The following is a 227,253-nucleotide window of genomic DNA, read 5'->3' as shown; positions in this document are numbered from 1 at the left end:
TGTCTCGGGCATATGTCTTGGTGTTCTCCATATAGTCGCGAATGCCGGGGAAGCGCTCGAAATATTTTTTGATGTATTCACCCGCTTCCGAGCGCCCTATGCTGAGTTGATTGGCGAGGCCGAAAGCGGAAATGCCGTAAATGATGCCGAAGTTGATAGCCTTGGCGCGGCGGCGCACTTCGGATGGCATGCCCTCTACGGGGACGCCAAACATTTCGGACGCCGTCATTGCGTGAATGTCGATGCCCTCAGCAAAGGCGTTTCTGAGTTGCGGAATGTCAGCCACATGCGCCAGCACCCGAAGTTCGATCTGGCTGTAATCTGCGGATAGAAGCTTGTTACCCGGCGTCGAAATGAACGCCGTGCGTATCTTGCGGCCCTCTGCCGTTCGCACCGGAATATTCTGCAGATTCGGCTCCGACGACGACAAGCGGCCCGTGGTGGTGGATGCCAGCGAATAGGATGTGTGCACCCGCTTCGTTTCCGGATGAACGTAACCGGGCAGGGCATCGGTATAGGTGGATTTCAGCTTGGTCAGTTGGCGCCAGTCCACGATCTTGCGTGGCAGTGGGGCGCCCTCTGCCGCTAGATCCTCCAGCACTTGAGCAGAGGTCGACCATTGGCCGGTCTTGGTTTTGGAGCCACCGGGTAATCCCATTTTGCCGAATAGGATATCACCAAGTTGCTTGGGCGAGCCGACATTGAATTTCTCGCCTGCAAGTTCGTAAATCTCGTCTTCGAAAGCGGCGGCTTTCTGCGCCAACTCACCGGAAAGGCGGGATAGAATTTGCCTGTCGACGGTGATGCCGCGTTCTTCCATGCGCGCAAGCACCGGCAAAAGCGGGCGCTCCAGTCGCTCATAGACGGATGTCAGTTTGTCGGCTACTAGGCGAGGCTTCAACACCATCCACAGGCGCAGGGTTACATCGGCGTCTTCTGCGGCGTAGGCTGTGGCCTTGTCAATATCGACGAAATCGAACGTCACGCCGGATTTGCCGGAACCCGCCACGTCTTTGTAGGCAATTGGCGTATGGCCAAGCCAACGCTCGGATAGAGCGTCCATGCCGTGCAGACCTTTACCCGCTTCCAGCACGTAGGACAGCAGCATCGTGTCGTCATAGCTTTGAATGGTGATGCCGAGGCGCTTGACCAGCAGATAGTCGTATTTCAGGTTCTGTGCGACCTTGAGAACGGCAGGGTCTTCCAGCAATGCTTTCAACCGTTCAAGCGCGTCGTTGAACGGTATCTGGTCTGGTGCCAGTTTGATCCCGTCGCTGAAGAGATCACCACCGGAACCTGTTTTATGACTGAGCGGCACATAGGCTGCGCGGATACTGGCACCGCTGGCATCCCTGCTATTGTCGGCAACGGCCAGTGAGAAGCCAACGAGTTCCGCTTGCATGGGGTCGAGCGATGTCGTTTCCGTGTCGAAACCGACAACACCGCTTTCGCGGGCCATCGCAATCCACCGGTCCAGTTCATCAAGGCTGCGGATGGTCTGGTAAGATGTGACGTCGATCTTGGCCGCTGAGAAAATGGCCTCACGAGATGATGCCAGTGCAGACGGCGTACTGCCTTCGAGCTTGGAGGCAACGGCAGACGCATTGCCAACCGCGCTTTCATCGAGCGGCATTGTCTGTTCCGTTGCTGGCGCATTTGTAGCATCCAGATCGGGGCCATGGGCGAGCGCACCGCGCTCCACTGGCACATGAGCCGCATCGATAACGGCAGCATCCGCACCTGTTGCCTCCGCGACACGTCGGGTCAGCGTCGTGAATTCCATGGCTTTCAGGAAGGCAATCAGCTTCGGCCCGTCCTGCGGCTCCAGCGTCAGCGCATCGAGTGCCATTTCCAGCGGGACATCCGTACGCAGCGACACGAGTTGGCGTGAGAGACGCGCTAGTTCCGCATTGGCGATTATGTTTTCGCGGCGTTTCTGCTGCTTGATCTCTCCTGCGCGCGCTAAAAGCGTATCGAGATCGCCGTATTCCTCCAGCAACTGCGCCGCGGTCTTGGGGCCGATGCCAGGAATGCCTGGAATATTATCGGTCGAATCCCCTGTCATCGCTTGCAGATCGATCATCTTCTCAGGTGCAACACCCCATTTTTCGATGACATCAGGCACGCCGATCTGCTTGTCCTTCATCGCGTCATACATATGAACGTTGGCACTGACGAGCTGCATCAGATCCTTGTCGGATGAGATGATCGTCACATCCGCGCCGATCGCCTCCGCCTGCCGGGCATAGGTCGCAATGATATCGTCCGCTTCGAACCCTTCCGTCTCGATGCAGGGCAGATTGAACGCGCGTGTGGCGTGGCGGATCAAGCCGAATTGCGGCACCAGATCTTCCGGCGGGGCTGACCTGTTGGCCTTGTAGAGATCATAAAGCTCGTTGCGGAATGTTTTGGATGAATAATCGAAAATCACCGCAAAATGCGTCGGCGTGACACCCACATCGGTGTTGCGCGCATCCTTCAAAAGCTTCCACAGCATGTTGCAAAAACCGGATACGGCATTGACCGGCAATCCATCCGATTTGCGGTTGAGCGCAGGAATGGCATGGAACGCCCGGAAGATGAACCCGGAGCCGTCTACGAGGAAGAGATGATCGCCTTTTTTCATGGGAAGCATGGATAGCGCGGGCCATGGTTGGCGTCCACATAAAGTTGCTGGCCGAATGCAGCAACGCACCGTTTCTCAGGCGCCAATCGGCGCGTTTCACTCTCACCAGAACGTTACTAATTTGTAATCCTGGCTTCCCTTGAAAAGCCGCATTTGCAGCCTCATTTCGTAAGGGACGGCGACTGATCACGCCGTAGTCTGATAGCTGGCTCGTCCCCCGCCGCGTCAGACCGGACAAAGGCCTATCCCCCCTCTCCGGGCCTTTGTCCTTCAACATAACCGCCATGGCTGTCCCTCCCGGCCATGGCGGTTTTTTTATGCGCGTGCCCTGATCACACGTTTCACGAAAGCCTGCGGCCCTACATAGCTTGGTATATAAACGCGGCTGATATGATCGCCGCTTAGTGGCAGGGATGAGATGCGTTTTTCGCGAAACGATTCGGCGACCTACCTCGCCGCCCAGCTTGCAAAAACGTTTTCAAAAGCGCTGAGCAAGCGAGCGGCGACATTCGGCTTTTCGCCTGGTCAGTTCCCCATCTTGCTAGAGCTGTGGCATGAAGACGGGCTGACACAGCGCCAGTTGCTTGATCGTGTCGATGTAGAGCAGGCGACGCTCGCCAACACTTTGGCGAGGATGGAGCGCGATAGCCTTATTCAGCGAAAGCCTCATCCCAAAGACCGCCGTGCCCAGATCATCGAATTGACGGAAACGGGTCGTGAGCTTGAAATGCAGGCTATTTCTGCATCCAAGGCGACGGATGATGCCATGCTTGCTACCCTCTTGAAGTTCGAGCGGCAATTGCTGCTCGAATATATGAGCCGCACGATAGAGGCATCCAGAACCGAAACGTAAATTTCCGGCTCGAAACCGCGCGGCCTTTGCTCTATCCTGTTTTGATCTTTGCATGACAGGATCGCGTAATGACAGATATTTCCCCCGTACTTTCGGCGGTTGACGACAACATCAATTCCAGCCTCGAGCGACTTTTCGAACTGGTCCGTGTCAAATCCATTTCGACGGACCCGGCCTATAAGGCAGAATGCGGCAAGGCGGCCGACTGGTTGGTCCGGGATTTGACGAGCCTCGGTTTCAATGCCTCGATCCGTGATACCCCCGGTCACCCAATGGTCGTTGCCCACCATGATGGCGTAACACCGGATGCGCCGCATGTGCTGTTTTACGGTCACTACGATGTGCAGCCCGTCGATCCCATTGCGCTTTGGGACAACGATCCGTTCGACCCCGCGATCGAGGATATCGGTGAAGGCAGACAGGTCATTACCGGTCGCGGAACCTCTGACGACAAGGGTCAGTTGATGACCTTCGTGGAAGCATGCAGAGCCTACAAGCAGGTGCACGGTTCGCTGCCACTTCGCATCACCATTTTGTTCGAAGGCGAAGAAGAATCCGGCTCGCCATCGCTGAAACCTTTCCTTGATGCCAATGCCGGTGAATTGAAGGCCGATTACGCGCTGGTCTGCGACACTAGCATGTGGGATCGCGAGACGCCGGCTATTGCTGCCGCCTTGCGCGGTCTGGTCGGAGAAGAGATCGTCATCACTGCCGCTGACCGCGATCTTCATTCCGGCCTCTTCGGTGGTGCTGCGGCAAATCCCATCCATATTCTCACGCACATACTCGCTGGTCTTCATGACGAGACGGGCAGCGTGACGCTTCCCGGATTTTACGATGGTGTTGAGGAAACGCCTGCCAACATCAAGGCATCGTGGGATAATCTGGGGCGCACCGCTGAGTCGTTTCTGGGTGAAGTCGGCCTGTCTATTCCAGCAGGGGAAAAAGGTCGTTCTGTTCTCGAGTTGACCTGGGCGCGTCCGACGGCGGAGGTCAACGGCATCATCGGTGGCTATACCGGCGAGGGCTTCAAGACCGTGATTGCGGCCAAAGCGTCGGCCAAGGTCTCCTTCCGCTTGGTGGGGGAGCAGGACCCGGCTGCAATCCGCGAGAGCTTCCGATCCTATGTCCGCTCGAAAATCCCAGCTGATTGCACGGTGGACTTTCATGAGCATGGCGGCTCACCGGCCATCCAGCTCTCCTATGATTCGCCGGCTTTGACGAAAGCAAAGAACGCGCTTTCGGATGAATGGGCGAAGCCTGCCGTCGTGATCGGTATGGGCGGATCCATCCCGATCGTCGGTGATTTTCAAAAGATGCTGGGCATGGACTCATTGATGATCGGCTTTGGACTGACCGACGACCGCATTCACTCGCCGAATGAAAAATACGACCTGCAATCCTTCCACAAAGGCATTCGTTCCTGGGTACGGATTTTGGCAGCGCTGGGCGGTAAATAATAAAAAGCGCCGTCGGTCATTCCGGCGGCGCTTTATTTGTGAACGTTTGAAGCCCTAAAAAAGCAAAAAGGCCGGGCAAGCCCGACCTTTCCTACCGTTTTTGCTTCAGTGCCAGTACATCCGTGGTCAAAGTGCATAAAACGGTTTGGTGTCTCAGCACGGCGCCAACTAACTTCGCTGTCGCTCGCGTCTTCGGAAAACAGATTGCCTTGCTTTGGTTAATCTTTGGTTAACGCACAAGAAGCAATCGATTGGTCCATCGGACAATTACCGAAACACTCGTGAACTTAATATTGGTATGGCGCTCGGCGTTTACAAGGCGGCTTTCCCTTTTTTTATAAAACTCTAAAGGGTGATATCTGAACAGGGCATTCTTGCCGAAACAGGACAAATAAAAAAAGGCCGGAAAATCCGGCCTTTCAAAATCTTGATCAAGCTGGCGATGTGCCAGCCGACAACGCCAAATTAGGCAGCAACGATGCTGTCTGCAGACATCTTGCCAGAACGACGGTCCTGAACGAGTTCGTAGGTGATCTTCTGACCATCCTTAAGGCCGTTCAGGCCAGCGCGCTCAACAGCAGAAATGTGCACGAATACGTCCTGTGCGCCATCGTCAGGCTGAATGAAGCCGTAGCCCTTAGTCGCGTTAAACCACTTTACTGTACCAGTCGCCATAACGATGTTCCTTCCGTTGGCAAATTACGTTTGCACTGAAAATCAGCGCGGTGTTCTCGAATTTGAAGGAAAGATCGTCGTATGCGTCTCAAAAAAGACGTCGAAGCTCTGGTCGTCAAACAAATATCGATGGCGAAGAATTAATGTCGCACAGCGGATATGTCAAGTTTCTTCGACAAGGTTTGGCGAGCCTAAACCAAGCTTTTTTCTATCCGCGCGCGTCGATTTTCGCAGTGATTACCGACATATGGGTGGTCGACTGAACCAAGTCAAAAAAGCAAAAACCCGGCGCGGGAGGAGGTGCGCCGGGTTCTTGATACTGACTGACAACTGGGAGGAGGAGTGTTGCCAGTCCAACCGGGCGACGCTGGGAGGAGGAGTGCGTCGCTTCGATGATTTGAAGATACTACGATTTTCCCCAAAAAACAGTCAAAACATTGCAGTGCAGCATTGCGCAAAATGCATAACTAACAGCAGATGTATTGCTCTTTTGCGCGTTAACGCCTAAACATTGAGCATGAGTATTGAATCTGTTCGAAAATACTTCACGTCTGTTGCGCCTGACATCACCATTGTCGTGACCGAAGCGAGTTCTGCGACTGTTGCGCAGGCCGCAGAAGCCCACAATGTCGCCCCGGACCAGATTGCCAAGACCATTTGCCTGAAGGCGGGGGAGACCGTTCTTCTGCTGGTTATGGCTGGAACCAGGCGGTTGGACAATCGCAAATTCCGAGATCGGTTCGGCGCCAAACCGCGCATGCTGGGTGCAGAAGAGGTCTTTGAAGTCACCAGTCATCCTGTCGGCGGTGTCTGCCCCTTTGGTTTGCCTTCGCCATTGCCGATCTACTGTGATTTTTCGCTTAAAAATTATGCCGAGGTCGTGCCAGCGGCTGGTGCTACCAATGCTGCTGTCCGTATCAGCCCAGACTATATGGCCGCGTTGACGTGCGCCGAATGGGTTGACGTCTGCCAGTGACGGCAACGTGACAACTCGTCTCCCTTAACCCCACCTTAAATCGCCGCATTTAAGCTTCATCCGGATGCAACGACGATCACAGGGCAGGGAACAAAACCGCCAAATCATGGAGCGATGTCCCGCAGATGGCAGGTAATGGCAAGTCAGGCCAGCGCGTAGAACCTTCTTTCGGGGATTTTCACGAATCCGGCGACGACTTGCGTCTCGATGCGAGCGACCGGATCAACGGCACAAAAGGCGGCGCCAAAAAGCCCAAGCAATCCGATCCCTTCGAGCCCCAGAAGCGCGAACGTTCCAGGAAAACACCGTCGAAGCACCAGCCGCGATCCAGTGGCGGCATCACAGGCTTTATCCGCTCCTGTTTCTACTGGTGCATCGTGCTCGGTATCTGGGGCGGAATCGGCGTTGCGGGTCTTGTTCTCTATTACGGTGCGCGCATGCCGAGCGCCAGCACTTGGACCATCCCGGAGCGCCCGCCCAATCTGAAAATCGTCGCCGTAGACGGCACCGTGCTTGCCAATCGTGGCACGACAGGTGGCGAGGCGCTGGCACTAGAAGATATGTCGCCCTATCTTCCGCAGGCAGTGGTTGCCATCGAGGACCGGCGCTTCTACTCGCATTTCGGCATTGATCCGCTGGGTCTTGCCCGCGCCATAGTCACCAATATAACAAGCGGCAGGACGGTTCAGGGTGGCTCAACCCTGACGCAGCAGCTTGCGAAAAACCTGTTCCTCTCTCCCGACAGAACACTTGAGCGCAAGATACAGGAAGTGTTGCTCTCCTTTTGGCTGGAGCAAAAATATACCAAGGACCAGATCCTTGCGATGTATCTCAACCGCGTCTACTTCGGCTCGAATGCTTACGGGGTAGAGGCGGCATCGCGCCGGTACTTCAACAAGTCCGCCCGCGATGTCAATCTTGGTGAAGCAGCACTTCTGGCCGGATTGCTGAAAGCGCCGTCTCGCCTTTCGCCCGCGCGTGACCCTCAGGCAGCGGAGGAACGTGCGCAGGTCGTTCTCCAATCCATGCACGACGTCGGCTTTATCAGTGAAGATGAGATCAAGACGGCAATGTCGCAACCGCCGACAAAGGCAAAGCGCTTTTGGTCTGGTGCCGAGCATTATGCCGCCGATATGGTGCTCGAAGAAGTCCGCATGCTCGTGGGCGACGTGAAGCAGGATCTGGTTGTCGATACGACCATTGATCTTGATCTGGAAAAAGAGGCCGAAAAATCCCTCTCCGATGTTTTGAAAAGCGAGGGCAAAAAGCTCGGCGCATCGCAGGCAGCACTTGCCTCCATTGATGGAACGGGTGCTATCAGAGCCATCGTCGGCGGAGCGGATTATACGGAAAGCCAGTTCAACCGTGCGTCCAAAGCAAAACGCCAGCCTGGTTCCGCGTTCAAGCCCTTCGTCTATATTGCCGCGCTGGAAAGCGGTTTGACACCGAATTCTGTGCGCAACGATGCGCCGGTCAAAATCGGCAAGTGGACGCCGGAAAATTACGACCAGAAATATCGTGGCGAAGTCACGCTGGCAACGGCGATTGCTAATTCGCTGAACACCATCGCCGCGCAACTTGTCATGGAAGTCGGACCGGACAGGGTGACGCAGGTCGCTCACCGCATGGGCATTGAATCAGACCTTCAAGCCAATGCTTCCATTGCGCTTGGTACTTCGGAAGTATCACTTCTTGAGCTAACCGCCGCTTACGCCCCAATGATGAATGGCGGCTTCAAAGCAACTCCGCATATCGTCAAGCGAATCACTGATCCTGACGGAAAGGTGCTTTACGAGAACAAATACGACAATCCACCACGTGTTTTGAGTGAAGCCATTGCTGCAACCATGAACAGCATGCTGGTGGGCGTTATCAATGAGGGGACTGGCAAGGCAGCACGGCTGAAAGGTTGGCAAGCGGCTGGAAAGTCTGGCACCACGCAATCCTTCCGTGACGCACTTTTCGTTGGCTATACCAGTACGTTGACCACCGGCGTGTGGTTCGGAAATGACGATGGCACGTCGATGAAAAAGGTCACGGGCGGCGGTCTGCCGGCCAAGGCGTGGAAAGAGTTCATGACGGCGGCGCATGCGGGGCTCACGCCATCTCCGTTGTTTGGGCTCGGCGCCTATGGCGCACCAGAGATCGGCCAACCTATGGCGGAAGCGCCAGGGGCACCACCGAAGTCGATCGGTGACATTATCTCGAATGCCTTGGGTGGCGGGCCAGCGCCCACACCGCAGGATTATCCAGCAGCACCCGTCGGCCCTGATCAGACGGCCTCGACATCGCCTTATCCGCCGGCCGATATTCCGGCCCAGCAGTTTCCGCAACAGAATGGTGGCCCGGTTCCACCCGCTGATATCGGCGGCAATGCGCCGCAACGGCAGGGTGCGCCGAAGCAGACGACATTGTTCGATGTGTTGATGGGAAATTGACTAGAGACGATGTGCTCAGCAAAAAGCCCGGCGAACCGGGCTTTTCCAGAAGTCTATCAGTTTGTCGCCGCCGGTGCGGGGGCAGGTGCCGCCGCAGGGTCTGGCAACGGTGCCGGATTGGCCGATAGGGTGCGAAGATAGGCGATCAAATCAGCGCGCTCTGTCTCTTTCTTGATGCCGGCAAAGCCCATGGCGGTGCCTGGAACATGCTTCTTTGGTGCTTCGATGAAGTAGCTGAGGTGGTCATAATCCCACTTCTCGGTGCTGCCTTTGGAGAAGTCCTTCATGCCTGCCGAATAGCTGAAGCCCGCGTGGCTGGCGATGGGGCGGTTGACGACGTCATAAAGGTTGGGGCCGACTTTATTGGGGCCGCCGCTCTCCCCGGTGTGACAGCTCACACACTTCTTAAAAACGGTTTCGCCTTTCGCAGCATCGGCACTTGCCAGAAGTGTGGCAATAGGCGTTGCTACCGCAGCAGCTTCCCCGCTGCCGCTATCTGCCCCGCTTGTCTCTGCAACAATGGCGAAACCTTCCTTTTCGGGTGTCGGTGCATGGAAAATACCTTCCGACGCTATCGATACCGACATAAGGACGAATATCGTGCCCAAAAGGGCTCCGACCGCCATGTTTACATATGAATTCATTGATTTGCGCTCCCTCACAACCGTTCGCATCAAACGGACATCTTGAAATTGCTCAAAAGCTATGGCTTTTGCACAGCCTGCGCAACTTGAATATGTTCCCCGCACGGTGACGTATTGCCACTTTTATTGCGGGATTTGAAGGGTGTTGGATGAATAATCGGTATTTCGAAAAAGCCGTCGTGCTAATTCCGGCACGAATGGCTTCGACCCGCCTGCCAGGCAAGCCGTTAGCCGATATTGCAGGCCACCCCATGGTCGTTCAGGTTGCAATGCGGGCGCGCGAAGCGGGCGCAGAGCGTATCGTCGTCGCAGTCGATGATGATCAGGTATTCCAAGCCGTCAAAAATGCCGGTTTCGATGTGACTATGACCCGTCAGGACCACCAATCCGGCTCTGACCGTATTTATGAAGCGCTGCAGAAAGCCGATCCTTACGGCAATGCCGAATTCGTCATCAACGTTCAGGGTGACCTGCCGACCATTGAGCCGGAAACGATTCGTGCGTCGTTGCGCCCTATGGATAACGCGTCCGTAGATATTGCCACCCTGACGGTAGAGATCACCGATGAGGAAGAAAAGACCAACCCCAGTGTCGTTAAGATCGTCGGCAGCCCTATCTCCGATACGCGGTTGCGTGCGCTGTATTTCACGCGTGCGACTGCGCCTTATGGTCAAGGCCCGCTCTACCACCATATCGGGCTTTACACCTACCGCCGCGCAGCCCTTGAAAAATTCGTAACGCTGAAACCTTCACCGCTGGAACTGCGCGAAAGCCTTGAGCAGTTGCGCGCGCTGGAATCGGGAATGCGCATCGATGCGGAAATCGTCCAGTCGGTTCCACTCGGCGTCGATACACAGGCACAACTCGACAGGGCGCGTGAAATCCTTACAGGCAAACAGAATTGATGGCGATCCCCATGAGCAGCAACCGCATTGCCTTTCAAGGCGACTATGGCGCGAATTCCGACATGGCATGCCGCGACGTGTTTCCCGACATGGACCCGCTGCCATGCCCGACATTTGAAGATGCCTTCAACGCGCTTGAGAACGGCGATGCAGATCTCGCCATGATCCCGATTGAAAACACGCTGGCAGGCCGCGTCGCCGACATCCATCATCTGCTGCCCGAATCACGTCTGCACATCATTGGCGAATATTTTATGCCGATCCGCTTTCAGTTGATGGTGCTGCCAGGTGTGAGCGAAGATGAAATCAAGACCGTGCACAGCCACATCCATGCGCTGGGCCAATGCCGCAAAATCATTCGCTCTAACGGCTGGAAGCCAATCGTCGCTGGCGATACCGCGGGCGCTGCAAAACAGGTATCCGAGTTGGGGGACCGCAGCATGGCGGCTCTTGCGCCACGGCTTGCTTCACAATTGTATGGCCTTGATATCCTGGCCGAAAACGTCGAGGATTCGGAAAACAACGTGACGCGGTTCGTCGTGCTGTCGCGCGATGAAAACTGGGGGAAGCGGACAATGGCGGATGAGGTAATCGTCACCACCTTCGTCTTCAATGTCCGCAACATTCCAGCAGCCCTCTACAAGGCCATGGGTGGTTTTGCGACGAACGGCATTAACATGACGAAGCTGGAAAGCTATCAGTTGGGCGGCAAGTTCGTGGCGACGCAGTTTTATGCCGACATCGAAGGCCATCCGGAGGACGAGCCGGTGCGTCACGCTTTGGAAGAGCTGCGATTCTTTTCCGAAAAAGTCCGTATTTTCGGCGTCTATCCGGGCCATGAGATGCGCCGCAAGCTCAACAATCTCTGAGCCTGCAACGCAACCTCACTCCGCCGGTTTCTCCCATTCGATCCAGTCGCGCATCAGGCGGTGCGCGATGGCACCGCGCGGGGGTGGGGTACGGCCATCGGGCGCGCTCATTTCCAGAAGTTCCATCACTTCATCACGGGTGAACCAACGGCAATCTTCCAGCTCTGCCTCATCGCGCGTGATGTCGAAAGACAAGGCTTCCGAGAAGCAGCCAATCATCAGTGTGTGCGGCATGGGCCATGGCTGTGACGCGTGATAACGCACGCGACCCACATCGATATGGGCCTCCTCATGCGTCTCGCGTCGGACGGCGTTTTCGATCGTTTCACCGGGTTCGACGAAACCGGCAAGGCAGGAGTACATGCCTGGTGCAAAGTGCGCTCCACGACCCAGCAGACACAGGTCACGCTCGATATCGATGGTTAGCATGATGACGACAGGGTCGGTACGCGGAAAGATCGTATGGCCGCAGGCAGCGCAAATGCGTTTGTATCCACCGATGCGCAGTTCCATCGCGCCGCCGCAGCGGCCACAGAAATGATTGTCCGCATTCCATTGGATGAGACTGACAGCCTGCGCAACCTCTCCCAGCAGTTCTTCGCCAATTAGCTGATCTCGATACAGTGTCCGCGCGTCGACCGGCTTGTAATGACTGGCCAGTGTATCGGCGGCAATCCGCACGGGAACGGCAACGCGCGGTTCACCATTGTCCTTGTAACCCAGCAGAATGGCATTCTCGAAGTCGGGGTTAAGTTCAGCCAGTTCGTAGGCCGCAAACAGCGGGTCGAGAACCTGATCGTCATGTTTGAGGACGAGCTTATTGCCGGCGAAGGCCAGCAAATGTGTTCCCTCGATCTTTAAGGCATTGACGACGCACTCTTCAGTCCGTTTCTCGGCCATACGATCAATAGCGTTTTGCGCAAAGGCAGTGAGCTTGCTGGGTTCTGGGTGAGGAGAGTTGGTGTCGAAAATGCTTTTTGAATTCATTAGAGCGCGCCGCCCAGCTTTTTCATAAAATCGTGTTTGTCGTCATCCGCATAAGGGATCGGTGTACCTTGTCCCCAGATAGGTCCGGGCCAGCACTCGTCCCCTTCGTTGCGAGCGATGATATGGATATGGAGCTGGCGGACGATGTTCCCAAGAGCGCCAACGTTTATTTTCGTGGCTCCGGTCAAGTCTTTTAGCGTCGATGCCACCTGATTAGTCTCAAAGGTCAGCATTGCCTGATCGAGCGGGGTCAGATCAAACAGCTCACTCATGCCATTTCGCTGGGGAACGAGCACCAGCCATGGCCAGCGTTTGTCGTTTTGAAGGCGCAATTGGCATAGGCCCAGCTTGGTAATCAGCACGCTGTCGCGGGCCAGTCTCTCGTCAAGCCGGAATATGTCCAAGGCATCCTCCCAATTTGTTTTCGCTGTGATAGCAGTTTTTTGGCGGCTTGGCTTGCATTTGGTTTTATTATTGCCGATATGTGCCTTCGGGAGGTTGGTGGTGGACGAGCCACTCGCCAACCGGGTCAGGTCCGGAAGGAAGCAGCCCTAACGAGCCAGGCACGGGTCGCCGTGCCAGCCTCCCACCTTTTCTTTTTGAAGACGTGCTCAGGTTTCGCCGGGCCAGTTCGGCCTGACACGGGCAGCACCCAATCACTGGCGAGGCGATGAGCGAAACCGGAACCAATATGCCCCAGACCAAAGAGCAGGGTACAGGTTACCGGGTTCTGGCGCGCAAATACCGTCCGAAAGATTTTTCCGATCTGATGGTTGGCCAGGAGCCGATGGTTCGCACGCTCACCAATGCGTTCGAAAGCGGTCGTATTGCACAAGCCTATATGCTGACCGGCGTTCGCGGTGTGGGCAAGACGACAACAGCCCGTATTCTGGCGCGTGCGCTGAACTACAAGACCGACGAAATCGACAAGCCGACGATTGATCTGCGCATTCCCGGCGAACATTGCCAGGCCATCATGGAAGGCCGACATGTTGACGTAATCGAGATGGACGCGGCTTCCCACACCGGTATCGATGACATTAGAGAGATCATCGAGCAGGTCCGCTACCGCCCGGTTTCTGCGCGTTATAAAGTTTACATCATCGACGAAGTGCATATGCTCTCGACGCAGGCGTTCAACGGTCTTTTGAAGACTCTTGAAGAGCCGCCAGAGCACGTGAAGTTCATATTCGCGACGACCGAAATTCGCAAAGTCCCGATCACCGTTCTGTCCCGCTGCCAGAGGTTTGATCTGCGCCGCATCAGCGCGGCTGATCTTGTCGGCCTTTTTACGGCCATTGCTGCCAAGGAAGGCATCGAGGCCGAGGCCCAAGCGCTTGCGATGATCGCCCGCGCTGCCGAAGGCTCTGCCCGCGACGGCTTATCGTTGATGGATCAGGCGATTGCCCATGGCGGTGGACGTGTGGAGGCCGACGCCGTGCGTGGTATGCTGGGTCTCGCCGACCGCGCGCGCATCGTTGACCTCTTCCAGCATGTGGTGAAGGGTGATGTCGCATCGGTTCTGGAAGAGTTTACGGCTCAGTACGAAGCCGGCGCAAATCCGGTGGTGGTCTTGAATGACCTGGCTGATTTCACACATCTCGTGACGCGCATGAAATATGTGCCGGATGCCGCAGACGACCCATCGCTCTCCGAGATTGAGCGCGTCCGTGGCGCAGAATTTGCCGACACCATCGCAGTCTCCAGCCTGTCTCGCATATGGCAGATGCTTCTGAAGGGCATCCCGGAAACGGAGAACGCTTCGCGCCCAGCTGGTGCTGCTGAAATGGTGCTGATCCGCCTGTCGCACGCCGCCAATCTGCCCGCGCCGGAAGATGCGGCCCGTCGCCTGCTGGAGCTCTCCAATGGCGATAGCGGTGCAACAAATGGAGCGCCGTCAGGCAGTGTCGGCAATGGCGGCGGTTCGCGCGCCTACTCATCGACGCAAGCTGTGGCGACTGCTCAATCCTCCCCGCAACGCCAGTCCGCGCCACAGCCAACTGCGATGCTGCGCGCCGTGCCTGACAGCCGACCGCAGGAAATGCAGGTTGCAGCACCACAACCAGAGGAGCGACCAGAGCCGAAGATTCCAGTCAATTCCTTGAGTGACATCGTTGATCTCTGCACTCAATATCGGGACCCAATTCTCAAAGCAAAGGTCCGTAATTTCGTCCATGTCGTGCGGTTGGAGCCAGGGCGGCTCGACCTGCGACTCGGCGAAGGGGCACCCGGCTCACTTCCCGGTGAGATCGGCGTCAAGCTGAAGGAATGGACAGGCATTCACTGGCTGGTCAGCCTCAGCAAAGAGCAAGGCCAGGCGACACTTGTGGAAGCCGAAGTCAATGCCCGCGATGCGCGCCTTGTCGACGCCCGGCAGGACCCCGATGTTGCCGCCATTCTGGCGCAGTTTCCAGGCGCAAAGATTACCGACGTCCGTATCCGCACACCTGTGCCTGATGATGTCGAAGACATCGCGCCACCATCCGTCGCAGAATCCAGTGAAGGCGACATCCTTCCCGGCGACGACATAGAGTTTTAAAAAAAGACAGGAGTTTCGACATGCGTGACATCATGGGCATGATGGGCAAGGTCAAGGAAATGCAGGCCAAGATGGAGAAGATGCAGGAAGAGATTTCTGCACTTGAAGTCGAAGGCACCTCCGGTGGCGGTCTCGTCACAGTCAAAATGAGTGGCAAGGGTTCGCTGCTTGGGGTGAAAATCGACCCGTCGCTTCTCAAGGAAGACGAAATCGAAATCCTCGAAGACCTGCTGGTCGCGGCTCACAATGATGCAAAGCAGCGCGCCGAAGCCATAACCGCTGAAAAGACGCGTGACTTGACAGCTGGTTTGCCAATTCCGCCCGGCATGAAGCTGCCTTTCTAGTAGGATTCAAGCTCGCGTCTTAACTTGTAATGGATCGGGGCGGCGAGGAATCGCTGCCTCGTTTCTTCGCTCAGCCGTTTTCCGAATGTCGCCATCGTTTCAGGAACTGAGACCTTGCTGCCTTCGAATGGATCGTAAGATACGGTGTCGCTGGCGGTCACGGCACCTCCCGAAATGACCCGACAATAAATTCCCGGGCGCGCTGCCTTTGTGTAGCGTCTCGCAAAAGTCGGGTCTTGCATGCGCGCTGTGAAGGTTGCGCAGGGAATGCGGGCGGATGTGACCTCCAGGACGACCTCGCCGATGGTTAAGCGGTCGCCGATGTAGACGTCTCGATTGTCCAAATCCGAAATCACCAGATTTTCGCCGAATGTACCGGGAGCGATAGGTTTTCCAAGCATCTCACCCCACCAGTCGAGGGTTTCCAGACCTTCGATGTAGATAGCCTGATCGACGCCGCCATGGTGCTTGCGATTGCAGATTGCATCGCCCACGATGCCCTCTCCATCAATCAGGACGGACCCCGTGACCGGCACTTTGAAAATTCCGGTCTTGTAGCTCTTGCCCGGCAGTTTTTCGGCTTGTCCCATACAGACGGCATGAAGTTTCATGGCACGTAACTCCTCCAAACGATTCCGTTTGCACTTCATATGGGCTAAAAGCAGCGGATGGCAAAACGAGTCACCGGCCCCGAAATCGAAAAACTCATTCAACTCTTGGCGAAAGTTCCGGGACTAGGTCCCCGTTCCGCGCGACGCGCGGCGCTGCATCTCATAAAAAAGAAAGAGCAACTGCTTGGACCGCTTGGTCATGCCATGGGTGAGGCCTATGACAAGGTCAAGGTCTGCTCGCGTTGCGGCAATGTCGATACGATGGACCCCTGCACAGTCTGTACCGATGATCGACGTGACCAAACGGTCATCATCGTCGTGGAAGATGTGTCCGATCTCTGGGCACTGGAACGGTCTGGTGCGATGAATACCGCGTACCATGTGCTGGGCGGGACGCTGTCACCGCTCGATGGTGTTGGACCGGAAGATTTGAACATCAAGGGTTTGATAGAGCGCGTGAGCGTTGGCGGTATCAAGGAGATTATCGTCGCGGTGAATGCAACGGTCGAAGGGCAAGCGACGGCGCACTATATAACGGACCGCCTTCAGGGTCTCGGTGTCAAGATCACCCGTCTAGCGCACGGCGTTCCAGTCGGGGGTGAACTTGACTATCTGGACGAAGGTACTTTGACAGCGGCACTTCGCGCCCGCACGGTCATTTAAGAAGAGGAAGACGCATGCGCCCACGTTTCATCGGCCCGGCTCTAGCCGCGATCATCTGCGCATTTTCCGCAGGAACAGCATCCTCTCAAACAGTTCCAACGGGTGCCGCCGCCGCAAAATATGATGCCGAGTTCAATGCATGGCTGAAAAAGGAAATCTGGCCGGAGGCGCGCAAAGCGGGCATTTCCCAGAAAACGATTGATGCGACACTATCAGGCCTTTCCATCAACTGGAAACTGCCCGACCTCATTATTCCCGGCCAGAAGCCACCCAGCGAACAGGCGCAAAGCCAGGCGGAATTTTCCTCGCCCGGCGCCTATTTTTCCGAGCAGCGTTTGCAGGGGCTGGCAGCATCAGGGCGCTCGCTCGCAGCGACCCATGCCGCAACGTTAAAGCGCATCGAGGCAAAATATGGCGTTCCCGGCAATATATTAATCGCCGTCTGGGGTCGTGAATCCGGCTTCGGGCGGGCAAAGCTGCCCAATGCCGTGATTGACGTGCTGGCCACGAAAGCCTATACATCCACCCGCAAGGAGATGTTCCGCGTCGAGCTGATCGATGCCCTGAAGATCGTGGAGCGCGGCGATATTCCAGCGTCGAAAATGATGGGCTCATGGGCAGGCGCACTCGGTCAGCCGCAATTCATGCCCTCAAGCTATCTGAAATATGCCGTGGATTTCGATGGGGATGGCCGTCGCGATATCTGGAACTCCGTGCCGGATACGCTGGCATCCATCGCCAACTATCTTTCCACGCGCGGCTGGCAACGCAATCGTGACTGGGGCTTTGAAGTTTCCATACCAGACGATGTATCGTGTGCACAGGAAGGGCCCGATCTCGCACGCCCCGTGGCCGAATGGGCCAAGTTGGGTATTACTCGCATCTCTGGAAAAGCATTCCCCGCCAATGACTTGAGCGCGGATGGCATGATGCTGGTGCCTGCCGGACGCAATGGACCTGAGTTCGTTGTTACGCCCAATTTCTACGTCATCAAGGAATATAATAACTCCGACCTGTACGCACTCTTCATTGGCAATCTGGCAGATCGCATCGCTTATGGTGCGGGGCCGTTTCAGGGCAAATGGGGCGATGTCGGCTCCATGCTGCGATCTGACGTGCTTGCCATGCAAAAGGCACTCGTCGCCAAAGGCTATGACGTCGGCAAAGCCGACGGGTTGGCAGGCTTCAAGACGCGCCGTTCATTGGGTGACTGGCAAGCAAAAAACGGAATACGGCCAACATGCTTTCCTGAAGCATCTTTGAAAACCAAGTTGCGATGAATCGTTGTCGTCTCAACTGATCCTGATGGCGATAAAAATCAGGGTCAGTGCAATGACCCAAAGCGCTACTCGCGCCCAACGAGTATGGCGGGCTTCCGACTTGCCTATTGCCTCGGCCGTCCGCTCATCGAAGCGCAGGCCGTGTTCGCTCATATAAACCAGATCGGCATGCAGCTTTTCTGTCTTGGCAGCGATCTCAGGTGCGGCCTCTGCGAGTTTGACCGCGGCCTTCAAGCCATCCTTCAGGTCGGTGACGATGCGTTTAGGGCCTAGATTGTCACGAATCCAGTTGCTGACAACGGGGTCTGCCGCCTTCCACATGTTGAAGCGCGGATTGAGAATGCGCGACACGCCCTCGACCACGACCATTGTCTTTTGCAGCATCACCAGTTCCGGGCGCGTTTCCATGTCGAACAACTCGGTCACTTCGAACAGAAGGGTGAGGAGTTTACCCATGGAGATGGTTTCGGCGGGTTGGCCGTGAATTGGCTCGCCGATGGCGCGGATGGCCTGGGCGAAGCTTGCAATATCATGATGGCCGGGAACATATCCCGCTTCAAAATGCACCTCCGCCACACGCATGTAATCGCGGGTGATGAAGCCATAGAGAATTTCTGCAAGAAACCTGCGTTCTTTTTTGCCGAGCCGCCCGGCAATGCCCATGTCCACGGCAACAATCATGCCTTGCGGGTCAACGAACAGATTGCCGGGGTGCATGTCGGCGTGGAAGAAGCCATCGCGCAACGTATGGCGCAGGAAAGACTGAATAAGTGTATCGGCGAGAGCATTGAGGTCGTGACCGGCAGCTTTCAGCGCCGCGACATCCGACATCTTGATGCCGTCGATCCATTCCATGGTGACGACATCGCGGCCCGTGCGTTCCCAATCTACTTCAGGCACCCGAAAGCCGGGATCATTTTGGGTGTTCTCGGCAATCTCGGATAAGGCAGCCGCTTCCAGCCGAAGATCCATTTCGATCTTGGTGGTCTGCTCCAGCGCGCGGGTAACCTCAACGGGACGTAGACGGCGGGCAGAGCGGATAAAACGTTGCTGGAGATCGGCAATAAGGTACATAGCCTCCAGATCGTTCTGGAAACGCTGCCGGACACCAGGACGAATGACCTTGACGGCGACCTTCTTTTGTCCGGTAGGGGTGCGCACAATGGCTGGGTGAACCTGTGCTATCGAGGCCGCCGCGATAGGGTTTCCGAACTCGAGGAAGAGGTCGGATATGGGACGTCCCAACGACCCCTCGATATTCGCTTTTGCCGCTGCATTCGGGAAAAACGCCATGCGGTCCTGCAAACGCGAGAGATCGTCGGCGAAGTCATTGCCCACTACGTCTGGACGCGTAGCCAGAAACTGGCCCATCTTCACATAAGAAGGCCCCAGTCTTTCCACTGCTGTCGCCAGACGGTCGCGGCGGTCGGCCCGCTTAGCTCTGTTGCGGGCGAAGGGCTTGAGAACAGCTTTCGCGAATTTCGCTGATGGCGGCAGGTCTTCTGATGGCAGAGCAAGCACGACGCCTTCCCGCACGAGAACCCAGCCGACCTTTGCAAGTCGGAAATAAGCGCCAAGAGTGCTCATGCGAATGTCTTCTTCCTGCTCTCAAACGCCATATTGATCAGAGCTTCCAACCGGAATGAAGGGCGGCGATGCCACCGGTATAATTGGTGTATGTGACGCGCGAAAAACCGGCCGCCCGGATCATCGCGGCGAAATCATCCTGATTAGGGAATTTGCGGATGGATTCCACCAGATACTGATAGGGCTCCGCATCGCCGGTGATCATCTTGCCGAACTTCGGAATGGCATTGAACGACCACGCATCATAGACCTTGTCCAAAAGCGGCATGTCCACTTCGGAGAACTCCAGCACCAATAAACGCCCGCCACGCTTCAAAACCCGGTGCGCTTCGCTCAAGGCCACATCGATGCGCGGTACGTTGCGAATTCCGAACGCGACCGTATAGGCATCGAAACTGTTTGCCTCGAACGGCAACTCTTCGGCATTAGCCTCCACAAAGGTCAGATTTTCGGACAGTTTCTTTTTTGCTGCCCGTTCTTCACCGACGGCCAGCATCGAGCCGTTGATATCGAGAACGGTGGAGTGCGCCAGCCGATTGGAGGCTTCGATAATGCGGAAGGCGATATCGCCGGTGCCGCCAGCGACATCCAACGTCTTATAGGAGGCATCCTTGCGCGGGTTCAGCGCGGAAATCATCGCATCTTTCCAGGCACGGTGCATACCCGCCGACATGACGTCGTTCATGATATCATAGCGCTTGGCGACCTTGTGGAAGACCTCGTTGACCATGCCCTGCTTCTGGCCTTCATCGACCTTATGGAAGCCATAAGAGGTTTCCATGCCGCCATCGGCAGTCGTGCGGGCTTCGGTCATGAGCGGTCTCCATCATTAATTGCGTTACGGACCATAGCGGAAAGGTGGATGCAACGCTATCTGTTGCGGTGCAAAGTGCCTGCGACATGTATGCCCGCAGGCTTTCGATCACAAGACCGCCGCGACAAACATGTGGGATAAACTCCAGTGCCAGAATTGCCCGAAGTCGAAACCGTCAGACGTGGTCTTGCACCAACTATGGAAGGGGCCGTGGTCGAGAAGATGGAGCTCGGGCGGCCCGATCTTCGCTTTCCGTTTCCGCAGGGCTTCTCGGAGTTGGTCGAGGGAAAGCGCATCATCTCTCTTGGGCGAAGGGCGAAATATCTGCTGATCGAGCTGGAGGGCGGGCTGACGATCATATCCCATCTGGGCATGTCCGGGTCATTTCGCATAGAGAGCCCGCTTGAAGTAGAAACGCCCGGAGATTTTCATCATCCACGCTCCAAGGACGGAAAGCATGACCATGTGATCTTCTATTTGCGAGGTGCCCAAGGGGCTGCGCGCGTTATCTATAATGACCCACGCCGGTTCGGTTTCATGCACCTTGTGGACCGGTCTAATATCGATCTTTACCCAGCCTTTGTGGGACTGGGGCCGGAACCGACCGGCAATGCGTTGAGCGCCGACTATCTTGCAAGCCGCTTCGGTGGCAAAAGCCAGCCGCTGAAAAGCACGTTGCTGGACCAGAAAGTGATTGCCGGGCTGGGCAATATCTATGTTTGCGAGGCGCTGTGGCGTGCTCACCTCTCACCTCTGCGCGCCGCTGGTACATTGGTGACGAAAACAGGTAAACCGAAGGCCCAGCTTGTCGAATTGACCCAGAAAATCCGGGACGTGATCACCGACGCAATTGCGGCAGGTGGCTCATCCTTACGCGATCACATACAAACAGATGGAACGCTCGGTTACTTCCAGCATTCCTTTTCCGCCTATGACAGACAGGGCCATGCTTGCCGCACGCCGGAATGCGGGGGTACAATCGAGCGCATCGTGCAGGCGGGGCGTTCCACATTCTTTTGCGCTGCCTGCCAGAAATAACGGGAGAGGACCCTCAACATGGATTATGAGACGCTGATTGTCGAAAAGCGCGAGGCCGTCGGTATCGTCACGCTCAACCGCCCGCAGGCATTGAATGCGTTGAACTCGACCCTTCTCAAGGAATTACGTCATATATTGACGTCGTTTTCCGCCGATGATTCCATCGGCGCCGTTGTTATCACCGGCTCTCCGAAAGCATTCGCCGCGGGTGCCGATATCAAAGATATGCAGTCACTGGATTTTGTAGATGTCTATCTTGGAGATTTCCTAGGTGGTTGGGATGAGGTGGCTGCCAGCCGCAAGCCCATCATTGCGGCCGTCTCAGGTTTTGCGCTGGGCGGCGGGTGCGAGCTTGCCATGATGTGCGATTTCATTATCGCATCCGACAGTGCAAAATTCGGCCAACCGGAAATCACGCTGGGCATCATCCCGGGCATGGGCGGCTCACAGCGGCTGACACGGGCCGTTGGCAAGGCCAAAGCCATGGACCTCGTCCTCACGGGGCGAATGATGGACGCTGCCGAAGCAGAGCGGGCAGGCCTGGTTTCCCGTATCGTGCCGCAAGAGCGGTTAATGGACGAGGCGCTGGAAGCAGCAAGCACCATCGCAAAACTCTCTCGCGCCTCGGTGTTGATGGCCAAGGAAAGCATCAACCGTTCTTTCGAGGTGTCATTGAGTGAAGGTCTGCGGTTTGAACGCCGTCTGTTCCAGTCGCTTTTTGCGACGCAGGATCAGAAAGAGGGCATGGTGGCCTTTGTGGAAAAAAGAAAACCCGCCTTTCAAAACCGCTAGTCTCAGTCTACGAATCTGACAGAAAATCACGCCGCTTTTTTCTGTCAGATCGAAGCGCAGATTCGGAATATCAGCGTTTTTGATGAAAATGCGCGTTGACGGGCAGCGGCTTTAGGGTTATATGCCCGCCCAAGGTTAGGAACAGCCATCCGGCTTGTTCCAATTACTCCCGCACTCTTTGGAACGCGAGGTCTTCGATAGACCTGATCCTGTGGTTGCGGATTTTGGTTTGAATTCGAAGAGAGGCATACATGGCCAATACAACTTCGGCGAAAAAGGCGACTCGCAAGATCGCTCGCCGTACTGAAGTCAACAAGGCTCGCCGTTCGCGCGTTCGTGGTTTCATCCGCAAGGTCGAAGAAGCCATCGCAACCGGTGATCTCGCAGTCGCGACTGAAGCCCTGAAGGTAGCACAGCCTGAGATCCAGCGCGCCGCAACGCGCGGTGTCATGCCAGGCAACACGGCAGATCGCAAAGTGTCTCGTTTGGCACAGCGTGTTAAGGCACTTTCAGCCTAATCCGGCTAATACAAATTATTATAAAAAGCCCGGTCGTTATGACCGGGCTTTTTTTGTTTTTTCTTCGCTGTTAATATTTTAGCTTTTAGCATGACACTTCTGCGTCAGAGCGATGACGGATAAATATCAACAAAAACAAATACTTACAAAAGGTCTAATAAAAGGCGCCAGCTTTACGCTACGGAAGGGTGCCTAGCTATCGAGTCAAGCTAATTTTTATTTTTCGGCCAAATCGGCCCGTGGAAAACCTTCGAAATTGAATCTCATTGATTCATAACAGATTCTCCGGACCGCCGCTTAAACGATGCAAAATGGTCTGAGTGAGTCAATGCCCGATCGAAGGTTTCGCAGAAAAATCGCCATTGATCTCGACACACGATCCTGCCTAAATGCATCTCGACAAGGGGCAAGGATTTCTATCCACAAGCTATCTCGATCCTTGAGTATCGAAGGCAAATGCTTCTTGTGGACGAGTTCTGTTAGAGTTCGTTTTTTCAGGTATCGGAGCCAGTTTGGCTGCAATCCATCGGGTTGCAGAAACGTAGAACTGTGCCTTGGTAGGCGTATGTTAAAGTTGTGTTGTGGGAGTAGTTGTTGAGTAATCGCAGGCCTCTCCATGATGAAGAGGAAATGGGATAACCGGCTCGCGGTGATACAAATGACTTGAGGACATATCTTTCGAGGGGAATGTCCGAGAGGGAATAATAAACGAGGGGTATCCCTGATGGACGTTGGTTCGTCGGGCTATGATTGGCAATTTGAAAGGCGGCAATATGCAATTGAATTTGGTGATGGGTGCGGTGGCAAGTGGGGACCGCACGCCAAAGGCATGTGATGCAGCTGGTACTGATATCTTAGGGGAAAAGCAGGATATGAAGCATGACGCGCTGTTTGAACGTTTTAGCGCGCGGTTGAAGGCACAGGTCGGACCGGAAGTTTATGCAAGCTGGTTTGCACGCCTCAAGCTTCATTCCGTTTCCAAGAGCGTCGTGCGGTTTACCGTACCGACGACGTTTCTGAAGTCCTGGATCAACAACCGTTATATCGATCTCATCACGACGCTCGTCCAGAGCGAGGATGCGGATGTGTTGAAGGTGGAAATTCTGGTGCGTTCGGCAAGCCGCCCGGCACGGCCAGCTCCGGTCGAAGAACGTTTGCAGCCCGTATCCGACGCGGCAACGACAGCCCAGCGTGCAAAGCCGTTCATTCCGCCACAGCCCTCTTCAAACGGGCAGATTTCAGGCGCATCGCAATCCGGTCACGCGACCCGTCATTCGGGCTCTGGTCCGTTGTTTGGATCGCCGCTCGATAGCCGCTTCACCTTCGACACCTTTGTCGAAGGCTCGTCCAATCGCGTGGCTCTGGCAGCTGCAAAGACGATTGCCGAAGCCGGTGCAGGCGCCGTGCGTTTCAATCCGCTCTTCATTCACGCAGGCGTTGGTCTTGGAAAGACGCATCTTTTGCAGGCCATCGCCAATGCTGCCATCGACAGCCCACGCAATCCGCGTGTGGTCTATCTGACAGCAGAATATTTCATGTGGCGTTTTGCGACTGCAATCCGTGACAATGATGCACTGACGCTGAAAGACACGTTGCGCAATATCGATCTTCTTGTGATCGATGACATGCAGTTCCTTCAGGGCAAGATGATCCAGCATGAGTTCTGCCATCTGCTGAACATGCTATTGGACAGCGCCAAACAGGTCGTTGTGGCCGCAGACCGCGCGCCATGGGAACTGGAATCGCTCGATCCGCGCGTTCGTTCGCGTCTTCAGGGTGGTATGGCCATCGAAGTTGAAGGTCCCGATTATGACATGCGTCACGAAATGCTGACCCAGCGTATCGCGACCGCCCGTCAGGAAGACCCAGCTTTCGATATTCCGGAAGAAATCGTGTCTCACGTTGCCCGCAGCGTAACGGCCAGTGGCCGTGAACTGGAAGGCGCGTTCAACCAGCTGATCTTTCGCCGCTCCTTCGAGCCGAACCTTTCGGTGGAGCGCGTGGACGAACTTCTGGCGCATCTCGTGGGCACTGGTGAGCCAAAACGCGTGCGCATCGAAGACATCCAGCGCATAGTCGCCAGACACTACAATGTCTCGCGCCAGGAACTGGTCTCCAACCGCCGCACCCGCGTTATCGTCAAGCCGCGCCAGATCGCCATGTATCTTGCCAAAATGCTGACGCCACGGTCCTTCCCGGAAATCGGCCGCCGGTTTGGCGGACGCGATCACACCACCGTTCTGCATGCCGTGCGCAAGATCGAAGAATTGATCGGCGGTGATACGAAACTCGGCCACGAGGTCGAGTTGCTGAAGCGGTTAATCAACGAAAATAATGCCTGACGACAAAACGGCCAAGGAAACTTGGCCGTTTCTGCTTTTGTGAGACTTTTTCTGGACTTATCATTTTGCACCGCTCATCGCGATCCAGAGATGGGTGACGGGGAACAGCATCAGACCGCCGCCAATCATGGCAAAGGGCAAACTTGCCCAGCCACCGTCACTGACGACAATGGAAGCCATGAAAAGCGTGGTGAAAACGAGCGGCGCAATACCGCAGTAAAGGCCGATACGAAAGTCACGCCGGTGTTTCAATAGCTCTTGCGTGCCCTTGAAAACATAAATGTACGAGAGCATTGCGAATTTCCATAGGGCGATCGCACCGGTCCAGGACAGAGTTGCTATTGCAATGACGACGACAATTCCGAGAATAGCCCGCCCTACCTCACCATTTGCATCGAACAGATACGCCGTAAACCAAACCGGACTGAACAGGATAAGCAAGCCCGCAAAGGGAGCGCTGATAACGGCCGCAAGACCGTAGGTCAGGTAGAAGGGCGCTGCGAAGAACAGAATTTCCAGACAGTATATAACACGGGCCACGATGTGCGATGGTGGGAGATCCCTCATGGCACAACCTTCCGCTGCTGTTCTGCGTCTCGTACCTCGCTGCTCAATCTGCGCCAGTTCTTCGAGGCATAGCGGTGGGCCTGTTTCAAGGCGATCCAGAGTGCCAGTTGCTTGATCGGTGCCAATAATCCGTGCGCGACAAATTCGCTGCGGCGCTCGACGCGGGTGAGGTTCGGCCCCATGGGAGCCAAGGTGAATTCACCCTCCAGATTGCCGATCCAGTCCTTGCACCAGACGGTGCTGCCGATCATGCGGTAACGAAGCTTTTGGTTGGGTACATAATCGAGAATGCTCTGGTCGATGGTGCCGCGATCCGTCGTGCACTGGCGGGTGTTGCCGAGCGCGCCGTATCCTTCCAGAACCTTGCAACTGACGGGCTTGGGAATGCCGAAGCGAAACAGGAAAGGCTTGGAGCTGTCCATTTTGGCATGGAGAAAATGCGGCCAGATGTGATGGGGAGCGCAATTGAAAACCCATTGGGAATGAATATGCATGATCTGATCTCTTTCATTTCTACAATTAGGTAATCAACTAATTATAATCCTGTCAACAGTTAGTTGATTGTCTAATTGATTAATGATAGGAGGAGAAATGTCCATTCAGTTGATTTTCGAGGCGCTTGCCTCTCCAGTCAGACGCAAAATTCTTGCCTATGTCGCCCATCACGAGATGAATGCAGGTGATATCGCGGCGCGTTTCGAGATGTCGAAACCGTCGATTTCGCAGCATTTACAATTGCTTGAGCATGCGGGGCTGGTATCGTCTGAAAAGCGGGGCAAGTATGTTTATTATCGACAGGTATCGGATACGCTTGCCAACAGCCTGACCGGGTTCGTGCAGGATATCTGCCCTATCGGCGCGCCACTGCGGCGTGAAAGCGCGGAGATTGCCCGCAAGGCAAAAGACAAGGATACGATTGAGACGTCCGCGTAACGGACTATATCAGCACGCCAGATCAGCCACCACCGAATCCAGTATCAGCATGCCGGATGGCGTGCAGCGCAGGCGCGAATTGCCAATGCGCTCGATAAAGCCGTGTTGCAGCAGGAAGTCTTCCTTGTCCGGGTCGAGGTCACGACCGGAAAGATCGCTCCAGCGGGCAAGGTCGACGCCTTCGCGCAGACGCAGGCCCATGAGCAGCAGTTCGTCCGACTGTTCTTCGACGCCCAGCACTTCCTGATCCAGAATACCATGGCCATCACGCTCGACAGCCTCAAGCCACGTCTCCGGGTGACGCTCCGTGGCGGTCGCGAGTTTAGTGCCGCCTTTGGTCAGGCGGCCATGCGCGCCGGGGCCGATACCGGCATAGTCGCCGTAGCGCCAATAGGTGAGGTTATGGCGGCTTTCCGCGCCGGGCATTGCGTGATTGGACACCTCATAGGCGGGCATGCCATGGCGGGCGGTGATCTCCTGCGTGGCCTCGTAGAGCAGAGCGGATTGATCGCCATCCGGCACAATCAGCTTGCCAGCCTTGTGCAGACCATAAAAGGCGGTGCCTTCCTCGATGGTCAGTTGGTAGAGCGACAGGTGATCGACGGCATAGGAAATGGCTTCAACAAGCTCCTTTTCCCATTCGTCCACCGTCTGGTTCGGGCGGGCGTAGATGAGGTCGAAAGACATGCGCGGGAAAATCTCGCGGGCCAGCCGGATGGCTTTCAGCGCGTCCGCCACATCATGCAGGCGGCCCAGAAATTTCAGGTCGCGGTCGTTCAGCGCCTGCACGCCCATCGACACGCGGTTGACGCCAGCGGCGCGATAGCCCCGAAAACGCTCGGCTTCGACGCTGGAGGGGTTGGCTTCCATGGTGATTTCGATGCCATCGGGCACATGCCAGAAACGGGCGATGCCATCCAGAATGGCGCCAACGGTCTGCGGATTCATCAGCGACGGTGTGCCACCACCCAGAAAAACACTTGTGACGACCTTTGCGCCACTCAATTGCCGCATCGTCTCCATCTCGCGAAGGAAAGCAGCAACAAACCGTTCCTGATCCACCGGCTTATGGCGGACATGGCTGTTGAAATCGCAATAGGGGCACTTAGCCGCGCAGAAGGGCCAATGCACGTAAATGCCGAAACCGGGCTCGCCGGTATCGGGCAACATCGTCGCGTCGGGGGCAGGGGAGAACCTGCTCCCAAAATCGATCATCATGCGTCCAGACAGGTTTCGACGAATGTCTTGAACGCACGGGCGCGGTGGGACAGGGCCTGGGCATCGCCGGGCCTCCAGCCATGTTTCTGCTCGGCTGTCATCTCGCCGAAGGTTGTCTCATGTCCTTCCGGCCGGAAGATCGGGTCGTAACCGAAACCGCTGGCGCCACGCGGCGGCCATGCAACCGCGCCTTCGATCTCGCCTCGGAAGAATTCGGTGTGCCCATCGGGCCAAGCCAGGCACAGAACACTGACGAAGCGGCATGTGCGGGCGGAAGGATCAGTCGCGCCGCGTTCCTGCAAGGCGTCTTCCACCTTCTGCATTGCCATGTCGAAATCACGCGTGCCGTCTGCCGTCTCTGCCCAATTGGCGGTGTAGACACCGGGTGCGCCGTCAAGTGCATCGATCACCAGACCACTATCATCGGAAAGCGAGGGCAATCCTGAGGCGTGCGCAGACGCCAGTGCCTTGATGGCGGCGTTTTCCTCGAAGGTCGTGCCGGTTTCATCGGGCTCGGCGAAATTCAACTCTGCCGCAGACTTTGCAGAAAAGCCGAGAGGACCGATCAGATCGGCAATTTCGGCAATCTTGCCCTTGTTGTGGCTGGCAACGACGATGGTTCTGGTGTCGAGTTTGCGCATGGTTTGGCGTCCTCGCTCAGGCAATCGTTTGCTTTTGTAGCTCAACGAGTTCCGCACAGCCGGTCTTGGCAAGACCGAGCAGGGTAAGGAATTCGTCTTCGCTGAAGGGTGCGCCTTCGGCCGTGCCCTGAATTTCAACGATGCCACCGGAGCCGGTAATGACGAAATTCGCGTCGGTTTCGGCCGAGGAATCTTCCAAGTAATCGAGATCGATCACCGGCTGGCTGGCGAAGATACCGCAGGAAATGGCGGCGATATGGTCTTTCAGGACCTTCTCGACCTTGATCATGTTGCGGGTTTCCATCCATTTCAAGCAATCGTGAAGGGCAATCCATGCGCCGGTGATGGAGGCGGTACGTGTTCCGCCATCTGCCTGAATGACATCGCAGTCAATGCTGATTTGGCGCTCACCCAGCGCCTGAAGATCGACCACGGCGCGCAATGAGCGACCGATGAGACGCTGGATTTCCTGTGTGCGGCCACCCTGCTTGCCGGAAGCGGCTTCGCGGCGCATGCGCTCATGGGTCGAGCGGGGCAGCATGCCGTATTCGGCAGTGACCCAGCCCTTGCCGCTGTTGCGCAGCCATGGTGGCGTCTTTTCTTCAAGGCTGGCGGTGACGAGAACGTGCGTATCGCCAAATTTGACCAGACAGGAACCCTCTGCGTGCTTGGAGAAATTGCGCTCAAAGGAAACTTTGCGCATCTGATCGGTTTTTCTGCCTGAAGGCCGCATATGGTTCGTCTCCGTTTTGATCTCCGCCTTCTAAGGCTGCGCCGACCGATTTGCAAAGGAAAAGCGGGTACGCGCAAGGCAGATACGGAATTTCCGTTTTTACTTAAGCGCACGAGCGACTATATTCCATTGATGAACTGACGGGATGAAGAACGGACGCAATGAGCATCTCTCCTCCAATCGGAAAAGAACCGGGTGCGCTTCTGGATGATCGTTCGCGCGAAATATTCCGCCGCATCGTTGAAGGCTACCTCGAAAACGGCGAACCGCTGGGATCACGTAGTCTGTCACGCGTGTTGCCCATGTCGCTGTCTCCTGCATCCGTGCGCAACGTGATGAGCGATCTGGAGGAATTGGGGCTTATCTATTCGCCGCATATCAGCGCAGGCCGCCTGCCGACACAGACGGGGCTGCGGTTCTTCGTGGATGCTTTCATGCAGGTGGGTGACCTGCCAGAGGAGCAACGCGCCAGCATCGATCGGCAGATTGGCCCTGTTTCCGGACGTGAGCAGCCCATTGAGGGGTTACTGACAGAAGCCAGCCGCATGTTGTCGGGCATGTCGCGGGGCGCGGGGCTCGTTCTGACGACCAAAAGCGATGCTGTGTTGAAGCATGTGGAGTTTATTCGGCTGGAGCCGACCAAAGGCCTTGCCATTCTGGTGGGTGATCACAATCAGGTTGAAAACCGCATCATCGACCTGCCTGCCGGCATTACCTCGTCACAACTCACGGAAGCGGCAAACTTCATCAATGCGCATCTGTCGGGCCAGACCTTGCCGGAATTGCGCACGCAACTTTTGCAACAGAAGACCGAGCTTCAAACCGCACTTAGCACTTTGGCGCAGGATCTGGTGGAGCGTGGGCTGGCGGTCTGGTCCGGCGATAATGAGGACAAGCTGGGCCGTCTGATTGTGCGCGGACGATCCAATCTTCTGGAAGGGCTGGCTGGCGAGGAGGATATCGACCGCGTTCGCCTGCTGTTCGATGATCTGGAGCGCAAGGACAATCTGATCGAAGTTCTCAATCTGGCCGAAACCGGTTCCGGCGTCCGGATTTTCATCGGCTCTGAGAACAAGCTCTTTTCACTATCGGGTTCGTCGCTTATCGTTGCACCCTATCGAGACGATGATAATAGGGTGGTTGGGGCTGTCGGCGTCATTGGTCCGACGCGGCTGAATTACTCACGCATCGTCCCCATGGTGGATTATACCGCGCAAATCATGGCTCGGCTTTCGAACAAACGGCGCTGATTCTAAAAACACTGGTCGAAAAAGTGGCGCTTTTCCCCGCAAGCCTTGATTTTCGCATGGCAAAGTTCGATATCGGGCGCAAGCCATGAACATATGCAAAGCTGGAGTAACGTCATGACCGATAAGACCAACAAAGCCGGACCTGACGCGGACCTCGTTGACGAGGGAGCCGAAGGTGCAACAGTTGAGAACGATGCGCCCGAGCAGGCCGAGCCTGATGCCGTTGAGGTGCTGAAAGCAGAAAATGCAGATTTGCGTGACAAATTTCTGCGCCTCGCCGCAGAAATGGACAATCTACGCCGCCGCACCGAGCGTGAGGTGAAGGACGCGAAAGCCTACTCCGTCTCTGGCTTTGCCCGCGATATGCTGGCGGTTTCAGACAATCTGCGCAGAGCCTTGGAAACCATTCCACCAGAGCTGAAAGAAAACGCTGATGCTGCGATCGCCGGTGTGATCGAAGGCGTTGACATGACCGAGCGGTCGATGCTCTCGGCGCTCGAGCGCCACGGCGTGCGCAAGATGACTGTCGAAGGCGAAAAATTCGACCCTAATTTCCATCAGGCCATGTTTGAGATTCCAAATACGGCAGTCCCGAACAATACGGTCGTGCAAGTGGTGCAAGCTGGCTTCACAATTGGCGATCGCGTTCTGCGTCCTGCGATGGTGGGCGTTGCCAAGGGCGGCCCGAAGGGCGAAGCGCAAGCAGCAGCGGAACCCGGTACCAGCAGCGTCAACGAGAAGGACGCCTGACGAAACAGTGTCCATCATTCCAACTGTTAGCTGGAATGATGGACCCGTTACATGCCGAATTGGCGATTGAGCCAGTCATAGGCATAATCCTGTTGATCAGCCGTAAAGACATGACCGCCTGGCCATAGTTTGGTTTCGAGGCGATCCAGCGCGTTCCATGCTTCCCAAACTGACCGCATTTTTTCGAACGCGTCTTTTACCGATGCAGGGGGAAAGAGTGTATCCGTCGCTCCGGCGAAGATCAGCATCGGGTTTGGTGCGGCAAGGCTCGCAACATCGGGGTAGTCCAGATATTGCAGCAGGCCCGGATGGGTCATGTGCCACGCGGATCCGCCCCGTAACTGATTGTTTCCCGTCACCATCAGCCCTTCTGCCGTCGCCATCCAGTTGACGGCTACGGTCGCTTTGATCCTGTCGCTCAGCGCTACGGCCTGCCATGCCCGGAATGCACCCATGGAGAAGCCAACCGCCGCTAGCCGCTGCTGATCGACCTGCGGTAGGCTCGCCAGAAAATCTGCTGCCCGCGTGTCCTCGAACGCCATGAGACCGGCCAGAGAGCTTCCCATATTGAAGAAATTTGCCGCAAGCGCCTGTTGCGCATCATAGGTTAGTGGCCCACGATCGGACCAGCCCAATACATCTGTTGCCAGCACGACGTAACCTCGGCGGGCAAGCGCGTCAGCCGGATATCGCCCAGAGAAAAATCTCTCCGCCCATGTCTTGGACGTTTGTAGCCTGGCCTCGTCATCCCAGCTTTTGATCAGCTTTTCCTTGCCGATATCGAACATCGACCCATGGTCGTGGTACATCACGGCAGCAGGGAACGGGCCTGTGCCTTTCGGCATCAGCAACAATGCAATGACGCGACTGTCGTTCGTAAGATTAAACGCCACCTTGCGGGCGACATAAGCTCCGCGATCCACCTCATCTATAATTTCGGAGGCAAAATCCGTCTGTATCGGATTTTGGAGGGTAAGTTCCCATAGTTTGGCGCGAGCAATCTCCTTCCAGCGAGGAAGATTTGTTACCCGCTCAGACCAGCCTAATGAAAAGGCCATCTGCTGTTTCAGCGCGGGCGCAAAAACAGGGAGGTTGTCTTCGCTCACGCCGCGCGTCTGGTTGTGTGCCACGTTTGGAGATTTGGTTGGGTCTTCGCCAGCCATATCAGGCGGCGGTTGCCTGTTCCTGATTGAGGAAGGTGTAGATGGCAGTATCCGAATCAGTGGCACGAAGCTTGGCTACCAATTCAGGATCCCGCAGTACACGGGCAATACGGGAAAGCGCTTTCAGATGATCAGCGCCAGCACCTTCAGGTGCTAGTAGAAGAAAGACGAGGTCGACCGGCTGGTCGTCTAGCGCTTCGAAATCAACAGGATTATCGAGGCGTGCAAAGACGCCGACGATGGAGTTGATGCTGGCCAGTTTTCCATGCGGAATAGCGATACCGTGGCCGACACCTGTCGAGCCAAGCCGCTCACGCTGCAATATGACGTCGAAAACTTCCCGTTCCGGCACTCCAGTGATCCGCGCAGCTTTCGCCGCCAGTTCCTGAAGGAGTTGCTTTTTGGAATTGACCTTAAGGGCGGGAATAATTGCATCTTGTTGCAGCAAATCTGCCAACGCCATTCTCTTTATCCTTCATGTCATCGAAACGATCAGGAAGTGCGGCCCGTGCGGGGCGCACTTCCTTTCGCTTTGTCAGACTCTTCAGCTCTTTATCGTCGCCGCGTCGATCCAACCGATGTTTCCATCGTTACGGCGGTAAACGATATTCAGTTCCTTGGCAGGGCTGCGAAACAGCAACACCGGCTCGTCTGTCATATCAAGCGCCATCACCGCACTTGCGACCGTCATCGTTTTCACCTGCTTTGAGGTTTCAGCAACGATTGTCGGTGCGAAATCTTCAGGCACTTCGTCATCTTCATCCGGCACGGCGTCCATGACCGTGTAGGGAAATTCTTCGAGAATACTGTTGGCGGAAGCACCGTTATGGTGATCCTTCAGCTTTCTCTTGTATCTGCGAAGCCGCTTTTCAATTCGCGCAGCTGCCGCATCGAAACTTGCCTGTGGATCGTTGGCCTCGCCCGCAGCATGCAACACAACCCCTGTATCGAGATGGATTTTGCAGTCGCTCGAGAAACGTGGCCCCGACTTCTCTACAGTCACTTGACCGGAATACCCCCCGTCAAAGTATTTGGTAATGGCCAGGCTGATGTTTTCCTCGATCCTTTGACGGAACGATTCGCCGATATCCATATGCTTACCAGATACACGCACACTCATGGAATTTTTCCTTCTTCAGTGATTTGCGTATACCAGCTTACGTCAAGCCAAGCGCTCATCCAAGCGTTTCGAGACTCTTTCGGTCTCATTCCGGTTTGGTACCTTGGCACAACGAACACTTTAACGTTGATGGCCCCCTGCCACCCGTGCGGCGAGCTTCTAGCCTTGGCGGCATGAAGAGTCAATTAACATTATTAACAGTTTGAAATATATTAATATTTGGTTAGGCGGTCGCAGCTTTGGCCATTGCTTTTTTCTCTCGCCGCCTTTGCACGGACGAGGGAATATTCATCGCTTCACGATATTTTGCGACTGTTCGTCGCGCCAGATCAACACCGTTTTTTTTCAGGTTTTCGACGATTTCGTCATCCGACAGAACTCTATCAGGTGCTTCTTGCGAGATCATGATCTTGATGCGATGGCGCACCGCCTCCGCGGAGTGGCTATCACCCCCCTCAACCGAACCGATGGAAACACTGAAGAAATATTTGAGTTCGAATAACCCGCGGGGTGTCAGCATGTATTTGCGCGATGTGACGCGGCTCACGGTGGACTCATGCATCTTGATGGCATCAGCCACCTGCTTCAAATTGAGCGGACGCAAATGATCAACGCCATGCACAAGAAAAGCATCCTGCTGACGCACGATTTCGCTGGCCACTTTCATGATCGTCTTGGCGCGCTGGTCAAGGCTGCGGGTCAGCCAGCTGGCGGTTTGCATGCATTCGGACAGGAACTCACCGTCCTCGCCACCGCGCGCCTTGATTTTTGAAACCTGTGAGAAATATGTTTGGTTGACCAGTACACGCGGCAAGGTCTCCGGGTTCAACTCGATGAGCCAACTGCCATCGCTTGCGGGTCTGACGATGATATCAGGAACAATGATTTCCGAAATTCCGGTCTCGAAACCTGCACCGGGCCGTGGATTGAGCGAACGGATTTCGGCCAGCATATCCAGAAGATCTTCTTCGCCAACGCCACACAGGCGTTTGAGCGAGACAAAATCGCGTTTGGCCAGAAGCTCGAGATTACCGACAAATGCACGCATTGCCGGGTCAAGACGGTCTTTTTGCGCAAGCTGAATGGAGAGGCATTCACAAAGCGTCCTTGAAAAAATACCAGGTGGATCAAGTGTCTGCAGAAGAGTGAGAACGTTTTCAACGTCGCCAATGGCTTTACCCAGCTGATCCGAAACATCATCCAGCGCCTTTGCAGGTATGTAGCCGGTCTCCTCCAGGTGATCGAGAAGCGCATCAGCAATCAAACGGTCTCGGGGCGAGGAGACCGTGAAGGGCAGTTGCTGGCCGATATGGTCGCGAAGGGTCAGCTTGCTGGCGACGAAGTCATCGAGATCATAAGCCTCCGCGGAATCTGCACCCGGCATGGACTTCCATTGGCCGATGAGCTCAGGTGCGTCCGCCTTTGACTGCGCGCTATCGTCCTGGAAAACGTTTTCGAAACTCGTATCGAGCTGTTCGTTCAGGCTGCTCGCCCGGTCTCCATACCATTCTTCAGGATCGGGCGGGCTCTCGGCAAACTGCTCAGGAGCCGGGCTGGATTCATCAAAACCCTCCGAATGGGCAGCGGGAGAGCCGCCTAACTCGCTATCATTTGCCACTATTTCAAGCAGAGGATTCTTTTCGACTTCCTGCGCGATGAATTGCGTGAGTTCGATATGCGTCATCTGAAGCAGCTGGATGGACTGCATCAGTTGCGGGGTCATGACCAGAGACTGGCTCTGACGCAGCAATAGACTGGCGGACAAGGCCATGGTGGACGCTAAACTCCCATAAACCCCTTTATCACCCGTATTTTCTAAAATTCCAGGCGGCAAAGTCTGAACTGGCCCAAAAATTGCTTTTTATTCTTGTTTGGTCAAGCTCAACTGTTGAGAGAGTTGGAAGAATCTTTGCCGCCTGCATATTTTGAGTGGCTATTTTTATATCTCGCCCGTTACAGGCTGAAATTATTACCCAGATACAGGCGTCGAACGTCAGCATTGTTGACGATCTCCGACGCGCGGCCGTGTGTCAGTACTTCACCGGCATGGATAATGTAGGCTCGGTCGATCAAGCCCAATGTTTCGCGCACATTATGGTCAGTGATCAGAACACCGATGCCGCGCGCTGTAAGATGGCGCACTAGGTTTTGAATGTCGCTAACGGAAATAGGGTCAACGCCAGCAAAAGGCTCGTCCAGCAGCATGAAGGTCGGGTCCGTCGCCAGGGCGCGGGCAATTTCCAGCCGTCGGCGCTCACCGCCAGAGAGAGCGACTGCTGGCGATTTGCGCAATTGCGAGATATGGAACTCTTCCAGGAGTTCATCAAGCTTGCGATTTCGCTTTTTTTCGTCGCGCTCGTGGACTTCCAGAACGGCGCGGATATTCTCTTCGACCGTCAATCCGCGAAAAATGGATGCTTCCTGTGGCAGATAGCCTACGCCCAATCGCGCACGGCGATACATGGGCATGTTGGTAACATCATTGCCATTGATGGCAATCTTGCCGGAGTCGACAGGAACGAGGCCGGTGATCATGTAGAAACAGGTCGTCTTGCCGGCACCGTTTGGTCCAAGAAGGCCAACAGCTTCACCACGGCGAACGACGAGCGACACACCGTTGACGACGCGGCGCGTATTGTAGGTCTTCGTCAAGCCTTGAGCAATCAAGGTGCCTTCATAGCGCGACTTGTCGCCAGCATCGCCATCAATTTCGGATGAGCGCGCGGCGCCAGCGCCAAACAGCTTTGAGATGGATTGGATCTTCACGGGATACGAACTACTGCTTTTTCTGCGATTTCGGGTCGAGCATGATGCGCACTGGCCCGCCACAGCTTTCCAGCTTCGCCTGCCCGGTTGTCATGAAGACCGTCAATTTGCACCCGGTGAAGACATTGGTATCCTGAGAAAGGACGACCTGTTTTCCCGAAAGAATGAATGTCTGCGCCGCCATGTCGAACTCGCCCTTATCAGCGGTCGCTTTTTGCGTTCCAGAGGTCAGGTAAACGGAGTTGTCTACGAAAATCTTGTCGATGTCGGCGCCGCCGCTGGTGATGGATGAGTTCGCGGCCGCTCCTTCGCCCTTGCTTTTGTAAAGCACTGTCATCTTGCCTGCCTGCAAAGTCGTCGTTCCCTGAACGACCTTGACGTTGCCGGTGAAGTAAGCCTTGTGCTCTTGGTCCCGAACTTCCAGCTGATCGCTCTCAATGGCAATCGGCTGGTCGTTGGAAAGCTTCAAGCCTTCCATGCTGCTCGTCGTGCTCTGTGCGGCCGCAGGGCCTGCGAGACATGCAAGAGCAACGGCTGCAAAACAGGCGGCGTTGGTATAACGGGCTGTGCGCAAAATCTGCATCATCTGGGTCGGGCTCTCACTTGCCTGCGTTCTGAATGGTCGATGCAGCTATACGAGCTCGTACCTGCCCCGAAAATGTAATTGTCTTGCCATTATCTGCGATCTGTAAACTATCGGCGTTAATGGAACCTTCTTTGGTCGTGATGGCAACAGGCATTTTGCTGTCCATCGTTCCGGCTTTAAGGTCGACATTTGCAGACTGGAACTTAGCTTGTATGCCATTGCTGAGATTGATGTCAAAGGGGGCAATCATCTGCAATTGGTTTGTCGCCCGGTCGAAGATCCCTTCCTGCGCGACAACTTGTGCGACAATATCATTCATCGGCACCGCCGCCAGCACATTTTCCAGTGTCATGAGGTTGGGGCTGGCAATATCCTGCAATGCCCGTTCAGCGTTCATGGAATAATCGAAGCCCTTGTTGTTACGCCCGGCAAGTGCTGGTTTTTCCATCACGATCTTGCCGTTTTCCACCGTCGCGCTTTGGAGTGAAACCTCGTCCGGCAACCACGTACGGGCCAGCGATACTGCGATGAAGGACAGCGAGATGATGGCTGCTCCAAGCGGGAGAATAACTCTCAGTTTCTTGACGCGTGAGGAATGGCGCAAAGCAACGTCATAGGCGCGCGCATGTCCGTTGGACAAGGGAAAACCGGGCGTTGGCTGGCTTAGTCGTTCAAGCATTTTTTAAGGGTCCGAAGCGAGGTTCGTCGCAGCCAGAAGGGTTAAAAGCGACGCCATCTATATTTCTTGTTGTGTTTGGCACGACGGCCATGCTCTGCCAATATGGTTTTTCTCTGAACGAGCGCAAGAGCCGCGATATTTTTATCAAAACGATGCTTTCCCGTTTGTTTCCTTGCAAGAGGTGGCTACAAGGCTCATATGGCTGGCTTTTAGAAGCTGTTACCGGTTTCATCGAAGGTGAATAAATGGATCAAATGGCAATCGCAGATCGTAGGCAATTGCGGCGCAAGCTGACATTTTGGCGTGTCGCGGTCGTCCTGCTTCTCGTTGCAGGTTTGTTCGCCATCTATCGTTTCGCCTTCTCAGAGCCCACGCAAAGCATGCGTCCGCACATAGCACGTGTGGAGATCAGCGGCATCATCCAGGATGATACCGAGCTTCTAGAGCGACTGCAGAAGATTGCCGATAGCGATAGCGCCAAGGCGCTCATCGTGTCCATTTCCTCACCCGGCGGCACGACTTATGGCGGCGAGAGGATTTTCAAAGCCATTCGCGCCGTGGCCGAAAAGAAGCCCGTTGTCTCTGACGTGCGCACACTGGCGGCTTCTGCCGGCTATATGATTGCCACGGCGGGCGACACGATCATTGCGGGCGATACGTCCATCACCGGATCGATCGGCGTGATTTTCCAGTATCCGCAGGTTGGTCCTCTTCTCGATAAGCTTGGCGTATCCCTGCAGGAGATCAAATCATCGCCGATGAAGGCAGAACCTTCGCCTTTTCACGAGCCGCCGGAAGAAGCAAAAACCATGATCCGCAACATGGTCATGGATAGCTACAGCTGGTTCGTGGACCTTGTTGCAGATCGCCGCAAGCTGCCGCGAGAAGACGTTCTCAAGCTCGCTGATGGTTCCATTTTCACCGGTCGTCAGGCCGTCGCTGCCAAACTCATCGACACGCTTGGTGGCGAAAAAGAAATCCGCGGCTATTTCGAGACCCGCAAGGTGGCCAAGGATCTGCCGATCGTGGAATGGACCGCACCTTCGAAGCGCTCGCCATTCGGCCTGTTCAGTCTTGCCGGGATCGTCAAACTGCTCGGCTATGATGAATTTCTGCCATTCGATGCGCCTCGCCAACTGGGGGCCGACAAGTTGTTTCTTGACGGTCTTGTTTCGGTTTGGCAGGTTAGAGACCGATAAAAAGCCAATTCTTTCAGGGGGCAACTTTGATTAAGTCTGAACTGGTGCAGATCGTTGCTGCGCATAACCCTCACCTTTACCACCGTGATGTCGAAAATATCGTCAACGCTGTGCTGGATGAGATTACGGATGCGTTGGCAGCGGGCAACCGTGTCGAGCTGCGCGGTTTCGGTGCTTTCTCGGTGAAGAATCGCCCCTCGCGGTCAGGACGCAACCCGCGCACCGGTGAGTCCGTTTTTGTCGAAGAAAAATGGGTTCCTTTTTTCAAGACGGGCAAAGAGTTGCGTGAACGCCTCAACCCGGGCATGAGCGACGTCGAAGATGAAGACTGAGCGTGGTGGTTGAGACGGAGCATTGAAGCTCCTATCTGACGTCGATGCAGGTTTGTCTGAAGACCCCGAAGGACGGAGTATCGTTGGATGTCAAAAAAGATCGTCAACCTTTTGGTTTTCGTGCCGCTGGCTATCATTCTGGTCGTGCTGTGCGTGGCAAACCGGCAGGCCGTCACTCTGGCGCTCAACCCTTTCAAGCCCGATGACAGCTTGTTGTCGTTTTCGGCCCCGTTTTTCGTCTTCATTTTTCTAGCCGTCATTTTCGGCGTGTTTTTGGGATCGATGGTCACGTGGTTTTCGCAAGGGAAACATCGGAAGCGCGCCCGCACTGAAGCCAAGGAAGCCATACGCTGGCACGATGAAGCCAACCGGCATAAGGCGGCCGCCACCACGGTCGCGATCAATGCGCCGGTGGATGCCCGCATCGCCTCCAAGTAAAATTGCTCGCAACGTGATAGGTTTTGACAGCGCAGCCCTTTGATAATAACGCGCCGTGATGTTATTGGCCGCCGCATGAGATGCGGTCAGACTTGGAAAGAACCCCGTTGAAGAAAAAAGACAACCGCCCGGGTGCCAAGCCGCGCGCGGGGCAGGAGCCCCGGCAAAGAAATTCGGTCAAACCGGCAAAGCAAAACGACGCTGCGCCCCGTGGCCGTAATGTCGACCATGTGCGGCCTTCCGCGAGTTCTGCTGCCAAACCGTCAAGGCCAGCTGTTAGGGACAACACCACCGCCAAGGTTAAGATTGCGCCGCCTGATGTAGAGCAGGTTCCGCCACGTCCTTTAAAGCAAAGAACGGGTGTACTACCGGCCGAGCGAGTTCCGGTCATTCTGGAATCGATGGGCGCCGGTGATTTCCATCTGATCGACACTGGTAACGGGTTGAAGCTCGAGCAATACGGCCAATACCGCATCGTGCGTCCAGAAGCGCAGGCGCTGTGGCGCCCGAGCCTGCCGGATCGAGTCTGGGAAAATGCCGATTCCATCTTCAGCGGCGATACCGATGAAGACGGTATGGGCCGCTGGCGTTTTCCGAAGGCACCGTTGGAAGAAACTTGGCCGCTCTCTCTTCTCGGTGTCAACTTCCTCGGTCGTTTCACCGCCTTTCGCCATGTCGGCGTGTTCCCCGAGCAGATCGTTCATTGGGAATGGCTGAAACACACGATTGAAGCGTCTGATCGTCCGCTAAAAGTCCTCAACCTGTTCGGTTACACTGGCGTAGCCTCCTTAGTGGCCGCTGCTGCCGGCGCTGAGGTGACCCATGTGGATGCGTCCAAGAAGGCAATTGGCTGGGCGCGGGAAAATCAGGCATTGGCCGGACTGGAAAATGCGCCGATCCGTTGGATTTGCGAAGACGCGATGAAATTCATCCTGCGTGAAGAACGTCGCGGCAACAGCTATGACATCATCCTCACCGATCCGCCGAAATTTGGACGGGGTACACACGGTGAAGTGTGGGAGCTTTTCGACCATTTGCCGCTGATGCTGGATGTATGTCGCGATATCCTGTCGCCCAAGGCGCTGGGCCTAGTGCTGACAGCCTATTCGATTCGAGCCAGCTTTTACTCCATGCATGAATTGATGCGGGAAACCATGCGCGGCGCAGGCGGGGAGGTCGCGTCTGGCGAACTCGTCATCCGCGAGGCAGGCCTCGATGGCAAAACGCCGGGGCGTGTGCTTTCTACCTCTCTCTTCAGCCGCTGGGTGCCGAAATGATCGATGACCGACGTGAAAATCGACCCGGCCGGGTAGGTCAGGTCAAGGAAGTAACGAGCCTAGCCAACCCCATCATCAAGGACATCAAGAACCTGACCCAGAAAAAGGGTCGGGAAGAAACCGGTACCTTCATGGCCGAGGGCCTAAAGCTGGTGATCGATGCTCTGGAATTGGGCTGGACGATCCGCACGCTGGTTTATGCCAAAAATGCCAAGGGTAAATCCCTGGTCGAGCAGGTGGCGACAAAGACGGTTGCCTCCGGTGGGCTGGTTCTCGAGGTCACCGAAAAAATTCTGTCCTCCATCACCCGCCGCGATAATCCGCAGATGGTGGTGGGCATCTTCGATCAGAAATGGACGCCGCTAAAAGACATCCAGCCTGATAACGGCCAGACTTATATTGCACTCGACAGGGTCCGTGATCCCGGCAACCTCGGCACCATCATCCGCACGGCGGATGCGGCAGGTGCCTCCGGCGTAATACTCGTTGGTGACTGCACCGACCCATTTTCCTTGGAGACGGTGCGTGCCACCATGGGTTCGGTCTTCGCCATACCTGTCGCGCATGCGACCGTGGACGAGTTTCTGAGTTGGAAGAAATCAGCTGGTGTCAGCGTCGTTGCGACCCATCTCGCAGGCTCTGTGGATTACAGAACAATCGATTACAAAAAGAAGCCGACTGTGCTTTTGATGGGCAACGAGCAAGGCGGTCTTCCGCCGGAGCTGGCTGGAAAGGCCGATCAACTGGCCCGTATTCCGCAACAGGGACGTGCTGACTCCCTTAATCTGGCGGTTGCAACGGCCGTTATGCTGTTTGAAGCGCGCCGCCATGTTCTCGAACTTGCACCGGTAAAATGATGACGAAACCCGCATTGTTCTCCAGACCGATCCCTGCAGTCATATTCATCGTCATCGCATTGATCACGGACCAGATCGTCAAGATTCTGGTTGAAGCCTACCTGCCCTTGCAGGAAATGGTGCCGGTGATGCCTTTCTGGGCGCTTTATCGCACCTATAACCTCGGCGTTGCCTTCTCCATGCTCTCAGGCATGGAGGGATGGTTCATCGTCACGATGCGTCTGGTGATCGTCGGTTTCGTCATCTGGCTGTGGCGCAAGACGGAAGCTGATCGCACCTTCGCACATCTCGGCTTCGCGCTGATCATTGCCGGCGCAGCTGGCAACATCTTCGACCGGTTTCTTTATGGTCATGTGATCGATTACATCCTGTTTCATACCGACACATGGTCGTTTGCGGTTTTCAATCTGGCGGACTCGTTCATCACCATCGGTGCTGGTTGCGTCATTCTGGACGAAATACTGCACGCAAGAACGAAGAAAAGCTAAAAATTTAACGTTCAAGCCAAGCCAATCAAAACTGCTGCCGTGCTAGCCGTTATACATGAGCGAACTGGCGAAACTGAATAACCGGATTTCTGAAGCGTTCGACCCCAGCGATACGAGTGGGGTTTCCGATACCGCTGGGCATAACGGAAGCCCGGATAAGCCGTCAGGCCTGCCTTTTTACAACAGTCTTCTTCGAACGGTTACGCTGTTTACCGCTGGCTGTGGTTTTGCTTTCGCAAGCGCTGTGTATCTGGGCGGAAATGTCGCCCTCTACATGGCGGCCGTATCCGTTTCCATTTGCGTATCCTGCGCCTTCTACATGATGTTTCGGGCCGCCGTTCTGCGTCAGGCATCGGTGAGGGATGTGAAGGTCGTAGAAGCGCGGCAAATGCAGAACGCCGCGCTCGTGGCGGAAATGCACGAAGCCATGGGCGATATCGTCGTGACCCGCGATATGAACCGGCGCATTCTGCACGCCAACAGCACCTTTCGTGAAATGACAGGCTGCGGAGAGCCGCAAGGCAAGACATGCGAAGAAATCGGCATTGCCTTTCGCCCGGGCGACAGGGTCCACAGCTACGATGTCGAAATCGCCACGCCTTACGGTCAGCGCATTTTCACATGGCACGATACCATCGCCCATGACGGAACGAGCAGCCGGCTGGTGATCAGCAGCATTGCCCGTGATGTCACTGACGAGCGCGCCGCTATCGTCACCCGTGAAGATGCACGGCTTCGAGCGGAAAACGCCAATGCCGCCAAGGGCAGATTGCTGGCAACCGTCAGCCACGAAATTCGCCTGCCGCTATCAGGCATTCTGGGCATGAACCATCTCCTGTCGCAAACGTCTCTTAATCAGGAGCAGCGCAATTATCTGGATGGCATGCGCCAGTCCGGCCAGGCGCTGGTGCAGCTCGTTGAGGATCTGCTGGACTTCTCCACCATGGAAGCCGGGCGGTTCAAGCTCAATCCACGAGCAGAAAATCTGCGCCAACTCATCGAAAGCGTGGTGGAGATGCTCGCTCACCGCGCCCATGAAAAAGGCATCGAAATTGCATCCATCGTTGCGCCGGATGTGCCTGACTATCTCGATTTCGATCCAGCCCGTCTTCGGCAGGTCCTGTTCAACCTCATCGGCAATGCTGTAAAATTTACCAGCAAGGGCGGAGTTCTCGTTCGGGCTTCCATGAAAGGCAACGCACTTTCAATCGAGGTGGAGGATACGGGTCCGGGTCTTGGCAAGTCCGAGCAGGCGCGAATCTTCGGAGAGTTCGAACAGGCGGGCTCCGCCGCTCAACGTAGCGCTGGCACAGGCCTTGGTCTGGCCATATCTGCTCGCATCATTCGTGAGTTTGGAGGAACATTGTCCGTGTCAGGCAAGAAGGGCATAGGCAGTACCTTCACCTTGATATTCCAGCCAGCGTCCGCTTTGGCGCCGGTCATACCATCCAACCGCGTCGGCGCGCTAAGCCTCTCGAACGTATTGCTGTTTGCGCCACAGGGTGTCGCCGCAACGGCGACATCGGGCTCGATCCATGCCCTTGGCGGCATCTGCACCCATGTTTCCACACCACGCCAACTGGAGGAGTTGAGGCGGCAAGCACCCGATGACTTGGACCACGTGACCGACATCATCGTTGATCATCGCGTCGCGCCTGCTTTTCGCGACACACTTCAGGCATGGCCATCGGTGCAAGGCCGCACGATACGACACATATTGCTCGTTAACCCGGAGGAACGTGCATCGCAGCCACGCGATGGGTTCGATGCTTGGCTTATCCGACCGCTGCGGGAAAAATCTCTGATGGACGTTTTATGCGGACGCCTGCGCGGCATGGAACCGCGCGATGCGATCAACGATAATCATCATCCCGGGGTTGGTTTTTCGCCCGCATTGGATGAGACACGAAGGGAACTTGATGTTCTCATTGCCGAGGACGATCCCGTCAACGCACGGATACTGCGTGCCGTCTTTGAGAAGTCCGGCTGCACAGTGCACGTGGTGAGCGACTTCGCAGCACTTTCAGAGGCGCTTTTTGAGAAATCCGGCTTGCCGGACCTCGTTATTTCCGATTTGCATATGCCAGGGGGGGACGGCTTCGCTATTCTTCCGCACCTCTGTGTGCAGCTTTCAAATAATAAGATTCCGCTGATGGTGTTGAGCGGCGATACGACTTGGGAAACACGAGCGATTTTACTGGAAGCCGGGATCGCAACAGTGCTGACAAAACCGGTTGAACCGAAGCGGTTGATCGAGGAGGTGCTTCGCCTGTTTCCCCAAAAACGCTTGGGCAAAATTTAGATTTGATCTGCTGTTGGTTATGCTGCCCGTTGTCACTGTTCTGTCGTCAATAAGTGATTTATGACAGCCAGAAACCAACGGTGGTGGGGCGATTCTCCATGGTCACGGAAATTCTCGAATACGACATTCGCGAGCGAAATGTCGTCATCAGCGCGCTTCCCGTTTCGCAAAAGCGCAACGATGATGTTTTCGGCCGCATCGGCCCGTTGGAAACCCGACTTGCCAGAAACGAGCGCGAAATCGACGCCGCGCAGAATGTCCGTTTCCGTGTTTTCGTTGAGGAAATGGGTGCGCGCCTGCCAGCCGAAGCCATGCGCCGAGAGCGTGATATCGATGCGTTCGATTTGGTCTGCGACCACCTTCTGGTGTTGGACAACTCCATCGAAGGTGATCCGGAAGATCAGATCGTCGGCACCTATCGGCTGCTGCGGCAGGACACGGCTTTTGCCAATAATGGTTTTTATTCGGCCAGCGAATTCAACATCGAAGGGCTGATCGACCGCCACCCAACCAAGCGGTTCATGGAGTTGGGACGCTCCTGCGTGCTGCCGGAATATCGCACGAAAAGAACGGTTGAATTGCTCTGGCAAGGCAATTGGGCTTATGCCGTCAGACACCGTATGGATGCCATGATCGGCTGCGCATCCTTTCCCGGTGTGCAGCCGGAGGCACATGCGCTGGCGCTGTCCTACCTTCATCACACCTGTGGCGCAAAAGGGGACTGGGCAGCGGCCGCGCTGCCGGAGCTTTATTGCGAAATGGACATGATGCCATTGGAGGCGATCAATCCGCGCCGCGCTCTCTTTGCCATGCCACCGCTCATAAAGGGCTATATGCGGCTGGGCGCCATGTTCGGCACTGGCGCTGTGGTTGATCACGCTTTCAACACCACGGATGTGCTCGTCATTCTGCCCGTATCGGCCATCGCCAATCGCTACATCAACTATTACGGTGGTGAAGCCGAACGTTTCAACGGCTAAAGTCTTCAGATCAAAGCTTCCTGTGGGCAGGCGGCTTGAATGTGTTGTCGTCAAGGGGTGGGGCCGTTAGTCTGGTGTTCGTTTCTCGCAACACCAAACCGATATTGAAAAGCCATTGACGGACGTTCATTCCACTGCCTCGCTCATATCGGAAGAGAGCCGCGCTTCGGCGACTCCGATGATGGAGCAATATATCGAGATCAAGGCGAACAACCCCGGTTCGTTGCTGTTCTATCGCATGGGCGATTTCTACGAGCTTTTCTTCGATGATGCGGCTGAGGCGTCACGGGCGCTCGGGATTACGTTGACGAAACGGGGTCAGCATCTTGGCCAGGATATCCCGATGTGCGGCGTGCCGGTGCATGCGGCGGATGACTATCTGCAAAAACTCATCCTTCGCGGTTATCGCGTGGCGGTATGTGAGCAGACGGAAGACCCGGCGGAAGCGAAAAAACGTGGCTCTAAGTCCGTTGTACGGCGGGATGTCGTACGGCTCGTAACGCCGGGTACGCTGACGGAAGAAAAACTTCTGTCGCCGACGGAATCGAATTATCTGATGGCGCTCGCCCGTATCAGGGGCAGTGCAGAGGCACAATTTGCGCTAGCGTGGATCGATATCTCCACTGGCGTCTTCCGTCTGGCCGAGACGACGCTGACGCGGCTTCTGGCCGATATCTGGCGGATAGATCCACGCGAGCTGATCGTCGCAGATAGCCTGTTCCATGATGAAGAGCTGAAGCCGGTTTTTGATATGCTTGGCCGTGTGGCCGTGCCGCAGCCCGCCATTTTGTTTGATAGTGCGACATCGGAGGGTCGCATTGCACGTTACTTCGGCGTCTCTACGCTGGACGGTTTCGGGTCTTTCTCCCGCGTCGAGATGGCCGCTGCGGCTGCCGCAGTCGCTTACGTCGAGAAAACCCAGATTGCAGAGCGCCCGCCTCTCGCGGCACCGGAGCGCGAAAGTTCGGCCTCGACACTGTTCATCGATCCCGCCACGCGGGCCAATCTTGAGCTGACCAAAACGCTGTCAGGGGAACGGGATGGATCGCTGTTGCATGCGATCAACCGCACCGTCACCGGTGGCGGTGCGCGCCTTCTGGCTGAGCGATTGATGTCTCCTCTCACCGATGCGGACAGGATTAACGGGCGACTTGATGCGGTGGCCTATTTGCTGGATGACGTGTCCTTGTCCGATGGTCTCAGGGACGCGCTGAAACACGTTGCCGATATGCCGCGCGCCTTGTCACGTCTGGCGCTTGATCGAGGCGGGCCGCGTGATCTGGGCGCGATAAGACTTGGTCTGTACGCTGCTGCCAGGGTCGCTGAATTGCTGGATCAAGGCTTGTTGCCGGATGAGTTGGCAACGGCGCTTGCCTCTTTGAAAGCGCTACCGATCGAACTTGAAGCGATGCTTGGCGCGACGCTCGCGGACGAATTGCCTTTGCTTAAACGCGATGGTGGTTTCGTGCGGGAGGGTTCGAACCCCGAGCTGGATGAGATACGTGCGTTGCGCGACCAGTCCCGGCGGGTGATTGCCGGTCTACAGCTGCAATATTCCGAAGAAACGGGCATCAAATCGCTGAAGATCAAGCACAACAATGTGCTGGGATATTTCATCGAGGTGACCGCAGGCAATGCCGACGTGATGATGGCAAGTGCCGAGGCGAAAGCCCGTTTCATTCACCGCCAGACGATGGCGGGCGCTATGCGCTTTACCACTACCGAGCTTGCCGATCTGGAAAGCCGTATCGCCAATGCCGCCTCGCAGGCCCTCACGATAGAGTTGCAGGCTTTCACGCAAATGGTCGAGGCCGTTGTCTCGCACGCCGAAGCGATCAAGGCCGGGGCGTTGGCCTTGGCTTCCATTGATGTTGCAACAAGTCTTGCATGTCTTGCAGCAGAGCAGGCATATTGCCGTCCAGTGGTCGATGGTTCGATGATGTTCGACATCAAGGGTGGACGCCATCCCGTGGTGGAACAGGCATTGCGTCGCCAATCGACAGGCCCGTTCATTGCCAATCATTGCGATCTCTCGGCCGTCGGTGGCAACCGTAATGGCGCGATCTGGTTGCTGACCGGTCCCAATATGGGCGGTAAATCGACATTCCTGCGCCAGAATGCGTTGATTGCCATTCTCGGCCAGATTGGCTCTTTCGTCCCGGCAGAATCAGCCCATATCGGCATTGTCGATCGCCTGTTTTCGCGTGTCGGTGCATCGGATGATCTGGCTCGTGGTCGCTCGACCTTCATGGTGGAGATGGTGGAGACGGCGGCAATCCTCAATCAGGCGACGGATCGTTCGCTGGTTATCCTGGACGAGATCGGTCGCGGCACGGCAACCTTCGACGGTCTTTCCATCGCTTGGGCGGCGGTTGAGCACCTGCATGAGGTGAACCGCTGCCGTGGTTTGTTCGCCACCCACTTCCACGAACTGACGGTACTGTCTGAAAAGCTGGGTCGCCTGTCCAATGCCACCATGAAGGTGCGCGAATGGGAAGGTGACGTGATTTTCCTGCATGAGGTCGGGCCGGGTGCAGCAGATCGATCCTACGGTATTCAGGTGGCAAAACTTGCCGGTCTTCCGGCTTCCGTCGTTGAGCGGGCAAGGGCCGTTCTGACCCAGCTTGAGGATGCCGACCGGAAAAATCCGGCAAGTCAGCTGATCGATGATCTACCGCTGTTTCAGGTTGCCGTGCGACGCGAGGAAAGCCGCCCACAGGGCAATTCGAAGGTCGATGAGGCTTTGAAAGCGCTCAACCCGGACGAAATGACGCCACGAGAAGCGTTGGATGCGCTTTATGCGCTCAAGAAACAACTTGGCAAGGCTTAAAGACTTACAGTGCCTGTCCATCACGTTCAAAAATCGTTATAGGGCTATGCCGAAAGCATAGCCCATATGAAATGGATATCGGCATCAATGGCCACGAAAGACTTGGATTTTTCCACGATACTCGATGTTACGGCACTGAAACGCGAGTGTGAACGCGTCTTTCAGGGTGATGGGCAGCGTGTGGTCGATGTGCGATCCGACCTCCTGCCGATTTTTAAGAAGGCCAGTGCCCAAGGCCGAGAAAAAGCCCGTGAACTGTTGGATACGGAAGGCGGCGGCATTGATTGCGCCCGCCGGATTTCCTGGCTTCAGGATCGCTTGATCGAAGTGCTTTACGATCTGGCCTGCCAACATGTCTATCCCAATGACGCACCGAAAATCGCGATCACCGCAGTTGGTGGCTATGGGCGGGGAACATTGGCGCCAGGGTCAGATATCGATCTGTTGTTTCTGCTTCCGGTAAAAAATACGCCTGATATGAACAAGGCCATCGAGTTCGTTCTCTACATTCTGTGGGACATCGGCTTCAAGGTCGGCCACGCCACCCGCACGGTGGACGAGTGTATTCGCCTGTCCAAGGCCGATATGACCATCCGAACCGCCATTCTGGAAATGCGCGCCATTTGTGGTGCCCAAGTCCTTGCCGATGAGCTGGAGCGTCGTTTCGAGACCGAGGTTGTCACAAATAGCGGCCCTGAATTCATTGCTGCAAAGCTTGCCGAGCGCGATCAACGCCACCGCAAGGCAGGCGATACGCGATATCTGGTCGAGCCCAATGTCAAGGAAGGCAAGGGCGGTCTGCGCGATTTGCACACGCTGTTCTGGATTGCCAAATATTATTATCACGTGCGCGACACGGCAGAACTGGTAAAGCTTGGCGTCCTCTCCAAACGTGAGCTTAAGCTGTGCGAAAAGGCCGATGATTTCCTCTGGACCGTACGATGCCAGATGCATTTTATCACTGGCAAGGCAGAAGAGCGTCTGTCCTTCGACATCCAGCGCGAAATTGCAGCAGCACTGAATTATCAGCCGCGCCCCGGCCTCTCGGCTGTCGAGCGTTTCATGAAACACTACTTCCTGGTCGCCAAGGATGTGGGTGACCTTACGCGCATCCTGTGTGCGGCACTCGAGGATAAACAGGCCAAGGACGTGCCGGGTCTCTCCGGTGTGTTCAGCCGCTTTGCCCATCGTCTCCGTAAAATTCCGGGTTCTGACGAGTTCGTGGAAGATCGTGGCCGCATTGCGCTGGCCAATATCGATGTGTTTCGCACCGATCCGGTCAGCATTATCAGGCTGTTTCATGTGGCCGATATCAACAATCTCGAGCTCCACCCGGATGCTTTGCGGGTGGTCAGCCGTTCATTGGCTCTGATCAACCACGAACTTCGCGACAATGAAGAGGCGAACCGGCTCTTCCTGGCGATCCTGACCTCGCGGCGCGATCCGGCGCTGACATTACGCCGCATGAACGAGGCGGGAGTTCTTGGCAAATTCATCCCGGATTTCGGCAAGATCGTCGCGATGATGCAATTCAATATGTATCACCACTACACCGTCGACGAGCACCTCATCCGCTCCGTTGCGGTGCTGGCTGAAATCGATAACGGGCAGGCTGTCGATACACACCCGCTGGTCAACCGCTTGATGCCAGCTATCGAGGACCGCGATGTTCTTTATGTGGCTGTATTGCTGCATGACGTGGCCAAGGGCAGGCAGGAGGACCACTCCATTGCCGGTGCGAGGGTGGCGCGCAAGCTTTGCCAACGGTTCCGGTTGAGCAGCAAGCAGACCGAAACGGTGTTCTGGCTGATCGAGCAGCATCTGCTGATGTCCATGGTTGCACAGACCCGCGACCTGCATGACCGCAAGACGATCACGGATTTTGCCGACAAGGTGCAGTCCATGGAGCGGCTGAAAATGCTGCTGATCCTGACCGTCTGTGACATCAGGGCTGTCGGGCCGGATGTATGGAACGGCTGGAAGGGCCAGCTTTTGCGCACCCTCTATTACGAAACAGAACTTCTATTGTCTGGCGGCTTCTCTGAAACGTCGCGCAAGGAGCGCGCCAAAATTGCGCGAGAAGCACTTTACGACGCCTTGACCGACTGGGGACAGAAGGCGCGGCGCAAATATTCCGGCCTGCATTACGAGCCTTACCTGCTGTCTGTCGATCTTCAGGACCAAATCCGTCACACACGGTTTCTGCGCGAAACGGACAAGCGGGAACAGGCGATGTCCACCATGGTGCGCACGCATTCCTTCCACGCCATTACAGAAATTACGGTTCTTGCACCGGATCATCCCCGTCTCCTGTCCATCATAACAGGTGCCTGTGCGGCTGCGGGTGCCAACATCGCCGATGCGCAAATCTTCACCACTTCGGACGGGCGCGCGCTTGATACGATCCTCATCAACCGGGAATTTCCAATTGATGAAGACGAGACGCGTCGTGCCAACAACATCGGCAAGATGATCGAAGAGGTTCTGGCGGGCAAAAAGCGCATTCCGGAAATTATCGCGACCCGCACCAAGGGCCGCAAGAAGAGCAAGACATTCAACATCCCACCATCAGTCACCATTTCGAACGGGCTTTCCAACAAGTTCACGGTAATCGAAGTCGAATGCCTCGACCGCACGGGCCTGCTTGCGGATATGACGGCCGTGTTAGCGGATTTGTCGCTCGACATCACCTCCGCCCGCATCACCACCTTCGGCGAGAAGGTCATCGATACCTTTTATGTAACCGATCTCTTCGGCCAGAAGGTGATGACGGATAACCGTCAGGCGAGCATTGCGTCACGTCTGAAAGCGGTAATGGCCGAGCAGGAGGATGAATTGCGGGATCGGATGCCATCAGGCATCATAGCTCATCCCGATGTTGCGGCACTGCCGCCCGCACGAACGGCGAAGGCGTAAACATCCATGAGCCTGATTGGAAAATTCGCAACCGTCGGCACCGCGACCCTCGGTAGCCGCCTTTTCGGCTTCGCGCGTGAAATGTTGATGGCTGCTGCCGTCGGTACGGGTCCGGTGGCGGATGCCTTCAATGCGGCGTTTCGTTTCCCCAATACGTTCCGCCGACTGTTTGCCGAAGGCGCGTTCAATTCTGCCTTCGTGCCGCTTTTTGCCAAGGAAATCGAGGCCAACGGTATGGAGGGTGCAAAGCGCTTTTCGGAAGAGGTCTTCGGTGTCCTGTTCACTGTCTTGATGGCGCTGACGATCCTCATGGAACTGTCGATGCCGTTCATCGTGCGAACAGTCATTGCTCCGGGCTTCGTTGAGGACGCCGTCAAATTCGATAATACCGTGCGCCTTGCAACCATCATGTTTCCCTATCTCGCCTGCATGTCCCTGGCGGCTATGATGGGCGGTATGTTGAACTCGCTGCATCGTTATTTTGCCGCGGCCATCGCGCCAGTATTTCTCAATATCATCCTGATCGGCGTACTCGGTTTTGCCTGGTGGAAGAGCTACGATCCGCTTCAGGTGGGTTATGCCCTGTCCTGGGGCGTGATGGCGGCCGGTTTCGTGCAACTGGCCATCGTCTGGATTGCCGTGCGCAATGCCGGTATCAAGATCGGCTTTCGCCGTCCTCGCATGACCGGAAACGTCAAACGCCTGCTGGTTCTGGCTCTGCCTGCCGCAATCACCGGCGGCATCACTCAGATCAATCTGTTGATCAACACCAATATTGCATCGGGCAAAGAGGGCGTTATCTCCTCGCTGGCTTACGCGGATCGCATCTATCAGCTTCCACTTGGCGTCGTCGGCATTGCCGTGGCCACCGTGCTGTTGCCGGAACTCGCCCGCGCTTTGCGCGGTGGTCATCAGGTAGAAGCCGCCAATTTACAGAACCGCTCAGTCGAATTCGTCATGTTCCTGACGCTGCCAGCCGCAGCCGCCCTGCTTGTCATGGCCGAACCTATCGTGCGGTTTCTGTATGAGCGCGGCAACTTCTCCGCATCGGCAACTGGAACGGTCGCTGAAATTCTTGGTATTTACGGGTTGGGTCTTCCCGCCTTCGTTCTGATCAAGGCTTTCATTCCCGGCTTTTTCGCCCGCGAAGATACCCGTACACCAATGATCTTTGCGGCGATTTCTGTTATCGTCAACGTGTCGATGGCGCTTACCCTTTTTCCATCCTATGGCGGACCCGGCATTGCTACAGCTGAAATTACCGCAGGCTGGGTCAATGCCGCACTTCTCTTCGGCATGCTGCTCTGGCGGGGACACTGGAAAATTGACATTCCGCTTCTGACCCGCATTCCGCGGCTTTTGTTTGCAGCCGGGGTCATGGCCATCGCCATCCATTACGCACTGGCCTATCTCGCCTTCGAACTGTCGTCTGCGTCCTCAATTGTGGTGCGGGCCGGAACACTCGTAACTCTCGTTTTAGCATCCATGGTCCTTTATTTCGGACTTGCCTTCCTGACTGGCGGTGCCAATCTCGGCATGGTCAAACGGGGGTTGAAGCGGCGACAGGCGAAAACGGAAAGTCAGGTAGACCCCACTGAAGCCCCTTGATTGCAGGCTGTTGCGGGTGCATAAGCGCCACCAATTTGAAACGCGGGGCAAGGCCCTCCACAAGCCTTTTCGAGGACGATCATGAACGCATTCAAGCCACTGGTTTTCTCAGGCGTCCAGCCAACCGGAAACCTTCACCTCGGCAACTATCTCGGTGCCATCCGCAAATTCGTCGCTCTGCAGGAAGACAATGATTGCATTTATTGCGTGGTTGATATGCATGCGATCACCGCGCAACTCGTGCACGCCGACCTGAAGTCTCAGACGCGCTCGATTGCCGCCGCCTTCATCGCGGCGGGTATTGATCCGGTCAAGCAAATCGTTTTCAATCAATCCGCCGTGCCGCAGCATGCCGAACTGGCATGGGTGTTCAACTGCGTGGCGCGCATCGGCTGGATGGAGCGGATGACGCAGTTCAAGGACAAATCAGGCAAGAACACCGAACAGGTTTCGCTTGGTTTGCTGGCATACCCAAGCCTGATGGCAGCCGATATTCTCGTGTATCGTGCAACACACGTACCTGTAGGCGATGATCAGAAGCAGCATCTCGAGCTCGCCCGCGATATTGCGCAGAAATTCAATATCGATTTCAGCGATCACATCCGTCCGACCGGTCTCGGCGTCGATATCACGGTTGGCGATGAGCCCGTGCATGCGTATTTCCCGATGGTGGAACCCTTGATCGGCGGTCCGGCGCCGCGTGTCATGTCCTTGAAGGATGGTACGAAGAAAATGTCTAAGTCCGATCCCTCCGATCTGTCGCGCATCAACCTTATGGATGATGTCGATGCGATCTCGAAAAAGATCAGGAAGGCAAAGACAGACCCCGATGCGCTGCCAAGTGAAGTGGATGGCCTGAAGGGGCGTGCCGAGGCTGAAAACCTGATAGGCATTTATGCGGCTTTGTCCGACCGGACCAAGGCAGACGTTTTGGCAGAATTCGGGGGGCAGCAGTTCTCCGCATTCAAACCGGCTCTGGTTGATCTCGCGGTCAATGTCCTTGCCCCCATCAACGGAGAAATGCGTCGCTTGCTTGACGATGTCAGTCACATCGATGGAATTCTGAAACAGGGCGGCGAGCGGGCAGGGGTGATCGCTGAAAAGACGATGAACGAAGTCCGCGATATCATCGGGTTCCTGCGCTGACGCTCAGACATTTCTCTCGGTAAACAACATGTTTAAATCTCGGGATTTGATATAATGTCGCCCGAGCCATCGGGCGGTTTGTCCTGCCGCGACGAATAGAGGAGTACGCAATGGTATCGAAACGGCTTTCGCGTCTCGAAGGACACCGCCGCAAGTTTCTAGCTGTCATCGATGGAACGCCAGAGTGCGAAAGGGCCGTTCACTATGCGGGTCGCCGTGCAAAAAACTCCAATGGCGCGCTCGTGCTTCTCTATGTGATCCCGGAAGGCGATTTCCAGCAATGGCTCGGCGTCGAGCAGATCATGCGCGCCGAAGCGCGAGAAGAAGCTGAAGCATCCTTGGCCAAGGTGGCGCAAAAGGTGCGCGAAAGCGTTGGAATGGAGCCGGAATCTGTGATCCGAGAAGGCAATGCCGCCGAACAGATTCACGGCTTGATCGATGAGGACCGGGATATCGCCATTCTCGTGCTTGCGGCGGGATCGACCAAAGAAGGGCCTGGGCCATTGGTGTCCTCCATCGCGGGGCGGGGTGCTGCATTTCCGATCCCGGTGACGGTTTTACCAGATACTCTCACGGATGAAGAAATCGACGCTCTCTGCTGATTATCAGATTTCTTGAATGTGTTTATCATGTCAGGACTTGAAGTTGATCTTCGTCCGGCGTATTTTGGAAGTATTCTAAATTGCGGGATGTCGATGGCGTATCCCGAAGGAGATTGCAATGTTCATTCAGACGGAATCCACGCCGAACCCGGCAACGCTGAAGTTTCTTCCAGGCAAAGTCGTTTTGGAAAGTGGCACGGCTGAATTCCTGAATGCCGCGCAGGCGCAAGCCTCGCCGCTGGCTGCAGTCTTGTTCGAAATTCCGGGTGTGACAGGCGTCTATTACGGCTTTGATTTCATCACCGTATCAAAGGACGGCGCCGAGTGGCAGCATCTGAAGCCGGCAATTCTCGGTTCGATCATGGAACATTTCATGTCCGGTCGCCCGCTGATGGGAACGGCTGTTGCCGCCGAAATCTCCGATGAGGAAGAAGAGTTCTTCGAAGCCGGTGACGAGACTATCGTTGCCACCATCAAGGAACTTCTCGAAACACGTGTTCGGCCTGCTGTTGCACAAGATGGCGGCGATATCACCTTCCGCGGTTTCCGCGATGGCACTGTGTTCCTCAACATGAAGGGTGCATGCTCCGGTTGCCCGTCTTCCACTGCAACGCTGAAACACGGCGTACAGAACCTTTTGCGCCATTTCGTTCCAGAAGTGCAAGAAGTCGAAGCCGTCTGAAAGAGGACGGCTCATCCCATGATCGTTCTTTCCATCGACACGTCAGGTGTGGATTGCTCTGCCTGCCTTTATGACAGCGCAGCGGATGTTGTGCTGGGCGAAGTGACAGAAAATATCGGCAAGGGCCATGCGGAACTGCTGATGGGTATTATCGACGGTGCTTTGCTGCAGGCCTCCTTGGCGTTGAAAGATGTTGAGCGGATTGCTGTCACCATCGGTCCCGGGTCTTTTACCGGCATTCGCGTGGGCGTGGCTGCGGCTCGAGGGTTCGCGCTTTCGCTAGGTATCGAGGCGGTGGGCATCACGACTTTGGAAACACTGGCGGCGCAACACCATTCTCAAAATCCTGGGCTGTCGGTTGCTGTCGGGCTCGATGCCAAGCGTGACGAAGCCTATCTCCAGACCTTCGCCCCAGATGGATCGCCCACCGGCGAGGCAGCACTCCTGTCACTCGAAGAGGCGAAATCAGCACTTGCAGGCTTTGCTGGCACCGTCATCGGCTCTGCTGCACCGCTTTTTATTGGCGGGGAAACAGGCTCCGGGCCGGACCGGTTTGCGATTGTAACCGTTGCCCGTCTGGGCGCGAAAAAGCCACAGGGCATGCCAAAACCTGCGCCGCTGTATCTGCGTGGACCAGACGCCAAACCACAGTCAGGTTTTGCACTGGAACGACGTCCGGTTGCCTGATAGGGCCATTCAGAGTTTGGATGCGGATGATTCCTTTCGATGTTTGACGATTACCTGAGCTGGAAACCTTACTTCGAGATCGTGACCATGGTTCACGGCGACTGTGTCGAGGTTGCCGAGTTGCATAGCGCGCGGTTCTCACGTCCCTGGAATGACGGCGAGTTTTCAGGTCTGCTCAGCCAGAGTAGCGTTTTTGGTGCAGTCGCACGCCAGACCAACGCCTTTTTCAGCAAGCCGATGGGCGGCTTCGTTTTGTCGCGAGAGGCGGGCGGTGAGGCCGAAATTCTAACCGTTGCTGTCAGTGAAAAGTTCGCACGCGCCGGTCTTGGTTGGCGGCTGATGCAGGCGGCCATGCGTGAGGCGGAGATGCGCGGTGCTGAAACCATGTTTCTGGAAGTCGATGGCGGTAACGCCTCTGCGGTGGGGCTTTATAGAAAGCTGGGCTTTAAAACCGTGGCTGAACGGCAGGCCTACTATACTGCCAAGGATGGTACGAAATCGACGGCGCTTGTCATGCGTCGTGATCTTCGTTAGTTCGTTGTAACGATTGCACAGCGCCTGAGCGCCATTCCAACGGAAGCACCTGAGAGTTACAAGACGTGATAGACCTTTCGAAAACGCTGGAAGAACTATGTGCCGAGCGCGGTATGCGCATGACCGATCAGCGTCGTGTGATTGCCCGCGTCTTACAGGAATCCGAAGACCATCCGGATGTCGAGGAGCTTTATCGTCGCTCGTCAACCGTCGATCCCCGCATCTCGATTTCTACAGTCTATCGCACGGTCAAGCTTTTTGAGGATGCAGGCATCATCGAACGTCATGATTTCCGCGATGGCCGCTCGCGTTATGAAACCATGCCGGAAGAGCATCACGATCACCTGATCGACTTGAAGAACAGCGTCGTCATTGAGTTTCGCTCTGCCGAAATTGAAGCGCTTCAGGAAAAGATTGCGCGTGAACATGGTTTCAAGCTGGTGGATCACAGGCTCGAACTTTACGGCGTGCCGCTGAAGCCCGAAGATGGCTGAGCCAGACATGGTGCCACGGAGCGGATGAAGCGATGATGTGGCTGCGAGTGATGTATTTCACCATCGTTCTGACACTGGTCACGCTGGTGCTGTTGCCGGTGCAACTTGTTGCCCTTCATTTTGATTGGCCGATCCGCCGCCGCCTCCCGCGGTTTTGGCACAGGGTGGCCTGTCATCTGCTCGGCATAAAGGTTCACATCCATGGCGAGGTGGAGCGTGCCAAGCCTCTGCTGTTGGCGGTCAATCATGTGTCGTGGACCGACATCATGGTTTTGGGCAGCACTGCCGACGTGGTTTTCATCGCCAAGACAGAAGTGCGTGACTGGCCGGTCTTCGGTGTGTTGGCCCGTCTGCAAAAAACGATTTTCGTCACACGTGATCAGAAGCGCAATGCCGGCGAGCAGGTCAACGACATCGCGCAGCGCATGGCAAATGGTGAAATCGTTCTTCTTTTTCCCGAGGGAACGACGTCGGACGGCAATCGACTTCTTCCGATCAAATCTTCCCTTTTTGGCGCGGCCTCCAGTGCGGCCGAGCAGGTGCCCGGGCAGATGGTGCATGTGCAGCCGGTGGCGGTTGCCTATACCGGCATCCAGGGCATGGCGATGGGTCGTTATCACCGCCCAGTTGCTGCATGGCCGGGAAGCATCGAACTGGTGCCGTCATTTTTTGGTATCATGAAAGCAGGCACCATCGATGTCGACGTCTCTTTCGGGGAGGCGATTTCATTCCGCCGTGGCGATAATCGCAAGACATTGAGCGCCGATGCGACAACCTCTATCCGCACCATGTTGAATTTCAGTTTGCGCGGCGGATGGCGAAAGTCTCGTTGATTGTGCATTTTTCTGTTTAACATGGTGCTTTAAAACATTAGATAACGGCCATGACCCAGGAATTGATCGGCCTTGAAGCCAACCCACCCGCCCTTCGCGAGGGCGCAAACAGCCGCAAGGTCTTCATCAAGACCTATGGCTGCCAAATGAACGTCTATGATTCCGTTCGCATGGGCGATGCTCTGGCAAAGGACGGCTACGAGCCGACCGAGGATATCAACGAGGCAGATCTCGTTCTTCTCAACACCTGTCATATCCGGGAAAGAGCTGCGGAAAAGGTCTATTCCGCGCTGGGTCGCCTACGGGATATGAAGACCTCCCGTGCGGAACAGGGCCGCGAATTCATGATCGGCGTTGCGGGTTGTGTGGCGCAGGCGGAGGGCGATGAAATTCTGCGCCGTGCGCCAGCGGTGGACGTTGTCATCGGTCCGCAAACTTACCATCGCTTGCCGGAAGCACTGCGGCGCGCCCGCGGTGGTGAGCGTGTCATCGAAACGGAATATGCAGTCGAAGACAAGTTCGAGCATTTGCCTGTCGCGGAAAAGGCAAAAATCCGGGCGCGTGGTGTCACGGCTTTTTTGACGGTGCAAGAAGGGTGCGACAAGTTCTGTACCTTCTGCGTGGTGCCTTACACGCGGGGGTCTGAAGTCTCGCGGCCCGTGCAGCAGATCGTTGATGAAGCAATGAGGTTGGTCGATTCTGGCGTGCGGGAGATCACGCTGCTTGGCCAGAACGTCAACGCCTGGCGGTCATCGGGCCCCAATGGCGAGCAATGGGGACTTGCGGAGCTGCTGTATCGGCTGGCGGAAATTCCTGGTATCGCCCGCTTGCGGTACACCACCAGCCACCCGCGAGACATGGACGATCAACTGATCGAAGCTCATCGTGATCTCCGCATTTTGATGCCTTATCTGCATCTCCCGGTACAATCGGGCTCCGACGTGATCCTGAAAGCCATGAACCGGCGCCACACCGGCGAAGAGTATATTAGGCTTGTCGAAAAGATTCGCGCAGCCCGCCCTGATATCGCTATGTCCGGGGATTTTATTGTCGGTTTCCCTGGCGAGACGGATCAGGATTTTGCCGATACCCTCGCCATCGTGGAGCAGGTGAAATACGCGCAGGCCTTTTCATTCAAATATTCCACGCGTCCCGGCACACCTGGTGCAGATTTGATCGATCAGGTGCCGGAAGACGTAAAAAGTGAGCGGCTTGAACGTTTGCAGGCTTTGCTATTGAAACAACAGCATGAATTTGCCGGTTCGCTGGTTGGCAAGACGATGGATGTGTTGCTGGAAAAGCCCGGTCGCATGCCGGGGCAGTTGATTGGACGATCTCCTTGGCTGCAATCTGTGAATCTTGATGCAAACGACATGAAAATCGGCGACATTGTTCATGTGCGAATCACCGCAACGGGTCCAAACAGCTTGTTTGCCGAGGTGGCAGACAGCGAGAGTGGGGACCGACACTGACTTTGGACGGGAGCCTGACCGCTTGAACGCACACGAATTGGTATCACCCCCATCGCGCCAGCCACGCCCAGCCGCGACCGACGCCAATCACTTCGTCCTCACGTTCGAGAATAACAGGATAGCCGGAGAGCTGTTCGGTCAGTTCGATCAAAACCTGAAACTGCTAGAACAGCGCCTTAACATCGACGTACGCCCCCGCGGTAATTCGGTTGCCATCACCGGGGATCTCGTTGCTACCAACCAGGCGCGCCGCGCGCTGGACATGCTCTATGAGCGCCTTTTGAAAGGCGGAACAGTCGAGGTATCTGACGTTGAAGGTGCCATTCGCATGGCGATGGCGGCGGACGATCAGTTGATCCTACCGACCATGGAGCGCAAAGCCAAAATCTCCATGGCTCAGATTTCCACTCGCAAGAAAACCATCGCCGCTCGTACGCCGACACAGGATGTCTATATGCGAGCGCTGGAACAGTCGGAGCTGGTCTTTGGCGTAGGGCCTGCAGGTACGGGTAAGACCTATCTAGCCGTAGCGCATGCAGCGCAATTGCTGGAACGTGGCGCGGTTGATCGGATCATTCTGTCGCGTCCAGCGGTCGAGGCCGGTGAGCGTCTGGGCTTTCTTCCCGGCGACATGAAAGAAAAGGTCGATCCCTATCTGCGGCCGCTCTATGACGCACTGTATGACATGATGCCGGGCGATAAGGTTGAGCGTGCCATTCAGGCCGGAGTCATCGAAATTGCTCCACTGGCTTTCATGCGTGGGCGCACACTTGCCAATGCGGTCGTCATCCTCGATGAAGCTCAGAACACCACAACGATGCAGATGAAGATGTTTCTGACGCGCCTAGGTGAAAAAGGCCGCATGATCGTCACCGGTGACCCAAGCCAGGTGGACTTGCCGCGTGGCATGAAGTCTGGCCTTGTGGACGCCTTGCAAATCCTCACGGATGTCGAGGGTGTGTCCGTCGTTCGCTTCAAGGATGTGGACGTCGTTCGCCACCCTATGGTCGCACGTATCGTCCGCGCCTATGAAGCGCAGACCGCCGTGCCGGATGAAAGCCTTCCAAGAGGCAATTGAAGCAGGACATGACGTCACTCGATATTCAGATCAGCGTCGAGGCCGAGAACTGGCCATCGGAAGATGAACTTTTGGTGTTGACCAGCCGGGTCCTGAACCCGGCTGTCGATTTTTTGAAGGCGGAAGAAAAGCAGCCTTTTCCAAAAACGCCTACGGAACTGTCACTTGTCTTTACCGATGACGCCTCGATCCGTGAGATCAATGCGGAGTGGCGTGAGAAGGACACGCCGACGAATGTGTTGTCTTTTCCAGCCTATCCGCTGGAACCGGGCGGCATGCCGGGGCCGATGTTGGGTGATATCGTCATCGCGCATGAAACTGTGGAGCGAGAAGCCCTTGATCTGGACAAGAGTTTCGAGGATCATCTGACGCATCTTCTGGTGCATGGCTTTCTGCATCTTTTCGGCTACGATCATACGGACACCGAAGAGGCGGAAGAAATGGAAGGGCTCGAGACTCGCATTTTGGCGAAGCTTGGTCTATCTGATCCCTACGCGGGTCAAGAGCCGCTTTGAATTAACAGTTTGGGACCATGAACGAAAATTCTGCACGACCGGCCCAAGAGGCCAAAGAAACCGGGGAGCAATCCTCATCGGAGGAGGGCAGTAGTCCCTTACGATCCGAATACCACTTCAAACCCAGAGCGTCCCTCTGGTCTCGCATCTCGCGGCTGTTAAAGCCGTCGCACGGCGAGCGTCTGCGTGAAGACATTACCGACGCGCTGATGACCGATACCGAAATCGGTGCCGCGTTTACGCCCGAAGAGCGGGCGATGCTCAATAATATTCTGCGTTTCAGAGAGGTCCGCGTTGAGGACATCATGATCCCGCGCGTCGATATCGACGGTCTCGATCAGGATATGACCGTTGGCGAGGCGATGATCCTGTTTGAAGAAACCGGTCGTTCGCGCATGCCTGTCTATGACGAGACGCTGGATAACCCCAAGGGTATGATCCATATTCGCGATCTTCTGTCTTTCATTGGCAAGCAGGCGCGAAATAAACGCCGCGTGGGCTCGCGTGCAACGGCCGCGGCCGATGTTAAAGCTGCAAAGTCGCCACGTGCCAATTTCGATCTTGCCCGAGTCGATCTGGAAAAAACACTCGCAGAAGCCGGTCTGGTCCGCAAAATCCTGTTCGTACCGTCTTCCATGCTGGCCTCAGCCCTGTTGAAAACCATGCAGGCCCAGCGCACGCAGCTTGCGCTCGTGATTGATGAATATGGCGGAACTGATGGCCTCGTCAGCCACGAAGACATTGTCGAGATGGTGATCGGTGATATTGATGACGAGCATGACAAGGACGAGACGATGTTCTCCCGCCTTTCCGCTGGTGTTCTGATTGCCGATGCACGTGCCGAGTTGACAGAACTGGCCGAAGCTATTGGCCCCGATTTCGATGTTCGTGAGCATCTTGAGGAAATAGACACTTTGGGCGGTCTCATTTTCTTCGCCCTTGGTCGCATTCCGGTAAAGGGTGAAGTCGTTCGGGCGGTGTCCGGTTTTGAATTCCATATTCTCGACGCCGATTCGCGCCGCATCAAAGGCGTTCGTATCGTCCGCAACCAGTCCTCTGAGGGCGAGGATGATCAGGCCCCTGCCGAGGCTACAAGTGAAGTGGTTCTCGCTTTGCCACCGCCCTCAAACCGTGCGGATAACGCTTCGGCCTGATGTGCGAGCAATGTTCATGATTTGAGTGCCGCAGAATATTCGTTCTGTGGACGCGCGCTTTTTTTTACAGTAAGTCCGGTTAAACAGACGGTGTCGCCTCCCGTGTATCTCGTGCCGGACGGTGCCTTGAAAAGGTGGATACTGCATGGAGCGGCTGGCGGGCAAAATCATGTTGTGCAGTGGTTTTGGGAGAATATGTACCGCCTTTCTTGCTGGCGCTGTCGGTGCACTCGCTTTTCCGCCCTTCGGTTTTTTCGCGGCACTTTTCATCTCTTTTACGTTACTGGTCTGGTTGATCGACGGGACAACCGGAACCCCCGATGGGGGCGCGTGGTCGCGTGGTTGGAAAACATTCGTCATAGGCTGGCTGTTCGGCTTTGGTTATTTCGTGGCCGGGCTGTGGTGGCTTGGCAACGCATTGCTTCTGGAGGCGGATGAATTCGCTTGGGCCTTGCCACTGGCAATTTTCGGCCTTCCTGCATGTCTTGCCATTTTTTACGGCCTCGCCGTCATGCTGGCGAACCTGCTGTGGTCTGATGGTTGGGGACGCATTGCGGCTCTCGCAGCCTCCTTCGGTGTGATCGAATGGCTGCGCAGTTTCGTTCTGACCGGATTTCCATGGAATACGGTCGGCTCTGGTCTGATGCCGATACCCCCTATGATGCAAACATCCAATCTTATCGGCATTTTCGGAATGTCGATAATGGCCGTGTTCATCTTTTCCAGTCCAGCCTTGCTCGGTACAAAGAAAGGAATGATAGCAGGGCTGTCGATTGCAGCCGTGATGATGGCATTTCATTTCGGCTATGGTGCGTATCGTCTCCAGCAACCATTGTCGCCCCCAAACGACGCTCTGACCGTCAGAATCGTGCAGCCGGGGATCGACCAGTCTCGCAAGATGCTGAACGCCGATCGTGCGGAGATTTTCAAGGAGCATCTGCGTCTTTCGGCTTTGCCGACCCCCGAGGGGCAGAAACGTCCCGACATTATCGTCTGGCCGGAAACGTCAGTGCCGTTCATCCTGACGCAAAATCCCGATGCTCTCGAAGATATTGCGAAGACGCTTAAAGATGGGCAAATCCTTCTGACGGGCGCCGTGCGGATGGAAGATGCAGGTGCCGGAAATGCGCCACGCTACTATAATTCGGTCTATGCCATCGACAGCGAGGGGCAGATCATCGGCGCGACGGACAAGGTTCACCTCGTCCCGTTTGGCGAATATGTCCCGTTCGAAAATGTGCTGCGGCATCTCGGCATCGACAATCTGATCAGCCTGCCGGGAGGCTTTTCACCCGCAGCAACACGAGACGCCATCACATTGCCTTCAGGCAAAAAGCTGTACTCCTTCATCTGCTATGAAATCATTTTTCCGGGCGAGGTTCCCGCTGACATCTCGACCTCGACAGCCATCGTCAACGTTACGAATGACGGCTGGTTCGGTAATACGCCCGGTCCCTATCAGCACTTACAGCAGGCGCGAATACGCGCCGTGGAAACCGGTGTTCCAGTGATTCGCGCTGCCAACACGGGCATTTCGGCAATAATTGATCCTATGGGGCGAATTGTCGCAGGGCTGGATTACGGTCAAAAAGGGATAATTGATTCCACTTTAAGTGGATTGTCTACTGGTATCGTCACCGCAGATATGCGACAGATACACTTTTGGTTGTTCTTTGGATTATTGCTCGTGTGTGCAGTGATCGCTCGGATGGGTTTGATGAATCGGAAGAATTGACGAAAAACCCCTAAAATTGCATAGTGAACTTGCTCGGTTGCACAACGCACATGATATATTCCGTGCTGCGACACTCCTACAGTTCAGGATTGGTACAGGCGTGTAGTCGATAACCCCGAATAAAACGAATGTCAGGATCACAACAATGACAGAAAACAAGAAGAAGCCGAACCCGATTGACATTCATGTCGGGAGCCGTATCCGCCTCCGTCGTACCATGCTGGGCATGAGCCAGGAAAAACTGGGTGAGAGCCTCGGCATCACTTTCCAACAGATTCAAAAATACGAAAAAGGAACGAACCGCGTCGGCGCAAGCCGCCTGCAGAACATTTCCGGCATTTTGAATGTTCCCGTATCCTTCTTCTTCGAAGACGCGCCGGGCGACCACACAGTAAGTGCAACCGGCATGGCAGAAGCGTCCAGCTCCAACTATGTCGTAGACTTCCTGTCGTCATCCGAAGGTCTTCAGCTGAACAGGGCATTTGTCAAGATTAGCGACCCAAAAGTTCGCCGGCGTATTGTCGATCTGGTGAAGGCGCTCGCAGCAGAGGGCGACGCGGAATAATCCCGGCACTGCCTTTCCATCATCAAACGGTCCTTCGGGGCCGTTTTTTTTGCGTAAGGATGAGTTAGGATTTCTCATATAAAGATATATTTATGTCGTTGTGTCCTTGTTTTTCTCTGGCAAAATGACTAACAAACGCGAAGACAGTTTCTTTGAGGGGAATCCCGCATGCGTGCCAATTACCTGTTCACCAGCGAGTCTGTCGCTGAAGGTCACCCTGACAAGGTGTGTGACCGTATCTCCGATGAAATCGTTGATCTCATTTACCGTGAAGCTGCCAAGACTGGTGTCGACCCTTGGACTGTCCGCATTGCCTGCGAAACGCTTGCTACTACCAATCGCGTGATCATCGCTGGTGAAGTCCGCGTACCAGATACCCTGCTCAAGCAGGACAAGGACGGCAAGGTGTTGAAAGACGCAAGTGGCCATCCCATCATCAATCCCGCCAAGTTCAAGGCTGCTGCCCGCAAGGCAATCCGAGATATCGGTTACGAGCAGGATGGTTTCCACTGGAAGACGGCCAAGATCGACGTGTTGCTTCACCCGCAGTCTGCCGACATTGCGCAGGGCGTAGACAACGCCTCTGACAAGCAGGGCGACGAAGGCGCGGGCGACCAGGGCATCATGTTCGGTTATGCCTGCAAGGAAACACCGGACCTGATGCCGGCCCCGATCTATTATTCGCACCGTATTCTCCAGCTTCTGGCCACTGCGCGTAAAAGCGGTGAAGGCGAAGCTGCAAAGCTTGGCCCCGATGCCAAGAGCCAGGTTACAGTGCGTTACGTCGATGGAAAGGCCTCCGAAGCCGTCTCCATCGTTTTGTCCACGCAGCACCTTGATGCAAGCTGGGACTCCAAGAAAGTCCGTTCCGTCGTGGAGCCTTACATCCGTGAAGCACTCGGCGAGTTGAAGATCGCAGACGATTGCCAGTGGTACATCAACCCAACCGGCAAGTTCGTGATCGGTGGTCCTGATGGTGACGCTGGCCTGACCGGTCGTAAGATCATCGTGGACACCTATGGCGGTGCTGCCCCTCATGGCGGCGGCGCGTTTTCCGGCAAGGATACGACAAAGGTTGACCGTTCCGCTGCTTACGCGGCCCGCTATATCGCCAAGAATGTCGTCGCGGCAGGATTGGCAGAGCGTTGCACGATCCAGCTGTCCTACGCCATCGGCGTTGCGCAGCCATTGTCGGTCTATGTCGATTTCCACGAGACTGGCAAGCTGAGCGAAGACGAAGTCGAGGCCGCGATCCGCAAGGTCATCGATCTGTCGCCATCGGGCATTCGTCGTCATCTCGATCTTAACAAGCCGATCTATGCAAAAACGTCTTCTTATGGTCACTTCGGCCGCAAGGCTGGCCGTGACGGTTCGTTCTCCTGGGAGAAACTTGACCTCGTCAAGCCGCTGAAGGACGCCCTGAAAGCGGCATAAGACTTGTCAATCAGCGCTGATTGAGAGATACGGTCTGACATCATAACCCGTGCAGAGCCCTTGAAGGCACTGCACGGGTTAATCTATCTGGCTTGAGAGTACTGACATGACGGAAGAGCGGCGGTCACGCGCAACCGAGGCGTTTTTTGGCAGGCGGAAAGGCAAACCGCTGCGCAACCAGCAGGTCGATACGATTGAAAACCTTTTGCCCTTGCTTAAGGTCGATCTTGAGACGCCGCCGCCTAAAAACCTCGCGGCGCTTTTTCCCGCTGATGTGAAATCCATTCGCCTTGAAATCGGCTTTGGCGGTGGTGAGCATCTCATCCACCGTGCCTCCGAAAATCCGGCCACCGGCTTCTTCGGCGTCGAGCCCTTCGTCAATTCCATGGCGAAATTGCTGGGCAGCGTGCGCGAACGCGAATTGATGAACATCCGCCTCTATGACGACGATGCAACACAGTTGCTGGACTGGCTACCGGATGCGTGCATCGACCATATCGATCTGCTCTATCCTGATCCCTGGCCGAAGAAAAAGCACTGGAAGCGGCGCTTCGTGTCAGATGTCAATCTGGCGCGGTTTCACCGTGTGTTGAAGCCTGGAGCCAAGTTCTGCTTTGCCTCCGACATCGACACCTATGTTAACTGGACGCTTCAACATTGCGCCCACCACGGCGGATTTAAGTGGACTGCAGAAATCTCAGCAGACTGGTCGACACCTTTCGATACATGGCCGGGTACCCGATACGAGAACAAGGCGAAGCGTGAAGGTCGCAGTTCCGCCTATCTCACTTTCATCCGTACCTGATAATGGTTCAGACCTTTGCTTCCACTTCGGATGCAACAGGAATGGATGGCTGCGCACCTTCACGGGTGCAGGCCAGCGAACCGGCGACGGCTGCCCGGCGAAGCGCTAACTCGAAATCCAGACCGGCGTCGAGGCTTGCAGCCAGATAACCACAGAACGTATCGCCAGCGCCGACGGTATCGACAGGTTCGATTTTAAGGCCTGTGGCCTTAAAGAGCTTGCCGTTGCGGATAGCGATCACGCCCTCTGCACCCAGCGTGACGATAAAGGTCTGACCTGTCTCCCCATGGCGCGTCGAAAGCTCTGTTTCCCTCTGTTCTGGTGAAAGGCCGTTTTTTCCGATCAAAAGCTCGAATTCGGTTTCGTTGGCGATGACGATATCGGAAAGCCGTGAGAGGTGTTGAGCCTGTGATGTCAAAGGCGCCGTGTTGATGATCGTAGTGATACGTTTTGCCTTGGCTGCTTTCAGGGCGGCCTCGATGGCATCGGCTGGAATTTCCAATTGCAGCATCAGAATATCACCGGTCGCCATTTCAGAAACAGCACGCTCGGCATCCGCAACGTTGACTTCTCCATTGGCGGCGGGAATGACCGAGATCATGTTCTCGCCGCCCTCGCCGATAAGAATGACGGCGGTGCCTGTCGGCACGGCAACACTTTTCACCAAGGACAGATCGGTCCGCGCATCACGAAGAAGCGTCAGCGCGGGTGCGGCAAACGCGTCGTCACCCACGGCGCCTGCCATTTTCACGATCGCACCGGCACGTTTCGCGGCCAGCGCCTGGTTTGCTCCCTTGCCGCCAGCCGCTGTGGAAAAGGATTTTCCAGTGACCGTTTCGCCAGGCTTGGGCAGGCGCTCGGAGATGGCGACGAGATCCATGTTGATGGACCCAAAAACTGTGATCATGCGGGTGATTCCATAAAAGGGTAGCGATACAAAACAGAGCCGGACTTTGCCGGGTGGATCACTCGTCGTCAACCACTCGCAGTTTGGCGGCACCCGGGCGCCCGTCCGATATGCGGCGTAATTGCTCTGCCTCGGAGCGAGCAATTTCTTTTTGAGACAGCGAAAAATCCAGGCTCTCGATTTTTATCCCACGCGCCAGAACTTTTTCCGAGGAGGTCAGCATCATGTCCACGTCTTTTTGAGCCAGTCCGAAATGCGCCTGTAACTTGCGCGTTCTGTCATCGAGACGCCGTACATCGTCCATCAGCATCGCGACTTCGCCCTGAATAAGATGCGCCTGTTCGCGCATAAGCTGGTCTTTGAGAACCGACTGTATGACCTGAACGGAGAGCATCAACAGTGAAGGTGATACGATGACGACGCGGGACCGGTGTGCGCGCTGGACGAGATTTTCGAAGTGCTGGTGAATATCGGCAAAAATCGATTCTGACGGCACGAAGATGAAAGCAGTATCCTGCGTTTCGCCGGAGATCAGATACTTCTCGGCGACATCGCGAATATGCACCTCCATGTCGCGACGAAACTGCTGCGTGGCAGCGCGCTTTGCCTCCGGCGCATCGTCGGCTTTCAGCGCGTTCCAGGCTTCCAGGGGAAACTTGGCATCAATGACCAGTGGCGGCGCATTGTTCGGCATTCTGATGGTGCAATCAGGACGGAAACCGTTCGAAAGGGTCGGCTGCAAACTGTAGGAACCGGAAGGCAGGGCGTCGGCAATCAGCGCTTCCATGCGCGCCTGCCCGAAGGCTCCGCGTGTCTGTTTGTTGTTGAGGATGGCCTGCAAGCCTATCACATCCTTGGCCAGATCCTGAATATTGCCCTGTGCCGCATCGATGACAGCAAGCCGCTCCTGCAGCTTACTGAGATTTTCATGCGTCGAGCGTGTTTGCTCCGTCAAAGTGGTGCCGATGCGCTGTGACATGCCATCCAGTCGGTCGTTCAGCGTCTGGCTCATCTCGTTCTGGCGCGCACTCAATGTCTCAGTCATGGCGGCGATGCGACCATGCAGTTCCGATTGTGTTCTCAGAAGTTCGGTGATTTCGTCACGCGACTGATCGGGAACCGGCGGTTTACGCCACATGAAGGCAGCAGCCACCAGACACCCCGAAATGACGATGCAGAGAAGAGCGCCAACCGATATGTGGAGGCTGCCGAGACTGAAAGCTGTCGTACCAAGCGCATTGAGATCGATGTTCATAGCCAAATCTAACAGAATTCTTGCGATTCGTCAGATCAAAACAGGAACATTTCAAGGGCGTGAATGAGTCTCGTTTGGCCCTGCTCATGTCGCTAATATCGGCCTTTATTTTTTGTTTCCTCCAAAGATGAGATGCGTTATGGGGAAGCCATGACGATCAAACCTCTTATTATTTTGCCTGATCCTTTGCTGCGCCAGCAATCCAAGCCCATCGAACAGGTGGATGCCGAGATTACGCGTCTGGCCGATGACATGCTGGACACGATGTATGATGCGCCGGGCATTGGTCTCGCCGCAATTCAGATCGGCGTGGCGCGCCGCATGCTGGTGATCGATATCTCGCGCGAAGATGAAGACCGCAAGCCGGTCGTTTTCATCAACCCGGAAATCCTCAAAGTGTCGGACGATGTGTCTGTCTACGAGGAGGGCTGTCTGTCCATTCCCGACTACTACGCGGAAGTGGAGCGTCCTGCTGCACTGACAGTCGCCTATATCGACCGCGACGGTAAAAAGCAGACGGTGGAAGCCGATGGCCTTTTGGCTACCTGCCTGCAACATGAAATGGACCATCTGAACGGTGTTCTGTTCATCGACCACATTTCCCGCTTGAAACGGGATATGGTCATCAAGAAATTCACCAAGGCGGCCCGCGCAAAAATCTGATCTGACTGTCTTCTAGAGATTGTCGGATCGGGCGACGGGGCAGGGGGCGAGCATGGCACTGCGCATCATTTTCATGGGAACGCCGGAATTTTCGGTTCCCACGCTTCGCGCTCTGGTCGATGCGGGACACGAAATCGCCGCCGTTTATACGCAACCGCCTCGTCCAGGCGGTCGTCGCGGTCTAGATCTCCAGAAATCGCCTCTGCATCAGGCCGCCGAACTGCTCGGCATACCGGTTCTCACGCCTGTGAATTTCAAGGCTGAGGAAGACAGGGCGGAATTCAAAGACTTCAACGCAGATGTCGCCGTTGTCGTTGCCTATGGCCTGCTGTTGCCTGAAGCCATTTTGAACGGCACTCGTCTTGGCTGTTACAACGGTCACGCCTCACTGCTACCGCGCTGGCGCGGTGCCGCCCCCATTCAACGCGCCATCATGGCGGGCGATGCCGAGACCGGCATGATGGTCATGCAGATGGAAAAGGGGCTGGATACTGGCCCCGTTGCGCTGACCGCGTGTGTTGCCATCGGCGCTAATATGACGGCTGGCGAATTGCATGACAGCCTGATGCTGGCGGGTGCGCGGCTGATGCGCGAAGCGATGCTGAAGCTGGAAGATGGCGATCTGCCGCTGACACCGCAGGCGGAAGAAGGCGTTCTCTATGCCGCCAAGATCGACAAGGCCGAAACCCGCATCAATTTTTCCTGGTCCAGCCACGATGTGCACAATCACATTCGCGGCCTGTCACCGTTTCCCGGCGCATGGTTCGAAATGGAGATCGGCGGCAAGGCCGAGCGTGTGAAGGTGCTGGAGACCGAACTGGCGAGCGGCATGGGCGAGGCAGGGTCTGTTCTGGACGGTGATTTGACCATTGCCTGCGGCAGCGGTGCGGTGCGGCTGGTGCGTCTGCAAAAGGCAGGCGGCAAGCCGATGCTAGCGCAAGATTTTCTGCGCGGCACTCCCGTCGTTGTCGGAACGAGGCTCGGCTGATGCCACGCTTCCGCATGACCGTTGAATATGACGGTTCCCCCTATTTCGGCTGGCAGCTGCAGACCAATGGCCCTTCTGTGCAGGGTGCCCTGGAAGCTGCTGTGCTGTCATTGACCAAAGAGATCGTCAGCTTTCGCGGTGCAGGCCGCACCGATTCCGGAGTTCACGCCAAGGGTCAGGTCGTGCATGTCGATCTCGCACGCGCCTGGGAGCCTTACAAACTGCGCAACGCGCTGAACGCGCATCTGGCCATGGCTGGCGAGGCTGTCTCGGTTCTAAACGTGGAGGCTGTGACGGAGGATTTCGACGCACGATTTTCGGCGCTGCGCCGTCACTACCTCTATCGCATCATCTGCCGCAAATCGCGGCTGGCGCTGGAGCACAAGCGTGCCTGGTGGGTATCGAAAGACCTTGATCATGAGGCGATGCATGCCGCAGCCCAGATGCTGGTCGGACGGCATGATTTCACCACCTTCCGCTCCGTTCACTGCCAGGCCAACAGCCCGGTTAGAACGCTCGACCGGCTCGATGTGACACGAGATGGCGATCTGATCGAGATACGCGCGACGGCACAGAGCTTTCTGCACAATCAGATTCGCTCATTTGCCGGAACGCTGAAACTGGCAGGCGATGGTGGCATGACGGCAGAAGACGTGAAGGCGGCGCTTGAGGCGTGCGACCGCAAGGCCTGCGGGCCGGTCGCGCCGCCGGATGGGCTCTATTTCATGCAGGTCGACTATCCCGATGTGATACCGCCACGGCAACCCAGACCGGAGACGAAGAATGACGGGGTCTATCTGTCATAATTTTCGCTTGCGGCGCGTCGCGCAACAGGCTGGCCAGTATCAGTTGGGATAGACGCCGAGAAAGCGTTGCAGCACTTCCGACAGAATCATGCCGGGAATGAGCAACGTCATGACCAGCGCCGCGACAAGCAGTGGCTGTTCGCGGACAAAGAACTTCACGATACGGGAAAAGCTGAACACGAGCGTCAGCAGCAGCGAAAACCACAGGATCGCGATCAGTCCCTGCAAGGAGGGGACCAGCAGCGCTATGAGGATCAGAACGGCATAAGCATAGGAAAACGGCAGCGACAGCCAGTTTGCGACGACGACAAGGGCCGGAAACTTCTGTTTGGCACAAAATGACACCAGCAAAAGCCCGATCAGGATCAACGGCACCATCCAGCAGATGGCCTCGACCATGGCCAGCCGGACAAAGAACATGGCACCGGTGCCGACGTCCTTCGGCAAAACGGAAACATAAGCCTCATGCCACCAGTACCAAGACAGCGCCATGGACGGCAGGCACAAAAGCGCGGCATAAAATGACCGTGTCATTCCACGGTCGGTGAGGTCCAGCAAACGCCCACCAGCGGGATCACCGAGAAAGAGCAGCCAAAGGCCCCGCATATAAAGTGCTAGTTCGCTAAGCGATGGCATGGTCAAACCAGCGTTCTATGAAGGTCTCGTAGATGCGGGTCAGTGTTTCCAGGTCGGCCACGGCGACGCGCTCATCCACCATGTGCATGGTCTGGCCGACAAGGCCGAATTCCACTACTGGGCAATAGTCCTTGATGAAGCGGGCATCCGATGTGCCGCCGGTCGTGGACAGCTTCGGCTCGTTGCCAGTGACTTCAGCCACCGCACCAGACAGCGATGAGATCAGTGAGTTGTTGCGCGTCAGAAAGACGTGGGAGGGACGATCGGCCCAGACGAGGTCGTATTTAACCGGCGAACGATCTGGGCGCAACGCGCCGTCAGCAGCGGCCTCATCCAGTCGCCGGATGATCTCGTCGCGCAGCGTCTCTGCCGTCCATGTGTCGTTGAAACGGATGTTGAAGCTAGCCGTCGCTTTGGACGGGATGACATTCGTTGCTGCGTTACCGGTGTCGATGGTGGTGACTTCGAGGTTGGATGGCTGGAAATTATCTGTTCCAGTGTCGAAGGGCGGGTCCATCAGCGCGTGTGTAAGTTGCAACATTCCGCGAATGGGATTGTCGGCCAGATGCGGATAGGCGGCGTGGCCCTGCACGCCGTGGACCGTGATCCGACCCGACAAAGAGCCGCGGCGGCCGATTTTGATCATGTCACCCAACTGGTCCGGGTTGGTGGGTTCACCCACCACGCAGGCGTCCCATGTCTCGCCTTTGGCGGCAGCCCATTCCAGAAGCTTGGATGTGCCGTTGATGGACGGTCCTTCTTCATCGCCCGTGATCAGGAAAGACACCGAGCCCTGGGGCTTTCCATGCTTTTCGACATGGCGGGCGATGGCCGCAATAAAGCAGGCGATGCCGCCCTTCATATCGACGGCACCACGCCCGAACATTTCGCCACCGGCTATTTCAGCCGCAAAAGGCGGATGGCTCCACGTGGCCTCGTCACCGACAGGCACGACATCGGTGTGGCCAGCAAACATCAGGTGCGGGCCTTGTGTGCCGATGCGGGCGTAGAGGTTTTCGACGTCAGGTGTTCCCTCTTCCGTCGCCATCACACGGTCAACCTTGAAGCCGAGCGGTGTCAGCAGATTGTCCAGCAGCGAGAGCGCTCCACCTTCTGCTGGTGTCACCGAAGGGCAACGGATGAGGGCGGCAAGATTGGCGACGGGATCGGTGGCTTGCATGGGTCAGTCTACTTTATATCAGTCGCGCAGCAACTCGTTGATGCCGGTCTTGGAGCGGGTCTTCTCATCGACGGTCTTGACGATCACGGCGCAATAGAGGCTCGGGCCCATCTCGCCATTCGGGAACGGCTTGCCCGGCATGGTGCCGGCTACGACCACGGAGTAAGGCGGCACTTCGCCATAGGTGATCGAGCCGGTTGCGCGGTCTACGATCTTGGTGGACTTGCCGATGAAGACGCCCATGCCGAGAACGGCACCTTCGCGAATGATGCAGCCTTCCACGACTTCAGAGCGAGCGCCGATGAAGCAGTTGTCTTCGATGATGGTCGGGCCAGCCTGAAGCGGCTCCAGTACACCGCCGATGCCGACGCCGCCGGACAGATGCACGTTCTTGCCAATCTGCGCGCAGGAGCCAACGGTTGCCCATGTATCGACCATGGTGCCTTCATCGACGTACGCGCCAAGATTGACGAAGGACGGCATCAAGACAACGTTCTTGGCAACGTAAGCGGAACGGCGCACGACAGCGTTTGGCACGGCGCGAAAACCTGCAGCACGGAACTGGTTTTCACCCCAGTTCTCGAACTTGGAGGGCACTTTGTCCCACCATGTGGATTCGCCGGGACCGCCGGTGACGATCTCCATGTCATTGAGACGGAAAGACAGAAGAACGGCCTTCTTCAGCCACTGGTTCACGGTCCAGTTCCCATCGGACTGCTTTTCGGCCACGCGCACCTGGCCTGCGTCGAGCAGGTTCAGCGCAGTTTCGACGGCATCGCGAATTTCGCCTTTGGTCGATATGTTGACGCCGTCGCGATTATCGAATGCGGTTTCGATGATTGTTTCAAGGGAGCCAAGATCCGAGATGCTCATGAGAATTCCTTAAACTTCGCTGACTATCGTCACATAAAGGGAAATATCCGCACCGCTGGCCGGACATGGTCAATTGCTCTAAGCGAGTGTTTCAAGGGCGTCAATGTGATTTGGCGCATGCAGACGAAAGGCATGGACATGGCAAAACTGAAAAATGGCAAATTGCGGCGCAAGGACGGTGTCTGGGACCCTTTGAAATCCAGTTCCGCTGACAAGCAGCAGGCAGAAGGCCTGCCGAAAACCCCGCAATCAGCCTCGCCATCCTATCGTCTGGCCTATGCCGACACCGATTTTCTGTGTCGGGAAGAGTTGCGCCCCATTAGGTTGCAATTGGAACTGATGAAGCCGGAAATGATTCTGACCGAGCGAGGTATCAAATCCACTGTAGTTCTATTTGGCGGCGCTCGCATTCCCGAACCGGGTGGTGAGGCCTGGGCGGCGCGCAACGAGACGCAGAGAAAGAATCTTGAAGCTGCCTCTGTCTATTACGATGAAGCTCGCAAATTTGCCAAACTCTGCGCCATTGCGTCCGAAAAGTACGATCATCGCGAATATGTCGTGATGACGGGTGGTGGACCGGGTGTGATGGAGGCGGGCAATCGCGGCGCATCGGAAGCCGGTGCGCCGTCAATCGGCCTCAACATCCTGCTTCCGCACGAGCAGGCACCCAACCCGCATGTGACGCCGGAACTCAGCTTCAATTTTCACTATTTCGCTATCCGCAAAATGCATTTTCTGATGCGCGCCAAGGCCGTCGTCGTGTTCCCCGGCGGCTTCGGCACCATGGATGAGCTGTTTGAAACACTGACGCTGATTCAGACCAAGCGCATGGCGCCGATCCCGCTCATCCTGTTCGGTGAGGCTTTCTGGCGCTCCATCATCAATTTCGAAGCACTTGCCGATTTCGGTACGATTGCGCCTGACGATATGGAGCTGCTGCATTTCTGTGAGACGGCTGAGGATGCGTGGAAGGTAGTTGCCGATTTTTATGAATTGTAATGGAGTAAGGTCGCCGGTGAGGCGACCTTATAGTCCTTGATCAAATCCGTGCGAAGCGCTCCGTCAGAAGTGCAAAGAATCCATCCGCGTCCACATCGCGCATGACGCGGGCGTTGGGTTCGCGGCCTGTTACCTTCCACCAGTCGACAACCGTCATGCCGATGGTCAGTTCCGAGTTCACCTCGATCTCGACATTGCAATCGCGACCATCGAACAGGTCCGGTTTGATGAGATAGGCGATCACGGTCGGATCATGCAATGGGCCGCCATCGGACCCATATTTTTCCACGTCGAAGCGTTCGAAAAACTCCAGCATCTCCGCCATGGCGATGGCAGGGCGTGTACCGATATCGCGGATGGCGGCGACGCGGGCCTTGGTGGTCAAAAGCTTGTGCGTCACATCAAGCGGCATCATGACCAGCGGAATGCCAGAGCGAAAGACGATGTCTGCTGCGTGCGGATCGACGTAGATATTGAATTCGGCGGCAGGCGTGATGTTGCCACCTTCGAAGAAACCACCACCCATCAGCACCAGTTCCTTGACGCGCGGGGCAATATCGGGTGCCTTTTGCAAAGCGGTGGCAATATTCGTCAATGCGCCGAGTGTGCAAAGCGTTACAGTGCCTTCCGGCTCGCGGCGTATCGTCTCGATGATGAAGTCGATGGCATTTTGCGATTGTGCCTCAAGCACCGGCTCCGGCAAGGTCGGGCCATCCAGGCCGGTGCTGCCATGAACATGTTCAGCGGTGATGGGCGCGCGGACCAGCGGGCGCTCGCAGCCTTCATAGACGGGGATTTCTGTGCGATTGCAAAGTTCCAGCATGATGCGGATGTTGCGGCTGGTCAGCTTCAGCGGCACATTGCCGGCTACGGCACAAAGACCGAGAACTTCGATTTCATCCGGGCTCGCCAACGCCAGCATGATTGCGGCGGCGTCGTCTTGTCCGGGGTCGGTGTCGATAATGATTTTTCTGCGCTCGGCCATAGTCTTCCTGCTTTTGATAAGAGATGTCTTTTCAAGCCTGTTTCCAAAGCTTGTCAAGCAGGCGACAGTTGTGACTTTTTCACGGTGCGCCATGCTTGCGCTGCTGGCACCATATTCCCATATGGATTGATGCCGCCGTAAGCGGGGCAAATGATCGTCGCTTGGGTACAAGGACTGAAAGATATGAGCCGTATGACACCTTTTACCCATCCCCTGATGTTGGGTTTCGATGCCATGGAAAAAACGCTCGAACGGATGACCAAGGCAAATGATGGCTATCCGCCCTACAACATAGAGCGGTTGGCGGCAGAAGGCACTAGCCCGGAACGTTTGCGGATCACCATCGCTGTCGCAGGTTTTTCAGAAGATGATCTGGACGTCACGACGGCTGACAATCAATTGATTATTCGTGGACGTCAGCAGGAACAGGACGCGAAGGACTATTTGTATCGGGGCATTGCCGCGCGACAGTTCCAGCGGGTATTCGTGCTGGCAGACGGCATGCAGGTCAATGATGCACGTCTGCGCAACGGTCTGCTATCCATCGATCTCACCCGGCCTGAAATCTCTAACGTGGTGAAGAAAATTAACATTTCCGTTTCACAGTAGGATTCTGTACGCCAAGCGACTCGTAGCGGCATGGCGTCTCATAAATGGAGTCTGCCATATGCTGTTGAAAGAAGCGCATGCGAGTCTGACCAAGTCGCAACTGGCCCATATCGGGGCAGGCGAAGTCGGATATATCCGTAAAATGCGTGCCGAAGAAGTGAACCGTTGTTTTCCCGAAGCGCCCAATATCGATCCGACTCTGGATCTATGGGCTCTATTCGGCGCAGATGGAACGCCAATTCTTTTGACTGACAACCGTTCCAGCACATTTTTCAAAGCTGCCGAAGACGAATTGCGGACCATCAGCGTTCACTGAATGCCGTCAGCATGAAAACATCCATAAAGGCGTCCTCAGGGCGCCTTTTATATTTGGCTTACATCACGTCTTCAGGCGGTCTGCCGGGTCGGGCGTGATAGCGTGGGAACGTCCAGCCGAAGATCAGCGCTCCGCTTCTGATCGCAAAGGCGGTGAGAACGCCAGCAGCCGATGCGACAAGAATCGGCAGACCCAGCGCATGGACGGCCGTGAACACACAGGCGCCAGCAAGAGCGCAACTGACATAGACTTCAGGCCGCAGCAATACGGATGGTTCCCCAGCGAGAATATCGCGGAGCACGCCGCCGAATGTGGCTGTCATGGTGCCGGTGACGATGGCGACCGTGGGCGATCCGGTGACGGCAAGGCCTTTCGCTGCCCCCATCACGCAATAGGCCGAGAGACCGACGGCATCAAGCCAGATCAAAAGGCGATAGCGGGATTCCAGCAGGTGGGCCGTGAGATAGACGACTGCGGCAATGACCACGCAGACGAGAATATAGGTGGGGTTGACGACCCAGAAGACCGGCGCGCGGCCCAGCACGAGGTCGCGAAGCGTACCGCCACCGATGCCGGTCACCGCTGCGAAAAACAGAAAGCCGATGAAATCCAGCTGCTTGCGCGAGGCTGCGAGTGCGCCAGTCGCAGCAAAAACAGCAACGCCGGCATAATCGAGAAAAGCTAGAAGGGTCATGGGCAGGCGCTCCTCGAATATTCGCGCGGTCAGTGTGACGCAAGGACCGTCCGATATGATCCACCGCCTGATCAAAGCTGGCATGCCCAATGCAGTCGCATCCATAGCGTAAACAGACCTAAAGGAAAATGCCGTGAGAAGCCTTCTCTTCGTAACACTTCAAGCGCTGGTTTTTTTGGCCGTTCCGATGATGGCGCAGGCACAGCAGGAACTGGTAAGCGACCCTGAGATTTATGAAAAGGACCATTTTCGCAAGGAATGCAAAGTCGCCGAGTTCGGCGAGGGGTTCGTGACACGGCTTGATATCAATAATGACGGGCTGGTTGACGCCGTGACCAATCGCGGTGAACTGACCTGCGATGGGGAAAAGGCGCGCAGTTGCAATGACGATGGATGCCCCAACAATTTCTATGTGCAGGTAAAGGAGGGCGGCTATCTGATGATCGCCACGGCTACCATCTACAGCTACGATTTCGTTCAGCGTTTCGGAAACATGGTCTTCCAATTCAAGATGCATCCGCGCTTTTGCGACCGCACCGACAGTGAGCCATGCGTGATGACCGTGCGAGTCCGTGGCACGAAGTTCGTGACCATTTCCAGCAAGTAATCGTCAGCGCGGTTTGCTTCTGCCGATCGCAACCCTCCGATTGTACCGTCTCATGAGAGGATGCGGCATGAGAATGCTCGCAAGCGCAATGGCAAAGACGAGCAGACTCACGGTGAGAAGAGCTATTGTCGAATAGACTGTGGCCAGCACAGCCCCAAACATCGCCCCCGCAATCATGCCGAGCCAAGGTACCAGCTGGATCGTCCAATCCAGTTTTCGGTCACCCATTATAAAGCGCCCGATGCCGCGCCCGAAACGGGAAAGAGCGCCTGTGACATAAGTCAAGCCGATGGGCAGTCCCTCGACATGTTCAACGGCTGCATTGATCACGCCCATGGCAAAGACCACCAGATAGAAGGAGCCCGTCGCCATGCCCTCCATCTGTAAAAACGCGGCGAGTGCAAGCGCGAGGCCGACCGTGCAGAGAACGGTAAAGACCCGTCTTTCGAACCTGTTAGCAACAACGATGCCGATCGCATTGCCACCGACGAAAGTGAGGATTGCCAGCAAAAGCTTGGCGGCGTGGGTGTAATCACCAGCCTGAAGGGATAATGCCGCGCGTGTGGTGTTTCCCGTCATGAAGGACACGAAGTCTCCCGACATGGACAGGCCGATGGCATCCGTCATTCCAGCAACGAAAGAGAGCGTTGCAACGAGTGCAACACCAACTGCGGTGCGTCGTACTCGAATGATCTTTCGGCGTCTTTGTCTGGTCATGGTCATCTCGACATGAATTTTGAAGCATCATAACCACATGGCTGGAAACAATATTTTAATAGTGGGAAAATTCGGGTTCACCCATGCCATATGGCTAAGCGCAATGCAGGATGATATCAGGCCCATGATGAAATAGGACGAGCAAACATATGGCTGAAACCCACCGGGTTCAGGAAAAATCCCTGCACGAGCGCATCATGGGGGATGTCGAAGGCAGGATATTGTCCGGCGAATGGCCGCCCGGCCATCGTATTCCGTTCGAGCATGAACTGACGCTTGAATATGGCTGCTCACGCATGACCGTGAACAAGGCGCTGGGTGAGCTGGTCAAGAAAGGTTTGATCGAGCGCCGCCGCCGCTCAGGCAGTTTTGTCACCCAGCCGCACGGCCAGTCCGCTGTTCTTGAAATTCACGATATCCAGCGCGAAGTAGAGGCGCTTGGCCTCCTATACGATTACAAGCTCGATAATCGCGAACTGAGAAAAGCCAATGCAGAAGATCGGGTGAAGCTCGAAATTGCATCAAACGCTCAAGTCCTGGCGATTACGTGTCGCCATTTCACCAGCGATGTTCCCTTCTGCCTCGAAGAGCGTTTGATCAATGTTGCTTCCGTGCCGGAGGCGCGGGACGCGGATTTTTCTGCAGTTGGACCGGGGTCATGGTTGTTGCAGATGGTGCCGTGGAGGGCCGCCGAACACCGCATTCGCGCAATTTCAGCCGACCGGCGCGTGGCCGAGGCTCTCGCCATCCCCAATGGAACAGCCTGTCTGGTCATCGAGCGGCGAACCTGGAGTGGTCAGACCTACATCACCCAAGTCAAGGTCACTTACCCGGGTGATCGGCATGAACTCGTCGCGCATTTCCTGCCTTCATAGCGCGCATGCCCGCCCGCTACATGCTTGTTTCGTAAAAGAAGAGTTTACAGGGCATGTTTTGGTAATGTAATAGTTGTCAATCTTACTCAACTTTGCTAGCGGACTGCGCATCAAGCTGCGGCCGTAAATTTTGTGAGCGCAGGCACCAGCTGCAAGAGATCGGCGCATTGTTACGGAACTCCGGGATTATCAAGATGGCATTTGAAAAACACACCTCGAACCTGAATGCTTTGCCGTGCAAACGGCCTCGTTCCGCCACAATCATGCTGTCGCTTTTGGCCTGCCTTTATGCCGGTGCTGGCGTTGCGCAGACACAAACGCCTGAGACCGAGCCAGTTCCTTCAACCAGCCAGGCGCCAGTAACTGAGCCGGTCTCACCAGCGCAGACCTCGCCCGCTGCTCAGCCTCCGCAATCGCCAGAGCCAGCACCTGCGCCAGAGGCACCTGCTGCCCAACAGCCCGCGTCGGATATAACCACCCAGCCTCCTATCCAACCAACTCTGGAGCAACCGCCTGTGCAGCCTGCCGCCAGCGCCGGGCAACGCACGGATATTCCGCATAACCTGTCCCCATGGGGCATGTTCATGGCCGCCGATTGGGTCGTAAAAGGTGTCATGATCGGGTTGGCCTTCGCGTCTCTTGTGACATGGACCGTTTGGGTTGCGAAGTCGATCGAATTGGCAGGCGCTCGCATTCGTGCCGGTTCAACACTCAAGATCATTCACAAGGCCAAGACACTTTCTGAAGCTACCGAGGCTGCCGAAAAAAAAGGTGGTCCTGCCGCGTTGATGCTGCGTATGGCAACACATGAAATGAAATTATCGGACTCCATAGTGGAACACACCGATGGCGGCGGCATCAAGGAGCGTGTTTCTTCCGTTCTTGGACGCATCGAAACCCATGCGGGCCGCCGTATGTCCCGGGGAACCGGGGCTTTGGCAACAATCGGCTCCACATCACCGTTCGTCGGCCTGTTTGGCACGGTATGGGGCATCATGAACTCGTTTATCTCCATTTCGGAATCGCAGACCACCAATCTTGCAGTTGTGGCACCCGGTATTGCTGAAGCCTTGCTCGCAACTGCCATCGGTCTGGTTGCGGCTATTCCCGCAGTGGTGATCTACAACGTGTTTGCGCGCTCCATTACCGGTTATCGCCATCTGCTGGCCGATGTCGCAGCCGGTGTCGAACGTCTCGTCAGCCGCGATCTTGATTTTCGCCGCATTCCGCCGGGCAGTGCTGCGAAGCCTGCGGTCTCACTCGTGGGGCGCTGATCATGGCAGGTGGTATTCGTGAAGGTGCCGGAGACGAACTCTCCGAAAACCATGAGATCAATGTGACGCCTTTCATCGACGTCATGCTGGTTCTCCTCATCATTTTCATGGTGGCGGCTCCGCTGGCGACGGTGGATGTGAATGTCGATCTGCCCGCGTCCTCTGCAAAACCGGCGGAGCGTCCCGACGAGCCGCTTTACCTGACCGTCAAAGATGATTTGTCGCTCAATCTCGGCAATGATGCCGTGGCGCGTGAAGCGCTGGCGGCGCGTCTGGACGCCCGCACCGGCGGCAACAAGGAAACCCGTATCTTTCTTCGTGCCGATAAGGCGGTCGACTACGGCCACTTCATGGAAATCATGAACATGCTGCGCGACAGCGGATATCTCAAGATCGCACTTGTGGGCCTCGAAGGTGCGGCTGCTGCGAGCCAGACCGGAGCTGTTCCAGCAACTCAGTCATCAGGCGCGCCCGCGACCCCAGCTCCCATCGGAGTAGCCCCATGAGTGGAACCTCTTTTCCCCGTGCCGGACGCTCTCGGCTGGGAGAATTGGCGCTATGGACGACAGCGGCTGTGTTGACGGTGTGCGTCCATGCGGGCGCTGCTTACTATTTGATGCAGGAACAGCCAGAGCCAGTCGAAGATGGTGGACCGCCTGCAGCGATCATGATCGAACTTGCTGCCCTTCCTGAAGCGGTCAACACCGAAGAGACGGTGGAAGCCAACGATGTCGAGGATATTCAGGAAGTAAAAAGCGTCGTTCCTGACAAGGTGGAAGAAGTGGCGCCACCTGTAGAGCCACCGCAGCCACAGCCGGAACCCGTTACCGAGGAAACTCCGCCAGAGCCGGAACCTGCGCTAGAACCGCCACAGGAAATAACCGAGCCACTTCCTGAACCGTTGCCCGAGCGTGTGGAAGAGACGGACCCCGTTCAGGAGCAGCAGATGGCTGCGTTGGAAAATGTCGAAGTTCCGCTGCCGGTCATGCGTCCACCACCCACTCCCGTGGAAAAAAAGGTAGAAAAGAAGGACGAGCCTGAAAAGAAAAAAGTCGAACGTAAACAGACCGTCGCACCGGCCGCATCTCCCGCGAAGGATACGGCCAAGGTTGAAACGACACAGTCGGACCGCACGGCTGCAGCGAAAAACAGCTCGGGTCTGTTCTCATCTTCGGTATCGCCCGCCAAATGGAATTCGAGGGTCCGCTCTGCCGTATCTCGCCGCGTCTCCCGGGCTGGCTCCAAGGGTATGTCGGTGACGGTCGCTTTCAACGTGACCGATGGTGGTTCCATCGGTAGGGTGCGTGTCATCAATTCGACGGGTGATACGGCTGTGGACAGGAAAGTCGTAAGCTCCATCGAAAACGCATCCGTGGCGCAACCGCCACCGGGAGCGCAGACGTCCTTCCAGGTGAGAATAGAAATTCAGTGAGAATGGTCTGATTTATTGCCTGTTGTGCCACCTCTGAAGCCATTGTACTTTCTGCTTGTGCGGAAATGAGATAGGCCTGTTTTCTCAACGGGAAGCAGTCGCAGTCATGAAATTCAGCATTGAACAGGCGGAAGAGTTTGTTTCTTCCATTTTCGAAAAAAATGGTGTCGCACAAGAGAATGCACGTTCGGTTGCGCGCGCGATTGTAGCTGCCGAAGCGGCAGGCCAAGGCGGCCATGGCGTCCGACGTATTCCCGTTTATGTCAGCCAGTTGCGTGTTGGAAAAGTGGATGGAAAAGTTCGCCCCGTTGCGACGCGCCTTCGCCCTTCCGTTCTCTCCATCGATGCAGGTCATGGTTATGCTTACCCGGCTATTGACATTATGGTCGCGCAGCTGCCCGCTATTGCGCGGGAACAGGGTATTGCTCTCGGCGTGATCGGGCGGTCGCACCATGCGGGCGTGATGGCGCTGACTGTGGAGCGTTTTGCAGAGCAGGGCCTTGTCGCATTTATGGTCGCCAACGCGCCAGCGTCCATGGCGCCATGGGGTGGCATAAAGCCGCTATATGGAACCAATCCGATCGCTTTTGCCGCACCGATTGATGGCGCGGATCCGTTGGTCATCGATCTAGCACTTTCCAAGGTCGCGCGTGGCAAGATCATGGCGGCGCGCCAAAAGGGTGAACTCATTCCAGAAGGCTGGGCGCTGGACGCCAACGGATGCCCCACAACAGATCCCAACGAGGCAATCAACGGTACGATGGTGCCTGCGGGTGACGCAAAGGGTGCGGCACTCGCGCTGATGGTGGAGGTCATGGCCGCAGGACTGACCGGTGGCAATTTCGGTTTCCAGGCATCTTCACTGCTGGATGACGCCGGAACCGCGCCGTCTCTTGGTCACACCATCATCGTCATCGACCCCACAATCGCCGGAGATCATGTTCTGGCAAAGCGTCTTTCGCTTATGGCATCCGTAATCGAGGGGCAGGAACACGCACGTCTTCCTGGGCGCCGAAGCCAGGGCCTACGTCGGCAATCACTTGAAAACGGTATCAACATCGAAGACGATATCTTGGCGCAGATCAAAGCGTTGTAGTTAGAGACAGCGGCCGAGTTGTTTTTCCAGCAGTTTGGCAAAAGCCGCTCCAGCCACGGCGAGTTCTCCACTGTTGTCGATGGTTGTGACGTCGAAATCACCACACACGTCCAATGAACTGCGTTGGAGCCGGCGAAGAATATCGTCCCGGCTTTCGCGCCCGCGACTTTCCAGCCTTGCTGCCAGCACGTCAGGGGTCGCGATAACATTGATGACTTTCAACACGGGGAATGCTGACCGGAAATGAGCAAGAGCAGAGCGTGAGCCGTTGGCGATGACGATATCACCGAGTTTGAGCCTGTCCTGAACGGAGGCTGGAATTCCGTAACTCAGCCCATGCGCCTGCCATGAGACGCTAAAATCCCCTTGCTCATGGCGACGGTGGAACTCTTCCTGCGTCACCGCATCATGATCCTCACCACCCGCATCGCGGTTTCTGGTAATGACCCGGCGTGCGAAATGAATATTATGCTGCTGGCCGAGCCTGGCTGCGGCAAATTCCATAAGCGTGTCCTTGCCAGCGCCGCTCGGTCCGACAACCACGACCATGACACCTTGGCGTTGGGACAAGGAAGAGGAATTGAAAGAGTGCGATTCACTCATGCAACGCGCCTGCCTGTTTGCCAGACCGAACGCACGATCGGAACGCCCACGTCTCTATGAACACGAACCAAGTCAGCACGCATTCCCAGAGCGATGCGACCGCGATCGTCAAGACCGACAGTGCGTGCCGGTGTGGCGGTTACCATGGCAAGCGCCTTGGGCAGCGTCATGCCTTCGACTTGGTCTGCAAGCAGGAATGGCGCGTAAAGCAGGCTGAAGGGCACGTAGTCTGACGATAGGACGTCCAGAACACCAAGTTCGGCAAGGTCGCGTGCAGCTATATTGCCAGAGTGCGACTTGCCACGAACGATGTTGGGCGCGCCCATCAAAACGCTCATACCCGCATTATGGGATGCTTGGGCCGCTTCCACGCTGGTTGGAAACTCCGCCAGCGTTACACCGTGGCCGATAGCCTCTTCGACGTGAGCGAGCGTTGCGTCGTCATGGCTGGCGACGGTAATGCCGCGCTCTGCGCAACGGGCCGAAAGATAATCGCGATGCTGCGCGGAATATTGCGCAGAGGCCGCGACTCGGCGATCAACGAAAGCCTTGAAGACCTCATCGCTCAGGCCGCGCTTCTTTTGGTAAAAAACGATGTACTGATCCATCGTTTGAAATTGCCGCTGACCGGGAGAATGATCCATCAGCGAAATCAACCTGACATTCGGATCGTTTTCGAAATCTTCGAAATGCTCCAATGCATCTGAAGCGGCAACCTCGCAACGCAGATGCAGCAAGTGGTCGGCACGCAGTCGGTTCTCGCGCTGTGCTAGCTCGATCGCATCCGCCATGCCACGCATTTCGCCTTTGGCAAAGCCGCCGTCCTCGTCTGAGCCGAGGCGAAGGCAGTCAAACACCGTGGTGATGCCCGATGATGCGATCTGCGCATCGTGGGCCTGAATAGCGGCTATCTTGTCCCAGGTCACACCTGGGCGCGGCGAGTAATGCTGTTCCAGGTGGTCTGTGTGTAATTCAACAAGACCCGGTATCAGGTAATCGCCTTCGCAATCCTCACCAGTAAGGGACATGCTCTCGCTGATATCTGCAATCAGGCCATCTCGAACGAGAACGGAGCCTTTGAGGATATCGTTTTCAAGCACGATACGCGCATTGGAAAAAACATGTTCGGTCATGCCTGTACTGCTTTCATATCTTGTCGTCCCGTCTCTCAGGTTGCCGGTGCCAGGGGCAACCATGTATGAACGGTGAAGTCTTCGCCACGTGTCTTTTCCATAAACAGCCCAAGACCGGAAACGGCCAGAGGCTTCTCCGTAAATGCTGCAAATTCACGAGAGAGGATGCCGGTCATGTTCGCTCTGTCATCCTCATCCACCGGGCCCGTCAGTGTCATGTGAAATTGAAAGTCGTCCATGACGTAAGGATACCCCCAAAGGGCGAGGTTCTGCCGCTGGGGTTCTGTCAGGCTTTGCGGCTTGCGCCGGGCAATGTCGCCCTCCGACAAGGGGGCCCGAAACGGCTCGAAATAATCAACGATATCGGCGGCGAAATCTTGAAGCGGCTGATGAACGTCTTGGGGTATCAGGGCAAAGAAAGGACCAAGCGCTCCCACGACAAGCTTCGGGATATCAAAGGCATGACGGGTCGCTGCGAATGTCTGACACGCCGTCAGAAGGTCGTTTTCGCTGTGTTTTTCAGAGAGTTCGAACGGGGCTTTCAACGTGGCGTGAAATCCGTAACGGCGCGGTTCTGCAGTAACATCCCCAAAAGACTCATGGTCTTGATAATGCGCGCCGGAAAACGCGTTGCGCCCTAACCACCTCGATGCTTTTTCTGTCAGAGCATCATGTTCGGGTGGTGTGAAGTAAATGGCATAGCGCACGTCATCTTGCTTTCGAAAATTGGCCAACTTTTACAGCACTTGAGCTGAATCGCTTCTGGCGTTCAAGGCCGCAGTCGCGACTTATGCTCTTCCCATGACGGAATGATGATAGGCAGCGAAAAACTGTCCTGAAATACGATTTTTCACGCCTCTACCAGTCAGGCAGATCTGCATCTGACCGGTGAAGATGAAACTTCTTCAAGCATCGCGCGTTACTCTGGTAAGTTTCAAAAGATGCCAGGAGTAAAAGCTTATGGAAATCGGAATTTTAATTGCGCTGTTCTTCACCGTTTTTGCGGCTTCGAGCGTATTCTGCGCCTATTGGTTTGGTGAGCATCAAAATTTCTGACAGATGCTTCGGTATTTCCAGAGATAGATTGTTAGAAAAAAGCGCCGCAGGAGCCTTCGGCGCTTTTTGTTTTCTTTCGTGTCAATGCGCTGCCGACATGTCGCCGAGGACTTCCTTGGAGATGACGGTGGAGTCCGCGTTCAACTTGTAGACCATAGGCACGCCAGTCGCGAGATTAAGCTTCAGGATTTCTTCCTTGCTTAGCTTGTCCAACACCATCACCAGCGAACGCAGTGAATTGCCATGTGCGGCGACGAGAACTTTTTCTCCACGCAAGACACGAGGCAGAATTTCGGTCAGATAATATGGCCATACGCGAGCACCAGTGTCGCGCAGGCTCTCACCACCCGGCGGCGGAATGTCGTAAGACCGACGCCAGATATGCACCTGGTCTTCGCCCCATTTTTCGCGGGCATCATCCTTGTTGAGGCCGGAAAGATCACCATAATCACGCTCGTTCAGGGCTTCATCGCGAATGGTTTCCAGATCGGATTGGCCGACATTATCCAGAACGATCTGGCAGGTCCGCTGCGCGCGGATCAACGACGACGTATAGGCAACGTCGAACGTTATGCCGTAATCGGCGAGTGCTTTGCCGCCCGCATTCGCTTCCTCGACACCAAGGTCTGTCAGATCAGGGTCGCGCCAGCCCGTGAAGAGGTTCTTGAGGTTCCAGTCACTTTGACCGTGACGAACGAGGACGAGGGTTCCGCTCATTTCGATAGCTCTCCAGAGTTGGTTATTGGTCGTTTGCCAGACCCAGAACGTCCAGCATGGAATAGAGCCCAGGCTTCTGGTGATAGGCCCAGACGGCAGCGGCAATCGCGCCGCGTCCGAAAATCGTGCGGTCGGCGGCATGGTGAGACAGGGTAACCTGCTCGCCCTCTCCAGCGATGATCACCGAATGGTCGCCGATCACGGAGCCGCCGCGCAGGGTTGCAAATCCAATCGTGCCATTTTCGCGCGCTCCGGTATGACCATCTCGAACGCGAACGGATTTGTCTGCCAGATTGACGCAACGGCCCTTGGCTGCTGCTTCGCCGAGAAGCAGGGCAGTTCCGGAAGGTGCGTCTACCTTGTGTTTGTGGTGCATTTCAAGAATTTCAATGTCCCAGTTGCTGGCCTCTAGTGCCCTCGCTGCCTGCTGGGTCAAAACACTAAGAAGATTGACACCGAGGCTCATATTGCCGGATTTGACGATCCGGGCATGGCGGGCGGCAGCCTCGAATTTTTCCTCATCGTCGGCCGTGCAGCCAGTGGTGCCGATGACATGGGCGATCCGCGCTTGTGCCGCCAAACCTGCGAAGACGACACTTCCCGCTGGCGATGTGAAATCGATGACGCCTTCGGCATGGACAAAGGCTGCCAGTGCATCGCTGGTTACTGCGACGCCAATGTTACCCAAACCGGAGATTTCACCGGCATCATGACCAATAAAGGAAGAGCCTTCACGCTCCACCGCCGCATGAAGCTGAACGCCCGGCGTTTGATGGATCAGGCGGATCAGTGTCTGTCCCATACGTCCGGCAGCGCCTACCACCACCAGTTTCATGCCATCGCCGCTCATGCTGTCTACCTATGATTTGTTACTTAAAGACCGCGAACGCCTGTCGCCTGGAGGTTGTTGAGACGAGCGTAAAGGCCATCTTCCTGGCGCGCAAGCGTGTCATGCACACCTTCCTCAACGACTAGACCTTCATTCATCACCACGATCTTGTCCGCCTTGACCACGGTTGACAGCCGGTGCGCGATAACGATGACGGTACGCCCAGTCATCGCTGTGTCGAGTGCCTTCTGCACCACGGCCTCCGATTCCGTATCAAGCGCGGATGTCGCCTCATCAAGCAGCAGGATCGGTGCATTGCGGACGAGTGCACGTGCAATCGACAAACGCTGACGCTGACCGCCGGAGAGGGTCATACCGTTTTCTCCAACCGGGGTCTCGTAGCCCTGTGGCTGTGCGAGAATGAAATCATGCGCAAACGCAAGCTTTGCCGCGTCCTCGATTTCAGCATCCGTGGCTTCAGGACGACCGTAGCGAATATTGTCCCGGATCGTGCCTTCGAAGAGATAAGGTTGCTGTGAAACGTAGGCTAGGTTCTGGCGGACGGACATTGTCGTCACATCGGCGATATTCTGCCCATCGATCAGGATGGCCCCACCGTTTGGATCATAGAAACGGGGAATGAGGTTGATGATCGTCGACTTTCCAGCACCGGACGGGCCGACGAGGGCGGTTGTCTTGCCACCTTCTGCGGTAAAGCTGACGCCCTTCAGGATTGTTCCATCCTTGTAGGAGAAGACCACATCACGCAACTCCACCGTTGCGTTCGAAATAGTCAGTGGCTGTGCATCGGGTTTCTGACGCTGTACCGGCTCCATGTCGAGAATGTCATAGATCATCTGCGCATTGACGACCGCACGCTCCAGCGAAATCTGTACGCGCGCAAGGCGCCGCGCTGGATCGTAAGCCAGAAGAAGAGCCGTCACGAATGCAAAGAAGGCACCTGGGGGCACATTGTTATAGATTGCGCGGTAGGCCGCATACGCCAACACGCCGGAAACTGCCAGGCCCGCAATGGTTTCGGTCAAAGGGGCGCTTTTCTCCGTCAGCCTGGCAATGCGGTTTGCGCGCCACTCTGCGGAATCGATGACCTTGTCAACGCGGTCTTCGAGCTGCCTTTCCATAGTGAAGGCTTTGACGATGGCGATACCTTGCAACGTTTCCTGCATTGCACCCAGCACACGGCTGTTAAGGATGACGGCTTCGCGTGTCGCAGTCCGCAGCCTTTTTGCAATGTAACGTAGCCCCAATACCAACGGTGGCACGATGAATACGATAACGATAGAAAGAACAGGGTCTTTCAAGATCATCACGGCAACCAGCGCGATGAAGGTAAGGAGATCGCGAGCGACCGTCGTCACCGTCAGGTTCATGACATCGCGGATACCGCCGATATTCTGGCTAACCTGCGCTGCCAGATGAGCCGAGCGAGACTCGCTGAGGTAGCCGACCGACAATGTCATGAGGTGCGAAAACAGTCGCTTCTGGTACCGCGCGACGATGTTATTACCGATCTTGGACAGGGCGACCGATTGCCCATAGGTTGCCAGACCACGGATGAAAAAGGCCGCAAAGATAGAGGCACAAATGATCCATACGAGATCTGCCCGTCTGTTGACGAAGGCCTCGTTGATGATGGAGTCCATGATCCAGGCAGTGAAGGCCGTCGTGCCAGCAACGGTTAGCAGGCAGAATATTGCGAAAGCGTAGCCCGAAATATGATCGCGGGCGTTTTCTGCAAAAATGCGCTTCAGGACTGATGTAATTGTATCGGTATCCACAGGATGCCGTTTTTTGGCGGTCTTCAAGTGTTCATCCACCTTGTGAGGTTCGGAGCAAGCACGCTGCCCATTCAACCGGCGTCTATATCCACTTGGCCCGGTTTTGGCCAGTCCTGACTTACCTACACCTGCCAGCGCCTGCCATCCAGCGTCAGGCCAAAATCGCCGGGCGTCCGGGCATAGGTGGAAAGACCAGCCAGTGCTGCCTGCGGATGGGTAACGACATGCGTCGGAATGCTGCGCATCAAGGCCTTGTGCGGCGCCTTGTCTTCAAAAGCTTCGCGAAACTCCGGCAGCTTCAACGCTGGAATGATTTTTTGAGAAATCCCACCGGCAAGATAGACCCCGCCTCTTGCCATGAAGATCAATGCCATGTCGCCCGCGATCCGTCCCAGATACGTGCTGAACAGCGACAAGGTTTCTTTGGCCTGCAGATTGTCTCCACTCAAACCCGTGGCTGTCACTTCGGCGGGATCGGAAAACGCAGGCGTAACTCCATCTGCGGTGCAGATAGCGCGGTAGAGGTTCACCAAACCACGTCCACAGAGAATCTGCTCGCCAGCAATGCGTCCTTCGATTGTCTCAAGATGCGGAAAAATTTGATAATCCCGCGCACTGCGCGGACCAATATCGACATGACCACCTTCGCCTGGAACTGGAAACCACATGTTCCGGGCGTAGACCAGCCCTGCAACACCCAAGCCCGTGCCCGGACCCAACACGACACGCGACGCCATCATGTCAGGTCGCAGGGGCCCGATGGCTAGGCGATTATCGTTGCCAAGAGATGCAATGGCCAACGCCTGTGCCTCGAAATCATTGATGACGATGACATCTTTGAGGCTGAGATTGACCAGCATCTCTTTCGGCTTCACCACCCAGTGGCAGTTCGTCAATGGAATCTCATCGCTCTCGATCGGGCCTGCGACAGCGAGAATTGTAGAGACGGGTTGCACGCCGGTCTTGTCCAGGATCGTGTGCTGTATTGCGTCATCAATGGTTTTGAAATCCGCCGTCTTGACGCTTGTCAGATGAACAGGCTCAGCTTCTGCATCCATCAGAATGCAGAAGCGCGCATTGGTGCCGCCAATGTCTCCGATGAGAATCGGAAAGGAAAGTGTGTCGTTCTGCTTGGTCATCGCTGCTCCTGGATGGCCGGGATGTCAATGTGTCGACTGAAAATCTGCCAACTGTTCGGCCGTGGCGCGGTTCAAAGCCATGGGAATGTCATAGACGGTCGCAAGGCGCGTCAAGGCCTTCACGTCAACGTCGTGGGGTAGGGAAGAGAGCGGGTCGATGAAAAAAATCAGCATATCCACGTCGCCTGTCGCAATCATCGCGCCGATCTGCTGATCACCACCCAGCGGGCCGCTTTTCAGACGGACCACGTTTAAGCCGGGACAGGCCTCCTGCACACGCCCACCGGTGGTGCCGGTGGCAACGATCCTGAATTGCGACAGGGCGGCCTGATGCTTGCGGGCGAAATTCGCCATATCGTCTTTTTTCTGGTCATGCGCGATCAAAGCGATACAGCGTTGCCCGGTCATATGGTCTCTGCGCCCCAGCCTTGTTCAGATCGCGTTATCTTAATCGATTTGAAGCCTTCTACCGCAACTACGCATCGTTTGGAAAGCCGGATACGGTCAATTCGATGATGGGCGTGAGGATGGCCGTGGCACATCCGCAGGCGGCATGGGTCCACCTAAGCCAGAAGCTTGTGGGACGATCTCCTGCGCCTGAGGCGAGGGAGCATAGGCGTTTTGAGCAGCAACGCTTCGTTTGCCCGCAGACGGTGCGGCCGCAATTGCCGCGCACGCCTTTGGCAGATCGGACACCATCATCGGGCGCGGTGGCTTTGGCGGCTTTGCATTGGGGTCTTTCTTTGGCGCAGCCCAGAGTTCCTTGGTGAACCACCATGCCAGCGACTTGTCGCAGCCATCGCCCGCGCCCACTGGTGCCTGCGGCTTGCAATTGGGTGCGCCCGGCGGGCATTCGAGACGCACATGGAAATGCTCGTCATGCCCATAGATCGGCCTGATCTTGCCCATGAAGGTGCGGTCGCCGGTCCATGTCTGACACAGCTTCTGCTTGATGGCCGGGTTGACGAAGATGCGCTCCACCTGAGGATAACTCGCCGCCATCATCACCAGCTTGGCGTTGAGCGGCGACCATTTACGATCATCGACTGTCAGGAACTTGCTCTTGTCGAGCATCGAGATAAATGGCGTGCTTTCACGCTGCTCGGCGCTCATGATCTGGTTGGGCATCTGTCGCCACCAGATATCGACATCAAGGCCGATCTGGTGCGAGGCGTGGCCCGTCAGCATAGGTCCGCCACGTGGCTGCGAGATGTCGCCGATCAAAAGACCCGGCCAGCCGATCTTTTGTGCGTCCTGCGCAAATCGTTCGATGAAAGAGACCAATTGCGGTTGCCCCCAGCGACGGTTGCGGGACAGCCGCATGGCCTGAAAACCTGGTCCTTCGGTTGGAAGTGCAACAGCCCCTGACTGGCATCCCTTCGCATAGGAACCGTAAGAGGCAGATGGTCCGGCAGATGGCAGGGCAATGTTGCCGAAGACCTGCTTGGCGGGTGCGTCTTGCGCAAAGGCCGAGACTCCATCGACGGCCAGCATGGACATCATCGAAAGTGCCAGGAGTGATGCTTTGCCCACGCCTCTTGCCAGTTTTTCCATATCGTCCGCCGCCTGCGATGCTTGAAATGATTCTGTTGAGAATATTACGCTGGAACGCGAATTTGGTGAAAGCATGTTTGCAAGATTTCTCCGCCGTAAACTGCTTGTGAGCCAAATCCCCTATATTTTGCCAATGTTTGTCTTATGGTGCACAGCAACGAAAACGAAAAGGACTGTCGCTTCATGGCATTGGCAAAGTTGAAATCCGGTCTGTTTGCTCTGGCTGCCGTATCGTGTGTGATCGTTCCGATCACGGTGCGGGCTCAAGACGCTGAAAACTGGCGCATCGGGATTTCGACCGTCGGTGAGTTGAAGCATCCCAATGGTTTCGAGCGCTTCGATTATGTGAACCCGAATGCGCCGAAAGGCGGGACGCTGCGCCTATCAACCGCCGGCACCTTCGATACGGTCAATCCGCTTCTGGCAAAGGGTGAACTTGCGACGGGTCTCGGCGCTGTATTCGATACGCTGATGAAATCCTCGGAAGAAGAGCTCTCCTCATCTTACGGGCTTCTTGCCGAAGCGGTCAGCTATCCCGACGATATCTCCAAAGCCACTTTCCGGCTGCGAAAAGAAGCGAAGTGGGCGGACGGTCAGCCGGTGACACCTGAAGATGTCGTTTTCAGTTTCGAGAAAGCAAAGGATTTAAGCCCGCAGCTGGCAACCTATTACGCCCATGTCACCAAGGCAGAAAAGACCGGTGAGCGCGAGGTCACCTTCACCTTCGATGAAAAAAACAACAAGGAATTGCCACAGATTGTCGGCCAGGTGATGGTTGTGCCGAAGCATTGGTGGGAAGACAACGGCGCGGACGGCAAGCCGCGCGATATTTCCCGGGGCACCTTGGAGCCAGTGATGGGGTCTGGTCCGTACAAGATCGCGTCCATCTCGCCCGGTTCGACCATTACCTATGAGCGTCGGGATGATTATTGGGCCAAGGACCTCAACCTCAATGTGGGTATGAACAACTTCAAGACCATCACCTACACGGTGTTTGCGGATCAGGACGTGGAGTTTCAGGCATTCAAATCTGCAAATGTCGATTACCGCCAAGAGCAATCATCCAGTCGTTGGATGACGGGGTATGACATTCCTGCCGTGAAAAATGGGCAGATAAAACGGGAACAATTGCCGAATGTATTTCGCTCGGTAGGCGTCATGCAAGCTTTGGTGCCAAATGGTCGGCGCGAAAAATTTCAAAATCCGAGATTGCGGCAAGCACTGAACTACGCCTATGATTTTGAGGACTTGAACAAAACTCTGGCCTATGGGCAGCTGAAACGCGTCGATAGCTTCTTTTGGGGAAGCGAACTTGCGTCATCCGGTCTTCCCTCCGGCAAAGAGCTGGAGATGCTCAACGAAGTCAAAGACAAGATTCCGCCTGAAGTCTTCACGACGGAGTTTCGCAACCCGGTTGGCGGCGATCCGGCGAAGCTGCGGGACAATCTTCGTGAGGCGGTGAAGCTGATGAAGGAAGCAGGGTACGAGCTTCGTGGTAACCGTATGGTGGACGCCAAAACCGGAAAGCAACTGGATATTGAGTTCCTGATCGATTCTCCCGGTCTTGAGCGGACGATTCTTCCCTACATTCAGAACCTCAAAAAAATTGGCATCAATGCGACCATTCGCAGTGTCGATGCCTCTCAGTACACCAACCGTGTCCGCAGCTTCGATTTCGACGTCATCATGAAGGTTTGGGCGACAGCACCAAACCCAGGCAACGAGCAGGCTGACTTCTGGGGATCAGCTGCGGCCGACAGGCAGGGCTCGAACAATGTCGCTGGCATCAAGAATTCAGCAGTCGACGCGCTTGTCCGCAAGGTCATTTTTGCCCCAAATCGTGAAGATCAGATCGCTGCTGCCCGCGCGCTGGATCGCGTGTTGCTGGCGAACGCTTACGTTATCCCACAGTTCTATCGAGGCGAAACTTCAATTGCTTACTGGAACACAATCGTTCGACCACAGACGCTGCCCCGATACGGCATCGGCTTCCCCGACGCATGGTGGTCTGCAAACGCCGGAAAATAATGTGGGCCTTGCTTTATAAGGCAAGCCTTGATTCACATGAGCCATTACGAATCACGCCGCCTGCGGTCTTCTCCGCAGGCCCGAAAGGAAACGGTTTGACGAAGCCGATGACAGCCAAACCTCTTGCCATGCATGGAAGCGCCTGATGGGAGCTTATATTCTGCGGCGTCTGGCCCTTATGATACCGACCATCATCGGCATCATGGGCATTTCTTTTCTCGTCATCCAGTTCGCACCGGGTGGACCGGTGGAGCAGGTTGTCGCCCAGTTGTCCGGCTCCGGCGACAGTGCGTCTGACCGTCTTTCTGGCGGTGGCGACCTCATGGGTGGAGGGATGGATGAAAGCGGTTCGAAATATCGCGGCGCGCAGGGGCTGGATCCGGAACTCATCGCCAAACTCGAAAAGCAGTTCGGTTTCGACAAGCCACCTCTGACGCGCTTCCTCGACATGATGTGGAATTACATCCGCTTCGATTTCGGCGACAGCTTCTTCCGCAATGCCTCCGTCATCGATCTCATCATCGACAAGCTGCCGGTGTCGATCTCGCTCGGCTTCTGGATATTGATCATCTCCTACGCCATCTCCATCCCGCTCGGCATCAAGAAGGCTGTTTCGGATGGCTCCAAATTCGATGTCTGGACATCGGGCATCGTCATCGTCGGTTATGCGGTGCCAAGCTTCCTGTTCGGCATTCTGCTGATCGTGGTGTTTGCCGGTGGTTCGTTCTTCGACTGGTTCCCGTTGCGCGGGCTGACATCGGATAATTTTGCCGAACTGACATGGTGGCAGAAGATCATCGACTATTTCTGGCATTTAGCACTGCCACTGACTGCGCTCATTCTCTCGGCCTTTGCAACTACGACGCTGCTGACCAAGAACTCCTTCATCGATGAGATCAAGAAGCAATACGTGGTCACGGCCCGCGCCAAGGGCCTGTCCGAACGTAAGGTTCTCTACGGCCACGTCTTCCGCAACGCCATGTTAATCGTCATTGCTGGTTTCCCCGGTGCCTTTATCTCCGCCTTCTTCACCGGTTCGCTGTTGATCGAGAACATCTTCTCGCTGGATGGCCTTGGACGACTCGGTTACCTCTCGGTCGTCAACCGCGATTATCCGATTGTGTTCGGAACGTTGTTCATTTTCTCGCTGATGGGCCTCGTCGTCAGCCTCATCTCCGACATGATCTATACCTGGATCGATCCGCGCATCGACTTTGAGCGGAGGGATGTGTGATGAGTGTTACAACTCCTGTTGTCACCGATGCACCGCCTCAAAAGCGTCCGTTCTTCTCTCCGACAAGCGTGCGGCGCTGGCAGAATTTTAAGGCGAACCGCCGCGGATATTGGTCGTTCTGGCTGTTTCTTGTCATATTCGGGTTGAGCCTCTTTGCCGAATTTCTGGCAAATGACAAACCAATCATTGCCTCCTACAAGGGCGAGATCCTGATGCCTGTCATGGTCGATTACCCGGAAGAGAAATTCGGCGGCTTTCTGGCGCAGACGGACTATAAATCCTCTTTCATTCAGGATGAGATTAACGCCAATGGCTGGATGATCTGGCCGCCGATCCGATACTCTTATCAGACAGTCAACTCGAACATCCCTCATTCGGCACCCACAGCACCCTTCTGGCTGATGGATGCGCAAGAACGCTGCTCCGGTTATCCGCAAGGGACGGACGATCCGGGCTGCACGCTCGGTAATCTCAACTGGCTCGGCACGGATAATCAGGCGCGCGACGTGGCTGCTCGCGTCATCTACGGCTTCCGCATTTCCGTGTTGTTCGGGTTGGCGCTCACCATCGCCTCTGCCGTCGTCGGTGTCAGCGCCGGTGCCGTGCAGGGGTATTTCGGTGGCTGGACAGACCTTTTGATGCAGCGTTTCATCGAGATATGGTCGTCCATGCCGGTGCTCTACATCCTGCTGATCATCGCCGCCATTCTGCCACCCGGTTTCTTCGTATTGCTGGGCATCATGCTGCTATTTTCCTGGGTCGGTTTCGTCGGCATCGTTCGCGCCGAGTTTCTGCGCGCCAGAAACTTCGAATATGTCAACGCCGCACGCGCGCTTGGCGTCGGCAATGGCACCATCATGTACCGCCACCTTCTGCCAAACGCCATGGTCGCGACACTGACCTTCCTGCCGTTCATTCTCTCAGGCTCGATTACCACGCTGACATCGCTCGACTTCCTCGGCTTTGGCATGCCGCCCGGTTCTCCTTCGCTGGGTGAGCTGATCGCGCAGGGCAAAAACAACCTTCAGGCACCATGGCTGGGGCTCACGGCCTTCTTCACCATGTCGATCATGCTGTCTTTGCTGATCTTCGTTGGCGAAGCCGTGCGTGATGCCTTTGATCCGCGAAAGACCTTCCGATGAGTGCCATGACGGACCAGACGACAACGCCGCTTCTTTCCGTCCGTGACCTTTCCATTGCCTTCCATCAGGGCGGCAAGGAAACCGTGGCCGTCGATCACGTATCGTTCGATATCATGCCGGGTGAAGTGGTGGCGTTGGTGGGTGAGTCCGGTTCCGGTAAATCGGTGACTGCAAACTCGATCCTGAAATTGCTGCCTTACCCTGCCGCAAGCCATCCGTCTGGCCAGATCCTGTTTGAAGGCAAGGATTTGCTGAACGCTTCAATGCGTGAGCTGCGCGCCGTTCGTGGCAACGATATCACCATGATTTTCCAAGAGCCGATGACCTCGCTCAATCCGCTGCACAGCATTGAGCGGCAGATTGGCGAGATATTGGAGCTTCATCAGGCCCTATCGGGGGCCGAGGCGCGCAAACTCATCCTGGAATTGCTGTTGCAGGTCGGTATCCGTGAGCCGGAAAAGCGCTTGAAGGCCTATCCGCACGAGCTGTCAGGCGGGCAGCGCCAGCGCGTGATGATTGCCATGGCACTCGCCAACCGGCCAAAGCTGCTGATTGCCGATGAACCAACGACAGCACTCGACGTCACGGTGCAGGCGCAGATCCTTGAGCTTCTGGGCAATCTGAAAAACCAGCATGGCATGTCCATGCTGTTCATCACCCATGATCTGGGCATCGTGCGGAAATTCGCAGACCGTGTCTGCGTGATGACCAAGGGCCAAATCGTCGAGACAGGCACGGTCGCGCAGGTCTTTAACGATCCGCAGCACGCCTATACGCGCCATCTTCTGGCGGCCGAGCCAAAGGGCGAACCACCGCATTCCGATAGCAGCAAGCCTGTTGTCATGCAGGGCCATGACATCAAGGTCTGGTTCCCGATCAAGGCCGGGTTGATGCGCAAGGTGGTTGATCACGTCAAGGCGGTGGATGGCATCGATATTACCCTGCGGGCAGGGCAGACGGTGGGCGTGGTTGGTGAATCCGGTTCCGGCAAGACCACGCTTGGTCTGGCGCTATCGCGGCTGATTTCATCCAAGGGTCGCATCTCCTTTCTCGGCCAGTCCATCGAAGGTTATTCCTACGGCATGATGAAGCCGCTCAGAAACCGGCTTCAGGTGGTGTTTCAGGATCCCTATGGTTCGCTCAGTCCGCGCATGTCTGTGGGTGAGATCATCGCTGAAGGCTTGCGGGTGCATGAAAATTCGCTATCTGCGGATGAGCGGGACCGGCGCGTGGCGCAGGCGCTGGATGAGGTGGGCCTCGATACCGCCACTCGTTGGCGCTTCCCGCACGAATTTTCCGGTGGCCAAAGGCAGCGCATCGCCATTGCCCGCGCCATGGTGCTGAAGCCCCGCTTCGTGATGCTGGACGAGCCGACATCGGCACTGGATATGAGCGTGCAGGCCCAAGTGGTGGACCTGCTGCGCGATCTGCAAGCCAGACATGATCTGGCTTATCTTTTCATCAGCCACGATCTGAAGGTCGTAAAAGCATTGGCAAACGACATGATTGTAATGCGTCAGGGCAAAGTGGTGGAAAGCGGCCCGGCCAAAACTATCTTTGAGGCGCCAAAGGAGGACTATACGCGCGCTCTGATGGCGGCGGCTTTTAATATTGAGGCGGTCAAGACGGCAGCCATCAGCGATTAGGCATTTTCAAGAACACGCTGGCCTTCTGGGGCAAGCCCACGTAGGGTGGGACAAGAACGTGGGAAACAATGAGGCCTAATGTCATCATGACGGTGCGATATCTAATTTATCAGCTTGTGGATGCTTTCCGTTAGCGACTCTGCCGCGAACAGAAGACGAAACAACCTGCTGGTGAATGATGGTCGATATTGAATACGCGAAGACGTTCTTTGAACAAAACCCTGACATTGAAATTCTCGAAGCCTTTGTCATCGATGTAAACGGAGTGCCACGCGGCAAGTGGATACCGCGTGAACGCGCCATCGATGTTTTGGAAAAAGGCATGGCCATGCCACGCTCCGTGTACGCGCTGGATATTTGGGGCCGCGATGTCAACGCCGCAGGCCTCGCGGAAGGCACAGGCGATCCCGATGGTTTGTGCTTCGCCGTCCCGGAAACACTATCACGCGTCACATGGCTGGGGCGTCCCACGGCGCAGGTTCTGCTGGCCATGAAAGATCCCGACGGCAACGGTTTTTATGGCGATCCGCGCAACGTGCTAGCGCAGGTACTGTCGGGCTTTACCCGACGCGGACTGACGCCGGTTGTTGCCACGGAGCTGGAATTTTATCTGATCGACCCCGTTCGCTCCGCACTCGACCCCGTGCGCCCGCCGCGTAGCCGCGAGGGTCGCTGGCATACAGGCCAGACGCAAGTCCTGTCTATCTCGGAATTGCAGGATTTCGAGGGTGTTTTTCACGACATCTCAACTGCCTGCAGCGCACAGAATGTGGGGGCGGACACGACCCTTCGCGAGAATGGTCCTGGCCAGTATGAAATTAACCTCAACCATGTGCCCAATGCGCTTCAGGCTGCAGATTACGCCGTATTTCTGAAACGTATCGTCAAGGGTGTTGCCCGCAAGCATGATCTTGATGCCACCTTCATGGCCAAGCCTTACGGCATGCAGGCTGGCAATGGCATGCACGTCCATTTTTCCATGCTGGACAGGGATGGCAACAACATCTACGCGGGAGAAAATGGCCCTTCTGAAGCGCTGATGCATTCAGTCGGCGGCCTGTTAGAGAATATGGGAGAAAGCATGGCGGTGTTTGCACCGCATGCCAACTCCTACCGCCGCCTGCGCCCCAGCGAACATGCGCCGACTTATGCCTCCTGGGGTATCGATAACCGCTCCGCAGCCGTGCGCGTTATCGTGGCGAGCAAACCCGCCACCCGCATTGAACACCGCGTGGCTGGTGCCGATACCAACCCCTATCTGGTGCTTGCCATGATCCTCAGTGCGGCACTTGCCGGCATGAAAGAGAAGCGCCAGCCAGGCGGGGCGATCTCCGGTGACAGCCATGCTGTCAACCATGAGCCACTGCCAACGAACTGGGATTACGCGCTTCAGCGCTTCACCCGGTCGAGCTTTGCCTATGCAACCTTCGGGCAGAAATACCGCACGCTTTATTCGGCCTGCAAGCAGCAGGAATTGTCCGAATTTTCGCTACGCGTGACCGACGTCGAGTACGACGCATATATCAGGACGGTGTGACATGGCAGACGTAACAAACGCCCCAAATCCTGGCCACACCACGTCATGGTACGCGGCGTCCGCCAACACCAAAACCGTGCGAACGGCGCTTCAGGGCGATCAGGATGCGGATGTCTGCATCATCGGTGCAGGTTTCACCGGTCTGTCGGCCGCGCTGGAACTGGCGCAAAAAGGTTTCTCTGTCATCGTGCTGGAAGGCGAGAGGGTCGGCTTCGGCGCATCGGGGCGCAACGGCGGACAGATCGTCAATGGTTACAGCCGCGATCTTCACACGATAGCCCGTCGTTACGGAGCGCAAAAGGCTTCGCAATTGGGTGCAATGTCACTTGAAGGCGGCCAGATCATCCGCGAGCGTGTGGCGAAATACGAGATCGATTGCGACCTTGTCGATGGCGGGTTCTTTGCGGCCTTCACACCCAAGCAGATCACCGAAATGGCGGCCAACAAGGCCAATTGGGAAAAGCACGGCCATACCGGTCTCGAAATGGTCTCCAAAGCCGAGGTCGGCAAATACGTGAAGTCGGACCGTTACGCGGGCGGCATGATCGACCGTTTCGGCGGCCATATTCATCCGCTGAATTATGTTCTGGGCGAAGCTGAAGCTATCGATCGATTGGGTGGGCGCATCTTCGAAAACTCACGCGTCATCGCGGTCGAACAAGGGGCAAACCCGGTCGTTCGGACAGCGCAGGGCAAAGTTGCCGCCAAATATGTACTCGTCTGCGGAAACGCCTATCTCGGCGGTTTATTGCCGGAAATCGGTGAGCGGATGATGCCGGTATCCAGCCAGGTGATGGCGACGGAGCCGCTGGACGCGGCGCTGATCGAAGAACTGCTGCCTGCCAATTACTGCGTCGAGGATGCCAATTACATCCTCGATTATTATCGCCGCACCTCCGACAATCGCCTGCTCTATGGCGGCGGTATCGGTTATGGCGGCAGCGATCCAGCCGACCTAACCAGCGTCATCCGTCCCAATATGCTCAAAACTTTTCCGCAATTGCAAAACGCCAAAATCGACTTTGCTTGGAGTGGCAATTTCGCGCTGACGCTGACCCGTGTTCCGCACATCGGACGCCTGGCACCCAACATCTATTTCTCCCACGGCGACAGCGGCCATGGTGTGACGACGACACAGTTGTTGGGCAAAATACTGGGCGAAGCGGTGGCTGGCCATGCGGAACGCTTCGACGTCTGGTCATCGCTGCCGAACTACCCGTTTCCGGGCGGAAAGACGTTCCGCGTGCCGCTGACCATGCTCGGTGCCTGGTGGTACGGTCTTCGTGACAAGCTGGGCGTTTAAAGAGCAGATAGACCCTTCAAGGCATTCTCGGTTATCTCGTCTGGCGTGGCGTCGATGCTGACGGTGACGACGCTGGGTTCGCTGGTTGGCACTTCCAGCGTTGCGAGCTGGGTCTTCAGCAGCGAGAGCGGCATGAAGTGGCCTGTGCGGGCACCCATGCGCTCGGTCAAAAGCGCTTCGCTTCCTTCCAGGTAAACGAAAGCTAGCGGTCCACCGCAGGCATCACGCAGACGTTCACGATAACTTTTCTTCAGTGCAGAGCAAGAGATGACGATGCCGCCAGCCTCAAAACCTTTGTGCAGTTGGGCACCGACCAGATCCAGCCACGGCCAGCGATCATCGTCCGTCAATGGCATTCCGGCAGCCATTTTTTCGACATTGGAAGCGGGGTGAAGCTTGTCACCCTCCATAAAGGGAATGCTCAGCTTGTCAGCCAGTTCTTCACCCACAGTGGACTTGCCGCAGCCGCTGACACCCATAACGATGATTGCCTGTTTCACGATGACCTCTGCAATTTCAAAACCCGTCTCAACCGCTTACCGTATTGCGGAGCGCCGCGGAAACTTTTTCTACACATCGGGGCTGGCAACATGTCAGTAGCCTGCGCGCTTGGCGGCTTTTGCTTCCAGCATCGATAGTCCGCTATGGACCAACACGGCAGGAGTTGCGAAGCAATGCCACCATCGGTGCCATAGATCCGTGGCCGCGTTGGCGTTATTCGTCTGGCTGGCAGCAGCTGCGATGGTTGCAGCGGTGTCGCTGCCGGATAGCGTGATGAGTTGATTCGGATTCAGCGGAAAGCCGCAGGTCTTCTGAACGGCAGGGAGAGCGGCGGCGGGAAAGTCGTACTCATGTCGATGTAGGCGATTTTTCCCCGGTCCGGTGGTCGTGACGAGAGCCGGGCCAAGAGGATCGCATTCGAAGCTGAATGCATGCGGATTCTAACGAAGAACTTAGGTCTAGTCCTGTTTCTTGCGCGCATCCTTGCCCATGACTGATGGCATCAGCACGGATAGAAACAAGAGACGCAGAACGTGGTGTGAACCGACATATGCGGTATCGGCGTGCATCATGACCGCCATGGCTGCCATCGTTTCCAATCCTCCAGGCGCAAACGCAATCATGACAGCGTTGAGAGGTACGCCCGTCAGCCGTGAAACCAATATCGCAACCACCGAGGAAAGGACCATGACAGCTATGGTGACCACCCCGCCAGCGACAAACGCCTTTTGCATGTCGCGAAGGGACGCACGGGAAAAACGCGTGCCGATGAGACTGCCCAATATGATGTAAGTGGGTTGGCTCAGCCAACTCGGGACGCCGCCGCTGGTCAAGCCGGTGATGTGAATACCGATCGAAACCGCAACGCCGCCCAAAAGCAGTGCTGCCGGAAAGCGCCAGCGCATGAAAATCCAACCGACTGCAAGCGACGCAAGAATGGTCATGCCTAAGACGACAGGGCTCATCGGTGGCGACAGGATAATCGGTTCTATGCTGATCAGATCGAAATACTCAACGAGCAGCGGTACGGCGAGCGTCAGCGCCAGTACGCGGACACTCTGAATGACACTGACGGTTGCCAGATCGCTCTTTGTTTCCGCTGTCAGGCTGATGATGTAGCTGAGATGGCCGGGCGAAGCGCCCAGCATCGCTGTCGTGCGATCATAGCCAAAACCGTAGCGCAGGATCCAGAAGGCTACGTAGAGAAGTATAACGACCGTAACTAGAACCGCCAGGAAACTCAGCGGCCAAGCCCTTGCAGCGTCGATGACCTGTGGCGTAACGCTCGTTCCCATGGAAATGCCGACGACAACGAATGTGGCGTTTCGCAACAGGGGAGGGATCGACAGCTTAAAACCTGCCAACCCGGCAAGGGTGACGGCAAGTGCCGGACCGCACAAAAACGGAGCCGGAAGACCGATGACGAAGGCGATGAAGGCGCCGATGCTGCCAATGATGATGGTCAGGATAAAGCTGTAGAGGTCTGGCTTGGTGATCATTGCACATACGAATGGAATCGGGACAGGCGAGTATCTATGTGCAGTTGCGCCCGTTCAACCGCTGTCGTCAACTGGATGGCAAAAAGAAAAACCCGCAAACGATGTTGCGGGTTTCATATCACCGGTCTCGCCTGCTTCAGGCTGCTGGGGCCGTGGCCGCAACGCTAACGGGCCGGCGCTTTGCCATGGTTTCTTCAAGGCCTAGCAGGAAGCTGATCTGCGGGCGTGCCTTGACGAGATCATCGATCGAATACTGTGTCAGGACTTCAAAGAACGCGTTGAGCGCCTTGCGAAGTGCAGAGTTCAATCCACAGCTATCCACAAGCGGACACTCGACGGCGCCGTCCTCGAAACATTCAGCCATCGCGAAGCTGTCTTCGGTGACCTTCACAACATCGAAAAGGCTGATCTGGTCTGCTGGCTTGCCGAGCTTGACGCCGCCATTGCGGCCACGCACGGTTTCAACAAGGCCTGCCTTGTTCAGCGGCTGAAGAATTTTGAACAGGAACAATTCCGACACACCATAAGCCTTGGCAATTTCCGGGATACGGCTGAGGTGGCCCTCATTGGCGGCGCAGTACATCAACATGCGGACGGCATAATTGGTCTGTTTGGTCAAACGCATGCTGATCTCCTGACTCTATAATGTGGAGTCATATAGTCGCTTTTTCAGTTTAGAACAATTCCAGAAGTAAAAAAATCTCTCGCAGATTTCTGGTTCTCAAAATTGCCCCGTTGACCGTCCATTCGATTCATGAACAAACAACTCAAGAATCGAATTTATCGGAGGCGTTTCCCATGGCAAGCATGAAATCCGTGATTTATGCGATGGCGGCGACATCTTTGGTTGCCAGTGGCGGAATGTCCACAGCTTTTGCGGGTGGCGAGGTCAACGTCTACTCCTACAGGCAACCGGAACTGATCCAGCCTTTGCTGGACGCCTTTACCAAAGAGACCGGTATTGAAACGAATGTCCTGTTTCTGGACAAAGGACTGGTGGAGCGCCTTCAGGCAGAAGGGGTCAACTCTCCCGCCGATATTCTCCTGACCGTCGACATAGCCCGTTTGGTCGAAGCCAAGGAAGGTAAGGTTACGCAGTCCGTCCTGAACGATCCGATCATCGAAAAGGATATCCCCGCCAATCTGCGTGACCCTGAGGGCGAGTGGTTCGGTCTGACGACGCGTGGACGCGTCGTCTATGCCTCAAAAGACCGTGTAAGCCAGAAAGATATTACCTATGAGGAGCTTGCCGATCCGAAATGGAAAGGCAAAGTCTGCATTCGCGACGGCCAGCATTCCTACAATATTGCGCTCTTCGCATCGATGATCGCCCATCACGGTGTTGACTACACCCGCACGTGGCTGACGGCATTGAAGAACAATCTGGCCCGCAAACCGGATGGTACGGATCGCACACAAGCCAAATCCATTTATTCCGGCGAATGCGATATCGCGCTTGGAAACACCTATTATGTTGGCCTGATGCTGACCAACGAGCAGGAACCGGAAGAAAAAGTCTGGGGTAACGCCGTTCGTGTGATCTTCCCCAATGCGAACGACCGGGGAACACATGTGAATATCTCCGGCGTGGCGATGACGAAATATGCACCAAACCGTGAAAATGCTCTCAAGCTGATTGAATTCCTTGCGTCCGGTGAGGCGCAGGAAATTTACGCCAAGCAAGTTTTCGAATATCCGGTGATTCCTGGCGGGCAGCCTTCAGATGTCGTGAAGAACTTTGGCCCGATCAAGCCAGACACTTTGTCACTTGCTGACATAGCTGCTCACCGTAAACAAGCGTCCGAACTGGTCGATGAGGTCGGCTTCAACGAAGGTCCGTCAAACTAGGAACGCTTGAGCGATGGCCTAGGCCTGACGATATCAGCGACGCTTGCGGCGCAGGCGGATGACCACGTCGACATGGGCGATTTCCATGCCCTCAGGCGGCTCCGGTAGATTGTCGATCTGCAGATTGTTGACGGGGATATCCAGAACTTCGTTTTCACCTTCAACAAAGAAGTGGTGATGGTCGGAGACGTTGGTGTCGAAATAGGTTTTCGCACCCTCCACGGCCAAAACGCGGATCAGACCGGCCTCGGTAAACTGATGCAGTGTGTTGTATACGGTTGCCAGAGATACCGGAACATTTGCGTTCACGGCTTCGTCATGCAGTTCTTCAACCGTGAGATGCCGGTCGCCCTTGGCAAACAGAAGGTCGCCAAGCGCCACACGCTGGCGCGTAGGTCGCAAGCCGAAACGGCGCAACCTTGTTCCAATATCCAGCGTGGCGTCAAATGCCATAAGTGCGGCCCCAAAAGCTGTCAAATAAACTCAATTTAGAAAGCATATAACTTTTACGGGCACTGCATTCAATAGTTTCCGTCATGGCAGCAGTAGCAATTGGCTGCAAACCGGGCGTTTTTGCAATTTTCCTCTGGTTCAGGACTTACGCTTCCTGTATGCGGGCGCCATGTTAAGACAGGACTTTGCCAAGAGCTTAAGTGATTGAAGATGCAAGCTGCCCTTGTGGCGCTTCATTTTGAACCTAACTTGCTCTAAAGAAGTCCTTCAACACCAGTGAACGGGGAAGCGGAGCAACATGTCAACGAGGCAATCGAGCTACAATTACGAGGAAATTCTGTCTTGCGGACGTGGCGAACTGTTTGGCCCCGGCAATGCGCAGCTTCCTCTGCCTCCTATGCTCATGGTTCACCGCATCACCGAAATTTCGGAAACCGGCGGAGCTCACGACAAGGGCTTCATCCGTGCGGAGTATGATGTATCTCCAGATGACTGGTATTTCCCATGCCATTTTCAGGGCAATCCCATTATGCCGGGCTGCCTTGGTCTCGACGGCATGTGGCAGCTGACGGGCTTTTTCCTCGGCTGGCTGGGCGAGCCGGGCCGCGGCATGGCGTTGTCCACAGGTGAAGTCAAATTCAAGGGCATGGTTCGTCCCGAGACGAAGCTCCTTCAATACGGCATCGATTTCAAGCGCGTCATGCGTGGCCGCCTGGTTCTTGGCACTGCCGATGGCTGGCTGAAGGCCGATGGCGAAACGATTTATCAAGCGTCGGACCTGCGTGTCGGCCTGTCTAAAGAAAAGACCGCCTGATATGGGATGTCTGCTCTTGGCGGTTTAACCGCGAAAGAGCAGATGCGTCATGCGGCAAACAGAGAAAAGGTCAACTTTATGAGAAGAGTTGTAGTCACCGGCCTCGGTATTGTTTCATCGATCGGCGGGGATGCCGCAGAGGTTACGGCGTCATTGAGAGACGCGAAGTCGGGAATCTCGTTCTCACCGGATTTTGCTGAACACGGCTTCAAGTGCCAGGTGTGGGGCAAGCCATCGCTCGACCCAACCGATCTGGTCGACCGTCGCGCTATGCGTTTCCTCAGCCAAGGCGGTGCCTGGAACCACGTTGCCATGAAGCAGGCGATTGCCGATTCCGGTCTGGAAGAAAGCGACATCAGCGGCAATGAGCGCACTGGTATCATCATGGGTTCCGGTGGACCTTCCACCCGCACCATCGTTGAAGCATCTGACATCACGCTGAAGAACAACAGCCCGAAGCGCATCGGCCCATTCGCCGTGCCGAAGGCCATGTCCTCGACGGCATCCGCGACGCTTGCGACCTGGTTCAAAATCCACGGCGTGAACTACTCGATTTCGTCGGCCTGCTCGACGTCTGCGCACTGCATCGGCAATGCGGCTGAAATGATTCAGTGGGGCAAGCAGGACGTGATGTTTGCCGGCGGCCATGAAGACCTAGATTGGTCCATGTCCAACTTGTTCGACGCCATGGGTGCGATGTCTTCCAAATATAACGAGACGCCAACCGTTGCGTCTCGCGCCTACGACGTCAATCGTGACGGCTTCGTCATTGCAGGCGGTGCTGGTGTTCTGGTTCTGGAAGAACTGGAACATGCCAAGGCGCGCGGGGCAAAGATTTATGCGGAAATCGTCGGTTACGGTGCGACATCAGATGGTTACGACATGGTCGCACCGTCAGGTGAGGGCGCTGTTCGCTGCATGCGTCAGGCACTCGCAACGGTGAAGGGCGAGGTCGATTACGTCAACACACACGGCACATCGACACCCGTTGGCGACAGCAAGGAAATCGGTGCGATCCGTGAAGTGTTCGGCTCGAAGATTCCTCACATCCAGTCTACTAAGTCGCTGACCGGTCACTCCCTGGGTGCCGCAGGCGTTCAGGAATCGATCTACGGCCTGTTGATGATGCAGGAACGTTTCATCGGCGAAAGCGCGCATATCGAGACCCTCGATCCCGAATTCGAGGGCGTGAACATCGTTCGCAAGCGCATCGACGATGCCAAGATCGATACGGTTCTTTCCAACTCATTCGGGTTCGGCGGTACCAACGCTACGCTCGTCTTCCAGCGCTATAACGGATAATTGCCCATGAATGGGATCATGCAGGGAAAACGCGGCCTCATCATGGGGGTCGCCAACAATCATTCCATTGCCTGGGGGATATCCAAGGCGTTGGCTGCGCAGGGTGCACAGCTTGCTTTCACCTATCAGGGCGAAGCCCTGGGCAAGCGCGTAAAGCCGCTGGCTGCGGAGCTCGGCTCCGACTTTATCGTGCCTTGCGACGTCGAGGATATTGCCTCGGTGGATGCCCTGTTCGAAACGGTGGGCGAGCGCTGGGGCTCTCTCGATTTCGTGGTTCATGCGATAGGCTTTTCCGACAAGAATGAATTGAAGGGTCTTTACGCGGATACCACGCGTGAAAATTTCAGCCGCACCATGGTCATCTCTTGTTTCTCGTTCACGGAAATCGCCAAGCGCGCAGCTGCTCTCATGACCGATGGCGGCTCAATTCTGACGCTGACCTATAACGGCTCGCAGCGCGTTATTCCGAATTACAATGTCATGGGTGTTGCAAAGGCTGCACTGGAAGCCTCCGTTCGCTATCTCGCTGCTGATTACGGGCCGAAAGGCATTCGCGTCAATGCAATCTCCGCTGGTCCAGTGCGTACACTGGCAGGTGCGGGTATTTCGGACGCGAGGGCGATCTTCTCTTGGAACCAGAAGAACGCACCGCTTCGCCGCACACCTGACATCGACGATATCGGCGGTTCCGCACTTTATCTTTTGTCGGATATGTCGCGCGGCGTTACCGGCGAATGTCACTATGTCGATGGCGGCTTCAACATCACGTCGATTCCGACACTGGAAGTGCTTTATAACGCCGACGGCGGTTAAGGCCTAAGATATTTCCAGACTTGAAAAAGCCCGGTCAACCCGGGCTTTTTGCATATTCACTCAGACCGGATCGAAACCAAACAGTTCTTCGGGGTTCGTCACCAGTGCTTTTTTGCGGGCTTCATCGGATGGCAACCACGATAGCACCGTATCCAGCAGGTCTGCATCATCTAGATATTCTTCGGTTGTTTTCGCGTTGTTGTGCGGCCAGTTGGTGCCCCAGATGATGCGCTCCGGCGCGTGTTCCGCAATCACGCGGGCGACGGCTGCGATGTCTTCGAAATCTGGCGCGCCTGAGCGACTCGATTCATAGCAACCAGCAAATTTGAACCAGCAATTTCCCTTTTCGATCAGCCGCTTCAGAGCCGATATCTGATCGCTGTCGGGCGTGACGCCGGAAAAAAACTTGCCATGATGATCGAAAATCCAACGGCTCTTGATTGCGGCGAGCTTCTGCTCGTGATCGAGAATGTTGGAGCCATCGAACTGAACAGCAACGGACCAGCCGAGTTCCTGCGCTATGCTGTCGACCTCTTCCAGATGGGTGAGATCGACGGCACCACCTGGTAGATCCATGATGCGTGCACCAACGACACCTGCTTCGACAAGTTCCTGCAACTCATCAAGCGGTGTTTCGCGCGTCACGACGGCTACGCCTTTGGCCACGCTGCCCATTTCTCGCAGGCAGGCGATCAGGTTGCCATTGTCACGCTGGTGGGCATTCCCCTGGGTTATGACCACACGCTCTATGCCGATCCATTTCATCAGGCGGCGATACTCATCTGGCCCTGGCGTTCCCTCCGGCACAGGCGGTCCTCCCTCCTGAGCGGGAAAGTCGCGCAGATACATGTGCATTTGAGTATCGATTGCGCCTTTCGGCATTGTTATACGAGGGTTCTTCCCCTCAAAGGTTCTAACCAATGTCATTGAAACTCCTTTGGGCATCCGCCCTTGGTTCTGGCGATCAGCCCTGCCGCAACATGGCGCGGTAGCGCTGCTGGCTACCCTTCAAGTGTTTCCGCATGGCCTCCCGGGCGGCGGAAGCATCGCCATCTGAGATTGCGTGGACGATCACGTCGTGCTCGTTCTGAAGCTGTCGCAGGTAAGAGGCGGCAGTCTGCTCGGACTGGGATGACCTTAATGCCGCACGCGGGATGATATTCTGACCCATGACTTCCAGAAACTCGCGAAAGCGCGGATTGTTGGTCGCATCGGCAATGGCGAGGTGCAGCTTGAAATCGGCCTCGGCTGTCGGCTCTGCCTTCTCTATGCAAACCTGAACAGCGGACAGACAGCGAATGATCGCTTCTTCCTGCGCGGGTGATCGGCGAACCGCCGCCAGTTCCGCCGCCTCGGTTTCCACCGCGGCACGCAATTCCAGAAGCTCGATAATCGACGAGATGCGGTCGTGGTCCACGTCCTGAAACGGTTGCGGTTGCTGTATTGGCAAGGTCAGCACAAAAATGCCTGCGCCATGGCGGGCTTCCACGAGTTTGTCGGCGCGCAGCGCAGCGACGGCTTCTCGCACGACGGTACGGCTGACCTTGTACAGTTCGGTTAGGCCCGCTTCACTCGGTAACTTATCGCCGGGCTTGTATTCACCGGACAAAATGGACTGCCGCAATGCATCCGCCGTCTGGCTGACGAGCGAGCCACCTGCGCGACCGATAGCGGAATGTTCTTTTACACCGCCTTCGACGGTTTCATTGAAGCTGGCCAAATGTTCACCCCAGGCAAAGTGGAAACTGCCAGAAAGGCGTTTCCGTTAAAAATATCAGTCCTGTAAATATCCCGCAAATGCACAAAATTGGCAATATTTATATTATTTCTGTCTTCCATTGATATGATCTCCGCGTGGCGCTCATCTGGTCCAGCGGGGAAATCGTGTCATTAGGGGAAATGCAATGATTTCAAGCAAGGGAATGTAAAGGAAGCAGCCATATAGTTCTATCGCATAAAAGCTTTCGGGCCAGACATGCTTTCTCATCATGAAGATAAAAAGCCCTATGCGATCAGTGTTTTCCAAAACAAATCCGGCCGCCAGATTCATCCGCTCCCGCGATGGGTCGGCAGCGATAGAGTTTGCGATCCTGGCCATCCCTTATTTCCTGATCGTCTTCGCCATTATAGAGACGTTTCTCGCTTTGGTCGGAGAGCAGTTGGTGACAAACGCGACTGACACCATGGCGCGCAAGTTGCGCACCGGGCAGATCGCCAATACGATCACCGAGGAAGATTTCCGAAAGCAGTTCTGCGCTGAAGTGTCGATCTTGATCACCTGCTCTGTCGATGAGATCAAAATACCGCAGAAGCTCTATATCGATCTAAGGCGTTTCAACACTTTCGCGGACATACCCAAGACAATACCGCTGACGCCGAACGGCCAGTACTTCGATCTGGATGATTCGGCGTTCGGATTCACGCCGGGTGGGCCGACGTCGATCAACATGCTGCGTGTCTATTACCGCTGGCAAGTGATCACCGATCTTGTCAGGCCTTATCTTACAAAAATTCGTCCCAAGGACGGCTCCATGCCATCCCATTTTCTGATCGTCGCAACGGACGCCTACCGCAATGAAGCCTATCAATGAGTGCGTCCAGATCATGAGAAAAACGAAGCAAGCCATGCGCGCTCTGGGCCAGACGTTCAATCGACTGAGACGCGATCGTCAGGGCGTGGGCGCTGTAGAATTCGCCATTATTTTTCCGATCCTGCTCGCGCTTTACATTACAGCGTTTGAGCTCACAATCGGCTTTAGCGTCTACAAGCGTGCGACGCGAGCCGCTGGCGCGATTGCAGATTTGACGTCCCAGCCGCAGACCGTCAACAAGGCCTATCTCAACACCATGAAGGACGTAGCTGCGGCCATTTTCGTGCCGTATGGAACAACCGGCCTCAAGTTGAAGATCAGCGGGATACAGGTCGACGCCAACAAGATCGCGAAGATCAGCTGGTCATGGGATCAGGATAATCAGCGGCCTTATCCCGTCAATTCTGTCGTGAAAATCCCTGAAAACCTGAAGCAGCCTAATGCTTTTCTCGTCCATGCGGAACTGACGATTCCCCACACGCTTTTGATGTTCATGTCGACATTGTCGTCAAAGATTACACCGATCACCATTGGCCGCGATTATTATTTCGCCAAGCGCGAAGCAGATCCGATCACCTGCTCGGATTGCTGAAAACTGACCAGTATAAAAAGCGCCGCAGGATCGCTTGTGATCCTGCGGCGCTTCAGGTTTCAAGTCATGTTACTCGGCAGGCATGTCCAGCGTTCGGCTGAAATATAGCGCGACAAGCGTGCAGACCGCACCGGACAGAAGATAAATGCCGACGGCAAACAATCCGAATTTGGACGAGAAGCCAAGGGCCACTAGTGGCGCGAAGCCTGCGCCGATCAGCCAGGAAATATCTGACGTTAGCGACGCTCCGGTATAGCGGTATTCGCGGCTGAAACGCGATGCCAGTGCGCCGCCGGATTGGCCAAAGGACAAGCCCAGCAGCGCAAATCCGATCAACACGAAAAGGTAACGGCCAATATCGCCCGATGACAGAAGAACCGGCGCGATGAAGCTGAACACCGCGATCATTGCAGCGGCAGCGCCCAGCAACTTGCGACGACCGAATTTGTCGGAGAGAACGCCTGAAACGACAATCATGCCACCAGCGATGATGGCGCTTACAAATTGAACAAACAGAAAATCCGAAACCTTCTGGTCGGTGTTGAGTGACACCCAGCTAAGCGGGAAGACTGTGACAAGGTGAAACAGGGCAAAGCTTGCCAGTGGCACGAAAGCACCCGTCAGCACAACGCGTGACTGCTTGCGCAGCATTTCAAACATCGGCTTCGGCTCGAGCTCATGCTGTTGCAGCATCGTCTGGAATTCGGGTGTCATGATCATGCGTAGCCGCGCAAACAGCGCCAGAACATTAAGCGCCAGGGCCACGAAGAACGGGAAGCGCCAGCCCCATGCCAGAAACTCCGGATTGGAAAGCTGTGTTGTGAAGATAATGAAGAACGCGCTGGCCAGACCAAAGCCCATGGCGGCACCGAGCTGCGGCATCATAGCGTACCAGCCGCGCTGTTTTTCAGGCGCATTCATGGCAAGCAGCGAGACAAGGCCATCCCACGCGCCGCCGAGACCAACACCCTGGCCGATACGGAAGACGGCAAGAAGAATGGGCGCGATCATTCCAGCTTCGGCATAGGAGGGTAGAAAGCTGATCGCCATGGTGGAGCCACAGAGCGTGAACAGCGCTGTCGCCAGTTTGACCGCACGTCCAAACTTACGGTCGATCTGGAGAAACAGGAGCGAGCCGATGGGGCGGGCAATGAAAGCCAGCGAGAACACCGCAAATGAATAGAGAGTGGCCGTCAGGGGATCGACGAAGGAGAAAAAGACGTGAGGGAAAACCAGTGCGGATGCGATTGCATAGACGAAAAAATCGAAGAACTCCGTCATTCGGGCCAGAATGACCGCAATCGTGATGCGGTCTGGATCGACAGCAACCGGCGCTGGCGACTGACCGGTTGGTCCTTTGTGTTGCGGAAAAGCCGTATCGGTATAACTCATAAAAATTCCCTCCTGCGCAGTGCAGAGCACTTGTCCATGACGCACCCGCCTCCTCTTGCGCTGTGTCATATGCGGCGGATTGTCACACAGGGGTTTGAACCCGTCAATTACAGAATGCGCGTAGGGGCTTGCCCAGACCGTATCGTGTGAGATAATGGGGCGCACTCATCCTTTTCGGCTCAAAATCCGATTGCCGCAACGATTGCAGTTTTAAGTTTATGCTGCACCGCGACAAACTACCTCATGTCCTTTATGACGTTTGACAATTATACGCGACATTACCAAAAACAGTACGAGTATCAGAACGTGCGCACGCTCATGAAAATTCCATCTGCCCTGTTGGCTATTTCGTCGCTTCTGCTTTTGAGCGGCTGCGATCTCGTTGTGATGAATCCTGCCGGTGACATCGCAGTCCAGCAGAGAGACCTCATCATCACTTCCACGGTTTTGATGCTCCTCATCATTGTTCCGGTTCTTGCTCTCACGCTCTTTTTTGCGTGGAAGTACCGTGCATCCGCCAAGGCGGAGGATTACGATCCGGAGTGGCATCACTCCACGCGTCTTGAAATGGTGATCTGGTCGGCTCCGGTCGCCATCATTCTGATGCTCGGCACGGTCACCTGGATCGCGACCCACCGTTTGGATCCCTATCGTCCGATCGAGCGTATCGATGAGAATCGTCAGGTGACGGCCGATATGAAGCCGATCACCGTCGAAGTGGTGGCCATGGACTGGAAGTGGCTGTTCTTCTACCCGGAACTCGGCATCGGCAGCGTCAATGAGTTCGCAGCGCCTGTCGACGTGCCGATCAACTTCAAGATTACCGGCACAACGGCGATGAACTCGTTCTTCGTTCCGGCGCTGGCGGGTCAGATTTACGCCATGGGCGGCATGCAAACGAAGCTTCACGCCGTCATCAACAAGCTCGGCGTGTACGACGGCTTCTCGGCCAACTTCTCCGGCCCCGGCTTCTCGCACATGCGCTTCAAGTTCCATGGCATGAGCCAGGAAGGTTTCGATCAGTGGGTTGCCAAGGCCAAGGATGGGGGCAAGGGCTTCGGCCGCATGGAATATCTCGAATTCGCAAAGCCAAGCGAACGCGAGCCCGTGCAGTATTTCGCCAATGTCGATCCGCAGCTCTACGATGCCATCCTCAACCGTTGTGTGGAGCCGAACAAGCTCTGCATGCGTGACATGATGCACATCGACGCGAATGGCGGCGGCGGCAAGGAAGGCATCGACATTGCCAAGGCTCTGAACTCCGTGGTTTGCACGCCGCTTTCGCCTTACGGCATAGCGTCAGGTCCACAGTCTGTGCCAGCGGCCATAGAAGGCCAGACGTTCGAGCCCGCAGCTTTGCCAGATACGAAAGCGCAATTACCTTCGGCGGGTAAAAGCGCGGGCTGAGTGAGAGTGAATTCTATGCAGCGCGTCGTTCGCGCTGCTCTGAGCGCATCGGTTTGTCCGATACGTAGATTCAATGACGTGGGAATGCTCTACTCGTCCCGTTGGGCAGGCAGCACTCCGAAAATCGCAAGAGGCTAAAATGGTCGTCAATACCGATCAAACGTCGTTCCTTTTCGGGAAACTGACGTGGGAATCCATCCCTTTCCATGAGCCAATCCTGATCGTGACCTTTGCGGTCGTGGCGCTTGGTGGCGCGGCCGTTTTGGGCGCACTCACCTATTTCCGTCTCTGGGGATATCTCTGGAAGGAATGGTTCACCAGTATCGATCACAAGAAGATCGGTATCATGTACATCATTTTGGCGCTCGTCATGCTCATGCGCGGCTTTGCTGATGCCATCATGATGCGAATTCAACAGGCTATAGCCTCTGGTGGCTCTGAGGGGTATCTCAACCCGCACCATTACGACCAGATTTTCACCGCCCACGGCGTGATCATGATCTTCTTCATGGCGATGCCGATGATCACCGGTCTGATGAACTACATCATTCCGCTACAGATTGGCGCGCGTGACGTCTCGTTCCCGTTCCTCAACAACTTCTCCTTCTGGATGACGACAGCCGGAGCTGTCATAACAATGATCTCGCTGTTCATCGGTGAGTACGCGCAGACGGGCTGGCTGGCCTATCCGCCGTTGTCGGGTATTCAGGGAAGCCCGAGTGTGGGCGTCGACTATTATATCTGGGGCTTGCAGATCGCCGGTGTGGGAACGACGCTATCCGGTATCAACCTGATCGTGACCATCATCAAGATGCGCGCGCCCGGCATGACCCTGATGCGCCTGCCTATCTTCGTGTGGACATCGCTGTGTTCCAATATCCTGATCGTGGCGTCGTTCCCGATCCTCACTGGCACGCTCGCACTTCTGACGCTTGACCGTTACGTTGGTACGAACTTCTTCACCAACGATCTCGGCGGCAACCCGATGATGTACGTCAACCTCATCTGGATCTGGGGTCACCCGGAAGTCTACATTCTCGTGCTGCCAGCATTCGGCATATTCTCCGAGATCGTGTCGACATTCTCCAACAAGCGCCTGTTCGGTTACGCCTCGATGGTTTACGCGACCGTGGTTATCACCATTCTCGCTTATGTCGTCTGGCTGCACCACTTCTTCACCATGGGTTCGGGTGCCAGCGTCAATGCCTTCTTCGGCATAACGACCATGATCATCTCGATCCCGACCGGTGCGAAGATCTTCAATTGGCTGTTCACCATGTATAAGGGCCGCATCACGTTCGATGTCCCGATGCTGTGGGCCATGGGCTTCATGATCACCTTCGTCATCGGTGGCATGACGGGCGTTTTGCTGGCCGTTCCTCCAGCTGACTTCGTGCTGCACAACTCGCTGTTCCTCATCGCCCATTTCCACAATACGATCATCGGTGGCGTGGTGTTCGGTGTTCTCGCGGGTATCGCTTATTGGTATCCAAAGGCATTCGGATACCGTCTCGATCCATTCTGGGGCAAGATGTCATTCTGGTTCTGGTTCGTCGGCTTCTACTTTGCCTTCATGCCGCTCTACGTGCTTGGCTTGATGGGTATCACGCGTCGTCTCAGCCAGTTCGAAGACACATCGCTTCAGATATGGTTCATCGTTGCAGCCTTCGGTGCATTCCTTATCGCACTCGGCATCGCGTCCTTCATCATCCAGCTCATCGTCAGCTACATCAGACGCGATCAATTGCGTGATGTGACGGGTGATCCCTATGGCGGTCGTACGCTGGAGTGGTCTACGTCTTCTCCGCCGCCTGCCTACAACTTCGCGTTCACGCCGGTCGTGCATGAAATCGATGCCTGGGCCCATATGAAGAAACACAATGCAGAACGTCCGGTCGATGGCTTCATCCCCATTCACATGCCGAAAAACACCGGCACGGGCGTGATCATCAGTGCGATCAGCGTCGTCCTCGGCTTTGCCCTGGTGTGGCACATCTGGTGGCTGGCAATCGTATCCTTGGTTGCGATTATAGCGGTCTCCATCGCCCACACCTTCAACTACAATCGCGACTATTACATCCCGGTATCGGATGTGACGGAAGTCGAAGCAGAACGTACGAAGCTGCTGGCAACTCAGGCGTAACAGAATGTCTCAAGCACCTGCCCAGAGCGCCGACGGCGCGGAAAAGCCGGTCTTCTATCTAAAGGAAGACCACCACACGGAAAACGGTACATCTATCGGTTTCTGGCTGTATCTGATGAGCGACTGCCTTATTTTCGCGACGCTCTTTGCAACCTATGCCGTGGTCGGCCGCAGCTATGCGGCCGGCCCATCCGGTGCAGACCTCTTCGATCTGAAGCTGGTGGCGATCAACACCGCCTTCCTGCTGTTTTCCTCCATCACCTATGGCTTTGCCATGCTGGAAGCGCAGAAGAAGAACATCAACACGACGCTGATCTGGCTCGCCATCACCGGCCTGTTCGGTCTGGCCTTCCTGTGTCTGGAGCTTTACGAGTTCTACCACCTGATCCACGAAGGTGCGACGCCGCAGCGTTCCGCGTTCCTGTCCGCCTTTTTCGCGCTCGTCGGCACGCACGGTTTGCACGTCACCTTCGGCGTGATATGGCTTGTTACCCTCATGGTCCAGGTCAAGAAGTTTGGCCTGCATCCTGAAAACATGCGCCGCCTGACGTGCCTTTCCATGTTCTGGCACTTCCTGGATGTTATCTGGATTGGCGTCTTTTCCTTTGTTTATCTGGTTGGAGTTCTGTGATGAGTGCAAACACACACGACCATAACCACGATCACAATCACGGACACGGGCATGCCCATGGCGACGATCATCACCACGATAGCGGTGAGGATCACGGCTCCTTCAAGAGCTACATGATCGGCTTCATCCTCTCGGTCATCCTGACGGCAATTCCATTCTGGCTGGTCATGGGCGATGTCATCGACAACCGCACGACCACCGTCATCGTCATCATGATCTTCGGTGTCATCCAGGTGTTCGTGCACATGATCTACTTCCTGCACATGAACACGAAGTCGCAGGGCGGCTGGACCTTCATGTCGCTGCTGTTCACGCTGGTTGTGGTCATGATCACGCTCGTCGGTTCTCTCTGGGTCATGTACAACATGAACAAGAACATGATGCCGACGATGACGATGGAACAGATGCGCAACATGCCGTAACCGGCACCGTTGCAAAGCTATCGTGGCCCGCGTAACAGCGGGTCGCTCCTCTCCGAGAGACAAAAACCCCATGAATCGGAGAGCGGATTCATGGGGTTTCTGTTGAGCGGGAAAGCTCTAATGACCACCAAAAAAGAAACCACACCACGTAAGGGCATCCGCCCGGCAGCCATCGTCGTCATTTTCATGACCGTCGTCCTCACCAACTGCTTGCTGGCGCTTGGCACATGGCAGGTCAACCGTCTCGCGTGGAAGCGCGATCTCGTAGCTCACGTGGAGGAGCGTGCGCAAGCCGCGCCCGTGGACATTTCCGCGCCAAGCGAATGGCCTGCAATGACGGATCCTTCGCAATACGAATATCGCCGTGTGAAGATTACCGGCACATATCGCCATCAGGATGAGGTTCAGGTCTATACCGTGACCGATCTCGGCCCCGGCTATTGGGTGCTGACGCCCCTGCAACGCGCGGATGGCACACGCGTCATCGTTAACAGAGGCTTCGTGCCGACCAATAAGCGCGATCCGGCTACCCGCCCCCAGGGCGAGGTCGAAGGCAATGTCGAGGTAATCGGCCTGATGCGGGCGCCTGAAACCGGCAGCCTTTTCCTGCGCGCCAACGATCCGCAGAACAATCGCTGGTACTCCCGCAATATCGTCCAGATTGCTGAAACCAAACAGATCGAGAACGCCGCTCCCTTCTACATCGATGCGGATGCAACACCCAATCCCGGCGGCCTGCCCATCGGCGGCAAGACGATGCTGACTTTTCCCAACAACCATCTGTCCTATGCCATCACATGGTACATTCTGGCGGGCATGGTTGTAGCTGCTGGCTGGTATGTCACACGCAATCTCAATGCGCCAAAGAAAGCCAGGACAGACGATCAAGACAGTGCTTGAAGAAAGCGTTTCACCTTTCTGATCGCGGTGATTATATCACTCATTTGTTCTCGCGGCCCTTTACGCCGCGCTTTTTGTGGTGACGCATGGCACGAGCTTTTCTTCTCGTTCTTGATTCCTTCGGTGTCGGTGGTGCGCCGGACGCCGAGCAATATGGCGATCTCGGTTCGAACACGCTGGGCCACATCGCCGAATTCTGCGCCGCCAGTGCGGCGGATCGCGAAGGTCTCCGGTCCGGCCCGCTGAAATTGCCGAACATGTCGGCGCTTGGCCTTTTGAACATCGCCCAGCTTTCCAGCGGCGAAACACCAGCGGGCATGGAGCAGCCGGAACGTATCTATGGCGTTCATGGCTGCGCCAATGAAGTTTCAAAAGGCAAGGACACACCATCAGGTCATTGGGAAATAGCAGGCACGCCGGTGCGGTTCGATTGGGGGTACTTCCCGTCTGAGGGCGACGCCTTCTCTCCTGAACTGGTTGAAGCCATTTGCGAACAGGGTGAGGTTCCCGGCATTCTCGGCAATTGTCATGCATCCGGTACCGACATTATCGCCCGTTTCGGCCCAGAACACATCCGCACCGGCAAGCCCATCTGCTATACGTCCTCGGACTCGGTTTTCCAGATCGCCGCGCACGAAGAGCATTTCGGGCTAGAGCGGCTGATCGCCTTTTGCCAGACGGTCCGCAAACTGGTCGATCCGCTCAATATCGGCCGCGTCATTGCCCGGCCTTTTACCGGAGAAACTGTCGCTACTTTTGAGCGAACCGGTAATCGTCGCGATTTTTCCGTGTTGCCGCCGGAGCCGACCTTGCTCGACCGTCTGGTGGAGATGGACCGTAAGGTGCTCGCCATCGGCAAGATAGGCGATATCTATGCACATCAGGGTGTTACCCGCGTTATCAAGGCCAATGGCAATGAAGCGCTGATGGATGCAACATTGCAGGCGATGGACGAGGCCGAAAACGGCGATCTCGTCTTCAGCAATTTTGTCGATTTCGACATGAATTACGGACACCGCCGCGACGTGGCGGGTTATGCCGCAGCACTTGAGGCTTTCGACGCCCGCCTCCCTGAAATTCACCGCAAGATGCAGCCGGGTGATATCGCCATTCTCACCGCCGACCATGGCTGCGATCCCACATGGCGCGGCACGGATCACACCCGCGAGCGCGTGCCGATCATGGCCTTCGGTCCCGGCATCCGCGAACGCAATATCGGGATACGCTCATCCTTTGCCGATATCGGCGAAAGCATCGCCACTCATCTTGGCATCCCAACTGGCCGCTACGGCAGGAGTTTCTTGTGACGTCGCATTTGTTGAAAGCAGAAATCCACTGCCATCTGGAAGGTGCCGCGCCGCCCGCGCTGGTGGTACAACAGGCGAGGAAATACGGCATAGACAGCAGCTGCTTCATGCGCGATGGCGCTTATATCTGGACGGATTTTGCCGAATTCATTCGCTGCTATGATGCCGTGGCTCAGGTCTTCAAGACCGAGGACGATTACGCGCTTCTGGCCGAAACCTATCTGACCGAATTGGCCGGTGAAAACACCATCTATAGTGAGCTGATCATTTCGCCTGATCACGGCGACCGTATCGGTTTGGGCGCGGATGCCTATCTCTCGGGGATCGCGGCAGGCATCGCGGCGGCGAAGGAAAAGACCGGCATCGAAGCGCGCATCATCGTCACCGGAGAGCGCCACTTCGGCCCGGAAAGCGTCATTGCCGCTGCGGAATATGCGGCGCGGGTCAAGCACCCGCTTATCACAGGTTTCAACATGGCGGGTGAAGAGCGCATGGGCCGCGTGGCGGATTACGCCCGCGCCTTCGATATCGCTCGTGATGCCGGGCTTGGGCTCACCATTCACGCGGGCGAAGTCTGCGGCGCGTTCAGCGTGGCGGATGCGCTTGATCTTGTCAAACCCCAACGCATCGGCCACGGCGTGCGCGCCATCGAGGATGATGCGCTGGTGGCGCGACTGGTGGAACTCGGAACGGTGTTGGAAGTCTGCCCCGGCTCCAATATCGCGCTCCATGTCTATCCAGATTTCGAAAGTCATCCCCTGAAGTGCCTTCGCGATGCAGGCTTGCGCGTCTGCATCAGCTCAGATGATCCTCCGTTCTTCCACACGTCGCTGGCGCAGGAATACGAGATCGCGCGCCATGCTTTCGGATTCAGCGATGCCGAGACCAATGCCATGACGCGTACCGCGCTTGAGGCCGCCTTTGTGGATGAGGACACGCGCGCGAAGCTGCTTGCCAAGCTGGATGCGCAGTCGACAGCGGCATAAATCGAGCGGGAACGGGGATGCAAAATGTGTTTCCGGTCTTGCGAAAGCCGCTCATTCGGTGAAATACAGAGACATCATAGATAAAAGAAAAGGCCAGCTCCATGGACGGCGTCACCGTAATCGCTCATCCCCTCGTGCAGCACAAACTCACCATCATGCGCAAGAAGGAAACCTCGACCGCCGGTTTCCGCCGTCTGCTGCGGGAAATCTCGACGCTGCTCTGCTATGAGGTCACGCGTGATCTGGAAATGACGATGGAGACCATCGAAACGCCGATGCAGACCATCGACGCGCCGGTTCTGGAAGGCAAGAAGCTGGTGTTCGCCTCAATCCTGCGTGCCGGCAACGGGCTTTTGGAAGGTATGCTGGAACTCGTTCCGTCCGCCCGCGTCTCGCATATCGGTGTGTACCGCGATCATGACACACTTGAAGCCGTCGAATATTTCTTCAAGGCCCCTGATAATCTCGATGCACGCCTGATCATCGTTGTCGATCCGATGCTGGCAACCGGCAACTCGTCCATCGCTGCCGTGGACAAATTGAAGGAACGCGGCGCGAAGAACATGCGCTTTGTGTGCCTGCTGGCAGCCCCCGAGGGCATCAAGAACTTCCGCGAAGCACACCCTGATGTGCCGATTTTCACGGCCTCGATCGACAGCCATTTGAACGAACAGGGCTACATCATGCCCGGTCTGGGCGACGCGGGCGACCGTATGTACGGTACGAAATAACGCGCACAAAAAATGCGCCCTCAGCGATGAGGGCGCATGACTGGAAAGACAGTCTTTTTACTTCATCGTCGGCATGACGAATTCCGCGCCGGTCTTGATGCCCGAAGGCCAGCGAGCCGTGACCGTCTTGGTCTTCGTCCAGAACTTGATCGAATCTGTGCCGTGCTGGTTGAGATCGCCAAAGCTCGATGCCTTCCAGCCGCCGAAGGAGTGGTAGGCCAGGGGAACCGGGATCGGAACGTTGATGCCGATCATGCCGATATTGATGCGGCTGGCAAAATCACGGGCGGCATCACCATCGCGGGTGAAGATCGCAACGCCATTGCCATATTCATGCTTCATCGGCAGATCGAGCGCGTCTTCGTAATTCTTGGCGCGCACGACGGACAGGACTGGCCCGAAAATCTCCTGCTTGTAGATGTCCATATCGGTCTTGACATGGTCGAACAGGCATCCGCCCACGAAATAGCCATCTTCATAGCCCTGAAGCTTGAAATTACGACCGTCAACGACAAGCTTTGCACCCTGCTCGACGCCACTGTCGATCAGGCCGCTCACGCGTGTCTGCGCTTCCTTGGTGATCAGCGGACCCATATCGGCCTTGTCATCGGTATAGGGGCCGATCTTCAGCGCCTCGATCTGCGGAATGAGCTTTTCGATGAGGCGATTAGCAGTCTCTTCGCCGACTGGAACGGCAACCGAAACTGCCATGCAGCGCTCACCTGCCGAACCGTAACCAGCACCCATCAAGGCGCTGACAGCCTGATCGAGATCGGCATCTGGCATGATGATCATGTGGTTCTTGGCACCGCCGAAGCACTGCGCGCGCTTGCCGTTCATGGCAGCCGTGCCATAGACATAGCGCGCGATCGGGGTGGAGCCGACGAAGGAGATCGCGCCGATATCCGGGTTGGTGAGAATGCCGTCAACCGCGCTCTTGTCACCATTGATGACGTTGAGAATACCAGCGGGCAGACCGGCCTCGATCATCAATTCTGCCAGACGGATCGGCAGAGAGGGGTCACGCTCCGAAGGCTTCAAGATGAAAGCGTTGCCGCAGGCAATGGCCGGGGCAAACATCCACATCGGTATCATGCCAGGGAAGTTGAAAGGCGTAATGCCAGCACCGATACCGACCGGCTGACGGATGGAGTACATATCGATGGCAGGGCCAGCACCTTCGGTAAACTCACCTTTGGACAGATGCGGAATACCGCAGACGAATTCGCAGACTTCCAACCCGCGAATAATGTCCCCCTTGGAATCTTCCACCGTCTTGCCGTGTTCGCTCGAAAGCAGCACGGCCAACTCGTCCATGTTCTGGTTCAGCAAATCCACGAATTTGAAGAACACGCGCGCCCGGCGCTGCGGGTTGGTCGCGGCCCATTTCGGCTGCGCAGCCTTGGCGCTTTCCACGGCAGCCAGAATTTCCGCGTCGCTCGCCAGTGAAAGCGTTGCCTGCACTTCGCCCGTTGCCGGATTATAGACATTGGATGTGCGGCCGCTGGTGCCAGCCACATGCTTGCCGTTGATAAAGTGACCGATTTCTTTCATGGGTGTTCCTCCGGGATTTTTTGATAGCGAACCATCGCACTTCAATTTGTACAAATCAATGAGCTGATATAAGAAGCCGTTGTGCGTAAATTGAAGTCCAAAACTGGATGGCCAAACAGTGAGCAAATCGATGGATCAAGACCTTGTCGTCAGAATGGCGGACATCGAAATCGATCCGCTTCACTTGGATGCCTATCGCCATTTGCTGGCCGAGGAGATCGAGGCTTCGGTCAGTATGGAAGAGGGCGTGATCTCATTGAATGCGGTGGCGATAAAGGATTGCCCGGAGAAAATTCGTATCCTTGAGATTTATGCCAACCCTGCGGCATATGAAGCCCATTTACAGACACCGCATTTTCTCAAATACAAGGCAGCCACGGCGGCAATGGTGAGGTCGCTCACTCTGATCGACGTGGAACCCGTGATTTTGCGTAACAAGCCATGAATTGGGATGACGTCCGCATCTTCCTTGCTGTTGCGCGCACGGGCCAAATTCTTTCTGCATCGAAACGTCTCGGACTGAACCACGCCACACTGTCCCGGCGGCTGACCTCCCTGGAGGAGGCACTGAAGACCCGACTTTTCACCCGCCGTACGAACGGCTGTGAGTTGACGGAAGATGGTGGCCGCTTTCTGATATCGGCAGAACATATGGAAGCTGAAATGCTTGCAGTTCAGGCCAGTCTCGGAAGGAGCGATGCTGCGATTAGCGGAACTGTGAGGATCGGTGCCCCTGACGGTTTTGGCGTGTCTTTTCTGGCGCCACGCCTTGGCGCACTGATATCGTTGCATCCAGAACTCAAGATCGAACTCGTGCCGGTGCCACGCTCTTTTTCGCTGTCTCAGCGCGAAGCAGATATTGCCATAACGATTGAAAGGCCGGAGCAAGGCAGGCTGGTTTTCTCCAAACTCACCGATTATTCGCTTGGTCTCTATGCGTCGAAATCCTACCTCGCGGAGAACGGAAAGCCTGAGACGGTAGAGGCGCTCAAGCTTCACCGGCGCATTGGTTATGTCGAAGACCTCATCTTCTCGCCTTCGTTGAACTATACGGGTGAAATCATGCGGGACTGGAATGCCAGCTTTGAAATATCCAGCGCCATAGGCCAGACTGAGGCAGTGCGCTCCGGTGCTGGTATCGGCATCTTGCATGATTACATCGCCCGCAATGATCAGAACCTAACGCGCATCCTGCCAGACATAACCATTCACCGCTCCTACTGGACCGCGTTCCACGAAAACGCCCGCCAGCTGGCGCGGGTTAGAACCGCGGTGCAATTTCTTCAGGACATCGTCGCCAGCGAACGGTCGATATTCATTCCTGCGGCGTGAGACGGATTATATAGCAGACGGTGTGATCTGCCTCGACAGTCACGGTGGTATCGATCGACATCGCATCCAGTGCCGTCAAGGCAAAGGAGTGACGATCTGACAGCGCAGAAACATTGCCCGTTGCCAGCACGAATACCGTTTCGGTTTCCGTCTGTTTGCTGACCGAAAAGCGACCACTAACGCTCTCGACGCTGTGACGATAGCGCCCACGCCGTGTCATAACATTCAGGTCCGTAATCGTCCCATTGGCAAGCGTTGCCGCTACAGGAACATCCGCCGCGAAGGCGAGTGGCGGACTCGAACGCGTCAGCGGGACGGCCTCTTGACCGTCTATTGCAAGCGACATTCCATTCCCTTCTAGAATGGACAGCGTGCGATCAATGTCGGGGAAGATCGAGAATGGTCCGTCACTCGCAACCGCCGCCATGCTGATGCGCCAATCGAAATCTTCGACGCCAGAACCCGGTGGAAAGACGGCGATTTCCACCGTCTCCCCGCCGCCATTCTTCCATGGCATGCGCTTGTGTTCGTGCGCGCGGTAGAGCTTCATGGCGTTCAGTTGCCGAGAATGCCGGGCAGACGAAGACCTTTTTCCCGGGCGCAATCCAGCGCGATGTCATAGCCCGCATCGGCGTGGCGCATGACGCCGGTAGCCGGGTCGTTCCACAGCACACGGTCCAGCCGCCGTGCCGCGTCTTCCGACCCATCAGCGCAGATGACGACACCGGAGTGCTGGGAAAAGCCCATACCGACACCGCCGCCATGGTGCAGCGAAACCCAGGTCGCACCTGAGGCGGTGTTCAGCAGCGCGTTCAATAGTGGCCAGTCGGAGACGGCATCCGATCCATCTTTCATCGCTTCCGTTTCGCGGTTGGGGGATGCAACGGAGCCGCTGTCCAGATGGTCGCGACCAATGACTACGGGGGCTTTCAGCTCGCCGCTTTTCACCATGTCGTTGAAGGCCAATGCCAGACGATGGCGGTCGCCAAGACCCACCCAGCAGATACGGGCTGGAAGACCCTGAAAAGCAATACGCTCGCGGGCCATGTCCAACCAGTTGTGCAGATGGGTGTTGCCGGGCGTCAATTCCTTCACCTTGGCATCTGTCTTGTAGATATCCTCAGGGTCCCCCGAAAGCGCTGCCCAGCGGAACGGGCCTATGCCACGGCAAAACAGCGGGCGGATATAGGCTGGCACGAAACCGGGGAAGGCAAAGGCATCCTCCAGACCCTCTTCCTTGGCGACCTGGCGGATATTGTTGCCGTAATCCAGTGTAGGCACACTCGCGTTCCAGAAATCGACCATGGCCTGAACTTGGAGCTTCATCGAAGCGCGGGCAGCGGTTTCCACTGCCTTCGGATCGCTTTCTTGTTTCGCGCGCCATTCGGCAACGGTCCAGCCAACCGGTAGATAGCCGTGGATCGGGTCGTGTGCAGAAGTTTGATCTGTGACGATATCCGGGCGCGGGCCTCCAGTTTTCATGCGGTTGACCAGTTCGGGGAAAATCTCCGCCGCATTGCCGATCAGGCCGACGGATTTCGCTTCGCCTGCCTTCGTCCATTGGTCGATAAGTGCAAGTGCCTCGTCCAGCGTATGGGCTTTGGCATCGACGTAACGGGTGCGAAGTCGAAAATCGACGCGGGTTTCATCGCATTCCACGGCAAGGCAGCAGGCACCGGCCATGACGGCGGCCAGCGGTTGTGCGCCGCCCATGCCACCCAGACCGCCGGTCAAAATCCATTTGCCCTTGAGATTGCCATCATAATGCTGGCGACCGGCCTCCACAAAGGTCTCATACGTTCCCTGCACGATGCCCTGCGTGCCGATGTAAATCCACGAACCGGCGGTCATCTGGCCGTACATGGCCAGCCCCTTCTTATCCAGCTCGTTGAAATGCTCCCACGTTGCCCAATGTGGCACGAGGTTGGAATTGGCGATCAATACGCGTGGCGCATCCTTGTGTGTGCGGAAGACGCCGACCGGCTTGCCGGATTGCACCAGCAGCGTCTCGTCCTCATTGAGGTCCTTCAGCGTGGCGACGATGCGATCGAAATCTTCCCAGGTGCGGGCGGCGCGGCCAATGCCGCCATAGACAACCAGCTCATGCGGGCGCTCGGCCACCTCTGGGTCGAGATTGTTCATTAGCATGCGCAGCGGCGCTTCAGTCATCCAGCTTTTGGCGTTGAGCTCAGAGCCTCTGGGGCTGCGAACCTCACGTTCGTTGTGGCGTGGATTGGTCATGATGGTCTCCCCTTATCGTTGGCGTGCAGCGCAAAGTCTTCCATGCGCGTCAGAATGTCTTTGAGGTGAATGCGAAGCTTCGTTGCCTTTTCGGTGTCAAAGGCGAAGGGCGGCGTTTCTGTGACGAGGTGGGTGGATTGCGCCAGCTCCATCTGGATGGCGTGAACGCCACTGTCTGGCCGTCCGTACTGCCGCGTCGTCCAGCCACCCTTGAAGCGCCCGTTGAGTACAGAGGTGTAGCCTCGCGCATTCGCTGTCACATCGACGGCGATGGCTTCGATGGCGGGGTCGCAGGTGCGGCCCATATCCGTACCGACATTGAAATCTGGAAGCGCACCGTCGAACAGGAACGGAATGTGCGAGCGGATGGAGTGGCAATCATAGAGAATAGCGATGCCGTGGATGGCTTTCACCCGCGCAATTTCCGCTTCAAGGGCTGCATGGTACGGCGCGTGAAATGTTGCCAGACGATGGGAAATATCCGCTTGCGTTGGCTCTTCGCCCGCTTTCCATATTGGCTTGCCATCGAAATCCGTTGTCGGCACGAGCCCTGTGGTATTCTGGCCGGGGTAAAGGCTGGAACCCTGCGGATCGCGGTTGGCGTCGATGACATACCGGTGGAAGGTCGCGCGCACGGTGCTCGCATCATCCAGCAGCCCTGCATAGAGATCGTGAATGTGCCAGTCCGTATCGGCTAGCATTTTGCCGGTGTCGTTCAGGCGCTCCTGGATATCCTGGGGCATATCGGTTCCTGTGTGCGGCAGGCCGAGAATGATCGGTGAGGAGCCTTGGTGAGTTTCGAAAACAGGCATGCTCATGCCTCCAGCTTCGGCAGAATGCCGTCTGAGATAACCGACACCAGCGCACCGGACGCAATGAGTTCAGAGGCTGCTTTCAGGTCCGGGGCCATGTAGCGGTCGTCATCCAGCGGCGGAATGACGTTGCGCAGCACGGCCATGGCTTTTTGCAGTTCCGGGCTGGTTTTCAACGGGCCACGCAGTTCCACGCCCTGTACGGCAGACAGTGCTTCGATGCCGAGAATGGCAAACAGGTTGTCCGTCATCACCAGAAGACGGCGTGCGCCGTGGCAGGCCATGGAAACGTGGTCTTCCTGATTGGCAGATGTCGGCGTAGAATCCACGGATGCGGGGTGGGACATCTGCTTGTTTTCGCTCATCAATGCGGCAGAGGTTACCTCGGCGATCATCAGACCGGAATTCAGCCCCGGCTTTTTGGAAAGGAAGGCAGGCAGGCCGTAGGACAAGGCGGGATCGACCAGCAATGCGACACGGCGCTGGGCAATGGCGCCGATTTCGCAGATGGCGAGTGCCGTCTGGTCAGCAGCGAACGCCACAGGTTCGGCGTGAAAGTTTCCGCCTGACACGACCGAGTTATCGGAAAGCACCAGCGGATTGTCGGTGACGGCATTGGCTTCGATTTGCAATGTGTGTGCGACTTGGCGCAGAAGGTCGAGGCAGGCGCCATCCACCTGTGGCTGGCATCTGATGCAATAGGGGTCCTGCACGCGCTCATCACCTTCCATATGGCTGACGCGGATTTCCGAGCCTTCCAACAGATTGCGGAGAGCAGCGCCTGCATCGATCTGGCCTTTGTGGCCGCGCAAGGTGTGGATATCAGGGTGGAACGGCGCAGATGAGCCCATGGCCGCATCGGTGGATAGCGCACCCGTAATCAGCGCCGCCTGCGCAGCACGATGGGTGCGGAACAGTCCGGCCAGCGCCAGTGCGGTGGAGGTCTGCGTGCCATTGATCAGCGCCAGGCCCTCTTTCGCGGCGAGCACCACAGGCTCCAGCCCAGCCTTGGAAAGCGCTTCTGCCGCAGGCAACAGATCGCCGCCATAGTAAGCTTCGCCTTCACCCATCATCACCGCAGCCATATGCGCCAATGGCGCAAGATCGCCGGACGCGCCGACGGAGCCCTTTTCCGGGATGGAAGGGATCACACCCTTTTCCAGCATGCCTTCGATCAGTCGTACCAACTCCAGTCGCACGCCGGACGCACCGCGACCCAGCGAAATGAGCTTCAGCGTCATGATCAGCCGCACCACATTTTCCGGCAGCGCGGCTCCCACGCCGCAGCAATGCGACAGGATGAGATTGCGCTGAAGCGTTGCCACATCGGCGGCATCGATCTTGATCGAGGCCAGTTTGCCGAAGCCGGTGTTGATACCATAGACAGGGGCATTGCCCGCCGCGATTTCAGCGATGCGTTTTGCCGCGCGCTCGATGCCCGCATCGAAGGAGGGATCGAGCTTTGCCGAACCGTTGTTCCAGTAGATATTTGCGAGATCTGCAAGCTGCACGGAGCCGGGGTGGAGAGTGATGGTCATGATGTGATCCGTCCCTTGAAAATACGGGCATGAAGTGGGTTGAAACCGATGCGGTAGACAAGCTCGGCGGGACGCTCGATATTCCAGATCGTGAAGTCGGCGGATTTCCCAATCTCCAGCGTTCCGGTCTCAGAGAGCAGACCGAGTGCCTTGGCGGCATTGCGCGTAGTGGCTGTCAGGCATTCCTCGACCGTCAGCCGGAACAACGTCGCGCCCATATTCATGGTCAACAGCAGCGAGGTCAGCGGCGAGGTTCCGGGATTGCAGTCGGTGGCGAGCGCGATATCGGCACCCGCATCGCGAAGAGCCTGAACCGGCGGAAGCTGCGTTTCGCGAAGCGCATAGAACGCGCCGGGCAACAATACCGCAACGGTTCCGGTTTTGCCGAGCGCTTCGGCACCGGCCTCATTCAGATATTCCAGGTGATCGGCAGACAGAGCGCCGTAGGATGCAGCAAGCTTCGAGCCTTCGAGATTGGAAAGCTGCTCCGCATGCAGCTTCACTGGCAGGCCCAGCGACTTGGCTTTATCGAAAACCGAGCGCATCTCTTCAACGGAAAAAGCAATGCCTTCGCAGAAGCCATCGACGGCGTCGATCAAGCCTTCAGCGTGGCCGCGCTCCAGTCCGGGCAAGACGACGTCGGCGATATAGTCAGCGTTGCGGCCCTTGTATTCCACCGGTGTTGCATGGGCGGCAAGGTAGCTGGTGACGATGCGCACGGGCCGCAGCGTTGCGAGTTTGCGGGCTACACGCAGCATTTTCAGCTCCGTCTCTATATTGAGCCCGTAGCCGGATTTGATCTCGATGGTGGAGATGCCTTCTGCCACCAGCGCATCCAGTCGCGGCAAGGCTTGCGCGACCAGTTCATCTTCGGATAGCGCCCGCGTATCGCGAACGGACGACACGATGCCGCCGCCCGCCTTGGCAATGTCTTCGTAGTTTGCGCCATTCAAGCGCATCTCGAATTCCATGGCGCGGTTGCCGCCAAAAACGAGGTGGGTGTGGCAATCGATCAGGGCAGGGGTGATCCAGCGTCCTTCGCAATCGAAGCTGTCGGCATGGCTTGCGTATTCTCTCGGAAGTTCCGCTTCAAGGCCTGCGAAGATGATGCGACCATCTCTTACCGCAATGGCACCTCTCTCGATAATGCCGAGGCCGTATATTGACGGAGCAAGCGTCGCAATATGGGCATTGCGCCACAGTGAAATCTTGCTGTGGTTGTGTGGAATGGAGTTGCTGGTCATGCTCGATTTTCCCTTCCCTTATGTTTAATATGTATATACATAATGGATTGCGAGGCAAGAGCTACGATCTTAAAAAATGAGGAGCCAATATGATCCTTCATGCTGAAACCGCTTTGTTGGCAGATGGTTGGGCAAGAAACGTCCGCCTGAAAATCATGCATGGACAAATCGCCTCGCTCGAAACGGATGTCGCGGCGCAGGTGGGTGACGAGCGGGCAAAGGTCATTGTTCCTGCCATGCCGAACCTGCACAGCCACGCTTTTCAACGAGCCATGGCAGGCATGGTGGAAACGCGTGGAGCCACGCAGGACAGTTTCTGGAGCTGGCGAACGTTGATGTATCGCTTCGCGCTGACCATGACGCCGGACCAGATGGAGGCTGTGGCCGCCCAGCTCTACATGGAAATGCTCGAAGCCGGTTTCGGCCGTGTCGGCGAGTTCCATTATCTCCATCACGATACGGATGGCTGCCATTATGCCAATATCGCCGAGCTTGCCGAGCGCATCGCCGCTGCTGCCTCCCAAACCGGGATTGCACTGACGCTGCTTCCGGTGCTTTACGCCCATTCAGGATTTGGCGGTCTTGAGCCGGTGGAGGGGCAGCGACGCTTCATCAATTCCACGGATAGTTTTACGCGCTTGGTGGATGGTTGCCGTAATGCGGTTGCCGCAATGCCAAACAGTGTGGTCGGGGTGGCACCCCACAGCCTGCGAGCAGTGACACCGGAAGAACTGGCAATTGCGGCGCAGCTTACGCCCGATGCACCCCTGCACATTCACATTGCCGAACAGGTGAAAGAAGTTGAAGACTGCATTGCGTGGTCTGGCAACCGCCCCGTGCAGTGGCTGCTGGACAATAGCGATGTCACAGATCGCTGGTGCCTTATCCATGCCACGCACATGACGCTGGAGGAAACGGCGGGTGTGGCACAGGCCGGCGCGGTGGCCGGACTGTGTCCCATTACCGAAGCGAACCTCGGTGACGGCACCTTTGCCGCGCCTGAATTTCTGGCCGCTGGCGGTGTGTTCGGTATCGGGTCCGATAGCAATGTGCTGATCGGTGCTAGCGACGAATTGCGTCAACTGGAATATTCTCAGCGCCTGTCGCAGCGTGCCCGCAACGTCATTGCACCGGCCAACGGCTCCACTGGACGTACCCTGTTTGATGCCGCGCTTCGTGGCGGCGCGCAGGCGCTGGGCGCGAAGGCCCATATAGCGAAAGATCACCCGGCTGATTTCATATCGTTGAGTGTCGAAAACGCACCCTATCTCGATGGTGATCATTTGCTCGATGGATGGATATTCGGCAATCTGGTCAAGCCCGACACGGTCTGGATCAATGGCAAAGCAGTCGTGCGCCAAGGCAGGCATATCGAGCGTGAAGCGATCTCCCGACGCTTCCAAGCGGCGATGACGCAGCTTTTGTCGATGTAGCCCGGGCAAACAGGCTTATACACCTTTCTGCGGGGCTTGACTTGGGGCGATGGCTCGCCGAGTCATGGGCGTCCAGGGAGTTCAAAAACAAAATGCCCAATTTCCTTCGCCAGCTTTCGCCCACGGGTTTGGGTGTTGTCGTCATGCTGCTCGGCATGTTTCTTTTTGCGTTAAACGATGCCATGGGAAAGTGGCTGGTCTCGACCTATAGCCTGGGCCAAGTCATTATGGTGCGTAGCGCCGCTGCCATCGTCGTGCTGTTGCCGATTTTGTGGCGGGCTGGGTTGGGCAGTCTTATCAAGGTCGAACGTCCGGTTTTGCAAGCGGCGCGCGTGTTTTTCTCCACGGCCGAACTTTTCTGCTTTTACTTCGCCGTAACCGCATTGCCCCTTGCCGATGTCATGACCTACTGGCTGGCCGCACCCATCTACGTCGCGGCACTGTCTCCCTTCCTCTTGGGTGAAAAGGTTGGCTGGCGGCGTTGGACGGCCATTGGTATCGGTTTCATCGGCGTTATGATCGCTCTGAAGCCAAGTGCTGCCAGTCTTACGCCAGCGGCCCTGTTTTCCATTCTCGGCAGTGCCGCTTTCGCGTTCATGATGCTCTCAGGTCGGCAGCTTAGAAATACGCCGGATACTGTTCTGGCTTTCTGGCAGATTATTGGTGCTGCTCTGGCCGGTGTCGTCGCCGTCTTCGTGACGTCATCCGGCTGGGTCCCGTTACAATCCAGTTTCGACCTGATGCTTCTTTCACTCCTTGGCATTGTCGCCATGACGGCGCATGTTTTGGTCAATCGGTCGTTGAAGCTTGCGGATGCCGCTACGGTCGCGCCGTTGCAATATACGTTGTTGCTGTGGGCAGCGGTATTCGGCTGGCTGATCTTCGGGGATGTTCCGCAGCCAAGCATCGTCATCGGCGCGGGGCTGATCGTTGTGGCTGGCCTCTATATTTTCTTTCGCGAAAACACGTTGAAGCGGCGGCAGGCAAAATTGGCGAGCCCGCCGCTTGATGACATCATCTAATCAACGCGCCAGCCAGCCGCCATCGACTGGCAGCACCGTGCCATGAATATAGTTCGACGCTGCGGATGCCAAAAACACCGCTGCGCCGCCAATCTCCTCCGGCTTGCCCCAGTGACCCGCGGGAATGCGGGCCAGAATGGCCGCGTTGCGCTCGGGGTCATTGCGCAGGGCTTCGGTGTTGTTGGTATCAAAATAGCCGGGTGCGATGGCGTTGACGTTGATGCCCTTTCCCGCCCACTCGCAGGCCAAAAGGCGGGTCAGGCCGGCAAGTCCACTTTTGGACGCCGTGTAGGAAGGAATGCGAATCCCGCCCTGAAAGGATAGAAGTGAGGCGATGTTGATGATCTTACCCGGTTTGTTTTCCGCCACGAGATGCCGTGCGAAAGCCTGAGAGAGAAAAAACACCGTCTTCAGGTTCACATCCATCACCGCATCCCAGTCTGCTTCGGTGAAGTCCAGCGAGTCGGCACGTTTGATGATGCCGGCATTGTTGACCAGAATATCGGCGCTACCAGACAGACGCACGGTTTCGCTGATGATGTCCCCGACGGGCGCAATGGATGACAGATCAGCGTTGATGCTGTGACTTTGGCCGCCAATTGCCGCAATTGCCGCCTCTGTATCCATCATGGACGAGCGTCCAACAAGAGCCACGGTGGCTCCCGCGCCTGCAAGTGCTATGGCGATACCCTGTCCCAGCCCGGTATTGGCACCTGTTACGATGGCCGTCTTACCGGTCAAGTCGAAGGAAATCGTCATCCCGTGTCTCCATCCATTGAAAATTCGCTGGCTTTTTCTCTATCGCATCGCGCCCAAGCTCGCAATGAACAAATAATATCTCTTTATCAAATCATATGACAACATGCTGGAGCGCAACTTCCATTTTCAAAATGGAATGAATCATTTGAATTTGGCTGATGAAACGACAGATAAAACAACTTTTACCTTGACGAGATCAAAAAGTTGAGAGACTAACAAAGGCATTCCCATCCCCTGACATCGGGATTTGGGAACCGAACTTTGGTGCCGGGCCCCTCTGGCGAGAGTTTTACGGCGCTCTCGCGATGTCGGTACCGCCTGCTTATGACGCCGGCGGATTTAAACCCATGAAAAATCTGACCATGCATTCCATGCGTGCGCTTTGTGCCATGCCTGCTCCACGTTTTCCTGTTCGCCCAGCTAGCGCGGGAGTACTGTAATGACTGCTGCCACGAAATCCACACTCACCTATTTCAAATGGGCCTTCATCGTTACGATTATCGGCCTCATCCTCGGCGGTTATCTCGGCTGGCAGATGACGGGTACCGTCAGCGGTACGGCCACCATCTTCTTTATCTGCGCGGTTCTGGCCGTCTTGGAAATTTCGCTTTCTTTCGATAACGCCATCGTCAATGCCAATAAGCTGAAAGACATGACGCCGGAATGGCAGCATCGCTTTCTAACCTGGGGCATTCTCATTGCCGTTTTCGGCATGCGCATCGTCTTTCCGCTGCTCATCGTCGTCATCGCGGCCAATGTCGGCCCATGGACGGCCATGGTCATGGCGGCAACCGAGCCAGATCGCTATGCTCAGATCATGAAGGACGCGCATTTGCCGATCGCTGCCTTCGGCGGTACGTTCCTGATGATGGTGGGCCTAAGCTTCTTCTTCGATCATGAAAAAGACGTCCACTGGGTTCGCTGGTTCGAAGAGAAGATCGCGACCTATTCCTCCATCAAGGGCATCGAGATCGCTTTCGTGCTGATCATCATGCTGGTGTTCTCGCGCATTATAGCCAACAGCGCTGATCCGGCTCTTGGGCCGGAAGCGGCCAACGTCTTCTTCAGCTCGGCTATCTGGGGCCTTTTGACCTTTCTTCTGGTCGAAGTTCTGGGCGGTATTCTCGATCGCAGCCAGCAGGTGCTGGAAGGGGCGGCAAAGGGCGGCTTCGGTGCGTTCTTGTACCTTGAAGTTCTCGACGCCAGTTTCTCCTTCGATGGCGTCATCGGTGCCTTCGCGCTAACCTCGAACCTCTTCATCATTGCCATCGGACTTGGTATCGGTGCCATGTATGTGCGTTCGATGACGATCATGCTGGTCGAAAAGGGAACGCTGGCGGAATACCGATATCTCGAGCATGGCGCCTTCTATGCCATCCTTATTCTGTCGGTTATCATGTATGTGCAGAGCCTTGTCCATATTCCCGAAGTCATCACGGGCCTAGGTGGCGCAACGCTCATCGGCATCTCACTCTGGTCTTCGATCCGTTATAACAAGCGTGAACGTGCGCATGAAGTCGAAGCCAAAAAGACTGCTGCGATTTGATCCTCTGAGAACGTCTCTCGCCTCTACAGGTGGGAGATCAGAATGCGTATTACTTGTGCATTGCATAAAAATAAAGCGACGTTCGTTTATGTCGTGCTTCCTGTGAGCCTGATTTAAAGGTTTTTTGAACTGGCATGCTTCATGCATGTCTACATTCAAGTCCAGAGGGGACGCAAAGCTCGAACGAGCGATAAGAAACCGCCGCCACTATCTGCGCTCCAGCGTGGTCACAGTGGCGGCGGTTTTGTTTTGTTCATTGATTTGCGGGAAGATCAGAGTGAATGTGGGCGAAGCACCAAGTAGACGGAGAGGGAAATTGTCTGTCGAGTTATCGCCAACGCAAGCGCTGAGCCTTTGGCATCGGGTGGTGCTGGCGCAGGTCGAGGATGACGCGCCGGATATGACATCCCGGCAACTGGCGGTTTTGTTGCATATCTATCTCGTCCCGCCGCCCCACACCGTCCGCGGATTGGCCTCGGTGCTCGGCGTCACCAAGCCTGTGATTACCAGAGCGTTGGACAGTATGGGCGCGATTGGTCTGGTGGAGCGTGAGCGCGATCAGCGGGACAAACGCAATGTGGTGATAAAACGCACGGTCGCAGGCGCGCTTTATCTCGAAAAATTAGGCGATCTTATTATCCATCAGGCACGTAAAGCTTAGTACCGATAAACACTGAGACCAACATATCAGGACGTCAAGATGACACTCGCAAACCCGCCACTCGACCGCCGTCTGCATATCTTCCGTGCTGATCTGGCCGACGAGAGATTGAAGGGGCAGGTCGAGGCCTCGATTTTTGCAACAGGCACGCCTGCCCAGGTGATGGTTCCAGTAACCGGTCTTCGCCCTAGACCGGATATGACCGCAGGGATCGATACAGAACTGCTGCTTGGTGAGACTTTGCATGTTTTCGAAAGGGCCAATGGCTGGGCATGGGTTCAGGCGGACGCGGATGGCTATGCCGGATATCTGCCGGAGACTACGATTGGCGAGAGTGTCGCCGCCACGCACCGCATCGTCGCTCCGCGCACGTTTCTTTATCCAGAGGCTGAACTTCGAAAGCCCCCCGTTGCGGCACTATCCATGGGTAGTTGCGTGACCTTCGTGGGAGAGGCTGAAACACGCGGTACGCGTTATCTGATGACGGAAAAAGGCCAGGGCGTCATCGCCGCCCATTGCCTTGCTGTAGACCAGCCAGCAACGACTGACTACGTTTCGGTGGCGCTACGGTTTCTGGAAACACCATACCTGTGGGGTGGACGTTCCGGTTTCGGTATCGATTGCTCCGGCTTGGTGCAACTGTCCATGGCTATGACGGGAAGGTCGGTTCTGCGAGATACAGACATGCAGGTCAGATCGCTCGGGACACCGATTGACCGTGACGAACTGCGCCGTGGCGATCTCGTTTTCTGGAAAGGTCATGTCGGTATCATGGAAGACGAAGAAACGTTGCTTCATGCCAATGGCCACACCATGAATGTGTCGCGGGAAAATCTGGATGAGGCGATCAAGCGTATTGGTTGGCTCTACGAGATGCCGACAGGCTTCCGCCGCCCCTGATATTTTCACGAAAACGTTTCGTTGGAGCTGCTGTTTTCGTTTCTCCTGCCCCTATATGATAGAAATGCAACTGAAGGCAGGGCGTGATAAATGGCAAGGCTAGCAACACTGATCTCCGCTCTGGTTTTCGCGGGACTCGTCTCGGCGACAGCCGCGGAGGCTCAGACAGTCTATGAGAACGGTTATATGCCTGCTCCTGATGCCTACACCAATCTTCCCGGTGTAAAGGACCCCAAGACGCTTCAACCCAAGGAGCGTTACACCTGCCATTCAACCACGGTGAATTCCGGTTATCCCGATGGACCCTATCGTGACGTGTTCGGGAGCCGTGGTTTGCCGGTGCAAGGTTACCGGTGCTCAGGCTCGCCAGGGGTCTCAATGACAGGAACGCGTGTGCCGACGTCGAAAGACTGGTATCCCGGCATCAATCCTCCTGCTGTCGATTTTTGATCGGTAGGGCAGAACCGTCTTTGCCCGAACCGGTCTGGACTTGCCAAGGTTTTATCAGATAAGTCTTGTGTCGGGAGCGGATCAGGCTTCGGGAGGCGTGATGCCTTCTCAAATGCGCGGCAAAACCGGCTCTGCCGGTGCGGGGGATAGCAGCAGCAATGACGAAGACAGATATAGCGACCCGTGTGCACAATCACACCTGGAAGCTGGACCCCATCATTCGCAGCCTCATCGATACGGATTTCTACAAGCTGTTGATGTTGCAGATGATCTGGAAACTATACCCGGATGTGAACGCGACATTTTCGCTAATCAATCGCACCAAGACAGTCAAGCTTGCCGATGAAATCGATGAGACGGAACTGCGTGAGCAACTGGACCACGCCCGGACGTTGAGGCTTTCCAAAAAGGAGAGAATCTGGCTGGCAGGTAATACGTTTTATGGCCGCTCGCAGATATTCGATCCTGAGTTCCTGTCTTGGCTGGATAGCTATCAACTGCCGGAATACGAGCTTTTCAAGCGTGATGGCCAGTACGAGTTGAATTTTCACGGACGCTGGATGGACACGACGCTGTGGGAAATTCCGGCCCTTGCCATCATCAACGAGTTGCGGTCGCGCAGCGCCATGCGATCCCTCGGCTACTTCACACTCGACGTTCTCTATGCCCGCGCGAAAGCCAAGATGTGGGAAAAGGTGGAGCGCCTTCGCGAGCTGCCGGGTCTACGCATTTCGGATTTCGGCACGCGCCGTCGTCATAGCTTTTTATGGCAGCGCTGGTGTGTGGAAGCCCTGAAAGAAGGCATTGGTCCTGCCTTTACCGGTACCAGCAACGTATTGCTTGCCATGGATTCAGACCTTGAGGCCGTCGGCACCAATGCGCATGAATTGCCAATGGTTGTGGCTGCTCTGGCGCAAAATGATGAGGAACTGGCCGCTGCGCCCTATCAGGTGATGAAGGACTGGAACCGGCTCTATGGCGGCAACCTTTTGATCGTGCTGCCCGATGCGTTCGGAACCGCAGCCTTTCTGCGCAACGCGCCGGAATGGGTGGCGGACTGGACCGGTTTCCGCCCCGACAGTGCGCCCCCGATCGAAGGCGGTGAGAAGATCATCGACTGGTGGCAGAAGGTGGGCCGTGACCCGAAAAAGAAGCTCTTGATCTTCTCGGACGGTCTTGATGTGGATGCCATCATCGACACCTACAAGCATTTCGAAGGCCGGGTGCGGATGGGCTTTGGCTGGGGTACCAACCTGACAAATGATTTCGCTGGCTGCGCACCCAAGACAATCGAGAGCCTGAAACCGATTTCCATCGTCTGCAAGGTTATCGATGCGAATGGCCGACCTGCCGTGAAACTGTCCGACAATCCGCAAAAGGCAACCGGAGAACCTGGAGAGGTTCAGCGTTACCTGAAGTTTTTTGGTCATGAAGACCGCAAGAACCAAGATGTGAAGGTGTGAGATGAGGGCGGTTTTCCACCCTCATCTTTTAGCCTACTTCTTAGCGAAATTGCGCGAGATGTAGTGGAACAGCGCCCGTATCGCCTGTGCCTCGCCACCGATGGAAGAGTACGGACGTTCGCTCAAAGACCAGCCGTAAATATCGAAATGCGCCCACTTCTTGGTCTGCGTTACGAAACGCTTCAGGAAGAGGGCTGCGGTGATCGAACCCGCCATGCCACCGGCAGGCGCGTTGGTGATATCGGCTGCGCGTGAGCGGATGTCCTTGTCGTAACCCATGTAAAGCGGGAGGCGCCACAAGGGATCGTCCATATCTATGCTGGCATCGGCAATGCTGTGCGCAAGGTCTTCGTCATCGGTGAAAAATGGTGGTACGTCCGGGCCGAGCGCAACGCGGGCAGCGCCGGTCAGCGTTGCCATGTCGATCATCAAATCAGGCGCATCTTCATCGGCATAGGCCAGTGCATCGGCCAGAACGAGACGGCCTTCGGCATCCGTGTTGTCGATTTGAACCGTCAGGCCCTTGCGGCTTTGATAGATATCGCCGGGGCGGAAGGCATTAGACGATATGGAGTTTTCGACCGCCGGCACAATGACGCGCAGGTTGATAGGAAGGCGCGCATCCATGATCATCAGCGCCAGGCCGAGAACATTAGCCGCTCCGCCCATGTCCTTCTTCATCAAAGCCATGGACGATGACGGCTTGATATCGAGCCCGCCCGTGTCGAAACAAACGCCCTTGCCGACCAGAGTCAGGCTTGGATTGCCCTTTTTGCCCCAGGTCATTTCCAACAGACGTGGCGCGCTTTCGCTTGCGCGGCCAACGGCGTGGATCAATGGGAAGTTTTCTTTCAGCAGGTCTTCACCGGCTATGACGCTAAACTGCGCCTTGTAATGGGCAGCCAGACTGCGAAATGCGATTTCTAGTTCGTCCGGCCCCATGTCGTTGGCGGGGACGTTGATAAGATCGCGCGCCAGATAGACACCGGCCAGAATACGCTTGATTTCTGCATCTTCGGCATCGCGTGGAATGAGCAGCTTTGCGCCGTTGCTCTTCACCGCGCGGTACTTGTCGAAACGATAGGCGCCAAGGCCAAAGCCCAGCATCAGACGGTTGACCGTGAGTGGCGCGGTTTCAATATGCCAGTCGCCCTCGGGCAACTCCCTCGCCAGTTTGCCGGTAATGAAAGGAAGCTCGGAAGGGTTGGTACCAAGGCCGAGAAGTGCGCCGCCCAATGCGCCCTCCGCCGAGGGTATCAGAAGAATCGCGCCTGCCTCGGCTTTAAAGCCCGCCTTGTGGGCCCAATCCAGCGCAATCGGATCAATCGCACCCTGTTCGATATGGGCAGGCGTGACGGCGAAGACCGGTAGCGTTTTGCCCGCTTTTGAACTGAAAGGTGTGGTGCGTTCAATAAATTGATAGGGGGGCATGGGCTGCTTTCGTAAAGGTATGGAATCAGCAAATTAACACTCTGTTAGGGTTAACAGATTATTGCTGGAGCGAGGGTTGCGTCGAGGGAAATCACGTCGCGCCGAAAATTTTCCGATCCAACCCGAGAGCCGGGGCAATGTCATGATTGCTGTTTCCAACATTTCAGCCCGTTCGACGACGTTACTGCGCGGTGTGTGCGCTGCTGCGCTGGCCCTTGCTCTCGCAGGCTGCTCCACCACCAAACCGGATCGCATGTCGACAGGGTCTATCCCGGCGGTCTCGCGCTCCTATGATCAGATGAACATGGATCAGTTGCGCCAAGTGGAAGCATCCACCGGACGAGCTTATGCCGCAAATCCGAAGGACCGCAACACCGGTCTCAACTACGCCAACCTTCTCATGATGACCGGCAAGAACACCCAAGCGCTCGCCGTCATGCAGCAGGTTGCTATCGCCTACCCGTCTGATCGTGAAGTGCTCGCATCCTATGGTAAGGCGCAGGCCGCTGCCGGGCAACTGGAGCAGGCGCTCAACACCATCAACCGCGCGCAGACACCGGATCGCCCCGACTGGCGTCTTTATTCCGCCGAAGGTGCGGTTCTGGATCAACTCGGCCGCTCGAATGAGGCGCGCTCCAAGTATCGTCAGGCTTTAGACCTGAAGCCCAACGATCCCAGCATTCTTTCCAATCTCGGCATGTCCTACGTGCTCCAGAGCGACCCACGCACAGCTGAAACCTATATGCGCTCCGCAGCGTCGCAGCCGGGAGCCGACAGCCGAATCCGGCAGAACCTCGCGCTTGTCGTCGGCCTTCAAGGACGCTTCGAAGAGGCGGAACGCATCGCCGTGCAAGAACTGTCGGCTCAGCAGGCACAGGCCAATCTGACGTATCTCAGAGGTATGTTGTCCCAGCAGAACGCATGGTCGCAACTCTCGGACAAAAACAAGAAAACCGCTACGAACTGATGGTTCTATGCAAACAAAAAACGCGGCCACCATGGCCGCCTTTTTCGTTTGCGCCGGGGCCGATCTCAGAACGAGTCGGATACGCGGATACCGGCAGGGCCGAGGATAACCGCGATCAGGACGGGTAGAAAGAACAGGATCATCGGCACCGTCAGTTTCGGTGGTAGTGCAGAGGCCTTTTTTTCCGCCTCGTTCATGCGCTCGTCACGACCTTCCTGCGCCAGAACGCGTAGCGCCTGAGCCAAGGGTGTACCATAGCGCTCAGCCTGGATAAGCGCCTGGACAACGCTTTTAACACCATCCAGCTGCGTGCGAAGCCCGAGGTTTTCGAGTGCTGTACGCCGGTCCTGCAGGAACGAAAGTTCCGCTGTCGTCAAAACCATTTCCTCTGCGAGCGCAGGCGATTGGTCAGCCATTTCTTCGGCTACACGGCGCATCGCGGCTTCCATGGAGACGCCTGACTCCACGCAGATCAGCATCAGGTCCAAGGCATCAGGCCAAGCGCGTTTGATGGATTTCTGGCGCTTGGACATCTGGTTGGAAACAAAGATGTTGGGCGCGTAAAAGCCAAGGTAACCAACGACCAGAACCACCATCAGGCGCACGCCAAATGGTCGTTCAGGCAGGTTTCCCATGACGAAAACCCACAAAAAGGCCAATATGAGAAAGACGAACGGAAGAATAAACCGTGCTGCGAGAAACGTGTTCAGCGCATTCTGGGATCGATAGCCCGCAGCGCGCAGCTTGTTGACGGTATTGGCGTCAATCAGAGCTTCACGCAGGTTGAAGCGCTCGACAATCCGGCTCGCCGACTTGTTGTTGTTGGCGCGTAGCGATGCCTTGCTGCTCTTGGCCGCTTCGTTCATGCGGTCGCGTTCCCGGCTTCTGATCTGGTCCCGCTCCGTGGACACTGCCTTCATGCGCTTGTTCAGATCGCCTTTTTCTAAATACGGAATGGCAAGCGTATAAAACGTCGCAAACACGGCGACAGAAACGAGAATGGCGATGATCAGGTGCGGGTTGGTCAGGTTCGATACGAGTTCTTGCGACATGCTTTTCCGCCTCAAATATCGAAGTTGATCATCTGGCGCATGACGACGATACCGATGGACATCCAGATTGCCGAGGCACCCAGAATGAGATGACCACGCGGATCGGTAAACAGCACCATGATATAGTCCGGCGACGTGAGATAGACGAGCGTCGCCACGATGAAGGGAAGGGCACCGATGATGACGGCGGATGCCTTGGCCTCCATGGAAAGAGCGGCCACCTTGGCCTTCATCTTGCGCCGTTCGCGCAACACTTTGGAAAGATTGGCCAGCGCTTCGGAAAGGTTACCGCCTGCCTGTGCCTGGATGGTGATGACGGTGCCAAAGAAGTTCACTTCCGGCAAAGGCATGGTCAGCATCATACGGTTGATCCCTTCCGGAATACTCATGCCCACTTGCTGCGCTTCCACCACTCGCTGAAACTCGCTTTTGACCGGCTCCTGCCCGTCCGAAGCAATCAACCGAACAGAGTCGTTCAACGGCAGACCTGATTTGATGGAGCGATACATCACATCAAGCGCGTTGGGGAACTCTTCGAGAAACTTGTTCTGTCTTCGCTTGACCAGAAAGCCGAGCACCCACCGCGGCAGGCCGAGTGCGCCAACGATACCTCCACCCAGCGCCAGAAGAAGAGGTGCGCCGTACATCAGGGCGACCAGAAAAACAGCAAGCCCAAGACCACCACCCAGTACATAGAACTTCTTGACAGACATCGTCAGACCGGCCTGAATGAGCCTCGCGCGCACGCTCTTGTCTTTTCTGTCCTTGTTTTTTTCGTTCTGTTTCTTTTCAAGATCTTTCAGGTTGTCCTGCACGGATTTGCGCCGCTTGCTCAGTTCCTGAACGCGGTCGCGGGCAACCTTGATCTTGTCCTTGTCGGTTTCCGCGGCCTTGACGCGGCTGACACGGCTTGCGGTTTTCTTCTCGACTTCGATCTGCGGGAACAGGAAGACATAGGCCATCGCTCCTGCCGAAACGGCGACGAGGATCACAAGCAGCATCACCGTCATGTTCATTTTCATTCGCCTTGGCCTGAGAGCGTGACATCATCACGACGCCGGAAAAACTCTCTTTCACTACTCTATTGAGACTTGCTTTCCATTTCATCGAGCGCTGCGGCAAGCCGCTTCTCCTCGTTGAAATAGCGGGCGCGGTCCCAGAAATGCGGTTTGCTGATACCGGTCGACACGTGACGACCGATGATCCGGCCATTGGCGTCTTCACCGTCCATTTCGTAACGCATCAGATCCTGGGTGATGATCACGTCACCTTCCATGCCCAGAACCTCTGTCACCTGGGTGATGCGGCGTGAGCCATCGCGAAGGCGCGCAGCCTGAATGACGATATCCACCGATGACGAAATGATCTCTCGCACGGTTTTTGAAGGCAGGCTGAAGCCGCCCATGGCGATCATCGATTCCATTCGGCTCAGGCATTCACGCGGCGTGTTGGCGTGGATTGTTCCCATGGAGCCGTCATGACCGGTGTTCATAGCCTGCAGCAGATCGAAGACCTCGGGTCCGCGAACTTCGCCGACGATGATGCGCTCAGGCCGCATACGCAGGCAGTTCTTGACGAGGTCACGCATGGTGATCTCGCCTTCACCCTCGATATTCGGCGGGCGCGTTTCCAGCCGTACCACATGCGGCTGCTGAAGTTGAAGTTCGGCAGTGTCTTCGCAGGTAATAACGCGTTCGGTCTTGTCGATATAGCTCGTCAGGCAGTTGAGGAGCGTCGTTTTACCCGAACCTGTGCCGCCTGAGATGACCACGTTGCAACGCACACGACCAATGATCTGCAGCAGAACCGCTCCTTCCGGCGTGATCGCACCGAAGCGCACCAGCTGGTCGAGTGTGAGCTTGTCCTTCTTGAACTTTCGGATGGTCAGTGCCGGGCCATCGATGGCAAGAGGCGGCGCGATGACGTTGACGCGTGAGCCGTCCGGCAGGCGGGCGTCACAAATCGGGCTCGATTCATCCACGCGACGTCCGACCTGACTGACGATGCGCTGACAGATAGACAGAAGCTGAGCGTTGTCACGAAAGCGAATATCGGATTCGATAGTCTTGCCGTTGACTTCGATGAAGGTCTGGCCGGAGCCATTCACCATGATATCGGCGATGTCGTCGCGAGCCAGAAGTGGCTCCAGCGGACCGTAACCCAGAACGTCGTTGCAAATGTCTTCCAGCAGTTCTTCCTGCTCGGAAATCGACATCGCGAAATTCTTGATGGTGATGATATCATTGACGATATCGCGAATTTCCTCGCGTGCGCTCTCTGTATCGAGTTTGGCGAGTTGCGACAGATCGATCGTGTCGATCAGCGCCGAGAAGACCTGTGCCTTGGTCTGATAGTAGTCATCCGTCCGTGTCCGCTTGCGCGGCAGGGGCGCTGCCGAATGTGAAGATGCGGCAGTCGGAGGTGGTGTAAGAACCAGCGTGTCTGTCGCGTCCAGGCGCGGCGTCGCCATAGCAGGCGACGGGGCAGGGGTGGATGCCACCTGTCCGGTATTTTGGCTTTTTGGAGAGCCCTCGTTGCCGCGTTTTCCGAACATGTGTTTCTTCCGGTATGTCGCTAGAGGCGCGGAACGCGCTTACTTGCGTTTGATCAAGTCCATGAATTTACCAAGGCCCGCCCGTTTCGTCTTACGGGTGGAGGACCGTCCCGTCACGATGTGAGCGATCTGCGAGAAGGTTTCGGCGATGGGAGATTTCGCATCGATTTCGCTGATCATACGCCCGCTATTGGCGGCATTGCCAAACAGCTGCACATCGAATGGAATAATGGCGACAGGTTGGATTTCCAACGGCTCGAAGAAATCCGCAGGCGCGATCTCCGGGCGTTTGAGCATGCCAACCTGATTGAGCACCAGATGCGGAACCTTGTCGTTGGGCCGCAGCTTTTTGAGCGCGTCCAGCAGGTTCTTGGTGTTTCTGAGATTGGCAAGATCCGGCACTGCTGTAATCACCACCTCGTCCGCTTCCGCCAGCACGGTCTGCGTCCAGTCCGACCAGATATGGGGAACATCGAGAACTGCCACGGGCGCGCTGCGTTGAAGGAGCTCGAGAAGTGGCTGAAACGCCAATCGCTCGAAATCGTAGGACCTGTCGAGGAGAGAGGGGGCGGCCAGCAGGGAAAGATGTTCGGAACATTTGGTCAATAGACGATCAAGGAAAACCTCGTCCAGCCGCTCCGGTGCATAGACCGCTTCCGCAATGCCCTGTGCCGGGTCCTGATCGAAATCGATATTTGCGGTGCCGAAAGGCAGGTCGAGATCGGCCAGTATGGTCTCGGTCGAAAACAACGTCGAAATGCCGAAGGCGCAATTGTGAGCAATCGTGGAGGAGCCGACACCGCCCTTGGCTCCGATGAAAGCGATATTGCGACCCAGTGGCTCCGCCTCGGGATCGACGAAGATCGCCGAGATCGACGCCAGCAAATCCGGCATCTTGACGGGAGCGACCAGATATTCGGAAATACCGTTGCGGATAAGGTCGCGGTAAAGCGTGATGTCGTTGTGGCGGCCGATGATGATAACGCGTGTGGTCGGATCGCAGACTTCCGCAAGCGGGGCCAAATCATTCAGCAGGGTCGAAGGTTCGCGCGCCGTTTCGAGAATGATCAGGTTGGGCGTCGGGCTGGACGAAAACATGGTTGCGGCAGCTTCGACTTCACCATTGGTGGTACGTAAGCTGACCTTGTTCATACGACGGTCGCCCGACAGACGTTCCATCAGCCGTTGCATGCCTTCGCTTTCGCAAAAGGCATGGATCGAGATACGCGGCAGTGGCCGCAAATCGTCCATATCTCCTACGCGCAAGGGCTCTTCGGAGTAAACCTCGTCCGGATTTGCGTGCTGGATATCGTAGTTTACCGGGCTCATTGTTTTTCCTGTCGCCGCGTGCGTTGCGTACTGGACGTCATTCTGTTGTTGCGGTGGTCTTGCCTGAACGATAATTGCCGATCACCACGGAGCGTCGCTCCGCATCGATTGGGCTCATGCCGCGCGGGCCGACGAGATCCATCGGATTTGCCACTTGCGCAGCCAGATTATTCTGGGAGGCGCAGCCGAAATTGTACCAATTCTTGTTGGAATAGGTGTTGTCGGACAAGTCTTCCGGCCATTGTCCGCACTGCCCGGTCATCGCGGTAACGGCGATGTAGCTCAGGCGGATAGGGGCGGCATCGCCGGATGGCGCGGCGCGGTAGGGTGTCTCGACGATTTTTCCCGCCGGTATGCCTGACGATGCAAGTACAGACCGGACCTGGCGTTTAAATATGGATGCCGCCGCCGAATTCACAGAGCCTGTCGGCACCTGGATTTGGACGACGCCTGATGATGTCGCGGTATAGCTCTGGGCAAAGCCTTTGATATTGTCTGCCACGCCCACGGTCAGGCGGTTGTCACCAGCCGATACGGCAATATCCAGGGAGTGCTGGGCTTCCGAAAGCGTGATCGGGTGACGGGTGCGGTAATCATCAGGTATGGCACCCGTCGACATCGGGTCGCGCGCGCAGCCTTGCGCCAGCGCCGCCGTCGTCAAAAGTGCGAGTAACAACCCGCCACGGCGGATGGAAGGACTATCGAAGAAAGGTTTCATCTGATGCATCTTTGTCATTTGTAGATAAACCCTACCGAGCCCTGATAGGGCTGTGTCTGAGCCTGTTGCTTTTTGCTGTAAACCTTGTTCACCCGGTTCATGAAATACATCGCCGCATCATTGTCCGGGTTGAAGTTGTCGTCAGGCCGGGCGATTTCATTGCGCGACACGGGGCGAACCAGATAGGGCGTCGCGATGATGACCAGTTCGGTTTCGTTCCTGATAAAGTCCTTGCTGCGGAACAGTGTTCCGAGGACCGGCACCTTGGAGACGCCGGGTATGCCGGACATGGCCTGGCGAACATTGTCTTGCACCAGACCAGCGATCACGATCGATCCACCGGATGGAAGCTCCACGCTTGTGGACGCTTCGCGCTTGCGGATCGACAAATAGGTGCTGCCGGGAACATTGATGCTGCTGCCATTGCCCGTCACTGCGCTGCCTTCGTAGGTCGGCTCGGACACATTGGTTTCGATTTTCAGGCTGATCCGTCCAGGAGAAAGCACAACTGGCCGGAAATTGAGCTCGATGCCGTAATCGACCGTATCGGTCGAGCGCGTGACGGTTGGCCGCCCAGTGGCATCGTCAATCGAAACCTGCTGCTCAGCGGGCAGGCGAAACTCCCCGCCAACATAGAATTTGGCTTGCTCACCAGAAATGGCGGTGAGGCTTGGTTCTGCAAGCGTGCGCATGACACCTGCTTGTTCCATAGCGTTGAAATAGCTGCCAAGCGTCAATTTGCCGATGGTACCGGCCACATTTCCCGTACCAGCAAGGCCGATTGCGTTGCCGAGGTTCGACGGGTTGGAGAAGGAAATACGTCCACCCAAATCGCTGCCCGTACCGCTGATCGATCCGTTGAAGCCGAGTTGCTTCAAAACCTGACGGCTGACTTCGGCAACGGTCACCTTCAACGTGACCTGATCTTCACCCTCGATTGTCAGCATGTTGACGATGGAGGATTGCTGACGGTCTTCGGCGAAAATCGCGACAGCGCCGTCGCCATTGCTCTGGCTTGTCTCGGTGATATTGCGCGTGGTGGCCTCACCGCCCTTCAGAAAGGCGGAGGCCAGCTGAACGGCGCGGGCGGAATCCTGCGGCGTCCGCACGCTGCCCGACAGCACGATGTTGTCTGAGACGATCTCGACTCGAATGTCGGATTCTGGAATGAACCGGCGCAAGTTGGCTTGAAGGCCGGAAATATCCCGCTCGACTTCCAAATCGAGGCTGACGATTTCCTGGCCCTGGTCACCGAAGATGAAGATATTCGTCTGGCCAACCGACTTGCCGAACAGATAAATGCGCCGCGAACTGCGCGTTACGGCATCTGCCATGCTGGGGTCGGCAACGAGAATGTCGTGGGCGTCCTGCGGCAGGTCGATGACAAGTGCCTTGTTCAAGCCCAGCTTCAGGCGCTTGCGGACACCTTGGCCACTTTCATTGATCCGCACGATGCTGGCGCTCTGGGCAAGCGCCTCATGCGTCGACAGGCCGGAAGGCATGTTCATTCCGGGAAAACCAGAAAAGGCGATGCAAAAAGCGATGCCGCCGGTAACGGAGGAGCGCATAACCTGTTTCAGGCGCCAAAATCCATGAGATACGATCATTGTGACGACCCTCCCTGTCCTTCCCGGACGATCGAGCCGGATTTGATAACTTGAATGGCCGGTCGCCCCGAGCCACCGCTCAAGAGATAATTGGCCGATGTCGTATCGCTGTCCTGAGCGTCGGCAACTGAGCGCAGGGAAAGCGTCAAGCGGTCCGCCATCTGCTGTGCGACAATCATGATTTTTGCCTGCTCGGGCGTCAGTTCCAGGGTTGCGGTTGCGCCAACGACAGCGGTCGTGCCGTCTTCGCCTTCCTTGATCTGCTGATCGATGGCAAGGACGCGGACATTGTTCAAAACGTTTTCGGTCAGGAAACTTCCAGCGTCACCCTTGCGAACCATGATCACGTCGACCCGGTCGTTCGGTAGCACAAAGCCACCGGCACCCGTGGCGACGGAAATTTCCGTGGCGACGGCACGCATCCCCGCCGGCAAAAGAGCGGACATGATGCGTGTGCTGGAATCGACCACTTTTTCTGGTCTTAACGGCTCGCCTTCGAACAAAGGCAGGCGCACGATGGACCCGGTCAATTCTGTGATAGCGTCTGGTCGCTTGGTTTCGGTGACAAAGTTATCGTTGATACTGCCTTGTGGCCACTGCGCCCAGCGCACGGAGTCTGCACTCAGACGGCTTCCCACTGGCAGATTGACCGAGGAAACCAGCACATTGACCGTCGGCTCTTTCTGGATGATGGCTTCCGCCTGTTCAACGACCTGCTGAGGACCGCCAAGCTGCATCGCCAGCAAACCGGCAAGACCAGCGGCAACAATAGCAACGGAGAGTATGATGACACGTGACGGTTTCATGCTTGGGCCTTGAGGGAGTCAGAATCTCTGATCTCAACCTTGGCCCGCCATTGGTGTAATTATAGTTAATAAAATCTGTCGCGTCGTGGTTAATGAGAAATAAACAACACGATTATTGGAAATGTGCCGTCAAAGCATGTGCTGCATGGCGAGTTGCACGATGGGCGCTTCGGGGTAGGTCAGGAGGCCCCCGATAGCGATAGCTATGCCGTAAGGCACTTTCTTTGCAACTAGAAGTGAATCAGGAATTGGCAAGCCGCTTGCCATGATTTCTTGCTTACGGGAGCGCAGTAGTAAAATCGCGAGAGTAAGAACTCCACCAACAATAGCAACGCAGATCAAAAATGTTGCAAGTGAAGTGTTGAAGCCAAACCAAACAGCCGATGCCGTCAAAAGTTTGGCATCGCCCCCACCCATTGTGTTCATTGCGAACAGCGCGAAACAAGCTGATAGAACGGCAAGGCCTGCGACAAGACTCATGCCTATGCTTTGCCAATCCATCCCTATAATTGAAGCGATTACAATGAAGGAGCCGAAAAGAATCGCCGAGACGCGGTTGGGGATAGTCATTGTTAATAGGTCAGTGATCGCGGCAAACGCCAAACAAAATGGAGGTATCAGCAATATGGCTAATGTGCTCACAATTGTTCCTCCAATATCGGAAACGTCGCCCTCATCTCTAAGGGCGACGATTTGTTATTATATCAGGTTGTTTTTCCAGAAGCTGTGGTCATCTTCGTGGCGATATTGTCAAATACGATCTTTAGCTTGTCGCCAACCGTTGTAGCACCAGCAATGATAGCAACGGAAATCAGCGCTGCAATCAGGCCGTATTCGATGGCGGTCGCGCCGGACTCGTCTTTCATGAAGCGAGCGAAAATCTTTGTCATGCGGGTTCTCCTAAACTCTTCGATTGTTGTTCAGCACGCCGACAACTGTTTTCCGCTGTTCGGTTGATCCCAAATTATAGAAGGTCGATTTCCAACGACTTAAAAAATCTCGTTAAAAATTAGTTAATGGGGGGTGTAGTTGAGCATAGTAAACAATAGATCAAAGTAGAAATTCAATTTTTATACACAGTCCACAATCCTTACTCCTCCAGCTTTTGGACTTTCGTTTAATGTTCCCAAATGCGTTTCAAGGTGGCGCATATCGTGTTCCATTATGGCGCATGGCATATAATGGTTCACCCGCATCCATCTGTCATGGTCGAGGCAGTATCGTATTGGGATTCTGACTTAACGCTTCATTCACCAATGCCGCGCATGGTGATTTCGATGAAATGCGTAACGAGTTAACCGAGGCTGTCTATATCCATGCTGTCCGTTTTTATAGCAAGAATTGCGGCTACCTTGACGGTGCTTATCGCAACGTCATCACCAATTATGGCTGCAGAAAACGACATGTTGCGCGTGTCTATGAACCATGCGCGGGTCCTGAAACTTGATCGTCCCGTCAGCAAGGTCATCATCGGTAATTCCAAAGTCGCAGATGCGACGGTCGCAGATGCAACCACAATCGTCCTCACTGGGCGCAGCTTTGGCACCACAAATCTGGTTCTTCTGGACGCAGATGGGAATGCGATCGTTGATGAGCGTGTGCTGGTGTCGATCGACGAAGGCAACACGGTTCGCGTTTTCCGTCAAACGGCGCGCACGGTTCTTTCCTGCACACCCAATTGCGAAGAGCACTCCACCAACGAGGGTGCTACTGGCGGTGGCCAGTAATATTTATCACTGTATTTTTGGAAAAGAGCATGACGAGCGCGCGGAGCTGTGTTTGCTCGCTTTAACGCCCGTCCAACGTCAAATATATGCCCACAAACGGCACTTAATCGCCCGTCGGGCAGTGCTTTTTCACATCAAATTTTCAGGTAAGTTGTTGATCTGGCTAAGATCAAGAATGGAATGGTGCCCAGAAGAGGACGGGTCTCACTCTCGATAGTGATATTGTTTTCATTGTGTTTTTCCTGATTTTCTCATTGATGTGTGTATCAGTTTTGTGTATCAGTATCGTTAACAACGAAAGACGCTTGTTATCATGTAGGGGTACATAGGAATGAACATAAAAATCGGCGAGTCCGTCGTTTTTGAAAAACTACCGAGTGGCTTTTACGCAAAGTTATTCAAAAATGAGATTTGTTGGACGCGAGGTATAGGACTCGCAGTATCATATTACTCTTACAAGCGCCGCGCTTACAGGCAAGGCCAGTTCCGGGCCGGATTAGTTCACGACTAACTCATCAACGATGCTGACCAACACGGGACCATCACCATAAATGAAAAAGGCCACAGTCTCACTACCTGTGGCCTTTATCGTAACCCTCTAGCGAAGGGGCTTCTCGATTACGCCAATGCGCTCCCGAAGCCAGGCGTGGCCAAATTTCGAAAGCTTGCACATGACACCCCACACCACATCGTATGCGTTCCAAACATGCGAAATCAGAACCGTAGAGATCGACGGCGTCTTCTGGTTTCTTGGGACAGATATTCTCAAGACCCTCTACGGCACGGATGTCGGATACTGGCGTTCGTACTTGGCGTTGAAAGAGAGCCAACGCCGTATCATCAAGAGAGAGACCATAGGCTTCTCGGCTGGCAGGGACATGACCATCATTTCTACGGCTGGTCTCGACGCGCTCTTATCGCGCAGCAAAAAGCCGATTGCCCATGAAATGCGCTACTGGCTCCGCGCTGTCGGCTTTCCGCGTTGTGCTGACCAATAAGAGTGACCCACTGGGACAATCATTCGACAATCCGATTTCTGGAAAGAGACATCATGACACCTTTCACTCTATCTCTCACCGACACAGGCCCGCGCGTTCTCGACATCGAGCTTGCCCGTTGGTTGGGTGTCGATAACCTTGGACGTTTTCAGCGTCATATTTTCCTGACCGTGGCACATGCGTTCTGCATCGCAGATAGCGAAAGCCCTGCATGAGTTTGCATCTGGGTACAGCGTGATTGGAAGAAAGCAGGACTTTTTCCCCATGCATGTCGGTGTTGGCAAAAAGGTTAGCTTTTGGCTTCCGATGGTGCTGGCAGTAGAGCAGCAGCCGCATGTGATTTTTGTCGACCCACGCCGAACAAAAGGGCTCACCAAGGTAGGCCGCAGGTTTGCGTTTTCAATGATGCATGAGCGTATCCGTGTAGCTGATGATGACTTTGCAGACGTTAGGTTGGGCATTGTTCGTTTCCAAGATAACGACGAAGGTGATGGACGGTCTGTGCAGTTGTACACTGACACAGGCGTTGAGCTTTTTTCCCTTGATGAGCTAGAAAGCATGGTTGCCGACACCTACAGGATTTGGCAGGAGGTTTGGGAAGAGCGAACAACGGAAACCCGGCGTAAGGGAACAGGCACTGGGGGCTTGTTCTGAAGCAAGTGTGGGGCAGGATGAGACAAATCGGCAATGGAAAACGATCTTTTTCCCAATGCAATTGCCCCTAAGACTAGTCTACAGCTAGACGAGCTAATATTGCGTGATGCTGCACTCTTTGCTTTTCCAGTTACCGAGTGGGAGAAGCGCGCTTATACAGAGGTAATCTCCCTGCCGCGCGTGGTCGTAACTCGCCCACCAAGAGATCAACTTTTAGCGGCTGACATGGTGCCGTACGACTGCCACACTAATTGCTCTACGCAAGAAGCAAATGACCCCAGTAGGCTGAGTCGTCATGTCTTTGGGTGGATGGTCTGTGGTTCCGATCTGATACTGCATTCTGTGGTCAAGATGGGTAGCCAGTGGCTCTGCCTCACGCCGCAGTTAGTAGAACTGGCCCCACGCTTCGAGTTCGTCCCAGACGCCCGTATAGAGTGGCGGGATGCTGACGATGGGGTTTCGCGTGTTGCTTACCGACACGGCAAGGTGCTTCCTGAGACTTTGAGGAAAGACCCTGAGCATCACATAAGAATGCGTGACGAGTTGCTCCAGCTAGTAGCGTCTGGCCTTTCGGTTATTGAGGCCCGCGACATCGTGGCATACAGAAGTTCGAATCAGGGGGAGGGCGAAAGTGGCGGAAGCGAAAGAGGGTGAGCTTTTCACTAGGAGTTATCAGCGAAGCCCCACAAAGCTCTCTGACAGCATAAAGGCCCGGAGAAGAGTGGCGGCTCGCTTTTTGGCCAGTATGAGCGTGGACCAGCTAAATAAGTTTCCCCTCATCGTTAAGGGAGAGCTTGGCGCTGAGTACCCGTATTTTAATGGATGGTTTCACAACGGCTTTTGGGAAAAATCAGACGTTAGCGACTTCCTTAGCGCAATAACTCTGTGGATACGGCAAGCTCCAAATCAGCTTACGGTAGCCCGTGATATTTTGGAGCAAGAGGATTTACATTACAAAATGGATGATAGGGGTGGCATTCATTTCTTGGTCGATGCGGAGTTCTCATCCGCCGTGGAGGCTGCTCTCTCTGGCCTCGACAGGCCTGAATTCACGGCAGCACGAGCGGCTCTACAAGAGGGTTTAAAAGCGCTTTCACCTGTAAAGCAGAGCGGCAAAGGATTGATCCGGGGTGTCTTCGAAGCCGTGGAAAGCTCCTTCCTCGTGGTGATCGGCCCCAATACCGCGAACCGTCTAAACAAGCAGTCAGTGGACGGATGCTTGAAGCTAATCCTTCTTGATCGATACAAAGAGTTTCCCGAAGCTGAGGACAAGGTAGCCCGCGTGCTGGAGACCCTTAATGCTTGGGTCAGGGAGGCCCATCCATACAGGCACGGGGCACCGTTTGAGCAAGTTCATGAAGCTCCCATTGAGCTTGCCTTGCTGTCTGCTACCAGCGGCATGGGCTTCATCAGGTTGTTCGCAGGACTGCGCTGACCTCCCGCGACCTCATCAGGAGGCAATTAGGTAATCTCGTCGCGGTGTGGGATTCGAATTCTGAAAAGGCTACTTTCTCGTCAGAGGAATAACTTGCGCACTATTGCTGCCGTCCTTAGGGCGTCTGAGTGCATCAGTTTTGAACTCAACAATTCTAGCCGTTTCCAGCGTCAGCCAGCCAGCTGGGAGCCCAGATAAGCTTTCGGCATCATGGGGGAACAGCGGAAGGTCGTGGCAAAGAGCCTCTTTACTGATTTGGCCTTCATCGACCAAAGCCCGAAAGACATCAGCTAATAAGCTGGGTTGCTGCAGCGGCCAAACATCATCGTAGGGTTCGCCCTTCGAAGAGTATCCTTTAGAGCTATAAATTTTAAAGAGTCGCTGTGAGGATAGGGGGTCTAAAATATCCAGCCGCTTGAGCCGCATGATCTGAGCTTTTATCGATACCTTCCAGCGTGCCTTAAGGCGCTCAAGTTCCCATATAGCTCCAGAGTCAACCTCGACACTGAATTGACTTGCGGGCAGCAGGAATGCCGACGCAAAGCTATGCGCTTGATCCTCAATGAGCTTGAAGTTTTCTTCGAACTCGCTTTCGGTTATCTGCCTGTGCAGAAGGATATGGCCCAGCTCATGAGCTGTATCGAATTGACGGCGTGCGAAAGATTGTTTGTCATTAGCTAAGAGTATGTAGGGCCTTCCGTCTTGGCCCCAACGGCTGAGACCATCCAGTCTATCCGTTTCCATCTGCTCAGCCGCTACGATGATGCCAATACCCTCAACGAACGCTACTACGTCCAGTACAGGCTTGAGGCCAAGTCCCCAGTGTTCTCTTGCGGCTTGTGAGAGGGCTTCTATATCCTCATTCCTGAGCGACTTAAAGCTTCGACCACCCATCAAATCCGGCACATTCACTTCCGGCAGATAAGCGTAGTGCTCAGCTACCGCTGTGATGTCTTCCAGCCACGCCAGCCGCGCATGCTGGATGAGTCTGTCACTTTTCAAAGCGCCAGCAAATGATCTAAAGAAAGAAGGACCAGCGCCATCTGATCGCGGCGTTAGAAAGAAGTCCTCTGGGACAGCAAGTAGTGTGGAAAGCTCAGACAACGCTTGCGGCTCCGGGAAAGAGTCACCTTCTTCCCAGCGCTGCACTGTGCTAGCTGCACGCTGCATCATATCGGCAAGAGCTTTTCGCGATGAAATGCCCCGTGCTTGTCGTGCTTCGGCAAGCTTGGCTCCCACAAATGTCTGTATTCCGCTACGCACTTCTCATTCCTAAATCACTTCTCGCTCTGATCGCGTGACGCATCCCCATTTGTGTCCTTGAAGCTACCCTTCACGGGTTTGAGCATCACGGGACGCTTAACGACAGGAACAGCTCCCACACCGTAACCAGCAAGAAATTCATCGATATCCGATTGATAGATGAAGGTTTCCTGTCTGCTATCCAAAACGGACAAGGTTAGAGACGCCAGCTTTCCAAGCACGTTGGGATCGCGCCTCACCATGATAACGGCCATTCGTTTCCTATCACTGAACATTTCAGGCGGATGGAAAAGATCAGCCGAAAGGCCACGGTTTTGATAGCAAAGGGCCCTGCGTGTTGCGTTTTTAACAGGTGTATCTGTTAGCTCTCTATGCGAGGCGAAGCCGACCATTGTATGGCCAAAGACGCCGGTAGTGAGGTGGACAGGGGCAAGCGCAATCTCATCGGGTGCGTACTCCACAGGAACGGATTTCACAAACTCAGCGCCGTTCCGGGCGAGTATCCCCTCAAAGGCTTCATCGATAATATTGTGTCGCATAAGACCCACCGCCCTACTTTGGCGGAAACGGGACAATGGCACCCCATCCACTATGGCTGTGTGCGAGGTGCTTACGGCAACGTCTGCTTGCTCGGCAGCACAGGGGAACATTGTCTTCACTTCAACGAGCGCATTGCGGGGAATGTCTCGTCTTATCGCGGCTTCAAACTCTAATCTACGCTCATCGGGAATCATGTAGCTTTCCTTATGCTATGCATGTCGATTTTGCATTAAGCGGAAAATAGCCACATAATTTTGCACTTTGCAAGCGCCTTGATGTTCTTACCACAGGAATTATAGCCTTCCGACTTCCACAGGGGTCACGTATCTCAGAGTTAATCACGTAGCAGCTGCGGCGAGCTTTCCCCCGGCCCCGCTCTCATAATGGGGGAGCATCCCACCCCCTGTCGCGCTCAGACCGTGGGGGCTGCTGCGGGGGTGACAGGGGCTCATCCCAATCCAGCTCAGCTTGGGTCAGTAGCTCTTCGTATCGCCGGATGATTGTCTCTGTCTGAGGCCGCAGCAAGGAAGCCGTAGACCGCCATTCGTGCAGCTTCCTTAAGGCCAGCTCCCAGTCAGCCCAATTGCTGCCCTTCTCAACCGTCGGCTTGTAGCCTTCTGCCATTTCATGCAGCTGTTTCGCTTGGGTGAACATCGTGGTCAGAGTGGTAGAACAGCTTGCTGGTATCTCCGGTTGGTCTGGGTAGAGAACTTGAAGCCGCCGCATGATGCCAGGCATTGCTGTAGCCACCATGTTGGCCGCTTGTGCAGCCTCTGCTGACACCTCAGAGACAAGGCGGTAGGCTTCTATCCTCCGGTCACTGGCTTTACTTGCCCGCTCTCGCTGGATGCCTAATGCCGCTAAGATAATTGAGAGGAAGTCCATAAGGTGGCTCTTAGTTCAACTCAGCAAGGACGTTCTGGCTTTCACACTTGGCGTACGCTTTGGCATCGTTAGCGAAGGTTATGGCCTCGTTCGCTGCGTCAACGGCTTCATTGGCAAAGCTGCGCAACTTGGTGAGGTAGGTCTCCACCTCGTTCTGATAGCTGGTTATCTCCCAATCAGAGCAACTATGCTTGCCGGAAAACTTATAGCCAGAGAGACAATAAGGAGCAGTCGGCTTGTGGAAGCTTCCCGGTGCATCAGGTAGCGTCACATCGCCATACGGCTGAGAGCAAAATGCCAGTGCCAAATTAGGAGCCGAAAGGAAGATTGCGCAAAGAAAAGCTACACGCCCCATAACCAAAACCCCCGATGATTGGCGTGAAGCTTATCTTAGGTTGATCTCTCCGAGAAGGGCCTACGCCTGTTTCGGCGCTCTGTCCGCTATAGCGTTAAGGTCTAACTTTGAAATTGCCGCAAGCATCATCGACGTATCGGCATGTACGTACCCACTTGAGTCGTTCTTGTCGCTGTGTCCCTGAATTTTATCAACCAGCTTATCCGAGACCTCTAGCCGCATCATTTCCGATTTGAACCAATGGCGGAACGAATGCGTCGGGGCCTTACGTTCATCAGTGATGCCTAGGTTTCGAACCCAAGCGCCGAGCCTGTTGCTGACGCCTTTCGATGGATGCTTCTGTTCTTCGCGCGTTTTGATCGCTATTTTACCTGAGCGCGCACCATAGAACAGCGGCCCTGCACCGCGTGCACGCACAAAGTCCATAAACCCTGCTGAAATGATATGCGGGTGGAGCGGTACAATGCGCTCAGAACCTACATTCTTTAAGGTGCCGCCGTCCGGTGCCGGTTGGAAACGGATGCAAGGGTGTCCGTGATCATCAGTCACGATCATTCCACCCCAAAGCTGCGCCACCTCAGCTACACGCGCGCCTGTCTGAGCTTGAAGCCACGGTATCCACCTCAGATGATTGAGAGGCGCGGCGCGCGCTGCATTGAGGATTGTGGCAACTTCGGCGGTGGAGAAAGGTAGGCGCGTGGTCCCTGCCAGAACTTTCTGCTTTGCCTTCACGCCATCGAATGGATTGTGCCTTATCCCGGTCGTTTCACTGTTGCTCATGCCAAAACGATAGAGCGTGTTGAAAGTCGCAAGATACGTCGATGAGACCTTCTTACGCCCTTCATTGACGAGCGCATCTTTCCATCGCTGCGCATCGACTCTTTCGACTCTGTGCGGGTCGTCGTGGCCCACGAACGTCTTGAAGCGGTTGATATAGCCGCGCCATGTCGAGATAGTAGATGCTGCCCTTTTGCTTTCAGCTTTCCAACGATCAAACAAATCGTCGAAGGTTTTAACTTGCCCCTTCGACGGCGCTGTATGCGCTCCCGGTCGGCCCGTATTCCATTCAGGAAACTTTGCCGCGACCTGATCTGGCTTATAATTTCCGCGCGCGCGATCCATCAAAGTACCCATCGCATCGGCAACGGTCTCTGGTAACGCTCTCACGAAGTCTGCGTAGCTTTTTTCAGTAAGTTGTATCTGATTGGATGCTAGGAAAATATCGACCTCAAACAACGGACGTATCGTGTCAACGGCGCGCGGAAGGCCGAAAGACTTGCTCAACGCAAAGCATTCCTCCGTCGCAATGAGAATGGCCTTCCACTGTTCGAACTCCGACCACTCCGCATCCTTCGTTATAGGCGGCGGATTGTCCTCATGCTTTGCCATCAGCTGGCGATAGGCTAGCCCAAGGACGGCTTGCAGCTGGCGATGGTTCAAGTCTACCGGCCCACGTCTCGCGGCGTCGAGAAAGGTTGTTACGGCTCCGAGAGCGGCGGCGTGACGTACGCTGATCAGTCTCGGGTCTTTTGTCTTGAGAGAGAATTTTATCTCAGCGCCAATCGTGCAAGAGACACGGAACGTAGCGCGCTCATCAAGGGCGTCAAGAGTAAGCGGAAGGTCAACCGCAAAGTGTTGGCCCTTGAGCTTTTCCACCAAGTCGAGCGGTATGCGGTGTCTGAATTGAGCGTTGTTTGTACCCAAACGCTTGACGGGTCTGACCATTCTAATCACCATGATGTGACGCACTTCTGTGCCTCAGGTGAAGAGCTACATCCCCTTGAAAAGGTTATTTGTTTAACGATTTCAAGGGGAGTAAAAACGGATGGTGCCCAGAAGAGGACTCGAACCTCCACACCCTTTCGAGTACCAGCACCTGAAGCTGGCGCGTCTACCAATTCCGCCATCTGGGCGACGAGGAGCCATGTACGGGGGCAGTCGTCTGGTGTCAACAGAGATTTTGAAGTTTTGTGACGATCATTGATTTTTCAGTGAAAAAATCGATGTTTGCGGTGGTTGGCTCGCGTGCGGGGGCGACAGCATCCATCACCGCCTTCTGAGAATCAGGTGTCCATACCTTCGTTCTTCGATCTATCGAGGTGGCCGAGGTCCCGGTCCGGGTCGATGACATCACGGACGCGTTGCTTGAGTTCCTTGGCACCAGGAAAGCCACCATCGCGTTTGCGTTCCCAGATGACCTCTCCGTCCACCAGGATTTCAAAACGCCCGCCTGTCGCCGGCACCAGAGCGACTTCGCCGAGGCTATCGGCGAAGGTATGAAGCAGTTCCTGCGCCATCCAGGATGAGCGCAGGAGCCAGTTGCACTGGGTGCAATAGACAATGGAAATACGTGGTTTGCGGATTGCGTTTGCCATCTTGCCCTCGTTCGTGCCTGAAGGAATAATTCTTCAGCAGGCACACGTTTGCAAGTAGTGAACGGCGCGGCTCTTTACATCGGCGAAGAAATCGAGCGTTCCGCGATTCGCTTGTAAAACAAAGTGGTTCCACAATATGCGCCATTCGGAAACAGCGCGTAGTCCGGGATGACGCCCACGCGTTCCCAACCAAAACGAGGGTAGATCGCCTCTGCCTCGCTGCCGGTTGCCGTGTCCAGAACCAGAAGTGTTCGTCCGCGTTTTGCAGCTTCTGCCTCTACCTGTGCCATCAGCTTGCGGGACACGCCAAGACCACGGGCCGAGCGGTGCACCAGAAGCTTCATCAGGTCACCGCGGTGGGGCTGGTTGGGTTTGGAGGCAAGGCCAATCTGAACGGTGCCGACCGTTCTGCCATCCAACTCAGCCACCACATGGATTGTGTCGCCATGATCGACGGCCTCCGCCACGCTTTTCCAATACGTCATCGCATCAGCCGGTGCGAAAGGCAGCATGAAGCCGACGGAGGCGCCGCCATTGACGCAATCGGACAGAATCTCGGAAAGGTCTGGCAGTGCGGCCAAGGTCTCGCTACTTGTCAATGTGCGGATGATTGTCATTTGAAGCTCCTAAAAATATCAGCGTTTGCGGTGGTCCAGCACCACGGCGTAGCGAGCAGGGGTGTCGGTCGGGTTGTGGAACGTGTGCCCGTCGCCAACGGGCATGAACAGGCAATCGCCTGCTTCCATCAGATACACACCCGCGCCCGTCGTCATCTCGATGCTGCCTTCCAACAACCACACATATTGCGTCATTCCACGGCTTGCGGCATGCGGCGGAAAGCTGACCTTTGCGTGGGCGGGAAAATTGACTTCAACAATATCGACATCGGAGCCGACGTAGGGAGGAGATACGGCGCGACGCACATAGCCCGTGTCAGGGTCCCGCCATGTCGGTTGGTCCTGCCTCTTGACCAAGGGCGAGACGATTTCTCTGTCCTCGGCAAAGAAGCCCGAAAGCGAGAGCCCGAGCGCCGCGCAGATGCGTGCCAGAAGCGCCGCAGTCGGACTGGCTTCTCCGCGCTCGATGCGGGAAATCATGGCGCGGCTGACGCCGGATGCGGTGGCCAGCTGTTCGAGCGTCAGATTGCCCTGTGCTCGCAGATGCTTGATGCGTTCAGCGATTGACTGTTCGAAAGTGTCGATGTTATTTTCCATCATATAAGAATAATAATCCTATATAATGGAGTCAACATCCATCTTAGTGGAATTCAGGTCTTGGTGGCAGGATAATCTGGCTCGCCACTCTGCCCCAACGCTCGCTGTGGCACTGTAAGCTGGCCCAGAGGGCTGAAAAGCCCAACTTAAAAGGCTTTTAACCAAATTCCCGCTTTTCCAGCGCAAAAGCCCCTGCTATAGCGCGGGGCATGAGCACAAATTCGACCCGCACCCCGCTTGACCATATCCGCAACTTTTCCATCGTTGCCCATATCGACCATGGCAAATCGACGCTAGCCGACCGGTTGATCCAGTCGACGGGCGGCCTTGCTGAGCGCGACATGTCCGAGCAGGTGCTCGACAATATGGATATCGAGCGCGAGCGTGGCATCACCATCAAGGCACAGACCGTGCGCCTGCATTACAAGGCGAATAACGGCGAAATCTATGTGCTGAACCTCATCGATACCCCCGGCCACGTCGACTTTGCTTACGAAGTCTCGCGCTCGCTGTCAGCTTGCGAAGGCTCGCTGCTGGTGGTGGATGCGTCTCAGGGCGTCGAAGCGCAGACACTGGCAAACGTGTATCAGGCCATCGATAACGACCACGAGATCGTCACCGTCCTGAACAAAATCGACCTGCCTGCTGCTGAACCGGATCGTATCCGTGAACAGATCGAGGAAGTCATCGGCATCGATGCGTCTCAGGCCGTGCTGATTTCGGCCAAGACCGGTCTTGGCATTCCGGATGTTCTTGAAGCCATCGTGCACCAGTTGCCGCCGCCAAAGAGCGAGCTTGGCGAGAAAGGTCCGCTGAAGGCTCTGCTGGTCGATAGCTGGTACGATACCTATCTCGGCGTTATGGTTCTGGTGCGCGTTCTCGATGGTGTGCTGACCAAGGGCCAGACCATCCGCATGATGGGCACGGACGCGAAATATCAGGTGGAACGCGTTGGCGTTCTGACCCCTAAGATGGTGGCTGTCGATAGCCTCGGCCCTGGTGAAATCGGTTTCATCACCGGCTCCATCAAGGAAGTGGCCGATACCCGCGTCGGCGATACCATTACCGAAGACAAGCGCCCCACAGCAAAGGCTTTGCCGGGCTTCAAGCCTGCCCAGCCGGTCGTGTTCTGCGGCCTGTTCCCGGTCGATGCTGCCGATTTCGAAGATCTGCGCGCCGCCATGGGCAAGCTTCGCCTCAACGACGCGTCCTTCTCGTTTGAAATGGAATCGTCCGCCGCTCTCGGCTTCGGTTTCCGCTGTGGCTTCCTCGGCCTCTTGCATCTCGAAATCATTCAGGAACGCCTCGAGCGCGAGTTCGATCTGGACCTCATCGCAACCGCCCCTTCGGTGGTCTATCAGTTGACGATGACCGATGGTTCCGAGCGCGAGCTGCACAATCCGGCTGACATGCCTGATGTCGTCAAGATTTCTGAAATCCGCGAACCGTGGATCAAGGCGACTATCCTGACGCCGGATGATTATCTCGGTGGTATCCTGAAACTCTGTCAGGACCGCCGCGGCGTACAGACCGAACTAACCTATGTCGGCAAACGCGCCATGCTCACCTATGAGCTGCCGCTCAACGAAGTCGTGTTCGATTTCTACGACCGCCTGAAATCCATATCCAAAGGCTACGCATCCTTCGATTACCATCTCGATGGTTACCGCGAAGGCAACCTTGTGAAGATGTCGATCATGGTCAATGGCGAGCCGGTGGACGCGCTCTCCATGCTCGTGCACCGCACCGCAGCCGACAAGCGCGGCCGTGACATGTGCGAAAAGCTGAAAGATCTCATTCCGCGCCACATGTTCAAGATCCCCATTCAGGCGGCCATTGGCGGCAACGTCATTGCGCGTGAAACGATCTCTGCCATGCGCAAGGACGTAACCGCCAAGTGCTACGGTGGCGATGCCACCCGCAAGCGCAAACTTCTGGACAAGCAGAAGGAAGGCAAGAAGCGCATGCGCCAGTTCGGCAAGGTGGACATTCCGCAAGAAGCGTTCATTGCAGCGCTGAAAATGAGCGATGATTGATATGAAAAGGGCGCTGAGGCGCCCTTTTTGTTATGATGGCAATTGCTTATCGACCGCGAGTTTTTATCGAAGACAGCTATGCCGTACCGTTCACGCAAAGAAGCCGCCTGCCCGAAAGCAAGCGGCTCTTTCAACTATTGACGACATCAACCTCTTAAGGCTGAGTCTGCGTACCGCCCGTGTTAGGCGAAGCAGGCGTCGCATTATCGGGTGCAGCCGGTGTCATGGGGGCAGGCGCTGGAGCCTGATCACTGACGGCTGGGGGCGTTGTTGACGACGTCGTCGTTGGGTCAGTTGTCGATGGAGCGCTCATCTGCATCCAGATGAAGCCGCCGACCAAGAGAACTGCGATGACCGCAACCCAGGGAGCCCAACCCGCAGATTTGCGGGCAGCTTCTGGCGTTGTGCGAAGTTCAGGGCGATCTGGACGAAGATTGGGGTCGCGTGGCAGATTTGGATCGAATGTCATGATGTTTTCTCCTCTTACTATGGGGAGAAAATGCGATTCTGCGTGATTGGTTCCAGAAATCTATAAATGGTAAAAACTGGTACCCTTACAGTATCGAACGCGCCGTATCGATCGCCTCACTCAAAACCTCCATCATTTTCGGGTCGTCGCATTGCGAAACGTTGAACCTCATATGGGTCAATGCGGCGTATGACTGACTGAAAATATTGCCGGGCGCCAAAACCACATGTTTCAAAAGAGCATGGCGAGCGACCTTTGCCGCGTCGACCCCTTCAGGCAAGATGCACCATAAAAATATACCCGCTTGCGGCTCGATCCACGGTGTGATGCCGAGCGCGCGAAGCCGTGATGTTGTTTCCACTCTAGCTCTGGACAGTCGCACTTTCACGGTCTCGATGTGTCGCCGGTAGCTGCCATCCTTAAGCGCTGCCAGCACCACTGCCTCACATAGTTGGTTGCCTGAAAAACTCGTGGCTATCTTCATGTCGGTCAGCGGCTCTATCCAAGGTTGTGGTACTGCGATGTAACCGCAGCGAATGGACGCCGAGAGCGTCTTGGAAAAACTGCCGATCTGCACGACCCGGCTCAGACCATCGAAGGCAGCAAGTCGCGGCGCTTTCTGGTTTTCGAAATCTGCGAAAATATCGTCCTCGATAATCGTCAGTCCGGCACGTTCCGCCAACATCAGCACCCGATGCGCTGTAACCGGAGAAAGAACCGCGCCGGTGGGATTGTGGATTGCAGAATTGGTGATGTAGAGGCGGGGCTTGTGTTCGTTCAGAGCTTCTTCAAACAGCGCAACATCCGGTCCGGATGGTGTATAGGGTACGCCGATGATCTTGACCCGGTGGGCGCGCAGCAGAGCATGGAAATTGAAATAACAGGGGTCATCGACCAAAACGGTCTGCCCCGGCTCCAGCAGGAAACGGCAGAGCAGATCTATAGCGTGCGTGCCGCTATCCATCAGCATGATGTGTTCCGGCGCAGCGTGCACGCCGTTCTCCGACAGTCGCCGCGAAAGCAATTTCCGCAATGGTAGAAGTCCGAGCGGAGTACCGTAGTCGGTCAACAGGTCTGTGTCCGCGCGGGCCACGCTGCGCATGGCACGGCGTATTGCCTCTTCCGGCATCCATGAAGGCGGCATCCAGCCACAACCGGGTTTGATCATCCCACTCTGCCCATCCAGCGCAAGGCGCGAGACCCAGAAGGGATCAACCGCATGGTCGAGCTTCGGGCCTATTTCGGCAAGTGAAAGAGGAGCCAGGGCGGCCGCCACATAAAATCCCGACCCGGGGCGGGAGTGAATGGTGCCCTCTGCCATCAACCGTTCATAGGCTTCGACAACGGTTGAGGTTGAAACCAGCATTGTCTTGGCGAAGGCGCGAACCGATGGAAGTTTTGATCCCGGCGCGAGGATGCGTGCCGAGATACGCTTTCGAACTTCCGCCATCACGCTGTTGATGCGAGGCGCGTTATCGTGAGTTTTGCTCGGGATCAGATTCATCCGTATTGCTCTCAATACCATAACAGTTTTACAAAACTGTACCGCAGTGTAGCTGTCTGCACCATCCATTCCGGTTCATAAATCCATCGAAATGGAGCATTGGAATGGATAGGCAGTCGGCTGGTTGGGTGAGCGGTTTTGTGGGCGTGGTTATTTTCAGCGGCTCTTTGCCAGCAACACGTTTGGCGGTTACGGGGTTCGATCCCGTGTTTCTGACATTGGCGCGGGCCAGCATTGCCGGGTTGCTCGGGGTCGCGCTGCTTGCGGTCTTTCGGCAGAAGCGTCCTGCACGGAATGACGTGCTGTCACTGGCCATCGTTTCGCTGGGTGTCGTGGTCGGCTTCCCGCTGCTGACAGCCATGGCGTTGAAGCACATCACCTCGGCCCATTCTGTCGTCTTCATCGGTCTGCTGCCATTGGCGACGGCCATATTTGCCGTGCTGCGCGGAGGCGAGCGCCCGCGTTTGGCCTTCTGGCTCTACTCATGTCTGGGCAGCGCATTGGTCGCTGGTTTCGCGATGACGCAGGGCGGCTCGGCGTCGCTGGCCGGTGATCTACTGATGTTGGCGGCCATCGCGCTTTGTGGCCTTGGCTACGCGGAGGGGGCGGCCTTGTCTCGCAAGCTTGGCGGTTGGCAGGTCATTTCGTGGGCGCTGGTTCTGTCCTTGCCCATCATGCTGCCGCTCGCACTCTTCACCATGCCAGCGTCGTGGAGCACTATTGGAGGTGGCGCATGGGCCGGGCTTATCTACGTGTCGCTGTTCAGCATGTTGATCGGCTTTATCTTCTGGTATCGTGGACTGGCGCTGGGCGGCATTGCCGCCGTTGGTCAGTTGCAATTGCTCCAACCCTTCATGGGCCTTGTGCTGGCGGCGAGTTTGCTGGGCGAAGCCGTCAGCATCCCGATGCTGCTGACAACGGTTGGCGTCGTGGCCTGTGTCGTCGGTGCAAAGAAATCCGCGACGAAGCCACAGCCCTGTTAGCCGTTGCCGCGTCGGGATGTCCAGCGAAGCCAGCTTTCCTCGTTGCCGCTGAAGACGTTGAGGTCGATCTTGCCCTCTACGCCATGGGACAGGCCAGAGCCGGAATATTGCCAGAACATCCATTTGCGGTCTGGATAGACCTTGGACGGGTGTTGGGCCACGGCCCGCAGCCAGAAGGGGTAGTTCAGGAATTCACCCGACAGATGGTCCTTGTAGAAATCCGGGGCAGTGTAGATGATCGGGCGCTGGCCGTAATGGCGTTCCAGCATGTCCATGAATACCTGCATCTTTTCCAGCACCTTGGCGCGCGGCAGGCGCATCTTGCAGCTGGATTCGCCATTATATTCCACATCGATGACAGGCGGCAGCGCATCCGGGTCACGCGGCACGTTACGAATGAACCAGTCTGCTTGCTGGCTTGCAGGGCGGCACCAGTAGAAGAAGTGGTAGGCACCCCGGCGCAGCCCTGCTGCCTTGGAGCGGTTCCAGTTGGTCTTGAACATGGGGTCCAGATGATCACCGCCATCGGTCGCCTTGATGAAGGCGAAGTTGGCGCCGCGTGATCTCAGCCTCTCCCAATCGATATTGCCCTGCCAGCGGGAAACATCGACGCCGTGGACGGCAAAATGCCGAGGCGTGACCTTGCCGAAATTGATCGGCTTGGCATCGCTGAAGTTGGACCGGAAGATGCGGGAGCGTACGGCTGGTCCGGCATTGATGGCAGGCGCTGCGGCCATGGCCATCTGCACCGACTTCTCATCTGGAAGACCGACACCAGCCTGTGGCGACATCGACGTGTCGATCTGGGGCATGGCGCGACGGGGTTCGGCTTGTTGGTCCACAGCGGCAAAGGCTTTTGGTTCCTGTGGAAGCGGCCCACCCCAGGCCAGGACCTTCTGGGCAGGTTCGGCACGAAGCGTCGCACGCGTTTGGCCAACACTGGCCTGCGGCACAGGCGCCGAAGGCGTTACGGAACTCGTCGTTTCCTTGGAAGGAATTCCCGCCATCAGGCTTTCCGGCCCAGAACTGGACGTACAGGCCGTGAGGGATAGGCAGGCTAGAATAATGGCTGGCACTGTCGATCGATACATGAGAATCCGTACGCAAAACAGACGGGCAAACACAAAACGCACCGCCCTGGAACCTTGAAAAAAGATGACTAACGACAAATTATCAAAAAAGGCTGAATCCAATCTTTACGATCGGAAAATGATAAAAAAGATGAGCTGACATTTGCGTGAGACTGCGGTGAGCATGATAGCAAAAAGCGCGGACGAAACCGCCCGCGCTCATGTTCGAAATTCCCGTTTTTTCTGATCAGGCAGCGCGCCGATGATCCCGGCGGCTATCCTGCGCGCTGTCGAGGCGGAACTGCTCCAGCAGACCAAGCAACTGATCCGTCTCTTCATTCAGCTGCTCACTGGCCGCACTTGTCTCTTCCACCATCGCCGCATTCTGCTGCGTCAGCAGATCAACTTCACCAACGGAGCTATTGATCTGCTGCATGGCAATCGACTGGTCCTGCGTTGATTGCGTGATCTGCTGCACATGGTCGCTGACATGGGAGATTTGCGTGCCGATCTGGGCCAACGCTTCGCCTGTCTGGGTAACGAGGCTGGAACCTGCGGCGACCTCCTTGTTCGAAACGGCAATCAGTTGACGGATTTCCTTGGCGGCTGCGGCCGATCTTTGCGCCAACTCGCGAACCTCATGGGCGACAACGGCAAAGCCCTTGCCCGCCTCACCGGCGCGCGCTGCTTCAACGCCCGCATTCAGAGCCAGCAAATTCGTCTGGAACGAAATGGAATCGATGACCTCGGTAATGTTGCCGATGGTCTTCGATGCATTCTCGATCCGCTCCATGGCCGAAATCGCATTGCCGACGATGACAAGTGACTCATCGGTATTGCGGCGTGTCTTATCGACAATGGTGTTCGCTTCCCGGGCACGATCCACGGCGTTGCGCATGTTGGAGTTGACCTCATCCACGGCTGCTGCCGTTTCCTCCAGCGAAGCGGCCTGACGTTCCGTGCGGCGCGCCAGATCAACAGCGGATTCCGACATTTGCTGCGCGTTACCGCGGATGGCACCGACGTTTTCGAGAATGCCGCCAATGGTTTCGCGCAATCGCAGCATGGACTGGTTGAAGTCGACGCGCAATTGCTCGAGACGGTCGCTGAATGGCGTATCGATGGTGGTGGAAATGTCGCCTGCGGACAGGCGCTCCAACCCACCGGCCAAGGCCGCAACGGCGAACTGGATCTGGCGGTCCAGCTCTTTCCGCTCTGCATCGTTGGACTGGCGTGCTGCTTCGGCAGAGGCGCGCTGTTCCTGCGTGGAGGCTTCGAGACGAATGCGCTCTTCGGCATTTTCCTTGAACACTTCCAGCGCGCGCGCCATGTCGCCGATTTCGTCGTAACGGTTCTTGCCCGTCAGTGGAATATCGATATCGCCCTTTGCCAGCCGCTTCATGGCGCCGACGATCCCAAGGATAGGGCCTTTGAACGTCATCACCAGGCCGATACCGGCAAAGATGGCAACGAGTACGCCGATCACCATGGCTGAAAGCGAGATGCCATCCGCCTTGATGCGCTCGGTATCGGCGGCAGTGCGCTGCTTTTCGGCAAAACTCGTCAGACTGGTCCAAACGTTGCGGATCTCGTCTTCCGCCATGCGGAACGCGACCTGACGCTGCTGAGACATGGCGAACAGGTCTGCCGATGCGCGGTCCAGCTTGGTGGCCATGGCGTCGATCGATTCGGCGCTCTTGCGCGTCGCCTCAGACATCGTCTTGTCGCCGATCATCTCGCCGGCAGAGACGTTCAGGCGGAAGGCGACATCTCTGAATTTCTCCAATGACGCCTTGGCTGGGGCCGCAACAAAGCCTGCCATTTCAAGCTCTAGATTTTTTGCGTCTTCGGCAATCTGCCGTGCGGTGGCAAGAAATGCTGTTGCCTGTTCGATAGGCTGGTCGAGCTTGCCGAAAACCTCAGTCGCCTGGCGGGATTTGACGGTAGCAAAACCCTGAAGTCGAATGGTCGACGGGCGCATGATGTTGACCACGCGGTCGATCGTGCCGACTGTCGCGTCATTGACGAGGCCGATATCGAGCTGGGCGCGGATTTGGGTCACGCCCTCGGCCAGCTGGTCAATAATCATTTTCTGATCGACGGAGGCGATGCTGACCAGTTCCTTGGCCGTTGTTTCCAGATTGGAAATGGCTGCCTTTACGACAGCCGTCTTTTCCTCGGGCGATGTCACTCTGTTGAAGTCTGTGACCACAGTGGCAATGAGGTTTGCGCCGCGATTAAGTTTGTCTGCTTCGCGCAACAGCAGCTTGGCTTTGGCTTCGTCGGTCTGAAGCGTATTTCGGATGTTGGTTGCGTTCGCCAGAAGGCCGTTCAGTTCCTTCTTGATGACTGAAAGGTCGGTATCCATACCAGCACGAAGTGCCTGCTCTTTCTGGTGGCTCGACCACAATTCATCGACCTGATTGGTGATGACTTTTGTTCTGTCAATCGCGTCTTTTATTTCGCTGGAGTTACCATCTTCGGTCGCGCGCAGAAAATTGGCCTGTTCGGCCAGCTGGCGGTGCAAGGTGGTGCGGGTCTCCTCATTAGTGTTGGTAAGAAACGATGTCATGCCGCCATACACTTCTTTGAATCCGGTCAAGGATTGCAGGATCGTGTTGGAAACATCCATGCGGCTTTGCAGTAGATTTGATGCGTAAAGCCCCGACAATCCCACTGCGAGAATACTTGCAATAAATGGCGCTATGAACACGATGACTTTCGTTTGTATCTTGAAACGTGCCAGCAAGTTATCGATCATCATTATTTTCCCCAAAGTCCGCTTTTGGCCTTCAATTTCTTTGAAGCCGAAAAGATCAGCGTGCCTACACTTCTGCAACCGAGGTTTGAAAATAATGTTAATATTCAGTGAGTTCGATATTTCGCGAATAATGCCAAGGGAGAAGCCGGTATGCTTGAACCGGCTTCTTTGACGGGCATTTGCTGCACGATCAGTCGCTTGCTTTGAGCGTGCTCTGGAACGCATCGATGATTAGCTTCACCAGTTCCTTGTGAATGTCTGCTCTGTCACGCTTATGCGTCTGCTCACAAATCGGATCGATTTCACCGACCGATTTCAAAAATGCGTCTGCATCTTTTTTGCAGACGGGCAAAAAGCTGAAATGGTTGCTGTCATCGACTTGCATGTAAGTTGCATGCGGCACGTCCTTAGCCAACTGGTCCGAAAGCACAGAGACAGGAATGTCGCCGACGCTGCCGAGATTGATGAATGTCATCGGAATGTCGATAGTCTCAAGACTGTCCTTCGTGAAGGCGGCCTCCAGCCCCGGGTCGACAAGCACGGCAGACCGGATGCGCGCGTCGCGATTGGATTGTTCAAAGCGTGCCTTATCGACGCTGCGCAAATCAAACTTCGGAACAACGATCTGTTCATCGTTCTTATAGCCACGTCCACCCGAAAACCACTGGCAATCCATGGATGTGGCATAGTCCACGCAATATTTTACGTAGGCATTAAGGTCGGCGCGCGCACCTGCAAGCTCCATCGCAGCACTCCCGCCCAGCGAAAATCCCAGAACGCCAACGCGGCTCTCATCAATGGATTTTGACCATTCGGCATTGGTTGTGAGCGATGTGATGATGGTGGAGAGATCATCGGTGCGCTCCCATATTTTCGGTGTGTCTTCCGGCGTGGAATCGCCACTGGTCGTGCCGGGGTGATCTGGTGCGGCAACAATGAAACCGGCTTGCGCAAGAGCTGTCGCAATCCATGCCATACCGATCGCGCGCGAGCCGGAGCCATGGGATAGCAACACCAATGGCAGGCGATGCGGTTGGATGGGGGCATCTTTGAAAGCGGGCGCTCCTTCGAAAATCCTGTTGTCACCCACGCTGACTTTCTGGCTCATCCCTCCAGACGGGTACCAGACGGTAACGGATAAATCCCGGCCGCGAGAAGAGGACTGGATGGCTATATCGCGGGTGCCGACATTTTCGCCTGCAAAAGCGGGCGGTGTGGCGAGAACGAATAATACGGTAGCGGAAAGAATGCAGCGCATGGGAAAGCCTCTTGAAATGAAACAACGAGGCTGATGTCTGCGCATCGCCGTTTTTTTACGCCCTGAAACACGTTTGAGGTCGTTCGCGAACGCGATCTGGTCCATGTAGAAAGGGTTCATCATTTCCAACCTGGGTCGTTCGCCTTGATTTTCCTGCCTTTACCCCTTGTTGTCGCCCTACTTCTTTGTCTGATGTTGATCTCGATCCTTCGAGCCAATGGCGAAGGAAAGGCCAATCTACCGTTTCTGGCGTTGCTCGTGCTGAGCGCCACTCAGTCGGCACTTGTTGGTCTGCGCTGGGGCTATCAAGTCGATTGGCTGAAATTTTCATTGCCCGTAACGGCATCTCTTTTGCCGCCGCTGGCCTATGCCAGCTTCCGCAGCCTGATGAACGACTGGCGTTTGAAAAGTGCGGAAACGCTTGCCAGCCTTGCTGTTCCGCCACTCGTCATCATAGCCTTGCTGATCCTTTATCCGGTTGCTATCGATTTTGCCCTCATTTCTCTTTTTGTCGGCTATGCGCTGGCCATCATCCTGTTGGGACGGCGTGGGCCGGATGGGCTGGAGGAGGCGCAATTTGCGAGCGTCACATCCGTTCACCGCGCACTCTATATCGCCGCTGCCGCCCTTTGCCTTTCCGCAGCCTTCGATATTGTGATCCTTCTCGACTACGAATGGACGCGGGGTCAGAATGCCGGTGTCATCATCAGCAATTGCAATGTGCTCGGCCTGCTCCTGATTGGGCTGACGGCATGGGTTGCGGGCGACAGCAAGCCTGAAAAATTTTCGGCGCTAACGGAAACAGAGCCAGTGAGCGCCACCACCGAAGACCATGAGATCATGGCGCGGCTGGAAGAACTGATGGCGCGGCATCAATTCTACAGAGACGAAAATCTCAATCTCTCCCGCCTAGCCCGCAAGCTGGCATTGCCCAGCCGCCAGATTTCCAATGCCATCAACCGCGCAACGGGCGGTAATGTCTCTCAATATATCAACCAACTGCGCGTGAGAGATGCATGCCGATTGCTGGAGGAGACGGATCAATCCGTGACGTCCATCATGTTCGAAAGCGGCTTCCAGACCAAGTCCAATTTCAACCGGGAATTTCGCCGCATCACCGGCATGAACCCGCTGGCGTGGCGGGAGCGGGAGGTTTGGAAGCTGGTGTCAGCGCATAAAAATGGCCACCCGGCGTAACCGGATGGCCATCAAATATGGACAGAAGATGATTACAGATTGCCGTTACGCTGCTGGATCATCATGTAGGTGTCGTAGGTGTATTCAGCGATCTGAGCCCAAAGATAGGCATCTTTCTTAAATGCCTGCTGGCTTTCGTAAATCTTCTTAAAGTTCTCGTTGACGGCAGAAATCTCGGCATAGGTTTCGAGCGCCGCCTTGTGGCAGACGTCTAGAATTTCCTGGCTGAACGGGCGCAGAATCGCGCCTTGTGCGACGAGTTCCTTCAACGCCTTCGGGTTGCGGGCATCGTAACGTTCCAGCATGGAAGCGCTACCGGCCGCGCAAGCGTCTTTCAGAATGCGCTTGTAATTGTCCGGAAGGCTGTTGAATTTCTCCAGATTCACGAAAGCATGGCAAGCCGGTCCGCCTTCCCACCATGCGGGATAGTAGTAATATTTCGCGACCTTGTAGAAGCCAAGCTTCTGGTCGTCGTAGGGACCGACAAATTCCGTTGCGTCGATAGTGCCCTTTTCCAGCGCCGCATAGACGTCGCCGCCTGCGATCTGCTGCGGGGTGACGCCCACCTTCTGCATGACCTGACCGGTGAGGCCCGCAATGCGCATCTTCAGACCTTTGAGGTCGTCTATGGTGTTGATTTCCTTGCGGAACCAGCCGCCCATCTGCGCGCCGGTGTTACCCAGCAGAATGGAATAGATGTTGTGCTTGGCCAAAAACTCGTTCATCAATTCGTTGCCACCAGCCTGGTTGAACCACGCGTTTGTCTGGCGGGCATTGAGGCCGAAAGGTACGGAGGTGCCAAGCGCAAAGGTCGGGTCCTTGCCGACATAGTAGTAAGAGCAGGTGTGCGCCATTTCGACTGTGCCCGTCGTCACGGCATCGGCCGCCTGAAGGGCTGGAACGATCTCGCCACCGGCAAAATGTTGAATGACGAAATTGCCGCCGGACGCTTCCTTGACATGATCGGCCACGATTTGCCCGGCGCCGAACAGGATGTCGAGACCCTTGGTGAAAGAGGACGTCATGCGCCAGGTGATCTTTGGGTTTTCCTGGGCAATGGCGGGCGCGGCGAGCGCGGTTGCTGTAACACCTGCACCAACGGCGCCGGCCTTGCGGATGAATGATCTGCGATCCATGTTCGATTAAGCCTTGAATATGAAGATTTAAGGCGAACCGCCTGGTACGCCTCCCGTGGACTACTAACCATGTCCGGTTGCAGTCTTCAAGGTAATCTTGATCATATTGAGGTGGGTCCCTCTGTTTTCCAGTAGAGGCAGGGTTCAATATCAACCTTGACGTGAATGAGCGGTCTGGGCGAGGCTCTTGTCGTCGCCTCGTTTCGAATTTGATTATCTGACTCCATTGAGTTTTAGAATTATTCTAAATTGTCTTGCCAAAATTCCTGACCGAGGGTATTTAGAATTATTCTAAATTGGATGGTTCTCATGCTCCTCAACCTCTTTTCGCGGTCCAAGCGTCCTTTCTCGTCTTTAAGCGAACAGGAAATCCTGGCCTTGGCAATATCGTCAGAAGAAGACGATGCCCGCATTTACCGGTCCTATGCCGGACATTTGCGAGCGGATTATCCGCAATCGGCCAAGGTGTTCGATGAGATGGCGGAGGTGGAGCAGGCGCATCGCAATATGCTGATCGGGATGCACCAGGAAAGATTTGGCGACGTCATTCCGCTTATTCGCCGCGAACATGTCAGCGGCTTTTACGAGCGCAAGCCGGATTGGCTGGTCAAGAACCTGTCTGTCGGGACCATGCGCGAACAGGCCGAGTTGATGGAAGGTCAAGCGATCCGCTTCTATGACGAGGCAGTCAAACATGTCACTGATGCATCGACCCGCAAGCTCTTGGGCGATCTGGCCGAGGCGGAACGTGGGCATCAGGACATTGCCGGGATGCTGGAAGGCAAGCATCTACCGGAAGACGCCAGATCCGAAGAAGAGGAAACCGCAAAGCGCCGATTTCTACTGACTTACGTCCAACCGGGTTTGGCGGGCCTGATGGATGGTTCGGTCTCGACACTCGCCCCCATCTTTGCCGCCGCCTTCGCCACGCAGGATACGTGGCAAACATTCCTGATCGGTCTCTCAGCCTCCGTCGGTGCCGGTATCTCGATGGGCTTTACAGAAGCGGCTCATGATGATGGCAAGCTTTCCGGCCGTGGTTCACCCTTCAAGCGTGGTCTTGCGTCCGGCATCATGACCGCAATCGGTGGTCTCGGCCACACGCTGCCCTACCTCATTCCGCATTTCTGGACCGCCACTGCCGTCGCTGCCGTCATCGTCTTCATGGAACTCTGGGCCATCGCCTTCATTCAGAACCGCTACATGGAAACGCCGTTCCTGCGCGCTGTGTTTCAGGTCGTGCTGGGTGGTTCGCTGGTGCTGGCGGCAGGCATAATCATCGGTCACGGCTGAGGCGAAGGGAGGGCTCAACGCGTTGTTTGAGCCCTCTTCAATGAACTATGCAGCCTGCGGAACGCGGGCGATGGCTTTGATCTCGAAGTCGAAACCCGCCAACCAATTCACGCCAACGGCAGTCCATGTGGGGTAGGGTTTTTCACTGAAGACGGTGGCCTTGACAGCCATGATCGTGTCGAACTGCTTTTCCGGGTCGGTATGGAATGTGGTGATATCAATGATGTCATCGAAGGTCGCATCGGCTGCTGCGAGAACAGCTTTCAGATTTTCGAAGGCAAGCCGCACCTGCTTGGCGAAATCCGGTTCGGCGGAACCATCATCGCGACTGCCGACCTGTCCTGAGACGAACAGAAGGTCGCCAGCGCGGACTGCTGCCGAGTAGCCGTGCTTTTCATAAAGCGCATGCCGATTGGCGGGAAAAATTGCGTCGCGTTTGCTCATTTTTTAACTCCAGATTTCAAGGCAGCAGCGTCCAGTCCTCGTAAATGCGCCAAATGCGCCTTGCGAGGTCGAATGGTCAGGCCTTTGATGACTTTACTGTTCGGGACGAATTTTGATATACGTTCCGTATGTCTAAATATGTAAACATACGGAACGTATGTCAATAGGTATACGCATCGTATGTTAATCGTGGGGTGGAACATGACACCAAAAACCCGGTCGCAAATGGTCGAAGAGACGCGCACGAAACTCATCGCGGAGGCGCGAAAAGCCTTTGCATCAAAGGGTTATGCCGCATCGTCCATGGATGACCTGACAGCGCAAGCCGGACTGACGCGCGGTGCGCTGTATCATAATTTTGGTGACAAAAAGGGGCTGCTTCAGGCCGTGATCGACCAGATCGATGCCGAAATGCTGGCGAGATTGCGTGTCGTGCAGCAGGAGGCGGACACGCCCTGGCTGGGTCTGCTGGCCGAAAGCGTGGCCTATATCGAAATGGCCCTGGAGCCGGACATACAACGCATCATGCTGTTGGACGGCCCGGCAGTGTTAGGTGACCCCGCCAAATGGCCGAACCAGACGGCCTGCCTCAAGAGGATCGAGGAAACGGTTCAGGCGCTGGTCGATGACGGCACGTTAAAGCCGGTCGATGCAAGAGCCACGACATGGCTGCTGAATGGTGCTGTGTTGAACGCGGCGCTCTGGATCGCCGCCGCCGATGATCCGCGCGAAGCCTTTCCCAAAGCCGTCCAGGCTTTTCGCCAGATGGCTTCAGGCTTGCTGGCAGATGCCTGACGCTCGTCTCGGATATTATCGCAACGCGCCAACCAGAACGTCTCGACCGTCCTCGATGGAAACCCAGCGGCCCGTGTTGAACGAGGCCTGACGCTTGAGATATGTATAGTTCGTATCCGTCCAGAGCTTTACGTCATCCGAAAGGTTGTCGAGAATGAAGTCGCCGTCATTGGTGCGCAGCGTCAGCACCGCATGACCTTCTCCATCCGGCTTGCGAACGACGGTGATCAGAAGGTCGGACACGGCAAAGCCGCGTTCCATCAACTTTCGGCGCTTCAAAAGCACGAAATCTTCGCAGTCACCAGCGGTCTTGGGATATTCCCAGACTTCATCCTTGCCGTAAACTTCCAGATCGGTCATGGCGACGATAGTCGTGTTCACTTCCTTGTTGACGTCGCGAATGACCTTCCAGCCATATTCAGTGACACGCGGGGGAGGGGTCAGCTTGCTGCGAATATCGCACTCGGCCATGTACTTCTGGCAGAACTCGTAATGACCGATAGGCTGGGACGTGATGCCACCGGTGACCATGGCCGGGCTGCCCTTGTTCTCGGCCTGTGCAGAGGCCACAGAAAGTATTCCGGCCGCAACTGCCAGAAGCAGTGCCCGCGCTGCGTTCATCATGAAACCCGTCCCTTAAAATCTTAATGAAAAGTTAAGAGACGGTGGGGGTATGTGTCAATCGGAACTCGGTGTCCATGAACGCAAGATGAATAATATGGTTAAGACTGTAGCCAGTTTGCCTACGAAACAAGGCTTTTCGCCGCTGCCAGCATGCGCTCTATATCCTGTGGGCGCGACAGTCGGTGGTCGCCATCGCGGATAAGGCTCAGCACCACGTCGTCGGCAGGCAGATGCTCAAGCAGTTTGAGGGCGTGCGTATAGGGTACATCCTCGTCGTTCATGCCCTGTAGAATGTAGACCGGGCATCCGGTCTGGATAATGCCTTGCAACACGCGGTTGTCGCGTCCGTCTTCGATCAGGTCACGGGTGAAGATGTTCGGCTCTGTGCTGTATTCGGACGGCTCTTCGAAATAACCTCTGCCCTCTAGTGATGTCTTTTCTTCATCTGACAGATTGGGCTCTATCAGTTCGACGGTGAAATCCGGAGCGGGGGCGATGAGAAGCAGGCCAGCTATTTCCGGACCGATTTGAGCCTTGCGCAGCTCTTCGACCAGCCGCAGTGCAATCCAGCCGCCCATGGAGGAGCCGACGACCACGATACGTCTCGGTGCCGTGTGACGCAGCACGGCCATTGTTTCTTCCAGCCAGCGCGAGATCGTGCCTTTGTTGAAGTCGCCCTTGGATGCACCGTGGCCGGAATAATCGAGGCGGATGCAGGCGAGGCCGTTCTCTTCGGCAAATCGGTCGAGCTCCGCGGCTTTGGTGCCGGTCATGTCGGAGCGATAGCCGCCGAGCCAGACGAGAGCAGGAGCATCCTCACCATTTGTCGCTGCGCGTGAGAGTATGGCGATGTCGCGAGCCTCATCGGCAGTGCCAACCGTCAAGTATTGAATCGTTTGCTCAGTCATATCGGTGAGAATCTCCTGCATTTTGCTCTCCATGTAGCGTAAATTCGGAAAAAGCACGACAGGAGGTGATTTTTTTGCGTGGGTATGCTATTGACTTCGCGGCGGCATTCACGACATTTCCGCCATTTGCACCGACAAGCTGGTTTTTGCCGACGCGATCCCGAAACAGATCAGGAGAATACGACCATTCGCAGACCGTTCAAAGCCGATGCCCCCGTCAAAGAGGGCCCGCGCTCCAACAGGGAAATTCGAATTCCCAAAATTCAGCTGATTGATGAAGAAGGCCAGAACCTTGGCGTCATGGCGACGGACCAGGCTCTGAAGATGGCGGAAGACGCCGGTCTCGATCTCGTTGAGATTTCGCCGAACGCAGAACCGCCCGTATGCAAAATTCTTGATCTCGGCAAGCTGAAGTATTCGTCGCAGAAAAAGGCGGCAGAAGCGCGCAAGAAGCAGAAGATCGTTGAGGTCAAGGAAATCAAGATGCGCCCCAACATCGACACCCATGACTATGAGGTGAAGATGAAGGCGATGAACCGTTTCTTTGACGAAGGCGATAAGGTAAAGGTGACTCTGAAGTTCCGTGGCCGCGAAATGGCTCACCAGGAACTCGGCATGAAGCTTCTTCTGCAGGTTAAGGAAGACACCCTGGCGATTGCCAAGGTCGAGGCCGAACCAAAGCTGGAAGGCCGTCAGATGATGATGGTTCTGGCACCAAAATAATGTGAGAGCGTCTGTATCGCAGGCGTTTTGACAAATCCGCAGGAGGATTACCTATTCCCCGTTGCTCTTTTTTATAACTACGGTTATAGGAGCGCGTCCGAACGGTCCGGCAGGGCATGCCGAGTCCGTTCTAGAATAGCTTGAAAGCAGGCTTCGTCTGCCTGTCTTTCGATACAAAAAATGGAGTAGCAAAATGCCCAAGATGAAGACGAAGTCCGCCGCTAAAAAGCGGTTCAAGATCACAGGCACCGGCAAGGTTCTCGCAGCTGCCGCCGGCAAGCGCCACGGCATGATCAAACGGTCCAACAAGTTCATTCGCGACGCGCGCGGAACCATGGTTCTGGCCGAAGCTGACGCCAAGAAGGTCGTCAAGAACTACCTGCCGAACGGTCTTTAAGACTTTTCCGCATTTTTGGACATTTTAAGGAGATCATGACATGGCACGCGTAAAACGTGGCGTAACTTCCCGCGCCAAGCACACCAAGACACTCAAGGCAGCCAAGGGCTTCTACGGCCGCCGCAAGAACACCATCCGCGCAGCCAAGGCTGCTGTGGATCGTTCCAAGCAATACGCTTACCGCGACCGCAAGGTTAACAAGCGCAACTTCCGCGCTCTGTGGATTCAGCGTATCAATGCTGCTGTTCGCGAATTCGGCCTGACCTATGGCCGCTTCATCGACGGCCTGAACAAGGCTGGTATCGAAGTAGACCGCAAGGTTCTGTCCGACATGGCTATCCATGAGCCAGCTGCTTTCGGCGTTCTCGTCGATAGCGCCAAGAAGGCTCTTGAGTACCTCAAGGATGCAGGCACCACCAACGAATTTGAAACCGCTGTAAAGTAATTACGGCGCGGACAATCTGTTGTTCATTTGAAACCCGCGCCGGTCACCGGTGCGGGTTTTGCCGTTTTGATCACCGTCCTACGGATATCACAAACCGGGCAAACGCCCATATATGAGTTCCAAATGCTGGAAGCCGCCGACCCACAGGAGCAAGCACGGGGATTTCACGTCCATCTCGAGGACGCGGATATTGCTGCCCTGATGCAGGTGCTGCTGGCGAGTGATGGCCGCATACAGCAGCTTAACCTGTCTGCGGGATCTGTCTGGATCAAACGCCAGGGCATTGAAAAAGCACCGTGGTGGATAAAGCTCCAGGCGCTTGCGGCGTCGGCTCTGCCGTATAAGTTTCTAAAGCCGTCACCAATCCTCAAGCCCGTCGAGATGATGGAGCGTGAAAGGCGGCGGATGATGGAGTTTGGCGCTAAGGGTTTTCCCGTTCCCGACATCATCTATTCCTCGCAGACGGCCATCGTCATTTCCGATGTTGGTCCCACCGTTCAAAGAATTTTGAAATGGAAACGGCGGGCGGGCGAAACAGATCATGACGCGCTTCTCATCGACTGTGCTGCGGCGATCGGGGATTTGCATGCAGCCAGCCTGTGTCACGGTCGTCCCCATGTCCGCGATTTCTTTTTGCGCGATGGCCGCATCGGTTTCATGGATTTCGAAGAAGAGCCACAAGCCGTTATGCCACTCGAGACCGCGCAGGCGCGGGATATCTGGTTGCTGTTTCTACCGCTTTGCATACTCGCGCAAAACGGCCGTGCGACGTTGGATGCGGCCTATCAGGCATGGGCGTCGCGTGCACCTGAAGCTGCAATCATTGAATTGCGGCGGCTGGTGCGTGTTCTTGGCCGTTTTTTGCCGCTCGCCCGGTTGATTGGGCGCGTGCAGATGGGTAGTGATCTGCAACGCTTTATCGTGGCGACCGATTATCTGAAGAATGCTGTTGAACCCGAAGCCGCAGGCTAAAGCCCGGCGAGGCAGGAAAAAATGACCGAACTGGATACCTTGAAATCACAACTGATGTCGGACATCGCAGGCGCTGGAGATGAAGCATCCATCGAAGCCGTGCGTGTTTCTGCATTGGGCAAAAAGGGCTCGGTATCAGAGCTTCTGAAAACACTGGGTTCGATGACGCCGGAAGAGCGCCAGACGCGCGGCGCAGCGATCAACCAGCTCAAGACCGATGTGACGGATCTAATTACCGCGCGCAAGACCGAGCTGAAAGACGCTGCCATCACGGCGCGCCTCAAGGCCGAGACACTGGATGTCAGCCTGCCGGTGCGCCAATCACCGGCAGAGCGTGGTCGCATTCACCCGATCAGCCAGATCGTAGATGAGATTACCGCAATTTTTGCCGATATGGGCTTCTCGATCGCTGAGGGCCCGGATATCGAGACCGACTATTATAACTTCACGGCGCTGAACTTCCCCGAGGGACATCCGGCCCGCGAAATGCATGACACCTTCTTCTTTCCACCAAACGAGAATGGTGAGCGCAAGGTGCTGCGCACACATACCTCGCCGGTGCAGGTGCGCACTATGGAAGCCCAGAAACCGCCGATCCGCATCGTCATTCCCGGCAAGACCTATCGCCAGGACAGCGATGCCACGCACTCGCCGATGTTCCATCAGGTCGAAGGTTTGGTCATCGACAAAAAATCAAATGTCGGCAATTTGCGCTGGGTGCTGGAAGAGTTTTGCAAGACCTTTTTTGAGGTCGATAGTGTCGTCATGCGCTTCCGCCCCTCCTTCTTCCCCTTCACGGAGCCGAGCTTCGAAGTGGACATCCAGTGCGATCGTTCCGGCCCCATCGTCAAGTTCGGCGAAGGCAAGGACTGGATGGAAATCCTCGGCTGCGGCATGGTCCACCCCAACGTTCTGCGCGCTGGTGGCCTCGATCCGGATGAATATCAGGGCTTTGCCTGGGGTATGGGGCTCGACCGTATCGCCATGCTGAAATACGGCATGCCTGATCTGCGCGATTTCTTCAACGCCGACGTTCGCTGGATGACCCACTACGGCTTCCGCCCGCTCGACATGCCTACCTTGTTTGGCGGTTTGAGCAGTTAAGGAGATAGACAAATGAAATTCACACTCTCCTGGCTGAAAGAGCATCTCGAAACCGATGCGTCTCTCGAACAGATTTGCGAACGGCTGACCGCCATCGGTCTTGAAGTCGAGGATGTCGATGATAAGGCGGCTTACAAACCCTTCGTCATCGCCAAGATTTTAACGGCTGAAAAACATCCGGAAGCTGACCGACTTAAAGTGCTGTCTGTCGATGCGGGCGAGGGTAAGCCGGTGCAGATCGTCTGCGGTGCGCCAAATGCGCGTGCCGGTCTTGTCGGCGCGTTGGCGCGTCCGGGTGACTATGTTCCGGGCATTGATGTGACACTGGCTGTCGGCAAAATTCGCGGCGTGGAAAGCCATGGCATGATGTGCTCCGAAAAAGAGCTCAACATGTCCGATAGCCATGACGGCATTATCGATCTACCGGACGATGCGCCGGTCGGCACGTCGTTCGCGACCTATGCCGGTCTTGACGATCCTGTCATCGAGATCAATCTGACGCCAAATCGCCCGGATTGCACGTCCATCTATGGCATTGCACGCGATCTCGCAGCGTCGGGCCTCGGCACGCTGAAGACAAAGCCCGCTCCAAGCTTCAAGGTCGAAGGCGCAACCCCGATTGATGTGACACTCGATCTGGACGACGCGGCACTTTGCCCCGGCTTCGGCTTGCGCCTTGTGCGCGGGGTGAAGAATGGCCCCAGCCCTAAATGGATGCAGCAGCGTCTGCTCGCCATCGGTCTTCGTCCCATCAACGCGCTGGTGGATATCACCAACTACATGACCTTCGATCAGGGTCGCCCCATGCACGTCTTCGATGCTGCGAAGGTCAAGGGCAACCTCGTCGTTCGTCGTGCCAATGACGGCGAAACCATCCTTGCGCTCGATCAGCGCGAATATAAGCTCGGTCCGAACAATGTGGTCATCGCCGATGATAACGGCATCGAATCCATCGGCGGCGTCATGGGCGGCGAGCATTCCGGTTGTGATGAAAACACCGTCGACGTGCTGATCGAATCCGCGCTCTGGGACCCGATCAATATTGCCAAGACCGGACGTTCGCTCGGTATCATCACCGATGCGCGGTACCGTTTCGAGCGTGGCGTTGACCCGGAATATATGGTGGCTGGTCTGGAGCGCACGACGGAACTGGTGCTGGAGCTTTGTGGCGGCACGGCGGGTGAAGCAAAGGTCGTCGGTTACAAGGTTTTTGAGCCCAAGATCGTCGATTTCCCGCTATCCGAAGTCAAGCGGCTGACCGGCCTTGAGGTTTCCACCGACGAGAGTCTTGATATCCTCAAGGGCCTCGGTTTCGGTATCGAAGGCTCAGGCGAACGCGTCAGTGTTTCCGTTCCCTCGTGGCGCACGGATGTTGATGGCAAGGCGGATCTGGTGGAAGAGGTTATGCGCATTCATGGCGTCGATAACATCAAGCCGGAACCGCTGGAAAGTTTCGGTGCCGTCAATGGCCGTATCCTGACCACGCTGCAAATCCGCACCCGCACCGCGCGCCGTGCGCTGGCCAGCCGCGCCATGCTCGAAGCCGTTACATGGTCGTTCATTCCAGAAGCACAGGCCAGGCTCTTCGGTGGTGGTTCGGCAGCGCTGAAGCTTGCCAACCCAATCGCTGCCGACATGTCGGATATGCGTCCTTCTCTGCTGCCAGGTCTTTTGACGGCCGCACAGCGCAATGCCGATAAAGGTTATGGCGACGTCGCAATTTTTGAAGTCTCCGGCACCTATGAGGGCGATACGCCGGAAGCTCAACGACGCGTGGCTGGCGGTGTCCGCCGTGGCACAGCATCGCTGTCCGGCTCCGGTCGCATGTGGTCGAATGTTGCAAAGGGCGGCGGCAAGCCGGTGGATGTCTATGATGCCAAGGCCGATGCCTTGGCCGTCATCGAGGCCTGCGGATTGCCGATGAGCAATGTGCAAATCGAAGCGGGCGCTCCCGGCTGGTATCATCCCGGTCGCTCTGGCACCATCAAAATGGGACCAAAGGTCATTCTCGGCTATTTTGGCGAATTCCATCCAAAGACGCTTTCTGCGCTGGATGTGTCGGGCATCTACAGCGGCTTTGAGATTTATCTCGACGCCATGCCTGAGCCGAAGAAGAAGGCCACGCGCACCAAGCCGGCGCTTGAGCTTTCACCCTTCCAGACCGTCAAGCGTGACTTCGCCTTCGTTGTGGATCGCTCTGTCGAAGCGGGCTCCATCATCAAGGCAGCCACCAGCGCTGACCGCAAACTCGTCACGGGCGTCAATGTCTTCGACGTCTTCGAAGGTGCGTCTGTCGGAGAGAACAAGAAGTCGGTCGCCATCGAAGTCCAGATCCAGCCAGTCGACAAGACACTGACGGATGAAGACTTCGAAGCTCTGACGGCAAAGATCGTCGGCAATGTCGAGAAATCGACCGGTGGCGTGCTGCGCGCTTAGAGACCTACGTCATATAAGATTAAAAAGGCCGAGGAAATGTTCCTCGGCCTTTGCTTTTAACGGTTCGCCATAGCCGCCATTTGTTCGGGGTAACGCCCGCCTGCGACCTTTGCTGGAGACAGCAAATCGCCCAGCTTCGTCACGTCCTCCCTGCTGAGAGAAACATCAGCCGCTGCGATGTTCTTTTCCAGATTGGCTATTTTGGTGGTGCCGGGAATGGGGACGATGAAGTCGCCCTGCGCCATCACCCATGCCAGAGCCAGTTGCCCGGCACTTACACCTTTTTCTGCAGCCATCTCTTCCAGCAATGTGATGAGTGCCAGATTGGCGTCGAAATTCTCGGCTTGGAAACGAGGCAGCGAACGGCGGAAGTCCGTGTCGGAGAGGCTGTCGAGTTTCTTCAATGCTCCGGTCAACACACCACGTCCTAGCGGGCTGAACGGCACGAAGCCGATGCCGAGGTCTCGGCAGGTGTCGAGTACGCCATTCGTCTCTACATCGCGGGTCCACAGCGAATATTCGCTCTGAAGTGCTGTGATGGGATGGGTGGCATGCGCCTTGCGGATTGTTTCGGCATTGGCTTCCGAAAGACCGAGATGCCTGATCTTGCCCGCCTGTACCAGTTCTGCCATGGCGCCAACAGTATCTTCTATCGGCACGTTGGGATCGACGCGGTGCTGGTAGAAGAGATCGATGACGTCGACACCCAGACGTTTGAGGGAGGCTTCGGCCACGGCGCGAACATTTTCCGGACTGCTGTCAGTGCCCACCATCATCTGTCCCGCTGGCTTGCTGGCATCGATCTTGAAACCGAATTTGGTGGCGATGGTGACTTTGTCACGATAGGGCTTCAAACCCTTTCCAACGAGGACTTCGTTGGTGTAGGGGCCGTAGACTTCCGCCGTGTCGAAAAAGGTCACACCGAGTTCGACGGCGCGGTGCAGGGTCGCAATCGAGGCATTTTCATCGGAGGAGGGGCTGTAGGCATGGCTCATACCCATGCAGCCAAGGCCAAGTGCCGAAACCGAGAGATTTTTTCCAAGAGTTCTGTTGTGCATCTGTCTGTCCTTCCATAACGGAACCGCCCGTTATTCAGCATGATGACGAAGATAGCGTGGCAAGACGGCAAAAATAATCGCTGCAATTCTTGTCAGCTTGTTCTATCATTTAGAACAATGAACCGTGTACAACTTTCCCAATTGGCTGTGCTGGCTGCCGTGGCCGAAGGGCGCAGTTTCCGCAAGGCGGCTGCGGAGCTTGGCGTCGCGCCCTCTGCTGTCAGCCACGCCGTATCTTCGCTGGAGGCGAGCCTTGGCCTTCGCCTTCTCCATCGTACCACACGCAGCGTTTCGCCGACGGAAGAGGGCAGGCGGCTGCTGGAAACCTTGGCCCCGGCATTGGCCGATATCGATGCGGTGATCAGCGCCCTTGCCGAACACGGCGGAAGGCCCGCCGGTCCCTTGCGGGTCACCATGCCACGTCTTGCCGCCGAAGACATTGTTCTGCCCAGGCTCGGCGAATTCCTGATGCTCTATCCTGAGATTTCTCTGGAAATATCCACTGACGACCGGTTCGAGGATATCGTCGCCAAAGGGTTCGATGCGGGCATTCGGCTGGGAGAAAATCTTGAGGCCGATATGATTGCCGTGCGCGCCAGCGGTGCATGGCGCGGCGCAATCGTCGGCTCTCCCGCCTATTTCAGCAGGCATCCGACACCACAGCACCCGCGTGATCTTATGCAGCATCGCTGCATTCGCCGTCGGTTCTCAAGCGGCCTCATCTATCGCTGGGAGTTGGAGAAGAACGGAAAGCCGTTGGTCGTTGACGTACAAGGACCGCTGATCCTTTCCGACCAGAGCCTCATACGCTCTGCGGTGATCGATGGAGCGGGCCTTGCCTTCGTGTTTGAGCAGCGCATCGAAGACGATATAAAGGATGGAAAGTTGGTCAGAGTGCTTGAGGACTGGTGCGCACCGTTCGACGGTTTTTACATCTATTACCCCTCACGCCGGCAGATGCGTCCGGCACTGAGGGCTTTTCTGGATTTTTTCCGCGCCAGGGCGTGAGTCAGAATTTGAGCCGATAACGGATGTGGCCGTCGCTCTGGACATAGGTATCGTACAGCCTGCGAGCGCGGGCATTGTCGTCGTTGGTGTGCCAGTAGAGGCGCGACCATCCCTTGTCCTTGCAGATGGAAATGAGGTCATCGATCAATGCCCGACCGACGCCTTTGCCGCGAATGGTGGCATCGATGAACAGATCTTCGAGGTAGCAGTCCGGCGTTTTGACCCAGGTGGAATCGTGGAAGTGGTGAATGGCGAAGCCAACCACCCGTCCATCCAGAACGGCAAGACGCGCAGATACGCGAGAGGTCGTGTCGATGATGCGCGCCCATGTGTGGGCGGTTACATCCTCGGCGAGATCGACATTGTAGAAGTTGAGGTAATCATTCCACAGCGTCAGCCAATCCGCCCGGTCTTCCGGACGGGCATCGCGAATTTCCAGGTCCATTTATGCGCCTGCCTTGTCCAGAAGAGCCATCATTTCGTCCGTCAGTTTTAGCTCTGTGGCGCGCTTGAAACTTTCCAGTTGTGAAAGGCTGGTGGCGCTGGCAATTGGCGCGGTCACTGCCTTTTTACGCAACAGCCATGCCAGCGCGATATCCGCGAGCTTTGCGTTCGTTTCGGCCGCAATCGTGTCCATCGCGCCGAGAATGGCCAGACCGCGTGTGTTGACGTAGTCACCAACCCGGTAAGAGCGCGCCACTCCCTCCGTATCCGCCTTGCTGCGATATTTGCCTGTCAGGAACCCAGCCGCAAGGCTGTAATAGTTGATGACGCCAATGTCTTCTTTGACAGCCAGTTCCGCAAGCGGCCCTTCAAAGCGTTCGCGGGTGTAGAGGTTGTATTCCGGCTGCACAACATCGAAGCGTGCTAATCCTGTTTTTGCAGAGACGTCGAGGGCAGCTTGCAGGTCCGGCGCATCATAGTTGGAACAGCCGATGGCGCGGACCTTGCCTTGCTCTTTCAACTTGGTGAAAGCGCCAAGCGTCTCTTCGATTGGTGTCTCGGCATCAGGCTTATGGGCCAGATAGAGATCGATATAATCGGTCTGCAGGCGGCGTAGCGATGCTTCGACTGCTTCTGCAATCCGGTCTGCCTTGAGGCCTTTGTCGTATCCAACCTTGGAAACGATCACCGCCTTCTCACGGGCAACGGTGCCGCGTTTCAGCCATTTGCCGATGATGGTTTCCGACTCACCCCCCTCATGTCCCGGCACCCAAGCGGAATAGACATCCGCAGTGTCGACGGTGTTGAAGCCTGCGTCGAAAAAGGCATCCAGCAACTGGAAGGACATCGTTTCATCCGCCGTCCAGCCAAACACGTTGCCGCCAAAGACAATCGGGGCAACGGATAGGCCGGTTTTCCCAAGTGCACGTTTTTCCATGGAGATTCTCCCAATGTCGTTTCTGTTGAGAGTGAGGTTAGCAATCGTGCGCGCGCATAACCATTGAATTTCCTTGATGACCGGATGTCGCGTCTGTGATGCAAACAGCGCTCAGGCTGAAACGGTTCGGTAAAAACTCGGCGGCTGTGCATGATGTTGCTGCCAGACACGGCGAAGATGGCGGGCAGAGGCAAAGCCGGACCGCTCCGCAACCGCCTCCATATCCAGGCGGGAGTGTTCCAGAATATCGCGGGCAAGATTGACGCGCATCAGATTGATATAATCGACAACGCTGACATCTGTATGCTCTCGAAACAGCCGGGAGAGATGGCGTTCACTGAGATTTGCCACATCGGCAAGTCTGGCAAGTGACCAATCGGCAGCGGGATCGGCGACAATCACATCCTGCACTTTGTGGACCGAGGGATGGATGTGGTTACGACCGGACAGCCAGGGAGACATTTGCGGATCATTTGCCGTGCGGCGAATATAGATGACCATGATCTGCGCGATGCGGGCCGCAATGGCCGGGCTGGTGAGATTGGAAACCATGTGTAGCAAAAGATCGATACCGGTCGAAATACCGGCACTCGAGAAGCGCTTGCGATCTTCCACGAAAAGCCGGTTTTCCAGAACCTGCGCCAGCGGCGCAATGCGTCGAAGGTCGCTGACGCAATGCGTATGGGTGGTGCATTGATGGCCATCGAACACGCCAGCCTCGGCAGCAATGAGCGCGCCTGAACAGATGGAGACAATCGTGGTGTCGTCTCTGACCGTGCCCCGCAGCCAGTCCGCGAGAATGCGCCGTTCGTTTTGCGCGGCGGGTTGCGCGTGTTCCTGGGAGGAACTGCCGGAGATGATCACCATAGCGTCTTCAGGCAGTGTCTCTGGTAAGGCCAGCAGCCCTGACAGAGAAAGCCCTATCGTGGTGGTCTGGGTGGGATGTGCCGCGATATAGGTGCAATCGTAGCGGATCGCACTCTGTTGTTGATTGGCATACCGCAGAACTTCGAGAGGACCGGCGACATCCAGCAGTAGGGTTTGCGGCGGCAAGACGACGAAAACCGAAATGATTTTGGTGCTGGTGCCGCCGCTTGGTCTCATCATGCTGCTTTCTTGTGCGCGCTCAAAGCTTGATCCACGGTCGCGATACGGGCGAAACGTCCAGACAGAACAAGCTCGGTACGGGTGGCGATCTGTTCAGCGGAAAATATCTCACCGGAAGCGTGCGTCATCGGAAATGTCAACGTCGCTTCAGTGACGTAATCGACGGTGTAGCCGAGATCGGAGCCGTGCCGCGTTGTGGTTTCGCAGCATTGTTCCGTGCGAATGCCGGATACGATCAGGCGATTGATACCGTGTGTCGTCAACCATACATCTAGGCCCGTGCCGACAAAAGCCGAATGGCGGCTCTTGCGGAAGGTGACCGTCGGGGTAAGGCGAATGCCTTCGAGCACTCGAATGAATCCGCTTTCTTCTGCAAAGGCCTTGTCGCCATCGACATGGAATATCTGGATCACCGGAATTCCCGCTGCCTGCGCGCCATCGATTAGCTTCTGCTGGGCGGAAAGAAAAGTGGATAGGCCGCTTTCATCGAAATAGGGCGCTTGTCGGAACGATTCCTGCACGTCGATGACCAGAAGCGCTGTGTTATCATGGGACATTTTCTGTATCTCCGGTTCAGTGTGAATACAGTTTTTCCTTTTTACTTGGAAGGCGAAAGACAGGATATTGCCGAAGAAAGGACGTTTTCAGCCATGATACACCCAGCTGATCGGCTGTGGCGCCACCGTGTTGCCTCGCGGCTTTCGCGTGGTAAGGTGCCGCCCAGAAAAAGGGAGATGAGAATGTTGCGTTTCGGAATTCTATCGACGGCGAAAATCGGTCGGGAGCTTGTCATTCCTGCCATCCAGGACGCGGAAAATGCTGTCGTCACCGCCATCGCCAGCCGTGATTTTAGCAAGGCGCGGGAACTGGCCGACCGTTTCTCCGTGCCACATGCCTTTGGGTCCTACGAGGAAATGCTGGCCTCGGATGTTATCGATGCCGTCTATATTCCGCTGCCCACCGCCCAGCACGTGGAGTGGTCGATCAAGGCCGCCGATGCGGGCAAGCATGTGTTGTGTGAAAAGCCGATTGCGCTCCAGGCAGATGAAATCGACAGCCTGATTGCCGCACGAGACCGCAACAATGTGTTGATATCAGAAGCCTATATGGTGACCTACGCGCCGGTGTGGCTGAAAGTGCGCGAGTTGCTGGCCGCCGGTGCCATCGGCACGCTCAAGCATGTGCAGGGATCATTCACCTATTTCAACCGCGATCCCGGCAATATGCGTAACATCCCCGAACTTGGTGGCGGCGCTTTGCCGGATATCGGGGTCTACCCCACCATCACCACACGCTTCGCGACCGGAAAAGAGCCGAAGCGTGTTCAGGCCGTTGTCGAGCGTGACCCGGAATTTGGCACTGATATCTATGCCAGCGTGAAGGCAGATTTTGGTGATTTCGAACTCAGCTTCTACATCTCCACCCAGCTTGCGGGCCGCCAGCTCATGGTTCTGCACGGCACCGAAGGTTATATCGAGGTCAAGTCACCCTTCAATGCGGACCGCTGGGGTGCCGAAGAGGTGGAACTCACCAACCAGAACCACGGCGTGTCACAGATATTCCGCTTTCAGGATAGCCGACAATACCGGCGCGAGATCGAAGCCTTTACCAAGGCCGCCACCGGTGAGGCTGCGGATGTCGTGACGCTGGAAAGCTCCAGAAACAGCCAGCGTTTCATCGATGCGATCTATCGGGCGGCTGAGAAGGACGGGTGGGAAACGGTTTAAACCACGCTCTCGCGTCGCTTCAGGGCTCGGCGATATCCAAATACGCCGAGCACGAGCGACGCCAAGGACGCGACGATGAAGGCAATTGGCCATTGGATCGCCGGGTTACGCGTCAGTATGAGCGCAAAAAGCCCGGAGCTTACGAGCATGGTGATGCCACTTATGATGGTAGCCAATGCGTCTTTTCGCTGTGCGTAGCGCTGAAACAGGACAAGAGAAACAAACGCGACACACAGGCCCAACAAACGGGCAACAATAATGTCCAAGCCTGCAATACCGATCAGGCCATATGTCGCAAGTCCGTCAAAAGCCACTAAGGCAAGGTTCAGCGCAGTGAATGGCAGAAGTGGCACGCTTTAATTCCGATGTTCGAATTGCGATGCCATCTGCATAACGCAATTTCCACGAACGGTCAGCGCTTACACAGTGCCGAAACGCCGGATCGTTATCGCTGCAATAAAGCCACTTGCGATGCCGACATTATAGCCTGCCAAGGCAATCAACAGTGGAAGCAGATGAAACGCAGGGTATGAGACGATCGCCGCAACGGAGAACGCCGCTACAACCAGCAATCCGACCGCTGCAATTACCATTGCGGAGCGAAAAAAGAGCGCGGTGACGCCCAGTGACAATCCAAGAATAAATACCATGATGCCGCTCCTCCTCCAGGGGGCTTGAGGAAAGGCACCGTCATCCTCAAAAGCCCTTATTCTCCTCCATGCATGCACTCTCAACCCACACGCTAGCAAATTGTTGCAATTTTGTGAAATTTTATCTGACGTGGAAACGCGGAATTGATCGGAGGATGCGATTTGCGAATCGCAGCCCATCGGGTAGAAACGGGCATGAGCGATATTTTCAGCCAGCCTCTCACCAACCTCGCCGAATTTTCGGTGTCGGAGCTATCCGGCTCCATCAAACGCACGGTGGAAACGGCGTTCGACCAGGTGCGGGTCCGCGGCGAGATTTCCGGTTATCGCGGCCAGCACACATCGGGTCACGCCTATTTCTCGTTGAAAGACGATCGGGCCCGCATTGATGCCGTCATTTGGAAGGGTAGTTTTTCCAAGCTGAAATTCCGCCCGGAAGAGGGTATGGAGGTCATTGCTACCGGCAAGATCACCACCTTCCCCGGTTCGTCCAAATATCAGATCGTAATCGAAAGCCTGGAGCCCGCCGGTGCTGGTGCGCTGATGGCGCTTCTGGAGGAGCGCCGTAGAAAGCTGGCCACCGAAGGTCTCTTCGATCAGACACGCAAGCGCCGTCTGCCCTATATGCCAAGGATCATTGGCGTCGTCACCTCGCCAACCGGTGCCGTCATCCGCGATATTCTGCACCGTATATCGGATCGTTTCCCCGTGCACGTGTTGGTCTGGCCGGTGAAGGTGCAGGGTGAGGGCTCAGGCGAGGAAGTGGCCAACGCCATCCGGGGCTTCAATGCCTTGGAGATTGGTGGTGCCATTCCGCGCCCCGACGTTTTGATCGTGGCGCGTGGCGGCGGCAGTCTGGAAGACCTTTGGAGCTTCAATGACGAAATCGTCGTGCGCGCTGCTGCTGAAAGTGAAATACCGCTGATATCGGCCGTTGGCCACGAAACCGATACGACACTGATCGATCATGCCGCCGATGTTCGTGCGCCGACCCCCACGGGTGCTGCGGAAATGGCCGTGCCTGTCCGGGCCGATCTGGAAGCCCAGCTTGCAGGCCTTTCCGCCCGTCTTTCCAGCTCCATGTCGCGCCAGATGGACAATCGCCGGCAGGGCGTAAGGGCGCTCGTTCGTGCGCTTCCGTCGCTGGATCAGTTGCTGGCTCTGCCGCGCCGCCGGTTTGACGAGGCTGCGAGCGGTCTCGGTCGCGGGCTGGAGCTGAATACGCTCAACAAACGCCGCAGCTTCGAGCGCACCACATCGGGTCTTCGCCCGGATGTGCTGGCCCATGGCCTCAAGCAGCAACGCCAACGCATTCAGGAGCGCATGCAGCGCGCCGAGAGTCTCGTGGAACGTCGGCTGTTACAGGCGCAATCGCGCGTCTCATCGTCGGATTCGTCGCTGCGCGCACTGCCGGCCCGGCTCCTTGGTCAACTGGAACGCCAGAGGGAGAGGGTGGCGGGTGCTGCCCGACGCACCGATACTGCCGTGCTGCACCGTATGTCCCAAAACCGCTCCGGCATCGCCGCTCATGATCGCATTCTGCAATCTCTTTCGTACAAAAACGTGCTGAGGCGCGGCTATGCTGTCATTCGCGATGACGAAAACCGCCCGTTGACACGCGCTGCGACCGTCACATCAGGTGCTGCCTTGTCTATCGAGTTCGCCGATGGCATCGTCTCCGCAATAGCTACTGGAGAGGGTGGGCCGACAGAAGAAGGCGTCTCATCTGCGCCGAAGAAAAAGCCCGCAAAGGCCCCGATATCAGGTCCGGCAGGTCAGGGCAGCCTGTTTTAGTCGGTCGTCACTGGCTCACTCAAGGCCAGCGAGAAACGTTTTCAGCAGCCGATTGAATTCTGTCTTGTCTTTTTCACTTATGGCGGCAAGCAGCCGGTGCTGGTTTTCCACATGCGCCGTCACCGCCGCGTCCACTGTGGCAAACCCTTTGTCCGTCAACGCAATCAGCACACTCCGCCGGTCTTCGGGATTGTTGATTCGCTCCACCAGTCCTGCTTTTTCCAACTGATCGATGCGGTTGGTCATGGTGCCGGAACTGACCATGGTCATATCAAGTAATTCGCCGGGGGAGAGGCGGTAGGGCGCGCCTGCGCGCCGCAAGGTTGCCATCACATCGAAAGCCGAAGATGACAATCCGTGTTGCAGCAGAACGGCCTCCACCTCGCGGCCGAGATGGGTGGCCAGCCGGTGCAGACGCCCCATGATACCCATCGGCTCGACATCAAGATCCGGGCGTTCCTTCGCCCATTGCGCCAGAATTCTGTCGACGTGATCATCTGCGGGTTTTTCGGCCATGGAGAAAAGATAGCATTGGGTATCTTGACGTCAAGACAAAAACGCATATTCTATATTTATCTTGATATAGAGATTCTTGAAATGAAGAAAAATTCACACGACATCGCTGATATTGCCTTGACGGCAATCGCCCCGGCCATTTGGGGCAGTACCTATTTCGTCACGACGCAGTTTTTGCCGTATGGCTACTCCATGCACGTTGCCATGCTGCGCGCATTGCCTGCGGGTCTGCTGTTGCTGCTGTTTGTTCGTAAACTGCCCTTCGGCATCTGGTGGAGCCGCGCCTTTTTTCTTGGCGCGTTAAACTTCGCTTTCTTTTGGGCGATGCTCTTCGTTGCAGCTTATCGTCTGCCCGGTGGCGTGGCCGCAACGGTCGGCGCGGTACAGCCTTTGATCGTTATCGGGCTGTCCCACGTGTTTCTTGCACGCCCCATTCGCGCACTGGCGATCGTCGCTGGCATCATCGGCATGGCAGGCGTGGCGTTTTTGGTGATGACACCAAATGCGGCGTTAGACCCCGTTGGCATTGCAGCCGCTCTTGCCGGTGCGGTCTCCATGGCCTTCGGCACGGTCCTGTCGCGCAGATGGCAGCCGCCGGTCTCCAGTCTGACCTTCACGGCATGGCAACTCACAGCGGGCGGTATTTTGCTGGTGCCGGTCGCTTGGTGTCTGGAACCCGCTTTGCCCCCACTCAGTACGGAAAACATACTTGGCCTGGCATATCTCGGCCTGATCGGCGCGGCCTTTACCTATCTCTTGTGGTTTCGTGTCCTTTCACGCATCGAGCCATCCGTGGCGGCATCGCTCGGCTTCCTAAGCCCCGTCACCGCCACGCTTTTGGGCTGGATGGCGCTCGGTCAAAGCCTCGCTCCAGTCCAGATTGCAGGGTTTGTTATGGTATTGTTCAGCGTTTGGCTCAGCCAGAAAAGCCAGATCCCTCGTTAAATCAGGCCCATTCGCCCTTGCGCATGACAGGAACCTTGGAGCCATCTGCTCTGACACCGTCGATGTCGACCTTGTCGGAGCCGATCATCCAGTCGATATGGATGAGGCTGGAATTGCCGCCTTGCGCCTTGATCTGATCTGGCGTGAGCGAAGCGCCATCGACGAAGCACTTGGAATAGCACTGTCCCAGCGCAATGTGGCAGGACGCATTCTCGTCAAACAGCGTGTTGTAAAACAATATGCCGCTGGCCGAGATGGGGGAGGAATGTGGCACCAGCGCCACTTCGCCCAGACGTCGTGCGCCTTCATCCGTATCCAGAACCTTGTTTAGCACGGCTTCACCCTTGGAAGCCTTGGCCTCCTCAATGCGGCCTGCCTCAAACTTCACCTGGATATTGTCGATCAGGGTGCCCTGATGCGACAGCGGCTTGGTGCTGGAGACGTAGCCATCCACCCGTAGCGCATGCGGCGTGGTGAAGACCTCTTCGGTCGGAATATTGGGGTTGCAGATCACGCCGTTCTTGGCCATCGATGCGCCGCCATGCCATTCATGGCTGTCTGCCAGACCGATGGTCACATCCGTGCCGGGGCCAGTGAAATGCAACGAGGAGAAACGCTCGTCATTCAGCCACTTGGAGCGCTTGGCAAGGTTTGCATTGTGCTGCGTCCACGCCGCCACAGGATCGGCCAGATCGACACGCGATGCGGCAAAAATTGCATCCGCCAGCTTCGTTACGGCCTCATCCTCTGGAATGCCGGGAAACACCTGTTTGGCCCAGGACGGGTTGGGGTAGGAGATGATGTTCCAGTTGATGTCGAAGTTGGAAATCTTCTCCAGCGCCGGCTTGTAGGCCATGGAATTGGCCTTGTTGGCGCGCGCCACCTTGGCAGGGTCCGCATCCGCGAGCAGCATCGGATTGTCGCCTGAAATCGCGAGGCGGGCGGCACCATTGGCATAGGCCTTCGCCATGCCTTCATAAAGCCAGCCGGATGCACGGTCGAAATTGGCATCGCTGGCATGGTTGTAACGCGCAAGCGTCGTTTCCTCGTCGGAATAAAAAGCCGTCACCAGACCGCCGCCAGCCATATAGGCATGCTTGGTCAGAAACCGCACCAGCGGCAGCGCCGCAAGCGGTGCAGTGATGACCAGATCCTGGTCTTTCTGCAATTGCAGCCCGACCTTGATGGCAACTTCAGCCAGCTTTTCCAGTTTGACGGGATCGATAGGGGAGACTGTCATGGTACGCCTTCAATGTCTTCATTGCGAGGCGCAAAACATAGCCCATTCGCTGCGAAAGCCAACCGGATTTCTGCTATTCGGTGACCAGGGAAACCGCCAGTGCCTTCAAGACCGCCTGTGCATCCCCCGGTGAAAGGCGCACCTGCAATCCACGCTGCCCGCCATTCATATAGACGAGTTCATGACCCATCGACTGCACTTCAATCGCCGTCGGCACCTGCTTTTTCTGGCCGAAAGGACTGATTCCGCCAACATGATATCCCGTTGCGCGCTCGGCATCAGCGGGCTTCATCATATGGGCAGATTTGCCGCCAAAGGCCGTCGCCAGCTTTTTCATGCTGACCTCACGGTCGGATGGCACCACAACACAGACCGCCTTGCCATCAACCTCCGCCATCAGCGTTTTCAACACCAGATGCGGCTCGGCCCCGATGGCTTCCGCTGCCTGAAGGCCGATGCGTTCTGCATTCGGATCATACTCATAGGTCACCGTCGTGAAGGAAATACCCGCTTTGGTCAGCGTCTGGGTCGCGCGCGTGGTCTTCGACATGGGCCACGCCTAACAGAACAGCGCGGCGTAGAATTCAGGCTTGAAGCCGACCGTTATCTTTCCCTTGGCTTCCAGAACCGGGCGCTTGATCATCGACGGCTGCGCCAGCATCAAGGCAATCGCTTTCTCGCGGTCAAGGTCGGCCTTATCGCCCTCATCCAGTTTCTTGAAAGTGGTGCCAGCGCGGTTCATCACGGTCTCCCAACCAGCGGCATCGCACCACGCATTGAGATGCGCTTCATCGATCCCGGTGCTTTTATAGTCATGAAACACATAGTCGATGCCCTTTGCTTCCAGCCATGTGCGGGCCTTCTTCATCGTGTCGCAGTTCTTGATCCCGTAGATCGTAATCGTCATATCCGTCAGCCTTTTCCATGCTCTCCGAAAGGCATAGCAAAAAATCCGCCGCATTCAAATCTCGGCTAGCTATGCAAATTTGCATGACCAGTCATCCAAATGAGTTCGAGCTAAGCTGCATGGCTTGCCTGCTATATCGTGAGTTGTGCAAAGCGCTTCAAATGCTCATATTCTGGGCAACACGAAGGAGAGACCCACATGCGTAACGTTGCTAAGACATCCCGTAAATTCTTTGGCGAAACATTTGCCGTTTTCGGCGCGGCTCTGGCAGTATCCGCAGCTGTCCGCTCCCACCGCAAGCCAGCTGGCGCAGACCTTGACGCCCTTGGCATCGAACGTACAGCGTTCGACAAGGTTCAGCTCTAAGGCTGACATTTGATGGCGAGACGATAACGTTTCGCCTCATACATATTACCCAACAAAAAGCCGGTCGATGAGTTTTCATCGACCGGCTTTTCCTATTGCAGAAGAGCTGACCTCATTCCCACTCGATCGTGCCGGGCGGCTTGCTGGTCACGTCATACACGACGCGGTTGATGCCCTTGACTTCGTTGATGATGCGGGTTGCCGCACGTCCCAGGAAGTTCATGTCGTAAGGATAGAAGTCTGCCGTCATGCCGTCCACAGAGGTCACGGCGCGTAGCGCGCAGACGAAGTCGTAGGTGCGGTAGTCGCCCATGACGCCAACGGTCTGCACCGGCAGCAGCACGGCAAAGGCCTGCCATATGGTGTCGTAGAGACCGGCCTTACGGATTTCATCGAGATAGACGGCATCGGCCTTGCGCAGAATATCCAGTTTTTCACGCGTCACGACGCCTGGGCAGCGGATGGCGAGGCCCGGACCGGGGAAGGGGTGGCGGCCGATGAAGCTTTCGGGAAGACCGAGTTCACGGCCCAGAACACGAACCTCGTCCTTGAAAAGCTCACGAAGCGGCTCCACCAGCTTCATGTTCATGCGCTCGGGAAGACCGCCGACATTGTGGTGGCTCTTGATGGTGACGGATGGGCCACCGGAAAAGGAAACACTTTCGATAACATCCGGGTACAACGTCCCCTGCGCCAGAAACGCGGGCGCGCCTTTGCCATCGGATGCGATCTTGGCGGCTTCGGCCTCGAATGTTTCGATGAACAGGCGCCCGATGGTCTTGCGCTTCACTTCCGGGTCGGAAACGCCGGCGAGCTCCGTCAGGAACAGGTCGGACGCATCCACATGCACCAGCGGAATATTGTAGTGGTCGCGGAACATGGTGACGACCTGCTCGCTTTCGGCAAGCCGCATCATGCCATGGTCAACGTAAATGCAGGTCAGCTGATCGCCGATGGCTTCGTGAATGAGAACCGCAGCAACGGAGGAATCGACGCCACCGGACAGACCGCAGATCACGCGCTCGGTGCCGACCTGCTCGCGGATCTTGCGGATCATCTCGGCGCGATAGGCAGCCATCGTCCAATCGGACTTCAGGCCAACGATCTTGTGCACGAAGTTGGACAGAAGCTTCGCACCGTCGGGCGTATGCATGACTTCCGGGTGGAACATCGTGGTGTAGTAGCGGCGCTCTTCATTGACGGCGATGGCAAAGGGCGCGTTTTCGGACGTCGCGGCCACTTCAAAACCATGCGGCAATTGCGTTACGCGGTCGCCATGGCTCATCCACACAGGATAACGTCCGCCCAGCTCCCAGAAGCCGTCAAACAGTGGGCTTGCTTTTTTGATCTCGATATCGGCGCGCCCGAATTCCGCTGCATGCCCACCTTCAACAGTGCCGCCCAGCTGGGTGCACAGCGTCTGCTGGCCGTAACAAATACCGAGTATCGGGATGCCTGAATCGAAAACCGCCTGCGGCGCGCGGGGGCTTCCCTCCGCTGTTACGGATGCCGGTCCGCCAGAGAAAATCACGCCCTTCGGCTTCAGTGTCTCGAACGCGTCCGCGGCATTCTGAAACGGGTGGATTTCGCAATAGACTCCGGCTTCGCGAACACGGCGCGCAATAAGCTGCGTCACCTGGCTGCCGAAATCGATGATGAGGATGCTGTCGGGATGGGCTATCTGGGTCATGGCGAGCCTTTAAAGAAATCCGGGGCTTTAGGCAACCCGTGACATGGCCTGAAAAGCCAGAAAATAAGCGGTTGCGCAAGAGATTTAGAGCGAAATGCTTCCGTCTTTTATTGCTCGGTACAGCCTGCCCACAGCATCAGCCAGCTTCTCGTCGATCACATGCAGATACTCCGTCCAGTCGAAGATATGGTGCACATCCGCCTTACCATCGGAGATTCCCCGCAGGCCGATCAGCGGAATATCAAAGCGCTGGCAGGCGCGCAAAATGGCAAATGTCTCCATCTCAACCATATCCGCATCCACCCCGTCATAGGCGGCACCGGAGACGACATTGGCGCCGGTGGAAAGCCGCGCTTCCCCAACGCCGGGAATGCGCAGCGGCAGGGTAATCTCGGCGGGCAGATCGAGAAACGGCGTGCGGCCCTTCTCGAAACCGAAGGCCGAGGCATCCATATCGCGGTAGGAAACGGAGACGGCCTGATAGACCTCCGCCTGCTCCAGCGTGCGCGAACCGGCAGAGCCAAGCGACACGACGAGTTCGGGTCGATTGTCGGCGGCACGGAGATCACTCAGCGCCACCGTCAGCGAAACCGCCGCCTCCACCGGGCCGACCCCCGTCATCAGCGGCTTGAAGCGCGCCTTCAGATGCGGGCCGTATTCGGCATCGGCAGCCATGACGAACAGCAGGCGTTTGCCCGCCACCTCGACAATCTCATAACTCATTCTTCGAAACCTTCGCGGCCCTTCATCACCATTATCGTTCCGGTCATGGAAGCGATCAACTTGGCTGGCCCATCTGACAGCGCATAAGCGCGGCCATCTGCCACGATGATGTTGCTGCCCGGCTTGGTGATTTCACCACGAAACAGAAACCGCTCGCCGCGCCCAGGCGACATCAGGTTCACCTTGAACTCGATCGTCAGCAGCGAGGCATCCGGCTCTATGATCGTATAGGCGGCATAGGTGCAGGCGGTGTCGAGGGCAGCCGCAATCACGCCCGCATGCAAAATGCCGTGCTGTTGCGTCAGTTTGGGGTGAAACGGCAGCTCGATTTCCACCAGACGGTGCTCGATGCGCGATATCTCGGCATTGATGGCCTGAACGACGCCCTGGCGAGCAAAGCTCTTCTTTATCCGCTGGCGGTAATCGCCGGGATCGGTGAAATTCATTCCCCTGCCTTTCCCTGTTTCTTTATCGAAACATGGCGTGTGCAGGGCCACAAGGCAAGGGCGAGCGCGTTTGCTAGTTCAGATAGACGATACTGGCGTTGAGAAGCGTGGCAAAGCCCACCCACACAGCATACGGAACGAACAGCCACATGGAGATGCGGTCGCGCGTTGCTGTCATGATGATGAAGGCGATGACGCAGATCAGCATGGGTACGATGAGGATAAGAGCCCCAGCGGGGCTTTGCATCGTAAAAAAGATCGGCGACCACATGAAGTTCAACAGCATCTGGCTGCCCCACAGCTGCATGCGGCCGCCCATCCGGCTTTGCAGCCATGTGCGTGCACCGGCAATTGCAATCATCACGTAAAGTGCCGTCCAAACCGGCCCGAAAATCCAGTTGGGCGGGTTGAAGAAGGGTTTGTTGAGCGACTGGTACCATTCGCCTGGGACATTGTTCATACCGACGAACGCACCGATGGTGACGACTGCCAAGACGAAGATGAGATAGACCAGAGCTTTTTTCATAGGCATGAAATGCGCAGACGTGCCTTCTGTTCCGGTGTTATTTTAGCAATTTATCCGGCAAGTCTGACGATGTGCTGGTCCCACGCCACAGCACTGGTTTTCGCCGCGAATTGCCCGTCATAGGATGAGGTGACGATACCCTTTGCGGCCGCCGCAACGCCCGCAGCCTCGCGAAGCGTCGTCTCATTGACAACCTTGCCGCTTTTTTCGTCCAGCATTACGGTGGAATTGCCATTGGGCGAGGTGAGGCCGACGATACCGTCGCGCCGGTTGATGGCGATGGCCCCGACATAATTGGCCAGCCGAACGGTGGTTTCCTCCGGCAGATCGATGAAGCGGAGATCGTCGCCCCTGGAAAAATACCCCACCAGCGGCGGCATGTCGTTGCGCGGTCCCTCGTACTGACAGGCAAACCAGATGCGCCCGTCGCGGCCCAGATCGACATGGCGGGTGGAAAGCTGGCGCAAATCTTTCGCAAGCCCGTGCCGCTGGATCAGTCGTCCCGTCGCCGCATCCAGCAGCACCAGCGAAGGCTCCATGGTATCGATATTGAGTTTCGTGCGCCCGAAATCCGGGTGGGTCTCGATGCCGCCATTGGCGATGATGATCATCCGCCCGTCATCGCTGACCGTCATGTCGTGGGTACCGATGCCGCGCGCATCATATTCACCAATGCGCCTGAAGCCATCGCGGGCGTCATAAAGGCCGATCACACCGCGATTGCGGTCGAAGTCATTTTCGCTCGCATAAAGGATCGATCCGTCGGGGGAAAACTGCCCATGGCCGTAGAAATGCCGATTCTCCGGCGTGTGCATGACGATGGGTTCGCGGCGTCTGGCCGGATCGAAAGCCATGAAGAAAGTTCCGGGCCTGCGCGCAAAGGCAACCGTTACACCCGTCGCGCGGCTGGTCGCCATGCCATGCGCACGGGCGGGCAAAATCAGCCGGTCGATGATCTCGCCCGCCTCGCTCACAGTCGCCACGCCATAAGCGCCATCGCGGTCGCGGAAGGCCGAGGCGAAGACCGCGTCCGTGCGCTCCAGCGCATAAAGCGAACGCGGCGCAAGCGATGCCAGAAACGGCAATCCCGCCGCTTTGATAAAGGCGCGCCGGTCGATCAGCAGCCGTTTGTCGCGCGCCACCACTCAATCCCCATCCGAAAAGGAAAAGCCGGAGCTAAGGCCAATGGCTCCGCCGTACTGATCGTTGATGCGGTAGATCAGGTCCTTGCCGTTCAGCAGTAGATAATCGACCTTGGAGCGTTGCTTGTCGTCGGCAAGCGCCTTTTCCACATCGGGTTCAATGGTTCCGGCTACTCGAACCATGGATTTGGCAATGAAGTCGATGGAACTGATGATGGAGCGCTGGTCGGGCGGCAGAAGATCGCTCATGCCAGCCTTGTGCAACAGCGTCTGCACGGCAGACACATTGTCGCCGATGCTCTTCCATGTCAGGCCGGAACGCCAATAGATCGCGGTACGCGGAAATTTGGCATTGTCCGGTCCTTTGTAGAAGGTTTCGATACGCTGGTCGCGAATGGCTTCCGAGCCGTGCACCAGAATGCCCAGCAGCGCCACCAGCGCTTCTCTCTCGTCACGAAATACCGGATTGTCCGGCCCCGGCTCCTTCCAATTCTTCGCCGTACCATCCGGCGCGTCCCAGAGATCGGAAAGCTCCGTGCCGATATTGGCGACATTGCCGGCAATGGCTGCGCCATAGCGGCAACGAAAACCGTTTTTCTCAGCCACGATGTCATCTGCGCCAGTGCCGTAAAGCACATATTCCAGTGCGCCGAACCCCTGTGCAGCTACGCTTTTCGCCGCAACGCCCTGCGGCGTCGTTACGCTCTCGTCTTTTTCCGAGAGATAACGCTGCACCTGTTTCAGGCCAAGACCCTTTTTGTCAGGGTAATACAACACCCGCTCGAAACGGTTCTCCTCAATAACGGGACCGACGCGGACGATCTCGATCTCCGCCCATGCGTGCGTCGCATTGGCAAAGCCTGCTTTTGCCGCTGCCATCGTGTCCGCGGATGGGCTAGCACACAGCGCCTGCATCTTGCCCTCCAGCGCCTTGGCGCTATCACGAAAACCGTCATAGCTAGGGCGGATAAAGCCATCCACGGCCTTTGCCATCACGCTGCGCACCTTGACCGGGTCAAGAGGCGGTGGTGGCATCAGCTCCACATCTTGCGCCAGTGCCGTGCCGAAGCTTATCAGAAAAGCGAGCGGCAGAAGGGCATGAAATTTTCGCATCGCATTGTCCATCACAGAGACTCCAGAAATGTCAGCAAAGCCTGCCGGTCAGACTTTTGCAAGGCAGCAAAAGTATCGCGCGCTTTTTGCGCTTCTCCGCCGTGCCACAATATTGCTTCCGTCAGGCTGCGCGCCCGTCCGTCATGCAGGTAAAAGCCATTGCCGTTCACGGCTTGCGTCAGGCCGATGCCCCACAGCGGATGGGTGCGCCAGTCACGCCCGCTTGCCTCACCCACCTGTTGACCATCCGCTAGGCCATCGCCCATGTCATGCAGCAGAAAATCGGAATAGGGCCAGATCAGTTGAAAGGAATGCAGCGGGTCGTTCGCATCACGCCTCGTCACGAATTTCGGCACGTGACAGGATGCACATCCCGCCGCATAAAATTGCTGCTTGCCGCGCAGTACGGTGGGGTCATCGACATTGCGGCGCGCAGGCACGGCCAGATTTTCGGTGTAGAAGGTCATCAGATCGAGAACCGGGGAGGGTGCTTCCACATCGCCCAGCCGCTTCTGCACCCCGGTCGGCATGGAAAGACAGTCGGGTTCCTTGTCGGTACAATCGCCAAAGGCATTGGGCGCATCCGGCGAGGAAATGCCGATATCATGAGAAAGCGCATTGGCGGCCTGATCCCGCACGCTGGCATTCTGAGCCTTCCAACCGAAGCGACCCAGCTTCAACGCGCCGCTGCGGTGGTCGCGCACCCATGCTGGTTTGCCGGTTTCGCCCACATTGGCCAGAATATCCTCGTCAGCAATCGCCTCGATCAATCCCAGACCGAGCGTCGGCTGAGCGATGCGGGCAGACAGCGTGGTGTCGCGCTCCAGCGGCCCGTAATTCAGTCGGTCTACCCCATAGGTTGGCTTGCGGAGCGATACGGTCTCGCCACTATCAAGCGTCACCGTCTGCTCCTCATACGATACGACAAGCGTGCCGTCGGCCTTCAGCCCTGGAACCGCAAGATTCTGAAGCTGCCCGCCATAGGTCGCATCCGGAAAATTCAAGATATCATGGTCGGCTATCGCCCTCATCTCTTCAGGCGTGCGGGCAGGGCGGGCAAGGCGCAGAAACATCGAAACCGCATCCTCGCCTCCTACCGGCGGACGTCCGCGACCGTCGTTGATATGGCATGTCTGGCACGACCTCGCATTGTAAAGCGGTCCCAGCCCATCCGACGCTTGCGTGGAGGAGGGCGAGGAAACCCACAGCTTCTGGAACAGGGCGTTGCCCAGCTTGAAATCCTGTCCGCGCTCGAAGGTCATATTGGCGGAGGGTTGCGAAAATGGGTCGCGTGTCGCTGTCGTGGTTGCCGCCCCCGCCGACATGGCCTCGAAGGGTTCTGGTTTTGAAAAGTCTGTCGTGGGTCGAGTGACGTGTTGAATGCGCGTTCTGTCTTCGGCGGAAAGGTCGAGCCGCTTGCTGGTTTCAGCCGCTGTTGGCAAACCGCCAGTAACGGCCACGATCAGCAGCGGACAAAGAAAAAGAAGCGACCGCGAGCATGTCATGATGATTGACCGGGAGGGAAGGGGCAGGCCGCGTTCCTCACGCGGCCCGCATAATCGTGCTACTTGAACACAGCGTTCGGGCTATCAAGGCTCTCGGAGCCCTCGAGCTGGATTTTGCCAAGGTCAAGCGCTGCAATCACGCGCTCAATGGTCTTGGTCTGGTCCAGAAGCCCGTCAATCGCGGTCTGCACCACGGCATTGCCGTCCTTGTTGCCTTCGGCAATCATCTGGTCGTAAGCCTCGACCGTCTGGCCGCGTTTTTCCATGGCGTGCATGGCATCCAGCGTCTTGTTCAGCTTGCCCTGCATTTCGGTATCCAGCGTCTTGTCGCTGGCGGCGACCAGTTGCGAAAGGGAAGGGCCGGTCATCTTGGTGCCGTCTACGCGGGTATATTCGCTGGTGTAGGCCGATGCGATGCCGATGGCGTCGTTCAGATGCGAGTTGTAGGTGTTGTCGGAAAAGCAATCATGCTCTTCTTCGGGATCGTGCAGCAGAAGGCCAAGCTTCATGCGCTCGCCTGCCAATTCGCCGTAGGAGAGTGAACCCATGCCGGTGAGAATGGCCGTCAGGCCCTTCTTCGGATCAGCTTCGACGGTTTTCGCCGCTTCGCCATCCGGCGCCCAGTTGCCCGTCATTTCCTTAAGGTCGGCCACCAGCAGCGTCGATGCTGCCTTCAGATAATCGGCGCGGCGGTCGCAATTGCCGCCGGTGCAATTCTTGGTGTCATAATCGGTGTAAGGGCGGTTGCCCGCGCCCGGTCCCGTGCCGTTCAGGTCCTGGCCCCACAGCAGAAATTCGATGGCGTGGTAACCGGTGGTCACGTTGGCTTCCACTTCGCCCGCTTCCGCAAGGCTCTGGATAAGCTCCGGCGTGATCTTGGAGGCATCGACCTCTTCGCCACCAACCTTGATCTTTTTGTTGGCGATGATGTTGGCGGTGTAAAGCTCGTTCTCGTCACTTTCGGTGCCATAGGAGCCGTTAACATAGTCAATCAGGCCTTCGTCCAGCGGCCAGGCATTGACCTTGCCTTCCCATTCATCGACGATCGGGTTGCCGAAGCGGTAAACTTCCGTTTGCTGATAGGGAACGCGGGCCTTGATCCAGGCTTCGCGTGCGGCCTTCAGATTGGCTTCGCTTGGTGTCGCGATCAAGGCATCGATAGCCTTGTCGAGCGCCTGCGCCGTCGTCAGTGAATCCTGATATTTTGCGTAGCCCAGTTCTGCGTAGTGCTTTACCACGGCGGCCGGATCGGTCGCGGCCCGGGCTGGAAGCGCGCTGAACGTAACGGAAGCGGCCAGAAGCGCCGCGCTGGCGCTAAGAACGGTTTTGCGAAACATGATCTCTCCTATCAGCCCTCTCGTAACGAGGCCGTGAAGGCGAGTTCTGAACCAATCACAAACTTGTGTCAAATATTCTAGTTTAGAAGCTTTCCAAGCAGGATGCCGGAATCAGATCCGGCAACCCGCTGGATAGAAAGTGGTCAGGCGGTACGCTTCATGGCGCAGAAGAAGAAGCCATCCGTATCCGTCGTTGCGGGCGTCAGCGTCACGGAATGTCCATCTGTCGAATGCGGTTTGATGGCCTGGGCGCCAAATATGCTGTTCCACCGGTCCAGCACCGGCCGCATGGAAAATTCCGGGTTCTGCGTGCAGAAACGTTCCATCTGGCGCTCGTTCTCCTCGGGCAGAACCGAACATGTCACATAAAGCAACTCACCACCGGGCCGCACGAAGGTCTTGGCCTGATCCAGCGCCTGGGTTTGTTGCTCGACGCGCTCTTCCAGATTGTGCGGTGTCAGCCGCCATTTCGTGTCCGGGCGGCGGCGCCATGTGCCCGTGCCGGTGCAGGGTGCATCGACCAGAACGCGGTCGAATTTGCCGACATAGCTCTTGAGCCCTTCGGCGCGGTCGTGAACCTGCACATTGCGCGTCCCCGCACGCTTCAGCCGCTCGATGATGGGGGCGAGACGCTTGCGGTCTGTATCGAAGGCGTGAACCTGCCCCTTATTGTTCATGCTGGCAGACAAGGCCAGCGTCTTGCCACCACCGCCCGCGCAATAATCGAGAACCTGTTCGCCTTCCTGCACACCGGCCAGATCGGCAACGATCTGCGATCCCTCGTCCTGAACCTCGAACCAGCCCTTCTGAAAGGAAAGCTCCGCGGTCACGTTCGGCAGGCGTGATGGACCTTCGCCAGCGGCGATGCGCACGCCCTGCCGCGCAAGGCGGGTGGCCGCGGCACCGGCGTCAGACAGCGCCTTGATGACCTTTTCTCGGGTCGCTTTCAATGTGTTGGCGCGCAGGTCGAGCGTCGGGCGCTGGTTCAGCGCCTGCGCCTGCCGCAACCAGTCTTCACCGAAGGACGCCTCGAGAGATGCCTGCACCCAGTCGGGAACATCCCCCTGCACATGGGCAGGCGCATCGGACAGCGCGCGAGATGCAAAGGCGCTCAAAGTGGTTTCGGAAAGGGGTTCGGGCGCAAATTTGTCGCCATCGAATTCCGCCACCAACTGTTCGGCGGATTTGCCCCATTGCCGCAACATGACGGCGTAGCCAAGTGCGTGCGCACTATCGTCATCCATCAGCCATGCGTGGGAAAGCTTCATGCGCAACGCGTCATAGACAATGTTGCCTATGGCAGCCCTGTCGCCTGAACCGGCAAAACGATGTGCCAGTCCCCAGTCCTTCAGGGCATCGGCGACGGGGCGTCTACGCGCCTCGATATCCGCCAGTACTTCTATAGCCCCGGCTAAACGCCCGCCCAAACGCATTGTCTACCTCATCATTATGAATGGCGGTTGGTAGACGCGAATGGTGGCGAGGGCAAGTCTTTGCGAAGAATTCGCTCAACAACAGCGGCTTCGCCCGCGCTCTTACTTGGAAGCGATGACTTCGTAGCAGACCTTCGCCGTGCCGGAGCTGACCATGCCGATGTTCTTGGCGGCAGCCTTGGAAAGATCGAGAACGCGACCCTTGATGAACGGACCACGGTCATTGATGCGAACAACAACGGCCTTGCCATTGTTGGCGTTCGTTACTTTGACCTTGGTGCCGAACCGCAGGGAACGATGCGCCGCCGTCAGCGTTGCAGGATTCATTCGCTCGCCAGAGGCTGTTTTGGAGTTCAGCGCATACCAGGATGCGCCGCCACAGCCAGTTGCTGCATTCGCTGCAAGTGGAGTGAGGATGGAACATGCGGCTATAGTCGCAGCCGCAAAAGTCATGCGTCGGATATTCGTCAAACTGTGCTTCCCTGATACTCGGCCCCGCGCCGATAAACTAGGCTAACTGAACTGAGGTGAGTGTAGAGCGAGCGAAAAATGGCAAAAAATGGCCGAGCGCTAATCACGAAGTGTTACAGCTTGTAACATTCGTGATTGAAAGAAGGTATTGAAATTTAAATAGCCTTCGATGCTTCCAGCAAAAATTTATTTAGAATCAACAATAAGCAAGAAATTCGTTGCGCGGGCCAAGTAGCATGGCCTGGATCACGAAATCATGTTGAAATAATTTTCCACCGTATGAAAATTTTAGCCAAATTTGCGCATTAACGAAAGGTTAAAAGGCCAAAATGAGATTAATTCCTTCCTGAAAAGTGCCATTGGAAGGATTTTTCATTGCAATGAAGATGAACGTTTATTCATCTCTCCATACACCATCTTGCCAAAGCTGGCGTAGTGACTGCCGGTAATCCGGGTGAGTGAAGTTAAAACCAAGTTCTTTCAGTTTGCGGTTGGAGACGCGTTTGTTCTCCCCATAAAACGAGCGTGCCATCGGGCTGAGCTCGGCGGTCTCGAATGCCTGCTCTTCCGGCGGTTCGACGTCCATCATGTCTGCCGCGAATGCAACGACGTCTTGCGGCGGAGCCGGTTCGTCGTCCGTCACGTTGAAAATACCGCCTGCATGTTTGTCGATCAGGAAGTCCGTTGCCCCGCCGATATCCTCAACGCGAATGCGGTTGAACACCTGATCTGCCTTGACCAGCCGCCGTGCCGTTCCCTTTTCCAGGTTGACGAAGCCATTGCGCCCCGGTCCGTAGATACCTGATAGCCGCAGGATGCAGACCGGTACTCCTGCCGTCTCTGCCGCTGCTAGCCAGGAACTTTCCGCCTCCACCCGTTCCGTCGAGCGCACTGACACCGGACGACAGGGCGTGTTCTCATCCACCCACGCGCCATCATGGTTGCCATAGACGCCGACGGTGGAAAGATAGGCCGCCCATTGTAAGTCCGGCATCAGGCTCTTGAGGTCGCGCGCGCAAAGCCGCAGCAGCGGGTCACCGGAGGTACCAGGCGCGATGGACTGAACGAAATGTGTCACGCCTTTGAGTTCCGTGCGCAACTCCTCGCTCAACGTCTCACCATCGAAGATGAAGGGTGCAATCGCCTGACACTGAAGGCCGGTCACATTGTGTCTGCTGCGTGTCGTACCCGAAACCTTGGCCATTTTGCCTTGAAGCGCTCTGGCAATGGCCTTGCCGGAATATCCGGCGCCGAAAATCATCAGATGCGACATTTACACTCCTGCTATCCGCCATTCGTCCAGCACATTCGAATCGCTTTCGGGCGCCCGGGCCGCTGCGTAGGTAGTGAAGCTTTTCCCATCCATCAACCTTGAAAGCGCCCAGACCGCCATGGCGCGGACCTCCGCGGAGCTATCTCGTGCCAGTGTCTGGCACTGGGCGATGAAGTCGCTGTCGCCGGAATTTCCTGCTGCAATCAACACGTTACGCACGAAACGATTTCGACCTATCCGCTTTACAGGCGACCCGCTGAAGAAAGTTCGAAACGCCGCATCATCCAGCGTCAACAGAAAAGCGATGGAGGGTTCCTTCAGGTCTTCACGCGCCTGCAGCTTCATCTCGGAAGCACTTGCGGCAAACTTGTTCCACGGACAGGCAGCAAGGCAATCGTCGCATCCATAGATGCGGTTGCCGATCATCGGCCGGAATTCCGGTGGTATCGGGCCTTTGTGTTCGATCGTCAGATAGGAAATGCAGCGCCGCGCATCGATCTTGTAGGGTTCCGGAAAGGCATTGGTCGGGCAGGCGTCGAGACAGGCCCGGCAGGAGCCGCAATGGTCCCGCTCCGCCTCATCCAGCTGGAGTTGCGCTGTCGTGAACATGCTACCCAGAAACAGCCAGGAACCATGTGTGCGGCTGACGAGATTGGTATGCTTTCCCTGCCAGCCCAGACCCGCCGCTGCCGCCAGGGGTTTTTCCATCACCGGGGCGGTATCCACAAAAACCTTCACGTCTTCGCCAGCTCGTGCGGCAAAGCGCGTGGCAATCTCCTTCAGCCGTCCTTTGATGACGTCATGATAATCGCGATTGCGCGCATAAACGGAAATGGCCGCCTTGTCGGGTTTGGTCAGAATGTCGCGGGGGTCTTCGTCGGGGCCATAGTTCAGGCCGAACATCACCACCGAGCGCACGTCGCCCCACAGCGTCTTCGGGCTGGCCCGGCGCTCTTCCGTTTCTTCCATCCAGCCCATCGTGCCGTGGAAGCCGTTGCCGATAAATTCCCGTAGCCTTTCCGGCGCAAGTGGAATGCTGTCGGCAGAAGTGACGCGACAGAGATCGAAGCCGAGCGAGAGTGCTTCTGCGCGAACGAAGTCCGTCAGCTTGCCGGCGCGCAACTGCTGCTTTTGCAAAGCTGTGTCGATGGCGCTTCTCCCGCAATTGATGCGGATAGGAACCCGCATTGCGCGTCATTATATAGCAAGCCCATGTCGCAGGCTTAAAAATCCAGATCCGCATAATGGGACGAGGGCGCGAGACGCGGCACGCGTTCCGCCAGCAGAGGGCGGAAGGAGGGCCGTGATTTGACGCGCTGGTACCATTCCTTGGCAATCGGCGCTTCCAGCCAATTGATCTCGCCGAGATAGTCGAGAATGGAGACTGATGCACCGGCGGCCAGATCGGCATAACTCAACCGGTCGCCCGCAAGCCACGTGCGTGATCCCGCCAGCCATTCCAGATATTTCATATGCTGATGGACATTCGAGCGCGCCGTGCGCAACAGTTTGCTGTCTGGCGGACCGCCGCCTTGTGCGGTGGACATTTGCAGCTTGTGGGCGCGCTCGCGCACCAGCGGGCGGGTCACGTCTGTTTCCATCTTCTGCAAAAACCACTCCGTCAGGCGGCGGATTTCGGCGCGCTGGAACGGGTCTTCAGCCAGCAAACGCCTGTCCCGTTTCAACACACCATGCGTCTCGTCCAGAAACTCTGCGAGAACATATGGCCCACACAGCGAGCGCATATTGTCATCCAGATAGACCGGCAGCGTTCCCGCCGGGTTGAGTGCCAGAAACTCGCGCCGCTTTTCCCATGGCTGCTCCTCGACCAGATCAGCCTGGAAACCGTATTCGGTCAGGATCAGCCGAACGAATCGTGAGGCAGTCGACATCGGAGAATGAAAAAGGGTTGGCATCGGCACTCAAATTTTTGATGAAAGGAAAGGTTGTCTTTATCGCCAGAGGGCGGACAGGTATGGCCTGTGCAGAAACTATAAGTTCAGCTTTTTTAAGACAAGTTTAACATCCGGGCGATTGGTGCATCACTTTCTTGCTGAAAACCGGCACCCAACCATGAAAAAAGCGCCTTCGATCAACTCGATGGCGCTTTTTTTAAAATCATACCCAAGCGCTTTGCTTGAAATCGATCAGTTTGCCGAGATCGAGCTCGTGGCGCATGGATCGACGCCATAGGCTGGCGAACAACCGGTCTTGCCAGCTGCAACCGTGCCCGGCGCCATGAACGAACCTGCCAGAACAACCAACGCCGCACACGCAAAAAAGAGTGCGATAGACTTGCCCATTTTATATTTGCCTTTCAGACGATGAACGTGGCGACATCAGCCGCCGTACGATGATTGTTAGGTTCTGGATTGTGTGTAGGATGTGGCGTTTAGCAATAAAGGACCTTGCTGAACACCGGGTTAATGCGAACTCTTGTCCACAGTTGCCCATGTGCCACGCTTTGTCTTACGCTCTGCTGGTTTCATGATGTGCCCCCACATACAAAGAAAAGGCAGCGAACGTGATCGCTGCCCGTTGGGTGCATAACTCACCAGTTTGAATTTGGTTGCACGCATCTTTCAAAAGTATTTTACGGAAAAGCGGATGCCGATTTTCCGTCCAGATACGATAACGTTTAAGCGGCTTTACCAGCATTGCTGAACTGCCCATGGGTGCGGTAGCTCACCATATAGGACGGCAGAACGGAGGCGACACGCACCGGCGTGATGCCGAGACCATCGAGTGTCAGCCCGGAATGTGCGGCCTCGGAAGAGACGACATTGTCGTTTCTCAGCATGGCAACCTGATCGGATGTCAGAGGCGGTGTGATCAGCGGCACCATGGATGCGATCTTGCCGATAAGTGAGGCAATGCCGAAGGGAAGGTTGACCATCGGGCGCTGGCGATAGGTTGCGGCCAGAACGGCCTCAAGACAGTCGCGGAACGTCATGACGTCCTGCCCACCCAGTTCATAGGTCGCGCCAGCCTTCAACGCGCCATCGACGCTACGGGCCACCACTTCGGCCACATCTTCCACATAGACGGGCTGAAACTTGGTGTGTCCGCCGCCGATCAGCGGCAGGAAAGGCATGCGCTGCGCCATGCCGGCAAATTTGTTGAAGAAATCATCTTCCGGTCCGAACACGATCGAAGGACGCAGAATGATGGCATCCGGCAAAGCAGAGCGGATCGCGGCTTCGGCACGGCCCTTGGTGCGGGCATAACCAATAGTCGAATTCGCGTCCGCACCAATGGCGGAAATATGCGTCAGTGTCGCGCCAGCGTTCTTGGCGGCTTCGGCCACGGCGCGCGCACCGAATTCCTGAACGGCGTCGAATGTGTTGCGTCCGCTTTCAAACAGAATACCAACGCAGTTGACCACGTGGTCGGCACCTTCGACAGCCTTGTTGATCGAATCCTTGTAACGCAGGTTGGCCTGCGCAAAGGAAATCTGCCCGACATTGCCCATCGGCTGCAAGAAGCCAGCCAGATCAGGGCGGCGAACGGCGACCCGTATGCGATAGCCACGCTTGGCGAGGAAGCGCACCACATGCCGTCCGACAAAGCCCGAGCCGCCAAAAACGGTGACGAGAGGGGGAAGGTTGGCCAAAGGCATGGGAGGCTCCTGCGAAGCGTTGAATAGAGGTGTTTCCGTCTCTTAGCTTAAAGCCGATACAACGGGAAGAGAGAACAACATCCGCCCCAACCAGAATGAACGGATGCTGGCTAAGATCAGGCGCCGTCCATGATCATCAGTTCGGTGTCGGCCACTTCCTGGCGAATTTTCAGCGCCTGCTGGTACTCATCCGAATTGTAGCAATCGAGTGCATGCTGCATGGAGGGAAACTCGATCACGACATTGCGCGCCCGGCCCTTGCCCTCGAGCTGCGTCACGACGCCACCACGGGCCAGAAAATTTGCGCCGTAGCGTTCAAATGCCGGTTTGGCGGTGGAAATATAATCCTTGTAACGCTCGGCGTCACGCACATCCACCTGTGCAATCCAGTAGCCCTTTGCCATGATGTTTTCCTTTCAGATTGCTTTTGTCATTTCATCCAGAATAGCGCGTGCCGCAGCCCTCGGATCGGCGGCTTTCACGATAGGGCGGCCAACGACAAGGTGGCTGGAACCGGCTTTGATCGCATCGAACGGCGTGACAACCCGCTTCTGGTCGCCTGCATCGCCACCAATAGGGCGAATTCCGGGGGTTACCACCGCCATGTCGGCTCCAACGATCTCACGCACGCCAGCAGATTCTTCCGCCGAGCAGACGATGCCGCCCATGCCAGCATCCCGCGCTTGGGCTGCCCGTTTCAACACCAGCGAACGGGCGTCACCTTGATATCCTCCCTCGATCAAATCGGCATCATCCATTGACGTCAGCACGGTCACGCCGAGCAGCGTCAGCCCAGAGCCTTCCGCTGCCTTCACCGCTGCCCGCATGGCTTTGGGGTAGGCGTGCAGCGTCAGCATCGACATGCCCATTTTGGCAATGTTTTCCACGCCTGAGGCCACAGTGTTGTCGATATCGAGAAGCTTCATGTCGAGAAAGATTTTCTTGCCGCTTTGCGCCAGTTCCCTGGCGAATTCCAGCCCGCCCGCAAAGGCCAGCTGGTGGCCGATCTTGTAGAAAAGGACATCGTCGCCCAATGCGCTGACGATGCTCTCGGCTTCAGCCACGGTTGGAAGGTCAAGCCCGACGATCAGGCGCTCGCGTGCGGTCATAGTGTCATCCCCTGCCACGTTTCCATTGCCGTCCAGTCGCATGTGATGCGCCGGTCTGCAAGGGTAAAACAGAAGAGATTTCCACCGCCCGGTGGCTGGTCGGCGCTTCGGGTAATCTCGCTGCCTGCGAGGTGGCATTTCAGCAATGTGCCAACCCCGCCATGGCCGATAAAGGCAATCGGCTGTGTCGGATCATGGCTGGCGAGGATGGCGTCTATGGCGGTTACGATGCGGGCCTGCGCATCGACTGCTGTTTCCCAGCCCTTATAGCTGGCATGCGGATGAGCGAAAAACCAGTCCGCCGCCCGTTCGAACTGATCGGGTGGCAGAAATCCCGTGGCGCTGCGGTCGTTTTCGTGCAGATCGTCAGCGGTCTCATAGGCGACACCGCTCGCCGCTGCCAGAATCTGGGCGGTATCGGTGGCCTTTTTCTCGGTGCTGGAAACGATACGCCGGAGGGGTTTGGCGAAGGGCAGGGCGCTCGCTCGCCGCGTCCTTGCCTGTCCAATGTCGGACAAACCCCACTCCGGGACCGGGACATTCGCCTCGATCCTGACCTGCGGGTGGGTGATGTAAAGTGCGTACATGACACCGACGCTAACTCAAGCGCGGGTGTAGGTCCACAGCTGTGCCGGTGGAATGTTGCGCACGACGAAGTCGTAATGGCGGATGTGGTAGAGATGCGGCTGCGCGACGATGGGCGATACCGGACCATAGGAAATCTGGATCACCGGACGTCCATGCGGCACCCGCTTCAACAACTCGTCCAGCAGATTGATGCGGTCTGCCATCGGGAAGTTCAGCATGGGCACAGCCGAAATCACGCAGTCGAACATCTGGTCTTTCTGCGCAGCCAGTGTCGTATCAAGATCGAAAGCATCGCCATTGATGAAGTTGACGCCGGGATAGTTGCGCAGAAGCTGCTGATAGAAATCGGTGGAATATTCGATCGCCGTCACGTTTTCAGGCTTCACGCCACGCGCCAATATCGCCTTGGTGATGCAGCCGGTTCCAGGCCCGAGCTCCAGAACGGGGAGACCGGATTGCGGCGTGATGACGCTTGCCATGCGGCGGGCGGTCACGCCTGAGGTCGGAACTATCGCGCCAACCTTTTTCGGCTGGTTCACCATGCCCTTGAAGAAACGAATTTCTTCTTCGAATTTTCTGCCGAAGCGCTGTTTCAGGCTCAGTCCCATCCGGTCCCCCTCTGTGTTCCGTCAAAACAACATTTGGTGAAACTGTGGCAATATGTTGTTTCGGTCTGTCGTAAAGAAAATGAAAAATGTCGCAATAGGAAAATCTTAACAAACTGTGACGAATGCGCAAACAAAAACGCCGGTGATGGTGTCACCGGCGTTTTGTTGCGCTTTATCTAAAATGAGAGAGTTCTAAACGCGCATCGGCATCAGCACGTAAAGCGCGTCGTCACCTGCCGTATCACGCACCAACGTTGGCGAACCGGCATCGGCCAGCAGGAAAATCGCGTCTTCGCCGGACAGCTGCGCGGTAATGTCCAGCAGGTATTTGGCATTGAAGCCTATCTCCATGCTGTCGTGCTCGTAGCCCACGGCCACTTCTTCCGTGGCGCTGCCCGAATCGGGGTTGTTGACGGTCAGCGTCAATTGCCCTTCGGTGATCGCCAGCTTCACGGCGCGGCCACGCTCGGATGAAATGGTCGAAACGCGATCCACGGCCTTGGCGAAGGACTGGCAATCGACGCGCATTTCCTTGTCGTTGCCGGTCGGGATCACGCGCTGGTAATCCGGGAACGTGCCGTCGATCAGCTTGGAGGTCAGAACGATATCGCCGATGGCAATGCGGATCTTGGCATCGGAAACCTCGACGGTCACTTCCAGCTCGGGATTGTCGACCAGCTTCTGCAACTCGCCAACCGTCTTGCGTGGAATGATGATGCCGGGCATGCCTTCCGAACCGGAAGGTGCATTTACATCGGCGCGCGCCAGACGGTGGCCGTCGGTCGCGACAGCGCGCAGCTTCAGGTCATTGCCGCTTTCAATCGTGTGGAAGAAAATGCCGTTCAGATAATAACGGGTCTCTTCGGTCGAAATCGCAAACTGCGTACGGTCGATCAGCATCTTCAAATCCGCTGCCTTCAGCTTGAAGACATGGCTGAACGTGCCGGCCGTCAGGTCCGGAAAGTCGGTTTCCGGCAGGCACTGCAACGAAAACTTCGAGCGACCGGACGCAACCGTCATGGTCGAACCATCAGGGTTGGTGGCCAGCAGCACCTCGGAACCGTCAGGCAGCTTGCGCACGATTTCATAGAGCAGATGCGCAGGCACGGTCGTCGAGCCAGCCTGTTCCACCATCGCCGGTGTCGCCTCGGTGATCTCGAGATCGAGGTCGGTCGCCTTCATGTCGAGCTTCGCGTCGGATGCGCGCAAGAGCACGTTGGACAGGATAGGGATCGTGTTGCGCCGTTCCACCACGCGGTGAACGTGGTTCAGCGATTTCAGAAGGTTCGACCGCTCGAGGGTAATACGCATGAAGACTTCCGCTTTCAACCGATGCGATCCTGGATAGGCCGGATCGCCAAGATAGTGTCTCCGGCATTTTGGCCGGATAATGTGGACCGGCAAAATGGCAGAGTTATCGAGGAAAAGGCAAGGGGCCAGACCGCGTCATTCCTCAATTTTCCACGCTATACATTTCCTTACATGGCTTGAGCGCCAACAACTGCCCTTGTTCGAAGCCCCCGTCTTGCCCATAAAGACATGGAATGAGACATGACGGGAATGATGCAGTGACAGATGAAGCGTTGAGCGAACAGTCTACAACGGATGCCGACGGCACAGGGCGCGGTTTCAAGATTGGCGGCTTCACGGTTCCTGCGCGCCCTATCGATGCCGCTCTTTATCTCGTCGCCACACCCATCGGCAATCTGGGTGACATTACAGTACGGGCATTGGAAACGCTGGCCTCGGCCGATGTGCTGGCCTGCGAGGACACTCGCGTCACCCGCATTCTGCTGGACCGTTACGGCATCCGCAACCGCCCCTATTCTTACCACGAACACAATGCCGAAGAGGCAGGTCCCAAACTCATCGCAGCTCTGGATGCCGGAAAATCCGTGGCTCTGGTGTCCGATGCCGGAACGCCTCTCGTCTCCGATCCCGGCTATCGCCTGGGCCAGATGGCGCTGGACGCAGGCCACCGCGTCGTACCGATCCCCGGGGCGTCTGCACCTCTGGCAGCACTCGTCGGTTCGGGCATGCCCAGCGATGCCTTCATGTTCGCAGGCTTTCTGCCGGTCAAAGACAAGGGCAAGCGCGACCGTTTCTCGGAACTGTCGAAAATCCCGGCAACCATGATGTTCTTTGAATCCCCCCACCGCATCTGCGCCACCATCAAGGTCGCCTCGGAAGTGCTGGGGCCGAACCGCCGCGCCGTCGTATGCCGTGAACTGACCAAGACCTTCGAGGAATTCCGCCGTGGCACGCTGGGCGAGCTCACGGAATTCTATAACGAAGACCGCATCGTCAAGGGCGAGATCGTTCTGCTGATAGAGCCGCCTTCCTACGACGAAATTCCCGATATGGAAGACGTGGAAAAGCTGTTGAAAGACCTCGTCTCCACAATGCCCGCCGCAAAGGCCGCCGCAGAAGCCGCCAAACTCACCGGCCTGCCGCGCAAGGAGCTCTACCAGCGTATTCTCGACCTCAAGGACAACGATGGCGCGTGAGGCGAACAGCAAACGCCGTGCCGAACGGCGTGGCCATATCGCCGAATATTGGGCAGCGCTCTATCTGCTGTTGAAGGGCTACCGCATTCTGGCCCTTCGTTATCGCACCAGAGTGGGCGAGATCGACATCATCGCCCGCAAGAAGGACGTGATCGCCTTCATCGAGGTCAAGGCGCGGGCGTCGGAGACCGGCGCTGTGGATGCCGTCGGTTACGCTTCGCAAAACCGCATTCGCGCTGCCGCAGACCTGTGGCTGTCCCGTCGCAAGGATGCCGGTACCTTGTCCCTACGCTTTGATATCGTCGCGGTCCTGCCGCGACGCCTGCCGAAACATTTTGTCGACGCCTTTTGAAAGGGTAGCCTATGCGCAGCGAGCGGGAAAAAATGGCCGCCGGGGAATGGTATTGCTGCCTTGATGAACAGCTCGATGCCCTTCGCGCCACAGCAAGGCTCGCGGTACATCAGCACGCCACCATGGCACCGGATGCCCGCGGCGCAATGGCACCGCTTCTGCGAACCCTTTTCGGATCGGTCGCACAGGGCGCTTTCATCGAAGCGCCGTTCCATTGCAGCTACGGTTTCAATATCTCTCTGGGCAAAAACGTCTACCTCAACGCAGGATGCGTCATCCTGGATTCCGCTCCGGTCAAAATCGGGGAGGGCGCAATGCTGGGGCCTGGCGTGCAAATTTACTGCGCCGATCATCACAGGGATGTAGAGAAACGCTCCAAGGGTATCGAGATCGCGAAACCCGTCACGATCGGCAACAATGCCTGGATTGGCGGCGGCGCAATCATATTGCCCGGCATCACCATCGGCGAAGGCGCGATTGTCGGCGCAGGCTCCGTCGTCACGAAAGACGTGGCACCCGGTCAGACTGTCGTCGGAAATCCGGCGCGAAAGATCATCCCCAAAGATGCCGATACTCTCATTTGATGTATCCTCTTCATCGGCATACGTGACCAGGTTGCGCCGTAATAAATCTGCCATAAAACTGTAAAAACCCCGTCATGGAAGGGGCCTATTCGCATCCTCAGCCAACAAGGGCGGTAGAGGACGAAACTATGATCAAGAAATTTTCCATGGCCGCGATGGCCATCACGTTTTCGGCGACGTCGTCCATGGCGGCGACGAACATCACCTGGTGGCACGGCATGGGTGGCCGCAACGGCGAAGTCATCAATGAAGTGTCCCAGAAGTTCAACGCCGCCCAGAGCGCGTGCGCGCTAACGCCGGTTTCCAAGGGTTCTTACGAAGAAGCCCTGGCCAGCGGCATCGCTGCCTTCCGCTCCGGTGAACAGCCAAACATCCTCCAGGTCTTCGATGCCGGTGCCGCCACCATCATCAATGCCAAGGGCGCCGTTATCCCTGCTGAAGACATCATCACCAAGGCTGGCTACAAGTTTGACCGCGAAGCCTTCATTCCCGGCGTGCGCAGCTTCTTTGCCGCCGCTGATGGCAAGTTCGTCGGCATGCCATTCAACTCTTCCGCGCCTATCATGTATTTCAACACGGAAGCCCTGAAAAAGGCTGGCGTTGAAGCACCAAAGACCTGGGAAGAGTTTGAAGCAGCGGCACCGAAGCTGAAGGAAGCCGGTTTCATCCCGCTCGTTCAGACGCAGCTGACTTGGGAATTCACCGAGAACTTCTTCTCGCGCAACAATCTCCAGTTCGCGACCAACAACAATGGTTACGACAGCACTGTCGATACCAAGCTGAAGGTGACCGACCCGAACCTCGTCATGATGTTCGAAAAGCTGAAGGCATGGAAAGATCAGGGCTACTTCGCTTATTACGGCGCTGGCTGGAACGATAACCAGAAGCCATTCGAAGAAAACAAGGTTGCACTCTGGATCGGTTCTTCCGGTTCCTTCGGTGGCCTGCAGAAGACGGCACAGATGCCGTTCTCGGCAACCTTCCTTCCTTACTGGGGCTCCATCAAGGGCGCTGGCACCAACTCCTTCATCGGTGGGGCTGCCCTGTTTGCCATGTCCGGTAAGTCTGAAGCTGAAAACAAGTGCGTTGCAGACTTCTTCCAGTTCCTGACATCGCCTGAAATCCAGAAGTTCTACCACCAGGCAACCGGCTACGTTGCCATCACGCAGGCAGCTTACGAGCTGGCCAAGAAGGAAGGCTACTACGAAAAGCAGCCCGTTGCCGAAGTCGGCATCAAGCAGCTTTCTCTTCCAGGTGGCGAATGGTCCAAGGGCTATCGCCTCGGCTTCTACCCACAGATCCGCACCATCATGGAACGTGAATATGGCCGCATCTTCTCCGGCGAAGTCTCCGTCAAGGATGCCTTCGACATCATCGAGAAGGAAGGCAACGATCTTCTGGCCCGCTTTGCCAAGACCGCTGGCTGATAACTGAAAACGAGCGGACCTTCCCTCTTGATGAGAGAAGGTCCGTAGACTGTCTGCGATAGTTTACGAAGCGCATCTTCTTCCCGTCATCCCGGACTTGATCCGGGATCCAGTGCGATCAAGTCCTTGATCGCGAAAGACTCTTCTGCACCGCAGACGCGGCGCTGCTGGATTCCGGCTCAAGGCCGGAATGACGGAGAGTGGAGAACTGCGTTCGGCATCAATGATGCAGCCCTAGCCTGTCATAATCCCGGCGTCCCTTCACCCTCGAAGAGAAGTCCACAACACATAAAGGTTTGCGCGCGTGGCCTATACGTCTTCACAACCGCGTCCCGTGCGGTTCTTGTCCGGCTTCATGACCAAGGCAAAAAAGCCTGCGGTAAAAGCTGAAGCGGCGAAACGGGTGCAGTTTTCGTCATCCGCGCTGCCCTATCTGTTGATCGCGCCGCAGTTGCTCGTCATTTTCGTGTTTTTCTATTGGCCCTCGGTGCAGGCGGTCCAGTCCTCATTCTATATCGAAGACCCGTTCGGCTTCGGCTCCACCTTCGTCGGTCTCGCCAATTATTCCGATGCGCTGTTCAGCACCGAATATCTCAACATCGCCAAGTTCACGGTGGTTTTCACCGTGCTGGTCACCGTCTTCTCGCTGGCGCTCGGCCTGCTGCTCGCGGTCAAGGCAGATGCGATCATTCGCGGCAGTGCCACCTACAAGACGCTGCTGATTTCGGTCTATGCCATCGCCCCGCCGGTTGCGGGCCTCATTGGCATGATGTTCTTCGATCAGCACATCGGCCCCTTCGTGAAGATGGCCGCGATGCTTGGCTGGCACATGCAGGTAGGCGTCAATTATTTCGACACCGCCTTTGCCATGATCTTCGTGTCGGTCTGGAAGCAAATCCCGTATAATTTCATCTTCTTCCTGTCGGGCCTGCAAAGCGTGCCGGTGTCCGTGCGCGAAGCCGCCTTCATCGATTGCCGCTCTGGCTTTCGCCGGTTCTGGACGGTCATCATGCCGTTGCTCGCGCCCACAGCCTTCTTCCTGCTCATCATCAACATCACCTACGCGCTGTTCGATACCTTCGCCGTCATTGACGTGATGGTGAAGGACAAGGCTGCCAACAACCCCATCACCCTTGTCTACAAGGTCTTTCTGGATGGCTTCCGTGGCAACGATATCGGTGGCTCATCCGCACAATCCGTCATTCTCATGATCGTGGTCTTCGTGCTGACCGTGCTGCAATTCCGCTTCCTCGAAAAACGCATCCATTACGGTTGAGGGATATCAGACATGTACAAGACAAAGCCCCTCGACCATCTCATTCTCATGATCGGTTCGCTGTTTCTGATCATGCCGGTCATCGTGTCCTTCATGACGTCGACCCATACCGCCACCGAAATCCATATGAATGGTCTTGCCATTACGCCCGGCAATAACTTCATCGCGACCTACGAGAAGGTACTGACCCAGAAGGGCGGTTTCACGGGCCAGATCACCGGTTTCAACATGTTCGTCAATTCGATGATCCTCGGCGTCGGCTTTGCAGTCGGCAAGATCGTGTTGTCGATGCTGGCGGCCTACGCCATCGTCTATTTCCGCTTCCGTTTCGCCACGTTCGCCTTCTGGATCATCTTCACGACACTGCTTCTGCCGCTCGAAGTGCGCATCATGCCGTCCTACGAAGTCATGAGCAAACTGGGCCTTTTGAACTCCTATACTGGCTTGATCGTGCCGCTTCTGGCGTCGGCCACCGGCACGTTCTATTTCCGGCAGTTCTTCAAATCCGTACCAGATGAAATACTGGAAGCCGCCCGCATCGATGGGGCGGGACCGGTCAAGTTCTTCATCGACATCCTGCTGCCGCTGTCGCGCACCATGGTGGCCGCCATCTTCATCATCATGTTCGTCTACGGCTGGAACCAGTATCTCTGGCCCATGCTGATGACCAATGATGAGAGCTTCTTCACGCTCATGCGCGGCATCAAATCGATCCTGCAAGTGTGGGTCGGCTCGCAAATCCCCGATTATAACGAAGCTTTCGCGCTTGCCGTTCTGGCCATGCTGCCACCTGTGTTGATCGTCGTGATCTTCCAGAGCTGGTTCATCAAGGGCCTCACCGAGAGCGACAAATAAAGGACACCACAATGGCCGAGATCGAAATCACGCAGGTCTGCAAGGATTACTCCAACGGCATGCGCGCCGTGCACGATGTGGATATCTCCATCAAGGATGGTGAATTCATCGTGCTCGTCGGCCCGTCGGGCTGCGGCAAGTCCACGCTTTTGCGCATGGTCGCGGGGCTGGAGGAAATTTCCGATGGCACCGTCAGCATCGGCAACCGCGTCGTCAACAACGTGGAACCCGCCGACCGCGACATTGCCATGGTGTTCCAGAACTACGCGCTCTACCCGCATATGTCGGTGCGCCAGAACCTGGAATACGGCCTGAAAAACCGCAAGACGCCAAAGGCCGAAATCGATGCGCGCGTAGCGGAAGCCGCCCGCATGCTGGAACTTCAGCCCTATCTCGATCGCAAACCCCGTGCTCTCTCCGGCGGCCAGCGCCAGCGTGTGGCCATGGGTCGTGCCATCGTGCGCAAGCCCGCCGCCTTTCTCTTCGATGAGCCGCTGTCCAATCTGGATGCGAAGCTGCGCGTCTCCATGCGCGGTGAAATCAAGCGCCTGCAACGCCGCCTCGGCACCACCTCCATCTACGTGACGCATGACCAGCTCGAAGCCATGACGCTGGCGGATCGCTTGGTGGTGCTCAACGCCGGTCGCATTGAACAGATCGGCGCGCCGCTGGAGGTCTACCACAAGCCCGCCTCTACCTTCGTCGCCAGCTTCATCGGCTCGCCCGCCATGAATCTTTTATCCGGCGAGCTGCATGGCGATAGCCTTGCCATCGGTCCGACGGTCCTGTCGCTCAACGGTTATGCGCCCACCTCCGGTCTGGTGACGGTTGGTATGCGTGCCGAAGACTTGCGCTTTGTTCATGGGACAGCGCCGGGCATGCCGTTCCGCGTCGAATATATCGAGGAACTTGGCTCGCAGCGCCTCATTCACGGCATGCTGGGCGAACAGGCACTGACCGTTGCCTGCGCATCTGAGACGGATATTCCGCAGGAACTGTCGCTGTCCATCGCATCGGAAAAGCTGCATTTCTTCGACAAGGAAAGCGGAAAGCGCATAGAGGGCGCTGCCGCCGCCATCCAGCAGCCAGCGCAACAGCTGGCAGCGGCTCACTAAGTCTGTTGAAAATACACTTCCATTAAATATGATTCAATTTATGGAAGAGCATTCTTACGCCAATCGTGTTATTGCGTTCCCGTTGCAAAGTGGGGACGCAATATGGTTTTACATGTCGTAATCGCAAGTGTGGCGGCACTGGCCGGACGCTCCGTGCCGTCGATGGCGCTGCCGAAAAAGCGTGAGAGGGCCGCGCCTGTCGTCTCTGCCGCGTCCAGCGCCATGCAGATGCAACCGGCCCCCATCAATCCGGACTGGATCATCGCAGGCGAACCCGTTGCCCGCATGGCCGACCATTCCAAAAGCGCAGACCGCGCTGCCTACACCGCGCTGTGGGATTGCACGGCTGGCACCTTCCGCTGGTTTTTCGCCTGGGACGAGACCGTCCACATTCTCGAAGGCGAAGTTCATGTCACGGCGGAGGATGGCTCCGTTCACATGTTGCGCACGGGCGATGTCGCCTATTTCAAGGCTGGCACCTGGGCCACATGGCGGGTGGACACTTACGTGCGCAAAGTTGCTTTCCTGCGTCGCCCGTTCCCTGCGCCCATCGCCTTTGCCTACCGCTTGAAGAACAAGCTGTTGCCCGCCAAAACGCCGACACTCTAGGCGCCGATAACGTCAATAAAACTCATAGATACGCCACCGCGTAGCAGTTGCCTTTGAAGCTTGCCTGCCCTACACATTTCGGGCTTTCAAAAGGAAATTGCGCATGGCCAAAATCAAGAACGTCGCGATCCAGATGGATCATGTCTCCGGCATCAACATTGCGGGCGATAGCACCTTCGCGATCAGCCTTGAGGCGCAAGCCCGCGGTTACCGCCTGTTCCATTACACACCGGATCGCCTGTCGATGCGCGATGGTAAAATCTACGCAACCGTCGAGCAGATGCAACTGCGCGATATCAAAGGCGACCACTTCTCCCTGTCGGAACCGGAACGTGTTGACCTCTCGACGATGGATGTCATCCATCTGCGCCAGGACCCGCCCTTCGACATGGCCTACATCACCTCCACCCATCTGCTCGAGCGCATTCACCCCAAGACGCTCGTGGTGAATGATCCGGCATGGGTGCGCAATTCACCCGAAAAGATTTTCGTCACCGAATTCGCCGATCTGATGCCGACAACCCTCATCACAAAGGACGTGGCCGAAATTTCCCGCTTCCGCGAAGAGATGGGCGACATCATCCTCAAGCCGCTTTACGGCAATGGTGGCGCTGGCGTCTTCCACTCCACCCGCGATGACCGCAACTTCTCCTCGCTTCTGGAAATGTTCGGCCAGATGTTCCGCGAACCCTATATCGCCCAGCAGTATCTGCCCGACGTTCGCAAGGGCGACAAACGCATCCTTTTGGTGGATGGAGAGCCGGTCGGTGCCATCAACCGCGTGCCTGCGGAAAACGATGCCCGCTCCAACATGCATGCCGGTGGCCGCCCTGAACCGACGGAACTGACAAGCCGCGAAAAAGAGATTTGCGAGCGCATCGGCCCGGCCCTGCGCGAACGCGGCTTCCTCTTCGTGGGCATCGATATCATCGGCGATTACATGACGGAAATCAACGTCACGTCCCCAACCGGCATCCGTGAAGTCAAGAAATTCGGCGGCGCCGATGTTGCCAGCCTGTTGTGGGATGCCATCGAGCGCAAACGCGACGCGCAGGGTTAAGTCGAAAACCAACAACGTGTGAAAATGCGCGGCAGCGGGTGGGGCTTACCCCCCTCTGCCCTGCCGGACATCTCCCCCTCAAGGAGGGAGATCGGCTAGAGACATGCTCCCCACTCTATCCGCAGCCTTCGAGATGGCCGGGTGGCATCCGCGAGTCGATCTCCCCACCTGAGGGGGAGATGCCCGGCAGGGCAGAGGGGGGTAAGCCCCACCCACTGCTGCTTACTATAGGCGTACCGCTTGTCCCAACATCACGCCGCCTTTGCGACGTGATACTCCTTGATCGCAGCCATCTTGATCGCTGGATACCGTTCCGACTCGTAGCGCAGCGAAAACGCATCCTGCGCCAGAAACACCGGGTCGCCGTCCAGATCGCGGGCAATATCGCCGCGTTTGATGGTCAGAAACTTCTCCATGTCGGCAGATTGCTCGGCCGAAATCCAGCGGCAGATGGAAAAGCGCGACATTTCAAACGAAACCGGCAGGCCGTATTCGCCCATCAGCCGTTCCTTCAGCACGTCCAGCTGCAAGGCACCGACGACGCCGACGATGGCGGGTGAACCGTCTTCCGGTGAAAACAGCTGCACGACACCCTCTTCGGCCATCTGGTGCAGCGCTTCCTTCAGCTTCTTCGCCTTCATCGCATCTTCCAGCCGCACGCGGCGCAGAATTTCCGGGGAGAAGTTTGGCACACCCTGAAACACAAGGTTCTCGCCCTCGGTCAGCGTGTCGCCAATGCGCAGCGTGCCGTGGTTGGGAATGCCCACCACATCACCCGCAAAAGCCGTATCGGCAATGTGGCGCTGTGAGGCAAAGAAGAATTGCGGTGCCGTCAGGCCCATCTGCTTGCCCGTGCGCGCCAGCCGCGCCTTCATGCCACGCTCCAGCTTGCCGGAGCAGATGCGGGCAAAAGCGATGCGGTCGCGGTGGTTCGGGTCCATATTGGCCTGAATCTTGAAGACGAAAGCCGTCATCTTGTCTTCGTCGGCATGTACGGTGCGCGTATCGGCAACCTGATCTCGCGGTGGCGGCGCGATATCGCCCAACGCATTGATCAGGTCTCGAACGCCGAAGTTACGCAGTGCCGAACCGAAGAATACGGGCGTCAAATGGCCTTCCAGGAAGGCCTCGCGGTCAAACGGGCGGCAGGCTTCCAGCGCCAGTTGCGTTTCCTCGATAAAGGCTGCCCTCTCATTTTCCGGCAACCGGTTGGCCACATCCTGCGGGCCATTCACCTGCGTTGCCTCGACTTCCTTGTCGGAACCGCGCACCTTGTTGCTGGTCAGATAATAAGAGCCGCAGAAGCTCTTGGAGCGACCGATCGGCCATGTAATCGGTGCCGTGTCCAGCGCCAGCTTCTCCTCGATCTCATCGAGAATCTCGAAAATGTCGCGGCTTTCGCGGTCCATCTTGTTGACGAAGGTGATGATCGGAATGTCGCGCATGCGGCAGACTTCGAACAGTTTTAGCGTCCGTGGCTCGATACCCTTGGCGGCATCGATGACCATGATGGCCGCATCCACCGCCGTCAGCGTGCGGTAAGTATCGTCCGCAAAGTCTTCGTGGCCCGGCGTATCGAGAATATTGAAGACCTTGTCGTCATACTCGAACGTCATCACCGAGGTCACGACCGAAATGCCGCGTTCGCGCTCGATCTTCATCCAGTCGGAGCGCGTCTGGATGCGATCCTTCTTCGCCTTCACCTCACCGGCCAGCTGAATGGCACCACCGAACAGCAACAGCTTTTCGGTCAGCGTCGTCTTACCGGCGTCCGGGTGCGCGATGATAGCGAAGGTGCGGCGGCGGGAAACCGCCTCTGCGAGTGTTTCGGGCATCAAACAAATCCTGTGGAATTGCGCGGTATCTAGCGTTTCGGGGCCGCTTTTGCAATTGACCTTGGCACCCACGCGGCAAACTAATGCCGCATGACCCTAAAAAACGAAAATCGCCCCGCCCTTAATCTCCTTCGTCTGGCGCATGCAGACGGCATAGAACTGCCATCTTACGAAACCGTCGGTGCCGCTGGCATGGACCTGCGCGCCGCAGTAGCCAAGGACGCGCCAATGGTTCTGACATCAGGCGCAAGAGCACTGGTGCCCACCGGCTTCATCTTCGAGGTCCCCGACGGCTACGAGGCGCAAATCCGCCCGCGCTCCGGCCTGGCCATCAAGAACGGCATTACCTGTCTCAATACTCCCGGCACAGTGGATAGCGATTATCGCGGAGAGGTCAAAGTCATTCTCGCCAATCTGGGCCAGGAGGATTTCGTCATCGAGCGCGGCATGCGCATCGCCCAGATGGTTATTGCGCCCGTTACACAGGTAGAGGTTTTCGAGGTTAGCGAGACGTCCAATACCGAGCGCGGCACCGGCGGCTTCGGCTCAACCGGTGTCTGACGTCTCACAACCGCGCAAAAATTACTGCCCGGTATAAGTGAAATTGTTCACTTCTTGTTCTTGTTTTATCATTTGCGTTGTGCAAGGTTGCATGGGCGGACACATACACGCTTGATTGCGCGTTTTCTAAAGTCCGACTGTTGGGGGCTTACATGGTTGCGCGCGTCAATACGGTGGCATTTCAGGGCATAGAAGGTGTGCCGGTCGAAGTTCAGGTCATGGTCGCGCCCGGCAAGGTCGGCATGCAGATCGTCGGCCTGCCGGACAAGGCCGTGGCGGAAAGCCGCGAACGGGTGCAGGCAGCTCTCCATGCCTCCGGCCTGGCGCTCCCCGCAAAAAAAGTCACCGTCAATCTGGCACCTGCCGATCTGCCAAAAGAAGGCTCCCATTTCGATCTCCCGATCGCGCTCGGGCTCATGGCCGCATTGGGTGCCATTCCCGCTGATGCGCTGGGTTCCTATGTCGTTTTAGGTGAACTTAATCTGGATGGCACCATCGGTGCAGTCTCCGGGGCGCTTCCCGCTGCCATCGGCGCAAATGCGCAGGGCAAGGGCCTGATCTGCCCGGCAGATAGCGGTGGAGAGGCGGCATGGGCGGGGGTCGATTTCGATATTCTCGCGCCACGCAGCCTTATTGCCCTCGTCAATCATTTTCGCGGCACACAACGTCTGTCACGCCCCGTTCCAGCCATTCGTGCCAATCCCGCCAACCTGCCTGATTTGGCCGATATCAAGGGGCAGGAAAGCGCCAAGCGCGCTTTGGAAGTGGCCGCCGCCGGTGGACATAATCTGCTGATGGTTGGCCCGCCCGGCTCGGGAAAATCCATGCTGGCCTCGCGCCTGCCATCCATTCTGCCACCCCTGTTGGCGTCGGAACTGCTGGAAGTCTCCATGGTCCACTCCATCGCTGGCCAACTCTCCGGCGGCAAGCTGTCGGATCGCCGCCCGTTCCGCACTCCGCATCACTCCGCCACCATGGCTGCCCTCGTCGGTGGCGGTCTGCGCGCCAGACCCGGCGAGGCGTCACTTGCCCATCACGGTGTCCTCTTTCTGGACGAGTTTCCGGAATTTTCGCCGCAAGCACTGGATGCCTTGCGCCAGCCCTTGGAAACCGGTGAATGCATCATTGCCCGCGCAAACCATCGCGTCAGCTATCCGGCTGAAATCCAACTGGTTGCAGCCATGAACCCTTGCAAATGCGGCATGGCGGGTGAGCCCGGCTTTACCTGCGCCCGCGGTCAGCGCTGCGTTACAGATTACCAGCAGCGCATTTCCGGCCCGTTGATGGACCGTATCGATATCCGCATCGAAGTCCCCGCCGTCTCCGCCGCAGACCTCATTCGCCCCATGGCCGCCGAAGCCAGCGCCGATGTCGCCAGACGCGTCGCCCGCGCCCGCGATCTGCAGCAGGACCGTTTCGCGCGCGCAGGCTTTACCGGCATCCGCACCAACGCCCGCTGCTCCACGGCTCTCATCGAAAAATTCGGTGAACCCGACGCCCCGGGCCTGCAATTGCTCCGCGACGCCGCCGAAAAACTAAAATTCTCCGCCCGAGGCTACCACCGCATCCTCAAAGTCGCCCGCACGCTCGCCGATCTGGACGACAAGGCGACCGTGACCCGCATTCATCTGGCAGAAGCGATTTCCTATCGTATCGCGGGGGAGCGATTGACGGCAGCGGCTTGATGGAAAATCACGAGCAACTCTCATTCTCATCCTAAGTCAGTCACAGAAGAGGCGCCGATGGTAGCGCTCACCTCCTGGGGTTCCTCCGTACAGGCCTCGAAGGACGAGTGGTGCGGGTTAGGGAGGACCGCAGCTGGATGATCAAGCCCTTCCCATGTACCAAAGCATATTTTCTTCGACGTAGTCAGGATGATGTATGAGAGCAGAGCATGCCGCTCACCCCCCTCTGTCCTGCCGGACATCTCCCCCTCAGGTGGGGAGATTGGTAAAAGGCACGTTCACTGCTCCAATCGTAGCCGTCAGAGGGATGCACCGGCAAAACATGCTGTCGCCCCGCCGCACCTTTCAAGATGCCCAATGAGCCCGCCCCTAGCCAATCTCCCTCCTTGTG

228 protein-coding genes, 1 tRNA gene, 1 other RNA gene and 1 pseudogene (1 of these 231 only partly in view) are annotated in these 227,253 nt (G+C 56.3%); 119 read left to right on the top strand and 112 right to left on the bottom strand.

The window, feature by feature from the left end:
- Positions 1-2,626: the 5' portion of a DNA polymerase I gene (polA, locus tag ATO67_RS13280; protein ID WP_067649887.1), read on the bottom strand. 365 nt of this gene lie to the left of the window's left edge; the window shows 2,626 of its 2,991 coding nt (coding positions 1-2,626); the start codon lies at positions 2,624-2,626; its stop codon lies off the left edge, out of view.
- 418 nt (positions 2,627-3,044) lie between these two features.
- Between polA and ATO67_RS13275 the strand changes: the two genes are divergently transcribed.
- Both ATO67_RS13275 and ATO67_RS13270 read left to right on the top strand, forming a co-directional pair.
- The gene (locus ATO67_RS13275; protein ID WP_067649673.1) at positions 3,045-3,479 is read left to right on the top strand and encodes a MarR family winged helix-turn-helix transcriptional regulator; all 435 of its coding nucleotides are present in this window, start codon (positions 3,045-3,047) and stop codon (positions 3,477-3,479) included.
- Positions 3,480-3,547: 68 nt separating this feature from the next.
- Complete coding sequence (locus tag ATO67_RS13270; protein WP_067649670.1) at positions 3,548-4,939, top strand: M20/M25/M40 family metallo-hydrolase; 1,392 nt, start codon at positions 3,548-3,550, stop codon at positions 4,937-4,939.
- Between the two features lie 465 nt (positions 4,940-5,404).
- Here the strand turns inward: ATO67_RS13270 and ATO67_RS13265 are convergent, their stop codons facing one another.
- Positions 5,405-5,614 carry a cold-shock protein gene (locus tag ATO67_RS13265; protein WP_045230211.1) on the bottom strand — a complete coding sequence of 70 codons (210 nt, stop codon included), beginning with the start codon at positions 5,612-5,614 and terminating at the stop codon, positions 5,405-5,407.
- 517 nt (positions 5,615-6,131) lie between these two features.
- Here ATO67_RS13265 and ATO67_RS13260 point away from each other — a divergent pair.
- Together ATO67_RS13260 and ATO67_RS13255 are read left to right on the top strand one after the other, a co-directional pair.
- Positions 6,132-6,590, top strand: coding sequence for a YbaK/EbsC family protein (locus ATO67_RS13260; RefSeq protein ID WP_067649667.1), 459 nt, complete (start codon positions 6,132-6,134; stop codon positions 6,588-6,590).
- A gap of 125 nt (positions 6,591-6,715) precedes the next feature.
- Positions 6,716-9,028, top strand: coding sequence for a transglycosylase domain-containing protein (locus ATO67_RS13255; protein WP_067649664.1), 2,313 nt, complete (start codon positions 6,716-6,718; stop codon positions 9,026-9,028).
- 56 nt (positions 9,029-9,084) lie between these two features.
- Here the strand turns inward: ATO67_RS13255 and ATO67_RS13250 are convergent, their stop codons facing one another.
- Positions 9,085-9,672: a c-type cytochrome gene (locus tag ATO67_RS13250; RefSeq protein WP_067649661.1), complete on the bottom strand. Its 588-nt coding sequence runs from the start codon at positions 9,670-9,672 to the stop codon at positions 9,085-9,087.
- 149 nt (positions 9,673-9,821) lie between these two features.
- On the opposite strand from ATO67_RS13250, the gene ATO67_RS13245 reads away from it, so the two are divergent.
- Both ATO67_RS13245 and ATO67_RS13240 read left to right on the top strand, forming a co-directional pair.
- On the top strand, positions 9,822-10,577 hold the full coding sequence (locus ATO67_RS13245; protein ID WP_067649656.1) for a 3-deoxy-manno-octulosonate cytidylyltransferase: 756 nt from the start codon (positions 9,822-9,824) through the stop codon (positions 10,575-10,577).
- 11 nt (positions 10,578-10,588) lie between these two features.
- Positions 10,589-11,446, top strand: a complete 858-nt coding sequence (locus ATO67_RS13240; RefSeq protein WP_425352209.1) for a prephenate dehydratase — start codon at positions 10,589-10,591, stop codon at positions 11,444-11,446.
- A 15-nt stretch (positions 11,447-11,461) separates the two neighbouring features.
- On the opposite strand, the gene nudC is transcribed toward ATO67_RS13240, so the two are convergent.
- Together nudC and ATO67_RS13230 are read right to left on the bottom strand one after the other, a co-directional pair.
- Entirely contained in the window at positions 11,462-12,433 is a 972-nt protein-coding gene (nudC, locus tag ATO67_RS13235; protein WP_067649654.1) for an NAD(+) diphosphatase, read from the bottom strand.
- Positions 12,433-12,837, bottom strand: a complete 405-nt coding sequence (locus ATO67_RS13230) for an HIT domain-containing protein (RefSeq protein WP_067649881.1) — start codon at positions 12,835-12,837, stop codon at positions 12,433-12,435. Before ATO67_RS13230 ends, nudC begins: the two co-directional genes overlap by 1 nt.
- A gap of 89 nt (positions 12,838-12,926) precedes the next feature.
- Between ATO67_RS13230 and ffs the strand changes: the two genes are divergently transcribed.
- The 3 genes from ffs (at position 12,927) to ATO67_RS13215 (ending at position 15,316) form a co-directional block, all read left to right on the top strand.
- Positions 12,927-13,023, top strand: an RNA gene (gene ffs / locus ATO67_RS13225) — signal recognition particle sRNA small type.
- A gap of 101 nt (positions 13,024-13,124) precedes the next feature.
- A complete protein-coding gene (locus tag ATO67_RS13220; RefSeq protein ID WP_245303974.1) occupies positions 13,125-14,972 on the top strand; it encodes a DNA polymerase III subunit gamma/tau in 1,848 nt (615 codons plus the stop codon).
- A gap of 20 nt (positions 14,973-14,992) precedes the next feature.
- A complete protein-coding gene (locus ATO67_RS13215; protein WP_067649648.1) occupies positions 14,993-15,316 on the top strand; it encodes a YbaB/EbfC family nucleoid-associated protein in 324 nt (107 codons plus the stop codon).
- Here the strand turns inward: ATO67_RS13215 and ATO67_RS13210 are convergent.
- Positions 15,313-15,927 carry an MOSC domain-containing protein gene (locus ATO67_RS13210; RefSeq protein WP_067649645.1) on the bottom strand — a complete coding sequence of 205 codons (615 nt, stop codon included), beginning with the start codon at positions 15,925-15,927 and terminating at the stop codon, positions 15,313-15,315. The genes ATO67_RS13215 and ATO67_RS13210 overlap by 4 nt on opposite strands.
- Before the next feature lie 57 nt (positions 15,928-15,984).
- On the opposite strand from ATO67_RS13210, the gene recR reads away from it, so the two are divergent.
- Together recR and ATO67_RS13200 are read left to right on the top strand one after the other, a co-directional pair.
- A complete protein-coding gene (gene recR, locus ATO67_RS13205) occupies positions 15,985-16,590 on the top strand; it encodes a recombination mediator RecR (RefSeq protein ID WP_067649642.1) in 606 nt (201 codons plus the stop codon).
- Between the two features lie 14 nt (positions 16,591-16,604).
- Positions 16,605-17,870, top strand: coding sequence for a lytic murein transglycosylase (locus ATO67_RS13200; protein WP_067649639.1), 1,266 nt, complete (start codon positions 16,605-16,607; stop codon positions 17,868-17,870).
- A 12-nt stretch (positions 17,871-17,882) separates the two neighbouring features.
- Here ATO67_RS13200 and ubiB read toward each other — a convergent pair whose 3' ends face one another.
- Positions 17,883-19,457: a 2-polyprenylphenol 6-hydroxylase gene (ubiB, locus tag ATO67_RS13195; RefSeq protein WP_067649636.1), complete on the bottom strand. Its 1,575-nt coding sequence runs from the start codon at positions 19,455-19,457 to the stop codon at positions 17,883-17,885.
- 37 nt (positions 19,458-19,494) lie between these two features.
- A complete protein-coding gene (gene ubiE, locus ATO67_RS13190) occupies positions 19,495-20,271 on the bottom strand; it encodes a bifunctional demethylmenaquinone methyltransferase/2-methoxy-6-polyprenyl-1,4-benzoquinol methylase UbiE (RefSeq protein WP_067649635.1) in 777 nt (258 codons plus the stop codon).
- A 147-nt stretch (positions 20,272-20,418) separates the two neighbouring features.
- On the opposite strand from ubiE, the gene mutM reads away from it, so the two are divergent.
- From mutM to dnaA, 4 genes are all read left to right on the top strand, one after another.
- Positions 20,419-21,309 (top strand): bifunctional DNA-formamidopyrimidine glycosylase/DNA-(apurinic or apyrimidinic site) lyase, encoded by an 891-nt coding sequence (gene mutM / locus ATO67_RS13185; RefSeq protein WP_067649633.1) that lies wholly within the window; start codon positions 20,419-20,421, stop codon positions 21,307-21,309.
- Between the two features lie 18 nt (positions 21,310-21,327).
- Complete coding sequence (locus tag ATO67_RS13180) at positions 21,328-22,101, top strand: enoyl-CoA hydratase (RefSeq protein WP_067649631.1); 774 nt, start codon at positions 21,328-21,330, stop codon at positions 22,099-22,101.
- 251 nt (positions 22,102-22,352) lie between these two features.
- Entirely contained in the window at positions 22,353-22,619 is a 267-nt protein-coding gene (gene rpsT, locus ATO67_RS13175) for a 30S ribosomal protein S20 (protein ID WP_067649628.1), read from the top strand.
- A gap of 872 nt (positions 22,620-23,491) precedes the next feature.
- The gene (dnaA, locus tag ATO67_RS13170) at positions 23,492-24,961 is read left to right on the top strand and encodes a chromosomal replication initiator protein DnaA (RefSeq protein ID WP_425352213.1); all 1,470 of its coding nucleotides are present in this window, start codon (positions 23,492-23,494) and stop codon (positions 24,959-24,961) included.
- A gap of 60 nt (positions 24,962-25,021) precedes the next feature.
- On the opposite strand, the gene ATO67_RS13165 is transcribed toward dnaA, so the two are convergent.
- Both ATO67_RS13165 and ATO67_RS13160 read right to left on the bottom strand, forming a co-directional pair.
- Positions 25,022-25,528 carry a hypothetical protein gene (locus ATO67_RS13165; protein ID WP_067649621.1) on the bottom strand — a complete coding sequence of 169 codons (507 nt, stop codon included), beginning with the start codon at positions 25,526-25,528 and terminating at the stop codon, positions 25,022-25,024.
- Positions 25,525-26,022: an SRPBCC family protein gene (locus ATO67_RS13160; RefSeq protein ID WP_067649619.1), complete on the bottom strand. Its 498-nt coding sequence runs from the start codon at positions 26,020-26,022 to the stop codon at positions 25,525-25,527. The genes ATO67_RS13165 and ATO67_RS13160 overlap by 4 nt, the downstream gene beginning before the upstream one ends.
- A 97-nt stretch (positions 26,023-26,119) precedes the next feature.
- Here ATO67_RS13160 and ATO67_RS13155 point away from each other — a divergent pair, with 97 nt between their 5' ends.
- Positions 26,120-26,461 (top strand): metalloregulator ArsR/SmtB family transcription factor, encoded by a 342-nt coding sequence (locus ATO67_RS13155; protein ID WP_425352206.1) that lies wholly within the window; start codon positions 26,120-26,122, stop codon positions 26,459-26,461.
- 9 nt (positions 26,462-26,470) lie between these two features.
- Here ATO67_RS13155 and hemW read toward each other — a convergent pair whose 3' ends face one another.
- From hemW to rph, 3 genes are read right to left on the bottom strand one after another with little or no spacing between them, the layout of a single operon-like run.
- On the bottom strand, positions 26,471-27,676 hold the full coding sequence (gene hemW, locus ATO67_RS13150; RefSeq protein WP_067649872.1) for a radical SAM family heme chaperone HemW: 1,206 nt from the start codon (positions 27,674-27,676) through the stop codon (positions 26,471-26,473).
- A complete protein-coding gene (gene rdgB, locus ATO67_RS13145) occupies positions 27,676-28,320 on the bottom strand; it encodes an RdgB/HAM1 family non-canonical purine NTP pyrophosphatase (protein WP_067649617.1) in 645 nt (214 codons plus the stop codon). Before rdgB ends, hemW begins: the two co-directional genes overlap by 1 nt.
- A gap of 16 nt (positions 28,321-28,336) precedes the next feature.
- Entirely contained in the window at positions 28,337-29,053 is a 717-nt protein-coding gene (rph, locus tag ATO67_RS13140; RefSeq protein WP_067649614.1) for a ribonuclease PH, read from the bottom strand.
- Positions 29,054-29,214: 161 nt separating this feature from the next.
- On the opposite strand from rph, the gene hrcA reads away from it, so the two are divergent.
- Together hrcA and grpE are read left to right on the top strand one after the other, a co-directional pair.
- Positions 29,215-30,303 carry a heat-inducible transcriptional repressor HrcA gene (gene hrcA / locus ATO67_RS13135; protein WP_067649612.1) on the top strand — a complete coding sequence of 363 codons (1,089 nt, stop codon included), beginning with the start codon at positions 29,215-29,217 and terminating at the stop codon, positions 30,301-30,303.
- Positions 30,304-30,417: 114 nt separating this feature from the next.
- Positions 30,418-31,053, top strand: coding sequence for a nucleotide exchange factor GrpE (gene grpE / locus ATO67_RS13130; protein ID WP_067649610.1), 636 nt, complete (start codon positions 30,418-30,420; stop codon positions 31,051-31,053).
- Between the two features lie 47 nt (positions 31,054-31,100).
- On the opposite strand, the gene ATO67_RS13125 is transcribed toward grpE, so the two are convergent.
- The 7 genes from ATO67_RS13125 to lptC form a co-directional block, all read right to left on the bottom strand.
- Positions 31,101-32,159: a dienelactone hydrolase family protein gene (locus tag ATO67_RS13125; protein WP_210176125.1), complete on the bottom strand. Its 1,059-nt coding sequence runs from the start codon at positions 32,157-32,159 to the stop codon at positions 31,101-31,103.
- A 58-nt stretch (positions 32,160-32,217) separates the two neighbouring features.
- On the bottom strand, positions 32,218-32,679 hold the full coding sequence (gene ptsN / locus ATO67_RS13120) for a PTS IIA-like nitrogen regulatory protein PtsN (protein WP_067649605.1): 462 nt from the start codon (positions 32,677-32,679) through the stop codon (positions 32,218-32,220).
- A gap of 81 nt (positions 32,680-32,760) precedes the next feature.
- Entirely contained in the window at positions 32,761-33,336 is a 576-nt protein-coding gene (hpf, locus tag ATO67_RS13115; protein WP_067649602.1) for a ribosome hibernation-promoting factor, HPF/YfiA family, read from the bottom strand.
- A gap of 223 nt (positions 33,337-33,559) precedes the next feature.
- Entirely contained in the window at positions 33,560-35,107 is a 1,548-nt protein-coding gene (gene rpoN / locus ATO67_RS13110) for an RNA polymerase factor sigma-54 (protein ID WP_067649600.1), read from the bottom strand.
- A gap of 182 nt (positions 35,108-35,289) precedes the next feature.
- Entirely contained in the window at positions 35,290-36,045 is a 756-nt protein-coding gene (lptB, locus tag ATO67_RS13105) for an LPS export ABC transporter ATP-binding protein (RefSeq protein WP_173645938.1), read from the bottom strand.
- Between the two features lie 67 nt (positions 36,046-36,112).
- Positions 36,113-36,688, bottom strand: coding sequence for an LptA/OstA family protein (locus ATO67_RS13100; RefSeq protein WP_067649598.1), 576 nt, complete (start codon positions 36,686-36,688; stop codon positions 36,113-36,115).
- Positions 36,689-36,701: 13 nt separating this feature from the next.
- Positions 36,702-37,367, bottom strand: a complete 666-nt coding sequence (lptC, locus tag ATO67_RS13095; protein ID WP_067649595.1) for an LPS export ABC transporter periplasmic protein LptC — start codon at positions 37,365-37,367, stop codon at positions 36,702-36,704.
- On the opposite strand from lptC, the gene ATO67_RS23120 reads away from it, so the two are divergent.
- From ATO67_RS23120 to trmB, 27 genes are all read left to right on the top strand, one after another.
- Positions 37,343-37,612, top strand: coding sequence for a hypothetical protein (locus tag ATO67_RS23120; RefSeq protein ID WP_157940944.1), 270 nt, complete (start codon positions 37,343-37,345; stop codon positions 37,610-37,612). The two genes, lptC and ATO67_RS23120, sit on opposite strands and share 25 nt — an antisense overlap.
- Positions 37,613-38,566, top strand: a complete 954-nt coding sequence (sppA, locus tag ATO67_RS13090) for a signal peptide peptidase SppA (RefSeq protein ID WP_067649592.1) — start codon at positions 37,613-37,615, stop codon at positions 38,564-38,566.
- A 26-nt stretch (positions 38,567-38,592) separates the two neighbouring features.
- Positions 38,593-38,898 carry an integration host factor subunit beta gene (locus ATO67_RS13085; protein WP_042616207.1) on the top strand — a complete coding sequence of 102 codons (306 nt, stop codon included), beginning with the start codon at positions 38,593-38,595 and terminating at the stop codon, positions 38,896-38,898.
- An 87-nt stretch (positions 38,899-38,985) separates the two neighbouring features.
- Positions 38,986-39,336: a LapA family protein gene (locus ATO67_RS13080; protein WP_067649590.1), complete on the top strand. Its 351-nt coding sequence runs from the start codon at positions 38,986-38,988 to the stop codon at positions 39,334-39,336.
- A gap of 107 nt (positions 39,337-39,443) precedes the next feature.
- On the top strand, positions 39,444-40,613 hold the full coding sequence (locus ATO67_RS13075; RefSeq protein ID WP_067649587.1) for a class I SAM-dependent methyltransferase: 1,170 nt from the start codon (positions 39,444-39,446) through the stop codon (positions 40,611-40,613).
- Complete coding sequence (locus ATO67_RS13070) at positions 40,610-41,470, top strand: TrmH family RNA methyltransferase (RefSeq protein ID WP_067649584.1); 861 nt, start codon at positions 40,610-40,612, stop codon at positions 41,468-41,470. Before ATO67_RS13075 ends, ATO67_RS13070 begins: the two co-directional genes overlap by 4 nt.
- Entirely contained in the window at positions 41,470-41,958 is a 489-nt protein-coding gene (gene lspA / locus ATO67_RS13065; protein WP_067649865.1) for a signal peptidase II, read from the top strand. The genes ATO67_RS13070 and lspA overlap by 1 nt, the downstream gene beginning before the upstream one ends.
- A gap of 55 nt (positions 41,959-42,013) precedes the next feature.
- Positions 42,014-44,260 carry a PAS domain-containing hybrid sensor histidine kinase/response regulator gene (locus ATO67_RS13060; RefSeq protein WP_067649582.1) on the top strand — a complete coding sequence of 749 codons (2,247 nt, stop codon included), beginning with the start codon at positions 42,014-42,016 and terminating at the stop codon, positions 44,258-44,260.
- A 98-nt stretch (positions 44,261-44,358) separates the two neighbouring features.
- Positions 44,359-45,240, top strand: coding sequence for a l-ornithine N(alpha)-acyltransferase (gene olsB, locus ATO67_RS13055; protein ID WP_067649580.1), 882 nt, complete (start codon positions 44,359-44,361; stop codon positions 45,238-45,240).
- Between the two features lie 178 nt (positions 45,241-45,418).
- Entirely contained in the window at positions 45,419-48,070 is a 2,652-nt protein-coding gene (gene mutS, locus ATO67_RS13050; RefSeq protein WP_106404957.1) for a DNA mismatch repair protein MutS, read from the top strand.
- 87 nt (positions 48,071-48,157) lie between these two features.
- On the top strand, positions 48,158-50,986 hold the full coding sequence (locus tag ATO67_RS13045) for a [protein-PII] uridylyltransferase (protein ID WP_082760256.1): 2,829 nt from the start codon (positions 48,158-48,160) through the stop codon (positions 50,984-50,986).
- Between the two features lie 6 nt (positions 50,987-50,992).
- Complete coding sequence (gene murJ / locus ATO67_RS13040; protein WP_067649572.1) at positions 50,993-52,594, top strand: murein biosynthesis integral membrane protein MurJ; 1,602 nt, start codon at positions 50,993-50,995, stop codon at positions 52,592-52,594.
- Positions 52,595-52,675: 81 nt separating this feature from the next.
- Positions 52,676-53,740, top strand: coding sequence for a tryptophan--tRNA ligase (trpS, locus tag ATO67_RS13035; RefSeq protein ID WP_067649570.1), 1,065 nt, complete (start codon positions 52,676-52,678; stop codon positions 53,738-53,740).
- 110 nt (positions 53,741-53,850) lie between these two features.
- Entirely contained in the window at positions 53,851-54,342 is a 492-nt protein-coding gene (locus ATO67_RS13030; protein ID WP_067649568.1) for a universal stress protein, read from the top strand.
- Positions 54,343-54,460: 118 nt separating this feature from the next.
- Complete coding sequence (locus ATO67_RS13025) at positions 54,461-55,024, top strand: NifU family protein (protein ID WP_062451583.1); 564 nt, start codon at positions 54,461-54,463, stop codon at positions 55,022-55,024.
- Between the two features lie 18 nt (positions 55,025-55,042).
- On the top strand, positions 55,043-55,711 hold the full coding sequence (gene tsaB, locus ATO67_RS13020) for a tRNA (adenosine(37)-N6)-threonylcarbamoyltransferase complex dimerization subunit type 1 TsaB (RefSeq protein WP_067649563.1): 669 nt from the start codon (positions 55,043-55,045) through the stop codon (positions 55,709-55,711).
- A 39-nt stretch (positions 55,712-55,750) separates the two neighbouring features.
- Complete coding sequence (locus ATO67_RS13015; protein WP_067649561.1) at positions 55,751-56,245, top strand: GNAT family N-acetyltransferase; 495 nt, start codon at positions 55,751-55,753, stop codon at positions 56,243-56,245.
- Between the two features lie 113 nt (positions 56,246-56,358).
- Positions 56,359-56,739 carry a Fur family transcriptional regulator gene (locus tag ATO67_RS13010; RefSeq protein ID WP_425352212.1) on the top strand — a complete coding sequence of 127 codons (381 nt, stop codon included), beginning with the start codon at positions 56,359-56,361 and terminating at the stop codon, positions 56,737-56,739.
- Between the two features lie 32 nt (positions 56,740-56,771).
- A complete protein-coding gene (gene olsA, locus ATO67_RS13005; protein WP_067649555.1) occupies positions 56,772-57,572 on the top strand; it encodes a lyso-ornithine lipid O-acyltransferase in 801 nt (266 codons plus the stop codon).
- 50 nt (positions 57,573-57,622) lie between these two features.
- Positions 57,623-59,044, top strand: a complete 1,422-nt coding sequence (gene miaB / locus ATO67_RS13000) for a tRNA (N6-isopentenyl adenosine(37)-C2)-methylthiotransferase MiaB (RefSeq protein ID WP_067649552.1) — start codon at positions 57,623-57,625, stop codon at positions 59,042-59,044.
- 22 nt (positions 59,045-59,066) lie between these two features.
- Positions 59,067-60,122 (top strand): PhoH family protein, encoded by a 1,056-nt coding sequence (locus tag ATO67_RS12995; protein WP_067649549.1) that lies wholly within the window; start codon positions 59,067-59,069, stop codon positions 60,120-60,122.
- Positions 60,123-60,130: 8 nt separating this feature from the next.
- Positions 60,131-60,637, top strand: coding sequence for an rRNA maturation RNase YbeY (gene ybeY / locus ATO67_RS12990; protein ID WP_067649862.1), 507 nt, complete (start codon positions 60,131-60,133; stop codon positions 60,635-60,637).
- A gap of 17 nt (positions 60,638-60,654) precedes the next feature.
- Positions 60,655-61,791 carry a hemolysin family protein gene (locus ATO67_RS12985; RefSeq protein WP_067649546.1) on the top strand — a complete coding sequence of 379 codons (1,137 nt, stop codon included), beginning with the start codon at positions 60,655-60,657 and terminating at the stop codon, positions 61,789-61,791.
- A gap of 145 nt (positions 61,792-61,936) precedes the next feature.
- On the top strand, positions 61,937-63,526 hold the full coding sequence (gene lnt, locus ATO67_RS12980) for an apolipoprotein N-acyltransferase (protein WP_067649541.1): 1,590 nt from the start codon (positions 61,937-61,939) through the stop codon (positions 63,524-63,526).
- A gap of 145 nt (positions 63,527-63,671) precedes the next feature.
- Positions 63,672-64,091 (top strand): helix-turn-helix domain-containing protein, encoded by a 420-nt coding sequence (locus ATO67_RS12975; RefSeq protein WP_067649539.1) that lies wholly within the window; start codon positions 63,672-63,674, stop codon positions 64,089-64,091.
- Positions 64,092-64,259: 168 nt separating this feature from the next.
- On the top strand, positions 64,260-65,525 hold the full coding sequence (metK, locus tag ATO67_RS12970; protein ID WP_067649537.1) for a methionine adenosyltransferase: 1,266 nt from the start codon (positions 64,260-64,262) through the stop codon (positions 65,523-65,525).
- Between the two features lie 106 nt (positions 65,526-65,631).
- Entirely contained in the window at positions 65,632-66,330 is a 699-nt protein-coding gene (gene trmB / locus ATO67_RS12965; RefSeq protein ID WP_067649534.1) for a tRNA (guanine(46)-N(7))-methyltransferase TrmB, read from the top strand.
- Positions 66,331-66,337: 7 nt separating this feature from the next.
- Here the strand turns inward: trmB and ATO67_RS12960 are convergent, their stop codons facing one another.
- Positions 66,338-67,237 carry a ribokinase gene (locus ATO67_RS12960; RefSeq protein WP_067649532.1) on the bottom strand — a complete coding sequence of 300 codons (900 nt, stop codon included), beginning with the start codon at positions 67,235-67,237 and terminating at the stop codon, positions 66,338-66,340.
- A 58-nt stretch (positions 67,238-67,295) separates the two neighbouring features.
- Complete coding sequence (locus tag ATO67_RS12955) at positions 67,296-68,498, bottom strand: DNA recombination protein RmuC (protein ID WP_425352205.1); 1,203 nt, start codon at positions 68,496-68,498, stop codon at positions 67,296-67,298.
- Positions 68,499-68,642: 144 nt separating this feature from the next.
- On the opposite strand from ATO67_RS12955, the gene def reads away from it, so the two are divergent.
- The 3 genes from def to truA are packed head-to-tail and all read left to right on the top strand — an operon-like array spanning position 68,643 to position 70,949.
- Positions 68,643-69,155, top strand: coding sequence for a peptide deformylase (gene def, locus ATO67_RS12950; protein ID WP_067649859.1), 513 nt, complete (start codon positions 68,643-68,645; stop codon positions 69,153-69,155).
- 52 nt (positions 69,156-69,207) lie between these two features.
- A complete protein-coding gene (fmt, locus tag ATO67_RS12945) occupies positions 69,208-70,143 on the top strand; it encodes a methionyl-tRNA formyltransferase (RefSeq protein ID WP_067649525.1) in 936 nt (311 codons plus the stop codon).
- A complete protein-coding gene (gene truA, locus ATO67_RS12940; RefSeq protein ID WP_067649522.1) occupies positions 70,143-70,949 on the top strand; it encodes a tRNA pseudouridine(38-40) synthase TruA in 807 nt (268 codons plus the stop codon). The genes fmt and truA overlap by 1 nt, the downstream gene beginning before the upstream one ends.
- A gap of 39 nt (positions 70,950-70,988) precedes the next feature.
- On the opposite strand, the gene ATO67_RS12935 is transcribed toward truA, so the two are convergent.
- From ATO67_RS12935 to dapD, 3 genes are read right to left on the bottom strand one after another with little or no spacing between them, the layout of a single operon-like run.
- Positions 70,989-71,585, bottom strand: a complete 597-nt coding sequence (locus tag ATO67_RS12935; RefSeq protein WP_067649519.1) for a hypothetical protein — start codon at positions 71,583-71,585, stop codon at positions 70,989-70,991.
- Positions 71,572-72,765 carry a succinyl-diaminopimelate desuccinylase gene (gene dapE, locus ATO67_RS12930; protein ID WP_067649516.1) on the bottom strand — a complete coding sequence of 398 codons (1,194 nt, stop codon included), beginning with the start codon at positions 72,763-72,765 and terminating at the stop codon, positions 71,572-71,574. Before dapE ends, ATO67_RS12935 begins: the two co-directional genes overlap by 14 nt.
- 18 nt (positions 72,766-72,783) lie before the next feature.
- On the bottom strand, positions 72,784-73,638 hold the full coding sequence (gene dapD, locus ATO67_RS12925; RefSeq protein WP_067649513.1) for a 2,3,4,5-tetrahydropyridine-2,6-dicarboxylate N-succinyltransferase: 855 nt from the start codon (positions 73,636-73,638) through the stop codon (positions 72,784-72,786).
- Between the two features lie 138 nt (positions 73,639-73,776).
- On the opposite strand from dapD, the gene ATO67_RS12920 reads away from it, so the two are divergent.
- Complete coding sequence (locus ATO67_RS12920) at positions 73,777-74,637, top strand: LOG family protein (RefSeq protein ID WP_067649857.1); 861 nt, start codon at positions 73,777-73,779, stop codon at positions 74,635-74,637.
- 40 nt (positions 74,638-74,677) lie between these two features.
- Here ATO67_RS12920 and ATO67_RS12915 read toward each other — a convergent pair whose 3' ends face one another.
- Complete coding sequence (locus ATO67_RS12915) at positions 74,678-75,622, bottom strand: nucleoside hydrolase (RefSeq protein WP_067649510.1); 945 nt, start codon at positions 75,620-75,622, stop codon at positions 74,678-74,680.
- A 183-nt stretch (positions 75,623-75,805) separates the two neighbouring features.
- Between ATO67_RS12915 and ATO67_RS12910 the strand changes: the two genes are divergently transcribed.
- Positions 75,806-76,231: an Hsp20 family protein gene (locus ATO67_RS12910; RefSeq protein ID WP_067649508.1), complete on the top strand. Its 426-nt coding sequence runs from the start codon at positions 75,806-75,808 to the stop codon at positions 76,229-76,231.
- A gap of 58 nt (positions 76,232-76,289) precedes the next feature.
- The gene (locus ATO67_RS12905; RefSeq protein ID WP_067649505.1) at positions 76,290-76,547 is read left to right on the top strand and encodes a BQ00720 family protein; all 258 of its coding nucleotides are present in this window, start codon (positions 76,290-76,292) and stop codon (positions 76,545-76,547) included.
- Positions 76,548-76,605: 58 nt separating this feature from the next.
- On the opposite strand, the gene ATO67_RS12900 is transcribed toward ATO67_RS12905, so the two are convergent.
- Entirely contained in the window at positions 76,606-77,241 is a 636-nt protein-coding gene (locus tag ATO67_RS12900; protein WP_067649502.1) for a trimeric intracellular cation channel family protein, read from the bottom strand.
- A gap of 133 nt (positions 77,242-77,374) precedes the next feature.
- Between ATO67_RS12900 and ATO67_RS12895 the strand changes: the two genes are divergently transcribed.
- Complete coding sequence (locus tag ATO67_RS12895; protein WP_067649499.1) at positions 77,375-77,848, top strand: hypothetical protein; 474 nt, start codon at positions 77,375-77,377, stop codon at positions 77,846-77,848.
- 3 nt (positions 77,849-77,851) lie between these two features.
- Here ATO67_RS12895 and ATO67_RS12890 read toward each other — a convergent pair whose 3' ends face one another.
- Complete coding sequence (locus tag ATO67_RS12890) at positions 77,852-78,565, bottom strand: YoaK family protein (protein WP_067649854.1); 714 nt, start codon at positions 78,563-78,565, stop codon at positions 77,852-77,854.
- A gap of 149 nt (positions 78,566-78,714) precedes the next feature.
- Between ATO67_RS12890 and hutC the strand changes: the two genes are divergently transcribed.
- The 5 genes from hutC (at position 78,715) to ATO67_RS12865 (ending at position 83,242) form a co-directional block, all read left to right on the top strand.
- On the top strand, positions 78,715-79,440 hold the full coding sequence (gene hutC, locus ATO67_RS12885) for a histidine utilization transcriptional repressor HutC (protein ID WP_067649496.1): 726 nt from the start codon (positions 78,715-78,717) through the stop codon (positions 79,438-79,440).
- Between the two features lie 194 nt (positions 79,441-79,634).
- Positions 79,635-80,714, top strand: coding sequence for a tonB-system energizer ExbB (gene exbB, locus ATO67_RS12880; RefSeq protein ID WP_067649493.1), 1,080 nt, complete (start codon positions 79,635-79,637; stop codon positions 80,712-80,714).
- A 2-nt stretch (positions 80,715-80,716) separates the two neighbouring features.
- Positions 80,717-81,220 (top strand): TonB system transport protein ExbD, encoded by a 504-nt coding sequence (gene exbD, locus ATO67_RS12875; RefSeq protein ID WP_067649490.1) that lies wholly within the window; start codon positions 80,717-80,719, stop codon positions 81,218-81,220.
- Positions 81,217-82,146 (top strand): energy transducer TonB family protein, encoded by a 930-nt coding sequence (locus ATO67_RS12870; RefSeq protein ID WP_067649487.1) that lies wholly within the window; start codon positions 81,217-81,219, stop codon positions 82,144-82,146. Before exbD ends, ATO67_RS12870 begins: the two co-directional genes overlap by 4 nt.
- Before the next feature lie 106 nt (positions 82,147-82,252).
- Positions 82,253-83,242, top strand: a complete 990-nt coding sequence (locus ATO67_RS12865; RefSeq protein ID WP_067649483.1) for an Ldh family oxidoreductase — start codon at positions 82,253-82,255, stop codon at positions 83,240-83,242.
- On the opposite strand, the gene phnN is transcribed toward ATO67_RS12865, so the two are convergent.
- The 9 genes from phnN to mepA all read right to left on the bottom strand — a co-directional run bounded on the left by phnN (position 83,243) and on the right by mepA (position 92,072).
- On the bottom strand, positions 83,243-83,845 hold the full coding sequence (phnN, locus tag ATO67_RS12860) for a phosphonate metabolism protein/1,5-bisphosphokinase (PRPP-forming) PhnN (RefSeq protein ID WP_067649480.1): 603 nt from the start codon (positions 83,843-83,845) through the stop codon (positions 83,243-83,245).
- Complete coding sequence (locus tag ATO67_RS12855; protein ID WP_067649851.1) at positions 83,842-84,978, bottom strand: alpha-D-ribose 1-methylphosphonate 5-triphosphate diphosphatase; 1,137 nt, start codon at positions 84,976-84,978, stop codon at positions 83,842-83,844. The genes phnN and ATO67_RS12855 overlap by 4 nt, the downstream gene beginning before the upstream one ends.
- A 35-nt stretch (positions 84,979-85,013) precedes the next feature.
- Positions 85,014-85,685: a DUF1045 domain-containing protein gene (locus ATO67_RS12850; RefSeq protein WP_067649848.1), complete on the bottom strand. Its 672-nt coding sequence runs from the start codon at positions 85,683-85,685 to the stop codon at positions 85,014-85,016.
- Between the two features lie 430 nt (positions 85,686-86,115).
- Entirely contained in the window at positions 86,116-86,751 is a 636-nt protein-coding gene (locus tag ATO67_RS12845; RefSeq protein WP_067649477.1) for a 2,3-bisphosphoglycerate-dependent phosphoglycerate mutase, read from the bottom strand.
- A gap of 22 nt (positions 86,752-86,773) precedes the next feature.
- Positions 86,774-87,601 carry a 4-hydroxy-tetrahydrodipicolinate reductase gene (dapB, locus tag ATO67_RS12840; protein ID WP_067649474.1) on the bottom strand — a complete coding sequence of 276 codons (828 nt, stop codon included), beginning with the start codon at positions 87,599-87,601 and terminating at the stop codon, positions 86,774-86,776.
- Between the two features lie 23 nt (positions 87,602-87,624).
- Positions 87,625-89,406 (bottom strand): ABC transporter ATP-binding protein, encoded by a 1,782-nt coding sequence (locus ATO67_RS12835; RefSeq protein ID WP_067649471.1) that lies wholly within the window; start codon positions 89,404-89,406, stop codon positions 87,625-87,627.
- Positions 89,407-89,501: 95 nt separating this feature from the next.
- On the bottom strand, positions 89,502-90,518 hold the full coding sequence (locus ATO67_RS12830; protein ID WP_067649468.1) for a glucokinase: 1,017 nt from the start codon (positions 90,516-90,518) through the stop codon (positions 89,502-89,504).
- Positions 90,519-90,542: 24 nt separating this feature from the next.
- Positions 90,543-90,926, bottom strand: a complete 384-nt coding sequence (locus ATO67_RS12825; RefSeq protein ID WP_067649465.1) for a methylglyoxal synthase — start codon at positions 90,924-90,926, stop codon at positions 90,543-90,545.
- A 96-nt stretch (positions 90,927-91,022) separates the two neighbouring features.
- Entirely contained in the window at positions 91,023-92,072 is a 1,050-nt protein-coding gene (gene mepA, locus ATO67_RS12820; protein ID WP_067649845.1) for a penicillin-insensitive murein endopeptidase, read from the bottom strand.
- 183 nt (positions 92,073-92,255) lie between these two features.
- On the opposite strand from mepA, the gene ATO67_RS12815 reads away from it, so the two are divergent.
- The 6 genes from ATO67_RS12815 to ATO67_RS12790 all read left to right on the top strand — a co-directional run bounded on the left by ATO67_RS12815 (position 92,256) and on the right by ATO67_RS12790 (position 100,962).
- The gene (locus tag ATO67_RS12815) at positions 92,256-94,100 is read left to right on the top strand and encodes an extracellular solute-binding protein (protein ID WP_067649842.1); all 1,845 of its coding nucleotides are present in this window, start codon (positions 92,256-92,258) and stop codon (positions 94,098-94,100) included.
- A gap of 145 nt (positions 94,101-94,245) precedes the next feature.
- A complete protein-coding gene (locus tag ATO67_RS12810; RefSeq protein ID WP_067649462.1) occupies positions 94,246-95,334 on the top strand; it encodes a microcin C ABC transporter permease YejB in 1,089 nt (362 codons plus the stop codon).
- A complete protein-coding gene (locus ATO67_RS12805; RefSeq protein ID WP_067649459.1) occupies positions 95,334-96,476 on the top strand; it encodes an ABC transporter permease in 1,143 nt (380 codons plus the stop codon). Before ATO67_RS12810 ends, ATO67_RS12805 begins: the two co-directional genes overlap by 1 nt.
- Positions 96,473-98,122 carry an ABC transporter ATP-binding protein gene (locus ATO67_RS12800; protein WP_067649455.1) on the top strand — a complete coding sequence of 550 codons (1,650 nt, stop codon included), beginning with the start codon at positions 96,473-96,475 and terminating at the stop codon, positions 98,120-98,122. Before ATO67_RS12805 ends, ATO67_RS12800 begins: the two co-directional genes overlap by 4 nt.
- A gap of 175 nt (positions 98,123-98,297) precedes the next feature.
- Positions 98,298-99,659: a glutamine synthetase family protein gene (locus ATO67_RS12795; protein WP_067649451.1), complete on the top strand. Its 1,362-nt coding sequence runs from the start codon at positions 98,298-98,300 to the stop codon at positions 99,657-99,659.
- Position 99,660: 1 nt separating this feature from the next.
- Complete coding sequence (locus ATO67_RS12790) at positions 99,661-100,962, top strand: NAD(P)/FAD-dependent oxidoreductase (protein WP_067649448.1); 1,302 nt, start codon at positions 99,661-99,663, stop codon at positions 100,960-100,962.
- Here ATO67_RS12790 and ATO67_RS12785 read toward each other — a convergent pair.
- The 4 genes and pseudogenes from ATO67_RS12785 to rirA all read right to left on the bottom strand — a co-directional run bounded on the left by ATO67_RS12785 (position 100,959) and on the right by rirA (position 103,587).
- Positions 100,959-101,441, bottom strand: coding sequence for a gluconokinase (locus tag ATO67_RS12785; RefSeq protein WP_067649445.1), 483 nt, complete (start codon positions 101,439-101,441; stop codon positions 100,959-100,961). The genes ATO67_RS12790 and ATO67_RS12785 overlap by 4 nt on opposite strands.
- A gap of 191 nt (positions 101,442-101,632) precedes the next feature.
- A pseudogene (locus ATO67_RS22370) lies at positions 101,633-101,813 on the bottom strand (ABC transporter substrate-binding protein); the annotation flags it as partial.
- A gap of 108 nt (positions 101,814-101,921) precedes the next feature.
- Complete coding sequence (locus tag ATO67_RS12780; RefSeq protein WP_067649441.1) at positions 101,922-102,962, bottom strand: AbrB family transcriptional regulator; 1,041 nt, start codon at positions 102,960-102,962, stop codon at positions 101,922-101,924.
- A gap of 136 nt (positions 102,963-103,098) precedes the next feature.
- Complete coding sequence (gene rirA, locus ATO67_RS12775; protein WP_067649440.1) at positions 103,099-103,587, bottom strand: iron-responsive transcriptional regulator RirA; 489 nt, start codon at positions 103,585-103,587, stop codon at positions 103,099-103,101.
- Positions 103,588-103,760: 173 nt separating this feature from the next.
- On the opposite strand from rirA, the gene ATO67_RS12770 reads away from it, so the two are divergent.
- Entirely contained in the window at positions 103,761-104,810 is a 1,050-nt protein-coding gene (locus tag ATO67_RS12770; RefSeq protein WP_067649436.1) for a Fe(3+) ABC transporter substrate-binding protein, read from the top strand.
- A 33-nt stretch (positions 104,811-104,843) separates the two neighbouring features.
- Here the strand turns inward: ATO67_RS12770 and irrA are convergent, their stop codons facing one another.
- The gene (irrA, locus tag ATO67_RS12765; protein ID WP_067649433.1) at positions 104,844-105,263 is read right to left on the bottom strand and encodes an iron response transcriptional regulator IrrA; all 420 of its coding nucleotides are present in this window, start codon (positions 105,261-105,263) and stop codon (positions 104,844-104,846) included.
- Positions 105,264-105,561: 298 nt separating this feature from the next.
- Here irrA and fabA point away from each other — a divergent pair, with 298 nt between their 5' ends.
- The 3 genes from fabA to fabI all read left to right on the top strand — a co-directional run bounded on the left by fabA (position 105,562) and on the right by fabI (position 108,192).
- The gene (gene fabA, locus ATO67_RS12760) at positions 105,562-106,077 is read left to right on the top strand and encodes a 3-hydroxyacyl-[acyl-carrier-protein] dehydratase FabA (RefSeq protein WP_067649430.1); all 516 of its coding nucleotides are present in this window, start codon (positions 105,562-105,564) and stop codon (positions 106,075-106,077) included.
- A 78-nt stretch (positions 106,078-106,155) separates the two neighbouring features.
- Positions 106,156-107,379, top strand: a complete 1,224-nt coding sequence (fabB, locus tag ATO67_RS12755) for a beta-ketoacyl-ACP synthase I (RefSeq protein ID WP_067649839.1) — start codon at positions 106,156-106,158, stop codon at positions 107,377-107,379.
- A gap of 6 nt (positions 107,380-107,385) precedes the next feature.
- The gene (gene fabI / locus ATO67_RS12750; protein WP_067649427.1) at positions 107,386-108,192 is read left to right on the top strand and encodes an enoyl-ACP reductase FabI; all 807 of its coding nucleotides are present in this window, start codon (positions 107,386-107,388) and stop codon (positions 108,190-108,192) included.
- A 60-nt stretch (positions 108,193-108,252) separates the two neighbouring features.
- On the opposite strand, the gene ATO67_RS12745 is transcribed toward fabI, so the two are convergent.
- The 3 genes from ATO67_RS12745 to ATO67_RS23280 all read right to left on the bottom strand — a co-directional run bounded on the left by ATO67_RS12745 (position 108,253) and on the right by ATO67_RS23280 (position 110,290).
- Positions 108,253-109,119 (bottom strand): amidohydrolase family protein, encoded by an 867-nt coding sequence (locus ATO67_RS12745; RefSeq protein WP_067649424.1) that lies wholly within the window; start codon positions 109,117-109,119, stop codon positions 108,253-108,255.
- A gap of 37 nt (positions 109,120-109,156) precedes the next feature.
- Positions 109,157-109,912, bottom strand: coding sequence for a FadR/GntR family transcriptional regulator (locus tag ATO67_RS12740; protein WP_245303973.1), 756 nt, complete (start codon positions 109,910-109,912; stop codon positions 109,157-109,159).
- 141 nt (positions 109,913-110,053) lie between these two features.
- Positions 110,054-110,290, bottom strand: coding sequence for a hypothetical protein (locus ATO67_RS23280; RefSeq protein WP_173645936.1), 237 nt, complete (start codon positions 110,288-110,290; stop codon positions 110,054-110,056).
- Here ATO67_RS23280 and ATO67_RS12735 point away from each other — a divergent pair.
- Both ATO67_RS12735 and ATO67_RS12730 read left to right on the top strand, forming a co-directional pair.
- Positions 110,199-110,783, top strand: coding sequence for a TadE/TadG family type IV pilus assembly protein (locus ATO67_RS12735; protein ID WP_067649421.1), 585 nt, complete (start codon positions 110,199-110,201; stop codon positions 110,781-110,783). The two genes, ATO67_RS23280 and ATO67_RS12735, sit on opposite strands and share 92 nt — an antisense overlap.
- 13 nt (positions 110,784-110,796) lie before the next feature.
- The gene (locus ATO67_RS12730) at positions 110,797-111,375 is read left to right on the top strand and encodes a TadE/TadG family type IV pilus assembly protein (protein ID WP_082760255.1); all 579 of its coding nucleotides are present in this window, start codon (positions 110,797-110,799) and stop codon (positions 111,373-111,375) included.
- Positions 111,376-111,444: 69 nt separating this feature from the next.
- Here ATO67_RS12730 and ATO67_RS12725 read toward each other — a convergent pair whose 3' ends face one another.
- Complete coding sequence (locus ATO67_RS12725; RefSeq protein WP_067649415.1) at positions 111,445-112,767, bottom strand: MFS transporter; 1,323 nt, start codon at positions 112,765-112,767, stop codon at positions 111,445-111,447.
- Positions 112,768-113,085: 318 nt separating this feature from the next.
- Here ATO67_RS12725 and cyoA point away from each other — a divergent pair, with 318 nt between their 5' ends.
- The 8 genes from cyoA to upp all read left to right on the top strand — a co-directional run bounded on the left by cyoA (position 113,086) and on the right by upp (position 121,294).
- The gene (cyoA, locus tag ATO67_RS12720; RefSeq protein WP_067649833.1) at positions 113,086-114,174 is read left to right on the top strand and encodes a ubiquinol oxidase subunit II; all 1,089 of its coding nucleotides are present in this window, start codon (positions 113,086-113,088) and stop codon (positions 114,172-114,174) included.
- A gap of 139 nt (positions 114,175-114,313) precedes the next feature.
- Positions 114,314-116,317: a cytochrome o ubiquinol oxidase subunit I gene (cyoB, locus tag ATO67_RS12715; RefSeq protein ID WP_067649412.1), complete on the top strand. Its 2,004-nt coding sequence runs from the start codon at positions 114,314-114,316 to the stop codon at positions 116,315-116,317.
- A gap of 4 nt (positions 116,318-116,321) precedes the next feature.
- Complete coding sequence (gene cyoC, locus ATO67_RS12710; protein ID WP_067649409.1) at positions 116,322-116,948, top strand: cytochrome o ubiquinol oxidase subunit III; 627 nt, start codon at positions 116,322-116,324, stop codon at positions 116,946-116,948.
- Complete coding sequence (gene cyoD, locus ATO67_RS12705) at positions 116,948-117,370, top strand: cytochrome o ubiquinol oxidase subunit IV (RefSeq protein WP_067649406.1); 423 nt, start codon at positions 116,948-116,950, stop codon at positions 117,368-117,370. Before cyoC ends, cyoD begins: the two co-directional genes overlap by 1 nt.
- 120 nt (positions 117,371-117,490) lie before the next feature.
- Positions 117,491-118,270, top strand: coding sequence for an SURF1 family protein (locus ATO67_RS12700; RefSeq protein ID WP_067649403.1), 780 nt, complete (start codon positions 117,491-117,493; stop codon positions 118,268-118,270).
- An 86-nt stretch (positions 118,271-118,356) separates the two neighbouring features.
- Positions 118,357-119,577: a phosphopentomutase gene (locus ATO67_RS12695; protein ID WP_067649400.1), complete on the top strand. Its 1,221-nt coding sequence runs from the start codon at positions 118,357-118,359 to the stop codon at positions 119,575-119,577.
- On the top strand, positions 119,574-120,563 hold the full coding sequence (locus ATO67_RS12690) for an adenosine deaminase (RefSeq protein WP_067649397.1): 990 nt from the start codon (positions 119,574-119,576) through the stop codon (positions 120,561-120,563). The genes ATO67_RS12695 and ATO67_RS12690 overlap by 4 nt, the downstream gene beginning before the upstream one ends.
- A gap of 101 nt (positions 120,564-120,664) precedes the next feature.
- Positions 120,665-121,294, top strand: coding sequence for a uracil phosphoribosyltransferase (gene upp, locus ATO67_RS12685; protein WP_067649394.1), 630 nt, complete (start codon positions 120,665-120,667; stop codon positions 121,292-121,294).
- 57 nt (positions 121,295-121,351) lie between these two features.
- Here upp and ATO67_RS12680 read toward each other — a convergent pair whose 3' ends face one another.
- A complete protein-coding gene (locus ATO67_RS12680; protein WP_067649391.1) occupies positions 121,352-122,848 on the bottom strand; it encodes a CoA-acylating methylmalonate-semialdehyde dehydrogenase in 1,497 nt (498 codons plus the stop codon).
- Positions 122,849-122,978: 130 nt separating this feature from the next.
- Between ATO67_RS12680 and ATO67_RS12675 the strand changes: the two genes are divergently transcribed.
- Together ATO67_RS12675 and ATO67_RS12670 are read left to right on the top strand one after the other, a co-directional pair.
- The gene (locus ATO67_RS12675; protein WP_067649387.1) at positions 122,979-123,293 is read left to right on the top strand and encodes a putative quinol monooxygenase; all 315 of its coding nucleotides are present in this window, start codon (positions 122,979-122,981) and stop codon (positions 123,291-123,293) included.
- Positions 123,290-124,180: a LysR family transcriptional regulator gene (locus ATO67_RS12670; protein ID WP_067649384.1), complete on the top strand. Its 891-nt coding sequence runs from the start codon at positions 123,290-123,292 to the stop codon at positions 124,178-124,180. Before ATO67_RS12675 ends, ATO67_RS12670 begins: the two co-directional genes overlap by 4 nt.
- On the opposite strand, the gene ATO67_RS12665 is transcribed toward ATO67_RS12670, so the two are convergent.
- The 5 genes from ATO67_RS12665 to hutI are packed head-to-tail and all read right to left on the bottom strand — an operon-like array spanning position 124,164 to position 130,015.
- The gene (locus tag ATO67_RS12665; protein ID WP_067649381.1) at positions 124,164-124,730 is read right to left on the bottom strand and encodes a HutD/Ves family protein; all 567 of its coding nucleotides are present in this window, start codon (positions 124,728-124,730) and stop codon (positions 124,164-124,166) included. The genes ATO67_RS12670 and ATO67_RS12665 overlap by 17 nt on opposite strands.
- Before the next feature lie 5 nt (positions 124,731-124,735).
- On the bottom strand, positions 124,736-126,421 hold the full coding sequence (hutU, locus tag ATO67_RS12660; protein WP_067649378.1) for a urocanate hydratase: 1,686 nt from the start codon (positions 126,419-126,421) through the stop codon (positions 124,736-124,738).
- Positions 126,418-127,233 (bottom strand): N-formylglutamate deformylase, encoded by an 816-nt coding sequence (hutG, locus tag ATO67_RS12655; protein ID WP_067649375.1) that lies wholly within the window; start codon positions 127,231-127,233, stop codon positions 126,418-126,420. Before hutG ends, hutU begins: the two co-directional genes overlap by 4 nt.
- A gap of 2 nt (positions 127,234-127,235) precedes the next feature.
- Entirely contained in the window at positions 127,236-128,771 is a 1,536-nt protein-coding gene (gene hutH / locus ATO67_RS12650; protein ID WP_067649372.1) for a histidine ammonia-lyase, read from the bottom strand.
- Positions 128,768-130,015: an imidazolonepropionase gene (hutI, locus tag ATO67_RS12645; RefSeq protein WP_067649369.1), complete on the bottom strand. Its 1,248-nt coding sequence runs from the start codon at positions 130,013-130,015 to the stop codon at positions 128,768-128,770. The genes hutH and hutI overlap by 4 nt, the downstream gene beginning before the upstream one ends.
- A gap of 89 nt (positions 130,016-130,104) precedes the next feature.
- Between hutI and ATO67_RS12640 the strand changes: the two genes are divergently transcribed.
- The gene (locus ATO67_RS12640; RefSeq protein ID WP_067649366.1) at positions 130,105-131,448 is read left to right on the top strand and encodes a formimidoylglutamate deiminase; all 1,344 of its coding nucleotides are present in this window, start codon (positions 130,105-130,107) and stop codon (positions 131,446-131,448) included.
- Positions 131,449-131,540: 92 nt separating this feature from the next.
- A complete protein-coding gene (locus tag ATO67_RS12635) occupies positions 131,541-132,470 on the top strand; it encodes a DMT family transporter (RefSeq protein WP_067649363.1) in 930 nt (309 codons plus the stop codon).
- On the opposite strand, the gene kduD is transcribed toward ATO67_RS12635, so the two are convergent.
- A complete protein-coding gene (gene kduD, locus ATO67_RS12630; RefSeq protein WP_067649360.1) occupies positions 132,471-133,229 on the bottom strand; it encodes a 2-dehydro-3-deoxy-D-gluconate 5-dehydrogenase KduD in 759 nt (252 codons plus the stop codon).
- Between the two features lie 439 nt (positions 133,230-133,668).
- Here kduD and ATO67_RS12625 point away from each other — a divergent pair, with 439 nt between their 5' ends.
- From ATO67_RS12625 to pncB, 5 genes are all read left to right on the top strand, one after another.
- Complete coding sequence (locus ATO67_RS12625; RefSeq protein WP_067649357.1) at positions 133,669-134,775, top strand: DUF475 domain-containing protein; 1,107 nt, start codon at positions 133,669-133,671, stop codon at positions 134,773-134,775.
- A 316-nt stretch (positions 134,776-135,091) separates the two neighbouring features.
- On the top strand, positions 135,092-135,436 hold the full coding sequence (locus ATO67_RS12620) for a MarR family winged helix-turn-helix transcriptional regulator (protein WP_067649354.1): 345 nt from the start codon (positions 135,092-135,094) through the stop codon (positions 135,434-135,436).
- A gap of 39 nt (positions 135,437-135,475) precedes the next feature.
- Positions 135,476-136,336, top strand: a complete 861-nt coding sequence (locus ATO67_RS12615; RefSeq protein ID WP_067649351.1) for a C40 family peptidase — start codon at positions 135,476-135,478, stop codon at positions 136,334-136,336.
- Positions 136,337-136,426: 90 nt separating this feature from the next.
- On the top strand, positions 136,427-136,786 hold the full coding sequence (locus ATO67_RS12610) for a hypothetical protein (protein ID WP_067649348.1): 360 nt from the start codon (positions 136,427-136,429) through the stop codon (positions 136,784-136,786).
- 158 nt (positions 136,787-136,944) lie between these two features.
- Positions 136,945-138,249: a nicotinate phosphoribosyltransferase gene (gene pncB, locus ATO67_RS12605; protein ID WP_067649346.1), complete on the top strand. Its 1,305-nt coding sequence runs from the start codon at positions 136,945-136,947 to the stop codon at positions 138,247-138,249.
- A gap of 33 nt (positions 138,250-138,282) precedes the next feature.
- Here the strand turns inward: pncB and ATO67_RS12600 are convergent, their stop codons facing one another.
- Positions 138,283-139,680, bottom strand: a complete 1,398-nt coding sequence (locus ATO67_RS12600) for a leucyl aminopeptidase family protein (protein WP_067649343.1) — start codon at positions 139,678-139,680, stop codon at positions 138,283-138,285.
- A gap of 142 nt (positions 139,681-139,822) precedes the next feature.
- Between ATO67_RS12600 and ATO67_RS12595 the strand changes: the two genes are divergently transcribed.
- Positions 139,823-140,647 (top strand): tetratricopeptide repeat protein, encoded by an 825-nt coding sequence (locus ATO67_RS12595; protein WP_067649340.1) that lies wholly within the window; start codon positions 139,823-139,825, stop codon positions 140,645-140,647.
- A 65-nt stretch (positions 140,648-140,712) separates the two neighbouring features.
- Here the strand turns inward: ATO67_RS12595 and ATO67_RS12590 are convergent, their stop codons facing one another.
- The 9 genes from ATO67_RS12590 to ATO67_RS12550 form a co-directional block, all read right to left on the bottom strand.
- Positions 140,713-141,699 (bottom strand): type II secretion system F family protein, encoded by a 987-nt coding sequence (locus tag ATO67_RS12590; protein WP_067649337.1) that lies wholly within the window; start codon positions 141,697-141,699, stop codon positions 140,713-140,715.
- Positions 141,700-141,710: 11 nt separating this feature from the next.
- Positions 141,711-142,715 carry a type II secretion system F family protein gene (locus tag ATO67_RS12585; protein WP_067649335.1) on the bottom strand — a complete coding sequence of 335 codons (1,005 nt, stop codon included), beginning with the start codon at positions 142,713-142,715 and terminating at the stop codon, positions 141,711-141,713.
- Between the two features lie 65 nt (positions 142,716-142,780).
- On the bottom strand, positions 142,781-144,253 hold the full coding sequence (locus tag ATO67_RS12580) for a TadA family conjugal transfer-associated ATPase (RefSeq protein ID WP_067649332.1): 1,473 nt from the start codon (positions 144,251-144,253) through the stop codon (positions 142,781-142,783).
- A 39-nt stretch (positions 144,254-144,292) separates the two neighbouring features.
- Positions 144,293-145,582, bottom strand: a complete 1,290-nt coding sequence (locus tag ATO67_RS12575; RefSeq protein ID WP_067649329.1) for a CpaE/TadZ family protein — start codon at positions 145,580-145,582, stop codon at positions 144,293-144,295.
- Between the two features lie 37 nt (positions 145,583-145,619).
- Positions 145,620-146,318 (bottom strand): CpaD family pilus assembly protein, encoded by a 699-nt coding sequence (locus tag ATO67_RS12570; RefSeq protein WP_067649326.1) that lies wholly within the window; start codon positions 146,316-146,318, stop codon positions 145,620-145,622.
- Positions 146,315-147,907 carry a type II and III secretion system protein family protein gene (locus ATO67_RS12565; protein WP_067649323.1) on the bottom strand — a complete coding sequence of 531 codons (1,593 nt, stop codon included), beginning with the start codon at positions 147,905-147,907 and terminating at the stop codon, positions 146,315-146,317. Before ATO67_RS12565 ends, ATO67_RS12570 begins: the two co-directional genes overlap by 4 nt.
- Positions 147,904-148,713, bottom strand: coding sequence for a Flp pilus assembly protein CpaB (cpaB, locus tag ATO67_RS12560; RefSeq protein WP_067649320.1), 810 nt, complete (start codon positions 148,711-148,713; stop codon positions 147,904-147,906). Before cpaB ends, ATO67_RS12565 begins: the two co-directional genes overlap by 4 nt.
- Before the next feature lie 129 nt (positions 148,714-148,842).
- Positions 148,843-149,355, bottom strand: coding sequence for an A24 family peptidase (locus tag ATO67_RS12555; protein WP_067649317.1), 513 nt, complete (start codon positions 149,353-149,355; stop codon positions 148,843-148,845).
- Positions 149,356-149,417: 62 nt separating this feature from the next.
- Positions 149,418-149,603, bottom strand: coding sequence for a Flp family type IVb pilin (locus ATO67_RS12550; protein WP_067649314.1), 186 nt, complete (start codon positions 149,601-149,603; stop codon positions 149,418-149,420).
- 495 nt (positions 149,604-150,098) lie between these two features.
- Between ATO67_RS12550 and ATO67_RS12545 the strand changes: the two genes are divergently transcribed.
- The 5 genes from ATO67_RS12545 to ATO67_RS12525 all read left to right on the top strand — a co-directional run bounded on the left by ATO67_RS12545 (position 150,099) and on the right by ATO67_RS12525 (position 153,527).
- Entirely contained in the window at positions 150,099-150,440 is a 342-nt protein-coding gene (locus ATO67_RS12545; protein ID WP_103087787.1) for a pilus assembly protein N-terminal domain-containing protein, read from the top strand.
- A 671-nt stretch (positions 150,441-151,111) separates the two neighbouring features.
- Positions 151,112-151,438 carry a BRO-N domain-containing protein gene (locus ATO67_RS12540; protein ID WP_067649308.1) on the top strand — a complete coding sequence of 109 codons (327 nt, stop codon included), beginning with the start codon at positions 151,112-151,114 and terminating at the stop codon, positions 151,436-151,438.
- Between the two features lie 53 nt (positions 151,439-151,491).
- Complete coding sequence (locus ATO67_RS23115; protein ID WP_157940943.1) at positions 151,492-151,653, top strand: hypothetical protein; 162 nt, start codon at positions 151,492-151,494, stop codon at positions 151,651-151,653.
- Positions 151,616-152,092: a hypothetical protein gene (locus tag ATO67_RS12535; RefSeq protein ID WP_158667356.1), complete on the top strand. Its 477-nt coding sequence runs from the start codon at positions 151,616-151,618 to the stop codon at positions 152,090-152,092. The genes ATO67_RS23115 and ATO67_RS12535 overlap by 38 nt, the downstream gene beginning before the upstream one ends.
- 631 nt (positions 152,093-152,723) lie before the next feature.
- Entirely contained in the window at positions 152,724-153,527 is an 804-nt protein-coding gene (locus tag ATO67_RS12525; RefSeq protein WP_067649301.1) for a hypothetical protein, read from the top strand.
- 69 nt (positions 153,528-153,596) lie between these two features.
- Here ATO67_RS12525 and ATO67_RS12520 read toward each other — a convergent pair whose 3' ends face one another.
- The 8 genes from ATO67_RS12520 to ATO67_RS12480 all read right to left on the bottom strand — a co-directional run bounded on the left by ATO67_RS12520 (position 153,597) and on the right by ATO67_RS12480 (position 160,162).
- Positions 153,597-154,790 (bottom strand): helix-turn-helix domain-containing protein, encoded by a 1,194-nt coding sequence (locus ATO67_RS12520; RefSeq protein ID WP_157940941.1) that lies wholly within the window; start codon positions 154,788-154,790, stop codon positions 153,597-153,599.
- A gap of 14 nt (positions 154,791-154,804) precedes the next feature.
- A complete protein-coding gene (locus ATO67_RS12515) occupies positions 154,805-155,524 on the bottom strand; it encodes a hypothetical protein (protein WP_067649295.1) in 720 nt (239 codons plus the stop codon).
- A gap of 701 nt (positions 155,525-156,225) precedes the next feature.
- Complete coding sequence (locus ATO67_RS12505; protein ID WP_067649289.1) at positions 156,226-156,570, bottom strand: hypothetical protein; 345 nt, start codon at positions 156,568-156,570, stop codon at positions 156,226-156,228.
- Positions 156,571-156,630: 60 nt separating this feature from the next.
- Complete coding sequence (locus ATO67_RS12500) at positions 156,631-158,295, bottom strand: site-specific integrase (protein ID WP_158667355.1); 1,665 nt, start codon at positions 158,293-158,295, stop codon at positions 156,631-156,633.
- Positions 158,296-158,396: 101 nt separating this feature from the next.
- Positions 158,397-158,483 (bottom strand) — tRNA-Leu (locus ATO67_RS12495).
- 150 nt (positions 158,484-158,633) lie between these two features.
- Positions 158,634-158,945 carry an Rdx family protein gene (locus ATO67_RS12490; RefSeq protein ID WP_067649282.1) on the bottom strand — a complete coding sequence of 104 codons (312 nt, stop codon included), beginning with the start codon at positions 158,943-158,945 and terminating at the stop codon, positions 158,634-158,636.
- Positions 158,946-159,019: 74 nt separating this feature from the next.
- Complete coding sequence (locus ATO67_RS12485) at positions 159,020-159,562, bottom strand: GNAT family N-acetyltransferase (protein WP_067649279.1); 543 nt, start codon at positions 159,560-159,562, stop codon at positions 159,020-159,022.
- Positions 159,563-159,580: 18 nt separating this feature from the next.
- The gene (locus tag ATO67_RS12480; RefSeq protein WP_425352204.1) at positions 159,581-160,162 is read right to left on the bottom strand and encodes a helix-turn-helix domain-containing protein; all 582 of its coding nucleotides are present in this window, start codon (positions 160,160-160,162) and stop codon (positions 159,581-159,583) included.
- A gap of 194 nt (positions 160,163-160,356) precedes the next feature.
- Here ATO67_RS12480 and lepA point away from each other — a divergent pair, with 194 nt between their 5' ends.
- Positions 160,357-162,195, top strand: a complete 1,839-nt coding sequence (gene lepA / locus ATO67_RS12475; protein ID WP_067649276.1) for a translation elongation factor 4 — start codon at positions 160,357-160,359, stop codon at positions 162,193-162,195.
- 154 nt (positions 162,196-162,349) lie between these two features.
- Here the strand turns inward: lepA and ATO67_RS12470 are convergent, their stop codons facing one another.
- The gene (locus tag ATO67_RS12470) at positions 162,350-162,664 is read right to left on the bottom strand and encodes a hypothetical protein (RefSeq protein ID WP_067649273.1); all 315 of its coding nucleotides are present in this window, start codon (positions 162,662-162,664) and stop codon (positions 162,350-162,352) included.
- An 85-nt stretch (positions 162,665-162,749) separates the two neighbouring features.
- Positions 162,750-164,189: an aminotransferase-like domain-containing protein gene (locus ATO67_RS12465; protein ID WP_106404948.1), complete on the bottom strand. Its 1,440-nt coding sequence runs from the start codon at positions 164,187-164,189 to the stop codon at positions 162,750-162,752.
- A gap of 83 nt (positions 164,190-164,272) precedes the next feature.
- On the opposite strand from ATO67_RS12465, the gene ATO67_RS12460 reads away from it, so the two are divergent.
- Positions 164,273-165,151 (top strand): DMT family transporter, encoded by an 879-nt coding sequence (locus ATO67_RS12460; protein ID WP_067649267.1) that lies wholly within the window; start codon positions 164,273-164,275, stop codon positions 165,149-165,151.
- On the opposite strand, the gene ATO67_RS12455 is transcribed toward ATO67_RS12460, so the two are convergent.
- The 3 genes from ATO67_RS12455 to ATO67_RS12445 all read right to left on the bottom strand — a co-directional run bounded on the left by ATO67_RS12455 (position 165,148) and on the right by ATO67_RS12445 (position 170,240).
- Entirely contained in the window at positions 165,148-166,242 is a 1,095-nt protein-coding gene (locus ATO67_RS12455; RefSeq protein WP_067649264.1) for a glycoside hydrolase family 25 protein, read from the bottom strand. The two genes, ATO67_RS12460 and ATO67_RS12455, sit on opposite strands and share 4 nt — an antisense overlap.
- 226 nt (positions 166,243-166,468) lie before the next feature.
- Positions 166,469-168,985 (bottom strand): methyl-accepting chemotaxis protein, encoded by a 2,517-nt coding sequence (locus ATO67_RS12450; RefSeq protein ID WP_158667354.1) that lies wholly within the window; start codon positions 168,983-168,985, stop codon positions 166,469-166,471.
- Positions 168,986-169,172: 187 nt separating this feature from the next.
- Positions 169,173-170,240 carry an alpha/beta hydrolase family protein gene (locus ATO67_RS12445; RefSeq protein ID WP_067649827.1) on the bottom strand — a complete coding sequence of 356 codons (1,068 nt, stop codon included), beginning with the start codon at positions 170,238-170,240 and terminating at the stop codon, positions 169,173-169,175.
- A gap of 144 nt (positions 170,241-170,384) precedes the next feature.
- On the opposite strand from ATO67_RS12445, the gene ATO67_RS12440 reads away from it, so the two are divergent.
- Positions 170,385-171,437 carry a helix-turn-helix domain-containing protein gene (locus tag ATO67_RS12440; protein ID WP_067649259.1) on the top strand — a complete coding sequence of 351 codons (1,053 nt, stop codon included), beginning with the start codon at positions 170,385-170,387 and terminating at the stop codon, positions 171,435-171,437.
- Between the two features lie 32 nt (positions 171,438-171,469).
- Here the strand turns inward: ATO67_RS12440 and ATO67_RS12435 are convergent, their stop codons facing one another.
- A complete protein-coding gene (locus ATO67_RS12435; RefSeq protein WP_067649256.1) occupies positions 171,470-172,573 on the bottom strand; it encodes a TRAP transporter substrate-binding protein in 1,104 nt (367 codons plus the stop codon).
- 309 nt (positions 172,574-172,882) lie between these two features.
- Here ATO67_RS12435 and mbfA point away from each other — a divergent pair, with 309 nt between their 5' ends.
- Positions 172,883-173,866 (top strand): iron exporter MbfA, encoded by a 984-nt coding sequence (mbfA, locus tag ATO67_RS12430; RefSeq protein WP_067649824.1) that lies wholly within the window; start codon positions 172,883-172,885, stop codon positions 173,864-173,866.
- Between the two features lie 45 nt (positions 173,867-173,911).
- Here the strand turns inward: mbfA and ATO67_RS12425 are convergent, their stop codons facing one another.
- Positions 173,912-174,310 carry a RidA family protein gene (locus ATO67_RS12425; protein ID WP_067649253.1) on the bottom strand — a complete coding sequence of 133 codons (399 nt, stop codon included), beginning with the start codon at positions 174,308-174,310 and terminating at the stop codon, positions 173,912-173,914.
- A gap of 201 nt (positions 174,311-174,511) precedes the next feature.
- Between ATO67_RS12425 and ATO67_RS12420 the strand changes: the two genes are divergently transcribed.
- On the top strand, positions 174,512-175,105 hold the full coding sequence (locus ATO67_RS12420; RefSeq protein WP_067649821.1) for a TetR/AcrR family transcriptional regulator: 594 nt from the start codon (positions 174,512-174,514) through the stop codon (positions 175,103-175,105).
- Between the two features lie 15 nt (positions 175,106-175,120).
- Here the strand turns inward: ATO67_RS12420 and ATO67_RS12415 are convergent, their stop codons facing one another.
- Both ATO67_RS12415 and ATO67_RS12410 read right to left on the bottom strand, forming a co-directional pair.
- Positions 175,121-175,729, bottom strand: coding sequence for a transglutaminase-like cysteine peptidase (locus tag ATO67_RS12415; protein ID WP_067649250.1), 609 nt, complete (start codon positions 175,727-175,729; stop codon positions 175,121-175,123).
- A gap of 119 nt (positions 175,730-175,848) precedes the next feature.
- The gene (locus ATO67_RS12410) at positions 175,849-176,637 is read right to left on the bottom strand and encodes an alpha/beta hydrolase (RefSeq protein WP_067649818.1); all 789 of its coding nucleotides are present in this window, start codon (positions 176,635-176,637) and stop codon (positions 175,849-175,851) included.
- 186 nt (positions 176,638-176,823) lie between these two features.
- Here ATO67_RS12410 and infC point away from each other — a divergent pair, with 186 nt between their 5' ends.
- The 6 genes from infC to pheT all read left to right on the top strand — a co-directional run bounded on the left by infC (position 176,824) and on the right by pheT (position 182,714).
- Entirely contained in the window at positions 176,824-177,360 is a 537-nt protein-coding gene (gene infC / locus ATO67_RS12405) for a translation initiation factor IF-3 (RefSeq protein ID WP_067649815.1), read from the top strand.
- A gap of 193 nt (positions 177,361-177,553) precedes the next feature.
- Positions 177,554-177,757 (top strand): 50S ribosomal protein L35, encoded by a 204-nt coding sequence (gene rpmI, locus ATO67_RS12400; RefSeq protein WP_045230036.1) that lies wholly within the window; start codon positions 177,554-177,556, stop codon positions 177,755-177,757.
- Between the two features lie 40 nt (positions 177,758-177,797).
- Complete coding sequence (gene rplT, locus ATO67_RS12395; RefSeq protein ID WP_045230035.1) at positions 177,798-178,202, top strand: 50S ribosomal protein L20; 405 nt, start codon at positions 177,798-177,800, stop codon at positions 178,200-178,202.
- 123 nt (positions 178,203-178,325) lie between these two features.
- Complete coding sequence (locus ATO67_RS12390) at positions 178,326-179,174, top strand: lipopolysaccharide kinase InaA family protein (protein WP_245303972.1); 849 nt, start codon at positions 178,326-178,328, stop codon at positions 179,172-179,174.
- Between the two features lie 21 nt (positions 179,175-179,195).
- Positions 179,196-180,278 (top strand): phenylalanine--tRNA ligase subunit alpha, encoded by a 1,083-nt coding sequence (pheS, locus tag ATO67_RS12385; protein ID WP_067649248.1) that lies wholly within the window; start codon positions 179,196-179,198, stop codon positions 180,276-180,278.
- 12 nt (positions 180,279-180,290) lie between these two features.
- Complete coding sequence (pheT, locus tag ATO67_RS12380) at positions 180,291-182,714, top strand: phenylalanine--tRNA ligase subunit beta (RefSeq protein ID WP_067649245.1); 2,424 nt, start codon at positions 180,291-180,293, stop codon at positions 182,712-182,714.
- A 56-nt stretch (positions 182,715-182,770) separates the two neighbouring features.
- On the opposite strand, the gene ATO67_RS12375 is transcribed toward pheT, so the two are convergent.
- Positions 182,771-183,772 carry an aldo/keto reductase gene (locus tag ATO67_RS12375; protein ID WP_067649241.1) on the bottom strand — a complete coding sequence of 334 codons (1,002 nt, stop codon included), beginning with the start codon at positions 183,770-183,772 and terminating at the stop codon, positions 182,771-182,773.
- Between the two features lie 117 nt (positions 183,773-183,889).
- Between ATO67_RS12375 and ATO67_RS12370 the strand changes: the two genes are divergently transcribed.
- Positions 183,890-184,780, top strand: a complete 891-nt coding sequence (locus ATO67_RS12370; RefSeq protein WP_067649238.1) for a LysR family transcriptional regulator — start codon at positions 183,890-183,892, stop codon at positions 184,778-184,780.
- Between the two features lies 1 nt (position 184,781).
- Here ATO67_RS12370 and ATO67_RS12365 read toward each other — a convergent pair whose 3' ends face one another.
- From ATO67_RS12365 to ATO67_RS12350, 4 genes are all read right to left on the bottom strand, one after another.
- Positions 184,782-185,225, bottom strand: coding sequence for a GNAT family N-acetyltransferase (locus tag ATO67_RS12365; RefSeq protein WP_067649235.1), 444 nt, complete (start codon positions 185,223-185,225; stop codon positions 184,782-184,784).
- The gene (locus ATO67_RS12360; RefSeq protein WP_067649232.1) at positions 185,226-186,161 is read right to left on the bottom strand and encodes an aldo/keto reductase; all 936 of its coding nucleotides are present in this window, start codon (positions 186,159-186,161) and stop codon (positions 185,226-185,228) included.
- A 111-nt stretch (positions 186,162-186,272) separates the two neighbouring features.
- Complete coding sequence (locus ATO67_RS12355) at positions 186,273-187,265, bottom strand: GlxA family transcriptional regulator (protein ID WP_067649812.1); 993 nt, start codon at positions 187,263-187,265, stop codon at positions 186,273-186,275.
- Positions 187,265-187,825, bottom strand: coding sequence for an isochorismatase family protein (locus ATO67_RS12350; RefSeq protein ID WP_067649229.1), 561 nt, complete (start codon positions 187,823-187,825; stop codon positions 187,265-187,267). Before ATO67_RS12350 ends, ATO67_RS12355 begins: the two co-directional genes overlap by 1 nt.
- A 183-nt stretch (positions 187,826-188,008) precedes the next feature.
- Here ATO67_RS12350 and ATO67_RS12345 point away from each other — a divergent pair, with 183 nt between their 5' ends.
- Positions 188,009-188,995, top strand: a complete 987-nt coding sequence (locus tag ATO67_RS12345; protein WP_067649809.1) for a Gfo/Idh/MocA family protein — start codon at positions 188,009-188,011, stop codon at positions 188,993-188,995.
- Here ATO67_RS12345 and ATO67_RS12340 read toward each other — a convergent pair.
- On the bottom strand, positions 188,992-189,348 hold the full coding sequence (locus ATO67_RS12340; RefSeq protein ID WP_067649226.1) for a hypothetical protein: 357 nt from the start codon (positions 189,346-189,348) through the stop codon (positions 188,992-188,994). The genes ATO67_RS12345 and ATO67_RS12340 overlap by 4 nt on opposite strands.
- Before the next feature lie 66 nt (positions 189,349-189,414).
- Positions 189,415-189,645: a hypothetical protein gene (locus ATO67_RS12335; protein WP_067649223.1), complete on the bottom strand. Its 231-nt coding sequence runs from the start codon at positions 189,643-189,645 to the stop codon at positions 189,415-189,417.
- A gap of 195 nt (positions 189,646-189,840) precedes the next feature.
- Between ATO67_RS12335 and xseA the strand changes: the two genes are divergently transcribed.
- On the top strand, positions 189,841-191,439 hold the full coding sequence (gene xseA / locus ATO67_RS12330; protein ID WP_067649220.1) for an exodeoxyribonuclease VII large subunit: 1,599 nt from the start codon (positions 189,841-189,843) through the stop codon (positions 191,437-191,439).
- A gap of 15 nt (positions 191,440-191,454) precedes the next feature.
- On the opposite strand, the gene ATO67_RS12325 is transcribed toward xseA, so the two are convergent.
- Positions 191,455-191,955 (bottom strand): MarR family winged helix-turn-helix transcriptional regulator, encoded by a 501-nt coding sequence (locus ATO67_RS12325; protein WP_067649216.1) that lies wholly within the window; start codon positions 191,953-191,955, stop codon positions 191,455-191,457.
- Positions 191,956-192,036: 81 nt separating this feature from the next.
- Here ATO67_RS12325 and ATO67_RS12320 point away from each other — a divergent pair, with 81 nt between their 5' ends.
- On the top strand, positions 192,037-192,900 hold the full coding sequence (locus tag ATO67_RS12320) for an EamA family transporter (RefSeq protein ID WP_067649806.1): 864 nt from the start codon (positions 192,037-192,039) through the stop codon (positions 192,898-192,900).
- 1 nt (position 192,901) lies between these two features.
- Here ATO67_RS12320 and ATO67_RS12315 read toward each other — a convergent pair whose 3' ends face one another.
- From ATO67_RS12315 to ATO67_RS12305, 3 genes are all read right to left on the bottom strand, one after another.
- Positions 192,902-194,140 carry an aminopeptidase gene (locus ATO67_RS12315; RefSeq protein ID WP_067649213.1) on the bottom strand — a complete coding sequence of 413 codons (1,239 nt, stop codon included), beginning with the start codon at positions 194,138-194,140 and terminating at the stop codon, positions 192,902-192,904.
- A 73-nt stretch (positions 194,141-194,213) separates the two neighbouring features.
- The gene (gene ybaK / locus ATO67_RS12310) at positions 194,214-194,690 is read right to left on the bottom strand and encodes a Cys-tRNA(Pro) deacylase (RefSeq protein ID WP_067649206.1); all 477 of its coding nucleotides are present in this window, start codon (positions 194,688-194,690) and stop codon (positions 194,214-194,216) included.
- A 9-nt stretch (positions 194,691-194,699) separates the two neighbouring features.
- Positions 194,700-195,047, bottom strand: coding sequence for an ArsC family reductase (locus tag ATO67_RS12305; RefSeq protein WP_067649203.1), 348 nt, complete (start codon positions 195,045-195,047; stop codon positions 194,700-194,702).
- Positions 195,048-195,245: 198 nt separating this feature from the next.
- Between ATO67_RS12305 and ATO67_RS23275 the strand changes: the two genes are divergently transcribed.
- Positions 195,246-195,413, top strand: coding sequence for a hypothetical protein (locus ATO67_RS23275; RefSeq protein WP_170063850.1), 168 nt, complete (start codon positions 195,246-195,248; stop codon positions 195,411-195,413).
- A gap of 112 nt (positions 195,414-195,525) precedes the next feature.
- Here ATO67_RS23275 and guaA read toward each other — a convergent pair whose 3' ends face one another.
- From guaA to dnaN, 20 genes are all read right to left on the bottom strand, one after another.
- Positions 195,526-197,103 carry a glutamine-hydrolyzing GMP synthase gene (guaA, locus tag ATO67_RS12300; protein WP_067649200.1) on the bottom strand — a complete coding sequence of 526 codons (1,578 nt, stop codon included), beginning with the start codon at positions 197,101-197,103 and terminating at the stop codon, positions 195,526-195,528.
- An 84-nt stretch (positions 197,104-197,187) separates the two neighbouring features.
- A complete protein-coding gene (locus ATO67_RS12295) occupies positions 197,188-197,826 on the bottom strand; it encodes a 5'-methylthioadenosine/S-adenosylhomocysteine nucleosidase (protein WP_067649197.1) in 639 nt (212 codons plus the stop codon).
- Complete coding sequence (locus ATO67_RS12290) at positions 197,823-198,272, bottom strand: PaaI family thioesterase (protein ID WP_067649194.1); 450 nt, start codon at positions 198,270-198,272, stop codon at positions 197,823-197,825. The genes ATO67_RS12295 and ATO67_RS12290 overlap by 4 nt, the downstream gene beginning before the upstream one ends.
- Before the next feature lie 73 nt (positions 198,273-198,345).
- On the bottom strand, positions 198,346-198,798 hold the full coding sequence (locus ATO67_RS12285; RefSeq protein ID WP_067649191.1) for a TspO/MBR family protein: 453 nt from the start codon (positions 198,796-198,798) through the stop codon (positions 198,346-198,348).
- A gap of 50 nt (positions 198,799-198,848) precedes the next feature.
- Complete coding sequence (locus ATO67_RS12280; RefSeq protein ID WP_425352203.1) at positions 198,849-199,940, bottom strand: DUF1513 domain-containing protein; 1,092 nt, start codon at positions 199,938-199,940, stop codon at positions 198,849-198,851.
- A gap of 3 nt (positions 199,941-199,943) precedes the next feature.
- Positions 199,944-201,065 carry an imelysin family protein gene (locus ATO67_RS12275; protein ID WP_067649185.1) on the bottom strand — a complete coding sequence of 374 codons (1,122 nt, stop codon included), beginning with the start codon at positions 201,063-201,065 and terminating at the stop codon, positions 199,944-199,946.
- A complete protein-coding gene (locus ATO67_RS12270; protein WP_082760250.1) occupies positions 201,065-202,558 on the bottom strand; it encodes a di-heme oxidoreductase family protein in 1,494 nt (497 codons plus the stop codon). The genes ATO67_RS12275 and ATO67_RS12270 overlap by 1 nt, the downstream gene beginning before the upstream one ends.
- 59 nt (positions 202,559-202,617) lie before the next feature.
- Positions 202,618-203,895: an imelysin family protein gene (locus ATO67_RS12265; RefSeq protein WP_067649183.1), complete on the bottom strand. Its 1,278-nt coding sequence runs from the start codon at positions 203,893-203,895 to the stop codon at positions 202,618-202,620.
- Between the two features lie 143 nt (positions 203,896-204,038).
- Positions 204,039-205,328, bottom strand: coding sequence for an RsmB/NOP family class I SAM-dependent RNA methyltransferase (locus tag ATO67_RS12260; RefSeq protein ID WP_067649180.1), 1,290 nt, complete (start codon positions 205,326-205,328; stop codon positions 204,039-204,041).
- Between the two features lie 102 nt (positions 205,329-205,430).
- Positions 205,431-205,799, bottom strand: a complete 369-nt coding sequence (locus ATO67_RS12255) for a septal ring lytic transglycosylase RlpA family protein (protein WP_103087651.1) — start codon at positions 205,797-205,799, stop codon at positions 205,431-205,433.
- Positions 205,800-206,193: 394 nt separating this feature from the next.
- Positions 206,194-207,072: an SDR family oxidoreductase gene (locus tag ATO67_RS12250; RefSeq protein WP_067649173.1), complete on the bottom strand. Its 879-nt coding sequence runs from the start codon at positions 207,070-207,072 to the stop codon at positions 206,194-206,196.
- Positions 207,073-208,260 (bottom strand): tRNA epoxyqueuosine(34) reductase QueG, encoded by a 1,188-nt coding sequence (queG, locus tag ATO67_RS12245; protein WP_067649170.1) that lies wholly within the window; start codon positions 208,258-208,260, stop codon positions 207,073-207,075. It abuts the gene before it with no gap.
- Between the two features lie 35 nt (positions 208,261-208,295).
- Positions 208,296-208,988, bottom strand: a complete 693-nt coding sequence (locus ATO67_RS12240; protein ID WP_067649167.1) for a glutathione S-transferase family protein — start codon at positions 208,986-208,988, stop codon at positions 208,296-208,298.
- Positions 208,989-209,219: 231 nt separating this feature from the next.
- A complete protein-coding gene (locus ATO67_RS23270; RefSeq protein WP_164470679.1) occupies positions 209,220-209,375 on the bottom strand; it encodes a hypothetical protein in 156 nt (51 codons plus the stop codon).
- 335 nt (positions 209,376-209,710) lie between these two features.
- Positions 209,711-210,691: a complex I NDUFA9 subunit family protein gene (locus ATO67_RS12235; RefSeq protein ID WP_067649165.1), complete on the bottom strand. Its 981-nt coding sequence runs from the start codon at positions 210,689-210,691 to the stop codon at positions 209,711-209,713.
- A 116-nt stretch (positions 210,692-210,807) separates the two neighbouring features.
- Positions 210,808-211,095: a DUF1330 domain-containing protein gene (locus ATO67_RS12230; RefSeq protein ID WP_067649163.1), complete on the bottom strand. Its 288-nt coding sequence runs from the start codon at positions 211,093-211,095 to the stop codon at positions 210,808-210,810.
- A 12-nt stretch (positions 211,096-211,107) separates the two neighbouring features.
- The gene (gene pyrF / locus ATO67_RS12225) at positions 211,108-211,800 is read right to left on the bottom strand and encodes an orotidine-5'-phosphate decarboxylase (protein WP_067649160.1); all 693 of its coding nucleotides are present in this window, start codon (positions 211,798-211,800) and stop codon (positions 211,108-211,110) included.
- Entirely contained in the window at positions 211,797-212,387 is a 591-nt protein-coding gene (locus tag ATO67_RS12220; protein WP_067649158.1) for a histidine phosphatase family protein, read from the bottom strand. The genes pyrF and ATO67_RS12220 overlap by 4 nt, the downstream gene beginning before the upstream one ends.
- Before the next feature lie 15 nt (positions 212,388-212,402).
- On the bottom strand, positions 212,403-212,996 hold the full coding sequence (pmtA, locus tag ATO67_RS12215) for a phospholipid N-methyltransferase PmtA (protein WP_067649154.1): 594 nt from the start codon (positions 212,994-212,996) through the stop codon (positions 212,403-212,405).
- Between the two features lie 192 nt (positions 212,997-213,188).
- On the bottom strand, positions 213,189-214,307 hold the full coding sequence (dnaN, locus tag ATO67_RS12210) for a DNA polymerase III subunit beta (RefSeq protein ID WP_067649151.1): 1,119 nt from the start codon (positions 214,305-214,307) through the stop codon (positions 213,189-213,191).
- Positions 214,308-214,579: 272 nt separating this feature from the next.
- On the opposite strand from dnaN, the gene rsmI reads away from it, so the two are divergent.
- The 9 genes from rsmI to gshB all read left to right on the top strand — a co-directional run bounded on the left by rsmI (position 214,580) and on the right by gshB (position 222,781).
- Positions 214,580-215,503, top strand: a complete 924-nt coding sequence (gene rsmI / locus ATO67_RS12205; protein WP_067649802.1) for a 16S rRNA (cytidine(1402)-2'-O)-methyltransferase — start codon at positions 214,580-214,582, stop codon at positions 215,501-215,503.
- The gene (locus tag ATO67_RS12200; RefSeq protein WP_067649148.1) at positions 215,493-215,855 is read left to right on the top strand and encodes a YraN family protein; all 363 of its coding nucleotides are present in this window, start codon (positions 215,493-215,495) and stop codon (positions 215,853-215,855) included. Before rsmI ends, ATO67_RS12200 begins: the two co-directional genes overlap by 11 nt.
- An 11-nt stretch (positions 215,856-215,866) precedes the next feature.
- Complete coding sequence (locus ATO67_RS12195; protein ID WP_067649145.1) at positions 215,867-216,439, top strand: sugar O-acetyltransferase; 573 nt, start codon at positions 215,867-215,869, stop codon at positions 216,437-216,439.
- Positions 216,440-216,567: 128 nt separating this feature from the next.
- Positions 216,568-217,866 (top strand): extracellular solute-binding protein, encoded by a 1,299-nt coding sequence (locus tag ATO67_RS12190; RefSeq protein WP_067649142.1) that lies wholly within the window; start codon positions 216,568-216,570, stop codon positions 217,864-217,866.
- A 304-nt stretch (positions 217,867-218,170) separates the two neighbouring features.
- A complete protein-coding gene (locus tag ATO67_RS12185; RefSeq protein WP_173645937.1) occupies positions 218,171-219,142 on the top strand; it encodes an ABC transporter permease subunit in 972 nt (323 codons plus the stop codon).
- Positions 219,143-219,154: 12 nt separating this feature from the next.
- Positions 219,155-219,997, top strand: a complete 843-nt coding sequence (locus tag ATO67_RS12180; RefSeq protein ID WP_067649139.1) for an ABC transporter permease subunit — start codon at positions 219,155-219,157, stop codon at positions 219,995-219,997.
- An 11-nt stretch (positions 219,998-220,008) separates the two neighbouring features.
- Positions 220,009-221,112: a sn-glycerol-3-phosphate import ATP-binding protein UgpC gene (locus tag ATO67_RS12175; RefSeq protein WP_067649136.1), complete on the top strand. Its 1,104-nt coding sequence runs from the start codon at positions 220,009-220,011 to the stop codon at positions 221,110-221,112.
- Positions 221,113-221,214: 102 nt separating this feature from the next.
- The gene (locus tag ATO67_RS12170; RefSeq protein WP_067649133.1) at positions 221,215-221,721 is read left to right on the top strand and encodes a cupin domain-containing protein; all 507 of its coding nucleotides are present in this window, start codon (positions 221,215-221,217) and stop codon (positions 221,719-221,721) included.
- Between the two features lie 103 nt (positions 221,722-221,824).
- A complete protein-coding gene (gshB, locus tag ATO67_RS12165; protein WP_067649131.1) occupies positions 221,825-222,781 on the top strand; it encodes a glutathione synthase in 957 nt (318 codons plus the stop codon).
- A 251-nt stretch (positions 222,782-223,032) separates the two neighbouring features.
- On the opposite strand, the gene ATO67_RS12160 is transcribed toward gshB, so the two are convergent.
- Entirely contained in the window at positions 223,033-224,616 is a 1,584-nt protein-coding gene (locus ATO67_RS12160) for a peptide chain release factor 3 (protein ID WP_067649128.1), read from the bottom strand.
- Positions 224,617-224,706: 90 nt separating this feature from the next.
- Here ATO67_RS12160 and dut point away from each other — a divergent pair, with 90 nt between their 5' ends.
- Both dut and ATO67_RS12150 read left to right on the top strand, forming a co-directional pair.
- On the top strand, positions 224,707-225,177 hold the full coding sequence (dut, locus tag ATO67_RS12155; protein ID WP_067649121.1) for a dUTP diphosphatase: 471 nt from the start codon (positions 224,707-224,709) through the stop codon (positions 225,175-225,177).
- A 152-nt stretch (positions 225,178-225,329) separates the two neighbouring features.
- A complete protein-coding gene (locus tag ATO67_RS12150) occupies positions 225,330-226,862 on the top strand; it encodes a YifB family Mg chelatase-like AAA ATPase (RefSeq protein WP_067649118.1) in 1,533 nt (510 codons plus the stop codon).
- Positions 226,863-227,253 lie beyond the last annotated feature (391 nt).

Origin of the sequence: Agrobacterium bohemicum (assembly GCF_001562555.1) — a bacterium.
GTDB classification, from domain to species: Bacteria; Pseudomonadota; Alphaproteobacteria; order Rhizobiales; family Rhizobiaceae; genus Agrobacterium; species Agrobacterium bohemicum.
The sequence above is the reverse complement of the archived record's forward strand: the minus strand, read 5'-3'. Positions and strand labels throughout refer to the sequence as shown.

Bases quoted from the DNA above. Each gene is read 5' to 3' on its own strand.
- ATO67_RS13275 (WP_067649673.1), top strand. From the start codon at position 3,045: ATGCGTTTTTCGCGAAACGATTCGGCGACCTACCTCGCCGCCCAGCTT.
- ATO67_RS13270 (WP_067649670.1), top strand. From the start codon at position 3,548: ATGACAGATATTTCCCCCGTACTTTCGGCGGTTGACGACAACATCAAT.
- ATO67_RS13265 (WP_045230211.1), bottom strand. From the start codon at position 5,614: ATGGCGACTGGTACAGTAAAGTGGTTTAACGCGACTAAGGGCTACGGC.
- ATO67_RS13260 (WP_067649667.1), top strand. From the start codon at position 6,132: ATGAGTATTGAATCTGTTCGAAAATACTTCACGTCTGTTGCGCCTGAC.
- ATO67_RS13255 (WP_067649664.1), top strand. From the start codon at position 6,716: ATGGCAGGTAATGGCAAGTCAGGCCAGCGCGTAGAACCTTCTTTCGGG.
- ATO67_RS13250 (WP_067649661.1), bottom strand. From the start codon at position 9,672: ATGAATTCATATGTAAACATGGCGGTCGGAGCCCTTTTGGGCACGATA.
- ATO67_RS13245 (WP_067649656.1), top strand. From the start codon at position 9,822: ATGAATAATCGGTATTTCGAAAAAGCCGTCGTGCTAATTCCGGCACGA.
- ATO67_RS13240 (WP_425352209.1), top strand. From the start codon at position 10,589: ATGAGCAGCAACCGCATTGCCTTTCAAGGCGACTATGGCGCGAATTCC.
- nudC (WP_067649654.1), bottom strand. From the start codon at position 12,433: ATGAATTCAAAAAGCATTTTCGACACCAACTCTCCTCACCCAGAACCC.
- ATO67_RS13220 (WP_245303974.1), top strand. From the start codon at position 13,125: ATGCCCCAGACCAAAGAGCAGGGTACAGGTTACCGGGTTCTGGCGCGC.
- ATO67_RS13215 (WP_067649648.1), top strand. From the start codon at position 14,993: ATGCGTGACATCATGGGCATGATGGGCAAGGTCAAGGAAATGCAGGCC.
- ATO67_RS13210 (WP_067649645.1), bottom strand. From the start codon at position 15,927: ATGAAACTTCATGCCGTCTGTATGGGACAAGCCGAAAAACTGCCGGGC.
- recR (WP_067649642.1), top strand. From the start codon at position 15,985: ATGGCAAAACGAGTCACCGGCCCCGAAATCGAAAAACTCATTCAACTC.
- ATO67_RS13200 (WP_067649639.1), top strand. From the start codon at position 16,605: ATGCGCCCACGTTTCATCGGCCCGGCTCTAGCCGCGATCATCTGCGCA.
- ubiB (WP_067649636.1), bottom strand. From the start codon at position 19,457: ATGAGCACTCTTGGCGCTTATTTCCGACTTGCAAAGGTCGGCTGGGTT.
- ubiE (WP_067649635.1), bottom strand. From the start codon at position 20,271: ATGACCGAAGCCCGCACGACTGCCGATGGCGGCATGGAAACCTCTTAT.
- ATO67_RS13180 (WP_067649631.1), top strand. From the start codon at position 21,328: ATGGATTATGAGACGCTGATTGTCGAAAAGCGCGAGGCCGTCGGTATC.
- rpsT (WP_067649628.1), top strand. From the start codon at position 22,353: ATGGCCAATACAACTTCGGCGAAAAAGGCGACTCGCAAGATCGCTCGC.
- dnaA (WP_425352213.1), top strand. From the start codon at position 23,492: ATGAAGCATGACGCGCTGTTTGAACGTTTTAGCGCGCGGTTGAAGGCA.
- ATO67_RS13165 (WP_067649621.1), bottom strand. From the start codon at position 25,528: ATGAGGGATCTCCCACCATCGCACATCGTGGCCCGTGTTATATACTGT.
- ATO67_RS13160 (WP_067649619.1), bottom strand. From the start codon at position 26,022: ATGCATATTCATTCCCAATGGGTTTTCAATTGCGCTCCCCATCACATC.
- ATO67_RS13155 (WP_425352206.1), top strand. From the start codon at position 26,120: ATGTCCATTCAGTTGATTTTCGAGGCGCTTGCCTCTCCAGTCAGACGC.
- hemW (WP_067649872.1), bottom strand. From the start codon at position 27,676: ATGATCGATTTTGGGAGCAGGTTCTCCCCTGCCCCCGACGCGACGATG.
- rdgB (WP_067649617.1), bottom strand. From the start codon at position 28,320: ATGCGCAAACTCGACACCAGAACCATCGTCGTTGCCAGCCACAACAAG.
- rph (WP_067649614.1), bottom strand. From the start codon at position 29,053: ATGCGGCCTTCAGGCAGAAAAACCGATCAGATGCGCAAAGTTTCCTTT.
- hrcA (WP_067649612.1), top strand. From the start codon at position 29,215: ATGAGCATCTCTCCTCCAATCGGAAAAGAACCGGGTGCGCTTCTGGAT.
- grpE (WP_067649610.1), top strand. From the start codon at position 30,418: ATGACCGATAAGACCAACAAAGCCGGACCTGACGCGGACCTCGTTGAC.
- ptsN (WP_067649605.1), bottom strand. From the start codon at position 32,679: ATGGCGTTGGCAGATTTGCTGCAACAAGATGCAATTATTCCCGCCCTT.
- hpf (WP_067649602.1), bottom strand. From the start codon at position 33,336: ATGAGTGTGCGTGTATCTGGTAAGCATATGGATATCGGCGAATCGTTC.
- rpoN (WP_067649600.1), bottom strand. From the start codon at position 35,107: ATGGCCTTGTCCGCCAGTCTATTGCTGCGTCAGAGCCAGTCTCTGGTC.
- ATO67_RS13100 (WP_067649598.1), bottom strand. From the start codon at position 36,688: ATGATGCAGATTTTGCGCACAGCCCGTTATACCAACGCCGCCTGTTTT.
- lptC (WP_067649595.1), bottom strand. From the start codon at position 37,367: ATGCTTGAACGACTAAGCCAGCCAACGCCCGGTTTTCCCTTGTCCAAC.
- sppA (WP_067649592.1), top strand. From the start codon at position 37,613: ATGGATCAAATGGCAATCGCAGATCGTAGGCAATTGCGGCGCAAGCTG.
- ATO67_RS13080 (WP_067649590.1), top strand. From the start codon at position 38,986: ATGTCAAAAAAGATCGTCAACCTTTTGGTTTTCGTGCCGCTGGCTATC.
- ATO67_RS13070 (WP_067649584.1), top strand. From the start codon at position 40,610: ATGATCGATGACCGACGTGAAAATCGACCCGGCCGGGTAGGTCAGGTC.
- lspA (WP_067649865.1), top strand. From the start codon at position 41,470: ATGACGAAACCCGCATTGTTCTCCAGACCGATCCCTGCAGTCATATTC.
- ATO67_RS13060 (WP_067649582.1), top strand. From the start codon at position 42,014: ATGAGCGAACTGGCGAAACTGAATAACCGGATTTCTGAAGCGTTCGAC.
- olsB (WP_067649580.1), top strand. From the start codon at position 44,359: ATGGTCACGGAAATTCTCGAATACGACATTCGCGAGCGAAATGTCGTC.
- mutS (WP_106404957.1), top strand. From the start codon at position 45,419: ATGATGGAGCAATATATCGAGATCAAGGCGAACAACCCCGGTTCGTTG.
- ATO67_RS13045 (WP_082760256.1), top strand. From the start codon at position 48,158: ATGGCCACGAAAGACTTGGATTTTTCCACGATACTCGATGTTACGGCA.
- murJ (WP_067649572.1), top strand. From the start codon at position 50,993: ATGAGCCTGATTGGAAAATTCGCAACCGTCGGCACCGCGACCCTCGGT.
- trpS (WP_067649570.1), top strand. From the start codon at position 52,676: ATGAACGCATTCAAGCCACTGGTTTTCTCAGGCGTCCAGCCAACCGGA.
- ATO67_RS13030 (WP_067649568.1), top strand. From the start codon at position 53,851: ATGGTATCGAAACGGCTTTCGCGTCTCGAAGGACACCGCCGCAAGTTT.
- ATO67_RS13025 (WP_062451583.1), top strand. From the start codon at position 54,461: ATGTTCATTCAGACGGAATCCACGCCGAACCCGGCAACGCTGAAGTTT.
- tsaB (WP_067649563.1), top strand. From the start codon at position 55,043: ATGATCGTTCTTTCCATCGACACGTCAGGTGTGGATTGCTCTGCCTGC.
- ATO67_RS13015 (WP_067649561.1), top strand. From the start codon at position 55,751: ATGTTTGACGATTACCTGAGCTGGAAACCTTACTTCGAGATCGTGACC.
- ATO67_RS13010 (WP_425352212.1), top strand. From the start codon at position 56,359: ATGCGCATGACCGATCAGCGTCGTGTGATTGCCCGCGTCTTACAGGAA.
- olsA (WP_067649555.1), top strand. From the start codon at position 56,772: ATGATGTGGCTGCGAGTGATGTATTTCACCATCGTTCTGACACTGGTC.
- miaB (WP_067649552.1), top strand. From the start codon at position 57,623: ATGACCCAGGAATTGATCGGCCTTGAAGCCAACCCACCCGCCCTTCGC.
- ybeY (WP_067649862.1), top strand. From the start codon at position 60,131: ATGACGTCACTCGATATTCAGATCAGCGTCGAGGCCGAGAACTGGCCA.
- ATO67_RS12985 (WP_067649546.1), top strand. From the start codon at position 60,655: ATGAACGAAAATTCTGCACGACCGGCCCAAGAGGCCAAAGAAACCGGG.
- lnt (WP_067649541.1), top strand. From the start codon at position 61,937: ATGGAGCGGCTGGCGGGCAAAATCATGTTGTGCAGTGGTTTTGGGAGA.
- ATO67_RS12975 (WP_067649539.1), top strand. From the start codon at position 63,672: ATGACAGAAAACAAGAAGAAGCCGAACCCGATTGACATTCATGTCGGG.
- metK (WP_067649537.1), top strand. From the start codon at position 64,260: ATGCGTGCCAATTACCTGTTCACCAGCGAGTCTGTCGCTGAAGGTCAC.
- trmB (WP_067649534.1), top strand. From the start codon at position 65,632: ATGACGGAAGAGCGGCGGTCACGCGCAACCGAGGCGTTTTTTGGCAGG.
- ATO67_RS12960 (WP_067649532.1), bottom strand. From the start codon at position 67,237: ATGATCACAGTTTTTGGGTCCATCAACATGGATCTCGTCGCCATCTCC.
- def (WP_067649859.1), top strand. From the start codon at position 68,643: ATGACGATCAAACCTCTTATTATTTTGCCTGATCCTTTGCTGCGCCAG.
- fmt (WP_067649525.1), top strand. From the start codon at position 69,208: ATGGCACTGCGCATCATTTTCATGGGAACGCCGGAATTTTCGGTTCCC.
- truA (WP_067649522.1), top strand. From the start codon at position 70,143: ATGCCACGCTTCCGCATGACCGTTGAATATGACGGTTCCCCCTATTTC.
- ATO67_RS12935 (WP_067649519.1), bottom strand. From the start codon at position 71,585: ATGCCATCGCTTAGCGAACTAGCACTTTATATGCGGGGCCTTTGGCTG.
- dapE (WP_067649516.1), bottom strand. From the start codon at position 72,765: ATGCAAGCCACCGATCCCGTCGCCAATCTTGCCGCCCTCATCCGTTGC.
- dapD (WP_067649513.1), bottom strand. From the start codon at position 73,638: ATGAGCATCTCGGATCTTGGCTCCCTTGAAACAATCATCGAAACCGCA.
- ATO67_RS12920 (WP_067649857.1), top strand. From the start codon at position 73,777: ATGGCAAAACTGAAAAATGGCAAATTGCGGCGCAAGGACGGTGTCTGG.
- ATO67_RS12915 (WP_067649510.1), bottom strand. From the start codon at position 75,622: ATGGCCGAGCGCAGAAAAATCATTATCGACACCGACCCCGGACAAGAC.
- ATO67_RS12910 (WP_067649508.1), top strand. From the start codon at position 75,806: ATGAGCCGTATGACACCTTTTACCCATCCCCTGATGTTGGGTTTCGAT.
- ATO67_RS12905 (WP_067649505.1), top strand. From the start codon at position 76,290: ATGCTGTTGAAAGAAGCGCATGCGAGTCTGACCAAGTCGCAACTGGCC.
- ATO67_RS12900 (WP_067649502.1), bottom strand. From the start codon at position 77,241: ATGACCCTTCTAGCTTTTCTCGATTATGCCGGCGTTGCTGTTTTTGCT.
- ATO67_RS12890 (WP_067649854.1), bottom strand. From the start codon at position 78,565: ATGACCAGACAAAGACGCCGAAAGATCATTCGAGTACGACGCACCGCA.
- hutC (WP_067649496.1), top strand. From the start codon at position 78,715: ATGGCTGAAACCCACCGGGTTCAGGAAAAATCCCTGCACGAGCGCATC.
- exbB (WP_067649493.1), top strand. From the start codon at position 79,635: ATGGCATTTGAAAAACACACCTCGAACCTGAATGCTTTGCCGTGCAAA.
- exbD (WP_067649490.1), top strand. From the start codon at position 80,717: ATGGCAGGTGGTATTCGTGAAGGTGCCGGAGACGAACTCTCCGAAAAC.
- ATO67_RS12870 (WP_067649487.1), top strand. From the start codon at position 81,217: ATGAGTGGAACCTCTTTTCCCCGTGCCGGACGCTCTCGGCTGGGAGAA.
- ATO67_RS12865 (WP_067649483.1), top strand. From the start codon at position 82,253: ATGAAATTCAGCATTGAACAGGCGGAAGAGTTTGTTTCTTCCATTTTC.
- phnN (WP_067649480.1), bottom strand. From the start codon at position 83,845: ATGAGTGAATCGCACTCTTTCAATTCCTCTTCCTTGTCCCAACGCCAA.
- ATO67_RS12855 (WP_067649851.1), bottom strand. From the start codon at position 84,978: ATGACCGAACATGTTTTTTCCAATGCGCGTATCGTGCTTGAAAACGAT.
- ATO67_RS12845 (WP_067649477.1), bottom strand. From the start codon at position 86,751: ATGAGCGGAACCCTCGTCCTCGTTCGTCACGGTCAAAGTGACTGGAAC.
- dapB (WP_067649474.1), bottom strand. From the start codon at position 87,601: ATGAGCGGCGATGGCATGAAACTGGTGGTGGTAGGCGCTGCCGGACGT.
- ATO67_RS12830 (WP_067649468.1), bottom strand. From the start codon at position 90,518: ATGACCAAGCAGAACGACACACTTTCCTTTCCGATTCTCATCGGAGAC.
- ATO67_RS12825 (WP_067649465.1), bottom strand. From the start codon at position 90,926: ATGACCGGGCAACGCTGTATCGCTTTGATCGCGCATGACCAGAAAAAA.
- mepA (WP_067649845.1), bottom strand. From the start codon at position 92,072: ATGGAAAAACTGGCAAGAGGCGTGGGCAAAGCATCACTCCTGGCACTT.
- ATO67_RS12815 (WP_067649842.1), top strand. From the start codon at position 92,256: ATGGCATTGGCAAAGTTGAAATCCGGTCTGTTTGCTCTGGCTGCCGTA.
- ATO67_RS12810 (WP_067649462.1), top strand. From the start codon at position 94,246: ATGGGAGCTTATATTCTGCGGCGTCTGGCCCTTATGATACCGACCATC.
- ATO67_RS12805 (WP_067649459.1), top strand. From the start codon at position 95,334: ATGAGTGTTACAACTCCTGTTGTCACCGATGCACCGCCTCAAAAGCGT.
- ATO67_RS12800 (WP_067649455.1), top strand. From the start codon at position 96,473: ATGAGTGCCATGACGGACCAGACGACAACGCCGCTTCTTTCCGTCCGT.
- ATO67_RS12795 (WP_067649451.1), top strand. From the start codon at position 98,298: ATGATGGTCGATATTGAATACGCGAAGACGTTCTTTGAACAAAACCCT.
- ATO67_RS12790 (WP_067649448.1), top strand. From the start codon at position 99,661: ATGGCAGACGTAACAAACGCCCCAAATCCTGGCCACACCACGTCATGG.
- ATO67_RS12785 (WP_067649445.1), bottom strand. From the start codon at position 101,441: ATGGGTGTCAGCGGCTGCGGCAAGTCCACTGTGGGTGAAGAACTGGCT.
- ATO67_RS12780 (WP_067649441.1), bottom strand. From the start codon at position 102,962: ATGATCACCAAGCCAGACCTCTACAGCTTTATCCTGACCATCATCATT.
- rirA (WP_067649440.1), bottom strand. From the start codon at position 103,587: ATGCGTTTGACCAAACAGACCAATTATGCCGTCCGCATGTTGATGTAC.
- ATO67_RS12770 (WP_067649436.1), top strand. From the start codon at position 103,761: ATGGCAAGCATGAAATCCGTGATTTATGCGATGGCGGCGACATCTTTG.
- irrA (WP_067649433.1), bottom strand. From the start codon at position 105,263: ATGGCATTTGACGCCACGCTGGATATTGGAACAAGGTTGCGCCGTTTC.
- fabA (WP_067649430.1), top strand. From the start codon at position 105,562: ATGTCAACGAGGCAATCGAGCTACAATTACGAGGAAATTCTGTCTTGC.
- fabB (WP_067649839.1), top strand. From the start codon at position 106,156: ATGAGAAGAGTTGTAGTCACCGGCCTCGGTATTGTTTCATCGATCGGC.
- fabI (WP_067649427.1), top strand. From the start codon at position 107,386: ATGAATGGGATCATGCAGGGAAAACGCGGCCTCATCATGGGGGTCGCC.
- ATO67_RS12745 (WP_067649424.1), bottom strand. From the start codon at position 109,119: ATGACATTGGTTAGAACCTTTGAGGGGAAGAACCCTCGTATAACAATG.
- ATO67_RS12735 (WP_067649421.1), top strand. From the start codon at position 110,199: ATGCGATCAGTGTTTTCCAAAACAAATCCGGCCGCCAGATTCATCCGC.
- ATO67_RS23280 (WP_173645936.1), bottom strand. From the start codon at position 110,290: ATGGCCAGGATCGCAAACTCTATCGCTGCCGACCCATCGCGGGAGCGG.
- ATO67_RS12730 (WP_082760255.1), top strand. From the start codon at position 110,797: ATGAGAAAAACGAAGCAAGCCATGCGCGCTCTGGGCCAGACGTTCAAT.
- ATO67_RS12725 (WP_067649415.1), bottom strand. From the start codon at position 112,767: ATGAGTTATACCGATACGGCTTTTCCGCAACACAAAGGACCAACCGGT.
- cyoA (WP_067649833.1), top strand. From the start codon at position 113,086: ATGAAAATTCCATCTGCCCTGTTGGCTATTTCGTCGCTTCTGCTTTTG.
- cyoB (WP_067649412.1), top strand. From the start codon at position 114,314: ATGGTCGTCAATACCGATCAAACGTCGTTCCTTTTCGGGAAACTGACG.
- cyoC (WP_067649409.1), top strand. From the start codon at position 116,322: ATGTCTCAAGCACCTGCCCAGAGCGCCGACGGCGCGGAAAAGCCGGTC.
- cyoD (WP_067649406.1), top strand. From the start codon at position 116,948: ATGAGTGCAAACACACACGACCATAACCACGATCACAATCACGGACAC.
- ATO67_RS12700 (WP_067649403.1), top strand. From the start codon at position 117,491: ATGACCACCAAAAAAGAAACCACACCACGTAAGGGCATCCGCCCGGCA.
- ATO67_RS12695 (WP_067649400.1), top strand. From the start codon at position 118,357: ATGGCACGAGCTTTTCTTCTCGTTCTTGATTCCTTCGGTGTCGGTGGT.
- upp (WP_067649394.1), top strand. From the start codon at position 120,665: ATGGACGGCGTCACCGTAATCGCTCATCCCCTCGTGCAGCACAAACTC.
- ATO67_RS12680 (WP_067649391.1), bottom strand. From the start codon at position 122,848: ATGAAAGAAATCGGTCACTTTATCAACGGCAAGCATGTGGCTGGCACC.
- ATO67_RS12675 (WP_067649387.1), top strand. From the start codon at position 122,979: ATGGATCAAGACCTTGTCGTCAGAATGGCGGACATCGAAATCGATCCG.
- ATO67_RS12670 (WP_067649384.1), top strand. From the start codon at position 123,290: ATGAATTGGGATGACGTCCGCATCTTCCTTGCTGTTGCGCGCACGGGC.
- ATO67_RS12665 (WP_067649381.1), bottom strand. From the start codon at position 124,730: ATGAAGCTCTACCGCGCGCACGAACACAAGCGCATGCCATGGAAGAAT.
- hutU (WP_067649378.1), bottom strand. From the start codon at position 126,421: ATGACCAATCCACGCCACAACGAACGTGAGGTTCGCAGCCCCAGAGGC.
- hutG (WP_067649375.1), bottom strand. From the start codon at position 127,233: ATGCCTGTTTTCGAAACTCACCAAGGCTCCTCACCGATCATTCTCGGC.
- hutH (WP_067649372.1), bottom strand. From the start codon at position 128,771: ATGACCATCACTCTCCACCCCGGCTCCGTGCAGCTTGCAGATCTCGCA.
- hutI (WP_067649369.1), bottom strand. From the start codon at position 130,015: ATGACCAGCAACTCCATTCCACACAACCACAGCAAGATTTCACTGTGG.
- ATO67_RS12640 (WP_067649366.1), top strand. From the start codon at position 130,105: ATGATCCTTCATGCTGAAACCGCTTTGTTGGCAGATGGTTGGGCAAGA.
- ATO67_RS12635 (WP_067649363.1), top strand. From the start codon at position 131,541: ATGCCCAATTTCCTTCGCCAGCTTTCGCCCACGGGTTTGGGTGTTGTC.
- kduD (WP_067649360.1), bottom strand. From the start codon at position 133,229: ATGACGATTTCCTTCGACTTGACCGGTAAGACGGCCATCGTAACAGGT.
- ATO67_RS12625 (WP_067649357.1), top strand. From the start codon at position 133,669: ATGACTGCTGCCACGAAATCCACACTCACCTATTTCAAATGGGCCTTC.
- ATO67_RS12615 (WP_067649351.1), top strand. From the start codon at position 135,476: ATGACACTCGCAAACCCGCCACTCGACCGCCGTCTGCATATCTTCCGT.
- ATO67_RS12610 (WP_067649348.1), top strand. From the start codon at position 136,427: ATGGCAAGGCTAGCAACACTGATCTCCGCTCTGGTTTTCGCGGGACTC.
- pncB (WP_067649346.1), top strand. From the start codon at position 136,945: ATGACGAAGACAGATATAGCGACCCGTGTGCACAATCACACCTGGAAG.
- ATO67_RS12600 (WP_067649343.1), bottom strand. From the start codon at position 139,680: ATGCCCCCCTATCAATTTATTGAACGCACCACACCTTTCAGTTCAAAA.
- ATO67_RS12595 (WP_067649340.1), top strand. From the start codon at position 139,823: ATGATTGCTGTTTCCAACATTTCAGCCCGTTCGACGACGTTACTGCGC.
- ATO67_RS12590 (WP_067649337.1), bottom strand. From the start codon at position 141,699: ATGTCGCAAGAACTCGTATCGAACCTGACCAACCCGCACCTGATCATC.
- ATO67_RS12585 (WP_067649335.1), bottom strand. From the start codon at position 142,715: ATGAACATGACGGTGATGCTGCTTGTGATCCTCGTCGCCGTTTCGGCA.
- ATO67_RS12580 (WP_067649332.1), bottom strand. From the start codon at position 144,253: ATGTTCGGAAAACGCGGCAACGAGGGCTCTCCAAAAAGCCAAAATACC.
- ATO67_RS12575 (WP_067649329.1), bottom strand. From the start codon at position 145,582: ATGAGCCCGGTAAACTACGATATCCAGCACGCAAATCCGGACGAGGTT.
- ATO67_RS12570 (WP_067649326.1), bottom strand. From the start codon at position 146,318: ATGACAAAGATGCATCAGATGAAACCTTTCTTCGATAGTCCTTCCATC.
- ATO67_RS12565 (WP_067649323.1), bottom strand. From the start codon at position 147,907: ATGATCGTATCTCATGGATTTTGGCGCCTGAAACAGGTTATGCGCTCC.
- cpaB (WP_067649320.1), bottom strand. From the start codon at position 148,713: ATGAAACCGTCACGTGTCATCATACTCTCCGTTGCTATTGTTGCCGCT.
- ATO67_RS12550 (WP_067649314.1), bottom strand. From the start codon at position 149,603: ATGACAAAGATTTTCGCTCGCTTCATGAAAGACGAGTCCGGCGCGACC.
- ATO67_RS12545 (WP_103087787.1), top strand. From the start codon at position 150,099: ATGGCTGCAGAAAACGACATGTTGCGCGTGTCTATGAACCATGCGCGG.
- ATO67_RS12540 (WP_067649308.1), top strand. From the start codon at position 151,112: ATGACACCCCACACCACATCGTATGCGTTCCAAACATGCGAAATCAGA.
- ATO67_RS23115 (WP_157940943.1), top strand. From the start codon at position 151,492: ATGACACCTTTCACTCTATCTCTCACCGACACAGGCCCGCGCGTTCTC.
- ATO67_RS12535 (WP_158667356.1), top strand. From the start codon at position 151,616: ATGCGTTCTGCATCGCAGATAGCGAAAGCCCTGCATGAGTTTGCATCT.
- ATO67_RS12515 (WP_067649295.1), bottom strand. From the start codon at position 155,524: ATGATTCCCGATGAGCGTAGATTAGAGTTTGAAGCCGCGATAAGACGA.
- ATO67_RS12505 (WP_067649289.1), bottom strand. From the start codon at position 156,570: ATGGGGCGTGTAGCTTTTCTTTGCGCAATCTTCCTTTCGGCTCCTAAT.
- ATO67_RS12500 (WP_158667355.1), bottom strand. From the start codon at position 158,295: ATGGTCAGACCCGTCAAGCGTTTGGGTACAAACAACGCTCAATTCAGA.
- ATO67_RS12490 (WP_067649282.1), bottom strand. From the start codon at position 158,945: ATGGCAAACGCAATCCGCAAACCACGTATTTCCATTGTCTATTGCACC.
- ATO67_RS12485 (WP_067649279.1), bottom strand. From the start codon at position 159,562: ATGACAATCATCCGCACATTGACAAGTAGCGAGACCTTGGCCGCACTG.
- ATO67_RS12480 (WP_425352204.1), bottom strand. From the start codon at position 160,162: ATGATGGAAAATAACATCGACACTTTCGAACAGTCAATCGCTGAACGC.
- ATO67_RS12470 (WP_067649273.1), bottom strand. From the start codon at position 162,664: ATGACATTCGATCCAAATCTGCCACGCGACCCCAATCTTCGTCCAGAT.
- ATO67_RS12465 (WP_106404948.1), bottom strand. From the start codon at position 164,189: ATGGTATTGAGAGCAATACGGATGAATCTGATCCCGAGCAAAACTCAC.
- ATO67_RS12460 (WP_067649267.1), top strand. From the start codon at position 164,273: ATGGATAGGCAGTCGGCTGGTTGGGTGAGCGGTTTTGTGGGCGTGGTT.
- ATO67_RS12455 (WP_067649264.1), bottom strand. From the start codon at position 166,242: ATGTATCGATCGACAGTGCCAGCCATTATTCTAGCCTGCCTATCCCTC.
- ATO67_RS12450 (WP_158667354.1), bottom strand. From the start codon at position 168,985: ATGATGATCGATAACTTGCTGGCACGTTTCAAGATACAAACGAAAGTC.
- ATO67_RS12445 (WP_067649827.1), bottom strand. From the start codon at position 170,240: ATGCGCTGCATTCTTTCCGCTACCGTATTATTCGTTCTCGCCACACCG.
- ATO67_RS12435 (WP_067649256.1), bottom strand. From the start codon at position 172,573: ATGGATCGCAGATCATTCATCCGCAAGGCCGGCGCCGTTGGTGCAGGT.
- mbfA (WP_067649824.1), top strand. From the start codon at position 172,883: ATGCTCCTCAACCTCTTTTCGCGGTCCAAGCGTCCTTTCTCGTCTTTA.
- ATO67_RS12425 (WP_067649253.1), bottom strand. From the start codon at position 174,310: ATGAGCAAACGCGACGCAATTTTTCCCGCCAATCGGCATGCGCTTTAT.
- ATO67_RS12420 (WP_067649821.1), top strand. From the start codon at position 174,512: ATGACACCAAAAACCCGGTCGCAAATGGTCGAAGAGACGCGCACGAAA.
- ATO67_RS12415 (WP_067649250.1), bottom strand. From the start codon at position 175,729: ATGATGAACGCAGCGCGGGCACTGCTTCTGGCAGTTGCGGCCGGAATA.
- ATO67_RS12410 (WP_067649818.1), bottom strand. From the start codon at position 176,637: ATGACTGAGCAAACGATTCAATACTTGACGGTTGGCACTGCCGATGAG.
- rpmI (WP_045230036.1), top strand. From the start codon at position 177,554: ATGCCCAAGATGAAGACGAAGTCCGCCGCTAAAAAGCGGTTCAAGATC.
- rplT (WP_045230035.1), top strand. From the start codon at position 177,798: ATGGCACGCGTAAAACGTGGCGTAACTTCCCGCGCCAAGCACACCAAG.
- ATO67_RS12390 (WP_245303972.1), top strand. From the start codon at position 178,326: ATGCTGGAAGCCGCCGACCCACAGGAGCAAGCACGGGGATTTCACGTC.
- pheS (WP_067649248.1), top strand. From the start codon at position 179,196: ATGACCGAACTGGATACCTTGAAATCACAACTGATGTCGGACATCGCA.
- pheT (WP_067649245.1), top strand. From the start codon at position 180,291: ATGAAATTCACACTCTCCTGGCTGAAAGAGCATCTCGAAACCGATGCG.
- ATO67_RS12375 (WP_067649241.1), bottom strand. From the start codon at position 183,772: ATGCACAACAGAACTCTTGGAAAAAATCTCTCGGTTTCGGCACTTGGC.
- ATO67_RS12370 (WP_067649238.1), top strand. From the start codon at position 183,890: ATGAACCGTGTACAACTTTCCCAATTGGCTGTGCTGGCTGCCGTGGCC.
- ATO67_RS12365 (WP_067649235.1), bottom strand. From the start codon at position 185,225: ATGGACCTGGAAATTCGCGATGCCCGTCCGGAAGACCGGGCGGATTGG.
- ATO67_RS12360 (WP_067649232.1), bottom strand. From the start codon at position 186,161: ATGGAAAAACGTGCACTTGGGAAAACCGGCCTATCCGTTGCCCCGATT.
- ATO67_RS12355 (WP_067649812.1), bottom strand. From the start codon at position 187,265: ATGAGACCAAGCGGCGGCACCAGCACCAAAATCATTTCGGTTTTCGTC.
- ATO67_RS12350 (WP_067649229.1), bottom strand. From the start codon at position 187,825: ATGTCCCATGATAACACAGCGCTTCTGGTCATCGACGTGCAGGAATCG.
- ATO67_RS12345 (WP_067649809.1), top strand. From the start codon at position 188,009: ATGTTGCGTTTCGGAATTCTATCGACGGCGAAAATCGGTCGGGAGCTT.
- ATO67_RS12335 (WP_067649223.1), bottom strand. From the start codon at position 189,645: ATGGTATTTATTCTTGGATTGTCACTGGGCGTCACCGCGCTCTTTTTT.
- xseA (WP_067649220.1), top strand. From the start codon at position 189,841: ATGAGCGATATTTTCAGCCAGCCTCTCACCAACCTCGCCGAATTTTCG.
- ATO67_RS12325 (WP_067649216.1), bottom strand. From the start codon at position 191,955: ATGGCCGAAAAACCCGCAGATGATCACGTCGACAGAATTCTGGCGCAA.
- ATO67_RS12320 (WP_067649806.1), top strand. From the start codon at position 192,037: ATGAAGAAAAATTCACACGACATCGCTGATATTGCCTTGACGGCAATC.
- ATO67_RS12315 (WP_067649213.1), bottom strand. From the start codon at position 194,140: ATGACAGTCTCCCCTATCGATCCCGTCAAACTGGAAAAGCTGGCTGAA.
- ybaK (WP_067649206.1), bottom strand. From the start codon at position 194,690: ATGTCGAAGACCACGCGCGCGACCCAGACGCTGACCAAAGCGGGTATT.
- ATO67_RS12305 (WP_067649203.1), bottom strand. From the start codon at position 195,047: ATGACGATTACGATCTACGGGATCAAGAACTGCGACACGATGAAGAAG.
- ATO67_RS23275 (WP_170063850.1), top strand. From the start codon at position 195,246: ATGCGTAACGTTGCTAAGACATCCCGTAAATTCTTTGGCGAAACATTT.
- guaA (WP_067649200.1), bottom strand. From the start codon at position 197,103: ATGACCCAGATAGCCCATCCCGACAGCATCCTCATCATCGATTTCGGC.
- ATO67_RS12295 (WP_067649197.1), bottom strand. From the start codon at position 197,826: ATGAGTTATGAGATTGTCGAGGTGGCGGGCAAACGCCTGCTGTTCGTC.
- ATO67_RS12290 (WP_067649194.1), bottom strand. From the start codon at position 198,272: ATGAATTTCACCGATCCCGGCGATTACCGCCAGCGGATAAAGAAGAGC.
- ATO67_RS12285 (WP_067649191.1), bottom strand. From the start codon at position 198,798: ATGAAAAAAGCTCTGGTCTATCTCATCTTCGTCTTGGCAGTCGTCACC.
- ATO67_RS12275 (WP_067649185.1), bottom strand. From the start codon at position 201,065: ATGGACAATGCGATGCGAAAATTTCATGCCCTTCTGCCGCTCGCTTTT.
- ATO67_RS12270 (WP_082760250.1), bottom strand. From the start codon at position 202,558: ATGACATGCTCGCGGTCGCTTCTTTTTCTTTGTCCGCTGCTGATCGTG.
- ATO67_RS12265 (WP_067649183.1), bottom strand. From the start codon at position 203,895: ATGTTTCGCAAAACCGTTCTTAGCGCCAGCGCGGCGCTTCTGGCCGCT.
- ATO67_RS12260 (WP_067649180.1), bottom strand. From the start codon at position 205,328: ATGCGTTTGGGCGGGCGTTTAGCCGGGGCTATAGAAGTACTGGCGGAT.
- ATO67_RS12250 (WP_067649173.1), bottom strand. From the start codon at position 207,072: ATGTCGCATCTGATGATTTTCGGCGCCGGATATTCCGGCAAGGCCATT.
- queG (WP_067649170.1), bottom strand. From the start codon at position 208,260: ATGCGGGTTCCTATCCGCATCAATTGCGGGAGAAGCGCCATCGACACA.
- ATO67_RS12240 (WP_067649167.1), bottom strand. From the start codon at position 208,988: ATGCCAACCCTTTTTCATTCTCCGATGTCGACTGCCTCACGATTCGTT.
- ATO67_RS23270 (WP_164470679.1), bottom strand. From the start codon at position 209,375: ATGGGCAAGTCTATCGCACTCTTTTTTGCGTGTGCGGCGTTGGTTGTT.
- ATO67_RS12235 (WP_067649165.1), bottom strand. From the start codon at position 210,691: ATGCCTTTGGCCAACCTTCCCCCTCTCGTCACCGTTTTTGGCGGCTCG.
- ATO67_RS12230 (WP_067649163.1), bottom strand. From the start codon at position 211,095: ATGGCAAAGGGCTACTGGATTGCACAGGTGGATGTGCGTGACGCCGAG.
- pyrF (WP_067649160.1), bottom strand. From the start codon at position 211,800: ATGACCGCACGCGAGCGCCTGATCGTCGGGCTTGACCTTCCAACCGTG.
- ATO67_RS12220 (WP_067649158.1), bottom strand. From the start codon at position 212,387: ATGTACGCACTTTACATCACCCACCCGCAGGTCAGGATCGAGGCGAAT.
- pmtA (WP_067649154.1), bottom strand. From the start codon at position 212,996: ATGGGACTGAGCCTGAAACAGCGCTTCGGCAGAAAATTCGAAGAAGAA.
- dnaN (WP_067649151.1), bottom strand. From the start codon at position 214,307: ATGCGTATTACCCTCGAGCGGTCGAACCTTCTGAAATCGCTGAACCAC.
- ATO67_RS12200 (WP_067649148.1), top strand. From the start codon at position 215,493: ATGGCGCGTGAGGCGAACAGCAAACGCCGTGCCGAACGGCGTGGCCAT.
- ATO67_RS12195 (WP_067649145.1), top strand. From the start codon at position 215,867: ATGCGCAGCGAGCGGGAAAAAATGGCCGCCGGGGAATGGTATTGCTGC.
- ATO67_RS12190 (WP_067649142.1), top strand. From the start codon at position 216,568: ATGATCAAGAAATTTTCCATGGCCGCGATGGCCATCACGTTTTCGGCG.
- ATO67_RS12180 (WP_067649139.1), top strand. From the start codon at position 219,155: ATGTACAAGACAAAGCCCCTCGACCATCTCATTCTCATGATCGGTTCG.
- ATO67_RS12175 (WP_067649136.1), top strand. From the start codon at position 220,009: ATGGCCGAGATCGAAATCACGCAGGTCTGCAAGGATTACTCCAACGGC.
- ATO67_RS12170 (WP_067649133.1), top strand. From the start codon at position 221,215: ATGGTTTTACATGTCGTAATCGCAAGTGTGGCGGCACTGGCCGGACGC.
- gshB (WP_067649131.1), top strand. From the start codon at position 221,825: ATGGCCAAAATCAAGAACGTCGCGATCCAGATGGATCATGTCTCCGGC.
- ATO67_RS12160 (WP_067649128.1), bottom strand. From the start codon at position 224,616: ATGCCCGAAACACTCGCAGAGGCGGTTTCCCGCCGCCGCACCTTCGCT.
- dut (WP_067649121.1), top strand. From the start codon at position 224,707: ATGACCCTAAAAAACGAAAATCGCCCCGCCCTTAATCTCCTTCGTCTG.
- ATO67_RS12150 (WP_067649118.1), top strand. From the start codon at position 225,330: ATGGTTGCGCGCGTCAATACGGTGGCATTTCAGGGCATAGAAGGTGTG.